Consider the following 230,686-nt stretch of genomic DNA (forward strand, 5'->3'; position numbering starts at 1 on the left):
TTGGGGGGCTGGCCCCTCATCTATAACGGCGGTTTAGGGGGCTTCCCGCGCCATTTATCCTCGCGATTAACGACCAAAGGTCCAAGCCCTGCTCAGGTGAGCGAGGTAACCCACAGCACCATAGCGTCGTCATCGCTGACCGAGATCAGGTTGTGCCCCATAGAGGCATCGTAATAGGCGCTATCGCCGCGGCGCATTTCGATCGGTTCATAGAACTCGGTATAAAGCGCAACAATCCCGGTCAGCACATAGAGGAACTCTTCCCCGTCGTGACGCACCCAGCCGTCGAATTCTTCCATCGAGCGGGCGCGGATGCGGGCGCGGTAGGGCAGCATTTGCTTTTGCGTCAGCGTCTCGGCCAGCAGCTCATGCTCGTACGTGGTGGTGGGATGCGCGGTGCCCTCGCCCATCCGCGTAACGCTCATCCGGCCATTGACGCGGTTGTTCTCTGGCGGGGTGAACAACTGTGGCACCGAAATTTCGAGCCCGAGAGCGAGCTTTTTCACCGCGTCATACGTCGGCGACATCTGACCGTTTTCGATTTTGGACAGGGTGGAGCGGGCCAGACCGGCGGATTTGGCCGCCTGTTCCAGAGTGAAACCGCGCGATTTGCGCAGATCACGCACCCGTTCACCAAGGTTGAGCGGATCGGGGCTGCTTCGTGTGCCGTTTTCGCGCGCGATGGTGACGATCGAAGTGTGGTTGGTCGGAGTATGGCTGGAGCCTGTCATGGGCTTGCTTCTAAGCGGCGTTTGGATGGCTTGCAATAGGGCGAGCTCGGGCGTAGCAAAGCGCCATGATTTCAGTATTCGATGAAGGGCCATGGCCGCCCTGCCCCGCTTCGTTCAATTTTGCCGCTCATGTATTGGGGCGCGCGTCGTCGTTGCCGGACAAGACCGCCTTGGCGGTGTTGGGACCGGTCGAGGCCGAACGGTGGTCGTTTGCCGAGCTGGAAGCCGCCGTGCGCGGCACCGGCACGGGATTGCTAAACGCCGGGTTGCGGCCCGGTGATCTGGTGCTGATGCGCTTGGGCAATACGGTGGAGTTTCCAATTGCCTATCTTGGGGCGATCGCGGCCGGCTTGGTGCCGGTGCCAACGTCAACGCAGCTGACCGCGCGGGAAGTGGCGGGGATGATCAAAACGCTTGAGCCTGCGGCGATCCTCAGGGCGGCGGAGGTGTCATGCCCCGACGTTGATATTCCGGTGATCGGTGAGGATGCTTTGGCCGGGATGCGCGCCTTGCCGCCTTGTGCTTGGGATATGGGCGACCCGGAGCGGCTGGCCTATGTGATCTTCACCTCGGGGACGAGCGGCAAGTCGCGTGCCGTAATGCATGCGCATCGCGCGATTTGGGCGCGTGGGATGATGCATGAGGGCTGGTATGGCCTGAAAGAAAGTGACCGCTTGTTGCATGCGGGGGCGTTCAACTGGACCTATACGCTGGGCACCGGCTTGATGGACCCGTGGAGCGTGGGCGCGACCGCGTTGATCCCGGAGCCGGGCACCGCGCCGGAGCAATTGCCGCTTTTGCTCAAGCGCCACGATGCGACGTTGTTTGCCGCCGCGCCGGGGGTGTATCGCAAGATGCTGAGCGGGCAAGAGGCGTTGGACCTGCCCAAGCTGCGCCACGGGTTGAGCGCCGGTGAGAAGCTGTCCGAGAGCATTCGCGCCGCATGGACCAAGGCCACCGGCAAGGAGCTGTGCGAGGCCTTTGGCATGTCGGAGTGTTCGACATTTATCTCGGCGTCACCGGGGCGTCCGGTGCGGGCGGGAATGCTGGGGCGGCCTCAGCAGGGTCGCCGGGTGGCGATTGTTGATGACGCGGGCACCCCTGTTCCCATGGGCGAGGATGGCACGATTGCGGTGTCGAACCGCGATCCGGGCTTGATGCTGGGCTATCTTGGGGCCGAGGCGGAAACGCGTGAGAAATTTCGCGGCGAGTGGTTTTTGACCGGCGATCATGGCGGCATGAGCGACGATTTTCAGATTGAGTATCACGCCCGTGTCGATGACATGATGAACGCTGGCGGCTTTCGCGTCTCGCCCTTGGAGGTTGAAGCCGCGATGACCGGCTTTCCGGGTTTGACCGAGATCGGCGTGACCGATGTTGAGGTCAAGGCAGACGCGAAGGTGATTGCGGCGTTTTACACCGCCGAGACCGCGTTGGATGAGCACGCGCTCAAGGCCTGGGCAGAGGAGCGTTTGGCGCGATACAAGCAGCCGCGTTTATTTGTGCATCTGCCCGCCCTGCCCCGCAATGCCAACGGAAAATTGCAGCGTCAGGCGCTCAAGCCGCTGTTGCCGGGATAAGGCGCGCAGGACTATCTGCTTTCCTTGGCCGCGCGCCTGCCGTATGACCCCCGAACCAATGAAAGGGGACCAGATGGTCAAGCTCGACATTATTTCCGACCCGATTTGCCCGTGGTGTTTTATCGGCAAGACGCTTTTGGACAGGGCGTTGGAAAAGCGCCCAGAGCATCCGTTTGTGATCGAATGGCACCCGTTTCAATTGAACCCCGAGATGCCCGCCGAGGGCATGGACCGGCGCGCTTATCTAGAAGCGAAGTTCGGCGGGGCGGAGGGCGCGATGCGCGCTTATAGCCCGATCATGGAAAAGGCCAAGGAAATCGGCCTTGATATCGAGTTTGACAAGATCGCGCGCACGCCCAACACGATGGATGCGCATCGTTTGATCCATTGGGCCGGGATCGAGGGGCGGCAGGCGTTTGTTGTCGCATCGCTCTTCAAGGCGTATTTTCAGGAAGGCCGCGACATTGGCGATAACGACACGTTGGGCGATATTGCCGATAGTGCCGATCTGGACGCGGCGGTGATCCTCAAACTGTTGCAATCAGATGCCGATCTTGAGGCCATTCGCGAACGCGACGCGCATTCGCGCGCGATGGGTGTGAACTCGGTTCCGACCTTTATCGTGGGCAGCCAGCACGCGGTTCCGGGGGCGCAGGCAAGCGAGCTTTGGCTGAAAGTGATCGACGAATTGGGCGAAGCGGAACAAGAGGCTTAGGGGCAAGACCTGTAAGCGGGCCGCGGTCGCGACGGCCGGTTTGAGGGACGTTACTGCCCTTCGCTGCGCCGTGCATGAAGGTCCGGTCCAGCAGGAAAGGGTTCCTTGAGGTGCCACCTCACGGAACCATTTGGCTGCTATTCGCCAGTCTCAAGATGAGGTGCTAGTTCCGAGATGGGGAAGTTGTAAGCTCGCTGATCTTCCTCTTCACTGCGGGCGCCAGCGCGAACATAGGCGTGGAATGCCCTGCGGATAGCTGCCTTGTCTGCCGCACCGAAGGTGATCCCCTCGATATTATCGATCTCATAGGCAACGTGAAAAGTTTCCCTATCCTGCTCGAAATCCGGAAAATCACTTGCATTCCGGCGGTAGAGTTGTCCTCTAGCGATTGGCCCGCGAGCAGGCCAGTCGTAATCGACCAGATACGCCGTTGCAGCATCAGTGGTCATGCTTTGCCAGTCCCAATATGCGCTAAATTTTTCGCCGTATTCGCGGCGCGCAGTCTCTTCAGCTCGGTCGAGAACGTCCAATTCATCAGGATCCGTTACGGTGTCATACGCCACCATCCTGACATTGAGGGCATCGAGCTCCGCCGGTGCCGTCTGCAGGACGTCGACCAGGCTACGGCCACCTTGCCTGGCATTGATTGCGGCATTCGCCTCTTGGCGCCGTGCCCAAGCCGTCGCAGCAGCTTCTAGATCCGCCTCATTGATTTCAGTGGCAGCATCCCAAAACGCTGTGAACATCTCCACGATCTCGGGGCGGGCACTACTGTATACAACATTTGCCTCTCGCCACGAGGCGGAGGCTCCCTCTATGCCGAGGCCATTCGCCGACATGTTGGAAGACCCCACGAACGACATGTCGCCGACTATCCCGATCTTTGCATGTAAGTCGTTCAACTGGCGAACGTCTGCACCGATCCTGCGTAGCGCACGAATTTCATTTGGGTTCGTGCCACCACTCATAAGATTGCAGACGATCCGCACCCCTTTGCCGTCTTGAAGGCCGAGGTTTCCTAAGGCGTCCCTACCCCAGAAAGCCACGGCAAGGTCAGCACGCTGTTTTCGAAGATATTCGGCGCGAAGCCCTTCAATAAGTTGGGTTCCATTGACAAAATTAGGCATGTGAAATCCTTTTCGAAATTTAGCAGACATTCGTAACATTCGCAGCATCTGTCAAATTGGGCTCAAAGCCTACATTCGACACATTCGCATCAAGGCTCGTTTTTCTAGTCTGTTCATCAGCGCATAGCTGCTGTTCGCAAAATTTCGGACGCGTGATCTGGCCCTTTTGAATAAGGGCTGATATGGCGGGTGCACCCCTGCGACATTTTTGCAAAGGGGTTATTATGAGGTCACCCATGAAGAACCAGTTGTCGCGGACAGAGTTTGTCGCGCTGATGGCAATGCTGTTTGCCACGATTGCCTTTTCGATTGATGCCATGCTGCCCGCCCTGCCCGAGATCGGCAAGGAGTTGAGCCCTGACAACCTGAACCGGGCGCAGCTTATCCTGACGTCTTTTGTGGTGGGCATGGGGATTGGCACCTTTGTGACCGGGCCGCTATCGGACACGTTCGGGCGCAAGCCGATCATCATTCTGGGCGCGGCGATGTATATTCTCGGGGCTTTGCTGGCGTGGAAGGCTCCGACGCTGGAGCTGGTGTTGGTGGCGCGGGTCATTCAGGGGCTTGGCGCGGCGGGGCCACGGATTGTTGGCATCGCGATTATCCGCGACCTTTACGAAGGGCGCGAGATGGCGCGGCTTATGTCGTTTGTCATGCTGGTGTTTTCGATCATTCCGGCGCTGGCACCGAGCCTTGGCGCGGTGATCATCAACTATACAGGCTGGCGCGGGATTTTCCCGGCGTTCATCCTGTTTTCGCTGCTTGGCGTGATCTGGCTTGGGCTGCGTCAGCCAGAGACATTGCCGGTGGCACAGCGCCGCCCCTTTAAGATTGCGCCCATGCTGGCGGCGATCCGCGAGATGTTTGCCAACCACATGGTGCTGATTTCGATTGCGGTGCAGACGTTCATCTTTGCCTCGCTGTTTGCGATGTTGTCGAGCGTTCAGCAAATTTTCGACGTCACCTTCGGGCGCGGAGAGAGCTTTCCTTTGTGGTTCATGGGGATTGCCCTTGTCGCGGCCACGGCCAGCATTGTGAACGCCGCCTTGGTGGTGCGGATCGGGATGCGCAAAATGGTGACCTATGCGCTTGCGGCGCAGGTTCTGATCAGCGGCAGTGTGATCATTCTTGAACTCATCGCGCCGAATGACACCCTGCGTTTTGCGGTGTTTGTGGTCTGGCAGACCAGCATGTTTTTCATGATGGGGCTGACGCTGGGCAATCTAAACGCGATGGCGATGGAGCCTTTGGGCCATATCGCGGGGATGGTGGCGTCAATGATGGCCGGGATTGCCACCGTTGCGGCGATGGTGTTTGCCGTGCCGATCGGTTTGGCGTTTGACGGGACGGTCTTGCCCTTGGCCTATGGGATTGTCACGATGGTGATCCTAGGGCTGGGGCTTATGGTCTGGCTGGCGCGGATCGAAAAGCGCGAATTGGTGTGATGGAAGCGGTGGGATGATGCCCACCCAATGACGCGGGAGAGACCTGAGATGCACTATGTTTACCTTGCGCTGGCCGTGGCTGCGGAAACCATTGGCACCTCGGCTTTGCAGGCGAGCCAGCAGTTTACGCGCCTTTGGCCATCGGTTTTGGTTATCGTCGCCTATGCGATCAGCTTTTACCTTTTGGCGATGACGTTAAAGGTGATGCCGGTGGGCGTAGTTTATGCGCTGTGGTCGGGTCTTGGGATCGTGTTTATCGCGATCATTGGCTATCTGGTGTTTGGCCAAAAGCTTGATCTGGCGGCGGTTATGGGGCTTGGGATGATCATTGGCGGGATCGTGGTGATCCAGCTGTTTTCAAGCTCGGTCACGCATTGAGCGGCCGCCGTTTGACGCCAGTTTCAAGACTCTAATTTCAAGACGCCCGTATCAAGACGCCAGTTGGTTCTTGCGCACATAGCGTAGGGTTTCCAGCACCACTGCTGACATCATCCCGATCATGAGAAGGCCATTGGCCGCCGTTATGCCCGACAGGATGCGCCACTCTGGCGACAAGATGATGTCGCCAAAGCCCAGTGTCGTGAAGCTGACCAGCGAGAAATAGAGCGCCGCTTCGAGCGTCACGAACACCTCTAGCCAATAAAAGGCAAAGGCCCAGAGCCAGACGCTGACCGTGATCATGCCAAGCGCCGCGATGACCGACACCAGCAAGACCAGCATCAATTTGGGCCGGTGCGGCGGGCGGATAAGCCAAGCATATTCGCGCGCCAGCGCCAATTCGAGACCAAGGAAAATCGCCGCGGACAACAGTGTCGAAAGGATCACCAGCCCGGAGCCAATTGCGATCTGGTTGAACAGGCTCCAGGTCATAGCGATGTCCTTTGTTGTGACGGGTCGATTAGCCCATCTCGTTCAGGCGCTTGATCAGCGAGGAGGTGTCCCAGCGAGCGCCGCCCAGTTTTTGCACGTCTTTGTAAAACTGATCGACCAGCGCTGTGACCGGCAGCGATGCGCCGTTTTCATCGGCTGTCGCGAGGCAGATCCCGAGGTCCTTGCGCATCCAGTCAACGGCGAACCCGTGGTCGAACTTGTCATCGAGCATGGTTTCGTGACGGTTGACCATCTGCCAGCTTCCGGCGGCGCCGCCTGCGATCACCTCGACCACGGCTTTGCCATCAAGGCCGGCTTTCTGGGCAAAGTGAAGCCCTTCGGAGAGACCCTGAACCAGACCGGCGATGCAGATCTGGTTGACCATTTTGGTCAGTTGGCCCGAGCCGCTCTCGCCCAAGCGTTTGATGGATTTGCCGTATGCGGCCATCACCGGCTCGGCGGTGTCATAGGCCGCAGCCTCGCCGCCGCACATGATCGACAGGGCCCCGTTTTCGGCCCCCGCCTGCCCGCCCGACACCGGCGCATCGACAAAGGAAATGCCCTTGGCCGCGGCATCGTCAAACAGCTCGCGCGTGACAGCCGCCGACACCGTGGTGTGATCGACAAAGATTGTCTTCGGCTCCATTCCGGCAAACGCGCCATCGGGCCCGGTGCAGACGCTGCGCAAATCGTCGTCATTGCCAACGCACGCCATGACGAACTCCGCGCCAAGGGCGGCTTCACGCGGGGTCGACTCAAATCGCCCGCCATGCTCTTTCGCCCAAGCTTCGGCCTTGGAAGTTGTACGATTATAGACGCAGACATCATGCCCTTTGGCGGCGAGATGCCCCGCCATTGGATAGCCCATCACGCCCAGACCCAGAAAAGCAACCTTGCTCATGTCTTTCCCCTTGCATTCGTTCGCTTTAAGGTTTGTCTGGCGCGGAGGCGAATGGCAAGAGCCAAGGGCGGAATTCGAAGGGAAGGACAGGTCGACAGATGGTGATGCTGTTCCGATGGATGATGCGGATTGTTGTGCTGGCGCTGGTGCTGGTGGGGCTGTTTCTGGGCGGGGTTTACTATCTCGCGTCGCGCTCGCTTCCTGATTACGACAAGAGCTTGCAGGTCGACGGAATCGGTGCGCCGGTCGAGATTGTACGCGACCACGCCAATGTGCCGCATATTTTTGGCGCAAGCGATGCGGACGTATTCTTCGGGTTGGGCTATGCCCATGCGCAGGACCGGCTTTGGCAGATGATGGTGATGCGGCGCACGGCGCAGGGGCGCTTGTCCGAGGTGTTCGGCCCTGCCACGGTCGAGATCGACACGCTGATGCGGCGGCTGGATATCTACAAGCTTGCCGAAGCATCGGTGCCGGTTCAGGACGCCGAGGCGTTGTCGGCGCTTGAGGCTTATGCAAAAGGCGTGAACGCGCGATTGGAAGAGATCAACCGCGACGCATTGGGCCGGGGCGCGCCGGAGATGTTTTTGTTCAACGCGCCGGTGGCCCCGTGGAGGCCGACGGATTCGATTGTGATCGGCAAACTCATGGCGACCCAGATGATGGGCCATTTGCAGCGCGAAGTGATGCGCGCGCGGGTGTCGGTTGCGCTGAAGGCGCCCGAGCGTTTGCGCGATATTCTGCCCGATGCACCGGGGGCGGGTCTTGCCGCTTTGCCAAGCTATGCCAGTTTGATGCCCGAGTTGACGCCGGAACGCGCGCTGGCCGCATCCAAGGGCCCTGCCCGGCCGCGCCATCCGTTGTCACCATTTCGAGCGCCGGGGTTTGGCTCGGCCTCGAACGCTGGGCGGCGGCGCCTGAACGCTCGGCCTCGGGCGGGACGTTGCTGGCGAGCGATCCGCATCTGGGCTATTCCGCGCCTGCGATCTGGTATCTGGCGCGGATCGAGTTGCAGAGCGGCGGGGTGATTGGCGGCACCATTCCGGGGCTGCCTGCGGTTCTGACCGGGCGCAGCAAGGCGTTGGGCTGGGGGCTGACAGCCTCTTACCTTGACGATCTCGATGTCTATGTCGAGGCCTTGAACCCTGATAACCCCGAGGAATACCGCACCCCCGATGGTTTCAAACGGTTCGAGACCCGCAAGAGCATTGTTGAAATCAAGGACCAACCGCCCGTCACCCTGACCCTGCGCTGGACCGATAATGGCCCTGTGCTGCCGGGGCGGTTTGAGAACCTGGCCAAGATCACCCCGGCTGGGCATGTGGCGTCGATAAACTGGACCGCGCTTTCCGCGCAGGACAGGTCGTATACGGCGGCGTTCAACCTGATGCAGGCCGATACGATCAATCGCGCGATTGCCGCAGCGGAGAGTTTTGTGGCGCCGTCGCAGAACCTGATCGTGGCGGACCGGATCAACGTTGCGATGAAGACGATCGGGGCTATGCCGCGCCGCGATGCGGGTCATCAGAGCGAAGGGCGCATGCCGACACGCGGCTGGGTCGCGGAAAACCGCTGGCAAGGCGTGACGCCCTATGCCGCGCTGCCAGAGTTTGTGGAACCGGCTGGCGGGATCGTCGGCAACACCAATAACAAGACAGTAAGTCGCCCCTTTCCGCTGCATGTGTCGCATGTCTGGGGCGACACCCAGAGGGTGCAACGCTGGAACGCGTTGATGCAGCGTCGCCGGGTGCATACGCGCGATAGTTTCATTGATGCTCAGCTTGATATCGTTAGCCATTCAGCGCGGGTTTTGCTGTCGCTTGTTGGCAAGGATTTGTGGTTCACCGGCGAGGCCGCGCCCGAAGGCTCGCCCGAACGGTTGCGCCAACGCGCGCTGGAATTGCTGGTGAACTGGAACGGCGAAATGTATGAGCATCTGCCCGAACCTCTGATCTATGCCGCGTGGATGCGCAGTTTGCAGGCGCGCTTGATCCGTGACGAGCTTGGGCCGTTGACCGAAGAGTTCACCCATATCGATCCGCTGTTCATCGAACGGGTGTTTCGCGACATCGACGGGGCGGCGGCATGGTGCGATGTGGAGCAGTCAAGCCAGGTGGAAACCTGCGCCGAGATCGCGCAAGTCGCGCTGGATGATGCGTTGATCTGGCTGGGAGAGCGCTATGGCACTGCGCTTGAAAGCTTACAATGGGGCGATGCACATCAGGCGGCGCATGATCATGCGGCGTTGGGAGAGGCACCGCTGTTGCGCTATTTCGTGAATATCCGGCAATCGACCAGCGGCGGCGATTTCACGCTTAACCGTGGACGCTCGATCGGAACCGGGCTTGATCCGTTTCGCAATGTACATGGCGCAGGCTATCGCGGGGTGTATGATTTCGCTGATCCCGACAGTTCGGTCTTTGTGATCTCGACCGGGCAATCGGGGCATTTCCTGAGCCGTCACTACGATGATATGGCGACGCTGTGGCGTCGGGGGGAATATGTGCCGATGTCGCTGGATGCCGGGCTGGCGCGGGCGGCGGCGGTGGGCGTGACGGTGTTGATGCCAGTGCGATGAGCCACGCGCGGTGGCGTTTTCTTTTGAAGAAAACGGTCAAAAATCCTTCGAGGATTTTTGGGTGGCCGGGTGAGGATTGTGCGACCTGCGCGTTTTCCTTGAAGGAAAACGAACCGAATTCTTCGCAAGAATTCGCTCTTTTACACCTTCGAGAAGCGGCGTTCTTGGGCTTCTGTCCAGCGCACGGTGAGCGTAAAGCCGTCTTCGGTCTGCTCCTCGCTTTCAACCACGCCTTCTTCGTGCAGCCAAGCGCGTTTGCGCCCATCTGCAAACGACAGGTTCAACTCGCTTTCAAAGCGCAGCCCCGTGAGGTTGGCCGCGATCTCTGTCAGGAAGGCTTCCATCCCTTGCCCCGTGATGGCCGAGAGCGGGATGATTGCCGCGTCGCGCGCGGCGGCGTTAAGGGTGGCTTCGCGTTGGTCCTCGCTCAGCAGGTCGATTTTGTTCCAGACCTCAAGCTGTGGGGTCTCGTTCCCAACACCGAGCGAGGTCATGATTGCGGCGACATCTTCGGATTGTTCTTCGCTTTCGGGGTGGGCGATGTCGCGCACATGCACGATTAGATCAGCGGCAAGCACCTCCTCCAGAGTGGCGCGAAAGGCGGCGACAAGTTCTGTCGGCAGGTCAGAGATAAAGCCCACCGTGTCCGACAGGATAACCTCGGGCCCGCCATCAGGCAGTTCAACCCGCCGCATCGTCGGGTCAAGCGTGGCAAACAGCATGTCCTTGGCCATCACCTTGGCCCCGGTCAGGCGGTTGAACAGCGTCGATTTTCCGGCATTGGTATAGCCCACCAGCGCGACAATCGGATAGGGCACCTTGGCGCGGGCTTTGCGATGCAACTCGCGGGTTTTCACCACCTTGGCAAGCTGGCGGCGCAAGCGCACCAACTGTTCATCAATCGCGCGGCGGTCGGCCTCGATCTGGGTTTCACCCGGTCCGCCGACAAAGCCAAGGCCGCCGCGTTGGCGCTCTAGGTGGGTCCAGGCGCGCACAAGGCGGGTTCGTTGATACGACAGCGCCGCCATTTCGACCTGAAGCACACCTTCGCGGGTGCGGGCGCGATCCGAGAAGATTTCGAGGATCAGCCCGGTGCGGTCGAGCAGTTTGACGCCCCAAGCTTTTTCAAGGTTGCGCTGTTGCACCGGAGAGACCGGGCCGTCGATCAGCACCAGTTCGACCTCTTCCGCCTTGAAGCGAGCCTTGAGTTCGTCAATCTTGCCGGTGCCGAACAGCAGGCCGGGATGCGCCTTGGGCAGGCGCACCACATCGGCGCCCATGACCTCAAGCCACTGGCAGAGCTTCGGCGAGGGCCACGGCCTCTTCCAGCGCGCGCACCGCATCGCGGTCACGGTCGGCGTTACGAATATCGGGGTGGAGCACCCATGTGCGGGTATCGCGGGCCTCGGTATCGAAGCCCTGCGCGTCTTTGTCTGCTCCGCTTTGGGATGTGCCCATCAGGCGGCGTCTTCACCGTCATACAGGTTGATCGGCTGCGACGGCATAATGGTGGAGATCGCGTGTTTATAGACCAATTGCGATTGGCCATCGCGGCGCAGCAGGACGCAGAAATTGTCAAACCACGTGATCACGCCCTGAAGCTTGACGCCATTGATCAGGAAGATTGTCACCGGGACCTTGGTCTTCCGCACATGATTTAGAAACGCGTCTTGCAGGTTTTGTTTGTCGGAAGCCATCAGATTTAGCCTTTATTTTTATACAATTGTTCTTGCGCAGCGCCGCGGATCGGCACCTGTCCCGTGGGGGCGAGTATGTCTTGCACCTGTGCGGGCGTCCAGAGCAAAAATTCGTATGTGTAACAGACGGCTTTGAGGCGCTTTGTGCGGAGGTTCAATCGCGCCAGAGCGCCGGGTTGGCCAGCGCGATGATTGCCAGCATTTCGAGCCGTCCAAGCACCATCGCGCCGCAGAGGATCAGCTTGGCCGAGGCGCTCAGCTCGACCAGCGTGACGGGGTTTTCGGCGGCTGTGGTGATCAATGGCCCGGTGGTGGACAAGGCCGCGACCGCCAGCACGATGGCGTTTTCAAAATCGGTGCCCGTGGCGGTGAACAACGCGGTGATCAGTGCCAGTGTCAGGGCGAAGAGCATGAAGAACACCCAGGCCACAAACGCCCCGTTGCGCCGGATGCGCCGCCCCTGCCCGCCCGCACGCCAGACCGAATTGGGATGCACAAGGCGGTCCATCTCGCGCAGGCCATTGAGGTAGAGCGCATAGACGCGTAAGAGCTTGACCCCGCCCGCCGTGGTCGCCACGCCGCCGCCGATCATCGACAGGCCCAGCAGGATCATACCCGGCGAGCCCAGCCCCGACCAATCTCGCGCATCGCTCCAACCGGCGCTTTCAAAGCCGGTGGTCGACAGGAAACTGGCCACGGTAAAGATGCTCCCCCAGAGGGCGCGTCCGGCCGCGACAAAATTCTCGACCTCATCCACATCAAAAGCCGCGAGCCAGTGGCGCAGGAACAGGATGAGCGGCACACCGGCGATAAACAACAGGCCAATGCGAAACTCTGGATCGCTCAGCAGGCTGGGACGCGCCGAGGTCAGCGTATCCGACGAAAACGTCAGGCGGGACAGCGCAAAGAACAGAAACAGGAAGATCAGCAGTTCGCCCACCATGCCGGACTGGGTGTTGGACACGCCGCCGACCGCGCTGATCCCGCTGGTGGCGAGCGTCGACATGGCGTGAACCAGCCCCGAAAGCGGGCTGTCCCCGGCGATGACGAGGCAGAACCACAGCACCGCTGTCAGCGAGACATAGATCGGCGTCAAAAGCCGGAGCGAGCGTTGCAAGCGGCGGTTGGCGTCGGCCTGTTCAAACCGGTCCACCGGCGTATCGCTTTGCGCCATTTCGGCAGAGGCGGTGACTTCGAAGCCACCAAGGTTGAGCGGCGCAAGGATTGCCGCCGCCGCCACCCACATCAAAAGCCCGCCAATCCAGCCGACCAGCGCACGATAGAGGTGCATGGTCGGCGACAGGCGCTCGGCCGGGAACAGGCTGGCGCCGGTGGTGGTGAAAGACGAGACCATCTCGACATAGGCGTTGAGAAAACTGGTGGTTTGCAGCCCGTCGTGAAATGGCACCGCCAGAAATAGCGGCAGAATGGTGAAGGCGGCAAACATCGCCGCCAGATCGGTCATGCCACCGCGCAGCTGTCGCGGGCGGCTCGACAGGGTGATCAAGACCAAGATCACCGCGAATAACCCAAGCGTGCCGGAATAAAAGAACGCCCGCGCCTCATCAAAGTTTTCGAGCGACAGCGCGTGGAGCGCCGGGATATACATCAACAGCGCCATAATCCCGGCCATGGCCAGAAACATCGGGATATGATTGACGCGGATCATCGGTGCTAGATCACTCGCAGCTTGGCGGCGCGCGCAGGGCTGATTGCGGGGCGCCGTTTAGAAGAAATCAATCGAGACCTGCAACAGGCGTTCCACCTCGGGCACATCGGCGGCCAGCGCGAACAGCGCGATCACGTCGCCTTCCTCGATGCGCAATGTGCCGGTGGGTTTGTGCAGTTTGTCGCCCTTGAGCACCGCCCCGACAAGCACGCCTTCTGGGAAGTCGATGTCGCGGATCAATTCGCCCGACACCGGCGAGGTCGAGAGCACCTCGGCTTCGATGATTTCGGCCTCGGCATCGCCAAGAGAATAGACGCCCTTGACACGGCCATGACGGATGTGGCGCAGGATCGAGCTTACCGTTGTGGCACGCGGGTTGATATAGGCGTCGATCCCCATCGGCGCCATCAGGGGCACATAGGTCGGATCATTGATCAGCGCGATGGCCATCGGGCAGCCCGCCTGTTTGGCGCGCACGGCGGCCAGAAGGTTGGTCTTGTCGTCATCGGTCACACAAAGCACCGCATCGGCGCGATCAATCGAGGCTTCGGCCAGCAGCGCGGCATCCAACCCGTCGCCATTCAGCACAATCGTGCGTTCCAGCGCATCGGCGGCAACCTCGGCAATGGCGCGGCTTTTCTCGATCATCTTGGCACGGATGCGGGTTTCGCTGGCTTCCAGCGCCTCGGCCACAGCGAGGCCGACATTGCCGCCGCCGATGATGACCACGCGTTCCTGAACCTTGTGGGTTTTACCGAACACTTCGAGCGTGCGCGGCACGTCTTCGGTGGCGACACAGATATAGCAATCGTCGCCGGGCAAAATCTGATCTCCCGCTTCGGGCGCAAACAGTTTGCCGCCACGGCGCAGGCCGACAACGATCACCTTGAGCGTCGAAAACAGGTCGGTCAGCTGGCGCAGCGGCGTGTTGAGAACCGGGCAATCCTCGTCAATCGTGATGCCCATAAGCTGTAGGCGTCCACCGAGAAAGGTTTCGGTGTCAAAGGCTGCGGGTGCCTTGAGGCGGCGCAGCGCGGCTTCGGCCACCTCGCGTTCGGGCGAGATCACCACGTCGATCGGCATGTGGTCCTGCCGGTAAAGATCGGAGTAGATCGCCGTGAGATAGCTTTGTGCGCGCAATCGCGCGATCTTGCGTTTGATGGAAAAGGCCGAATGCGCCACCTGACAGGTGACCATATTGACCTCGTCCGAGTGGGTGGCGGCGATGATCATATCGGCGTCGCGCGCCCCTGCCCGCTCAAGAATGTCGGGATAGGAGGCAAAGCCGGCCACGCCTTGCACGTCGAGCGTATCGGTGGCACGGCGCACCAGTTCGGCGTTGTTGTCCACCACCGTTACATCGTTCTTTTCACCGGAAAGATGCCGCGCGATCTGCCAACCGACTTGGCCTGCGCCGCAGATAATGACCTTCATGCTGTCGTTATCCCTTGTTGTCAGAGGTTTGAATGGCAGATGGGTGCGTTCGGGTCAATTGCTTTGTCAGTCGCGCGCTGACGCAGTATGATCGGTGAAAATGCGATGGCAAGGCGGAGAATGTGCAATGAAAACAATAGGCTTTCTGGCGCTGCTTCTGGCGGTAGGCTGTGCGCCGATGGGGGTGTATTACAAACCCGGGGCAGCGGTTGCGGCCTCTCAGCGTGCAGAAATCAATTGCAAAGTCGCCGCCGAACGGAAGGTGCCGGTGCGCAATGTCACGCGGGTGATCCCCGGTCCCATCACTCCGCCCCGCAAGATTTGCAACAGCGAGGGCCGCTGCCGGATCAAACCGGGGCGCGAGCTTCCGCCGCGTATCGTGACCGAAGACGCCAACGAAGGCTTGCGGCGCGACGTGGTGATGCAATGTATGGCCGACAAGGGCTATCGCTTTGTGCGTATACCGCAGTGTTCGCAAGGGATCTCGCAGAGCGTAACACCGCAGCAGACCACGGTTTACCCGCGCCTTGGAGAGACCTCTTGCGTGGTGCGTGGGAGCGGCGTTTGGCAGATTGTTACACCGGGGTGACTTGACGGGGGCGACCTGAGGCGACGGCCTGAGGGCGCGACCTGAGAACAGCCGGCCCCGCGGGCGCCCCGGATTTGATCCGGGGTTACGTGGCGGTGGTCAAGTCCGAAACGGGGTTAACCCTCCTCGGACTCTTCCGTGGCCGCTTCGTCCACTGTGGCGACACGCGCGCCGGATTTATTGGTGGTCACCACACCTAACGACTTGAGCTTGCGGTGCAGGGCCGAACGCTCCATCCCGACAAATTGCGCGGTGCGCGAAATATTGCCGCCAAACCGGTTGATCTGCGTCAGCAGGTATTCGCGCTCAAACGCTTCGCGCGCTTCGCGCAGCGGCAAGGTGGCCAGCACACCGGACAGAACCACGCGACCGTCCTCTTGGGCGGGTTCGTCCTCGGACGGCAGTTCGCGCGCTTCGATCTCGCCCGAGCTGTCGCCAAGGATCAAAAGCCGCTCGATCACATTGCGCAGCTGGCGCACGTTGCCGGGCCAGGTCATGGTCTGCATCAGCGTGATCGCCTCTTCGGACATCTGGCGCAGCGGCAGGCCTTGGGTCTGATTGAAATCGGCGATGAAATGTTCCGCCAGAAGCGGAATATCCTCGCGCCGCTCCTCCAGCGATGGCACCTCAATCGGCACCACATTGAGCCGGTGGTACAGTTCCTCGCGGAAGCGGTCGGCGGCGATTTCGGCTTGTAGGTCGCGCGAGGTCGAAGAGATCACCCGCAGATCGACGCGCACCTTGTCAGCGCCACCCACCCGCAGGAATTGCTGATCGACCAGCACCCGCAGGATCTTGGATTGCGTGCCGGGTGGCATATCGGCCACCTCGTCAAAATAGATCACCCCGCCGTTGGCTTCTTCAAGCAGGCCGGGTTCAATGCCGCGTTCGGCGCTTTCGCGGCCAAAAAGCACCTCTTCCATGCGGTCAGGTTCGATCGAGGCACAGCCGACCACAACAAAAGGCGCGGATTTGCGGTTGGACTGGGCATGAATATAGCGCGCGGCGATTTCCTTGCCCACGCCGGACGGCCCGGAAAGCATCACGCGGCCATTGCTTTTGGTGACCTTGTCAAGCTGTCCCACAAGCGTGCGATAGGCGGCGGAATTGCCGATCATCTCGGCGTTTGTGGTGTCTTTTCGCTTGAGCTGTGAATTCTCGCGGCGCAGGCGCGAGGTTTCCATGGCACGGCGGATCACCACAAGCAATTGGTCGATGTTGAAAGGCTTCTCGATGAAATCATACGCCCCCTGTTTGATCGCCGCGACCGCGATTTCGATATTGCCGTGGCCGGAAATAATGACCACCGGCACATCCGGGTTGTCGCGTTTGACCGCCTTGAGGATGTCGATCCCGTCCATCCGGCTGTCCTTGAGCCAGATATCAAGGATCAACAAAGCCGGTTGCTCGGCGTTGATCTCGCTCATCGCGTCATCGGAGTTGCCCGCAAGCCGCGTGGTATACCCTTCGTCTTCGAGAATATCCGAGATCAACTCGCGGATGTCGCGCTCATCATCGACGATCAGAATGTCACTCATGCAATTGCCCTCATACCGCTACCTGTTCACTTCTATACATTGTTGTCTTGCGCCGGAGAGACCGGCAACCGGATGACCGCCATGGCCCCGGCATGTGCGCCCGCCGCAAACGGCGGCGCGTCTTCGAGGATCAGGCTGCCGCCATGCTCTTCGATGATCTTTTTGACGATCGGCAGCCCAAGGCCGGTGCCCTTGTGACGGGTGGTGACATAGGGCTCGAACAGCTTGGCGCGATCTTCGGGAAGGCCGATGCCATTGTCGGCGATGGTGATGACCGCGACGCCGTCGTCTTGGCTGGTGGTGATGCGGATCTCGGGGCGATAACCACTGGCGTCATGGGTGTCGCGGTAGGTTTCCGTCGCCTCGCCTGCGTTTTTGATCAGGTTGGTCAGGGCCTGACTGATCATGGTGCTGTCAAACTCGCCCTCAAGCATGTCATCGCAAAGATCGGCGTTGATTGTCACGTCGGGCTGACCGGATTGCTGCAACACAACCGCGTCATTAACGAGGGTTGTGAGGCTCTCGTGGCGGCGGTCTGGCTCGGGCATGCGGGCGAATTTCGAGAATTCATCGACGATCCGGCGCAGATCGCCGGTCTGGCGGACGATCACATCCGTCAACTCGCCAAGCTTGCCCGCCTGTTCCTCGGCCAGCTCGCGCGAGAATTTGCGTTTGATGCGTTCGGCAGAGAGCTGGATCGGGGTCAGCGGGTTCTTGATCTCATGCGCGATCCGGCGGGCCACATCGCCCCATGCCGCCATCCGCTGAGCGCTCACCAGATCGGTGACATCATCAAACGCCAGCACATAGCCTTCGAGCGTTCCATCCTCGCCTTGACGTGTGGACATCCGCACCAGCAGGTTCTCAAGCCGTCCGGCGCGCGAGACCTTGATCTCTTCCTGCACCACGTTGCCGGAGCCATTGCGCAGCGTTTCAAAGAGCGGCCCGAATTCGGGCACCGCCACGCTCAGCGCGAGGTTGGAGTGATCGCCGTGCCAGTCAAGCAGCCGCTCGGCAGAGCGGTTGACGAAGGTGATACGCCCGTCGGAATCCACGCCCACAACGCCCGAGGTGACCGAGCTGAGCACGCTGTCAAACAGGCGGCGGCGGCGTTCGATCTGTTCGGTGTTGGAAAGAAGCGTGTCGCGCTGGCCCTTAAGCTGTCGGGTCATCTGGTTAAAATACCGCCCGAGCATGGCGATTTCGTCGTCGCCCTCTTCTTCGATCACCTGCACGTTGAGATCGCCTGCCCCGACCTGTTGCGCCGCGCCGGCAAGCCGTCCAACCGGGCGCGCCAGCCGTTCGGCAAACCATAGGCCCAGCCAGATCGCCGCAAGGATCAGGATCACCGCGAAGCCGATGTAAAGCAGCCCGAATTCAAACAGCACCCTGCCCCGCTCGGCTTCGAGCTGGTTATACAGGCGCACGGTGGCTTGGGTGTCATCAAGCAGGCTCAGGATTTTGCCATCGACCACCCGCGAGACATAGACAAGCCGGTTGGGAAACCGCGCCAGCGGAACAATCGCGCGGAATTCATTGTTGTCCCAATCCTGAATGACGGCGATGCCCTTTTCGCGGGCCTCGGCGATTTTGGCCGCGCTTGGGCGTTCGAATTCAAACAGATAGGAGCGTTCGCCGCGCGCCCGCAGGCCGCCGGTGCCGTCAATCACATAGGCTTCGCGCATGGCGGGTTGGAAACGACGCTGTCCAAGCGTCAGCACTTCGCGGATTTCCGGGTCTTGCATCAGCGGCGTGGCAGAGCGAGCAAGGTCGATCATCCGCGCAATCGACCGCGAGCTGTCATCCAGCGCGCTGCGGTGTTCCGCCTCATAGGCCTGTGCGGCGGCGAAGGACGAGCCGACAACCGAGCGGACCCGCTCGGAAAACCAGCCCTCAAGCCCGATATTCACCGTGAGAACCGCAAAAATCGCCACCGTGATCGTCGGGATCAGCGCCATGATGGCGAACACACCGGTCAGCCGCAGGTGAAGGCGCGATCCGGCAGATTGCGCCCGCCGGTCGGCGGCCATCCGCGCGATGCGCTGCAACACCAGCGCCGCGACGACCAGCACATAGACCAGATCGGCCAGCATGACAAAGCGCAGCCCGTTCGACGAGGCGCCCTGTTGCAAGGGACCAAGCACGAGATAGGTTGCCGCCACCAGAAACGGCGCCAGCATGACAAGGCCAAGCGTCGCGACGTTCTGTGCACGGCGTTGCCTGCGCAACCGCACCAGCCTGTCCCACGACAACCTTCGTGTGAGTTTTCGTGTCGGGGAAGCCACCCGTCACCCTCTCGATATAGTGCTGCACGATGCAGCGAACCGCCATATGTCGTGACCCTTTAACGCCATGCGGCGAATGGGTCACTGTTATGTTGCGGTTTTACATCAATTTGCGGCGGCGTGTCACGCGAATATCCAGATCGGTGATTTTCTTACGCAGGGTATTACGGTTAATGCCCAGAAGGTCGGCGCATTTGGCCTGATTTCCGGCCGTCGCATCCAGAGCGATTTCGATCAAAGGCATCTCAACCTCGCGCAGGATTCTGCGCATAAAGACCGGGCGGCGGCAGCATATTGCCGTGCAGGTCAAAATAGCGCCGCAGGTGACGCGCGACCGAGGCGCTCAGCTTGTCGCCGTCAGAAATGCCAAGGGCGGGTTCATTGCCGGGCTGATTGCCCAGCACGGTTTCAACCTCGGCGCGGGTGATTTCATCCGCGCGGGCAGTGAGACAGAGGCGGCGCACAGCGTTTTCAAGTTGGCGCACGTTGCCGGGCCAGCTGTATTTGCGCATCAGCTCCATCGCCTCTTCCGAGAAAAAGCGCTGTGGGGCGCCGGTTTGTTCGGCGCTGGCAAGGAAATGCGCGGCGAGCAGTGGAATGTCATCAACCCGCTCGCGCAGGGCCGGAACGGCAAGCGCGGCGCCATCAAGGCGGTAATAGAGGTCTTGGCGGAGCCTTCCGTCTTCCATGGCTTGGGATAGATCGCCCTGACTTGTCGCCATGAAGCGCGGGACATGGTCGCCGGGGGTGTCGATCATCCGCACGATGCGCGCTTGAAGATCGGAGTCTATGTCGCTGATTTCATCGAATAAAACCGTTCCGCCCTTGGCCCTCGCCAAGATCCGCGCCGGCCCTTCGAGATCACGCAGATCGCCCGCGGTGACAGTGACAAACGGCAAGGTGCGGCGGTCTGAGAAATCATGGATCGCCCGCGCGATGAGCGATTTTCCCGTGCCGCTTTCCCCCGAGATCAGAACCGCCATATCGGTGTTCATCACCCGCGCCACAAGGCGATAGAGCGCCTGCATCGCCGGGGTGCGCCCGACCAAGGGCAGCTCTTCTGGGCGGTCATCGCTTTCTTCGGGGCGTGCGCCGGGTGCGCGGCGGTTGTTTTCAAGAGCGCGCGCCGTGCGTTTCATCAGGTCAGGCAGGTCAAACGGCTTGGGCAGATAGTCATAAGCCTCGGCCTCGGCAGCTTGAATGGCGGTCATGATGGTGTTTTGCGCCGAGATCACGATCACCGGCAGACCGGGGCGGTCTTCGGCAATCTTGGGCAGCATTTCAAGGCCGTTCCCATCGGGCATCATGACATCGGAGATGACCACATCGCCCTTGCCCTCGCCCACCCAACGCATCAGCGTGGTCAGCGATGAGGTGGCATGCACCTTGCACCCTGCGCGGGTGAGCGCCTGGGTCAAAACTGTGCGGATCGTGCGATCATCATCAGCGACTAATACGGTGCCATCCATGGGTTACTCCTTTGGATTTTCAGCGTTTTTGGGGGCCAGCGGCAGGGAAATGCGAAACACGGTGCTTCCCGGCACCGATTTCACAGAAATCCAGCCGCCGTGGTCAGATATGATCTTGGCTGTCAGGGCGAGGCCCAGTCCGGTGCCGTTCTCGCGCCCCGATACGAAGGGGTCGAACACATCGCCGGCAATGTCGGGCGGCAGGCCGGGACCATCGTCGATGATCTCGATCTGAAGTGGCAGGCTTTGACCCGTGCCGTCCGACCGGCGCAGGCGGAACGAATGTTCATAATAGGTGTGCAGACGGATGGTGCCGCCCTGTTCGCCCGCCGCCTCCGAAGCGTTTTTGATCAGGTTTTGCATCACTTGCAAAAGCTGATCGGCATCGCCCCAGGCCAGCGGCAGCGAGGGGTCATAGTCTTCGTTGATCTTCATATGCGCGCCAAAGCCCAGCAAGGCCGAGCGGCGGGCGCGATCAAGCACGTCATGCACGTTGACGGGGCGAAAATCTGGCGTGGTCAGATTGCCGAACTGTTCAACCTGCTCAAGAAGTTTGACGATGCGGCGTGTCTCATTGACGATTAAGTCAGTCAACTCAAGGTCTTCTGGCGACAAGCTCATGCTGATAAGCTGGGCCGCGCCGGTGATCCCGGCGAGCGGGTTCTTGATCTCATGCGCCAACATTTCGGCCATGCCGATCGCGGATTTTGCAGCGGATTTCACCGATTGTGATTGCGTCATCCGCCCGGCAAGCTCGCGTGGGGAGATCAGGAACAACATCATTCCGGGCTGTCCCTGCACCGGGGCGATTTGCAGGTTGCAATGCAGCGGCGCGCGCGCACCCGTCCCAACATCAACGTCATTAACAAAGAGCGGTGTGGTGTTGGCGCGGGCGCGGGCAAAGGCCTCTTCCAGCGGGGCGTCGATGGTCAGGCGGTCAAACACCGGCTGCCCGTGCACCGATTTGGCCGACGACAGCAAGAAGCCTTCGGCGGCGGGGTTGATGTCGATGATCATGTCTTCGGCATCGACAAGGATGGCCGGGACGGGCAACGCGGCCCAGATGTCAGGCTCGTCGCTCATGCGGCCTCCATTCCATGAGTGCCAAAGGTGCGGCGGATCAGGCGCAGCACGTCGGCGGGGTCTTTTGAGGTGAGCAAAGGGCGCCGCAGCGTTGGGTCACTGCCTGCTTCGTCCATATACCACCCCAGATGTTTGCGCGCGACACGGTTGCCCAGCGTTGCGCCATAAAAGCTGAGCATTGCCTCGTAATGCTCTGAAATCATGTCGATAAGATCATTTTCTTTCGGAACAACGGGGGCTGCGCTGCCGTGGTTTTCATTGGCCACCTGTGCCAGCAGCCAAGGACGCCCCTGTGCGCCGCGCCCGATCATAACGCCATCAGCGCCAGAGGCGGCCATCGCCGCGCGGGCATCACCGGGAGAGCATATGTCGCCATTGGCCAACACCGGGATTGTCACCGCATCCTTGACGGCGCGGATCGCGGCCCAATCGGCGCGGCCCTTGTAAAACTGACAGCGGGTGCGGCCATGGATGACAAGGCGCTTGACCCCTGCCCCTTCGGCGCGGCGTGCGATGTCGGGTGCGTTGAGCGTGGTGTCATCCCAGCCCAAACGGCATTTCAATGTCACGGGCACTTCGACTGCGCCGACCACCGCCTCGATCAGGCGCAGCGCATGGTCGGGCGCGCGCATCAAGGCCGAGCCGGACATGCCGCCGGTGACCTTTTTGGCCGGGCAGCCCATGTTGATGTCGATCACCCGCGCGCCCATGTCCTGAACCAAACGGGCGGCGTCGGCCATCGCAGTGGCTTCGCGACCGGCAATTTGAACGGCAGTGTTTTCGACCCGCGCGCCAAGCTCGGCTTTTTCGCGCGTGCCGGGGCGTTCGGTCAGAAACTCTCCGCTGGCGATCATCTCGGACACGACAAGGCCCGCGCCAAAGCGGCTAACCAATTGGCGAAACGGCAAATCGGTGATCCCGGCCATCGGGGCCAGTGCAACGGGGGGGTCAGTGTGAGGTTATTCGGGGAATCGCCCAAAACGCTTAATCCTTGTGCATAAATTCGGAGCTAAGAGGTTACTTGGCAAACATCAATGAAACATAGGCCATTTTTTCGCACTGCGGCAGGCTGTTGCTTAAAAAATGTGCAATCGTATCCGGGAATTCCCGGATTGCCGATTTACGGCCAAGCCCCTATTGAAGGAAGCGATGAGCAAGACAGCAGCTATAATTGTTGCCGCAGGCCGCGGAACGCGTGCCGGTGGCGCAGTGCCGAAACAATGGCGCGATCTGGCGGGAAAGCCGGTGATCTGGCGCACGGTATCTGCGTTTGCGACGCATCCGCGCATCGACCGGATCGTCTTGGTGCTGCATGGCGATGACATTGCTGATGGGCGCTGGCAAGGGTTTGACGGACAGCAGGTTAAGATCGTGGCGGGCCGCGCGACGCGGGCTGGTTCGGTTCTGGCCGGGCTTGAGGCGGTTGAAGGGCTGGCCGAGCATGTTCTGATCCATGATGCGGCGCGCCCTTGCGTGTCGGGCACGATCATTGATGCGGTGCTGGATGCGCTGGCTGATGGTCCTGCTGCTGCCCCGGCGCTTGCCGTGGTTGATGCGCTATGGACCGGTGACGCAGGCCGGGTCAGCGGCGTGCAGCCACGCGACGGGCTTTACCGGGCGCAGACGCCGCAGGGGTTTCATACCGCTGCTATTCTGGCCGCCCATCGCGCCGCACCAGAGAGCAGCGCCGCCGATGATGTGGCGCTGGCGCGTGCGGCGGGGCTTGAGGTTGCAATCGTTCAAGGGCATGAGGATAACCTCAAGATCACCCATGCGGCGGATTTTGAACGCGCCGAACGGATCGTGAGAGGGCAAATGGATATACGGCTTGGCAACGGCTTTGATGTGCACCGCTTTGGGGCGGGCGATCAGGTCTGGCTTTGTGGTGTTTCGGTGCCGCATGAGCGCGGGCTTCAGGGGCATTCGGACGCCGATGTCGGGATGCATGCGGTGACGGATGCGATTTACGGCGCATTGGCGCAGGGCGACATTGGCCGCCATTTCCCGCCGAGCGACCCGCAATGGAAAGGCGCAGAGAGCCATATCTTTCTGGCCCATGCCGCCGGGTTGGCGGCCGAAATGGGGTTCAGCATCGGCAATGTCGATTGCACGCTGATCTGCGAGCGCCCGAAAATCGGCCCCCATGCCGAAGCGATGCAGGCCCGCATGGCCGACATTCTGCGCATCGCGCCTGAGCGCGTGTCGATCAAAGCCACCACCTCTGAGCGGTTGGGCTTTACCGGACGCGAAGAAGGCATCGCCGCATTGGCCACAGCAACATTGGTGAAAACATGAGCCGTCTGATCGCTACGTTCTTCTATGTCGGGTATATGCGCCCGTTTTCCGGCACATGGGGCAGCGCCGCCGCCCTGCCCGTTGCTTGGGCGCTTTATGTGCTGGGCGGGTGGCTTCTGGTGGCCGTGCTGGTGCCGGTAGTGTTTGCGCTTGGCTGGTGGGCCACCGCCGAAGAAACCCGCGGCAAGGAAGATCACGACCCCTCCGAAGTGGTGATTGACGAGGTCGCAGGCCAGTGGATCGCCCTGTTGCCCGTTCTGATCGGGGCGAGCCATTCTGGCGCCGATGTGCTTGCGCTTTGGCCCGGTTGGCTGGTGGCGTTCTTTGCCTTCCGCTTCTTTGACATCCTCAAGCCTGGCCCGATCGGCTGGGCCGACAGACAGCACGGACCGTTGGGTGTGATGCTTGACGACGTGTTCGCGGGGATCGCGGCGGCGCTCACCGTGGGCTTGGCGGCTTACATCAGCCACGGGGTTTTGGGGGCATGAGCGCCGAACGCCTGCTTGTTGCGGCCCGCGAGGCTGGCCTGCGCATCGCCACCGCAGAAAGCTGCACCGGCGGGATGGTTGCCGCGGCGCTGACCGATATTGCCGGATCATCGGATGTGTTCGAGCGCGGCTTTGTCACCTATTCCAACGCTGCCAAGGAAGAGATGCTTGGCGTGGCGCGCGACACGCTCGACCGGTTCGGCGCGGTCAGCGAAGAGGTCGCCCGCGAGATGGCCGATGGCGCGTTGCGCCAGTCGCACGCAAGCCTCGCCGTGTCTGTGACCGGGATTGCCGGGCCCGGTGGCTCGGACTTCAAACCCGAGGGGCGGGTCTGCTTTGGGCTGGCCCGCGAGGGGCGTGTCACCGAGACCGAAACACAAGAATTCGGCCCGCGTGGCCGTGACTGGGTGCGCGCAGCGGCAAGAGATCACGCACTATTCCTGCTTCTGACTGCCGCATCCTGATGTCGTCTAATATTGCGCCATCGGCGCGATATTTAGCCCAAAAATCTCGCAATGCAGGAATTGCGTGGTTTTTAACCTATCCACGCGCCTATCGCCTCTTTTTTCCGCGCCCGCTTTCAGCTTGAACCGCCCAAACTTTAACCGGGGATTGGGGAGGAAAGACAAATGGTGGGAGCAGATACCGCATGGATCATCGTCGCAACGGCGTTGGTTTTGTTCATGTCGCTGCCGGGGTTGGCGCTGTTTTATGGCGGGCTGGTGCGGGCGCGCAACGTGCTGAGCGTGTTCATGCATGTCTATGCGATTGCGTGTTTGATGAGCATTCTGTGGCTGGCCTTTGGCTATTCCATCGCGTTTGGCGATGGCGGCGCCTATTGGGGTGGACTGGGCAAGATGTTCCTTGGCGGGATCACGGCGGATACGCCCAAAGACAACCTGCCCGAAGTGCTGTTCTTTGCCTTCCAGATGACCTTTGCCATCATCACCCCCGCGCTGATCGTCGGAGCCTATGTCGAGCGGATCGGTTTTGGCTTTGTGCTGTTGTTTTCGGCGCTGTGGATGTTGCTTTGCTATGCGCCCGTGACCCATTGGATCTGGGGCGGCGGGTTCCTGTCGGATGGCGGAATTTTCGGTGAGGTCGGTGTCAAGGATTTCGCTGGTGGCATCGTGGTGCATGAAACCGCCGGGCTGGCCGCGTTGGTGATTGCATGGTTCCTTGGGCCGCGTCGCCACCGAACAACGCCGCCGCATTCGCCCGGCTTGGTGATGATCGGCGCGGGCATGCTCTGGGTCGGGTGGTTCGGCTTTAACGGCGGCTCACAGTTGGCAGCAGATGGCGGCGCAGCGATGGCGATCACCGTCACGCATATTTCCGCGGCTGCAGCCTCGCTCACTTGGGCGCTGTGGGAAAAGATCAAATATGGTACGGCCTCGCTTGTCGGACTTGTTACGGGTACGATTGCGGGGCTTGCCTCGATCACGCCCGCGTCGGGGTTTGTTGGCCCGGTAGAGGCGTTGATCATCGGTGCGGTGGCCGGGGTGATGTGTCAGGAGGCGGTGAACCTTATCCGCGACAAGATCGGCATCGACGACACGCTTGATGTCTTTGCCGTGCATGGTGTGGGCGGAATTTTCGGCACTGTCATGATTGCGGCCTTCGGGGCCGGATCTTGGGCCGCACAGCTCGGCGGGCTGGCGATTGTCGGGGTGTTCACGCTGGCGGTGACGGTTGTGTTGGTCAAGCTGGTGGCGCTGGTGACACCTTTGCGCGTCGATCAGGAAACCGAAGTCAACGGGCTTGATCTTACAGTGCACGGCGAGCGGGCTTATGACATCTCGTCCTGAGCAAGTTTAACCGCATCGCCGTTCGAGAAAACGGGCCCTGCGGGGCCTGTTTTTACGTTTGCAGGAATGCGGCGATGTCTCCCGGCGCGCCCTGCTCTCCGATCAGCGCCTGCGCGCGCTCAAAGCCATGCGACCCCAGCAGCGCACTCGCCTTGGCCGCAATTTTCGCCCGGCGCTGGTCCAGCGGCAGAACCGCATCAAGATCGTGAAACACTTCAAGCGTTTGACCGTCGCTAAGCGTCACCTCAAGGCGTACCTGCATCTCGCTCAGCCCGTCGTCGCCGCGCACCTGAACCTTGTCACGCAGGCGTCGCACCTCAGGATCGGCGCAAAGCGCATCGCTAAAGCTATCAAGCCGCGCGGTGTCATGCCCGAGAAAGGCCATCGCCAGCACGGTTGAATAGGAAAATTTCGCGCCTAACCCGCTGTCCGGCGCAGGCTGATTGCACACGCTCAGCCAGCGTGGATGGGTTGCCACAGAAATGCTGGTGATCTCTGTGGGGATGGGCGAAATCTCTGCAGCGGCCTCAAGCACGGCATGAAGGCCGTGACAGCAGGCATGGAATTTGTGGCTGATGCTGTCAAAAAGCCACTCCTCGCCCAACCCGTCCAGAGCAGACAGGTCGTTGATCCCATGATGCGTCGCGCCAAACCCCTGCGGCCCGTCCAACGCATTAAGGCGCGCGGCCATGCCCAGCCGTGCCAGGGTCGCGGCCTCAACCCCGTTCGCCGCCGCCATGCCCGCATTGAACGGCTTGCCCATCGTGCCGAACTGCGCCTTTAGCCCCGACGCCCGCGTCGCCACCAGCCCAAGCGCGTGCTGCATTTCGTCGCGGCCTAGCGCCATCAGACGCCCGGCCGCAACACAGGCCCCCACCGCCCCGGCGGTGGCGGTCTGATGAAACCCCACCTGGTAGTGATCGCGCCCCAGCCAAATACCAAAACGGATCGACGCTTCCATTCCGATCAAAGCCGCCTCCTGAAACGCGGCACCGCTTGCCCCGACATGCTCGGCCACCGCCAAAGCAGCAGGGATAACACCCACTGACGGATGACCAATATGGGCAAAATGCGTGTCGTCATAATCAAGCGCATGCGAAATCGTGCCATTGACCAAGGCCGCCATCCGCGCCGGAGCCCTCCCGCCCCCGATCAAAGCCGCTTGCGCCGCACCGCCCTCCTCCCGAGCCAGCGCGCGCACAACTTGGGCCACCGGCTCCGCTTGTCCGGCGACGCCTACGGCTAGCCAGTCAACCAATGACAATCCAGCCACCGCCCGCGTCTCCACATTCGCCCGACACTCTGTCAGGGCAAACGCCGCCAAACTTTCAGATACCTGCATTTTCCTCTCCCTTCTCCGCCCCGCAAACCTATCATGCCGATGGAGCTTGCAAACCGCCCGCCCCTTCATCTGACTGGAAATATCCCGGGGGTGTGGGGGCTGGCCCCCACTCTATCCTGCGTGTGGGGGCTGGCCCCCACTCTAACCTGCGTGTGGGGGCTGGCCCCCACTTAAACCTGTGTGTGTCGCACCGGAGGTGTGCAACAAACCTGGCTGGCCCCCACTTTAGCCCACGCGCGACGATGCCTTTGACCGGTTTAGCCGTAAAGCACCCGCGCGCGCTCTTCAAAAGCGCGCACGATCCGCTGCATCGCTTCATTGAAAAACAACCCGATCGCCTTTTGCAGAATGATGTTCTTGAACTCGAAATCTACATGAAAGCTGACTTCGCAGCCGCCCTCGACATCCCGGAATGCCCAGTCCGAGCGCATGTATTTGAACGGCCCGTCCAGATATTCTGTCTCGATCCGGTGCTCATCCGCAAACAGCCGCACCCGGCTGCCAAAGCGTTCGCGAAAGACTTTGAAGGAAATCACCAGATCGGCCAGCATCTCTTGACCGCCGCTCGCCATCGGTGTCACCGAGCGCACCCGCGCCGCTGCGCACCAAGGCAGGAACTCTGGATAGGACGCCACATCGCCAACCAGATCAAACATCTGGCGCGCGGTATAAGGTAAAATCCGGGTCTCCGAATGTGTCGGCATATCGCTCCACCAAAGCGTTTCAATTGTGAGCATCAGGCGCAAATCAACAGGATTGCGCCCAAATTATCGTCAGGATCCGTGCATTTCGACGTGCCCCCGCGCCGCGCCATTCACGAAATGCTTTAGCCGGGTGACACGGGAGCCTCATGTCGTATGGTGTGGCAAAAGTTTCAAGGGGAAAACATGCCACAGCGCCCTTATGTCATAGACACTATGATCTCGGCCAAGACCATCGCCGCACGAATCGAAGACCTTGCCCTCGCCATCCGCGAGGAGTTTTCAGACACCGACAAGCTGGTCGTTGTCGGGCTGCTGCGCGGCTCGTTCGTGTTTATCGCCGACCTTGTCCGCGAGCTGGACATGCCGGTCGAAGTCGATTTTCTTGAGGCCTCTTCTTATGGCAACGACATGGAATCGAGCCGCGAAGTGCGCATTCTCAAGGACATTCGCGGCCAGATCGAAGGCCGCGATGTGCTGGTGGTTGAAGACATCGTTGATACCGGCTTTACGCTCGATCACGTGATCCATCTGCTCAAAAGCCGCAAACCCAGCAAGCTGCGCACCATCGCGCTTCTGGACAAGCCGAGCCGGCGTGAAACCCAAGTCAAGGCCGACTGGATCGGCTTTGAAATTCCCGATGAATTCGTGGTCGGCTATGGTATTGATTTCGCGCAGAGAAACCGCAACCTGCCCTATATCGGCAAGGTGCGGTTCATCGACGAGGTTTGATTACCATTCGGCCCGAATGCGGGCGGCCTGTTCGCGTTCGGCCTCGCTCAGCGCGCCATTGACCGCCTCGCACACCGGTTTCACGCGATCCAGTTGTTCGGGTGAAATCGCGTCCAAGCCCCAGAGGCAATAGGCCCCGGCACGGGCGTTATTGCTCCAATAGCCGGGCCGGTTGATCAGGAAATCGGCAAGGTTCACCCCGGCATTGCCATCCCCAAGCGCCACCGCTTCGAGGTAAAGCGCATAGGCCGCAAGGTCGTTTTGTTCGCCGCCGATCCCGCTTTCATACATATAACCAAGGTTGCCCATGGCGACGCCATAGCCGGTTTTCGCGGCCTCCGTATAGATTTCACGCGCGCGGACCTCGTCCTTTTCGACGCCGTTGCCCATGCGGTAAAGCTCGGCCAGCGCATTGCCCGATTGCCCGTTGCCAAGCGCCAACCCGCGCTCATAAAGCCCGATCGCCGCCTTGAGATCGACCGCGCCGCCCTCACCTTGGGCATGCATCCGGCCCCGCTCCCAGAACGCATGCGGGTAATCCTTGGCGATCCCCGCTTCGAAAAGTGCGGCGGCGCGCGCGTAATCCTGCGCGATCCCGTCAGGGGCCTCGCGCAGCAGCGTCCCTAGGTTGAACTCGGCTTTCGCAAACCCTTGGGCGACGGATTTTTCATACCATTCCATGGCCTTAACCACGTCTTTGGTGACGCCATTGCCGTTTTCATAGGCAATCGCCACGATGTTTTGCGCATTCGCATTGCCGGCCTCGGCCGCAGGAATCAGGATTTTGAGCGCTTCCTCGTGGTGGCCATCGAGATAGGCCAGACGCGCCGCATCAACTTCATCGGCCTGCGCGGCGGGGCTCACGGCAACCGTGAGGCAAAGCCATAAAGCGACAAAGCCAAGTCTCGCAAAAATAGGGTTGGTCATCATAAAACTCCGGTTTTGAATGGCATCAGTTTAGCGGGTTTTTCGCCATCTCCAAGCCTTTGCGCCGCGCAATGCGAGTTGCCGGTGAAATCACAACCCCGTGAGGCTCTGTTCATCCCTGCACATAATGCTCTGCGCTGGCACCTGTTAGGCGTTAGGCTGGATGCGGTTATACTCGTCACACACACATACCCAACAAGGAGCGATTTTATGAAAAAGACCGTTGCTGCCCTTTCGGGCCTTATCCTTGCAGGCACAGTTGCCAGCACCGCAATCAGCGACAGCCACGCCGACCCCGCCATCATGAAAGCGGTCGAAGCGCGCCAAGCACAAATGACGCTTTATGCGTTCAACCTCGGCTTGCTGGGCGGGATGGCCAAGGGCGCGATCGACTATGACGCCGAAGCGGCCACGGGTGCTGCCAGCAACCTTGCTGCGCTGGCGATGAGCGATCAGTCACGGATGTGGCCGAAGGGGTCGGACACCGATGCGTTGGGCGATGCTACGGCGGCGCTCCCTTCGATCTGGGCCGAGGGCAGCGATGTCGGCGCCAAGGCCAAAGCGATGGCCGATGCCGCAGCCGCGATGAAAGAGGCCGCCGGTGGCGGGCTTCAATCGCTCCAAGGGGCCATGGCGGCGGTTGGCGGTGGCTGTGGCGGCTGTCACAAAGCCTATCGTCAGTCCAAAAACTAAACCGCGGACCTCGTAAGAGAGGCGTTTTACCCAACAGAAAGGGGTGGCATCTGTCACCCTTTTCAGGCGAGGAACGATGCGTAAACTGTTGAAAATAGTCGTGGTTCTGGCTCTCATTGGCCTTGCCGTGTTTTGGTTTGTCACCCGCCCTTCGCGCGTTGACCCTGATGCGCTCGCCGGGCTGAGCGGTGATGCGGCCAAGGGAGAGCAGGTGTTTTGGGCGGCGGGCTGTGCCGCATGCCATGCCGCGCCCAAAGCCGAAGGCGAGGCGCGTTTGGTTCTGGCTGGCGGGATGGCTTTTGCCTCTCCCTTCGGGACGTTTTTTGCCCCCAATATTTCGCCCGACCCCGAACATGGCATCGGCGGCTGGAGCCTTGAGGCGCTGGTCAACGCTATGAAGCATGGCACCGGGCCAAATGGCGCGCATTACTATCCCGCTTTCCCCTATACCTCGTATGCGCGGGCAGAGTTGGCCGATATTGCCGATCTGCATGCTTTCCTTGCGACGTTGCCTGCTTCGGACGCGGCCAATACCCCGCATGACGTGGGCTTTCCCTTTAACATCCGCCGCTCGCTTGGCGGTTGGAAATTCCTGTTTTCACGCCCTGAATGGGTGATGGATGTGAGCGGAGATGAGCTGGAACGCGGGCGCTACCTTGTCGAGGCATTGGGCCATTGCGGCGAGTGTCATACACCGCGCAACGCCTTAGGCGGGCTGGATTATTCCCGCTGGCTTCAAGGGGCTGCAACCCCCGACGGCAAGGGCAAGGTGCCTGCGCTGACGCCTGATGCGCTGACATGGTCGGCGGTTGATATTGCGGCCTATCTTGGCACCGGGTTCACCCCGGATTTCGACAGCGCGGGCGGGCATATGGCCGATGTCGTGCTGAACCTTGCCAACCTGCCAAAAAGCGACCTTGCGGCGATTGCGGCCTATCTCAAGGCGATGCCAGCGGCGGACGGCTGAGCAAATCATTTCGTGATTGTGGCGCCATTGGTTAGGATGGCGCCATGCGCAGCCGTGTTTTTCAATTTGTGTGTGATCACTGGCGCGGGCGCTTGGCGTTGCTGCCGAGCTTGCTGCTCACGCTTTTGGCGCTGCGTCTGTTGCTGGATGGCGCGACCACGGCGCGGCCCGTTACCTGGTCGCTCACCGCGACCATCGCGATTAGCCTTGTGTCGGGCGCGGTGCTTTTCTGGCAGCTGGTCGGCGGGGTGCGCGCCGTGGCGCGGTTCGGGCGCGATCTCTTTGCCACGGCTGCGGGTGGGCTGGTGGTGATTATCACCGCCATGCTGTTTGTGAACGCCGAGCTAACCCATTGGGCGGCGCGGGGCGAGATCCCTGTGGCGCTGCCCCTGCCCCCGAAACCCTATGAGGTGGTGAACGGCGTGACACGCATCGACGGGCCGATTGATTTTGTGGTGCTGACCCGGCTTGAGCTGGCCATTGCCGCGCATCCCGAATTGACGCTGCTGGAATTGCAAAGCGACGGCGGGCGTATTCCGGCGGCCCGCGCAATCGCGCAGCGGATCGAAGCGGCCAAGCTTGATACCCGCGCGGTCGGGCTTTGTGCGTCGGCCTGCACCTTGGTTTTCATGGCAGGTCAGAACCGCAGCCTTGGACAAGACGGCGCGCTTGGGTTTCACGCCTATGCTTTGTTGCGCAACGACAACCTGCAAAATGCCCGTCAGGAAGAGGCCCGCGACCGCGCCTATCTAAGTGCCAAGGGGATTACGGATCGGTTTATGGACCGTGCCTATGCCACGCCGCCCGATCAGCTTTGGACACCCACGCGCGACAACCTGCGCGCCGCCGGGTTTCTCACCGAGGCGGGTGGCCTATAGCCTGCTAGAACGGCTCCCGCAGCACGGCGCTTCGGACCGATGGATTAATGCAACCCCTGAAGCACGCCCGCGCTATCGGTCAGCGGTCGGCGCAGGGTCATCAGGCGGCGTGCCTCCTCTGCCTTGCCCTGCCGGATCAACGCATGCAGCAGCGTAAAGTCGAGGATGTCGCGCTGTGCCCGGCTTCCGCCGAGGCGCTCGTGGCTGGACAGCACCGGCAAAATCGCGGCCTCGGCCCCGGTCCAATCGCTGGCGGCGATGGCACGAAAGGCGTTGGCGCAGGGCGCAACGATATCGGCAGAGGGGCCTTTCGCGCCCTCGATCATCCGCAAAAGCGGTGCCTCGTCCCCAGCCATCGCATAGGCCAGCGCCGAGTGCACATCGGCAAAGCCAAGCCCCGGTTCGGGAAAGGTTTTAGCGGCAAAATCCGACACCGCCTGCCAACGCTCGGCGGACACGCTCAGCCCGGCCAATTCGGCGCGAAAATAGACGGCAGCAAGGTCGGTCAACACGTTCAAAGGCGGGCTTAGCGAGGTTTCGGGCATCAGATCGGCGTCGATCGTGCGCCACATCGTGGCCTCATCCCCCGTGGCCAGCGCCCAGAGCGCAATGTGCCACGCGTTGTGGCAATGCATGCCACCGGCGCGATCATAGCCGGTCATCCAGTCGCTAAGATAGCTGAGCCCGTCGCGGGTCTGCCCCTCTTCGTAAAACAGATGCGCACGGATATGGGCGCCATGGGCCGAACGCGGGCGCAGCGCCAGCGAGGTTTCAATCGCGCCATGGGCGCGGGCCAACTGCCCCACTTCGATCTGGGCAAAGGCGAGCTGCGACAGGAACCAACCATCCTCGCCATAGGCCGGGGCAAGCTGTTCCGCCAGTGCGAGGTTTTCGGCCTCGCGCCCCGCTTCGCCCGAGAAGCCGATCAGCGAGAACACCCCAAGCGAGGTGGCCGCCACCAATGCGTCACGCGGATAATCCACCAGATGTGCGCGCACTTGCGCATACCCTTGGGCAATCCGGCCATTGATCAGGGCGTCGAAAATCTCAAGATGGCTGCGCGCCTGCCCGGTCAAACCCTGCCCGGCCTGCATCGCCTTGGTCATCATCGCGCTGGCTTGGGCGCCGTGGCCATAGACCTGAAGGTTGCGCGCCTGAGCGGCAAGAGCGAGGGCAAAGCCGTCATCGGCGTCAATCGCACGTTGAAACGCATCCGCGACCCCCGGTTGCGCTTCGAGATAGCCGGTCATCCCTTCGATATAGGCGTCACGCGCGGTTTCGGACGTGGTGTGGAGGGGGTTTCCGTAGGCGTCGGTCAGCATTATGGCACCTTTTCTGACATAGATTCTCCCCAGCCTAGCAGCGTGTTGAGCGGGCCGCTATAGCCCGCGCCACAGTGGGCAATGGTCTGAGGCTATGGGTGCATGCGCCACGCCAAAGTTGCGCAATTTTTGGACAGGCACCACGCGAAACGCACCGCCATCTCCGGGTTCAAAAACTGCACAAGGCACTGCCCCACCAGAGGCGGACAGCATCAACCCGACCGCCCCAACGGCTTACGAGAAATGACGCCAGACCGAAATCTTAAGCCTGACCCAATTTCGCCAAACGGTTCTCGCGCAGACGCGCAAAATCATCGCCCGCATGATAGGACGAGCGTGTCAAAGGCGTGGCCGACACCATCAGGAAGCCTTTGCCATAGGCGGATTTTTCATAGGCCTTAAACTCATCCGGGTGGACGAATTTATCAACCGCATGGTGTTTCGGCGTCGGTTGAAGATATTGGCCGATGGTCAGAAAATCGACGTCCGCTGCGCGCATATCGTCCATCACCTGTTTGACCGATTGAGCATCCTCGCCAAGGCCCACCATGATGCCAGATTTGGTGAACATCGCGGGGTCCAGCTCTTTCACCCGCTGCAACAGGCGCAAGCTGTGGAAATAGCGCGCGCCGGGGCGCACCGTCGGGTAAAGGCCCGGAACGGTCTCAAGGTTGTGGTTGAACACATCGGGACGCGCCTCGACCACGGTTTCAAGCACGCTGTCGTCGCATTTCAGGAAATCTGGCGTCAGAATCTCGATGGTCGTGCCGGGAGATTGATGGCGCACGGCGCGGATCGTCTGGGCGAAATGCTCGGCGCCGCCGTCCTCTAGATCGTCGCGATCCACCGAGGTGATAACCACATGGTTCAGCCCCAGCGTTTTGACCGCATGCGCCACGCGCCCCGGCTCGAACGCGTCCAGAGCATCGGGCCGCCCGGTCGCGACATTGCAGAACGAACAGCCACGGGTGCAAATCTCGCCCATGATCATCATGGTGGCGTGACCCTGGCTCCAGCATTCACCGGCGTTGGGGCATCCCGCCTCTTCACAGACTGTCACCAGCTTGTTTTCGCGCATGATGCGGTGCGTGTCGGCATATCCCTTGCCAGAGGGGGCTTTTACCCTGATCCAGCTTGGCTTTTTCGGCTGGGCCTTGTCGGGGCGGTGGGCCTTTTCCGGGTGGCGTTCGCCGGGGATGTTGAGATCACGCATCGGGAAATCCTTAGAGACGTTTCCGCCCTTATATATGCCCCTAGGTCAGGATGTCATGTTCGAATGTGATAAACCAGCCATGCGCCGCAATCATGGACCTGAGGCTTGAGGGGTGACGCGCCCGAAACTGGGACGATTATGGCGGCTCAGCCTCAAAGGCTGGCCGCGTTTTCCGTGGCGGAAAACAAGCCGAAATCCGCGAGGGATTTCGGTGCCCGCGCGGCGGCAAGCACTTGGTTTCCGGCCTGTTGCAACAGTTTGGCCAAATCATCAAACCACGCAACCGACCCGGACAGGTCGCGCCGCACAAGCCCGATGGTGCGGCTGGGTTCAGGCGCCGGAAATTGCATCAGGGCAAGATCGGGCGTCGCCGCCAGCGTGCTGGTCAACGCCAGTTCCGGCAGGAACGTCAGCCCGAACCCTTCGGCCACCAGCCCCGCCAACGTGCCAAGCGAGGACGCGCCAAGATCGACCCGCGTGGAGGCGCGTTTCAAGCCGCAGACCTCCAGCGCCTGATCGGCGAGGCAATGCCCCTCGTCCAGCAGCAGCAATCGACCGGGGTCAAGCGTGGCCGGATGCACCGGCGTCGCCCGCGCGTTGAGCGAAGCAAGCTGGGCGCGCGATCCCGCCAGCAGGAAGCGATCCTCAAACAGCGGCGCTTCAATCAGCCCATCCACCCCCGACGGCAGCGCCATTACCGCCGCATCAAGCCGCCCATCGGCCAGATCCTCAAGCAACGTGCCGGTCTGTGCCTCACGCACTCTCAGATCAAGCGACAGGTCCGCAGCCCTGAGCAATGGCAGCGCCACCGGCAAAAGATAGGGGGCCACGGTGGGAATGACCCCAAGCCTCAGTTGCCCGCGCAGCCCGCCTTGCCAGCGCACGGTTTCCTGCATCATTTCGACTTCGTTCAGGATCACCTGTGCCGAACGCAACACCGCCTGTCCCGCCGGGGTCAGCGCAAGTCCCCTGCCCTGACGGTCAAACAATGTGCTGCCCAACCGCTCCTCCATCTCGCGAATCTGCGTGGACAGCGCGGGTTGCGTGACGTGGCATTGCTCGGCCGCGCGGCCAAAATGGCGGGTTTCGGTCAGGGCAACAAAGTATGAAAGCTGGCGCAGGGTAATATCCATAACCCCAAATTATCAGAATCCAAAGAATATGCAATTTCCAGTTATGCAAAACCCAGCTTAGAGTGATTCCAGAACTTATGGACTTACCCACTCAACAACATCGCAGGGAGGCAAACTTATGGATGGAAACTCTTGTCCGATTACGGGCGCACAAAAGGTCGACAACAAAGACTGGTGGCCCAATCAGATTGATCTGAGCATTTTGCATCAGCATTCGGCCAAATCAAACCCAATGGACCCGGATTTCGACTATGCCGAGGCGTTCAAATCGCTCGATCTTGACGCGCTCAAGAAAGACCTGTTCGCCCTGATGACCGACAGCCAGGATTGGTGGCCCGCAGATTACGGCCATTACGGCGGCTTGTTCATCCGGATGGCGTGGCACGCGGCAGGCACCTATCGCACGGCCGATGGGCGCGGCGGCGCTTCGACCGGCAACCAGCGGTTTGCCCCGCTCAACAGCTGGCCCGACAATGGCAATCTCGACAAGGCGCGCCGCCTGCTCTGGCCGCTGAAACAGAAATACGGCAACAAGATTTCATGGGCCGATCTCTATATCCTTGCGGGCAATTGCGCGATCGAAAGCATGGGCGGTCCGGTGTTCGGCTTTGCCGGTGGCCGCGAAGACATCTGGGCCCCCGAAGAAGACGTCTACTGGGGTCGCGAAGACGAATGGCTTGCCACATCGGATCACGCGCAAAGCCGCTATTCCGGCGACCGCGAGCTTGAAAACCCTCTCGCCGCTGTGCAGATGGGCCTGATCTACGTCAACCCCGAAGGGCCGGACGGCAACCCCGATCCTGTCGCGTCGGGCCGCGATATTCGCGACACGTTTGCGCGCATGGCGATGAATGACGAGGAAACCGTGGCGCTGACCGCCGGCGGGCATACCTTTGGCAAGGCGCATGGCGCGGGCGATGTGTCCCATGTTGGTGTCGAACCCGAGGCCGGGCCGCTTCAGGACATGGGCTTTGGCTGGCTTTCCACCCATAAATCGGGCAAAGGCGTCGACGCGATCACCAGCGGCATCGAAGGCCCGTGGACGGCAAACCCGATCCAGTGGGACAACGGGTATTTCGACCTTCTGTTCGGCTATGAGTGGGAGCTGACCAAAAGCCCCGCAGGCGCGCATATCTGGCACGCGGTTGACCTCAAGGACGAGGATCACGCGCCAGAAGTCGATGGCTCGGGCAAGAAAGTGCCGGTGATGATGACCACCGCCGACATGGCGATGAAGATGGACCCGATCTATGGCCCGATTGCCAAGCGGTTCCACGAGAACCCGGACCAGTTTGCCGATGCATGGGCGCGGGCTTGGTTCAAGCTGACCCATCGCGATATGGGGCCAAAGGCGCGTTACCTTGGCCCGGATGTGCCGCAGGAAGACCTGCTTTGGCAAGATCCGGTTCCGCCGGTTGATCACCCGCTGATCGACGCGGCCGATATCGAAGAACTGAAGTCGCGCATTCTGGCCTCGGGCTTGTCAGCGGCTGATCTGGTGACCACGGCCTGGGCCTCGGCGTCGACCTATCGCGACAGCGACAAGCGCGGCGGTGCCAATGGGGCGCGCGTGCGTCTTGCGCCGCAAAAGGATTGGGAGGCCAACGAACCTGCCCGCCTTGCATCGGTGCTCGACACGCTGGCCGGTATCCAGAACGCGTTCAACAGCGACGCGCCGGGTGGCAAGAAGGTCTCGCTTGCGGATCTCATCGTGCTGGGGGGCAACGCAGCGATCGAAGCCGCCGCCGACAAGGGCGGTCACGCGATCAAAGTGCCGTTCTCGCCGGGGCGCACCGATGCCACGGAGGCCCAGACCGACGTCGAAAGCTTTGAGCCGATGGAGCCGGTCGCCGACGGGTTCCGCAACTTTGAAAAGGGGCAATACACGCTGCGTGCAGAAGAGTTCCTGATCGACAAGGCCCAGCTTCTGACGCTTGGCGCGCCGGAAATGACGGCTCTGGTCGGCGGGATGCGTGTGCTTGGGGCAACCCATGGCGGCGCGGCGCATGGTGTGTTCACCGACCGTCCCGGCACGCTGAGCAACGATTTCTTTGTCAACATCACCGATATGGCCACCCAATGGGCCCCGTCGAATGACGAAGAAACCCTGTTTGAGGGCCGTGACCGCACGTCCGGCGCCGTCAAATGGACCGGCACGCGCGTTGACCTTGTGTTCGGGTCGAACTCGCAACTGCGCGCTCTGGCCGAGGCTTATGCCCAGTCGGACATGCAGGGTAAATTCGTGCGCGACTTTGTTGCTGCATGGACCAAAGTAATGGAGGCGGACCGCTTCGATCTGGCCTAAAGCCAGCGCGATCAACCGCTTGAAAACCCATAGATCGGGCGCGAGGGGGAAACCTTTCGCGCCCGTTTTCATGGTGCAGCCCCTTTGCAGGATGTCGCAGGGATTGCATTCACGTTGCACCGCTTTCGGAATCGCCTTAATTCGCTACGCAGACAAATGCTGCAACTGCAAAGAAGGTGTATTCCAATGATGCAAGGTTTCAAGGTTCCCAACGTGACGTTCAAAACCCGCGTGCGTGACGAGGCCGTAGGCGGCCCCAACCCGTTCCGCTGGCAGGACATGACTTCGGACGACTATTTCAAAGGCAAGCGCGTGATCCTGTTCTCGCTGCCCGGCGCCTTCACGCCGACCTGCTCGACCTATCAGCTTCCCGGCTTTGAAAAGAACGCCGAAGAATTCGCCGCCAAAGGCATTGATGCGATCTATTGCATGTCGGTCAACGACAGCTTTGTGATGAACAAATGGGCCCAAGATCAAGGGCTTACCACGGTTCAAGTCATCCCCGACGGCTCGGGCGAATTCACCCGCAAGATCGGCATGCTGGTGGGCAAGGACAACCTTGGCTTTGGCATGCGCTCGTGGCGCTATGCGGCGATCATCAACGACGGTGTTGTTGAGGCATGGTTCGAAGAGCCGGGCCGCGACGACAACCATGCCGAAGACCCTTACGGTGAAAGCGCGCCGGAAAACCTTCTGGCTTACCTGACCGAAAAAGCGGCCTAAACTGGCCCTTTCGCCTATTCAATAACGGCGATCTCGCGGCTCGCCCCCACACTGGGGCGGGCCGTTTTCGCATTTACCAAACGGTGCCAACAGAAGCGCCACGACTTGCCAAAGCCGCATCGACACGGCAGGCAGGTGAAAGACAATCCAAAGGATGATCCGATCATGGACTGGCAAGCTCATCGCCGCGACGCCCATTCGCTGGGGCGTACTCAGGAGTTCCTGAAACAGATCACCTATGGCGGCAACGACGGGATTGTCACCACCTTTGCCATTGTCGCCGGTTTTGTCGGCGCGGCCAGTGATGGCATCGCTCAGATTGGCGCATTGGCCGTGTTGGTCTTTGGCGTCGCCAATCTGCTGGCTGATGCCGTAAGCATGGGGCTGGGAGAGTATCTTTCGACCCGCTCGGCGCATGATCTTTATCACGCCCGGCGCAGCCGCGAGATGCACGAGATCGAGGTAAACCCCGAACAAGAGCGGCTTGAGCTGCGCACCATTCTGCATCAACGCGGGCTAAGCGATGCCGACGCCGAGGCCACAACCGAGATCCTGTCGCGCAATCCCGATATGATGGCCGACCTGATGATGACCTATGAATTCGGTATGATGGACCCGGCAGAAGACAACCCCGTCGTCAACGGCTTCGCCACGTTTCTGAGCTTTGTGGTCTTTGGCGCCGTGCCGCTTGTGCCTTACTTCCTGCTCGAGCCGACGGCGCAGACCTTCAACCTGTCGCTGGCGGCGTCTGGGGCTGCTCTCTTGGCGCTTGGGCTGTTGCGCTGGAACGCAACGGGTGAACATATCGCCCGCTGCGTGGGGGAAACCATGGCTGTCGGCTCGGTCTGTGGCGCGGTGGCCTATCTGGTGGGCTGGGTGATCGGCGGTTAGCCAATCATCGCCGCCCCCGCCCCCAACGTTTCATAGTGGCGTAGCAACCGCTGCAATGCGATGCGCAGCACGATTTTGCCTGAACGCGCGCTCCATCCCAGCTGTTTTTCGGTGGTTTCCAACCCCTCAAGGTAGCAACAACAGCTGAGCGCCACATCGCCAAGCCCCGGCCCAAGCTCTCGCAGCGCCGCTTTCAACCGGTCACGCGCGGCGGCTGAACCGGCATGATCGCTGCCGCTTGCGTCGCTCTTGTCTTCGACCTTGTCCTTGCCTTTGAGAAAGAACGCCTCCCAATTGCGCGGCAAACGTGCGCCCATCTGAGCCAGCTCGAAATCTTCGCGCAGACGCTCACCTGCGGCGACAAGAGTGTCACGCAGAAACAAATCGCCATCGCGATCGCGCCGCCGCGACAGCGCGGTCAGGGGCGACTCTCCGAATGCGGCTTTGAGCCGTCGGCGCGTACCCTGCCCGGCTGCGATGTCCTTGCCGCTGGCGTTTGCGCTCGCATTTGCCGAGTGCTGGGCGCCGAACGGGCTCTGGGCCTCGGCAAACCCCTGCGCGGCGTTTTCCGCCTCGGCGATTATGCGCGACAAGGCACTGCGCCCCGCAGCCGTGATGTGATAGCGGGCGATGCGTCCGGGGTCCGAACAGGTGATCCAATCCTTCAGCGCCAATGCCTGGGCCACGGTGCGTTCAACCACTGCCGTGCGCGTCGATTGTCCGCCCTCGCGGTCGCGCACGACCACCGCCTTGTCCATGTCCGCCGACACCGCCAACACCGCGCCCGGCTCGCACAATCGTCGCAGCACGCGGCGCGCTTCACGGTTCAGCGTTTCATCATCGGGGGTGGTCATGTCTGCTTCGGGTATGTGAATGCCCATGGTGTCTCCGTTTTTGTTTGTGGATTGCACGATTGCCGGGATCATTTTGCGCCCGAGTTGGCGCAACGCCTCGTCAATCAGAAAGTCATCGCGCAAATTTTCGAACCTTCGAACCTGTCGCAGCACAGTCGAGGGATGGCACGCCTCCTTACGTGCCAATGCCCGAATAGAGACACCCCGTTCGGTGTGTTCCAGATACCGACACGCCGCATCGGGAACCCAACCGGGCATGTTCATCTTGTTAACGAATTGCATTGCTGCATCTGCCATGTCGAAATTGTCTCCAGATGGGTTTTCCACAGGTTTTCCACAAAACCGCTCACAACTCTGGCGAGCAAAAGTTACCTTGAGGTTAATTTTTGCGATATCAGTAACAATCGTTTCCAAAAGCTAAACAATCCTAACCCGACCGCGCGGCGCTCGCGCGCTCGGCGCAACGCCTGGTTGAGTCGTGCAAGGGTGACCCTCACGACAAGCGAAACGAAAGGACTTGTGATGACTGATATTTTTTCGATGCTGAACGCCCTGCGCCGTCCGAGACTGCTTATTCAAGCCGCCCGCGCAGGCAGTGAGGACTATCGCCGCGACCCGCATCTCTATCGCTTGCTGGGGCATCGCATTTTGCCCAAAAGCGGCGAGGCCCTGTTGTTGCTGATGGAGTTTGAAGCGGAACAGAACCAGCTACGGCTCGATAAAAGCAGCGCCTATTCCCTGATCTCGCATGTGGATTTGTTGATCGCGATGATGGGCGAGGCCCAGCTTGTGCGCGCCTTTCAAAGCGCGCCGACATTGGTCGAAGCGTAAGACAAATCCGACCACGCACAGCGGTTCAAATGGCCGCTATGCGGGGCTGTCGTGCCGACCTTGGTGTTGGGCACAGCCGCTGCCAGCCGGGCAAACCCGCCCGGCTTAGATAAAGCTGTCTGGCACGGCCTCTTTCTTCGCTGCGACATAAGCGGTGAGCGCCTCGTCTATCGCCGGGTCAATCGCGGGCTGTTGATACTGCGCCAACATTTTCGCCACCCGTTCGGTGGCCAAGCTCTGCGTATCGCGCGCGCCCTCGTCTTCCCATGTTTCAAACGGTTTATAGTCAAGCACATCGCTCTTCCAGAAGGCCGTTTTGAAATTGGCTTGCGTATGTGCGCACCCAAGGTAGTGCCCGCCGGGGCCAACCTCGCGGATGGCATCCATGGCCTGTGCATTCTCGTCAAACCTCACGCCGCCGGCCATGCCATGCAACACCCCAAGCTGGTCCGCATCCATCACGAATTTCTCATAGGACGACACCAAGCCGCCTTCGAGCCAGCCACAGGAATGCAGCATGAAATTCACCCCGGCCAGCAGCCCCATATTCAGGCTGTTGGCGGTCTCGTAAGCAGCCTGTGCATCGGGCAGCTTCGAGCCACAGAACGACCCGGCCGAGCGATAAGGCAGCCCCATACGCCGCGCCAGTTGCCCCGCGCCATAGCTGACCAACGACGCTTCGGGCGTGCCGAATGTGGGCGCGCCTGATCCCATGTCGATCGAGCTTACAAAAGCGCCAAAGATCACCGGCGCGCCGGGTTTGACCAATTGCGAATAGGCGATCCCGGCCATGACCTCGGCCAGAACCTGTGTCAGGGTGCCCGCAACCGACACAGGCGCCATCGCGCCCCCCACGATAAAGGGCGAGATGATACAGCCCTGCCCGGCCTCGGCATAAACCTCAAGCGCGCCCATCATCACGTCATCAAACGTCATCGGCGAGTTGATGTTGATCAGCGAGGTCATCACCGCGTTCTCGGCGACAAATTCCTTGCCGAACAGGATCTGCGACATCTCAACCGAATCCCGCGCCCGCTCTGGATCGGTCACCGAGCCCATATAGGGCTTGTCCGACAGGGTCATATGCGCGAGCAACATATCAAGGTGCCGCTTGTTCACCGCCACATCGGTCGGCTCGCAAACCGTGCCGCCGGAGTGGTGCAACCACTTGGACATATAGCCAAGCTTCACGAAGTTGCGGAAATCTTCCATCGTGGCATAGCGCCGCCCCCCTGTGGCGTCGCGCACAAACGGCGGGCCATAGACCGGCGCCAGCACGAGGTTCTTGCCGCCGATCTCGACCGTGCGGGCCGGGTTGCGAGCGTGCTGGGTATAGCTTGACGGCGCGGTCTTGCACAGCTCACGCGCCAATCCGCGCGGGATATGCACCCGCTCGCCCTGCACATCCGCCCCGGCCGCTTTCCAGCGTTCCAGAGCGGCGGGGTTGTTCACAAAGTTCACCCCGATCTCTTCGAGCACCTGATCGGCATTCGCCTCGATGATCTCAAGTGCTTCCTCGTTGAGGACTTCGAGGTTGGGAATATTGCGCGTGATATAACGCGCGGTCTCGAATGATACGGAACTGCGCTCGGCGCGGCGGGCTGCGCCGCCACCTGTCCGGGAACGTCTGCGGCTGGTGGTTTCGCTCATTGTGATGTCCTGCGATTGAAAGCACGGAAAGGTGTTGAGCACGTTATTAAGAGCAATCCACCCGCCATCGCGGCAGGGAAGCGGCCTTTGAGGTGGAAATGCGACATGGGCACGTAATTTTAGCCGGGTTTTGCGGCCCTACCTCTGGTGGCCCTGCAAGTGTCTCCAATCTTCGCCCTTCTGTCTAAGATCAGAACACCGACCAGCCGGTCTTTTGCACCAGCCGTTCAATCGCCAACGTGCCCAGTTGCGAATTGCCCCGCCCGTTCAACCCCGGAGACCAGACCGCGATCGACGCCTTGCCCGGCACAATCGCCAGAATGCCACCGCCCACGCCGCTTTTGCCGGGAAGCCCCACGCGGTACGCAAATTCACCCGAGCCGTCATAATGCCCACAGGTCATCATCAGCGCATTGATCCGACGCACCCGCGCCTGTGATACCAACCGCGGCCCGGCGTCATGCCCGATCAAAAACCGCCCCGCCAGCGCCAGTTGGCAACATGTCATCTCAAGCGCGCATTGATGGAAATAGGTGCCACAGACCATATCTGGCCGCCCGCGCAACGTGCCATGGGCGGCCATAAAATGCGCCAGCGCCATGTTACGGTCGCCATGCGCCTTTTCCGAGGCGGCGACTTCCGGGTCAATATGAATGTCGTCATCCCCCGCGGCATCACGCACGAACCTGAGCAATTCCCCAAGCGATTCCCGCGGCATATGCCCTTCCAGATACGCATCCGTCGTCACCAGAGCCCCGGCATTGATGAACGGGTTGCGCGGTTTTCCGGCCTCATGCTCAAGCTGAAGGATCGAGTTGAAGGCATGGCCCGACGGCTCGCGCCCGACCCGCTGCCAAAGCTGGTCGCCGCATCGCCCAAGCGCAAGGCTCAGCCCGAAGACCTTGGAGACCGACTGGATCGAAAACCCGACGCATGCGTCGCCCGCATGCAGTAATTGCCCTTCGGCCAGCGCCACGGCGATGCCGAAATGGTTCGGGTCCACATCGGCAAGCTCGGGAATATAGGTCGCCACATTCCCGCGATCCGGCGCCGCGCGCATTTCCTCGGCAATCTCGTCTAACGTGGCCTTCAGGGTCATCTTGATGCGCGTCCTTTTAAGGTCGGGCGGCGTGGCCCTGTCCGCCCCTTCTATGGCTTTCGCGATGGTATGAAAACACTCCTGTCTTGGCTGCCGGCTTGACGCGCGCACATGTCCCATTGGTCGCTGCCTATCACCAATTCGCGCAATTGCTGCGCCGCTATTGTCATCTTTGCGCGTTCATTTTCACCCAACCCCGCCCGCTCCCTCTTGCGCCTTGCCCCTCTGCCGCCTAAAGCGTGAGACATGACAGATCAACGCCACGACCGCCTCCTCATCATCGACTTCGGCAGCCAGGTGACGCAGCTTATCGCCCGCCGCCTGCGCGAGTTGAACGTCTATTGCGAAATCCACCCCTATCAGAAGGTCACCGATGCCTCGCTGAAAGAGTTCGCCCCGAAGGCGATCATCTTTTCCGGCGGACCGGATTCGGTGATGCGCGAAGGCTCGCCCCGCCCGCCCAAAGCGGCCTATGACATGGGCGTTCCGATCCTCGGCATCTGCTATGGCCAGCAGGTGATGATGCACGATCTGGGCGGTCGCGTCGAAGCGGGCGAACATGCCACCGCCGAATTTGGCCGCGCCTATGTCGCGCCGACCGACACGCGCCCCGATTTCCTAAACGGTTGGTTCCTTGATGGCACGGGCCGCGAGCAGGTCTGGATGAGCCACGGTGACCACGTCGCCGAAATCGCCCCCGGCTTTGAGGTCTGCGGCACCTCGCCCGGCGCGCCCTTTGCCATCACCGCCGATCTCACCCGCAATTTCTTTGCGGTCCAGTTCCACCCCGAGGTGCATCACACCCCGAACGGCGCCACGCTTTACGAAAACTTCGTGCGTCTTGCCGGCTTTGCCGGCGACTGGACCATGGGCGCCTACCGCGAGGAAATGATCCAGAAAATTCGCGATCAGGTCGGCGACAAACAGGTGATCTGTGCGCTGTCCGGCGGCGTTGACAGCTCGGTCACGGGTATCCTGTTGCACGAGGCGATTGGGGATCAGCTCACCTGCGTTTTCGTCGATCACGGGCTGTTGCGCCTGAACGAGGCCGAAGAGGTCGTCGCGATGTTTCGTGACAACTACAACCTCAACCTCATTCACGCGGATGAGGCCGACCTCTTCCTTGGCGAGCTTGAAGGCGTCAGCGACCCGGAAACCAAACGCAAGATCATCGGCAAGCTGTTCATCGACGTGTTCCAGAAATACGCCGACACGATCGAGGGGGCCGAGTTTCTGGCCCAAGGCACGCTCTATCCCGATGTGATCGAATCGGTCAGCTTTTCCGGCGGTCCTTCGGTCACGATCAAAAGCCACCACAATGTTGGCGGCTTGCCAGAGAAGATGGGCCTGAAATTGGTCGAACCGCTGCGCGAACTCTTCAAGGACGAGGTCCGCGTGTTGGGTCATGAGCTGGGCCTCCCCGCCAGCTTCATCGGGCGTCACCCCTTCCCCGGTCCGGGTCTGGCGATCCGCTGTCCCGGTGAAATCACCCGCGACAAGCTTGAGATTCTGCGCAAGGCCGACGCCGTTTATATCGACCAAATCCGCAAACACGGGCTTTACGATGATATCTGGCAGGCCTTCGTTGCGATCCTGCCGGTGCGCACAGTTGGCGTGATGGGCGACGGGCGGACCTATGACTACGCCTGCGCCCTGCGCGCGGTTACCTCGGTGGATGGTATGACGGCGGATTACTATCCGTTCAGTCACGAGTTCCTCGGCGAAACCGCCACACGGATCATCAACGAGGTCAAAGGCATCAACCGCGTGACCTATGACATCACCTCGAAACCTCCGGGCACGATTGAGTGGGAGTGAGTTGAGCTTTCTAAAGCCCCGCTGGATTGGCGGGGCTTTCTTATTTTTCATGCGCGCGCATTGGGACGCGGCAAAGGGAGCTTAGCCGCGAGGCATTGGTTGTCGCTCAAAAGCTGCGCCGCCAAGGTCCGGTTTGAGCCAATAGTGACAGATGCTACATAGGGCAGCGCCAGACCGCGGGTGGGCATCACCCGTTTGGTGGGGGCCACTTTATTTCAAGTCTTCGGCGTGGGGGTGAAGAGGTGGACGACGCAGAAGAAGCGCCCGCCCATGGGGCGGTCGGGCGCTGCCCGGCGGCGCTGAGCGCCTTGGTTCCGGGCATTGGCAAATGCCGTAATCGGGCGATTTTGATACATCGGTATTAGCAGGACTCCGGAGAGATCAGCTGAATGCTTGCGCAATTTTGAGCAATCGGTTTCCATGATCCTGTGCGGAAATTTGACCACCAAAAACCACAGTCTGTTGAAACTATCTCTGAACCGGCCATTAGCGCAGCCGCAGTGAAATGCGGCTTCGTCCCGCTTTCCAGACTTCGGTTCAAACGCAGCGCGCCCCGCGACGCGCGGTTTAAACACATCCTGCTGTGCCCAGCCCCCTCACTATCCCCGGCGTTTCAACTCGCGGAAATCGTGGATGTCCGGCCGTCGGAGCGGATTTTCATCTGGCCCGAAAATCTTGTGCTTCACCACCTTTTGCGTTCCCGTCACCGGCAAGGCGTCTACAAACAACATCCAGCCCGGTGGTTTGTAATAGGCCATCTGCGCAAAGGCCGCGTCGAAAATGGCGCGGGCGGTGGCCGCGCTCGGCTCTACCCCTTCGGCCAGAACAATCGCCGCCAAAACCTCCTCTTCGCGGATGTCATCGGGGGCGGCGATACAGGCAACATTCACGACGCGCGCGTCCTGAAGTAGCACATTTTCAACTTCTGCGGCGGCAATATTCTCGCCCGAACGGCGGATAATGTTCTTTTTGCGATCAACAAAGGTCAACACGCCATCCGCGCTTTTCACCACCGTGTCACCGGTGTGAAACCAGCCCCCCTCCCAGGCCTCGGCGGTGGCGTCGTCCTTGTTGAGATAGCCGGAAAAGAACCCCTTGCGCGGTGTCGCCGCACTGTGGCGCAGCACCATTTCGCCCGCCACGCCCGCCGCCACTTCGCCGCCCGCATCGTCCCAGACCTGCGCTTCAAGCCCCGGTCGCTCGCGGCCAAATGCGCGGGTGTCGATGCGGCGCGGCTCTTCGTCCATCGCGAAAACGCGGCACATCTCGGTCATGCCCCAGACCTCGATCAGCGGAATGCCGAAACGCGCCTCAAACGCCACATGCAGCGCCGGTTCCACCCCGGCTCCCAGCCCCACGCGCAGGTGGCCCAAATCATCGGCGCCAGTCGATTTATCGGCCAGCAGCACGGAAATCACCACGCCGAGGTAATGGAAAATCGTCGCGCCGGTTTCGCCGGTATCGCGCCACCAGTTGCGCGCGCTAAAACGCTCCGGCTGGATCAGCGCCGCGCCGGTCAGCAGGACACCGAGAAAGCCCACCACCCCGGCGTTGATGTGAAACGCGGGCAAAGGGTTGAACACGCGGTCGGTCTCGGAAAGCGAAACCGGCGGTCCGATCCGCACATAGGACTCCCCCACCATCAACTCGTATTCATGGCTGAGGATACAGCCCTTGGGCCGCCCCGTCGTGCCCGAGGTATAGATCAGCCCGGTCTCGCTCTGCGGCGTGATCGCGCCCTCTTGCGCCGCACTCTTCGCAGGCGGCACCCCGGCGAGGATTTCTTCAAACGCGACAAAGGCCACCGGAGAGGCCACCGGGCTCTCTGCCTCGGCCATACCTGCACGCATCAACTGCGCGTAAGGGGCGCTGGCAATGGCCAGCGCGGCGCCGCTGTCTTGCAAGAGATAGGCCAGTTCGGAGGCGTGGTAATCCGGGTTGACCGGCACAAACGACACCCCGATCCGCGCCATCGCCAGCTTGAGAATATAATGCTCGGGGCAAGTCCCCAGAAGCACCGCCGCGCGATGCCCGATACCATAGCCCGCAGCGCGCAGGGCCTCGGCATATTGCGTTACCTGCGCGCCCACTTCGCCATAGCTCAGCACCCGCATTGCGGCGTCGCCCTGTCGCGGCGCGATCAGAAAGTCGCGCTCGGGCCAAAGCGTCAGGGCGCGGCGAAACACGTCGTCGATCCGCTGGCCTGCGATGTCCACGCGGCTGTCTTTTGTGCCGTCACTCATGTCTGCCTCCTCCGTTTGATCGCCATGGACAAGCCCGGCAAAAGCATAGACACATACGCCATGACGCGCAGACCCAAGCCCTTTTGTTTGAGAGATTACGTCCGATGAGCCCCGCGCTGCAAGCCGCGCTTTGGATGTCCGGCGCGATCCTGTCTTTTACCTCGATGGCGGTGGCCGGGCGCGAATTGTCCGGCGCGTTCGATACCTTTGAAATCATGCTCTATCGGAGCCTGATCGGCCTGTTGATCGTCTGTGTCATTGCCCGCGCCTTTGGCCGCAGCAACACGATTTATCCGCGCCGCCTGCGCCTTCATGGCATTCGCAATATGGCACATTTCATCGGTCAGAACCTCTGGTTCTATGCGTTGACGGTGATTCCGCTGGCACAGGTCTTTGCGCTTGAATTCACCGCACCCGTCTGGGTCGTGCTGCTGTCGCCCCTGATCCTCGGAGAGCGGCTGACCGCGACGCGCATGCTCGCCGCGCTGATCGGCTTTGCCGGCATCCTCATCGTCGCCCGCCCCACGCCCGAGACCATCGACACCGGCATCATCGCCGCCGCCATTGCCGCAGTTTGCTTTGCCTTTACCGGCATGTTCACCAAGAAACTGACCCGAACCGAGCCGGTGCTGTCGATCCTGTTCTGGCTGACCTTGTTCCAAGGCGCTTTTGGGCTGATCTGTGCCGGATATGACCTTGATATTGCGCTGCCTGATCTGACAAATCTGCCGTTGGTTGTCGTGGTCGGCGTTGGCGGGCTGATGGCGCATTTCTCTATCACCAAGGCGCTGTCTCTGGCCCCGGCGACAATTGTGATGCCGGTCGATTTCATTCGCCTGCCGGTGATCGCCGTGATCGGGATGCTGCTCTATAAAGAAGATCTCGACTGGTATGTTTTCCTTGGCGCTGCGGTGATTTTCGCGGGCAATTATATCAATATCTACTTCGAAACCCGCCCCCCCAAACAAACCGCATGAACCGGGTCGCGCCGCGCGCGCCAATGGCCTAGGGCACAGAGATGTCAGAGCAAAAATCCATATCCTCCGCCGCTTGGGTGCTGATCTTTTCGCTGGGAACGATCTGGGGCGCGATTTTCCTCGCCTCGCGCTTGGCGCTCAACGAAGTCGGGCCGTTGACCATCGTGGCGCACCGCTGTTTCTGGGCCGCTTTGGCTCTCTGGGGCGTGGTTTTGCTACAGCGCATCCCGTTGCCGCGATCGCCGCGCGTCTGGATCGGCTTCCTTGGCATGGGCATCCTGAACAATGTGATCCCCTTCGGGCTGCTCAACTGGTCCCAACAACATATCGAAAGCGGCCTCGCCTCGATCCTCAATGCGACAACGGCCGTGTTTGGCGTGCTGGTTGCGGCGCTCTTTCTGGCGGATGAGCGGCTTAACACGCGCAAGCTGATTGGTGTGCTCATCGGCTTTGGCGGGGTGGCGACGACCATCGGCATTGACTCGCTGCGCAGCCTCGACATCCGCTCGCTGGCACAGCTCGCGGCGCTGACGGCGACCTTGTCCTATGCGTTTGCCGGTGTCTGGGCGCGTCGCATGATGGGCGGCCTGCCCGCCGTTCTGGCCGCCGCCGGCATGCTCAGCGCCTCGGCACTTGTCTCGATCCCGGCGGCTTGGCTGATCGAGGCGCCGCTGACGCTGGCGCTCTCTCCCACCACGCTCATCGCGCTGGCCTATTCCGCCTTTGCGGCAACCGCGCTGGCCTATCTGCTCTATTACAAAGTGCTTGAGCTCGCCGGGTCAGGCAACCTTTTGCTGGTGACGCTGCTGATCCCGCCCTTCGCCATCGTCCTTGGCGCGCTGTTCCTGCAAGAGGCACTGCCGCCCAATGCGCTGGCCGGGTTTGGGCTTCTGGCGCTGGGCCTTGCGGTGATCGACGGGCGGCTGCTCAAACGTATTGGGGTTTGACCACACCCGCCCGCGCCTTTACCAAGCATCGCAAAGACCACGTTTGGAAATTTGATGCTTTATTCCACCGCACAAGACTGGCGTGACGCCGCCCACAAGCGCGTCTTGTTTTTTGGCATGTCGGGCCTTGGCAAAACCTATCTGTCAAACATGCTGCGCGACGATGGAAGCTGGTATCACTACTCGATCGACTACCGGATCGGCACCCGCTACATGGGCGAATACATCGCCGACAACGCCAAGCGTGAGGCGATGAAAAACCCTTTCCTGCGCGAGCTTTTGATGTCGGATTCGATCTATATCGGCTCGAATATCTCGTTTGATAACCTCACCCCTGTCTCGACCTATCTGGGCAAGCCCGGTGATCCGGCGCGTGGCGGGATGCGTTTTGCCGACTATACCGCGAGACAGGACCAATTCCGCCGCGCCGAGATAGCAGCCCTGCTCGACACCCCCTATTTCATCGACCGCGCCCAAGGGCTTTATGGCTATCCGCACTTTATCTGCGATACCGGCGGCTCGATCTGTGAATGGGTTGATGCGAATGATCCCAACGATCCGATCCTGACCGCCCTGTCCGATTGCGCGCTTCTGGTTTGGATCGAAGGCTCTGACGCGCATACCGAAGAGCTGATCCGCCGGTTTGACCGCGCGCCCAAGCCGATGGCCTATCAACCCGAATTCCTTGACCGGATGTGGCAGGCATATCTCAAGGAAAACAACTGCCTTGAAGGGGATGTCGATCCCGATGCCTTCATCCGCTTCACCTATGCCCATGCGCTCGCCCATCGCCAGCCGCGGTATCAGGCGATGGCGAAAAACTGGGGCATCACGGTCAGCGCCGAAGCGGTCGGCGCGGTGCGCGACGCCGCCGGCTTCGACGCGATGATCGCCGCCGCCCTTGAGAAAACCTGACCCCGGCGTTATCTCACTCTTTCAGCAAAACATCAGGACACCTGACTCATGCCCATCCGCTTGCCTTCCTCGCTTCCCGCCTTTGACGTGCTCAAGCACGAGGGCGTGCAGGTCATGGGCGAACGCGCAGCAGACCGTCAGGACATTCGCCCATTGCGCATCGGCCTGCTCAATCTGATGCCCAAGAAGATCCAGACCGAGAATCAATTCGCCCGCCTGATCGGCGCGACGCCGCTGCAAATCGAATTCTCGCTGATCCGCATGAGCGAGCATCAGACAAAAAACACCGCCGCCGAGCATATGGAAGAGTTCTACCGCTCCTTTGCCGAGGTCAAAGCCACCGGCGAGAAGTTCGACGGTCTCATCATCACCGGCGCCCCGATCGAGCATTTGCCCTTTGAGGAGGTCACCTATTGGGATGAAATCTGCGAGGTCTTCGAGTGGACGCAGACCCATGTGCATTCCACCTTCGGCGTCTGCTGGGGTGGCATGGCGATGATCAACTATTTCCACGGCGTGCCAAAACACATGCTCGCCTCCAAGGCGTTCGGCTGTTACCGCCATAGCACCTTGCAACCGGCCTCGCCCTATCTGCGTGGGTTTTCGGATGATTTCGTTATCCCGGTCAGCCGCTGGACCGAAGTGCGCCGCGACGAGACCGAAGCCGCAGGTCTGACCACGCTACTGGCCAGCGACGAACTCGGCCCCTGTCTGATTGAAGACGAGACGCACCGCGCGCTCTATATCTTCAACCACTTTGAATATGACAGTGACACGCTGAAACAGGAATACGACCGCGATGTTGCCGCCGGCTCCGCCATCGACGTGCCGGTGAATTACTACCCCGACAATGACCCATCGCGCGCGCCCTCCAACCGCTGGCGCTCTCAGGCGCATTTGCTCTATGGCAACTGGATTTCCGAGATTTACGAGACCACGCCCTATGACATCTCGAAAATCGGGATCGAGCGGACGGACCTGCGCGGGGCAAGCGGTTCAAACTCATGAAACCTGCGCTTGTGCTGACATTGCTCGCCCTGATCGGGGCGGCGGCGGTTGTCTGGGTCAAGGCCCGCATGAACGAGGTGCGCGCCATCGCCGCCTATCCGCCGCAAGGCGAACTGCTCAACATCGACGGCCATCAGGTTCATGCCGTCGTGCAGGGTGACGGACCGGCGCTTGTGCTGATCCACGGAAGCTCGGGCAATGCGCGTGACTACACCTTTGCCCTCGCTGGGCGTCTGGCGAAAACCTACCGTGTGATCTCGTTTGATCGCCCCGGTCTGGGCTATAGTGATCCGATCTCGCCAACCGGCGCCACGATCGCGCAGCAGGCCGACATTCTGGCCAAAGCCGCCGCCGCTCTTGGCGCGCCAAAGCCTGTGGTGCTGGGTCACTCCTATGGCGGGGCCGTCGCACTCGCATGGGCCGTGCATCACCCGGATGCGCTCGCGGGGCTTGTCCTTGTCGGCGCGCCGAGCCAGCCTTGGGACACGCCGCTTGAAGGCACCTATCAACAGCTCTCCAACCCGGTGATCGGCCCGCCGATGGCCGCGCTCGCCACCGCCTTTGTCGGCCCCGCCCGCGTCAACACCGCGCTGGAGGAGATTTTCGCGCCCCAAACCCCGCCCGTGGGCTATGGCGATTATGTCGGGGCCGAGCTGACCCTGCGCCGCGCCTCCTTGCGCCACAACGCCATGCAACGCGCCAATCTCTTGGATGAAATCACCGCGCTGCAACCCCGCTATGGCGAAATCTCCGTCCCGGTCGAGCTTGTCCACGGCACCGCCGACACCACTGTAGGGCTTAAAATCCACGCGATCCCGTTTCTTGGGCAGGTGCCACAGGCCAACCTCACCCCGCTCGACGGGATCGGCCATATGCCACAACACGCCGCCCCCGACGCGGTGATCGCCGCGATTGACCGCGCATCGGGCCGTCTCGCACGCCAATAAACGGGCCCCCAAACCGGCCACGCCAGCGGCGAAATCTGACGCCAGTCGCGCCCAATTATTGCCCCCTTTATCCAATAAACACGGAGAAAGAGCAGCGATAAACCGGGGCAAACCCTATGAATTTTGACAAAATCACCGAGATGCTGACGCATCCCTTCACATTGTTTTTCGACCCGTCGCAACGGATGTCGATCCTTTATATGGTCACCGCCCTGATCGTTGCGATTGTTGTGTTTTTCGCCCGCAAACGCTCACTTGCCGGGCTGGTGACATGGCTCCTGCCGAAAGAAATCCTGCTCCACCCCTCGGCCAAGGCCGACTATGTGATGTTCTTCGTCAACAAAACCGTGGTCTACGCGATCTATGCGTCGATCATCATCCAGTCGCAATTCTGGTTTGATATGCTCACCGCCTATATGGGCCCGGCACCGCGCGTCGACCCCTCGCTTGCCATCACCCTCCTGACCACGCTGGTCATCGCCATCAACATGGATGCAATGCTCTGGTTCGGGCACTGGCTGTTTCACAAAATCCCGTTCTTGTGGGAATTTCACAAGGTCCACCATTCCGCCGAAGTCATGACCCCGATCACCGCCTCGCGGATGCACCCCTTCGAAGAGGTCGTCACCTCGATCATGTCCGGCTTTGCCGTCGGCATCACCGCCGCCTTTATGGATCAGGCCTTCGGTCAAGGGGCCGTGATGCTCAATATCTTTGGCATCAACGTGGTTCTGGCGGTGTTCTTCCTCGCCGCGTTCAACCTGCGCCACTCCCATGTCTGGGTGCGCTATCCGGTCTGGCTGCAAAAAATCTTTGTCTGCCCGGCCCAGCACCAAATCCACCATTCCAAGGCCCGCAAGCATTGGGACAAGAACATGGGCTTCATCTTTGGCCTCTGGGATTGGGCCGCAGGCACGCTTTATGCGCCCAAAACCCATGAAAAGCTGGAATATGGTCTCGGCAATGGCGAAGACGGCACATGGAACAAAGCCAGCGTGCTTTACATCCGCCCCTTCGTGAACGCCTATGGCTTGTTCAAAAGCGGATGGCGGAATGCCTTTTTCGCCCCGGAAAATTCCGCTACTCCTATGGCAGAGCCAGTAGGAGAGGATTTGCAAGGTGAGCAAGAACAAGCCGTTTGACGGAGCGATCAGCGCGTTTTTCGAAAACGAAGCCCCCGAAGCCGTGCGCAACGCGATCAAGCGTGGCGACAAGGGCGATATCCTCGACGCGGCCTATCCCCATTCCGAGAAAATGCCGCGCAAGGCATATGACAAGGAAATGGAAGCGCTCCAGATCGAATTGGTCAAGCTGCTCAGCTGGGCCAAGGACAGCGGCGCACGCATCGCCATTGTCTTCGAGGGCCGCGATGCGGCCGGTAAAGGCGGCACAATCAAACGCTTCCGCGAGAACCTCAATCCGCGTGGCGCACGGGTCGTCGCCCTCTCCAAACCGACCGACAAAGAACAGACCCAATGGTATTTCCAGCGCTATACCGACCATCTGCCAGCCGGCGGTGAGATCACATTCTATGACCGCTCATGGTATAATCGCGGCGTGGTTGAGAAAGTGTTCGGCTTTTGCTCGGACGAACAACGCGCGCATTTCTTCACCCAAACCCCCGATTTTGAACGCATGCTGGTGGATGAGGGCATCTATCTCTTCAAACTCTGGCTCAATGTTGGCCGCGCCGAGCAACTGCGCCGCTTCCTCGCCCGTGAAAGCGACCCGCTAAAGCAATGGAAGCTCAGCTGGATCGACGTTGAAGGCCTCAAAAACTGGGACGCCTACTCAGCCGCGATCGAGGAAACTTTTGCCCGCACCCATACCGAGCACGCACCTTGGACAATCGTGCGCTCTGACGACAAACGCCGCGCCCGTCTGGCCGCGATCCGCACGGTGCTGCATGGCATCCCTTATGCCAACAAGGACGAAAAGGCGATCGGACCCATCGACGACAAAATCTGCGGCGGGCCCGACATCTGGAATGCGTAAACGCGGCTATCATCACGGCAACCTCCGTCAGGCGCTGGTCGAGGCGGCGCTCTCTCTGATCGAGGCCAAAGGCCCAACCGGCTTCACCCTCTCCGAGGCCGCCAAACAGGCCGGCGTCACCCCGGCGGCGGTCTATCGCCACTTTGAGGGCCGCGAAGACCTCATCGCCGAAGCCGCGCGGCAAGGGTATGAGATTTTTGCCGACGTCATGCAATTCGCCTATGACACCGGCCAGCCCTCGGCGCTGGCCGCGTTCGAGGCCACGGGCCGTGCCTATCTCGCTTTTGCGCGCAAATATCCCGGCCATTACATCGCGATGTTCGAAAGCGGCATCTCGGTCAACCGCACGCCCGAACTGGCTGCGGTCTCGTCCCGCGCGCGCGGCGTAATGGAGCGCGCCGCCAGCGACCTCTCGCAACATATCCCGGCCGACAAACGCCCGCCCGCGACGATGTTCTCCGCCCATATCTGGGCCATGTCCCACGGCGTGGTCGAACTCTTCGCCCGCAACAGCCCCGGCACGCAAAGCCCCTTTCCCCCGAAGACCTGCTTGAATCCGGCATCGGCGTCTATCTGCGCGGTCTCGGCCTGATCACGCCGGACGACTAAAATGCCCCCGCGCGCCTCGTAACCCTCGTCACAGCGGGTTTTCTCGCCAGCGCGGCGCAGGCCGATCTGCTGATCCCGATGGAGGAATGGCAGGCCGAGGTGAACCGCTTTGACGCGCTCTCTGATGCGGCTTGCGCCGGCGATGCGCCCGCTTGGGCCACGCTGCAACAGGCGGCACAAACCGACCCGGTCGCCAAGGTCGCGATGGCGTGGCTGATCACCACCCAAGGTTGCGCCCATTTCAGCGGAAATGAAGTCGAAGCCTTCGCGCTCAACAAGCGCGCCGCAAGCTATGGCTACCCGATCGCGCTCTCCAACACCGGCTTTCGCCTGCTCACCGGGCGCGGCACCCACAAGGACACGGCCAAAGGGCTGCGCTCCATCGAACGCGCCATTCGCGGTGGCCATGGCAAGGCGGCGGCAACGCTCGCCATTCACTACGCCCGCGGCATCCACCTGCCGCGCGACCTTCCCGCCGCCCGCTCCCACCTCGCCACAGCCGAGGCCATGCTGGTCAACCCCACCCTGCTCGACCGCGCCTGGGCCGCGATTGAAGCGGCTGAGGGCGATTAACGTCAGTTAACCACAATCGCCGCCGACCATATGGGGATCAGCTGTTGAAACGGCACCGGCTGCGTGAAATGCGCCAGCGGGTCATTGATATGCAACACCGGCTGCACCCCATACGGCGTCTTAACCCACTCCATTCCGGTCAAAACAACAACATGCCCGGAAAAAGGCGTGCTCTGCACTTGCAAGATAATCGGACGGCCTGAGCGCAATGTCTGGTAAAGCACCATCGGATTGGCTGGCGGATTATAACTGGCCACGCCCGCGCCTGTGGCTTGCAAAAGCTGCATGATCTCCTGAGTGTGACCGGTGCGAAAGCACGCATTTTGATACTGCGACGGCGGATTACAACAGATCGGCTTGCCATACCCGTTCGCTTTCGACACCATCGCGCATTGATGCGGTGGCCCCTGTATCGGCGTTTTCTGCTTCCAATGTGCAATCATCTCAACCACCGCCAACCAACACCAAACCGGCGTCTGTTGCTGGACATTGATGATCCCAAGGTTCACCGGCGGCGGCACCTGCTGAGCCTGCGCGCCCGGCGCACATAACATCATGGCCGCAAAGACCAGCGATCTAAATACCAACATTTCAACTCCAATCCAAAGCTTGAAATGCAGCCTATGGTAATAGCCCCCGGCCAAACCTCAACAAAAACCCCGCCCCTTCATCTGACTGAAAATATCCCGGGGTTTGGGGCAGCGCCCCAATCAACACCTGCCCCAAAAACCACCCCCAAAATAAATAGGCCCCAAAACAGATAGGCCGCAAAACAGATAGCCCCCAAAAGAAAAAGGGCCACCCGCATGGGCAGCCCCTTTCCAAAACCATATATCCCGGCGACTTAACGCTTGGAGAACTGGAAGCTCTTACGGGCTTTCGCCTTACCGTATTTCTTCCGTTCCACAACCCGGCTGTCGCGGGTCAGGAAGCCAGCAGCCTTCAGAGCGGCGCGCAGCGACGGATCATAAAGCTGAAGCGCTTTCGAGATACCGTGCTTGACCGCACCGGCCTGACCCGACAAACCGCCGCCCTTGACGGTGGCGTTCACGTCGAACTGGTCGGCAACACCGGCCACGTCAAACGGCTGACGCAGGATCATTTGCAACACAGGACGCGCGAAATATTTGTTCAATTCGCGGCCATTAACCACAACCTTGCCGGAACCGGGCTTGATCCAGACACGGGCGACCGCGTCCTTCCGCTTGCCGGTGGCATAGGAACGGCCCAGCTCATCGCGCTGTGCTTCATACTTGGGGGCCTCATCGGCCACCACTGCGGGGGCTGCGGCCCCTTCGGCCACTTGGCCCAGCTCTTCGAGCGAGTTCACTTGATCGGTCATCTCTCTCAGCTCCGCGTGTTTTTCTTGTTCATGGATTTCACGTCCAGCACTTCCGGCGCTTGCGCCTCATGCGGATGCTCGGCCCCGGCGTAAACGCGCAGGTTGGTCATTTGCTGACGGCTCAGGCGGTTGCCCGGCAGCATGCGTTTGACCGCCAGCGTCACCAGACGCTCGGGGTATTCCCCTTCAAGGATCTCGCTAGCGCTACGCTGTTTGATCCCGCCGGGGTGCCCGGTGTGCCAATAATGGATCTTGTCGGTGCGTTTCTTGCCCGAAAGCTGAACCTTGTCGGCGTTGATAATGATCACGTTGTCGCCCATATCCATGTGCGGCGTGAAGCTGGCTTTGTGCTTGCCGCGCAGGCGCGTGGCAACGATCGAGGCAAGACGGCCCAGAACAACGCCCTCGGCGTCGATCAGGATCCACTTCTTGTCGATTTCTGCTGGTGTGGCAGAGAAGGTCTTCATCGTAAAACCCTTCGGTGGTTGGTGTCTGGTTAATCGCAGTGTCCGACGACAAAGCCGACGGTGCGCGTGATGGGCGGGTTATAAAGCCCCACCACATCCAGTCAAGCGAATTACCCCCAAATTAACCAAGCAAAAACAATGCCTTGCGATTATGGTATTATTTTACCCCACAAAATCACCCTTAAACATCCGCATGTCTTGGTGGCACGGCCAACATCTCCGCCATTCGGCGCAATGCTGCAACATAGCGCGCCTCGTCCACATCCGCCGAAAGTCCGATCCGCACCGCATTGGGCGCGGCCTCATCCGCCAGCGCAAATTCATCAGCCGCCTTGATCTGCACCCCGGCCCGCTCACAGGCCTGCACAAAACTCGACCCGCGCCAGCCATCGGGCAATCGCAACCATAGAAACGGCAAATCATCGCGATATGAAATGTCCCACCCGCCCAGCACATTCACGGCCTTCTGCACGCGCTCCCTGATCTTGTGTCGCACCCGGTCGCGGATCTTGGCCGCAACCCCGCTGGTCAACAGCTCAGTGGTCACATCAATCATCGGCTGTGGCAGGCCGTAAAACGCAGATTCCGCCACCTGCCGCGCCTGCACCGCCTGCCCGACCGGCGCCACCATATAGCCGACCCGCATCCCCGAGGACACGGATTTGGTCAAAGCCGAGATATACCAGCTCAACTCCGGCAGCATTTCGCGATAGGCCGCGCGCCCTTCCCAATCGATGCAATGGCTGTCGTCCTCGATGATTTGCACCCGATGGCGGCGCGCAATCGCGGCCAGCTCCTGTCGGCGGCCAAGGCTGGTGCGAAGACACGTCGGATTATGCGCCTCGGCCGAGGTTAACAGAACCTGCGCCCCGTGTTCGCGCAACAGCGCCTCAAACACATCCGGGCGCAGCCCCTCCTCATCCATTTCAACCCCGATCACCCGCGCCCGCAACATCCGCGCAGCATGGCGCGCGCCCGGATAAGACAGCCCATCTGTCAAAACAATCGGCGTTGGCCCGCGCAAAACCGCCATCAACGCCAATATCGTCGCGTTTTGCGCCCCCAACGTCAGCACAACATCCTGCGCCGTGATCCGCCCCGCCCGCTCTGGCCCAATCCACTGCACAATCGCCTCGCGCGCCGCCCGATCCGTCAGCTCGGTTGGATAGGTCACACAGTCAAAACCGGGCCGCGTCGCCACCGCGCTCATCGCCGCCCCGATCTCCGCCGCCTGCCCCACATCCAACACCTGCGCCGAGCGGAAATTCACCATATCCGGCGTACCAATATTGATAAGCGGCACATCCGCGCGCATTGGGGCGCGCTGCCCACTCACAAAGGTCCCGCGCCCCACGGCGGTCTCCACCAAGCCTTCCTCAGCGGCCAGCTTATAGGCCCGCGCCACGGTGCCCGGCGTGATCCCCAATTGCCACGCCATCTCCCGCACTGGCGGCAGCCGGTGCCCGTTTGGCAATTCCCCCGACCGCACAGCGGCGCGCAGTGATTGTATCAATACAATATACTTCGCTCCCGTCGTGTTTTCAAAATCTGGCGGCCAAATTGTATCAGTCACAATGTTTCCCTAGTGAATTCCGCTGAGTCTTATTAGCTATAACAGGAGGCCACCATGAATTGTATCAAAAAAAGGGATACAAGCGATGCTTACATTGACACAATCAGATCCCGCCAGCCTAACACAACTTGGACAGGTCCGCTCTCTTCCGATTGCCTCACAATGGGCGCTGCGCTTGGCCTACCTGCTGTATATCTGGAGCGCCCGCAGCCGCACACGCGCCGCCCTGCGCAGGCTTGATTCCAGCCGCCTTGCCGATCTTGGCCTCTCGCCCGGCGCGGCACGCAGCGAAGCGGCCAAATGGTTCTGGACCCGCTAAACACGCCTGCGACCAACATGAAACAGGCGGGCTCACCCCTGCCTGCTCACACCTGCCTGCTCACACCTGCCTGTTCTCGCGCCACATAATAAGCGCCCCCGCCCCCACGATCAGGATCACACCGGGAAACAGCGTATCAACCGGCGCCTCATCAAACACCAGCCAGCCAACGACAAAGGCGCTCAGGATCGCAAAATAGCCAAACGGCGCCAGCAACGATGGCGCCGCCATGCGAAACGCCAGCATCATGAACAAAACGCCGGTGCCGCCAATGATTCCCATCATGAAAATCATCGCCGCATCCAGCCAACTGGAAATCGCGCTGAACTCGGTCATCACCGCTGCGAATAAAATCGCCCCCACCGCGGCCGCGCCCGAGGCGTATAGATAAAGCAGCCCGTTTGACGTCTGCGGCCCGAAAAACCGCACCGTCACCATCGACACCGCATAGCACAACGCCGCCGCCACAGGCAGCAAAGCGTCAGTTGTAAACGCCTCCGAGCCGGGCCGCAAAATCCACACCACCCCGACAAACCCCAAAATAAGCGCCCCGATCCGCCACGGTCCCACCCGCTCGCGTAGGATCACAACCGACAGGATCACCACGAACAACGCATTGGTCTGTCCCAGCGTCGCAACCGTGGCCAACTCAAGCTTTGCCAGCGAGGCATAGAAAAACAACTGCGCCAGCGCCACGGCCAAGCCCCGCGCCACCGCCAACGGCCATTTCTCAATCCTCAGGTTTGAGCCGCGCAAACGCAGCTCCCCGGTCCAGATCAACAAGCCGATCGACGGCACAATCCCCAAGACGTTGCGATACGCCGAAAGCTCAGGTGGCGCATATCGCGCCGATAAAAACCGCACGAGCACGCTCATCATGTCGAAACACAACAACGCCAACAGCAGCAATCCAACCGCCTTTAGCGCGACCAGCCGATCCGCCTGAAATTTCTCTTGCGCATTCATCCCCCCATCAAATCGCAATCCCGCCCCGGCACAATCCAGAACCGCGCCAAACCAAGGCAAAAGACGCAACGGAACGGCCCCTTCATCTGACTGGAAATATCCCGGGGGTGTGGGGGCTGGCCCCCACTTAGGTCAGCGTGTGTCGCACCAAAGGTGCGCCAGAATACTGTCTGGCCCCAACCTAAACCAGCGCGTGCCGCACCAAAGATGCACAACACAACGGCCTGCCCCTCACCCCACTACCGCGGCGGTATCGAATAGGTCATGGTCGAGCGCGCCACCGGCGCCTCCATCCCCTCCGAGAACAGCAACACATCCCCCACCGCCAATATCCGCCCCAGCTTGAGCAACCGGCACCGTGCAATCAAATCACGCCCTGCTTCGGGCTTGCGCATAAAATCCAAACTGCACGAGGTCGTCACCGCAAGCGCCTGCCGCCCGATCATCGCCAACACGATGGCGTAAACCGCGCAATCCGCCAGCGCAAACATGCTCGGCCCCGACACCGTCCCGCCGGGGCGCAGATGTTTTTCCCGCACGTTCAACCGAAGGTCGATCTCCATATCGTCCAATCGGTCCACCGTGAATTCCCCCGTCACCTGCGGAAACACCTCGTCAAGATAGCCCATCAGCTCTCCGGCATTCATTTGCAGCGGCATGTCTTCCCTCTCCCTTGTCCTGCCGCTAAGTTGCGGGGAAACCCGGAGGAGAACAAGATGGCATTGCTGGAACGTCACGACACCGAGACAAGCACAGGCACTATTGCCCGCCTGCACCTCAATGATCCGGCCCGCCTCAACGCGCTCAGCGACGAAATGCTCGCCGCCCTCCAGACCCAGTTCGAGGCGCTCAAGCAAGACACCACCACCCGCGCGGTGATTATCTCGGGCGAGGGCAAAGCCTTCTGCGCTGGCCATGACCTGAAACAGATGCAGGCCGGGCGGCAGGCCGAAGACGGCGGTGCTGCCTATTTCGCCGATCTCTTCACCCGTTGTGCGACGATGATGTCGACCATCCGCGCCCTGCCCCAGCCGGTCATCGCCATGCCCCACGGCATTGCCACGGCGGCGGGCTGTCAACTGGTCGCCTCCTGCGATCTGGCCGTCGCGGCGACGGGCACGCGCTTTGGCGTCAACGGCGTCAACATCGGCCTGTTCTGCTCGACCCCGATGGTTGCCCTGTCGCGCAATGTCGCCGCCAAACATGCCTTCGAAATGCTCACCACGGGCGAGTTCATCGACGCCACCCGCGCGCGCGAAATCGGCCTGATCAACCGCATCGCCCCGGCCGAAGACCTGCTCGACCAGACGATGGATCTGGCCGAAACAATCGCCGCCAAACTCTCCGCCGCGGTGCGCATCGGCAAGGAAGCCTTTTATAACCAACTCCCCATGCCGCTGGATCAGGCTTATGCATATACCGGCGAGGTGATGGTGCAGAACATGGCCCTGAGCGACACCGACGAAGGCATCACCGCCTTCCTCGAAAAACGCGAGCCCGACTGGAAATAACCCGCTGAACAGCCGCCAATGCCCTCTGCCCACGCCCCTCGGCGCGGGTTTTGGCGACATTGCTGCGGGCCATCCCCCTGTGATCCTCAGAAGTCACCCTCTGCTGCCCCCCATTTTGGTGACACCACGCACGGTTTTCGCAACAATCCCATCACTCAATGCGCATTGTTGCCCACTGCGCCCTTTTACGGCGATCGTTTCCAATACCGTGCCTCATTATTTCCACAATCGCCATTGTTTTGCCCCAATCCATCGCGCTACACCCGCATGAACCAACCCGAGGCGACGTAATGGTTTTTATCATGCGCAAGTGGGTCACCGTCGGCATTCTGTCTCTCCAGGCCAGCCTCTCTCTGGCCGCCGATCTTCCAAACCCGGTGACCCACTCGGACTTTCCTGACGTTCCCATGTCCACGATCCTGCTGGGTCGTGACCTGTTCTTTGATCCGATCCTGTCGGGCAATCGCAACATCGCCTGTTCCACCTGCCATCATGGCGCGTTTGGCTCGGCTGACGGGGTGGCTCTGGGCGTTGGCGAAGGCGGTGTCGGCTTGGGTCGCGCCCGCCACGGACAACCCGCTTATGGCGCGCCCGCCCATGTGCCGCGCAATGCGCCGGCGCTGTTCAATCTTGGCGCGGCAGAATTCACCACCCTGTTTCACGATGGCCGCGTTGCAAAGAACCCCAATGAGCGGATGGGCTTTGACATGCCCGCAGGGGCCGCTCTGGAACGCCCCGTGCCCAACGCTTTGGCGGCGCAAGCCCTGTTGCCCGTCACCAGCGCCGAAGAAATGGCCGGTGCGCCGGGCGAAAACCCGATTGCCGATCTTGCCGCCATGGGCAAGCTTCGCGGCCCCAACGGGCTGTGGCAAAAACTGACCGAACGGGTCGAAGACATTCCCGCCTACCGCCACCGCTTTGATGCGATCATCGGCCCGGACGAGCCGCTGCACATCACCCACATCGCCACCGCCATCGCCGGGTTCATCGCGTTTGAATTCCGTTCAACCAACAGCCCGTTTGACGCCTATCTCGGTGGTCGCGAGCGCGCCCTGACGCCACCGCAAAAGCGCGGGCTCGACCTGTTCTATGGCAAGGCCAACTGCGCCGCCTGCCATTCCGGCCCGTTCCAGACGGATCACAAGTTTCACGCCATCGCCATGCCCCAGATCGGACCGGGTAAAGATCATGGCAAGGACCATGGCAAAGATCACGGCATTCTCTTCGCCGATCACGGCCGCGCCGCGATCACCGGCGATCCCCGCGATCTCTATAAATTCCGCACGCCTTCGCTGCGCAATGTCGCGCTGACCGCACCCTATGGGCATTCCGGCGCCTATGCCACGCTCGACGCGGTGATCCGCCATCACCTCGCGCCAGAGCAAAGCCTCGCTGCCTATGATCCGACCCAAATCGCCCTGCCCGGCCTTGACGGCAACACCCCCCTGCCGCCGACCATGCCCGACCCGCGCGAAATCGCCCGCATCGCTGCGGCCAACACCCTCGCCCCCTCCACGCTCAGCGACGCCGAAATCGCCGACCTGATCAGCTTCCTCGATGCGCTCACCGACCCCGAAGCCGCGACCGGCCGCCTCGGGGCACCGCGCCTTGTGCCCTCGGGGCTTTCACTTGATCGCCTAAGCACGCATTAAGCTGCGCCAAACAACGCCAGCGCCCCCTTTCCAATCCGCCCCGCTTGCCCTACATCGCCCTCATGGAAACGCTACACATCATCGGCGGCGGTCTCGCCGGCTCCGAAGCCGCCTGGCAGGCCGCAAATCTCGGCATTCCCGTGGTCATTCACGAGATGCGCCCGCACGTCGAAACCTTCGCCCATAAAACCGGCAATCTGGCCGAAATGGTTTGCTCCAATTCGTTCCGCTCGGACGATAGCGAACAAAACGCCGTCGGCCTGCTGCATTGGGAAATGCGTCAAGCAGGCGGGCTGATTATGCAAATGGCCGACGAAAACCGCCTGCCCGCCGGCGGCGCGCTTGCGGTCGACCGCGACGCCTTTGCCGAAGCCGTCACCGCCCGTCTCACCGCGCATCCGCTGATCTCGGTCGACTACGGCGAAATCACCGCCCTGCCCGAAGACGGCCATTGGATCATCGCCACCGGCCCGCTCACCTCCTCGGCTCTGGGCGAAGCGATCCAAGCCGAATCCGGCACGGACCGGCTGGCCTTTTTTGACGCCATCGCGCCCATCGTCTATGCCGATAGCATCAACATGGACGTGGTCTGGCGGCAAAGCCGTTATGACAAGGGCGAGACCGAGGAAGAGCAGAAAGCCTATCTCAACTGCCCGATGACCAAAGAGCAGTATGAAGGCTTCATCGACGCGCTTCTCGCCGCCGACAAGACCGAGTTTCACGAGGGCGAAACCGCGAAGTATTTCGACGGCTGTCTGCCGATCGAGGTTATGGCCGAGCGTGGCCGCGAAACCCTGCGCCACGGGCCGATGAAACCTGTTGGCCTGACCAATGCGCACAAGCCGGAAGAGAAAGCCTATGCCGTGGTGCAGCTGCGCCGCGACAACGCGCTCGGCACGCTTTACAATATCGTCGGCTTTCAGACCAAGATGAAGTATGGCGCGCAAACGGATGTTTTTAAAACAATTCCGGGGCTCGAGAATGCCAGCTTTGCCCGTCTGGGCGGCATCCACCGCAACACCTTCATCAACTCGCCAACGCTGCTCGATGACCGGATGCGCCTGCGCTCGCGCCCGCACATCCGCTTTGCCGGACAGATCACCGGCGTCGAAGGCTACGTCGAATCTGCCGCTATGGGCCTTCTGGCCGGTCGCATGGCTGCGCGCGAAATCATGGGCGGCGATCTGCCTCCGCCCGCGCCCGAAACCGCAACCGGCGCGCTTATCACGCACATCACCGGCGGTGCCGATGCCAAAACCTTTCAGCCGATGAACGTGAATTTCGGCCTGTTCCCGCTGGTCGAAGGCCTCAAAGGTGGGCGGCGCGGACGCAAAGACCGCTACCAAGCCTACACCGACCGCGCCAAGGCGCTCTGGCAAACATGGCTGGACGCGCAAGCCGCACCCTGAAATACTAAAAGGCATGGCCGAGAAATTTCTCAAAGACACATATGGGCAGAGCGACCCCGAAGGCACCATGCGCCATTACGACAAATGGGCCGCCACCTATGATGCCGAAATCGCTGAAAACGGCTATGCCACGCCGGGCCGCTGTGCCGCTGCTCTCGCGCGTCACCTTGATGACCACGACGCGCCACTGCTCGATTTCGGCTGTGGCACCGGCCTCTCTGGCGTTGCGCTCGGCCTGCAAGGGTTCCAAGTGATCGACGGGCTCGACCCCTCTGCCGAAATGCTCGCCCATGCCAAGGATCGCGACGTCTATCGCCGGTTGACTCACATTCCCCCCGGCGCGGATGTGCCCGGCAAGCAAGGCGACTACGCCGCCATCACCGCGATTGGCGTCATCGGGGTTGGCGCCGCGCCACCCACGGTGATGCAACAGATCATGACCGCGCTGTCCCCCGGCGGCTTGTTCGTGTTTTCCCTCAACGATCACGCGCTTGCCGATCCCGATTGCTGCCTCGCGCGTGACGCTCTGATCACCTCGGGACAGGCCGAGGAACTGGAGCAAACTTATGGCGATCACCTGCCGGGAATCGACTTGAAGTCCACCGTGTATGTCTATGTAAAGCTGTGACTTTCACCACTCGCTTCGCCCCGTCTCCGACTGGCCCTTTGCATCTGGGTCATGCCTATTCCGCGCTTCTGGCGGCGGATATGGCGCACGCGATGGGTGGCGTTTTTCATCTGCGGATCGACGACATCGACCAATCGCGCGCCCGGCCTCAATGGGAACGCCAAATCTATGATGACCTTGCCTGGCTCGGTCTTGACTGGCCCACCCCTTGCCGTCGTCAATCCGACCACCTCAAGGACTACGCCGCCGCGCTGCACCGCCTTTGGGATATGGGCCTGCTCTATCCTTGCACCTGCACCCGCCGCGATATCGCCGCCGCCGCCAACGCCCCGCAAGAAGGCGCGCCGCTGATCGGCCCTGACGGCGTGGTCTATCCCGGCACCTGCCGGCCCGCGACCCCGCCCATGGGCGATATGCCCGACGCCGCCCTGCGCCTTGATCTGCGCCGCGCACTGTCGCGCATCGAAGCGGCACCGCTTTCCTTTGACGAGTCCGGCAGCGGGCCGAACGGCGAAACCGGGCTGATCCCGCTCGCCGCAGACGCGCTTGTGAAAACCGTGGGCGACGTGGTGCTGGCGCGCCGCGATATGGGCGGCTCTTATCACCTGTCGGTCGTGGTGGATGACGCCGCACAGGGCATCACCCATGTGGTGCGCGGTCAGGATCTCTATGACGCCACCGCCATCCATGTGGTGTTGCAACGCCTGCTCGGCCTGCCCAACCCGCGCTATCACCACCATGCGCTGATCCGCGACGAGACGGGCAAACGTCTGGCCAAACGCGACGATGCCCGCGCCATCGCGACCTATCGCAGCGCGGGCAAAACCCCGTCAGAGATCCGCAAACTTGTCGGGCTTTAGTTCAACGCCCGCCACGGTTTTGGCATCCAAACCCAGCGATTGCCGACAAAAATCAACCCGTCAAAGGCCATCCCAAGGGTTTTTCCCGGCTCAACAAACTTGAAGCGCACAATCGGGTAATCGCCAATGAAATAAGGCCGCACGTCGCCATACCCACCGGGAAAATCCGCAAGCGCCGCGCTGCCACTGCGCAATCCGCCGGTCGTGGCATACCACGTCAGTATCTCGCTCTGCCCCGGCTTTGGCCCGATGCTCACACCCGGCGTCAGGTGCTTGGCATAGGTTGCAATCATTTTGCTGGCCAGCGGCTCACCATAGACTGCGCGAATCTCATGCGGCTTGGCGATCAACGCCTGCGTCAGCGCCGCCCGATCCGCGCCGGGGTCCATGAATTGCGCCAAAAGCGCGCGCGCTGCGGCTTCGCTGTTGGCGCTCGCAACCGGGGCGACTTGCGGCTTTGGCTGCGGATCGCCCTGTGCCTGCTGTTGTGGCTGCGGCTGCGGGTCACCCTCTGACTGGCGCTGAGGTTGCGGCTGAGGTTGTGGATCACCCTGCGCCTGCTGTTGTGGTTGCGGCTGCGGGTCGCCTTCTGACTGGCGCTGAGGTTGCGGTTGGGGTTGGGGTTGCGGATCGCCCTGCGCCTGCTGGTGCGGCTGCGGTTCCGGCTCGCCCTGTGCTTGTGGCGCTGGCTGTGGTGTCACCTGCGGCGCGGGTGCCTTGCCGGCCTTCTCGCCTCCGACAAGGGTCAAAAGACTGGCACCGCCGCTTTTGACACAGGCTTTGGTCAGGTTCTCCAACACCACCTTATTGTTGTCCACCGTGACCGGGCGCACCGCGCCGCTCTGCGCCGCGAGATAGCCAAACACCCAAGCCGACACCATGAATTGATCCGTGGTTCCGCCGGTTTTCGACAGCACCTCGATACATGATTTGGCCGGGTCAAAGCCGTTTATCGTTTCGGCATTGGCGCTCACAGCGCCCAAAGACAAAACCAAGATAGACGCGCAACTCAATGACTTCATGACTATTTCCTGAATATTGGATCAAATACGCCCCGATCCTAGCACAGGAAATCCCGTCCGCGAAGTCAAAGCCGCGCAGCGCGCCACAAACATCACGCCAAGCGCGCCCTCACGCCTCGGGCGCCATGATCTCCACCTCTTCCCCATCGCGAATGGCGGTGTAAAAACAACTGCGCCGATTCGTGTGGCACGCCGGCCCGGTCTGGCGCACCAGAACCAACAGACAATCGCGGTCGCAATCCACCCGCATCTCGACCAATTCCTGCACATGGCCGCTGCTTTCGCCCTTGACCCAGAACGCCGCGCGCGAACGTGACCAATAGGTCACCTTGCCGCTCGCAAGCGTGCGCGCCACGCTCTCGGCATTCATCCAAGCCATCATCAGGATCTCGCCGGTTTCGGCCTCCTGTGCGATCGCCGGGATTAACCCTTTTTCGGTATAGGTTAGCGTGCTCGGATCAAAGCTTATCCCTGCGCCCATGTCTTTGGCCCCTTTGCATTGGCGGTGTCAGCGTCTATCTAATCCAAGACAAGCCAAGAGGGAATGGCCGCGCGCGGTCAGATCAAAAGCCATGAGCGAAACCGACCTGATCAAGCTGTATTCCGAACGCATCCTCGCGCTTGCGGCCGATATTCCCCGGCTCGACCGCCTTGATGCGCCCGACGCCTCGATCAAACGCCGCGCGCCGCTTTGCGGGTCGACCGTGACAGTCGACATCACCCTCCAGAACGGCAGGATCAGCGACTATGGCCAAGACGTCAAAGCCTGCGCTTTGGGTCAGGCCGCCGCCAGCGTTGTCGGCGCCAATATTATCGGCGCCACCCGTGCCGAAGTCGCCGCCGCCCGCGACGCCCTGCATCACATGCTCAAAGACGACGGGCCAACACCGCCCGCCCCCTTTGATGGCCTCGAAGTGCTGCGCCCGGCGCGTGATTACAAGAATCGCCACGCTTCGATCATGCTCACGCTCGACGCCACGCTCGACGCGATTGATCAGGCCAGCACCGCCGCCGTTTAACACTGTATTGCCTGCCGCGCCCTAGACAGCCGCCATAGGGCCACACCTCTCTCAACATTCGCTGACAAAAAAACCGCCGCTCCTGAGCAAGCTCAAGGCGGCGGTAAGGTGCGTGATTGCGGATCAGCCCCGAAAAATCCGTAGGGGCGATTGAGGCAGTCCCCAAATGGTCAAGACAGGCAGTGACTTGGGTCGCGCGCTGTTTGGGACAGAATGCGCGCGTCAGGGCTGGGCAATCACGTGGCAGAAATCAGTAAATTCGTCAGGCAAGCCCCGGCAGATGCAGACCGGCAAACAGAATAACCACAAGCGCCACAGCACCAATAGCATCCTGCCAAATGGTGTCCTGGCTACGGGAAAGAACGGCTTTGATCTGGGTCAGCATGTCGGAGGCTCCTATTCGGGGGCGTGTTCTTTGTGTTGCCCCTTTGTTCTCATTTTCGGAACGCTCTGTAAAGAACTTTATGAGAACATTTGCGAACTTTTCGGAACGAAATCCGCTAACCCACTGAAATCAAACGGATCGCCTCATCCTGACTCATTAACCATAAAAGGCCCCGCGCCGCCTTGCCGCGCTCGCCCTCCAATGTCGGGTCGTCATTCAGCAACTTGCGCGCATCGCTTTGCGCCACCGCCATCAACGCCGCCTGCCGCTCGATATCCGCCACCCTGAACCGTGGCAGGCCCGATTGCGCCGTGCCAATCGCATCGCCTGCGCCGCGCATCTCAAGGTCGACCTCGGCAATGCGAAACCCATCCTCGGTATCGCGCAGCGTCGCCAAGCGCCGCTCGCCGCCCTCGCTCAGAGGGGCGCGATACATCAGCAAACAGGTCGACGCCGCACTGCCGCGCCCCACCCGTCCGCGCAATTGGTGCAGCTGCGCCAGCCCGAATGTCTCGGCCCGCTCTATCACCATGATCGTCGCGTCGGGCACATCGACCCCCACTTCAATCACCGTCGTCGCAACCAGAACCTGCCTGCTCCCGTCCTGAAACGCCTTCATCGCCGCGTCTTTTTCCGCCGGCGGCATCTGGCCATGCACCAGCCCGACAACCTCATCCCCCAAGGCCGCACGCAAATGCTTGAACCGCTCCTCTGCTGCGGTCAAATCAACGCTTTCGCTTTCTTCCACCAGCGGGCAAACCCAATAGGCCTGCTTGCCCTCGCTCACAGCCCGGCGCAGCCGCTCAACCACCTCGTCCATGCGCCCGGCTGACACCATCGCCGTCTTGATCGGCTGCCGCCCCGGTGGCTTTTCATCCAGAATGGACACATCCATATCGCCATATTGCGCTAGGGCGAGCGAGCGCGGGATCGGCGTCGCTGTCATCACAAGAACATCCGCCCGCGCGCCCTTTTTGCCCAGCTCAAGCCGCTGCCGCACCCCGAACCGGTGCTGCTCATCAACAATCGCCAGCCGCAAGTCGCCGAATTCAACGTCCTTTTGAAACACCGCATGGGTGCCGACCAAAATCTGGATATCCCCCCGCGCCAGCGCCGCAAGCTTGGCCTTGCGCTCCGCTCCCTTGTCGCGCCCGGTCAGCAATTCCAAAACCACGCCCGCGCTCTCTGCCAAGGGCCGCAGCCCCTCCAGATGTTGACGCGCAAGGATCTCGGTCGGGGCCATCATCACCCCCTGCCCTCCGGCTTCAACCGCGATCAGCAACGCCATAAACGCCACCAGAGTCTTGCCCGCGCCGACATCGCCCTGAAGCAATCGGTTCATCCGTTCCGGCTCGCCCATGTCTGCCGCGATCTCATTGATCGCGCGGGTCTGGGCATCGGTCGGGCGATAGGGCAACGCCTGTAACACCTTGCTTTGCAACTTGCCGGTGCCATGGCTCTCGCGCCCCTTGGCCTTGCGCAGGTTCGCGCGCGCCAAAGCCAAGGTCAGCTGATGCGCCAGAAATTCGTCATAGGCCAACCGCTCCCGCGCCGGGGCGCTCTCCGTCAGATCCTCCATCTGCGTGGGCCCATGCGCCGCCTCCATCGCCGCACGCCATGTCGGCCAACCGGCATGGGCCAGCTGCAAAGGGTCGATCCACTCGGCCAAATCCGGCGCACGCGCAAGCGCCGAACGCGCCGCCTTGAACATGGTTTTCTGCGTCACCCCGTGGGTCAGCGGATAGACCGGCTCGAACTCCGGGATCTCTCCGGCCTCTTCCGGCGGCACCATATGGTCCGGGTGAACCATCTGCGCAACGCCATCAAACAGCTCGACTTTGCCCGACACCACCCGCCGGCTTCCGGTGGGCAGCATCCGGGTCAAATACTCGTCCCGCGCATGGAAAAACACCAGCTGAAAGCTGGTCTGCGCATCCTCTACCACGACGCGATACGCCCCGCCGCGCCGCGTCGCATGGCGGTGCTGACCGACCGTGACCTCAACCGTCACAACTCCGGGCACATCCGCGCCCTGAACCGTGTCGCGCCGCCGCCGATCGACCCCGGAATAGGGCAAGGTATAGAGAACATCGCGCGGCAGGACGACACCGATCTGCTCCAGATGCTCGGCCGTCTTTTTGCCCACACCTTCCAGCGTCTCAATGTCCGCAAACAGCGGGAAAAGGGGTTCGGGCCGCCCGCTCATAGCCCCTCGATCATGGCGATCCAGCCGTCTTCGTCGATCATTTCAACCCCAAGGTCTTCGGCCTTTTTCGCCTTGGACCCCGCCCCCGGCCCGGCAATCACCAGATCGGTTTTCGCGCTGACCGAGCCCGAAACCTTCGCCCCAAGGGCTTCGGCCCGCGCCTTGGCTTCGGCGCGCGACATTTTCTCTAGCGTGCCGGTAAACACCAATGTTTTGCCCGCCACCGGGCTGTCGGCGTTCTGCACGGTCTCGGCCGGCTCAATCTCCAATTGCGCCACCAGCCGGTCAATGCTGGCGCGCTCTGCCTCCTGCGCGAATGCGGTGACCAGCGATTGCGCCATCACCGCGCCGACCCCGTCAACATTCAACAAATCGTCCCACGCCGCGCCCTCCAGTGGTGCGGCCTCGGCCATCGCGGCTTCAAAACTGGGCCAGTCGCCGTAATGCTGTGCAATCAAGCGCGCCGCCGCCTCGCCGACATGGCGAATCCCAAGGGCAAACAGAAGCCGCGCAAAGCCGATTTTGCGCTTCTCTTCAATCGCTTGAAACAGGTTTTTTGCGCTGGTGTCGCCCCATCCCTCGCGGTTTTTCAACTTGGACAGGTTGGCGCTGTCGCGCTCTTTCAACGTGTAAATATCGGCGGGTTCACGGATCGCCAATTGATCGTCGTGATAAAACATCTCCACTTGTTTCGCGCCCAAACCGTCAATATCAAACGCTTTGCGCGACACGAAATGTTTTAACTTTTCAACGGCTTGCGCCGGGCAAATCATCCCTCCTGAGCATCGCCGCACCGCGTCGCCTTCCTCGCGAATGGCCTCTGATCCGCACTCCGGGCACACCACGGGAAAGACATAGGGCTCCGCCCCCTCCGCCCGCTTGCTCAAATCCACATCCGCCACCTTGGGGATCACATCGCCCGCGCGATAGACCTGCACCCAGTCGCCGATGCGAATGTCTTTTCCGTCGCGGATCACCTCGCCCTTGCTGTCGCGCCCGGCGATGTAATCCTCGTTATGAAGCGTCGCGTTGCTGACCACCACGCCGCCCACCGTCACCGGAGCAAGACGCGCCACCGGGCTAAGCGCGCCTGTGCGCCCAACCTGAATGTCGATCGCCTCCAGCCGGGTCCAGGCCAGTTCAGCCGGGAATTTATGCGCAATCGCCCATCGCGGCGTGGTCGAGCGGAACCCAAGCCGGTGTTGCAGCGCCAGATCGTTCACCTTGTAAACCACCCCGTCGATGTCATAGCCCAGCGTCGCGCGCTGTGCCTCGATATCGCGGTAATGGGCGACCATCTCGTCCGGCCCATTGCACAACCGGGTCAGCGGATTGGTTTGAAACCCCAAATCGCGCAACCGCTCAATCGCCCCGATCTGCGTCTCGGCCAGCGGCTCTGACAGCTCGCCCCAGGCATAGGCGAAAAACGCCAAAGGCCGCGACCGCGTGATGCTGGCGTCCAACTGGCGTAGCGATCCGGCAGCAGCGTTGCGCGGGTTGGCAAAGGTTTTATCGCCTTTCTCGGCATTGCGCGCGTTCAACGCCTCGAAGTCGGCGTGGCTCATGTAAACCTCGCCGCGCACCTCGATCACACCCGGCGCGCCGGAAATCTCTTGCGGAATATTGCCAATCTCTCGGGCGTTGGCGGTGACGTTCTCTCCCACGGCCCCATCGCCGCGCGTCGCCGCACTGATCAACTTGCCCTCTTCATAGCGCAAAGACAGGCTCAGCCCGTCGATCTTCGGCTCGGCGGTATAATCCAGCGCCCCTGTCGCCCCGAGGTATCGGCGCACGCTTTCGTCGAATTCGGTGATATCCTCATCCGCAAACGCATTGCCCAGGGAAAGCATACGCACCTTATGCGCGATCTTGCCAAACCCCTCGGCCGGGGCCGCGCCGACTTGCTCGCTCGGGCTATCGGCCCGTTTCAATGCCGGAAACCGCGCCTCAATCTCGGCATTGCGCCGCTTCAGAGCGTCATACTCCGCATCCGAAATGTCGGGCGCATCCTTGGCATGATAGGCCGCGTTCGCCGCGCCAAGCACCTCGGCCAGCCGCGCCAGCTCGGCCTTTGCTGCCGTCTCGTCCAGCGTTTCTATCGGTGTTTCAATGCTCACACCCATGCTCCCTCGCGCCGTCACATCACTCTGCCACAGATGTAGCATGGCCATGGCCAAGGTCCAGCCTTCGCAGGACACCTTCGCCTCTTATGACAGGTCATGACACTTCGGCCTTCACAACCCCTTCGGCCTGAGCAACGTCCCGTCCCGCTAAAGGCTTGCCGCTTGCGCCTCACTTCCCTCCAGCAAGGAGACGCCTAACTTTGCTGGCCCCGCCCTTGCATTGCAGGTCCGAACGCAGCCGACACTTCACGCCCCCCTCACCCCCAACGCCTTGCGCGAGCCCTCCACGCCTTCAAAAACACATCTCTTTTGCACGCGACCTCAAACCAAACCCAAGCCCCCCACCAAAGAAAACGCGCGACCCCATTTAAGGAATCGCGCGATGCAAGGCTCGTTGATGACGGCTGCGCAGGCGGGGACAAGCGCAAAGAGCCCTGCGAGGGAACGCGTTAGGCACCAACCGCCAATTGCTGCCCGTCCATTTCATTCGGCTCCGGGTCGTGCAGAACATAGCCGCGCCCCCAAACCGTTTCGATGTAATTCTCGCCGTCCGTGGCCACGGCCAGCTTCTTGCGCAGCTTGCAGATGAACACATCAATGATCTTAAGCTCAGGCTCATCCATGCCGCCATAGAGGTGGTTCAAGAACATCTCTTTCGTCAAAGTCGTGCCTTTGCGCAGGCTCAAAAGCTCGAGCATCTGATATTCCTTGCCGGTCAGATGCACGGGCTTGCCCCCCGCATCGACGGTCTTGGCATCAAGGTTCACATTGACCATGCCGGTTTTGATCACCGATTGCGAATGCCCTTTCGAGCGGCGGATGATCGCGTGAATGCGCGCCACCAACTCTTCGCGATGGAACGGTTTGGTCAGGTAATCATCCGCGCCAAATCCGAACCCTTTCAGCTTGTTCTCGGTATCATCCGCCCCGCTCAGGATCAAAATCGGCGTGTCAATCCGCGCCATCCTCAGCTGGCGCAGCACCTCATGGCCGTTCATATCCGGCAACCCAAGGTCGAGAAGGATCAAATCGTAGTCATAAAGCTTGGCAAGATCGATCCCCTCCTCCCCAAGATCCGTCGTATAGACGTTCAGATTCGCATGGGTCAGCATCATTTCAATACTTTTGGAGGTCGTGGGATCATCTTCAACCAACAGGACACGCATAATGGATTCTCCGCAATTGCACTTGTCGAGAGTAAGCGTGAACAAAAATGGTTAATCACAGGTTACCGACGATACATTTTGTAACATTTCACCCTATAGTTGTCTATATTTTTGTAAGAATGTGGCCTTCAACGCCTCTTCTCCATGGGCGCTAACCGCCGATAACTATTCAATAAATTCGTCATCGCTCAGCCCGTATCGCTGCATTGCCTCTTCCTGCGTCATCAACCCATAAAGCACGCCGCGCACCACCGCTGCCTTGCGGCTCGCCACCCAACGCTGCGTTCCCGCAGGCGGAAGATCGGCTCTGGTCATCACTTCACCGTTGGGCAACGTCACGGCTCTTGGCCCGTCGACCTTCTTCAGATACATGGCTGACACCTCGTCATTGTCGCGCATACCTTGATGCCGTGCGCAGTCTTAATGACCGGTGAAACCAGACCTTGAGAGTAATTAGGATTTTCCTATATTTTCAAAGGTTCTATCGGAGACGCACCATGCCGCTTGATCATAACGCCACGCTCAACTCGCTTGGCTTTGCCAAACCACCCTCGGAAACCCGCGTGGTTGTTGCCATGTCGGGCGGGGTGGATTCCTCTGTCGTGGCGGCGATGCTGGCCGAAGAAGGTTATGACGTGATCGGCGTCACGCTCCAGCTTTATGACCACGGCGCGGCCTTGGCCAAAAAGGGCGCGTGCTGTGCCGGGATCGACATTCACGATGCCCGCCGCGTCGCCGAAGAGATGGGCTTTCCCCACTACGTGCTCGACTATGAAAACATCTTCAAGGACGCGGTGATCGACGAATTCGCCGACAGCTACCTCGCTGGCGCGACGCCCGTGCCCTGCATTCGCTGTAACGAGCGGATGAAGTTCAAGGATCTGCTCGGCACCGCCCGCGACCTTGACGCCGATTGCATGGCGACCGGCCATTATATCCAACGCAAAATGGGCGCAGAGAAAGCCGAATTGCACTCGGCCGTCGATGCCGCGCGCGATCAAAGCTACTTCCTGTTCTCCACCACTCAGGAACAGCTCGACTACCTGCGCTTCCCGCTTGGCCACCTGCCGACCAAGGATGAAACCCGCGCTCTGGCCGCCAAATACGGCCTGCCCGTGGCGATGAAACCCGACAGTCAGGACATCTGCTTTGTGCCCAATGGCGACTATGCCAGCGTGATCGAAAAACTGCGCCCCGGCGCGGCGGAGCCGGGCGAGATTGTCGATATGGACGGCAATATTCTGGCCCAGCACAAGGGCGTGATCCACTACACCATCGGGCAACGTCGTGGCCTCGGGATCGGCGGGCTCTCTGATCCGCTGTACGTGGTCAAGCTTGACGTCGACACCCGCCGCGTGATCGTCGGCCCGAAAGAGGCGCTGGCCACGCGGGTTATCCCCGTGCGCGAGATCAACTGGCTTGGCGATGGCGGGTTTCAGGACGACACGGTGCGCGAGATTTCGGTCAAGGTCCGCTCCACACGCCCGCCCCGGCCCGCCCTCTTGCGGCCCGTCGGCCCGCGCGAGGCCGAGGTCGAGCTGCTCACCCCCGAGGAAGGCGTTTCACCGGGTCAGGCCTGTGTGTTCTATGAAACCGAAGGCAGCCGGGTCTTGGGTGGCGGCTGGATTTACCGCGACTGATCCCTTTTGGGCAGGTCGTGCCATAGCAAAACCGCCTATCGGCAATGGGCGGCCTTCGGCGCCATTCAGGCCGGCGCAGTTTGCTGCGCTCAGCGCGATCTGCCCAAATCGCCTACCCCAATGACGCTCACCCCAGCGTCGCCAGCACCGGGAACTGCTCCAGCAGCCAATAGCTAAAGGTCGAGAACCCGCCCGTCAGCATCAACAGCCCGATGGTCCAGAGCAACAGCCCCATCACCCGCTCGATCTGCTCCATATGGCGCTTCATCCAGCCCATAAGCCCGCCAAGCCGCGGCAGGAACGCCGCGACCAGCAGGAACGGAATGCCAAGACCCATCGCATAAACCGCAAGCAACATCGTGCCCCGGCTGACCGAAGCCTCAGATGCCGCAAGCGACAGGATCGCGCCCAATTGCGGGCCGATGCAAGGCGTCCAGCCAAAGGCAAACGCCAGCCCAAGGACATACGCGCCAAAGGCACTGCCGCCGCGATCCCCTGCATCCATACGCGCCTCGCGGTCCAGAAAACCGATCCGGTAAACCCCGACAAAATGCGCCCCGAATATCATCACCAACACACCGGCCACGGTGTTGAACCAATCTTGATATTCAAGGAAAACAGCCCCCACCGCCGACGCAGCAAAGCCGAGCAGCAAAAACACCGTGCTCAGCCCCAGCACAAAGAACAACGCCGGAAGCACCGCCCGATTGCGCCCATCGCTCAGGTCGCTAACCGACACGCCCGACATATAGGCAAGGTAAGGCGGCACAATCGGCAAAACACATGGGCTCAGGAACGAGACCAACCCCGCCATAAGCGCCACAAGCATCGCCGGCAATAATGCGGCGTCGATGATCTCTATTCCAAACATGTCAAAAGCATTAGGGGATTCGCGCGGCCGCGTCACGCGACCAAAAGTCACAAAGCCGTGGACAAGCCGTCAGCACGGGCTTATCTGCGCTGGCATGAGTGATGAAGGTTTCCTCGACGCCCGTGGGCTGCTCTGCCCCCTGCCCGTGCTCAAGGCGCGCAAACGGCTCTCTGCGCTGGCCTCTGGGGCGGAACTCAGGGTCTTGGCCGACGATCCCGCCGCAGTGATCGACATGCCGCATTTCTGCGCCGAACAGGGGCACGAACTGGTCGAGACGCGCGAGCAAGACGGCGCAACGCTCTATATCCTGCGCAAGGGCTGACAGCCGAGCACCTTTGCCCATAGGCAGTCCAACAATACCTGCCTGCGCGAACATTTCTGCGAGCTTTCCACTCACACCCCGAAACTGAAAACGCGCCGCAGGTTTCCCCACGGCGCGTTCCAAAAACCATCTGGCGTAAAGCCTAGCCCTTACCGAGCGACCACCAGCCGCGGCGCTTGGACTTCTTGGCAGCCTCTTTCGCAGCAGGCTCCGCAGTTGCAACAGGCGCAGGTTCTGCCGCTTCGGCCACCGCAGCCACCGGCTCAGGTGCCGCAGCTTCTGCAGGTGCCTCAACCGGAGCCTCGACCGGTGCTTCTGCCTGTGCAGGTGCCTCTACCGGAGCTTCTGCCGGTGCGTCGCTGGCCGCAGCAGCCTCAGCCGCCTTCGCCTTTGAAACACGCGGTTTGCGGGCGCGCGGCTTGGGCTTGGGTTTCTCTTCCCCCTCAGCAGCAGCCTCGGCCGGTGCATCGCCCTGAGCTTCACCCTCAGCCGCCTCAACCGGAGTCGCCTCAGCATCGGCCTTCTTACGGCGCGTGCGGGTGCGCTTTTTCGGCGCTTCCTCGGTGTTGGCATCTGGCTCTGCCGTTACCGCGTCATCCGATGTGGCCTCAGCGGGCGTCGCATCTGCATCAGCCTTCTTGCGGCGTGTGCGGGTGCGTTTTTTCGGCGCTTCCTCGGCGTCGGCGTCCGGCTCTGCCTTTACCGCGTCATCCGATGTGGCCTCGGCGGCTTGCGCCTCGCCCTCATCCGCTGTCACCTCGTCCGATTTACGACGACGGCTGCGGGTGCGCTTCTTGGGCTTCTCTTCGCCCTCAGCGCTGGCTTCGGCTTGTGCCTCAGCTTGCACTTCGGCTTCGCCTTCGGCCTTCGCCTCTACCGGCTCGCCGTTCTGCTCACCCGACTGCTCACCATCAGCCTGATCACCGTTCGCGTCCTGCCCCTCGGCGCCATTCTGGCCGAGGACTTCCGCCGCCGCCGACGCCGACGCCGCTTGCGCGGTTTCTGCTCGTCGTCCCCTTCGGGGGTGGGTGCGGCCACGGCCTCAACCTCGGCCTCTTCGCTATCGGCATCGCTGTCGATCTCGGCCATCAACGAGGATTCCGCCGACACCACCGGTGCCGTTACCTCTGGCACAACCCGTGTCGCGGTCTTGAATTTCTCCAACGCGAAATCGGGCGAAATCAGCATCGGATCGCCTTCGATCCGCACGCTCAAACCGTAACGCTGTTCGATCTGGGCGATATGCTCGCGCTTTTGGTTCATCAGGAAGTTGGCAATCCCCACCGGGCATTTCACCAATACTTCACGGCTGCGACGGCGCGTGCCTTCTTCTTCGATCTGACGCAGGATCGACAGCGCAAGGTTGTCGTCCGAGCGGATCAAACCTGTGCCGTGACAATGCGGACATGGCTGCGTTGTCGCCTCGATCATACCGGGACGCAGACGTTGACGGCTCATCTCCATCAGGCCGAAACCGCTGATCCGGCCCACCTGAATGCGGGCGCGGTCGGTCTTGAGCTTGTCCTTGATGCGCTTTTCGACGGCGGCGTTGTTCTTGCGCTCGTCCATGTCGATAAAGTCGATCACGATCAGCCCGGCAAGGTCACGCAAACGCAACTGGCGTGCGACCTCTTCGGCGGCTTCAAGGTTGGTCTTGGTCGCGGTTTCCTCGATCGAGCCTTCCTTGGTGGCCCGGCCAGAGTTCACGTCAATCGCCACCAGCGCCTCGGTCACGCCGATCACGATGTAACCGCCGCTCTTAAGCTGCACGGTCGGGTTAAACATGCTCGACAAATAGCTTTCCACCTGGAAGCGCGCAAACAGCGGCATCGCTTCGGTATAAAGCTTCACGTTCTTGGCGTGGGACGGCATGATCATCTTCATGAAGTCCTTGGCGATGCGATAACCGCGCTCGCCCTCAACCAACACCTCGTCGATCTCGCGGCTGTAAAGATCGCGGATCGAGCGTTTGATAAGGTCGCCCTCTTCGTAGATCTTCGCCGGCGCGATGGATTCCAGCGTCAGCTTGCGGATCTGCTCCCACAGGCGGAACAGGTATTCATAGTCGCGCTTGATCTCGGTCTTGGTGCGCTTGGCCCCGGCGGTGCGCACGATCAAACCGGCGCCTTGCGGCACCTCGATCTCACCGGCGATGGCTTTCAACTTCTTGCGGTCGGCGGCGTTGGTGATCTTGCGGGAAATCCCGCCACCACGTGCGGTGTTGGGCATCAAGACGCAATAGCGACCCGCCAGCGACAGGTAAGTGGTCAGAGCAGCGCCCTTGTTGCCGCGCTCTTCCTTGACGACCTGCACCAAAAGGATCTGACGAACCTTGATGACTTCCTGAATTTTGTAACGGCGCGGGCGCGGCTTGCGCGGCGGGCGAATATCTTCGACGGCGTCATCATCGGCCACCGATTCAATGCTCTCGTCCTTTTCGGTCGCATCAAGCGCGTCATCGTCGTCGTCGTCGTGGTCGTCGTCGTGATCTTGATCGTCGTCAGCGCCCTCAACAGCCGCTTCAACAACATCCTTGCTGTCGTCGGCACTGTCGTCAGCGCTATCGTCTGCTGCCTGCGGAGCGTCTGTTTGCGGCGCGTCTGTCGCGCCCTCGCCCTCGTTGCTGGCCGCGTCATTGCCCTCATCCGCGCCCTCGTCACCAAGGTCGATGGTCTCCATCCCCGAGATTTCACCCTCGTTGACGTCGCGGGTTTCCACCGCATCATCCGACGTGGCCTCTGCGGCTTTGGCACGACCACCACGGCGGCGGCGTGACCGGCTCGGTTTCTTCTCGTCTTCCTCGTCGCGCGCCTTCATTGCCTCGGCATAGGCACGCTCTTCCTCCATCAACGCCTCGCGGTCGGCGACGGGGATCTGATAATAATCGGGGTGGATTTCCGAGAACGCAAGGAACCCGTGGCGATTGCCACCGTAATCGACAAACGCCGCCTGAAGCGACGGTTCGACCCGTGTTACCTTTGCAAGATAGATGTTGCCAGCAAGCTGGCGTTTGTTTTCGGACTCAAAATCGAATTCCTCAACCTTGTTTCCGTCGACCACCACAACGCGGGTTTCTTCCGCGTGGGTGGCATCGATAAGCATTTTCTTGGCCATGTTTTCCATTCGCACGCCAAACGCACCGCAAGCCCCACGAATCCGGCATGACCGGGTGGAGCTGCAAGACGTTCAAGGTGACTATTTCTGGCGATTGAAAACGCGCTGCACCGCCGGGCAGCTATGGCCCTCGCTCGTGCTCTCAATGTTGTCGCGCGCTTCATCGCGTTTCTTCTCCGGCACCGGGGATTTGCCCCGCGGCACCCGTTCATTTGCCCGGAGCACCCTTGTCGGGGGTGGCGGGCGTACTGGTGGTCCTGTCGCCGGCACCCAATCGGTCTGTCGCAGTTAGGGGCCGGTCGTTTCCGTAACCCAAAGCCATGACAGCGAAACTCAAAGCGGCCGGGGCGATACGCTCCTTGGGCCGTCTTATTACATAAGGGCAGTGATAGGATGATTACAATGAGAAATCGTTCACAGCCCCGCGCTAAAACGTAGCGACATTGTGCAGGCCTGTCGCCAATGCGCGTCACTTATCGGTTACAAACCCGTTGCCAGCTTGTCACCTGCCCGTCACCGTCACGTTAGAAACCCCGCCCACATTCCGCGCAATCTGACAACGCGAATGGAGTCGCTTTCATGAAACTCACCACCCTGCCCACCTTGTCCCTGCTGGCCGTGGCCGCCGCCGCACCCGCCTTTGCGGATCAGATCGAACTGGGCCCGCGCCCTGCGTTCCTGATCTCGCAAATGGCCGATAGCGCGCTGAAAACCAAACTGGCGTCCTGCTCGAACATGGAACCCAAGCGGACCGACTTTTCGATCGGCCACCGTGGCGCGGCGATGATGTTCCCCGAACATACTGCCGAATCCTACCGCGCTGCGGCTCAAATGGGCGCCGGGATCGTGGAATGTGACGTGACCTTTACCTCCGATCTGGAACTGGTCTGCCGCCACGCGCAAAACGATTTGCACACCACCACCAACATCCTCGCCACCGATCTGGCTGACAAATGCACCACCGGCTTCTCGCCGGCCTCCGGCGATCAGAAAGCGGGCGCCGAATGCCGCGCCTCTGACATCACCTTGGCGGAATTCAAATCGCTCAAAGGCAAGATGGACGCAGGCAACAGCGCCGCCACCGATGTCGCAGGCTACATGGACGCCACCGCTGGCTGGCGCACCGATCTCTACGCCTCCGCCGGCACGCTGATGACCCATGCGGAATCGATCAAACTGATGAAAGAGCTGGGCGTGAAATTCACCCCTGAGCTGAAATCCCCTTCGGTTGAAATGCCCTTCAACGGCTTCACCCAAGAGGCCTACGCCCAGAAAATGATCGACGACTACAAAGCCGCCGGCGTCCCCGCCTCCGATGTCTGGGCCCAAAGCTTCAACCTCGATGATGTCCTCTATTGGATCAAAAACGAGCCGGAGTTCGGCAAACAGGCCGTCTACCTGATGGATGAATACGACATCGAAGGCTACTCCCCGATGGACGAGGCCACATGGCCTAACAAAATGTCCGAGTTGAAAGAGATGGGCGTCAACTATATCGCGCCGCCGCTCTGGATGCTGGTCACCACCGAAAACGGCAAAATGGTCCCCTCGACGCTGGCCAAAAAGGCCCGTGAAGCCGACCTCAAGATCGTCACATGGACGCTCGAACGCTCCGGCCCGCTCGCCTCGGGCGGCGGCTGGTATTTCAGCTCGGTCAAGGACGTGACCGACAATGATGGCGACTATTTTGAGATCATGGACGTGCTGGCGCAGGACGTTGGCATTGTCGGCATGTTCTCGGACTGGCCCGCAACCGCGACCTACTACGCCAACTGCATGGCCAAAGGCGTTAACTAAGCACACCGCCCCTGTGGTTCAGGCGGCCCGCTCTGGCGGGCCGCTTTTCTGTTCGCCGCTGGCTTTTCGCGGTTCACGACATGCTCCGCGCCGCAGCAAGTTTACCACCCGTAAAGCGCTACATAATCAACGATTTACGTGACCTAGTTCAGGTAATCTGACCGCTGCAAGCCATACTTCGCCATCTTCTCGTTCAGCGTGCGGCGTGGCAGGCACAGCTCGTCCATCACATTGGAAATCGACCCCTTGTGCCGCCGCATCGTGTTGTCGATCAACATCCGCTCGAACGCTTCGACATACTCCTTGAGCGGCTTGCCCTCGGTCGTCATCACCGGCTGCATTTCCTCGTGATCGCTCATCAAAAGCGAGGTGATCGAACCCGACCCGCGCCGCGATTGCAACACCGCGCGTTCGGCCACATTGATCAACTGGCGCACATTACCGGGCCACGGTGCCTGAAGCAGCTGCGCCGCCTCCTGCGCGCTGACCTTGGGCGCGTCACAGCCGTATTCATCGGCAAACTGATCCGCCAACCGCGTGAACAGCGACAGGATATCCTCGCCGCGCTGGCGCAACGGCGGCACGGTCATGCGCAACGCCGCCAGCCGGTAAAACAAATCGGGGCGCAGCGCGTCTTCACAGGTCTTACCCTGCTCCTGAAGGTTGGAAATCGCGATGATCCGCGTCTCAGGCGGGGTGCCTTCCTCGTTGATAAAGCTCAACAAACGCGCCTGAACCGCATCGGGAAGCGTCTCGATGTCTTCCAACACAAGCGTGCCGCCACGCGCTTCCTCAACCGCCGGAAGCTGCGTGTCCTCGGCCTGCATCGGCCCAAAAAGCCGCTTGGTCAGCGCCTCTTCCTCAAGCGCCGAACACGACAGCAAAACGAACTTCTTGCCCGCCCGTGCGCCCACCGCATGCAGCGCATGCGCGACCAAAGTCTTGCCGGTGCCGGTCTCGCCGTCGATCAACACATGCCCGTCGGCCTGCCCCAGATCGAGGATATCTTCCTTCAAGCGCACCATCGCCGGGCTCTGCCCGATCAGCTTTTTCATCAATTGCCCGCCGTCGCTCAACTCGCGCCGCAAGGCGCGGTTGTCCAGCACCAGACGGCGCGCATTGGTCGCCTTCTTGGCCAGCTCGGTCATCCGGTCGGGGTTAAAAGGCTTTTCAAGGAAATCGAACGCGCCCACGCGCATCGCTTCCACCGCCATCGGCACATCGCCATGGCCGGTGATCATAATCACCGGCAGCGCGCTGTCTGTGCCCATCAGCTTTTTCAGAAACTGCATCCCGTCCATGCCCGGCATCTTGATGTCGGAAATCACGATCCCCGGATACTCCGGCCCCAATGCCTTTAACGCATCCTCGGCGCTGGGATAGGTCTCGGTGTCATACCCGCTCAACGCCAGCCACTGGCTGATCGACTGGCGCATATCCTGTTCATCGTCGATGATGGCAATCTTCATTGCTTTGGCCATGATCTTCTTTCCTCCGGTGCCCGCTTGCGCTTCGCCCTATTCGGCCGCGCGCGTTTCTTCTTCCAAGATAGGAAGCTGCATTTCGAATACAGCCCCCCCAACCGCCGCGTTGCGTGCGGTCAATCTTCCGCCAAGGTCGTTCACGATCCCCGAGGAAATCGCAAGCCCCAGCCCGACGCCCTCGCCCGGCTGTTTGGTGGTGTAAAATGGCTCGAACAACGTATCGAGATCCTCGATCCCATAGCCGTTGTCGCGCACGCTCAAGGTCGCCGTCTCTCCGGCGGCGAGCAGTATTTCGATCTGCGGGTCATCCACACCCTGCGTTGCATCCAATGCGTTGCGCAAAAGGTTGATAATCACCTGTTCAATCCGCAAGCGGTCGCCCAGCACCATGACTTGTGTATCGGGCACCGTGCGGGTGATCTCGACCTTGCGAAGCTTCAATTGCGGCTCCATCATGCTCAGCGCGGAAACCAGCGCATCGCTCATGTTTACAGGGGCCAGAACCTCACCGCCTTTGCGCGCATAGGACTTAAGCTGGCGGGTGATCGCGCCCATCCGCTCGATCAGATCATCAATCCGCGCAAAGCTCGTCAGCGCCTCGTCCGGGCGCGCGCGCCGCATCAACAGCCGCGCCCCGGCAAGGTATGTTTTCATCGCCGCCAATGGCTGGTTCAACTCGTGGCTCACCGCCGCCGACATCTCTCCCAACGCGGCCAGTTTCGAGCTCTGCGCCAGCGTCTGTTCCGCCACTTCAAGCTGGCCTTGCATCTTCTTACGCTCGGCAATTTCCCGCTGGAGCCGCGCATTCAATGCGCGAAGGTCCGCCGACTCCCGCTGGAAAAAAACCATACGCGACGTGGTCTTACGGCTCAGAAAATAAAATGCCAGCGCCAACAGAATGGCGAATCCCATGATTTCAAGCGCAAGGAAGCCGTTCACCTTCTCACGCACCCCGGCATAGGGCGTGAAACTGGCAATCTTCCAGCCCCGGAACGCCACCCGCCCCTCCATGCGCATCACCGCTTCGCCCTGCACATAGGCATCCGCCGGCAAAACCGACCAATTCGCCGTGGTGCGGATCGCCCGCTCAATGGCGCTTTCGACCGGCTCGCGCTGCAACGCGACTTCTTCGGTTAACCCCCGCCAGCGCGGCTCGGTCGCAAGGATGATCTGCCCGGTGCTGTCGGTCACCAGAACCGCATCCGAAATCCCCGCCCAGGCGCGCTCGAATTTCAGCAGGTTCACCTCGACCACGATCACGCCCAGCGTTTCGGCCTGATAATCCACCCGCCGCGTATAGGTAAAAGCATAGCCCCCCGACTCGCGCTCGCTCACCGTGAAAATCGTGTTGTTCGAACGTAGCGCATCGAGGAAATAGGACTGCGGCTTGTGGTTCTCGCCAATGCGCGCGCGATCTGTTGCCGCCACGGTGCGCCCGTCACGATCCAGCAACATCAGAGAGGCCGCGCCAATCTCTTCCACAAACGACAGCAACCGCTGGGTTGATTGGCTGAAATCGCCCGAATTCAACGCCCCGATCAACGCCGGATCACGGCCCAAAAGCTGTGGCACAATCGAATTGCGGCGCAATTCGCTGAGCAGGTTGCCGGAATATAGCGCAAGGCGAAGCTCGGCGCGGTTGCGCGTGCTGGCCGTGAACCTGTCCGTCAAAAGCCGGTTCGTGGTTAAAACCGTCACCACCGCCACCACCACCAGCGCGACCAACGCCAGCCGCGTGCGCCAGCCCAGCGTTTTGGGACGCGTGCGCGCGCTGCTGGCCGCGATCACCGCGCCTGCGGGTTTGGGGTCTCTGCTGGGTGGGTCGGGTTGCGCCATGGCGCCAATCTACGCCGCCCTGCGCCCACGCTCAAGCGGCGCGCACAGCCCCGCATCCCCCTTGAGCGGAATTTCTGCTCAATCCACAGGCCCTTGGGCCGTTTCCCGCCGACCTCTGCCATGCGCTTTTCCAAGGACGCGCCCTGAAATTTCGCATAAGCTTGGCAAAACCGTCCGCCACCGCACTCATACAGAAGGCCCCCGCCATGACCATCACACGGCAAGACGAACTCGACGGACTGAAAGACATCGGTCGCATCCTGGCCAACACGCTTCAGACCATGGCCCGCGCGATGGAACCCGGCATGACCACAGCCGAGCTTGATCAGATCGGCGCGGATCACCTCGAGCGGCACGGCGCCACCTCTGCTCCCAACAGCACCTACGGCTTTCCCGGTGCCACCTGCATCAGCGTGAACGAAGAAATCGCCCACGGTATCCCCGGCACGCGCGTCATCGCGCCCGGTGACTTGGTGAACATCGACGTTTCTGCCTCCAAGAACGGGTTTTTTGCCGACACCGGCGCGTCTTTCCGGGTGCAACCGGTCGCCGCCTCGCTCGACCGCCTGTGCCGCGATGGCAACCGCGCCATGCGCATCGGCATCGCTCAGGTCGGCGCGGGCCGCCCTCTTGCGGGCATCGGCAACGCCATTGGCCGCTTTGCCAAGTCGCGCGGCTATACGCTGATCCGCAATCTGGCCAGCCACGGTGTCGGGCGCGCCCTGCATGAAGAGCCCGGCGAAATCGCCACGTGGCCCAATCGCGACAGGCGTCGCATCGCCAAAGGGCTGGTGCTGACGGTGGAACCCTTCCTGTCGCGCGGCGCGCTTCTGGCGCGTGATGGCAGCGATGGCTGGACCCTTCTGGCCCAACCCGCCGCGCCGGTGGTGCAATATGAACATACGGTTGTCGCCACCGACAAAGGTGCCGTGATCGTCACCCTGCCCGGCTAACAGCTAACGGAGCGCCGCCTTCAGGCTCAGGCCAACGCCATCGCATCCATCAGACCGGCAAACATCGCCGCGCCATCGGTGCCGCCGTGGGCGGCTTCGGCCATCCGCTCGGGATGGGGCATCATCCCCAAAACCCGCCGATTGCGGCTGACCACCCCGGCAATATCCGCAACCGATCCGTTTGGATTGTTGAGATAGCTGAACGCGATCCGCCCCTCGTCCTGCAACTGGCGCAGTTTCTCGTCGTCGACAAAATAATTGCCGTCGTGATGCGCGATCGGCACGGTGATCTCCTGCCCGGCCTCATAGCCATTCAGATAAGGCGTGTCACAGGCCTCAACCCTCAGCCCCACGGGCTTGCAGATGTATTTCAAGTTGGCATTGCGGCGCAGCGCACCGGGCAACAGCCCCGTCTCGGTCAGCACCTGAAACCCGTTACAGATCCCAAGCGCATAACCGCCCTTTTCAACATGCCCGACAACCGACCGGCAGATCGGCGAATTCGCGGCAATCGCACCACAGCGCAGGTAATCCCCGAACGAAAAGCCACCCGGAATACCGACCACATCCACACCCTCGGGCAGGCTGGTATCCTTGTGCCACACCATGCTCACCTTCGCCCCCGCGCGCTCGAACGCCACGGCAAGGTCACGGTCACAATTCGATCCCGGAAAAACGATAACAGCTGCGTGCATGGGGCTGGCTCCTTTTCTGCACGACCGGCAAGACATCCCACATCCCCGGCCATGTGCCCCTGATAGGGCCACACCCCCCAGCAATCAAGCCCGCAATCAAGCCCCGCAAACCGCTCCACAGACGCCAAATTGCGCGCCACCCCCGGCAACCACGGCGCAAAAACAAAAAAGACCCCAGCAGCCTGCGCCGCTGGGGTCCGTCTCTTAATGCTTTTCGCTTACTTGAAAGGCTTGATCTCGCCGCTCTTCAGCCGGTCAGAATAGCTGATCAACTCTTTGCGAACGATCTTCATCAGGAAATACAGCCCGATGATGTTCACAACCGCCATCGCAAAGATCGCAGCATCCGAGAAGTCGATAACCGGACCAAGCGAGGCCGCCGCACCGATCACCACAAAGACGCAGAAGATCAGCTTGAACACCAACTCCTTGGCCGCGCCTTCACCAAACAGATAGGTCCACGCCTTGAGGCCATAGTAGCTCCAAGAGATCATCGTCGAGAAGGCAAACAACACAACCGCAATCGCAAGGACATAGGGGAACCAAGAGATCCCCGACCCAAACGCCGCCGAGGTCAGCGCAACACCGGTGTTGCCATCAACCGTGGCAATCGCCGTGCCCGCATCGTTCAGCAGATAGTTGCCGGTCGCTTCGTCGATGATCAACTGCTGCGAAATCACGATGACAAGAGCGGTCATCGTACAGATCACAACCGTATCAATCAGCGGCTCAAGCAGCGACACAAAGCCTTCGGTGATCGGCTCCTTGGTGCGCACAGCCGAGTGCGCAATCGCAGCCGAGCCAACACCCGCTTCGTTCGAAAACGCCGCCCGTTTGAACCCTTGGATCAGCGCACCAACCATACCACCGGCCACGCCAAGCCCGGTAAAGGCCCCGGCGAAAATCTGGCCAAAGGCCCAGCCGATCATATCGTAGTTCACGATCAGAATGATCAAAGCCGCACCGACATAGAGGATCCCCATCAAAGGCACGATCTTCTCGGTCACATTGGCAATCGACTTGATCCCGCCAACGATCACCGCAAACACAACCGCGGCGAATACAACGCCTGTGATCCAGCCGGGATAATCTCCGACAATGCCCGAAATCTGCGCATGCGCCTGATTGGCTTGGAACATATTGCCCCCGCCAAGCGCGCCGAGAATACAAAAGATCGAGAACAGCACAGCAAGGAATTTACCACCGGGCAAGCCCCGCTCCTTGAACCCTTTCGACATGTAATACATCGGACCACCCGACACGGTGCCATCCGGGTATTCATTGCGGTATTTCACGCCCAGCGTACATTCCGTGAACTTCGATGCCATGCCCAAAAGCCCGGCAAAGATCATCCAGAAGGTCGCCCCCGGTCCGCCAATCCCGACGGCCACGGCCACACCGGCAATATTGCCAAGCCCAACAGTCCCCGAAAGCGCGGTCGCAAGCGCCTGAAAGTGGCTGACCTCGCCGGCATCATTGGGATCAGAATAGTCGCCTTTGACCAAGCGGATCGCGTGTTTGAAAAACCGGAACTGAACGGCGGCGAAATAGATGGTAAACACCGACGCCGCAACAACCAGCCACAGCACGATCCAAGGGAAACTCGTCCCCGGAAGCGGCGCAAAGATAAAGCTGACAAACGGTCCGGTGACTGTGGCAAAAGCCTCATTCACCTTCGCGTCGATCCCCTGCGCCTGCTCTTGCGCATAAGCGGCGGGTGCCACAAGGGCTGCGGCCAGCGCCGCGATTGAAAATTTAAGCGATTTCATGACTTTCCCCTATCCAACAACCGTGACCGGCACGTCTGCGTGCATCACAAGGTTCTGTGTGGAACTGCCGAAAAGACGCTTGGTAAACCCGTCATTCGACACCCGGCCAACGATGATCTGGCTGGCGCCCTGATCTACGGTGATCCGGTTTAGCGTTTCCGCCACATCGCCGTGCTTGACGATGCCGGTGGCTTTGAACCCAGCCCCCTCAAGCGACTTCAAGGCCGGCGCAATTACGCGGCTTGTTGCGATTTCAACCTCTTCCTCACGGCGCTTGTGGCGCTGTTCGTTTTCTTCTGCTGTTTGAAAGGCGAAGGGGGACCAGTTGATGACATAGGCGACAATAAGCTCACAGCCTTCGATCCGGGATGCAAGATCCCGGGCAAAAGCAAGCGTGCGTTCACTTGTCTCTGTGCCGTCTAGTCCAACCGTTATTTTCACTGTCATTGGTTGGCTCCGTGTTGCGTTTCCTAATAGGCGAATACATCGCTGTATCCCTTTCACGCCGCCGGACTTTTGTTATAAATTTAGGCGACGATAAAGATCAGCCTAAGTAATAATCACTAGCAATAGGCAATGTTTTGTGAATAAAACGTGGAAAATTCTCTAAGTTCGGGCAAATTTCTAGGGAAAATCACCAGTGGCGAGAGATTTAGACAAAATTGACCTGCGCATCATGCAGGAACTCGAAAAGGACGGGCGACTCCCCATTGTTGAACTCGCCCAAAGGGTGAACCTGACAAATACGCCCTGCTCCGAACGCGTCAAACGGCTCGAACGCGAGGGCTATATTCAGGGCTATCGCGCCTTGCTGAACAAGGACCACCTCGGGCTCGGACAGCGCACCATCGTGCAGGTCTCGCTCGCCGCGTCCTCCACCCAAAACGTGCTGGCCAGCTTCAACGAAGCGGTCGTGCGTGTGGAGGAGGTTGAAACCTGCCTGATGATCGCCGGAGCCTTTGACTATCTGCTGGTGCTGCGCACCCGCGACATGACCCATTTCCGCAATGTGCTGGATGACAAGGTCAACAAGCTGCCCGGCATCCTGCAAACCAATTCCTTCGCGGTCATGGAAACGGTCAAGGACGTCTAGACAGCCCGCCGCTACCCGGCGAAATCAGTAATCACCGCCACCCCCGGCGGCGCGGGCCCATCAAAGGCGGCCAATTCGGCGCTGGCCTGCGACAGGCTGATCCGGCGCGTGACCAGAGGCGACAAATCCACCTGCCCGCCCTCAATCAGGCTCAACAGGCTGGGATAGCGCCACGCCGGCATGCCGCGCGTTCCGAAAAACGCCAATTGCCCGCTGTAAACCGCATCCATCGGCAGCTGCATACGCACATGCTCTCCGGCGGGCATGCCCACCATCACCATCCGGCCCAGTTTTTTAAGCGACGTCATCGCCGCTACCACTGTTGCCTCGATCCCCAACGCCTCAAGCGCCAGATCGGCGCCGCCGCCGGTGACCTCACGCACCGCCGCGGCGGCGTCGCAGGTCGCGGCATTCACCACAGCATCCGCGCCCAACTCTCTGGCAAAGCGCAGCTTTTCGTCAACCACATCCACAACCACAACCCGCGCCCCAAGCGCGCGCCCCAGCATCAACGCCGAAATCCCGACGCCGCCGCCGCCAAACACGGCCAGCCACTCCCCCGCCCGCAACGCCGCCCGCCCGGTCAGCGCATGCCAAGCGGTCGTCACGCGGCACCCCAATCCCGCCGCAAGCGCGGGCGCAATCCCATCGGGCAGCGCGGTCAGGTTGTGATCGGCAAACGGCACGGCAATCTCTTCGGCAAAGGCGCCGGGAATGGTGAACCCCGGCACCGCCTGATCGGCACAGATCGTCTGGTTCCCCGCCGCGCAATCCGAACACTGTCCACAGCCGAGGATAAACGGCGCAATCACCCGGTCTCCGACCTGCCACCGCGTCACCCCCGCGCCCACGGAAATCACCTCGCCGCAGAACTCATGCCCCGGCACATGCGGCAGGCTCACATCCGGGTCCGCCCCAACCCATGCGTGCCAATCGCTACGGCACACACCACAGGCCAAGACCTTCAGAACAACCGCGCCCTCCCCGGCCACGGGCGATGGCACCTCGACAATCTCCAGAGGCGCGCGCCAGTCCGTTATCCGTGCTGCTCTCATCTCTGGCCTCTCCCCCGCAAAAACCGACCGCGCATCCCCCTGCGCGGCTATATCTTTACCGCGCCATAGCGCGAAACCCCGCCCCGCTGCCACCGCCGCACCCGCCGGTGCAGCCACAACGCAGGCAGCAGCAAGACCGCCGTTATCCCCCCGATCACCCAGGCCACAGCCCAGTTATGCGCCCCCGGCAGGGACACATTCGTCTTATAGCTCGGTTTATAGTAAATCTCGTGCACAGACCCGATCTCGTAATTCCAATCGGGATGCGACATGCCGGTGCTCGCTTCGATCATCTCTCCGGGGGCGAACTCATAGCGAAACACCGGGCTGTAATTCAGCACCCCACGGTCAAACACGGTCTCCCCCTCAAAGGTATAGACCCGCACAACCTCGCCCTGCCCGACAACCGTGCCCTGCAGACGCCAACCCGCCTCGCCCACCATCGCCACGGTGCCCAAAGCGAACACCCCCGGCAACAGCCAGACAAGCAACCAAACCCGCCACGAAACAATCCGCTCCCCAGCCGCCGTTTCCTCAAACAGAAATGGACGACTAAAGAGAAACATCAGATCTCGATCCGGTAGCTTTCGATTACCGTATTGGCCAACAGCTTCTCGCACATGTCCTTAACGGTCGCCTCGCTGGTGCCCTCGGCCAGATCCAGCTCGATCACCTTGCCCTGACGCACGCCATCAACGCCGTCAAACCCAAGTGCGCCCAACGCATGTTTGACCGCCGCACCCTGCGGGTCCAGCACCCCATCCTTCAACATTACATAAACCTTGGCTTTCATCGCCCGTCCCCCGGTTCATTTCCTGGCGCGCCATGCGCCCTTCATCTTGCCAAAAATACTCATTCTCCCCGACCTGCGCCGGACGCCACGCCTCAATTGATCAACGTCGGCTTCATCGGCGTCGCGCCCTTGGGCATCACACCCAACCGCTTGGCCACTTCGCTATAGGCATCGGTCAACGAGCCCAGATCGCGGCGGAACACATCCTTGTCCAGCTTCTGACCCGTCTCGATATCCCACAACCGGCAGCTGTCGGGCGAAATCTCATCCGCCACGATCAACCGCTGAAAATCGCCGTCATACACCCGGCCAACCTCGATCTTGAAATCAATCAGCTTGATCCCGACCGAATACATCACACCCGACATGAAATCATTGACCCGCAGCGCAAGGCTCACGATGTCGTCCATATCCTGCTGGCTGGCCCAGCCAAAGGCGGCGATATATTCTTCCGTGACCAAAGGATCGCCCAGATCGTCATCCTTATAGGAATACTCGATGATGGGACGCGGCAGCGCGGTGCCCTCTTCGATTCCCAACCGCTTTGACAGGCTCCCGGCGGCAAAATTGCGCACGATCACTTCCAAAGGCACAATCTCGCAGGCGCGGATCAACTGCTCGCGCATGTTGATGCGGCGGATAAAATGATTGGGCACGCCGATATTGGTCAGCCCTTTCATGAAAAACTCTGAAAGCATGTTGTTCAGGACACCCTTGCCCTCAATCACATCTTTCTTCTCGGCATTGAACGCAGTGGCGTCATCCTTGAAATACTGCACCAGAGTGCCGGGCTCCGGCCCTTCAAACAGGGTTTTCGCCTTGCCTTCATAAATCTTCTTGCGCCGTGCCATGCGGGCTCCTCGCGTTGCGGCGGGCCGTTCGGGTAACGTCTGGACTATCCAAGACTCTCCGCCATGGCGCGTCTCATATTGCATGGGGCTGTTTTTGCAAAGGGTCCATTGTCGCATTCTAATGTCATTTGCGACGATCCGCCCCTTGCCCTTGGGCCGATCAATAGGCATATCTACCCCAAGCAAACCAGCCGTTGGAGAACCCCCGGATGAGCACATTCGACGAACGCGAAAACGCCTTTGAAAACAAATACGCCCATGATGAAGAGATGAAGTTCAAGGCCGCCAACCGCGCCAATAAACTTCTCGGCCTCTGGGCGGCTGAACTTTTGGGCAAAACCGGAAGCGATGCCGATGCCTATGCCATCGAAGTCGTAAAGTCCGATTTCGAAGAAGCCGGCCACGAGGACGTGGTGCGCAAAGTCGCCGGCGATCTCGGCGAAATCGCTGACGCCGACACGATCCGCGCCAAACTGGCCGAGCTGACACCGCTCGCCAAACAGCAGGTCATGACCGAAACGTCCTAAGCGGCCAAACAACCGCTTTAAAACCGCGTCACCCGCTTGCCGGGTCGGCGCGGTTTTTTGTTGGGCCCCTGCTGTTGCGCGCAACCGCCCTCGCCCCCGCGATCTCCCCCGCGCTGGGTAACCGCAACGGTTAACCTCCCCGAAAGGTTTATCACCCTATGCTGCGCCGATTGGGTGGGTGCCTTGGGGATGCGCTGGGAATGACGACAGAATTTGAACGCTTTACGGCGCTGGCACCTGCGCGTGCCGCGCCGATACACTTGCGCCTTTGGCCGCTGCTGCGCCAATGCGTGCCGCTGATGCTTGGGCTGGCCTGTCTCTGGCTACTGGCCGGGAATCTGGATGACTTTGATGTCACGGCGCTGCAATCGGCGTTTCGTGGCATCTCACCGGCGGGCTGGGCGCTTGCCGCTCTTGCTACGGGGGTCAGCTTCTGGGCCGTCGGGCGTTATGATGTGGTGGTGCACCGCCACCTACGTAGCGGCGTTGACGATCGCGATGCCGCGCTTGCTGGGGTGGCGTCCATCGCGCTTGCCCAGACTGTCGGGCTTGGCGTCATCACCGGCGCGCTCGCCCGTTGGCGCGCCCTGCCGCGCAGCTCCCTGAAACAATGCTCACAGATTTCTGCGCTCGTTGCGGTGTCCTTTCTGCTCGGCTGGTCTGTTGTCACGGCCCTCGCAGCCTTGGTGCTGCCACTGGTAACACCCATGACCGCGCCCCTGCCCGATCTGGCCCTACCGTGGATCTACCTGCCCCTCCTGCTTGCACCGCTTCTTGCGGCATTGGCGCTCTGGCGGCCCGTTCTGACACTGCCGGGCGGCGCACAGCTCGCCCTGCCCAGCCTTGCGGCCATGGGCCATATCCTCTGGCTCACCTTCATCGACACGCTCGCCGCCTGCATCGCGCTCTATGTTCTGCTCCCGGCCGAGGCTTCGGTGGCGCTCAGCACGCTTTACCCCGTCTTTCTGCTCGCCCTCGGCGTGGCGCTGGTCTCTGGCACCCCCGGCGGGGTCGGCCCGTTCGAGCTGATGTTGCTCACGCTCCTGCCGCAAACCCCCGAACCTGCGCTGCTCGCGGCGGTGCTGGCGTTCCGGCTGGTCTATTACGCCTTGCCCGCAGCACTGGCGACACTCTATCTCCTCGCAACACCCGCGCCCCGAGCCCGCACCCGACGCGGCCACCCCGGCCCCATGTCCGCCCTGACCCGCCGCCGCCCCGGCCCGCGCCTCTTGGCCCATGCCACGCGCTCGGAACTCGGCGTTGCGCGACAAAACGGTGGCCGGCTGTTCGCGTCTGACAAGGCCTCGGGCGTCACGGTTGAAACCGGGCAAACCCTCACCCTGCTGTTTGACCCGGCGCGTGGCACGATGACAGATCTGCTGCCCCTGCTCGGCAGGGCTGCCAAATCCATCAACCGCGTGCCCGTGATCTATAAATGCTCGGCCCAAAGCGCCCTTGCGGCGCGCCAGTCGGGCTTTGCCCTCTGGCATGTGGCTGACGAGGCGGTGATCGACCCGACCCGTTTTGACCTCTCCGCCCGCCCCTTGCGCCAACTCCGCCGCAAATTGCGCCAGGCCGAGCGCGCCGGCGTCACCACCACCCGCGCCGCCCATCTTCCCCGCGCCGAAATGGCACGGATCGACGCAGAGTGGCGCGCCCGTCAAGGGGCGGCGCGTGGCCTGACCATGGGGCGGTTCGATCACGACTACCTGTCGCACCACCTTGTTTTCCTCGCTTGGAAAGGCGATCAGCTTCAAGGCTTTGCCACCTTGCACAGCTCGGCTCATGAACTCTGCCTCGATGTGATGCGCTCGGCCGATGCGGCCCCCCACGGCACCATGCACGCGCTGGTCGCCTGCGCCATCGCCCATGCCGCCCGGCACAACCGCCGCCGCCTATCGCTGGCCTCGGTCCCGGCGCTTTCACCGGGCTGTGGCCCGCTTGAACAGCGCCTGCGAAGCGCGGTGTTTCGCGCCGCCAATGGCCCCGGCCTGCTGCAGTTCAAATCCAGCTTTGCTCCGCGCTACGAGCCGCTTTATATGGCCGCGCCCTCGCGTCTGTCGCTGCTGCTTGGCGCCGCAGACCTTGCGCTTGCGGTGCGCCGCCCCCTGCGGCTCATGACCATGATGAACAATATAGGATTGCACCACAGCCCCAAGTGTGACACGTGAAGCGCGAACTCTCCGGCCAAGGACACCCGCACCATGAACGACACATTCGCCCGCTTTCTTGCCTCCCGCGACTGGCTCATGGCCGACGGTGCCACCGGCACGAACCTCTTCAACATGGGGCTGGAAGCCGGCGACGCGCCCGAACTCTGGAACGTCGATCACCAAGACCGCATCACCACGCTCTACAAAAACGCGGTCGATGCCGGCTCTGACATCTTCCTCACCAATTCCTTCGGTGGCAACGCCTCGCGCCTCAAACTCCACAACGCCGAAAGCCGCGTGCGCGAACTCAACCGCGCCGCCGCCGAAATCGGCCGCAACGTCGCCGACAAAGCCGGGCGCACCGTCATTGTTGCCGGCTCCGTTGGCCCCACCGGCGACATCATGGCCCCCATGGGCAGCCTCACCCACGAAAGCGCGGTCGAGATGTTCCATGAACAGGCCGAAGGCCTGAAAGAAGGCGGCGCAGACGTGCTCTGGCTCGAAACCATTTCCGCCCCCGAAGAATACGCCGCCGCCGCCGAAGCCTTTGCGCTGGCCGATATGCCGTGGTGCGGCACGATGAGCTTTGACACAGCCGGGCGCACCATGATGGGCGTCACCTCGTCAGATATGGCCACGATGGTCGAAAAACTGCCCAACGCCCCGCTCGCCTTTGGCGCCAACTGCGGGGTCGGTGCCTCGGACCTGCTGCGCACCGTGCTCGGCTTTGTCGCCCAAGGCTCCGAGCGCCCGATCATCGCCAAGGGCAACGCCGGCATCCCGAAATACCACGACGGCCACATCCACTATGATGGCACGCCCGAGCTGATGGCCGACTACGCCGTGCTCGCCCGCGATTGCGGCGCAAAAATCATTGGCGGCTGCTGTGGCACCATGCCAGATCACCTGCGCCACATGCGCGAGGCGCTTGAAACACGCCCCACCGGCCCGCGCCCAACCCTCGATCAAATCACCGAAGCGCTGGGCGGCTTTTCCTCTGCCGTTGACGGCACAGGGGACGAGGCCGACGCGCCCAAGCGCCGCTCGCGCCGGCGTCGCGGCTGATTGCGCTAGATCGCTGTGAAAGCCCGCCGCTTCCTGCGCGTCTTCCTGTTTGTGCTGGCCGCGCTGTTCGCCGCCGCATGGGTGATGGGCTATCTCTATGTGTCCGGCATGGCCTGCGCCTACCGCCCGCCGACAAACAACAGCTGTAACACCCCCATGCCTTGGGAGCTACAGGGCCACGACTTTGAATATATGGTGCTGACCCCGCTTGCGATCCTGCTGGCGCTGCTCTTTGCCGGTTGGCTCGTCGGGCGCAAACCCCGCAGCTGAACGCCGCTCAACCCCGCTGAGCACCCCTCAAAACAACGCCAGCTGGTCCCCGGCCTGCGCTGGCGGCGCAAACAGATCGCTGCGCAACTCCGGCTGGCGCTGATCCAGCCCAAGCCGCGCTGCCGCCGCTTTGAACCGCGCCGCGATCATCTCGGCGTGAACCCCCTCGCCGCGCATCCGCCGCCCCCAACGGGCATCGTACTCCTTGCCGCCATGCATCTCGCGCAAGCGTGCCATCACCCCCGCCGCCCGGCCGGGATAATGCTCGCCCAGCCACTCCTGCCAAATCGGCGAAACCTCCCGCGGCAAGCGCAACATGATCCAGCTTGCGGCCTGCGCACCCGCGTCCCGGGCCGCGCTCAAAATCCCCTCAACCTCGTGATCGCTTAGCCCCGGCACCACCGGCGACACCATCACCCGCACCGGCACCCCCGCCTCGGCCAAGGCGCGGATCGTCGCCAACCTCCGCGCCGGGCGTGGCACCCTCGGCTCCATCCGCCGCGACAAGCCGTCATCCAATGTCGTCACCGAAATCCCCACCCGCACCAGCCCCTCGCGCGCCATCGGGGCCAGAATATCCAGATCCCGCTCGATCAACGCCCCCTTGGTGACAATCGCCACCGGATGGCGAAACGCACGCAACACCTCCAGACAGGCCCGCATCAAGCCGCGATCCCGCTCGACCGGCTGATAAGGGTCGGTATTCGTGCCAATCGCCAAGGTCGCCACCGCATAGGACCGCGCCCGCAATTCCCGCGCCAAAACCTCCGGCGCATTCACCTTGGCCACCAGCCGCGTTTCAAAATCCAACCCCGGCGACAGCCCGAGATAGGCGTGGCTGGGCCGCGCGAAACAATAGACGCAGCCATGCTCACAGCCGCGATAGGGGTTGATCGAACGGTCAAACGGCAAATCGGGCGAGCGGTTGTAGCTGATCAGGCTGCGCGCCTGCTCCTCGGCGACTTGGGTGGCAAACCCGGCCCGCTCCTCGGGAATATCCCAACCATCCCACACCTCTTCGCGGCTGTGCGTCTCAAACCGCCCGCTGGCATTGCTCACCGCGCCACGCCCTTTGCGCCGCTCGCGGGCCACCGCCGCTGTGGCGCGCTCTGTTTCGTTCTCTGTTTCGCTCTCCTGCATTGGCGCAAAATAGAACATAACACGAACACACGCAACGCGCCGCATATGAGACATGAAGATTTTTCACGCCCAACCCTCTGGATTTACCGCGATAAGTCGGCAAAAGTGCAGCCCATGTCGCAATCTGGCCAATCAAAACCGCGACAGTCTGGCATTCGTAAAATCAGGACCAGCCAATTCGGGAGCGGCCCGCCGCCCCATTGAAACGCAAGGAAACGCCCATGTCCGAGGAAGAAGAAGACATCATCCTGAGCGAACTCGACGACGAAGAGCTTGTCGCGCAAATGTTCGATGACCTCTATGACGGCCTCAAGGAAGAGATCGAAGAAGGCGTGAACATCCTTCTCGAACGCGAATGGACCCCCTACAAGGTGCTGACCGAGGCGCTTGTCGGCGGCATGAAAATCGTCGGTGACGATTTCCGCGACGGCATCCTCTTTGTGCCCGAAGTGCTGCTTGCCGCCAACGCGATGAAGGGCGGCATGGCCATCCTCAAACCGCTCTTGGCCGAAACCGGCGCGCCGCGGGTTGGCAAAATGGTGATCGGCACCGTCAAAGGCGACATTCACGACATCGGCAAAAACCTCGTCTCGATGATGATGGAAGGCGCCGGTTTCGAAGTGGTCGACCTCGGCATCAACAACGCCGTCGAAAGCTATCTCGAAGCGCTCGACAAGGAAGAGGCCGACATCCTCGGCATGTCCGCCCTGCTGACCACCACCATGCCCTATATGAAGGTGGTGATCGACACGCTGGTCGAACAAGGCAAACGCGACGATTTCATCGTTCTGGTCGGCGGCGCGCCGCTGAACGAAGAGTTCGGCAAAGCCATCGGCGCCGACGCCTATTGCCGCGACGCCGCCGTCGCGGTTGAAACCGCCAAAACGCTGGTCGGTCGCAAACACAATCAAGGCGCTAGCGCCTGAACGGATGGCGGGGGGCAACCCCCGCCCGAACCCCATGATCCCTGACGATCAAACCCTCACAGAAACCGGGCTTGCCTCTCACGGCAAAGATGCCCGTCTTTTGCTCATCGCCTGTGGCGCCCTCGCCCGCGAGATCCTCGCGCTGATCGAAATCAACGGCTGGACGCATATGGATTTGCGCTGCCTCCCGGCCAATCTGCACCTCTACCCGGAAAAAATCACCGACGCGGTCGCCGAAACCGTCGCCAAACACCGCGACGCCTATGAGCGTATCTTCATCGTCTACGCCGATTGCGGCACCGGCGGGATGCTTCAGAAAAAATGCGACGACCTCGGCGTCGAAATGATCCCCGGCCCGCATTGCTATTCCTTCTTTGAGGGCAATGACGCCTTCGCCGCCCGCGGAGACGAGGACATGCGCTCGTTTTACCTCACCGACTTCCTCGTGCGGCAATTCGATGCCTTCATCATCAAACCAATGGGCCTCGACCGCCATCCCGAACTGCGTGACATGATCTTCGGCAATTACGAAACGCTGGTCTATCAAGCCCAGACCGACGACCCCGCCCTCGTCGAAAAAGCCCGCGCCGCCGCCACCCGCCTTGGCCTCGCTTTCGAACACCGCCCCACCGGCTACGGCGATCTGGCGACCATCCTCAAAGATCAGGCAACCCGCCCAACCCCTTCATCTGACTGAAAATATCCCGGGGGCGCGGGGGCTGGCCCCCGCTTGAATCAGTGCGCGGGGGCTGGCCCCCGCTTAAACCAGCGCGTGGGGGCTGGCCCCCACTTTAACCAGCGCGTGGCGGCTGAGCCCCACCAAAACCAGCGTGCCGGAGCCTTCGCCCCAAACCACACACTCACGCCGCCGCCGCAACCTCGCGAATGCGCTCGATCATCGCCCGCACCCCGTTTGAACGCTGCGCCGACAAATGCTCATCCAGCCCCAGCCGCGCCAACTCGGCCTGCGCATCAACCGCGCCCACGGCGCCCACTGGCAGGTCGTTATAAAGGCAGCGAAGCACCGCAATCAGCCCGCGCACGATCATCGCGTCGCTGTCGCCCTCGAACGAAAACACCCCGCCCTCGATCTTGGGATGCAACCACACCTGACTGGCACAGCCATCCACCTTGGTCGCCGCAACCTTGAGAGCATCAGGCAGCGGCTCCATCGCCCGGCCCATCTCGATCACATGACCATAGCGCTCTTCCCACTCCTCAAGGAATTCAAAATCCTCGACGACATCCTCAAACGCTTGGCTTGCCATGGTGCTTTCCTTCGCATTTCAATCGGCCCTTGGGATAGTCAGCCCTGCGCCCAAGGTCCAGAGCGTCTTTTCAAAGCAAGCGATATGCGCTAACCCAATGAAAAGATCAAACCGGGGCAGATACCATGCGGAAACCTCTTTTGGCGCTACTTCTGGCGACCATGACGCTTACAGCCTGCGGCACGGTCCGCGATTCGGCGTTCAACCCGTTCAACTGGTTCGGGCGCAGCCGCGGCGAAGCCCTCCCGCAGGAAGGCTCGACAAACCCGCTGATCCCCAACAAACGTGGGGGTGTATTTGCCCGTCGCGGCCCCGAGGTCTACGCCGGCACCCCCGTCGCTGTTATCAAAGAGCTGGTCGTCGAACGCGCCGCCGGTGGTGCCATCGTGCGGGTCAAGGGCGTGGCAAACCGGCAAGGTCCGTTCGAAGTGCGCATGGTCAAGGATGACGACGCCAAGGACGGCACGCTCAGCTATACGCTGAAAGCGCTGCAAACCCCGACCCGCATCGTCGGGCCGGAAACCGGTCGTGAACTTGTCGCGGCACAATTCGTTCCTGATGCTGACCTCGCCGGTATCCGCACGATCCGCGTCAAAGGCGCGCAAAACGCCCGCTCCACGTCACGCGGCCGCTTCTGATCCGCCACAGCTGGCATTGCCCGTAAGGTGGGGTTAAACCCCACCTTACCTGCGATCACAGTTCAACAACCGTCACATGCCGCCCCTTGGCCGCCAGCGCAATCTTGCCCTCGCACAGCCTCAGCGCGTCCTCGCCAAACACCTCGCGCCGCCAGCCTTTGAGCGCGGCAACATCCCTCAGCCCCGCCGCAATCGCATCCAGATCCGCCGACGGCGCGATCAGCTTGGGTGCAACGCCCTCGCTCTCGGTCTTGGCCTTCAGCAACACGCGCAGCAAATCTGCCAGCGCGGGGTTCACCTGCAACTTGTCGCGGCTCTTGTCGATCTTGGGCAAATCTTCCGCAGGACATTCCAGCCCGGCTTTCACCGCCGCAAGAATCCCCTCGGCAATCTCGCCCTTGCGGGCCTCGCGCAGCAACAACCGCGACCGGCCCAGATCATTCATGTTCCCCGGCTTGGTCGAGGCCAGCTCAACCAGCGCGTCATCCTTGAACACCCGGTTGCGCGGCACATTGCGCCCCTGCGCATAGCCTTCGCGAAACCGCGCCAATTCGCGCACAATCCCAAGGAACCTCGCCGAGTTGGTGCGCGTTTTCACCCGCTTCCACGCCTCTGACGGCTTCACTTCATAGGTGTCGGGGTTGGTCAGTATCTCCAACTCCTCGCGCACCCATTTCTCGCGGCTGCGCTTGGCCAGTTCCGCGCTAAGGTATTCGTAAATCACCCGCAAATGCGTGACATCCGCCAGCGCATAGGTCTTTTGCGCATCCGTCAGCGGGCGGCGTGACCAATCCGTAAACCGCGAGGTTTTATCAAGCGTTTCCTTGGCGATCCGGCGCACCAAGGTCTCATATCCGACCTGCTCGCCAAAGCCACAGACCATCGCCGCCACCTGCGTGTCGAACAACGGATCAGGCAGCACCCCGGCATCGACCTGAAAAATCTCCAGATCCTGACGCGCCGCGTGAAACACTTTCACCACGCCCTTATCGCGAAACAGCTCGTACAGCGGCTCAAGCGAGAGCGCATCAGACAGCGTATCAACCAGAACCGCGTTTTCATCCCCCTCGCCCGGATAGGCCATCTGCAACAGGCAAAGCTTGGAATAATACGTTCGCTCACGCAGGAACTCGGTATCCAAAGTGACATAGGGATGTTTGGCCGCTTCCTGACAGAATTCAGCAAGCTCGTTCGTGGTCGTCAATGTGCGCATTTGGGGCTTTTCTTATCATTTTCTCAGAGCGTTCAGCTCTTATCATTTTCTCAGAGCGTTCAGCGGTCTTACGCTGAAATGCCCCCAAAGAAAAGGATACCCTCTGAACGGCTCTCACCTCAAGCCGTTTAAACCGCAGCAACAAGCGGCGCTGAACGGCCACAGCCCCGAAGGCCCAGACTGGTCGCAGCCAGCCTCTGCCACCGCATAACATCACATATTGTGAAGCGTCATTCGCCAAACATTCATTTTAATTATGCTGGGCGCATTCCTATCTAAAAGATCGAACAGCACAGAAAAGGAGCGTTCATCATGTCTGCGATTGACCTCAACCTCACCACCGCCACGGCCCTCGGTGTGGCCCGCGAACGCTCAGGCGCGGGTGCTTTGCTCACGGGTTTGGCTCTTGTTGTCGTCCTCGGCGGCGTCGCCCTGCTCGCCCCTGCGCCCGATCCGGCAGCCAATGCAGTTCTCACCGATTGGCACGGCAACTCCGCCAGCCTCACCGCCCCGCAAGGCGCGCGCTGATTGCCTAGCCAAGCTCTATCCGGCCCTGCTCTCCGCCCGCAAACCGGCGCAGCACCGCCGGGTAGAGCACATGTTCCTGCGCCAAGACCCGCGCAGCCAGCGTCTCTGGCGTGTCATCCGTCGCCACAGGCACCCGCGCCTGCCCAAGGATCGGCCCGTCATCCAACTCTGCGGTGACTTCATGCACCGTGCAGCCCGCCTCCCGCTCACCGGCCTCCAAGGCACGCGCATGGGTGTGCAAGCCGCGATACTTCGGCAAAAGCGACGGGTGAATATTCAACATCCGCCCGGTGTAGTGGTCAATGAAAAGCGGCGTCAAAATCCGCATGAACCCGGCCAGACAAACAATGTCCGCACCCCGCGCATCAATCCGCGAAATCAGTTCTGTTTCAAATGCTTCCCTGTCGCCCTTAAAGTCCCTGTGATCGACAAAACCGGTCGCCACCCCAAGCCCGCGCGCCCGCGCCAACCCGCCCGCATCGGCGCTGTTGGCCATCACAAGACAGGGCCGCGCCGGATGATCCCCGACCATGCTCTCCACCAGCGACACCATGTTCGAGCCGCCCCCGGAAATCAGGATCGCAACCCGTTTGGTCACATCAACGCCCCGGAATACCGCACGCCCTCACCGGCCACGACCCGGCCCAGATCATAGACCGCCTCGCCCTCACCCGTCAGCAACGCCTTAACGGCCTCCGCCTCAGCAGGATCAACCACCAACACCATGCCAACGCCACAGTTGAACGTCTTGAGCATTTCGGATTCGGCCATCCCCCCGGTTTCGGCCAACCAGCCAAACACCGGCGGCAAGGCCCATGCATTCAGATCAACCTCACAGCCCAATCCCTCGGGCAACACCCGTGGCAGGTTCTCACTCAGCCCGCCGCCGGTGATATGCGCAAGGCCATGAACGCCGCCCGCGCGCACCGCCTTCAAGGCCTGCTTCACATAAAGCCGCGTCGGCGCCAGCAATGCAGCGCCCAACGTGCCCTCTCCCCAAGGGCAAGCCGCGTCCCAGCCCAAACCGCTCACCTCAACCAGCTTGCGCACCAGCGAATAACCGTTCGAATGCACCCCATTGCTGCCGAGACCGATCAAAACATCGCCCTCCGCCACACCGCTGGGCAGATCCGCACCGCGCTCCATCGCGCCCACGGCAAAGCCCGCCAGATCAAAATCTCCGTCCGGGTACATCCCCGGCATCTCGGCGGTCTCGCCCCCGATCAACGCACAACCCGACAGGGCACAGCCCTCGGCAATGCCTTCGACAATCACCGCCGCCACATCCAGCTCCAAACGCCCGGTGGCGAAATAATCCAGAAAAAACAACGGCTCAGCGCCCTGACAAACAAGGTCGTTCACGCACATCGCCACAAGGTCAATGCCCACGCCGCCAACTTCGCCGGTATCAATCGCAATCCGCAACTTGGTGCCAACTCCATCGGTCGCGCCAACAAGGATCGGATCCTCATAGCCCGCCGCCTTGAGATCAAACAAAGCGCCAAACCCGCCCAGCCCGCTCATCACCCCGGGCCGCGCCGTGCGCTTGGCCGCCGGCTTGATCCGCTCAACCAGCGCATTGCCCGCATCAATATCCACCCCCGCCTCGGCATAGGTGATCCCGTTCTTCTTGTCGCTCATGGCAGCCCCCGAAACTTGCTGCGGTTGCGATAGACCAACCCCACCACAAAGTCCACGCCCCAGCCCTTCATCTGACTGGAAATATCCCGGGGGTGTGGGGGCTGGCCCCCAATCTAACCTGTGTGTGGGGGCCAGCCCCCAATTCTACCTGCGCTTGGGCGCGGCCCCCACTCCAACCTGTGCTTGGGGGCTGGCCCCCAACTTAACCTGCGCTTCACGCCCCCCCCAATCCAACCCACATCAGAAGACCAGCCCCCAAACAATCAAAAGCAACACGCACACCCCCGCTTGACGCCACGCCCTCACCTGCTAACAAAAGCGCCGGAGGGGCCTGTAGCTCAATTGGTTAGAGCAGAGCGCTCATAACGCTTTGGTTGCGGGTTCAAGTCCTGCCGGGCCTACCACGCTCCTCCCTCGCCGCGCCCCATGCCCACAGCCTGACGGCCGACATAGGCCGGCACACGTAAAGACCGGCACGCGAAGGATCACACATGCAAATCGCCCGCCTCGTTCTGATCACTCTGGCGCTTTGCCTGTTCGGCGCGGTTGGCGGCTTCCTCGCATCGCTCACGCCGCTGCCCCTGCCTTGGCTACTGGGAAGCTTGATCTTCTGCGCCGCGCTCTCGATCATCGCACCGCAAAGCGTCCCGGCGGATTACACCTTCCCGCAACGCTTCCGCGTACTCTTCATTGCGACCATCGGCCTTGTGATCGGCGCTCAGGTCACGCCCGATCTGTTCTCCGAACCCGCCAGCCTGATCTATTCGATGACGGCTGTGATCGTCTTCGTGCCTCTGGCCTTCGCCGTAAACTACTGGATTTTCAAACGCTTCGGCGGCTTTGACCACGCCACCGCCTATTACTCCGCCGCGCCCGGCGGGCTGATCGAAAGCATCACCATGGGCGAAGACGCCGGCGCCGATATGCGCCGCCTCGTAACCCAGCAATTCTTGCAGATCATCGGCGTGATCGGCCTCGTCCCGCTTGGCCTGTCGCTCTACGAAGGCCGCCCCGTCGGCAGCGCCGCAGGCATGGGCGCCGCCGCCGCGGGCGATCCCACCAACTGGGCGCTCGCCGCCTGTGCGCTGGCGCTCGGCATCACGCTGGGCAAGCTGCTGCGCCTTCCGGCGTGGCAACTTACCGGCGCGCTGCTGGTCTCGGCGTTTCTGGCGATCTGGGGGCAACCGCTCTCCATCCCCGGTTGGCTGGTCAGCCTCGCACAGGTGGTTGTCGGCACCTCGCTGGGGATGCGCTTTGCCGGGCTAAGCCGGGCCATGCTGCTGCGCGGGCTCTGGCTGTCGCTGCTCTCGGTCTCGGCCATGCTGCTGATCGGTGCGGCGCTCTCGCTCATCCTGCTGTCGCTCACCGATCAAGGCTTCGAGGTGCTGCTCATCACCTTCGCCCCCGGCGGCGTCAACGAAATGGCGCTTGTGGCGCTCTCGCTCAATGCCAATCCGGCGTTTGTCACGCTGCACCATATCTTTCGCATCACCGTCACCGTCCTTGCCCTCGGCCTGATGAAACGCTGGCTGCTGCGCGACGAAACGAAGCTTTGACAAGCCCGACCTGACGGCGCTACTGAACACCTGTTCAATTCAACGCTGGAGGAGCGCCCCAATGAAAATGTCCGATACCGCCGCCGTCATCACCGGAGGGGCCTCGGGCCTCGGCGAAGCCACCGCCCGTCAATTCATCTCTGCCGGCGCACAGGTCACCCTGCTCGACCGCGACGCCGAGCGCGGCAAAGCCCTCGCCGCCGAAATCGGCGCCACCTTCGCCGAAACCGATGTCACGGACGAGGCCAGCGTCGCCGCCGCCATGCAAACCGCGAAATCCGCCATGGGCCGCATCACCTGCGCGGTGAACTGCGCCGGGATCGGCACCGCCGAGAAAACCCTGCACAAGGGCGGCGCCCATGCGCTCGACCATTACCAGCGGATCATCAACATCAATCTGGTCGGAAGCTTCAACGTCGCCCGCCTTGCCGCTGTCGAAATCGCCCAGAACACGCCCGATGATGACGGTTCGCGCGGGGTGATCATCTCCACCGCGTCGGTCGCCGCTTTTGACGGTCAAAAAGGTCAGGTCGGCTATGCCTCCTCCAAGGGCGGCATCGTTGGCATGACCCTGCCGATGGCGCGCGATCTGGCGCGTGACGGGATTCGCGTGATGACCATCGCGCCGGGCATCTTTGCCACGCCGATGCTCATGGGCCTGCCGCAAGAGGTTCAGGACAGCCTCGCCGCCGATGTCACCTGCCCCCAGCGTTTGGGCGATCCTAATGAATATGGCCGTCTGGCACAGTTCATCGTCGAATGCGGTTATCTCAACGGCTCGGTGATCCGCCTCGACGGCGCGTTGCGGATGCAATAAATTTACGCCCTTGGTCAGCGTCAGCCCCTCCCATGGGCTGACGTTGGCCCGGCGGCCTGCGGCCTTGAGTCTGGGCTTGAGTCTGGGCTTGGGTCCGGGCTTGAGAGTGCCGCCCAAGCGCCCCGCTCCGCCAGCGGTCCAATCCTTAACGCAAATTAACGTTAACACATCCCCCGGCAGCCGGGAGTCAGCCGAATGTCAGCCGGGAGTCACCCCCCCGTTTTCAGCGGAAATTAACCACTGGCCTCTGCTTTTTCAGCAAGCGTTAACCATTCCTCTTCGGCCGCCGCGAGCGCCTCTTGCCGCTCGACCAGCGCCTCACTGGCTTTCTTGAACTTCACCGGCTCCTTGGTGAACAGCTCCGGCTGCCCAAGAAATTCCTCCAGCTTCGCGATCTCCGCCTCCAGCCGTTCCAACACCCCCGGAAGCTCTTCCAGCCGGTGTTTATCGGTAAAGGACAACCCGGATTTCGCCGCTGTCTTTGACTTTACTTTTTCCTGAGAAGCGTTTGACTTTGCTTGACTTTCCTCAGATTTCCCAGCATCAGTTTCGGCCCGCTGCGCGCGGTAATCGCTCCAGCCCCCGGCATAGGTCACGGCCCGCCCATCGCCCTCCATAGCAATGGTGATCGACGCCACACGGTCCAGAAAATCACGGTCGTGGCTGACCAACAAAACAGTCCCGTCATAGCCGTCCAGCAACTCTTGCAACAGGTCCAGCGTCTCGACATCAAGGTCATTTGTCGGCTCGTCCAGCACCAGCAAATTGCTCTCACGCGCCATCAGCCGCGCCAGCAAAAGCCGGGCCTTTTCGCCCCCCGAAAGCGACCGAACAGGCGCCCGTGCCTGCCGCTCGTCAAACAGAAATTCTTTAAGGTAACCAACAACATGGCGCGGCTCACCGCGCACCATAACCTGATCCGAGCGCCCCGAAACACGCATCCCGACATCCGCCGTCAGACTGTCCCAAAGCGTCGCATCCGGGTCCAACTGCGCCCGCGCCTGATCAAAGATCGCAGGCACCAGATTCGTGCCGTGTTTAACGCTGCCCTCATCTGGCGCAGTCTCGCCCATCAACAGCTTCAACAGAGTCGTTTTGCCAACCCCGTTCGGCCCGACAAAGGCCACCCGGTCACCCCGCATCACTGTAAGATCGAAATTATCAAGGATAAGCTTATCGCCGTAACGCTTTGAAATTCCACGCGCTTCGATGACCTTGCGCCCGGACTTCGGCCCCGCGTCCAGCGCCATGCCGGCTGTGCCCTGTCGCCTGATCTGGCTGGCCCGGTCCTTGCGCAGGTCATGCAATGCCCGCACCCGCCCCATGTTGCGCTTGCGCCGGGCCGAAATCCCTTCCACGGCCCACCGCGCCTCTTCCTTGATCTTGCGATCCAGCTTGTGCCGCGCGGTGTCTTCCTCGTCCCAGATCTTGTCGCGCCAGACCTCGAAATCGGCGAGATCCCCTTTCCTGCCGCCTGACTTTTCCCCTGTCAATCCAAAGGGTTGCCCGCGTCAGCGCCGTAAGAAACGCACGGTCGTGACTGATCAAAACATAGCCCGCACGCGTCGCTTTAAGCTCGTCTTCCAGCCATTGAACCGCTTCGATATCCAAGTGGTTGGTCGGCTCGTCAAGCAGCATCAACTCCGGCGCTTCTGCCATCAGTTTGGCCAGCGCCGCCCGCCGCCGCTCCCCGCCCGAAGCGGTCTCAACCGCGCGGCCCGGATCAAACTTAAGGCCCTCTCCCGCGCGCTCCACCCGGTAAAGCTCCCCCGGCTCAAGCCCGCTCGCCGCATAGTCTCCCAGCGTCGCAAACCCCTCCATCGTCGGGCCCTGCTCCATATAGCCAACACTCACCCCAGGTCCGGCAACACGTATGCCTTTATCTGGTTCAACAATGTCGGCCATCACTTTGAGAAGAGTGGATTTTCCTGATCCGTTGCGGCCAACCAAAGCGACCCTGTCGCCGGGTTGAACGATCAACGAAAGGTCGTCAAAAACGGGCTCTCCACCAAAGGTGAGAGAAATGCCGGTGAGTTGTAACAAAGGTGTGCGCGCCATGGTTTGTCAGCTATCCGCCGCAGCCCCAAGCGTCAAGCCGCCACAGCCCTGAGCAGCCGTTTACGCGCCGGCGGAATCGCCGCGATCTCCAGCCCGGTGAACACATGCAGCGTGCCCATCTGCCGGTCGACCACCGCATGGTCACTCACCCAGCCCCCCATCAACAGATAGGTGCGCAACAAAGGCGGCATCCGCAACATCGCCAGCTTCACATCCGGCTTGCGCCTGAGCCTGTTGGCAAAGCGAAACACCTGCGGCGCCTTGACCCGCGGCAGCCAGCGTTTCGGCGCCAGATGCCGCTCTTTCAGCATGGCAAAGGCGTCCAGATATTCGCCCTCGTCCGTGCCCGCAAAGGACGAACAGCCAAACATCATTTTGATATTGTTTTCATCGACATAGCGCGTCATTGCGCCCCACGCCATGCGCAAGATATCGGCGTCATTCAGACCGGGAAGAACGCAAAACCGACCGATTTCCAGCATCGGACCGTCGAAACTCTCAAGGCCCGACAAATCGTAATATTGCGCCGAATAGCTTTCGTTGATCTGCCCGGCCTCAAGCGGAAGAACCCGGCAGCAAGCCAGCAACCGCCGCGTCGCCCGCTCTTCGACCAAAAGATGCAGACAGGTCGCATCGAACCCATCGTGGTCCTGACCGTCGCGTCCGAAAAATGCCGCGTGCCGCAACGCCTGCGCCGCGGCGACGTCCTCCGCCTCCCGGCTCAGCCGCGCCACATAGCGCCCTTTTCTCAGACCAAGATCCATCCGGCCCCCCTTGCATATCTCAACGCTAGGCACTCCCGCCATAACACGCAAGTTATGACAAAGCGGTTACAGCCAAAGACGGAAAAAGGATCAGTTATTAAGCAAAGCCGCAGGGTTGAAATTTCCAATGTTGCCAAGGAGTTGACGCAAGAACCCTTTGCCGTCGACGCTCGAGCTGGTCACCCGGCGCGAGATCGGCACCACTTGGCCACGCTCAAGCCCGAACCGCTCGATGTTGCGCACAACGCCACCCTGATCAAAGCTGATCGCGACCACTTGGCGCTCAACCACTTCGGGTTTCTTCATGCCCAAGTGCCGCACCCGGCTGCGCACATAGTAATAATCGCCACCTTCAAGCAATCCACCCGCAGACGGCGCCCCCACCACCTCATCAACTGTCGCACGCGTGTCGACGCCGACGGTGATCTCGGCCAGGTCATCCTCACTTGGAACATAGCCGTGATTGCGATAGACCGAAGCACACGCCGCAATCGAAGCCACGGCGAGGATCGCCAATGCAAGCCTAAGCCCGGAAATCTTATCTCCGACAATATTGCCCATTTTGCTGCCCTCTTGTCATGGCGATTGGCGCCTTTTATCCCGCTTACAACAGCTTCGCCCCCTTCTTCAAGAAATGAAAGCCAATGACTGACCAATCCGCATCTCATTGTTTGCGCGTCTCGGCGCTCTCCCAGACCGCGCAGAATCCTTTCGACATCGCGCCAAACGCCGCCCGGCTTGGCGAAATCGCGACGACGCTTGACTTGCTCGCGCTGAAAAAAGTCCAGTTTTCCGGCTATATTGAGGCCGACGGTAAACGCGACTGGCGGCTCGAGGCGAAGCTTGGCGCGACCGTCGTGCAGCCCTGCGTCGTCACACTCGCCCCTGTCACCACTCGGATCGAAACCCCAGTCACACGGCGATTCTTGGCCCGTCTCCCTGAGGAGGACGTCGAGGATGAAGAGATCGAGATGCCTGATGACGAGTCGATCGAAAAGCTTCAATCCTTCATCGACCTGGAAGCGGTGTTGAGCGAGGCGCTTTCTCTGGCGCTGCCACTCTATCCGCGTGCGAGTGATGCCGCTCTGGAAACCGACCGCTTTACCGAACCTGGCAAGGCGCCAATGAGCGACGATGACGCGCGCCCCTTTGCCGGATTGAAAGCTTTGCGCGACAAACTGGAATAAGATGAGTAAGGTTTTCACCGAAAGCCGCGAAAAACCGCTTGCGTGCCGGACAAATATAGCTATTTTCCCGGCTTCTTGAGGATTTAGGGTTGAACAGGCGGTCTCATTCCGAATATGAGCCTGCAACACCCATGAACGGGGCGGTCACCGCCTCAGACGAAACAGGGCACTGCCCGGAATTTAGATTGAGGTTGTGACATGGCCGTCCAGCAGAACAAAGTATCGAAATCGCGCCGCAACAACCGCCGTGCACATGACGCGCTGGTTGCGGCAAACCCGAATGAATGCTCCAACTGCGGCGAACTTCGCCGCCCGCATCACGTCTGCCCTTCCTGTGGCCATTATGACGATCGCGAGATCGTTGCCATGGTAGACGAGATCGACCTGGACGAAGACGCGGCTTAAGTCCGCGCCCTGGGGGCCGCCCGCCGAATGACACTTGCTGAGACCAGCGCAGTCAACGAAACGGGCGACAGCTCCGGACCAATTCTTATATCTGTCGACGCTATGGGCGGCGACAAGGGACCGGCGACTGTTGTCGCCGGTATTTCTCGTTCGGCCAAGGACAACCCGCGTTTGCGCTTTGTCCTGCATGGCCCCAAAGCCACACTTGAACCGTTGGTTGCGCGCAAGAAGCACCTGATCGACCGATGTGAGATTCGTGACGCCAGCGATATTGTCAGCATGGATGACAAACCATCCGAAGTGCTGCGCAATTCCAAGAAAACCTCGATGTGGTCTGCCCTTGAATCGGTGCGTTCCGGCGAAGCGCGGGCCTGCGTTTCTTGCGGCAATACCGGCGCGTTGATGATGCTGTCGGTGGTGCGCCTTCGCAAATTGCCGGGTGTCTATCGCCCCGCCATTGCGGTGCTCTGGCCATCGCGTAACCCGCAAGGGTTCAACATGATGCTCGACGCGGGCGCTGATGTAAAAGCGGATGAGCGCGACCTGCTGCAATATGCGCTGATGGGGGCCTCCTACGCCCGCAACGGGCTTGGCCTGAAAAATCCGCGCGTCGGGCTTTTGAACGTCGGGACCGAAGAATTCAAAGGCCGCCCCGAGATGCAGGCCGCCAACTCTCTCATAGCCGAGAACGCCGAAACCGGCGCGTTCGACTATGTTGGTTTTGTCGAAGGCTCCGACCTGCCCGGCAATAAATGTGACGTGATCGTCACGGATGGCTTCACCGGCAATGTCGCGCTTAAAACCGGCGAAGGCATTGCCTCGCTGATCGGCGATCTCCTGCGTGATGCGTTCCGTTATTCACCGCTATCGCGCCTTGCTTCGGTTTTGGCCTATACCTCTCTTCAGCGCCTGAAAAAGCGAATCGATCCGCGGCGCGTGAACGGAGGGGTCTTTCTTGGCTTGAACGGGACCGTGGTCAAATCTCACGGGTCGGCTGACGAAACCGGCGTTGCAGCGGCCGTTGAGCTGGCCTCGCAACTCGCTGAAAGCAACTTCTCGGCGAAACTGGCGGCGCGGATTGCAGCAGCAACAATGCTCGCGGGCTCCGACAGCGAAGACGAAAAAGGACACAACGATAAATGACGATCAGAGCAGTCGTGCAAGGCGTTGGCCATTACCTTCCCGAACGGGTCGTGCCCAACAGCGAGTTCGAGAAAACGCTCGATACGTCTGATGAATGGATCAGAAGCAGATCAGGCATCGAGCGGCGCCACTTTGCCGCCGAAGGTGAAACCACGTCTGACATGGGCACTGCCGCTGCTCGCGCCGCATTGGCTGATGCTGGGCTCGAACCTGACGATGTCGACGCCATTATTGTTGCCACCTCTACCCCTGACCTCACGTTCCCTTCTGTAGCGACTATGGTGCAGGAAAGGCTTGGGATGACGCGCGGCTATGGGTTTGACGTTCAGGCCGTCTGCGCCGGGTTTGTGTTTGCCCTCACCAACGCCAACGCGCTTATTGTATCGGGTCAAGCCAAGACCGTGCTGGTGATTGGTGCCGAGACGTTTTCGCGCATCATGGATTGGACCGACCGTTCAACTTGCGTGCTGTTTGGCGACGGCGCGGGCGCGTTGGTTCTTCAGGCCGAAGACGGCACGGGCGAGACCAAAGATCGCGGTGTTCTCTCCTCGGACCTCAACTCTGACGGTCGCTTTCGCGACATGCTATATGTCGATGGCGGCGTCTCTTCGACCGGTCATTCGGGCAAACTACGCATGCAAGGCAACCCGCTTTTCCGCAAAGCAGTGGACAAGCTTACCTCGACCGCCCATGCCGCGCTCTCCAAGGTCGGGCTCGACGACAACGCCGTCGACTGGATTGTGCCTCATCAGGCCAATATCCGCATCATTCAAGGCACCGCACGCAAAATGGGTGTGCCGATGGAACGTGTGGTCGTCACGGTCCAGGACCACGGAAACACGTCAGCCGCGTCGATTCCCCTCGCCATGTCCGTGGGCGTTCAGCGCGGCCAGATCAGGCGCGGCGACCTGCTTGTCGCCGAGGCAATCGGCGGAGGATTGGCCTGGGGCGCTGTGGTTTTGCGTTGGTAGCGCGAATTCGCGCTGAAAACTGCCTTAATACCCCACTTGCAAGTCATTGATATTGACTCGGAAATTCCGATGCTTCTAAGGTTGCTGAAAACACGGGGGAAGATGAAGAATGACCGATAAGACATTGACACGCATGGACCTGAGCGAGGCCGTGTTTCGCGAAGTCGGCCTGTCACGCAATGATTCCGCGCAATTGGTAGAGAGCGTTCTCCAATACATGTCCGACGCCCTAGTTGAGGGCGAGCAAGTAAAAATCTCATCCTTCGGCACTTTTTCGGTCCGTGAAAAAGCGGCCCGCGTAGGGCGCAACCCGAAAACCGGCGAAGAGGTTCCGATCAACCCGCGCCGCGTTCTAACGTTCCGCCCCTCGCACCTGATGAAAGAGCGCGTGGCAGACGGCAACAAACGCTAAGGGGGCAATACCGGGCAGATGGCTAAATCCGCAGACGCCTTCCGTACGATCTCTGAAGTTGCCGATTGGCTCGGCTCCCCGGCCCATGTTCTACGATTTTGGGAAAGCAAATTCACCCAAGTCAAACCAGTCAAGCGCGCAGGCGGACGGCGTTATTACCGCCCGGCGGATATGCTGCTTCTGGGCGGGATCAAAAAACTTCTACATGACGATGGGATGACCATCAAAGGCGTGCAGAAAGTTTTGCGCGAACAAGGCGTTAAACACGTTTCAGGTCTGTCCCATCCGATTGATGAGGATTTTGACGAAGCCCCGTTCGAGGCGGACGCAATACCAGAGCCCACTTTGCAGGAAACCGCTGGAGACAGCGCACAAGTCTTGCAATTTCAGCGTGAAGAAAGCGCCCCCGACACTCCGGCACAGCTGGAAACAGAGCCGGAACCTCAGGCAGAACCTGACCCAGAGAACACGATATCAGCAAACGAATCCGCTCCCGTCGATGGCGCACCCGCAGCTGATACTCGCGTGTTCGAAGACTTTACTGCCGACGAAGATGCCATGCCGCTCGTTGCGGATTCCAAAGCGGAACCTGAGCCTGAAGATGAACCTGAAGCAGAAGCAGAAGCAGAAGAACCCGCTACGAAGCAACAAGCAATCGGTGCGGATGAGACATCCAACCCGGAACCAACGCCTGCACCAGTGCCAGAGCCTGAATTCCGCTCCACGCCCTCCGAGCAGCAATCAGACACCGAACCAACAATTACACCCGATGCAGCCACCCTGCCCGCGTTTCTTCACCGTTCCACACCTGCTCCCGACGAAACAACCGATACAGTAACCGATTCTGAGCCGTCTTCGCCCGAACCAATCATTGAAGCCGACGCCGCCGCTTCAGAACCCGAACCAACGCCCGCCGAACCGCAAAAACCGCGACCTGCAATTATCGAACTGCCCGACGACCCCGCAGACGATACGATTGAGGCGGCCCCCGGCCTTCTTGCCACGCTTGCCAAACGCAAAGGGCAAACACTGCCGGTTGACGTGCTTGCCCGCGTCAGCGCCGAACGTGACAAGCTCGCAGCTTTCGTTGCGAGACAGACCGGCAAATAGCCACAACCCCGGAACCTCATATTATCCGCCCGTAAGGCTAATTTCCCCCTTGCCCCCGGGCTCAGATTCGCTATCAAGGCGAAATTGTCGGGCTATAGCGCAGGCTGGTAGCGCGTCCGTCTGGGGGACGGGAGGTCGCAGGTTCGAATCCTGCTAGCCCGACCATAAATCCTCCCCCGCGACGCGCAGTTTCACATTTCCCTTATTGCTCCAAACCGTTATCACCAACTGAATGCAATTCTTTATGGGACGCATCTCATGACCGGTGTTCTGGCCAGCCAACAGATTGAAGCGATGATCGAAACAGGCGCTTTGTCTGCGTCTCCGAAGATCCTTCCCGAACAGGTTCAACCCGCCAGTCTTGATCTGCGCCTTGGCACCCGCGCCTGGCGCGTACGCGCGTCTTTTCTCGCTGGACAGAACCGAACCGTGGCCGACCGGCTTGAAGAGTTCGAGATGCACCAGATTGATCTCTCCAATGGCGCCGTTCTGGAAAAGGGCTGTGTTTACGTCGTGCCTCTGATGGAGGCCCTCGCCTTGCCTGAGGGCACCCATGCCGTTGCCAATGCTAAAAGCTCCACAGGCCGGCTTGATTTGTTGACCCGCACGATCACCGATGGCGGAGAGGAGTTCGATCGTATCGCGCCCGGCTACTCTGGTCCGCTTTACGCCGAAATTTGCCCGCGTAGTTTTTCCGTGCTTGTCCGCCCAGGTATGCGCCTCAATCAAATACGTTTCCGCGAGGGACAGGCTGTGCTGAGCGACGCCGACCTCGCAACGCTTCACGCCAAGAGTGCCCTCGTTGATACGCCGCCGCTGTTCGATGATGGCCTAGGATTTTCAGTTGATCTCAAGCCAGCGTCTGGCACGCTCGTTGGGTACCGCGCCAAGCCACATACCGGCGTCATCGACCTTGATCGTATCGGCTATTACAACCCGTCTGAGTACTGGGAAGAGCTGCACACAGACACTGGGCAGATCATTCTTGATCCCGGCGCGTTCTATATCCTTGTCAGTCGCGAAGCCGTCCACATTCCACCTGCTTACGCTGCAGAAATGGCCCCATTTTTGGCCATGGTCGGAGAATTCAGGGTACACTACGCCGGCTTCTTTGACCCCGGTTTTGGCCATGATGCCGCCGGAGGCACTGGGTCACGCGGTGTGCTTGAAGTCCGCTGTCACGAAAGCCCCTTCGTGCTCGAAGACGGGCAAGTCGTTGGGCGGCTTGTTTATGAGCGCATGGCAGAAGTCCCCGCACAGCTTTATGGCTCGGGGATCGCCTCTAATTACCAAGGACAAGGGCTCAAACTGTCAAAGCACTTCCGCACAACGTGACGCGATGCAGTTCAACGCCCGATGCGGCGCGCCATACGCATGGTTTTTTTGACACTCTTGACCTGTTGCTTGCCCGCCCGCGCTTGCTGACGCTCTTGTTGGGTCATCTCGTCATGTGATCTTCCGCGACCGGCAATTTTGCTGATCCCGGCATTCATGCCTTTGTTCACGACTTTACGCATGAACATCCTCATAAACATATTGATGATCTGATTGGCGTTCATTGCACCACTCCTTCAAATTCTGCCTCAGACTGCAAGCTAAGCAGCAATTATGCTCAGAATGAGGCGCCTCCGTTCAATCCTCAAACAACTCGCTCTGCCCTTCGGTCGCTTCTTCCTCATCTTCACCCTCGGTAAGTTGTGGAGACATTGACGGCAGTGGCCGACTTTCAAGCAAGCCAGCAGACCGCAATTCTTTCAATCCCGGCAGGTCGCGTGCGTTCTCTAGCCCAAAATTGTCTAGAAAGGCTTGTGTCACCACAAAGGTTACCGGCCGCCCCGGTGTCATCTTGCGCCGCCCGAACCGGATCCACTCCATCTCAAGAAGCTGATCCACCGTACCCCGACTGACGCTAACACCGCGAATTTCTTCGATTTCAGCCCGTGTTACGGGCTGATGGTAGGCGATAATCGCCAGTGTTTCGATCGCCGCTCGCGACAGTTTGCGGGTCTCAATCGTTTCCTTCTGCATCAAGAAGCCAAGGTCCGGCGCTGTCCTGATTGCCCAAGCATCGCCCACCTTCACAACCCTGACGCCGCGCCCCTCATAGCGTTTTCTAAGATGCACCAAAGCCTCTGCCGCGTCGGCGCCGTGGGGCATACGGTCATTCAATTCCTTTACCGTCACCGGCTCTGCGCTCGCAAACAACACGGCTTCTACCATGCGTTCCTGTTCGGCAATAGGTGGCGATTCAAAAGGCTTTCTTCCTTTTCTTCAATGCCTTCTGTCATATTCCTAATCCTTCTTCCGAAGCTGGATCGGGGCAAATGTTTCGGACTGGCGAATTTCCACCTTGCCCTCTTTTGCCAACTCCAGAGAGGCGGCAAATGTTGCGGCAGTGGCCGATCGGCGCTTCACCGGATCATTCTCCCAGCCCTCGGGAAGATAGCTGTTGATATCCGTCCACGCCCCCGCGAACCCAATCAAGCCGCGCATCCGTTCCAAAGCCTGCTCCATGGTAAACACCGCATCGCGATCCATAACAAACGGACGAAATTCGTCTCGCGTGCGAATGCGCGCATAGCCCTGCATAAGATCGAGCAAATTCGCGGTGTAGATAATCTTGCGCGTGCGCGTTACGTTCTCTGGAATACCGCGCGCGAAGAAATCTCGCCCCAACCGATCCCGCGCCATCAGTCGCGCCGCCACATCCCGCATTGCCTGAAGACGCTCAAGCTGAAAGGCCAGATGCGCCGCCAGTTCTTCCCCTGTCGGGCCTTCCTCGCTCGGGTCTGGTGGTAACAACAGGCGAGATTTCAGAAACGCCAACCACGCAGCCATGACAAGGTAGTCCGCCGCCAATTCCAGTCGCAAGGCTTTGGCGCGCTCTACAAATGCTAGGTATTGCCGGGCCAATTCCAGAACCGAAATCGTGCGAAGATCGACCTTCTGAGTGCGCGAAAGCGTTAACAGCACGTCGAGTGGACCTTCAAACCCATCCACATCTACGATCAATGCCTCGGCGGCCATTCGTTCGGCCACCGACATTGAATCTTCTTGAAACTCTGTTTCCTCAGCCATCCACGGCGCCTTTCAAAAGCGCCTCAAGTTCGGCCTCCAACGCCGAAATGTCAATGTCATCAGGGGCTTTGCGTGCCGCAATCGCCCGTTCCGCACGCGCTTGCGCCCATTCGCTCATTTGTCCAGCGGCCTCGGCGACCACTTGACGCTCGCCAAGCGTGCCGTTGCAATGCAAGACCACATCACACCCCGCTGCAATGGCTTGAGACGCAAGATCACCCAGATCGCCTTGAAGCGCTTTCATTGAGATATCGTCGGTCACAATCAGACCGTCAAACCCCAATGTATCGCGAATTTGTGCCATCATGACCGCAGAAAGCGTGGCAGGAGCTGCGTCTAACGCCTCATAAACCACGTGCGCAGTCATCCCCATCGGAAAGTCATTCAGCGCGTAAAACGGAAAGAAATCAACATCTTCAAGCTCTTTCCTTGGGCTTTTGACCCTTGGCAATTCATAGTGGCTGTCGCTTACGGCACGACCATGACCGGGGATGTGCTTCACCACCGGAAGCACCCCGCCATCAAGATGCCCCTGTGCCACCGCGCGGCCAATTCCAGCGACGGTTTTCGGGTCTTCACCATAACAACGGTTGCGCAGAAACCGGTGTGTTTCGCTTCGGGCAACATCCACCAACGGCGCGCAATTGCTGTCGATCCCGCAGGCACGCAACTCATGCGCGATAATGCGATAGCGAAGATACATCGCGCGTTCGGCTTGCTGTCCAGCCGCGGCAACATGATCGAGTGGTGACAGCCATTCACGCCAATGGGGCGCGCGCAAACGCTGCACCCTGCCCCCTTCTTGGTCGATCGTGATCGGCGCATCCCGCCCCACGGCATCGCGCATCTCGCCGGTCAAACGGCGAAGTTGTTCAGGGCTTCCGACGTTTCGGGCAAACAAGATAAAGCCAAATGGGTCCGCCTCGCGAAAGAACGCCCGCTCTGCACCGGTTAGAGTCAGCCCCTCGGCATCGAGTATCGTCGCACCCCAGCGTGTCACGTGATCCGCCTCACTTTGTTGTCAAGGGGATGCAATCGGCCTTTTCCGCGACCAACGCCGAACAAAACCGTCGTGCATCGCTCATATCGGCAAAACCCATTGCGCGAAGGCGGTAAAACACCCGACCACCGCTTTTGGCGCGTTGAACAACACGTTGTTTACCTTCAAGATAATCACCGAACTTGGCGGTCAGCTTGTCCCATTCGCCGCGTGCTGTCTCTGCACTGTCAAATGCACCTAATTGAGCCAGCTTTGTTCCAGCCGCAATGCTTGCCGGATCGACTTCGACCGCCGACCCCGCCGCCGCGACAGGAGCAGCAGCAGATGCCTTGACCACAGTCGCCTTTAACGCACGTGGGCGAAGAACCGGGCGAAGCGAGCGTTTTAGCCCACCTTTGACCACCACTTTCTTTGGCTGGTCTTTGGCTAGAGCCGTTTTTTCCGCCTGAACCGCAGGTGCGATAACCGCCGCCTTTTGAACTTTTTCGGGGCTTGGCTCTGGTGCTGCGGCCACTTCACCCAATGGGGCAGACCCAGTTGAGAGCTTATCCGCCAAAGCCTGTATTGATGCCATCTGCGGCGTGTGCGCCGTTGTCGGCGCGACCTGTTCGGCCTGCTTTGGGCGCTCTTTCAGCGCTTGCGCCACCACCTTGACCTTGCCGCTGGGCAAATCGTCCGCCGTAAGATCAACGGGTGCGGGTGCCAAAACCAAACGATCGGCGGGCTTTTCCGCGGCGCCCTCTGCCGCAACTTTGTTTACCGAAAGCCCTTGGTTCAATGCCGGGCTGCCGCCAGGGTTTTCAGGGGCCACGCGCATCGGCTCTCCGCTCGCCGCGCGCACCACCGGCACGCCTGACACATCGCGCGCAAGCGTCTTGTAGCTCCACACGCCAATACCAACAATCAACGCCAAAGACACAGCCGCACCGGCCCAATTTGTCACTGTTCCAAGGGTTTTTACTGCACTCGCACGCCCGTTCCCCGCGTCTTGCGCGTGGGTCGGGCCACCAAATGGGACATCCGCCATGTTCGCCTCGCTTCTCCCAAGGCGATACATTGCCGCCGGGGATTGTTACTGCCTGCTCCCCGACGTTGACGGCTTTGTTTACCGCATTTCTTCTGCCGGGATTACGCCCAGAATACCAAGACCTGCGGAAATAACAACGGCCACAGAGCGCGCGAGGGCGATTTTTGCCTGACTGGTCGCTGCATCCCCTTCCTGAAGGAAGCGTAGCGAGGGTTCTTCATTGCCGCGATTCCACAGCGAATGAAACTCGCTGGCCAGTTCGTAGAGGTAAAACGCCACGCGATGTGGCTCGTTCGATCGCCCGGCCGTTTCCACCAAACGCGGCCATTCAGCGATTTTCCGCGCGACGTTTAGCTCGGCCTCATGATCAAGCAGAGCAAGATCCGCCGCCGAAATCGTTGCAACATCTGTCGCGATCCCGGCCTCTTCGGCTTTCCGAAGCACCGAACATACCCGTGCGTGGGCGTATTGGACGTAGAAGACGGGATTGTCCTTGGATTGCTCCATCACCTTGTCAAAATCGAAATCCAGAGCCGCATCGTTTTTGCGCGTCAGCATGTGGAACCGCGTGACATCCGCGCCGACACGATCAACAAGGTCGCGTAGCATGATAAACGTGCCATCCCGTTTCGACATCTTGAACGGCTCGCCATCTTTCCAGAGCTTCACCAGCTGGGTCAGCTTGATATCAAGCGGCACCTTGCCATCGGACAAGGCCGAAACCGCGGCCTTCATCCGTTTAACATAGCCGCCATGGTCTGCGCCAAATACATCAATAAGAGCGTCGAAGCCTCTGGAAACCTTGTCATAATGATAAGCGATGTCCGGCGCGAAATAGGTCCACGACCCATCCGATTTCATCACCGGGCGATCCACGTCATCACCATGCTCCGTCGATTTGAACAGCGTTTGCTCGCGCGGTTCCCAATCTTCGGGCTTTTTGCCCTTGGGTGGCTCGAGCACGCCCTCATAGATCAGCCCCTTATCTTCAAGGGCTTTCAACGCCGCCTCGATCCGGCCCGTGCCGTAAAGTGACTTTTCCGAATAGAACACGTCCATCTTGACGCCCAATTCCGCCAAATCGCCGCGGATCAGTTCCATCATCGCATCGGTGGAAAACTCCCGCACCTCGGCCAGCCAATCGGACTCGTCCTTGCCGACATAAGCATCGCCCACCTTGGCTTTAAGAGTTTCCCCCGCCTCGATCAGGTAATCACCGGGGTAAGTGCCATCCTCGAACGCCACCTCCTGCCCATGCGCTTCGAGATAGCGCAGGTAAACCGACCGAGCGAGCACATCAACCTGCGCACCGCCATCGTTGATATAATACTCGCGCGTCACGTCATAACCGACGAAATCCAAGAGGCTAGCCAGCGCATCGCCGAACACGGCACCGCGCGTGTGCCCCACGTGCAAAGGCCCGGTTGGGTTCGCTGAGACATACTCGACGTTTACGCGCTTCCCCTCTCCCAGAGTTGAGCGCCCGAAGTCGGACCCGGCCTCAAGCGCCGCACGCACCACATCCTGCCACATCCCAGTCGCCAACCGCAGGTTCAAAAACCCCGGTCCCGCAACATCTGCGCTGACGATCCGCGCATCAGCAGAGAGACGCGCAGCCAAATCTTCAGCAATGTCACGCGGTTTCTTGCCGGCAGGTTTGGCCAGAACCATCGCCGCATTTGTCGCCATGTCGCCATGCGCTGCATCACGCGGCGGCTCTACAGCCACATTAGCCATGTCGAGACCTTCGGGCAAAACCCCCTCGCCCTGCATCAAGGTCAATGTGTCAATCACCAAGGCGCGAATATCGGAAAAAAGGTTCATAGCGTGCATCCCTAAGAGCGTTGCGCAGGCTTTACCACATTGGCGTGTGCCCGCAACCCGGCACCCTGAAATCCATCCAAAGCGGCTTTACCTCTGGCCTTTTGGCCAAGCTCATTGTAGGCGCTGGCCAAACCTTCAGGAAAGAACGAACATGGACCTGCGAAATATCGCGATCATCGCCCACGTCGACCACGGCAAAACCACCCTCGTGGACGAGCTTTTGAAACAATCCGGCGCGTTCCGCGACAATCAGGCCGTGGCCGAACGGGCCATGGACTCCAATGACCTCGAACGCGAGCGCGGCATCACCATCTTTGCCAAGCCGACCTCGGTCGAATACAAAGGCACGCGGATCAATATCGTCGACACTCCCGGCCACGCCGATTTCGGTGGCGAGGTTGAGCGGATTCTCTCGATGGTTGATGGTGTTGTCCTTCTGGTCGATGCCGCCGAAGGGCCGATGCCGCAAACCAAATTTGTGACCTCCAAGGCGCTGGCGCTTGGCCTTCGCCCAATCGTGGTGCTGAACAAGGTCGACAAACCCGACGCCGAGCCTGATCGCGCGCTGGATGAGTGTTTTGATTTGTTCGCCAGCCTCGATGCCGATGACGATCAACTTGATTTCCCGCATATGTATGCTTCTGGCCGCTCAGGCTGGGCAGACGCCGAGCTGGACGGGCCGCGCAAAGATTTGCACGCGCTCTTCAATCTTATCGTGAACCATGTGCCTGCTCCGCGTCAGTTGGCGCATCAGGACGAAGACTTTTCCATGTTGGCCACCACTCTGGGCTCTGACCCCTTCGTCGGTCGCCTGCTTACCGGGCGCGTTGAAACCGGTCGCCTCAAAGTTGGCGCAACAGTTCAAGCTCTCAGCCGTATCGGCCAAAAAATCGAACAATTCCGTGTAACACGTATCCAAGCCTTCCGTGGCCTTGGCGAACAAGACATCGAAGAAGCCATCGCTGGTGATATCGTTTCGCTTGCGGGCATGTCCAAGGCGACAGTTGCCGACACCATTTGCGCCTTGGCCGTAGACACCGCGCTTGATGCACAACCGATTGATCCGCCGACGATCTCGGTCACCTTCGGAATCAACGACTCCCCGCTTGCCGGGCGCGACGGCAAAAAGGTCCAATCGCGCGTGATCCGCGATCGACTGATGAAAGAAGCCGAATCCAACGTCGCGATCAAGATCACCGACACCCCCGGTGGCGAAGCCTTCGAAGTTGCGGGTCGTGGTGAACTGCAAATGGGCGTTCTGATCGAAAACATGCGCCGCGAGGGGTTCGAGCTCAGTATCTCTCGTCCGCAAGTACTCATGCGCGAAGAGGACGGCAAACGTCTTGAGCCGGTCGAAGAAGTCACCATCGACGTGGATGACGAATACTCCGGCGCTGTGATTGAAAAGCTGACCGGCGCTCGCAAGGGTGAATTGACGGAAATGAAGCCTGCCGGTGCGGGCAAAACCCGGATCATCGCGCATGTGCCCTCCCGTGGTCTGATCGGGTATCATGGCGAATTCCTGACCGACACGCGCGGCACTGGCGTTCTGAACCGTGTCTTCCACGGTTGGACACCGCACAAAGGCTCCATTCCCGGTCGTCGGGCTGGTGTGCTGATTTCGATGGAGAACGGCGAGGCCGTCGCTTACGCGCTCTGGAACCTTGAAGATCGCGGCAAAATGTTCATCTCTCCCCAAGAGAAAATCTACACCGGGATGATCATTGGCGAACACAGCCGCGAAAACGATCTCGAAGTGAACCCGCTCAAGGGGAAGAAGCTCACCAACGTGCGTGCTTCGGGCACCGATGAGGCCGTGCGCCTGACCACGCCGATCACGCTCTCTTTGGAAGAAGCAATCGCTTACATTAACGATGACGAACTGGTTGAGGTCACGCCAAACGCGATCCGTTTGCGCAAGCGGCACCTTGATCCGCACGAACGCAAACGTGCTGCAAAAACCTATTGATATGAGGGCCGGGTTAATCCCCGGCCTTTCTTTTATCTAAGGTAGGGGTCACCCCGCCTCGCGCATCAATCGCTGGTTTCAACCACCATCAATTCACGTTCGCTTGCGCCTTTCGCGTGGGCAAGCGCTGCTTGGTATTCGTCCGAGTGATAGCAGTTCACCGCAGCGTCCACGCTCGGAAACTTCGCCACGACATTGCGCGGACGCTCCTTGCCTTCCAACTGCACGAATTTACCACCACGAGCGATAAATTCTCCACCGTGCTTGGCTATCGCCGGTCCCGCCAATTCCGCGTATTTGCCATAAGCTTCGGCATCCGTCACCGTGACATGTGCGATCCAAAGTGCGCCCATCTTATCCTCCAATTGCGGCTTTTGCCGCCTTGATTGCTGCATCCGCGTTGGCCGCGTCCTTGCCGCCACCCTGCGCCATATCAGGGCGACCGCCACCGCCTTTTCCACCCAACTCTCCAACGGCAGCACGCACAAGATCAACAGCTGACAGGCTATCTGTCAAATCTGCTGTGACCCCGGCGGCGACTGCGGCTTTACCACCCGCATCCGCGATCAACAAAACCGCTCCGCTTTCCAGCCGTTGTTTATGCTCATCAATCAGCGCTGGAAGATCTTTACCCGACACACCGGAAAGGACCTGTGCGAAGAATTTCACGCCGTTAACCTCTTCAGCTTCGGTTCCGCCGCCTTGTCCGGCACCGCCTGACATCGCCAACTCGCGTCGCAACTGTGCCACTTCGTTCTGCAACGCCTTGCGCTCATCCAACAGCGATTTCAATCGTTCAGGCAGCTCTCCTGCCTGCGCTTTCAACGCGCCTGCCAAATCGGCAACCAGCCCGGCTTGCGCTTCCAGATGCTCAAACGCGGCCGCCCCGGTGAGCGCCTCGATACGTCGAACGCCGGCGCTCGACGCACTGTCACTCAGGATGACGCAAACGCCAATGTCCCCGGTCTGCTTCACATGTGTCCCGCCACAAAGCTCGATGGAATACGTCTCCCCGTCCATGCCTTTGCCGGTCGCCGCCGTGCCCATCGACACGACACGAACCTCATCACCGTACTTCTCTCCGAACAATGCCTGCGCACCAATCCCGCGCGCATCATCTGGCGTCATGATCCGTGTGCTGACCGCGCTATTCTGGCGGATGAAGCCATTCACTTCTTCACCCACTTTGCGCAGCTCGTCATTGCTTAACCCCTTGGCGTGGCTGAAATCAAAGCGAAGCCGGTCCTCTGCATTTAGCGACCCTCGCTGGGCCACATGCTCACCTAGATGCACCCGCAACGCCTCGTGCAACAAATGTGTTGCCGAATGGTTGGCTCGTACCTTGCTGCGTCGCGCATGATCTACTTCCAAAGACACAGTATCGCCCACTGACAATCCGCCTTGTTGCGGCACCAATTTATGGGCGATGATCTTGCCGTCAGCAAACTTTTGAACGTCCGATACAGAACAGACATCATCCATGTCGTCCAAGCGCCGGACAAAACCATGGTCGGCCACCTGGCCACCACTTTCGGCGTAAAACGGCGTCTGGTTCAATACGGCCCAGCCCTCTTCTCCCACGGCCAAAGCCTCAACAGACACGCCATCTTTGATTAACGCCAGAACCTGTCCCTCGGCGACTTCTGTGTCATAGCCAAGGAAATCGCTCGCGCCATGCGCATCGGCAACATCGAACCAGTGGGTGGCATCAGCCGCTTCGCCCGACCCTGACCATGCGGCACGCGCTTTGGCCTTTTGCTCGGCCATTGCGGTGTCGAACCCTTCGGTATCAACCTCACGATCCTTTTCGCGCAGCGCATCCTGCGTCAGATCCAGCGGAAAGCCATATGTATCATACAGCTTGAACGCCGCCTCACCGGGCAACGCGGCCCCTTCCGGCAAGCCTGCCAATTCATCATCAAGAAGCTTCAAGCCGCGATCAAGCGTGGTCTTAAACCGGGTCTCTTCCAGTTCCAGCGTCTCCTCAATCAACGCCTGCGCGCGACCAAGCTCGGGATAGGCAGCGCCCATTTGCGACACGAGTGACTTGACCAATTTATGCATTACCGGGTCTTTTGCGCCCAAAAGATGCGCGTGCCGCATCGCCCGTCGCATAATCCGGCGCAGCACATAACCACGCCCGTCGTTGCTAGGCATCACCCCGTCCGCGATCAAGAAACTGGTCGAGCGCAAATGATCCGCGATCACCCGATGGTGGGTCTTACCCGGCCCATCCGGATCGGTGCTTGTCACATCTGCCGAAGCTTCAATCAGCGCGCGGATCAAGTCCGTGGCATAGTTGTCGTTGGTGCCCTGCAACAACGCTGCGACCCGCTCAATCCCCATGCCGGTGTCAATCGACTGCATGTCGAGCGCCTTCATCGAGCCGTCCTCAAACTGCTCGTTCTGCATGAAAACAAGGTTCCAGATTTCCACAAAACGATCGCCATCTTCTTCGGGGCTACCCGGTGGGCCACCCCAAATGTGATCGCCATGATCAAAGAAAATTTCGGTGCAAGGTCCGCATGGACCAGTCGGCCCCATCATCCAGAAATTGTCGTTGGTCGGAATTCGAATGATGCGCTCATCCGGTAGCTCCGCGACTTTTTTCCAAATTTCCGCCGCCTCGTCATCGGTGTGATAGACTGTCACCAACAACTTCTCGGCCGGGATATCCAATTCCTTGGTTATCAGCTCCCAAGCAAAGGGAATGGCGTCAGACTTGAAATAGTCACCAAAGCTGAAATTTCCCAGCATCTCAAAAAACGTATGGTGACGCGCGGTATAACCAACATTGTCGAGATCATTGTGCTTGCCGCCTGCCCTCACGCATTTTTGCGCCGAGGTCGCGCGGTTGTAATCACGCGTCTCAACGCCGGTGAACAGGTTCTTGAACTGCACCATGCCCGAGTTGACAAACATCAACGTCGGGTCGTTGCGCGGCACAAGCGGGGAACTCGGAACAATCTCGTGACCGTTCTTGGCAAAATAGTTCAGGAAGGTTGACCGGATGTCGTTCAGGCTGGGCATGGAGCAGGCCTCTTTTGAGCAGGAAATTGCACGTCAGAAGCGGTTTATCCCCAAGCCTCGCGCCTGTCCATGCACAGGCCACGAAATCAATCGATTTTGCGCAACACGTCCCCGTTTTGGATGGTGCCGTCTTTCTCCACACTGCACAATAGGCCGCGCAAGCGGAGCTTCGGGTGGCCCGGCGCTGTCACCCATTCCTTGGCCGCAGCACCATATCGCACTTTCCATTTCACACATGCCTCGTTGAAAACGTCCGACACCCGCAAAACCGCGCTCCCCGCGCTGAGCAATTGCCCGACAGGCAAGTTTTCTTCGCTCAAATCCATATCCACTATGAATGTATCACCCGGATGCGGCGTATTTTCACGATCACGCCATATCAGATCGAGCACACGCTTTTGCAAAACACAGACCTGAATACCCGGATGCGGCCGCCCATCTTCCAGCTTTAACCAAGGCTCATGCAGCCACCGTTCTCCAGGGATGCCTTCAGCTTGTGTAACCTCGATTTGGTCGACAAACTCACGCGCGTTTCGTCGGGGCCGAAGGCATAACATCTCAATGGCCGCCCCGGATTTCGGAGCGGCCAATATTTCGGGGATCGCCCGGTCAAGGTCTTCGCGACTGACGTGGCTCATTGTCCACCGCCGTTTGCCTTGGGTGCATCAGCCGTCAAGCAACGCATCATCTTCTCCAGAGGCTCCAACCGGCCCATCAAGCATGTCAAACTCGAGCCCATGCGCAGCACGTATCTTGTCTTCGATCTCAAGCGCAATTGACGGGTTTTCCTTCATAAAGGTACGGGCATTTTCACGGCCCTGCCCGATCCGTTCATCCCCATAGGAAAACCATGCGCCAGATTTCTGCACAATTCCTGCAGCAACCCCAAGATCGAGGAGTTCGCCGGTTTTCGAAATCCCCTCACCATAGAGAATATCGAACTCCACTTGGCGGAAAGGAGGCGCAACCTTGTTTTTCACCACTTTCACGCGGGTCTGGTTGCCGATCACCTCATCACGGTCTTTGAGCGCGCCAATCCGGCGAATATCAAGCCGCACCGAAGAGTAAAACTTCAGCGCATTGCCGCCCGTCGTGGTTTCGGGCGAGCCGAACATAACACCGATTTTCATACGGATCTGGTTGATGAAAATCACCATACAATTCGAACGGCTGATCGAACCGGTCAGCTTGCGCATCGCCTGGCTCATCAATCTTGCATGCACGCCGACCGAGCTGTCGCCCATGTCACCTTCAAGCTCGCTCTTTGGCGTCAAAGCAGCGACCGAATCGACCACCACCATGTTGACCGCGCCCGACCGCACAAGTGTGTCGACAATCTCAAGCGCTTGCTCGCCTGTGTCGGGCTGGGAAATCAAAAGCTCGTCAAGGTTCACACCCAACTTCTTGGCATATTGCGGGTCAAGCGCGTGTTCGGCATCAACAAAGGCGCACACACCACCCTTTTTCTGCTCTTCGGCAACCACGTGCAGTGTCAGCGTTGTTTTGCCCGAACTCTCAGGCCCGTAAATCTCAATGATACGCCCTTTGGGCAACCCGCCGATACCAAGCGCGATATCAAGCCCAAGAGAGCCGGTCGGCGTGGATTCAATCTGCTGCACGGCGTTTTCCGCGCCCAGCTTCATGATGGATCCCTTGCCGAATTGCCGCTCAATCTGCGCGAGGGCCGAGATCCAGCGCCTTTTGCTTGTCCGAATTGCTTTTGCTCATTTTGAGAACTTCCGCCGTTGCCATCTTTGTTGCCTTTCTTATTCCACAGCCGCTTCTTGGCAGCAATGCGGAGTTACTTGTTCACCTCTTGTTCTCTATGAGATCAAAAGAGGAACATTTCAACTAAAATTTTTCGTAGCTCCACTTTTTTGCAGAATGGTTAAGGAGTAGTTTACAAAGGATCGATGCGATGCACTTTTTCTGAAAGGCATGAATTTGCTAATATTTTCCAAAGCCCGTTTGGTGGTTTTGTCGGTACCTAAGACCGGCACCACAGCGATCGAAGCCGCGCTTGCCCCCCATGCCGCCATGGCAGTCCTCGATCCTCCCGAGCTGAAGCATGCGCCAGTCTATCGCTACAATCGTTTTTTTCGCCCCATGGTCGAAAAGTTCATCGGCGCCGACGTAGATGTGATGGCTGTCGTTCGCGAACCAAAAAGCTGGCTCGGGTCATGGTACCGATATCGTCAGCGCCCCTTTTTGGACGGCAAGCGCCAATCCACATCCGGGCTCAGTTTTGAGCAATTCGTCGAAGGGTATCTTGGTGAACCTCGCAAAGGGTTTGCCGATGTCGGAAGTCAGGCGAAATTCGTTGAACCGCGCCCCAACGGCACCGAAGTCACCCGCTTATTTCGCTACGAACAACTCGATGATGCCGTGGCCTTCCTTGAAGAACGGTTGGAGTTGAGTATTGAATTGCCGCGCACGAACATCTCCCCCCAAGCCGATTTGTCGCTTTCAAGCGCGCTTGATAAGAAATTGCGCATCGCCTGCGCCGAAGATTTCGCGTTGTGGGACCGAGCGGGATAACTTACTCCGCGTGTCACTACCGATTAATGCAGTTGCTGCCGGATTGTCTCTGTCAGCTCGGTGAGCGAGAAGGGCTTAGGCAGGAAAACTGAATTCGGAATTTCTGTTTTACCCTCGCCAAATGCGTCCTCGGCATAGCCAGAAACAAACACCACGCGCACTTCCGGGCGCACTTCAAGCGCCTTTCGCACCCAACTCGGCCCATCCATGCCCGGCATCACCACGTCAGTTACAAAGATGTCCACGACAAGGTCGGTCTCCTCCAGTGCTTCAAGAGCCTCCTCGGCGGACCCGGCCTCCAGCACAGTATAGCCCTTCAATCTTAGAGCGCGCGACGCAAAAGCACGCACCGGAGCTTCATCCTCGACCAAAAGAATAACCTCGTCACGCTTTGGAGTGGCGGCCACGCCCTCACCAACATCCGACGAATCGTTAGGCGCATCCCGAGACTGTTTCACGCCAAGTTCGAGCGCCTCTTCGCCCCCAATTCCCAAGGGCTCGCGAGGCGCATCCACTTCACTTGCGCAGTCATTCTCACCTAGAATATGAACATCGCCCGGCTTTGCTGTTTCACTTTGGTCATCCGGAGCGAAGGCCGGGAACAACAATGTAAAGGTCGACCCTTTCCCCGGTGTCGAGTCGGCAAATATAAACCCACCGCTTTGCTTGACGATCCCATAAGCGGTCGACAGACCAAGCCCTGTCCCCTCACCCGTGCGCTTGGTCGTATAGAACGGCTCAAAAATCTTCTGCAACTTATCGGCAGGAATGCCGGTGCCTTGATCACAAATTTCAACAGAAACATAATCTCCCGCAGCAAGGGTCGCACGATCGCGTTTGACTGTTCCGTCATAGGTCACGTTCCGAGTCCTCAGGCTTATATCCCCACCCGATGGCATTGCGTCACGCGCGTTGACGACAAGGTTCATCACCACCTGTTCAAGTTGCCGCTTGTCAGCCCGCAACGCGTGCAGCCCCTGCTCGTGATCCAAGGTCAACCGCACGGTTTCTCCAACCAGCCGATTTAACAAATGCGTCAAATCGCTCAGGGTATCGCGCAAATCCAGCACCTCTAGGCGCAGGGTTTGTTTGCGGGAAAACGCCAGCAATTGGCTTACCAACGCGGCAGCACGGTTTGCGTTCTGATTGATCTGCACCAGATCGTTATACCCGGGGTCGCCAGCGTCATGGCGAAGCAACAGAAGATCGCAATGCCCTGAAATTGCGGTCAGCAGATTGTTAAAGTCATGCGCCACCCCACCCGCCAACTGACCTATCGCTTGCATTTTCTGGCTCTGCACAAACTGCGCCTCAAGCGTTTTCAGTTCGGTCGCATCATTTAGCACAGCAATGAGTGCTGTGCCGTTCGCATCCATCGCACGCTTGAGCATAACCTGAACGAAAACCTCGCGGTCCTCTCGCGATACGCGCAAAAATTCCGAACTATGAGTTTCGCGCCCCGCAGCCACTTCGGTCAGCCAGTCAGTAAGCGATCGACCCAGTCCTTCCATCAAGGTAGCAAGATGCAACCCCGTGCAATCGCCGCGCCCCAGAAGGTCACGCGCGAGCCTGTTGGAAAGCAAAACCTCCCCCGTCGTCGCCACCTTGAGCATTGGCACCGGCAGCGCCTCTACATCTTTCCAACCCGGCGTTGAAAGGTCTGCTTCGCCCCCCTGTGGGTTAATCACCTCGGCCGCCTCTGTCGCGGGGGCAAGGATCAATTCCCTGCGCGTGGCTGCCAGGCTGCGTTCGGCGAGGAAGCATTTACGCGGTCCATCGACGGTTCGCACCAGATTGATATCGCCAGTGCGCGGCGCTCCATCCTCGAACAGCCGATCAATGTTCTTGACCCGCTCGCCCACAAGATCGCGCGCGGCGTCATTCATGAAAAGAACTGTTCCGTTGCGCCCAACCGAAACAACCGGAAGAAAACTGCTGTCATTGGCACTCGCCACGGCCATCCGCTCGCCGATCGCTTCGATCCGCCAAAGGTACTGCCCCCGCGAAAGCCGGTGAGTTGACAGACGCACATTGCCACGCCGCGTCACGATGTCTTCACGTGCAGCGCCCGTTTTATCGGCCCGCTTTCGTAGCCTCTGAACCACGGCAAGCGGATTGGCAAACACATCTCCCAGCAACCCGCTCAGGGTCAAAGCATCACCGCGAAACTTGGTTTTGCCCGCCTCATTCACATACCAAAGCTCACCGTCTTCATCGGTGACAAAACACGGCGCTGCATCATGAGCCACGAATTCTGAAATGGTCGCTTGGGCGCGTTTGTTGTTTTGACCAAACACCCAAATGATCACATATATCGCCACCACCAGCGCGATCAGCGTTCCGCCAACCATGCCGAGCACCTGCGCCAACGGCCCGTTTCCACTCCAAAAAGCGGCGCCTGCAAAAAGTGCCGCCATTACCGCGATCAGTGTTGCGCGCGGCTGAAATTGCAATGCCTTGCGTGTCACCTGTCCAGGCGTGAGAGCCGTATACGCCACGAATGAGAACCCCGTTGTCGTTTCTTTTGCCGAGATTGCATCCTAAAGTCTTAAGCTCGCGTTAACCGCGTTGAATTACTTTTTGGAGTTGCTCTTAGGGGAAGCTACTGCCGCTGCAAGTGGGCGGTAAAAAACCCATCCGCCCCCGTATCTAGCGCCCAATGCATGCGATACACTTCTGCCCAGTCTGCATGGCGCGACAAGAACGCGTCAATCCGCCGTTCATTTTCCTGCGCCAAAAGCGAACAGGTCGCATAAGCCAGCGTCCCGCCTTGGGCAACCAGCAGAGCCGCCTCATCAAGGATCTTGTCCTGAACGGCATTCAATTCTTCCAAACGCTCGGGCGTAAACCGCCACTTTGCGTCGGGGTCACGCCGCCATGTTCCACTACCTGAGCAAGGCACATCACACAGCACCAAGTCGAACGGGGCCAACCCCGCCAACGCATCGCTATCAACACATTCAACAACCACCCCTGCCCGCTCTGCACGCGGAGGCAAGTCTCGCATCCGCTTCGGATTGGCGTCATGGGCAAAAAATTGCGCCTCGCCGCGCCCAGCAAGCGCCAGTGTTTTGCCGCCCCCCCCCGCGCAGTAATCCAGCACCCGTGCGCCGTTCGGCACCTCAAGCGCCTCCATTGCGGCCTGACTGGCGGCGTCCTGTAACTCAACCAAACCGTCAAGATATGCCTCGGAACGTGCGACTTTCCGCGCGCCTTCCGTCACGAGCAGAGCGGCGTCGGCCAAATTGAACGGCTCCGAAGTAATTCCCTCAGCCCCAAGGGCATTTATCGCCTGCGTCACATCACCTTTGCGCAGGTTAACCCGCAGGAAAACATCAGCCCGCTGCTTCAGCGGTTCGAGCGCGGATTGAACATCTGCTCCAAACCGCGCCTCAAACGAGCCTAGCATCCAGTCAGGCACCTCTGGCCCGTCATACGACGGACCAACAGTGCTCTCTTCAGGCGTCAAAGGCGCCGGTGAATGGCCCACTCCGTTAAACAGCGCCGCCAGATCACCCCTCTGCAATCGGATCAGCCCGATCATCAAAGCACGGCCACTCTCGCCACCGCCCAAAGCCGCACAGCCTCGCTTCTGGCGCAATACATCATAAACGTGGTCGCGCACTGCGGCCCGGTCTTTCGACCCGGCATAACGCGCCCCACGCGCCCAAGCCGTTAACGCTTTTTCAGCAGGCATAAGTTCACCTACGCGATCAAGACACTCAATCGCAGCCTGAACCCGTGCGCCGGGGGTCACTTAGCCACCCATCCGGTAGTTCGGGCTTTCGCGGGTGATTTGCACATCATGCACATGGCTTTCCTTGAGGCCCGCGCCAGTGATCTTGACGAACTCACAGTTGTTGCGCATCTCCTGCACTGTGGCGCAACCGGTATAGCCCATTGCGGCCCGCAGGCCACCGACCAGTTGGTGGATCACCGCATTGGCGCTGCCTTTGTAAGGCACTTGCCCCTCGATCCCCTCAGGAACCAACTTATCGCTGGCGGCGTCCTTTTGGAAATAGCGGTCGGCCGAGCCACGCGCCATCGCACCAAGGCTGCCCATACCGCGATAGGATTTGAACGTCCGCCCTTGGTAGAGGATCACCTCGCCCGGGCTTTCATCGGTACCGGCGATCATGCTGCCAACCATGGCACAGGACGCGCCCGCGGCTATTGCCTTGGCAAAATCGCCCGAGAATTTGATGCCGCCATCGGCGATGACTGGCACGTCACCCGCGCTTTTGGCACATTCCATGATCGCCGTTAGCTGCGGTACACCCACACCGGCCACCATCCGCGTCGTACAAATGCTGCCTGGCCCGATGCCCACCTTGATCGCGTCGGCACCTGCGTCAACCAAAGCCCGCACGGCCTCCCCGGTGGCCACATTCCCGGCGATGACCTGAACTTCATTCGACAAGGTCTTGGCGCGTTTTACGGCCTCGATAACCCCCTCGGAATGGCCATGCGCGGTATCAACCACGATAATATCCACCCCGGCATCGACCAACGCCTCGGACCGCTCATACCCAGAATCACCAACCGAAGAGGCCGCGGCAACGCGCAAACGTCCCAGCTGGTCCTTGCAAGCGGTTGGGTTCAACACCGCTTGCTCAGTGTCTTTCAACGTCAGCAGCCCGGTCAGCTTGCCCTTGCCATCATGCACCAGAAGCTTTTCGATCCGGCGCGACCGCATCAGGCTCTTGGCCTGATCCAGATCAGCAGGTTCGGCGAGCATGGCAAGGTCGTTTGACGTCATTACGGCACTCACCGGCATGTCGTCACTGGTGGCAAAACGCATGTCGCGGTTTGTAAGTATCCCGACAATCCGGCCCGCCTCGTCCACCACCGGAAAACCGGTGAAATTATAGCGCTCGACCAAGGCCTTGGCGTCGGCAATGGTCTGATCCTTGCGCAGGGTCACCGGGTTATAAACAATGCCGCTTACAAACCGTTTTACCCGGCGCACTTCGCGCGATTGCTCTTCGACGCTCAGGTTTTTGTGGATCACTCCCATGCCGCCGGCTTGCGCCATGGCAATCGCCATACGTGCTTCGGTCACCGTGTCCATGGCGCTCGACAATAGCGGGATATTTAAGTCGATCGCGCGTGTCACATGCGTGCGCGTGTCAGCGGTGCTGGGAAGCACATTGGACGCGGCAGGAACGAGCAAAACATCATCGAAGGTCAGGGCCTCACGAATCTCCATCGGGCATCTCCATGATCCGGGGTCGTTTGGCGGTTCCCTATCTCATGGATGGATGCCGGGGAAAGCCTAATTCGCGGCTTGATAGAACCAACAAACCGAGTCACGCTCCAGTCAATCGCAATGAAAGGCAGGCCATGACAGCCAATAGCTATGATTCCGGTCGCCTCAACCTGCCATTCGTCGGCATCGCCACGTTCGGCAAACGCCCCTATGTCGAAGACTGGAACAGGATTGAGGCCGACGTTGCCATCCTTGGTGCCCCGTATGACTTTGGCACGCAATGGCGCTCCGGTGCGCGCTTTGGCCCACGCGCAATACGCGAGGCGTCCACTTTGTTCAGCTTCGGTCACGCCGGCGCGTATGACCATGAAGATGACGCCACCTACCTGCCCGGCTCGGTCCGTATTGTCGATATGGGCGACGCCGACATTGTTCACACCGATACGCTCAAATCTCACGCCAATATTGAAACAGGTGTACGCGCCGCCCTCGCGGCCGGGGCCTTGCCTGTGACCATTGGTGGCGACCATTCCATCAACATCCCCTGCATCAATGCGTTTGACGATCAGGGCGACATCCACATCCTGCAAATCGACGCGCATCTCGACTTCGTGGATGAGCGGCATGGCGTGCGCTTCGGTCATGGCAATCCAATGCGCCGCGCCGCCGAAAAACCCTATGTTACGGGCTTGACCCAAGTCGGCATTCGCAACGTCAGCTCGACCGCCAAAGACGGTTATGCCGATGCCCGCGACATGGGGTCTGATATCCTTTCCGTCCGCCAAACCCGCAAGCTCGGAGCAGAAGGCCTGCTCGCGCGTATTCCGAAAGGGGCGCGGCTTTATATCACGATCGACATAGATGCGTTTTGCCCCTCTATCGCGCCCGGCACCGGGACGCCTTCGCATGGCGGGTTCCTCTATTACGAAGTGCTGGAGCTTCTCCAAGGCGCCGCCCAAAATCATGAGATTGTTGGCCTCGATCTTGTCGAAGTCGCGCCCGATTATGATCCAACCGGCAGCACCTCGATCCTCGCTGCGCAACTTCTGCTCAATACGCTGGGCTTTATCTTCCATGCACGTAGCTTAGGCTAGATCAATGGTCTCGCCCGCACCTCTCCCCACAAAGGCGTTGCTGCAGACCTACGCGGTTCGCCCTGAGTGTTATACCGATTGTTTCGTAACCGAGGTCGCAAATACCGTGACCTTCGCCGACTACGTCACAGCCTTCTACAACACTCCTCTATTCAAGCTCGAACGCCTGATCCTGCGCATAACTGTCAAACGCCCATCAACCGACGCTGACGTCATCGCGCTGGCCCAAGGCGAAACCGACAGTTTCGCCGCATGGACCGTTGAGGCGCGCGCAGACGCTCAAATATTGCTTTGCGATCTTAGCGGCGCAACCCGGTCTTGGCTGATGCTCGCGCACGACGACACGACAACCCGACTGTTCTTCGGCTCTGCCGTTGTCCCTCGTGATGGCGCGAAAGGTATGGGGCTTTCGTTTCGCCTTCTTCTTGGCGCGCACAAACTCTACTCCCGCGCCCTGCTGGCCTCTGCCAGCCGACGCCTTCATAGAATTCGCTAACGGATTTTGTCACAAAATCCGGCCCGTTTTCCGTCGCGGAAAACCGCGTGGGGCCAACCGCGGCACTCCCAAAATCCGTGAGGGATTTTGGACCGAATTTCGTGACGAAATTCGCCCTGCTGAGGGTAAATGACGCATCGGGAAAAGATAATGCCGCTCTGCATCTTTCGCCTGCTGTGAAACACCCTATTGTCGGGCCAACGCAGCACAAGGCCGGCACAGGACATGAGCAAAGATCCCCTCGTCATATTCACCCCTTCAGGCAAACGCGGCCATTTCCCGCAAGGCACTCCTGTTCTCACCGCTGCACGACAGCTCGGTGTCGACCTTGATTCCGTTTGCGGCGGGCGCGGCATCTGCTCGAAATGCCAGATCACACCGTCCTACGGCGAATTCCCTAAACACGGGTTAACCGTCGCCGAAGATGCACTCTCTGAGTGGAACGCCGTCGAACAGCGCTATGACGACAAACGCGGGCTCAAATCGGGCCGCCGCCTCGGGTGTCAGGCCAAGATCATGCGCGACATTGTAATTGACGTTCCCCCTGACTCGCAGGTCCACAAGCAGGTGGTGCGCAAACGCGCCGAAGTGCGCGACATCACCATGAACCCTTCAGTCAAACTGTTCTATGTCGAGGTCCAAGAACCCGATATGCACGAGCCCTCAGGTGATCTGGAACGCTTGGTATCGGCCATAGAAGCCGACTGGAATATCAAAGCCCTAGGCGCCGATCTTCACATTCTGCATTCGTTACAATCCACGCTTCGCAAAGGCGCGTGGAAAGTCACCGCCGCAGTCCATCTAGGCGACGGAGAAAACCCAGCCAAGATCATGCACCTCTGGCCTGGATACTACGACGGGGCCATTTACGGCCTCGCCGTTGATCTCGGCTCCACCACCATCGCTGCGCACCTATGCGATCTGCAAACAGGCGAAGTTGTCGGCTCTTCCGGCATCATGAACCCGCAAATCCGCTTTGGCGAAGACCTAATGAGCCGCGTGTCTTATTCGATGATGAACGACGGTGGTGCCCGCGAAATGACAGCCGCCGTACGCGACGGCATGAATGCGCTTTTCGACCAGATTTCCGAAGAAACCGGTGTCGACAAAACCCTCATTATGGATGCAGTGTTCGTTTGCAATCCGGTGATGCACCACCTCTTTCTAGGCATTGATCCATACGAGCTGGGACAGGCTCCTTTCGCGCTGGCCACCTCCAATGCGCTGCACCTAAGTGCGAGCGATCTTGATCTCGAATTGCACCCTGCCGCACGCACCTACATCTTGCCTTGCATTGCGGGACATGTCGGCGCCGATGCCGCTGCTGTGGCTCTTTCCGAAGCGCCGGACAAATCTGAAGACCTCGTTCTTGTTGTCGATGTCGGCACCAATGCCGAAATCTTGTTGGGCAACCGCGACAAAGTGCTCGCCTGCTCCTCTCCCACAGGCCCCGCCTTCGAAGGTGCGCAGATCAGCTCCGGTCAACGCGCCGCCCCCGGCGCCATCGAACGGGTCGAAATTGACCCTGTGACCAAAGAACCCCGGTTCCGGGTGATCGGCTCGGATATCTGGTCAGACGAGCCCGGCTTTGACGCCGCCATCGCCACAACCGGTATCACCGGCGTCTGTGGCTCCGGTATTATCGAGATGGTTGCCGAAATGCGTATGGCCGGCATCGTCGATGCACCCGGCCTGATCGGCTCACCCGACCAAACAGGAACCCTGCGCTGCGTTCTTGACGGGCGGACCTATTCTTATCTCGTCTGGGATGGCACCGCCGACGGCGGCCCGCGCATCACCGTGACAAACCGCGACATTCGCGAAATCCAAATGGCCAAGGCGGCGCTTTATTCCGGCGCACGCTTGTTAATGGATAAATTCGGCGTCGACACTGTGGACCGTATCGTGCTCGCCGGGGCGTTCGGGGCACATATCTCTCCGAAACACGCCATGGTCCTTGGCATGATCCCCGATTGCACCTTGGACAAAGTCACCTCCGCCGGGAATGCCGCCGGAACCGGCGCGCGCATTGCCCTGCTCAACACGCTGGCCCGCGGCGAGATTGAAGAAACCGTGCACCGCATCCACAAGATCGAAACCGCAGTCGAACCGCGTTTTCAGGAACATTTTGTCAACGCCTCGGCAATTCCGAATGCGGTTGAACCCTTCCCAATTCTGCAAAGCATCGTCACCCTGCCAACGGCAACGTTCAATACCGGCGGCGATGGCGGCGAAGGGGGATCTGGACGGCGCAGACGGCGGCGCGGGTAAACGTCACAGCGCCAACGCCACCGCATAATTATGGCCTGCATAAACATGGCCCTGCGATCCGTTTGTATCCTTCCAAATCTCACCTATGCCACGAACGCATTGATTTCCCGCGATCATTGCTTAACCTGACGGATGGAACCCACCGCTCAAACCGCTCAGGTCAAGTCGCTCAGGCAATGTCACTTCGGCCAAATTCAACCAGTTGCTCCCCGTTGAAAAGGATCACCCCATGCTCATCCACCGCGCCGGATCGCGCCCGTCTCAATCACCTAATCCCGACTATTTCACCGGCACCGTACGCATGGACCCGATCCATTCGGCCGATGCCCCGGCCCGCGTCAATACCGTCACCGTCACGTTTGAACCCGGCGCGCGCACGGCTTGGCACACACACCCCTATGGGCAAACGCTGATCGTGATCTCTGGCAAAGGCCGCGCCGCGACTCGTGGTGGTAAGGTTCAGGAGTTCTTTCCCGGCGATGTGCTCTGGTTTTCGCCGGGCGAAGAACACTGGCACGGTGCCTCTCCTGACACCGCGATGACCCACATCGCAGTACAGGAAAAACACGACGACAGCGCCGCCGACTGGCTCGAAAAAGTGACCGAGGCCGACTACCTTGCCACCTCTTGACCAGCCCCCCCGCCTTGCCATCATCGGATTTGGCCCGCGCGGGCTCGGCGCGCTCGAGGCGCTGATGCGGCATTGGGGCAATGCACCACTGCAGATCGACATCTTTGATCCGGCCTCTGATCCCGGTGCCGGACCGAACTTCGCATTGGATGAACCTGCGCTTTGCCTCCTCAATATCCCGCTGCGCGCGATTGACCTGCCATCACCACCGGGTACGGCCTTCCCTGATGCGCAGAGCCGCCTCGCCGAACGACATGACGATGCCAATGCATTCCCGCCTCGGGCCGACCTCGGTGTGTACCTCTCCGACCGATTAAACCACTTGCTTCGCCACCTGCCCGCAACAATCACGATCACCTTCCACGGCACCAAAGCACAGGCACTTGCCCCATGCTCAAGCGCCCATATGCAATGGAACGTCACAGCCGACAATCAAACCCACGGCCCATACACCGAGGTCCTCCTCACCCAAGGTCAGCCCGCCACAGCCCCCGACGAACAGCGCCTCTCATGGCAGGATCACGCCGCAAGCAGTGGCGCGATCTTTACCGCTGCCTATCCGGCCAAAGCTCTCCTTACTGCAGCGCAAGGCTGGCATGGCAAATCCGTCGCTATCCGTGGTCTCGCCCTTTCTGCCTTTGACATGATCCGCCTGCTCTCAAGCGGGCTCGGCGGCAGCTTTGCCAACGGCACCTACCATCCTTCGAGCCGCGAACCCGCCCGTATCCTGCCGTTTTCACTCGATGGCCGCCCACCTGCGCCGAAACCCGCAACCGGTGCGCTTGATGCGTCGTTCGATCCACCGCGCCACACAACAACCCGCTTTCGCGCGGCATGTCAGACCGGCGTTATGAACACGCCGAGCGCTGCGCTCGACACGTTAACTGCCCCGCTCGCTGACGCCGCAAAAGCCGTGCTCGCCCGACTTGGCGAACCCACCGGCCTCACCGCAATCGAAGACTGGCTCATGACTGAACGTGAGAGCCCCGGCGCACAGGAAGCCGCGACACCGCGCGATTTCCTTGAGCTATCCATCGCCATGGCCGAAGGCACGCGCCCGCCCTCGATTGGCTACGCCGTGGGCCAAATCTGGCGCAAATGGCAGGGCATTTTGCGCACGGCGTATCTCTCTCGCTCTCTCGCGGGGGATACTGCTGGCGCTCTTACCGGTTTTGATGACGCGCTCAAACGGTATTCCTATGGCCCGCCAATCCGTGCCGCCCACGAATTGCAAGGCCTTATTCGTCACGGGCTCGTCGATCTGCGCGCTGTAAAAGACCCCGACATCACGCTCACGACTGACGGCTGGTCGTTGGAAGAGGGCAACGATACCCTGCGCGCCGACATTATAATTGACGCGGTTCTGCCCGGACCCGACCTACAACAGATCACCGATCCCTTAATCTGCGGCCTCCGTAGTTCCGGTCATCTCACGCCGCTTGCCTCCGGCCTCGCCGCCGCAACGCATCCCAATGGACAGGCGCTGGGCCGTGATGGCAGCACTCAAACCGGTCTTTGTGTCCTTGGTCGTATGACGCAGGGAAGCACAATTGCCGTCGACTCGATCCATGATTGCTTTGGCCCCGCAACCCGTCTTTGGGCTGCGGATGCTGCACAACGCCTCTGCGCCCGCATGCGCAAAAGTTGATTTTTCCCGCGCCCGGTGCTTTGCTGGCGGCATTATCAAACAGCATTTGACCAAGGCATCCGCCATGTCGCGCAAGATCATCGTCTGCATCGACGGCACCGGAAACGAGATTGGCGACCGCGAAAGCAACGTGCTCAAGCTCTATAAGGCGCTGGACAAGAACGACCCCGACCAAATTGCCCGCTATGTCATGGGGGTCGGCACATATGACGGGCCGCAATTCCTCGGGCGGACACGACAGGTGGTCACGGGCTTACTGGGACAGGCGTTCGGCTTCGGGCTCGAGGACGATGTGCTCTCGGCCTATCGTTATCTCTGCCACACCTACCAAAGCCGCGAGGCCAAACAAGCAGCCGACCCCGGCCTTTCCAATGACGCGGCCGAAGGCGATCACATCTACCTGATGGGGTTTTCCCGCGGAGCCTATGCTGCGCGTGTTCTCGCAGGGTTCATCCATAATTTCGGGCTTGTTGCGCCGGATCGCTTGCACCTGATTACGCCGGTATTCCGCGCCTATCGCCGGGTGAGCGATTTCAAACCGAACGCAAAGGATGACAAGGTTTTTCAATCTTTGCGTGAATACGAACGCGTGCTTGACCCCTCGCCCGCCCCGATCCGCGCCCTGCTGTTGTTTGACACAGTCAGTTCGATGATCCGCTTCCGCCGCCCCCTCTCCAACCTGCGCCGCTATGCCAGTCTGGCTGAGTTTGGCACGCACCCTTCGGTCAACGCCAATGTCTCGGTGCGCATCGTGCTGCATGCGCTTGCCATTCACGAGCGCCGCTCGCTCTTTCGTGCGCAGCATTGGGTGCCCGAGTGCGATGAAACCGGAACGCCGCTCTACTTTGGCAACAATTTCCGCAACCCAAAGGCGCAACGCACCCAATTCGTGACGCAACGCTGGTTCCCCGGCTTTCACTCCGACATAGGCGGCTCACCGCCGGAGGATGAAAGCGGCATCGGCAAGATAAGCCTCCTCTGGATGCTCGACGCGCTAAGTGCGGCTGAAAAAAAGGCCGACGCCGAAGATAACGACGCGCGAAAACGCGCCCGGCGCGCGCCTCTTCCGGGCACCGGGTCGAAAGGCAAGCGCCTTTATGGTCTGCGCCTGAAACGCGCCAACCGTAAATGGTATCTGGAGGGTGATACCGACAAGCGCACGCCGTCGGACCGCGCCTATGCCAAACCCGACCCAAATGCACCGATCCATGATAGCCATCGCAACGGCGCATTAGCGCTCCTCTGGAACGTGATGGAGTTCTTTCCGAAATCCCTGCGGCGACGCGAAAGCGGGCCAGTGGCTCCCTACCGGCGTGGCTTTCTGTGGTATCTTCCCTTGTATGAGCCACGCCACATCCCAGACGATCACGAGATCGATCCAAGCGCCTCGGCCCATCCACGCAAATCGGCAGACGCTTAATGATGACTGGTAAACTCAAAATTGCCCAACACGATCCGCCCTGCTAAGCTTGGGCCAACACGTCGGGCAAACCGGCCGCATAAGGGCACGAGCAGCCATGTCAGAGCATTTTGATCCGCAGCCCTTGCTGCGCTTGCGTCCGCAAACCCTGCGCACGACATTTCTCGCGCTGGGCCTGCTCATCGTTGTGACTGCCATCCAGATCGGTGCGCCTCAACTGCTGGGGCAGACGCCGGGCACTATCGACTACCTGATCTTCCACCATGTTGGCGAACTCGCAAACGCGGGCCGCCTTCCCCTCGCCTACGACGCGGCTGCTTTCGAAGCCTACCAAGCGGCTCGCCCACAAGGCGGCCCGTTCATGCCGTGGACATATCCACCGCAATTCAACCTCATAACGCAGGGGTTGGCGATTTTCCCTGCTGGCATCGGTTACGCGCTATTTATTGCGCTTGGAATGGCGGCCCTTGTTTGCACGCTCTACCGCCTCTCTTCACAGCACGCCGCTGCGGCTATCCTGCTCACACTGCCGGCTTGGCTGATGAATATCCGCGCCGGTCAAAACGGATTTTTGACGGCGCTGCTTTTTGCGCTCACTTTTCTGCTGATCCTGCGCGCTCGGCCCGCTGCTGGCGGGGGTGCGCTTGGGCTATTGGCCTATAAACCTCACCTCGGGCTCGGCGTCGGGTTGGTTGCACTGTTTCGAGGCGGATGGAAACTGGTGCTGAGCGCGGCGCTCACCCTGCTCTTTACACTTGCGCTCGCCACTTGGGTCTATGGCGTCGAAATCTGGCCCGCTTTCTTGCAAAGTGTGCGCGACAGCGGTGCGTTCCTGCGCGCAGGAGCCTACCCGATGGAGCGTATGACGTCGGTGTTCGCGTTGCTCACATCCTTTGGCATTGGCCCCGCTATTGCCCTCCCTGCACAAGCGTTGATGGCCCTAACGTGCCTGTCACTGGTCGGCTACGCCCTCCTTCGCAGTTGGCCAATGCCTTACGTGTTGGCGCTTTCGGTCATCGCCGGTTTGGGTGTCAGCCCCTATGGCTATGATTATGACCTTATTGCCTTGGCCCCCGCGCTCGCCCTCGCCAGTCCAGCGCTTGCACGCCATGCAAGAACGCGGGAACGCCACACGCTCATCGCCGCGTTGCTGCTTGCCACAGGCTGGGGACTTCTGACTGTGATCCTGAACCGACCGCTCGCGATGTTGCCTTTTTCACCACCCGCGCTTGGCGCAATCGGCTATCTCGCAACCCTCACACTCAGCTTTCGCATTCTGTCGCGCGCGCACACTCACAACCCTGCTTGACCCGCTCGTCCCACCGCGCTATCCCGACCTTCGCGGCGGGTATGATGTAATGGTAGCCTGTCAGCTTCCCAAGCTGAACGCGCGGGTTCGATTCCCGCTACCCGCTCCAATATCACACGCGAATTCGTATAACGATCGCCCCTTACGGGGTTGCGCCGCCTTACGGCGTCGCGAGGGGGCCTCGCTTCGCTCGGCAGTATTGGAATAGCGGTTGCACGCTTACAGCGTTGGGTAAGATTGCTGTAGATATTTCAATTGGGTATTTCCGCAATGAAAGAGCACTAACCTCTTTTTTGGGGATCAGATACTCTTCCACCAGGCAACCAATTCGGCCCACTTTGTTAAGCAAGGCTCGCCCAGAACGCGTTGGGCCGAGCGAAGCGAGGCCCGCGGCGACGCCGCAGGCGGCGCAACCCATTTTGGGCTGGATCAACACTTCCAACGCCTCAGCACCGGCTTATCTGGCGATCACAATATCCGCCCTCAAACCGCCCAACGTCTCGCTCTGTGAGAGGCGCAACATCCCGCCATGCGCCCGCGCCACATCTAATGCGATTGATAGGCCCAGGCCGACTCCAGATCCCTTGTTTTGATTGCGTGCCGCATCAAGGCGTGTGAACGGTTGCATCGCCTCTTCGCGCCGCTCTGCCGGAATACCCGGCCCGTCGTCCTCGACCCGGAGGCGTAGGCTTTTTCGGTCATAACCACCGACACCTCGGCTTTGGTGCCATAGCGTACCGCGTTGGAAATCAGATTTTCCACCGCACGCCGGATCGCCACCGGGCGCAGGTTGATGATACCCAACGCATCGCTGGTGCCGACAAGCGTGACGTCTTGCCCCGACCGCTGACAATCTTCGACCACGCCACGCACAAGAGCGACCGGGTCAACCGGCTCGGCCTCGCCTTCCGACGCATCGCGCACGAAGGACAGAAACTCGTCCAGCAGTCGCCGCATCTCCTCCACGTCACGCTCCAGCGGTTCGCGATCCTCTTCTTCCAGCAACGACAACCCCAGCTTGAGCCGCGTCAGCGGCGTGCGCAAATCATGGCTCACCCCCGACAACATCAAAGTGCGCTGCTCAATCTGGCGCTCAATCCGCGCGCGCATATCGACAAATGCGCTCCCTGCCGCACGCACTTCGATTGCTCCGGTGGGCCGATAAGGCACATGTCGTCCGCGCCCAAACGCTTCGGCAGCCCGCGCCAACCGCTTGATCGGGCGGAGTTGGTTGCGCAAATAAATGAACGCAATCACCGTCAATAAAATGCCAAAGAACAACATATTGGCAAAGAGCTGATGCGGATTGCGCGCCGATACGCGCAGCCGGTCAAACTCAAGCCGCAACACCGTGTCGCCCGCCGCAACAAAAACCCGTGCCACCCGATCATCGGGCAAATCAATCGACCGTAAACCCGGCACCCTTGCACCCAATTCATCAAAAATAATCAGCGCGGAAAAATCATACCACCGCCTGAGGTTGCGGTCCGGCACCTCTGAGGCTTCAACCGTCATAACCTCGATCGCAAGCCCCTGCGCCGCAGTTGCTTCTGTCGCATCACCGCCAAACGTATCGACAACAAAGTTGACCTCGCGCGCCACCACGGCACTCATTTGCCGCGTTACCCCTTCGAAATGGCGCTGCACGAAGACCACCGACACCACGAGTTGCAGCAAGACCACCGGCAAAACAAGGATAAGCGCCGCCCGGGCATAGAGCGATCGCGGCATATACCGTTTGAGCCAAGCGAAAAACATGCCTATTCCTACCTCTCAACACCTGTCGAAGAAAGAGCGCATTGCCCATGGCCGATTCCCTACAAGCCCCCGACGATTTCAACCCGCCCACCGGCGTCGCGATCGAACTTGAGCCCGGCCTGCGCCGCGTGATCTGTTCTAACGCGTCTCCCATGACGTATCGCGGCACCAATACCTACATTCTTGGCACGCGCGGCCTCGCCGTGATCGATCCCGGACCAGAAAACGAAAGCCACCTCGCCGCCATTTTGAATGCGGTCGAACAGGGGCAAAAAATCACCCATATCTTTGTTACCCATTCCCATGTTGATCATTCCCCCCTGTCCCACGCGCTCGCCCATGAAACCGGCGCGCCGGTGTTGGCTCTGGGCGATTGGCAAGCAGGACGCTCCGCTGTCATGCAAACCCTTGCAGAACAAGGGCTCGCGGGCGGTGGCGAAGGTGTTGACGCCGCGTTCCACCCCGACGTGACCATCGCTGACGGTGAGGTTGTCGAAGGTGATGGCTGGTCCCTGCGCGCAATCCACACACCCGGCCACTATGGCAACCACCTCAGCTTTGCTTGGGGCGATGCGTTGTTTTGCGGTGATCACGTTATGGGCTGGGCCAGCTCGCTGGTCTCTCCGCCCGATGGCGACCTAACCGATTTCATGGCCTCCTGTGCGCGGCTGCAATCCGAAACGTGGCGCGTTTTCCATCCCGGCCACGGTGCGCCCATCACCAGCCCTGCCGCACGGCTCGACTGGCTGATCACCCACCGTCTGGGCCGTGAAGCCGAAATTCTCGCCGCGCTCGCGATTGGCCCCGCAACCGCTTATGATATTGCCACACGTATCTATACCGACGTGCCCTCGGCCCTCATCGGCGCCGCCACCCGGAACGTGTTCGCCCACCTTGTTGATCTCACAGGAAAAAACAGAGTTTCTCCGCTTCCTCACCTCTCGGCCGACGCCGAATTTAGGCTGACCTGAACGACGATAGCACCTGCGTTTGTCCCTGACCTGAAGCGCGCTTAAAAATAGTTGTGAATTCCTCTGGACGGGGCCGAACCTGATTGCTATATCGCCCGAAGTGTTCCGGCGTAGCTCAGCGGTAGAGCAGTTGACTGTTAATCAATTGGTCGTAGGTTCGATCCCTACCGCCGGAGCCAAAGAATTCAGGGGCTTAGCGAATATTCGCTAGGCCCTTTTTCTTGGAAACTTGTCTTGAGGCCCCAGATGGGGCGCAGCAAGTTGCCTATCTTGCAGATAGTTCTTCTGGTATAGATCGGTAGCTTTTAAAACTCGGTGCTACGATAGTCTCACTGATCGCAACCGGCCCCAAGTAGTACTTGATCGACCTGTCGAAATGCTGCTGTGACAGCAGATGAAAGAAATTTTCGACGCAAGTGCGAACCCATTGGCGAACCTTCTTAGCGCGTGTTGCAGGGTAAGACCGAGGAAAAGCCAAGATTCAGGTTTCTATCGGCGACCTCGGGCTTTACCTCCCCGCGTACGTTAACTGTTCACCATCAGTACCCGCGAATACTTCGCCCGCTTTGAACCAGCGGCGGGTTCGGACATGCGACTTGATGTATATTCTGCGGAACGGTTCATCGCTGCGTTTGTATGGCACGCCGTCGTTTGTGGCCATGATGTTGAGCAAATCCGAAACCACCTGTGCAGTCACCTTGCCAAGCCGAACGGGAACTGCGTTGCCGATTTGCTTGTATTTCTCAGAAGTCTTGCCGCAGAAAAGCCATTCGTCAGGGAATTCTTGGATGCGTGCATATTCTTTCACGGAAAGGGTCCGAACGTAGTCAGGGTGGCACAGCGAGGTGCTCGAGTGGTTGGGCATTGTGATAAGGGTCGGGCAAGGAAAGTCCCAACTCAAACGCCGCCACCAGCCTGACCGTCCGCCTTTGGCAAACCAAGCCCGCCCCATCGACTCTTGCTGCACTTCGACTGGAAGAGATCGCCAGTTTCCTCCCTCAGGAACGAGGGAAAGAAAACTCTTTTTCCTTGGGCTGAAGTCCATCAGTTCGAGATCGTTTTCTCGGAGGTCGCCTATTGCATCCCGCAGGGTTGCCCACGGGATGAGGTCGCCACCATCGTGACTGAAAAGGTCGCGTTGCTCGTCACGAGTACTAACGCCGTGGGTCGGTTGTGGAAACTCGACCTCGACCCCAAACGAGTTGCCGACAAAGACGACGCGTTCTCGGATTTGAGGCGCGCCATAGTTGGCGGAGTTGACCTCAAAGGCGTCCACGCGATACTGGCCGTCTGTCTGTTCCCTCAGATCATCGACAAACTTTGCAATTACTGATCCGGGTATTTCTTCGTCGGTGAGTTCCGGGCCGCCTTTTTCGGGTCGCTCAGCAATAGGGCGGTGTTTGAGGGCGGCGGACATCAACCCTCGCACATTTTCCATCACAAACGCCTTGGGACGGAGCGCAACCACAAATTCGAGATACCGCCAAAGAAGGGTTCCCCTTCGATCCTGAACCGATTGCCGTCGTCCTGCTGTGCTGAATGACTGACAAGGTGGACCGCCCACAAGGAGGTCAAGTTCACCGGGTTTGATGCCGACTTCATCCATCAACTCTTGCGGAGAGAGTTCGAACAGATCGCGGCAGAACACCTTCGGGTTTCCTTCGAAGTGGCCTTGCTCCGCGTTCGTCCGAATGGTTTTGCAAGCGGCCTCGTCAACTTCGACACAAGCGAGGATTTCGAAGTCGCCTTGAAGTTCGAATCCAAGGTCCATCCCAAGTGCGCCTGAGAACAGAGAAACAACCGACTTTTTTCTGGACTCTGGCAAGGGGTTGTGTCTCCTAGAGGGCATCATACTAGGACTATGGGTATACGGTTTTGGCGCGCGCAACACAACGATACAATTTTTCGACATACGCTGTTCCGGTGACGCTTTCGTTGACCGAAGTGCAGAATTTCCTGAACGAAACAACGTCACCGCAACACGCGGACAAGTTCCAGCAGGTGGCGCAGCTAAGTACTGCGCTCGAGACCAGGATGCGCCAAATCAATCCTCGGACACCTGCCATCGACGGCAAGTCGACGAACCCGTTTGTGCTCGCCGCCTACGCAGAACTGTTCGACGTCCAGCAGCTCAAGCAAGTTGACGACATTGTTGCCGCTGCAAAGGTCTTCTCGAGTATCGAGACAGCGGCGGGACGTGTGGTCGAAGACGTGATTCCTCCCTTCTATGGGTGGCAGCAGGTAGTTTCACCCGGTCACACCGTCTTGTCCGAGATCGACAGTGCACGGGTGATGGGTGACACCATTGAATTGGTTGCCCTGAAAAGCGGCCCAATGTGCATCAATGATTCCATGGTTTCTCAGATCGCGAACGCGGTTTCGAACAACTGGGTCGATTGGAGCAACCATTGGGGAGTGGACAAAGTCCGATACATCGTCGGAATGAACTACTCGACGGCCAAGAACAGCAACAAGAAGGACTGGCACATCGTCCGCCTTGCTGAAGAGCGTGTTGCTGGGCAGGGGATGAACGTTTCCAGAAGCTGCACGACCCCTGACGGGAGGCGTCCCATCGCAAGTTCGTTTTTCCAAGCTGAGCACGGTGGCAAGGAGTTGCGCGTCGAGACTTTACAGGGGCGAGACCTTTGGGCGCACATCGGCGATTCTGATGACGCGTTTCTGCAAGTTTGTTGGGCCATGGCGAAGTGTCTTGATGCGGTGGCCGTGCCTTCCGGCGGGAACTACTCGACTGGCGAGATGCGCGAGATCGTTGACTTCGCTGCCCGTTTGAATGTCGCCGACGTCAGTGATGCTGAGAAGCAGTGGCTGGTGCTATTTGCTCGGCACTTCGTGGACGAACTGGAAGCCGACAATGCCGCTGGTGGGCCCTGAGAGAAGCCAGCGCCCACTATTGCCCGCAGAACTTAGTTGGCCTGGTAACCGCAGAGAGTGGCCGCGTTCCAACTATTGTTCAAGCTTGCAATCGATTGCAGGAGTTTCTAGCGCCTGTATCGCGCGTCGGAAGCGCACGTATCTGATGGATGGTCCCGCAACGGCCTGTATTCGTCTAATTGCAGCCCGTAGAATGCGATAACACCGTTAAGATAGGCAAGGGCAGCCGAAGGAGCGAGATGGGGTTGTGGCGGCCTCAAAAGCCAATACGTCATAGATTCACGTTCCCATCAGGCGGCGCACCGCTGAATCGTAAGCGTCGGTGGGCACGTACAACGACCTTCCTCCAATGGTCCGCAGTATTCCTGCTTGCTTCAACTGCCGTGCAACTGCTAGCAAAAGTTCGTTGCCTTCGGGTGCGATGCGCCCGAACGTATGCAGGCTTGAAATGACCATTTCGGTCTTGGCTGCATTATTCAATGTCCGGGCAACCTTGGAAATTAGACCGACCGCAGATTCTTCCCTTGTCCCAGGCGGCACTTGGTATCGCAGTTCGGCTAGCACCCAGTTCATCTCGTCCACCGCACGGGCGATTAACTGGTCAGTCTTAAGCAAAATCCCTTCTGTATCCCGACTGGTACGCCCTGCGCATATCCCGCTGATCGCTTCCCCAGAGAAATCAACTTCGAACCGCACGCGTCGTGTAGTTTTTGCATATACCCTGAGTCGAATTGATGTTGTTAGATTGATCGTGACGCATTTGCTTTGGTTCGTCGTTTCTTCTTCGACATTGGCAACCGTTTCTTCGGTAATGCGAACATGGCTCGACAACCGGTGAAGCGGTTGAGTCAGGCTCTGCACAAGTCCTATCGGGTCATTGGCGGAAAACTCCCAGTAAACCTCCATCGCTTGCAAAGACCGGTAAGGTGTTTCGCGCACAAGGACATCGCGTGCCTGCATCTGATCGCGTAGAATGCCGACCGCCACGCTCTCGAACTCGTCGAGGTACATCCGGACCAATTCTGCTGTTTCGTGCCGCATCGCGAACCCAAAAGGATGCACACTGCCAATTAGCAGGTTATCCGCCGGAAGTAGTGGAAGTTCGTTCGCAAACCAAGACCGTCGCGGATGTATGGCGAGGACCAGAGGTGCAGCTAGTGTTGGGTTGCGCGGCCTAGAAGACTTCTGAAAGCGTTGCGCTTGAACGAAACGTGTCAAATTCAACCATGCTTTGAAGCTGACCCTCAACCGCTCGCCTGCCCGCCTCGGCAAACCACCTCCACCGGGCCGAAAACCCGCCCGCTTTATCCCACCGGCCAAAACTGGTCGCGGTTTGAACTGTCCCGGCCCTGACCCTCCGTATGAAAACCGCACGTCGACCTTCGAACGAAGGTTTGCAAGATTCCCACTATTGAAGAGCGAAATTTCTCCACCATGCGCAGTCGATATAATATGGGAACTCAGATGGTTGAGGCAGAAACAAATATCATCTTCATCGCCCGCTAGCGCAAAATCACCAATCTCAAGCTCAAACCGGTCTATCATAGCTGTGGCCGCTGACACGGCTTCGACCGAGCTAAACTCTGGAAGGAACTCATCTACTACAGACATATTCTATTTCACTCCCCCACTATAGACTGGCTATACATAAAGGGCTTGGTATCTGTTATATGCTCGATACACCGTCGTCGGATGCCAAACTGCGCCCTTTTCGGTCTTCATCCCTAGCTCGTTCAATTGCGCAGCAATCTCCCGAAAGGACATTCCGTCCGATTTTTTCATTTGCATGATTTTTGGACCGATGCGTTTCGCGCGCTCATCTGCTTCCCGTGAACGTACTTGTCCAAGAACGCTGCCATTTTTGCCGAGCTGTACCCCTCGAGCCTTCGCTGCCTTAAGTGCTGCCTTGGTCCGCTCACTGATCCGACGGCCTTCTTCTTCTGCCATTGCCGCATATACGTGCAGCATGAAACGATCAGCGTTGGGCATGTCGATGGCGACGAACTTCACATCGCTCTCAAGAAGTCCCGAAATGACGTGTACATTTCGAGCAAGTCGGTCAAGTTTAGCGATGAGCAAGGTTGCCCCGTGTTCACGACAGGATTGCAGTGCCTCTTTGAGTTGTGGCCGGTCTGATTTCCTTCCACTTTCGATTTCTGTAAATTCACCGAGAAGGTTTCCGGGATTTAAAGACCGAAAATTCCGTACGGAATTCCGCTGAGCTTCTAAACCTAATCCACTCACTCCTTGGCGGTTTGTAGAAACGCGGTAGTACGCGAAAAACTCAGGTTGCATCTGTTATGTCCTCCTGTACAGATAAACGTTGGTTTGCTTGTGAACAGATCTGGGCACCAAGTCGAAAAATTTTAGGTTCGACATAACATTTCGTGAGATGCATCAACATTTTTCGTCTCTGCGCTTGAATTTCGACGTTTTTTAATAAAAATCAAACCCTTACCCTGTCACGGAACACTGTTCAGCTTACACTCCCCCAGTGTAGAGGCGCGTTTTAAAAAATATACAAAAGGTTCAATTGGTTACGGGACAAAATGGTAGGTTCCGTTATGCACAGAATGTCCGTTTATCCGCTTGCGCAGTGTAGAGGCATTTTTCCAAATCGTTTACTGTAAACATGTTATGTCGGCATCAATGATAGCCCGTGATGTGCGTTTGAAAATTTCTGCGGTAAATTTTCTTTCATAGGGTGTGACGGGGGGGGTATCGGAATTTTTCCGCGAAAGAAATCTACGCTTTCTCTTCCAGCACATTTCTTAGTCCCCATCCCTCTTCAAGCCAACGGTCTAGCTCTGCAATCTTGTACCGGACCGAACCGCTTTTATCGTAGACCATTGGTCCGGTGTGTTCCGACTTCATGTTCCTAAGACGTTGCTCGGACCGACCTACCCGGCGGGCGGCGTACACGATATCGCACCAAACACCGTCGTCCGATACCCATCCTCCTTCCAGTTTCTTCTCCAGCTCTGCCACACGTCGTCTTAGGCGAAGCAATTCAGCCATCTGCTTTACTCCGGCTCCACGGTACTTGGGCTTTAGCCGACGCTTTTTCGGCTTGGTTGGTTGAATCATTTGCTCCTCCGTATCTTCCGCCTGCGGGACTTGTGCTTCGAAGGTTCGCTCCCCGCGAGGGCTGAATTTTGATTGCGTTCAATCTTCGCGATAGCTTCGTTCAGATCAGTTCGTACAGCAACATCGAACGGATGAGCATATCTCGTGGTCATAGCGGGCGTCGTATGACGCAGGACCACCTGCGCAGAGTACAGGTTGCCGGAAGCCGCGATATACGTTGCGACCGTGTGGCGGATGTCGTGAAGCCGCGCGTTGCTCAGTTGAGCAACCTCGCAGATCGTTTCCAAGGCCGGACAAGGGACGTTAGGTGCTTGTTCGGATCGGTTCCGGAAAACACCCACGGCCCAATGCTTTTTGCTGCAATCGATTGCAAGTGTTCCACAGCTGAGTTGGCAAGAGGAAGCCTTGCTTCGCCCGTCTTCGTCATGCGCAATACGGCGGTCCGACCCGACAAGTCGATGTCTTTCCAGCGTAGACGAAGAACCTCGCCGGGCCTACAGCCCGTATAGAAAAGCAGCTGTATAGCATCGAATCCGTTCTCGCTCTTCTGCATCTTGGGACGCAATTGTTCGATGGCAGAAAAGATTCTAGTTTGCTCGTCATCGGTGAAGTAGCGAATGCGCCGCTGCTCCTTGTTCATTTTGATGCGAGCCGCCGGATTGCTGCGTTTGGGCAGTAAATCCCAGTCTTCGGCCTTGTTCAACATGGCTTTGAAAACGGCAAGCATTCGATTTGCGTTCACTGGAGTCGCGGCCATAGATCGATGCAAAGCCTCTATGTCGCTTCGGGTCAGGTCGGCCAATGGCACCGCGCCGAGGCTTGGCGCGACCTTCTTGCGTAGAACCGCCTCATACCGCTTGAAGGTGGCAGGTGACAGCTTTGGCTTGGCATCATCTTTCAGGTAGATTTCAACAAGTTCCGCTACTTTGATTGTCTTCTTGTCGGCCCGCCCCTGTGCTGGGTCTCCGCCAGAGAAAATCTGTGACCAGTGTCTAACTGCTGTCTCCCGTGCAACGGCTACCGACATTTCTGGAAACGATCCAAGGGTCAGTTTTCGTTGTCGGTTTGACTCTGTGCGGTATCTGAGCACAAAGACTTTTCGGCCACTTGCTGTTACCTTCAACGATAGACCGCGTGTAGCCGAATCGTGTATCCATTGGTCCGTTCCATTGGGTTCGATACGTTGCAAGTCCCTGACGTTGAACGAGTAACGCGGCTTCACGGCACTGGGCTTCTTGATTTTCTTAGGACGCATATAGGGCACAGAAGTCTGGTAGGTTTCGTTATCCCACAACAGTAACCTCCACCCTCAAATCAAGAAAGAGTGTAATAAAACAGTAAGTTAGGACGTTTTGATAGATGGCGGTATAATCTGGTAGCTGCGCTAGAAAGGCCTGTTAATCAATTGGTCGTAGGTTCGATCCCTACCGCCGGAGCCAAAAAATTCAAGGGCTTAGCTTTGATTAGCTAGGCCCTTTCATTTTTCCAAAGGACGCTGGCACGCAAATAGGGCCAGCGTAGCGGTGAATTTCGGTAGCTTTTGGGAGTTCGACTTACCTATGGGCTGCTACATTCTCTTCACAACCAATTGAGAACGCTGATAAATATTCAGATGATGCATCTGGCACGAACAATTGCGCCATTGACCTGCCCCCCGAGACTCCCTCATTCATAACGAGAGTCTACGGGTCTAGTTCCACTTTCACATGTTCCTGAACAAAGTAGCGCGGGCAATGCAACTTGCCCGCGCTCATTCACACGATCAGCTCATGATTTTTTTTGTGCTGACGCGCGGCCTTGCCCCGCAAGCAGATAAACCCGCAAAACTGCTATTTCACAGCGCCATAGCCTCCGCCACCCGGCGTGACCATCATCACCTCGTCGTCCGGCTTCATCTCGCGCTTGCGGGTGTCGACCACCGGCTCGCCGTTGATCATGAATTGACCCGCTTTGCCATCTTTCCCGCCGTTCAAGCCCTCCGGCCCTGCCGTCAAACGCGAGGGGATCGTGTTAAGCAGCCAAGTCCGATCCGTGCGCATGCGATAACCGATCCGCTGGCCGTCTCCGCCCGGCTGTTCACCTGCGCCCCCGGTGCCATGCTCCAACTCCTTACAGGTAAAGGCAATCGGATAAGACGCCTCCAGAACCTCAACCGGAACCGCAGACACGCCGGTCGGGTAACACACCGCCGAAATGCCGGGCTTCTTGGCGCGTGCGCCCATGCCGCCGGAATAGTTGAACATAGACGAGGTAAACGGGCGTCCCTCGGCATCGCGCCCTTGAATCTGGATCGTCCAGACCGCGCCCGACCCTTCGGCAACCACCGCATCCGGCACAACCTGCGCCAGAGCTTTCAGGATCGGGAATGGCACATACATGCCCACAACGTGGCGCGCATTCACCGGCGACGGATACTTCGCGTTAACCACACATTCCTCTGGCAATTTCAACTTGATAGGCGCAAGCGAGCCTGCGTTGTTCGGCAGATCCGGGTTTAGCGTCGAGCGCACGGCGAAGGTTGCATAGGCATGGGTATAGGCCGGAACCACATTGATCCCCATGGCGCTCGGACCGGATGAGCCGTTGAAATCGATCTCGATCTCGCCTTTTTCGGCGTCAATTGTCACGGCAGTATTCAGCTCGATCACCTCGCCCCCCGGCACGTCAAATTTCGACGTCCCGTGATAGGTCCCACCGGGCAGCTTGCGGATGGCGTCGCGGGTGGCCTCTTCCGAGCGCGAGATGATCTCTTCGGACAGCGCCGAAATGTCATCCAGCCCATAGCGATCACACAGAGCATTCAACCGTTCCGACGCGATCATCCCCGAGGACACCTGCGCGCCCAGATCGCCCATCAAGGCATCCGGCGTGCGCACATTGCGCTTGATTATGGTAAACAGCGTCTCGTTCGGCTTGCCCTCTTCATAGAGCTTCATGGTCGGGATCCACAGCCCCTCCTCATGGATGTCGCGCGCGCCCGAGCCGATACCATAACCGCCAATATCGGAATGGTGGATGGTCGACCCGGCATAGCCGATGATCCGCTCGTCGCGGAAAATCGGCGACAGCACGGTGATGTCAAAGAAATGCCCCGCCGACATCCACGGATCATTGGTGATCAACACGTCTCCGGGTTTCAACGTCGCCGGATCATAATCCTTTAACAGGTTCTTTGCCGCTGCGGCGAGCGAGTTGATATGCCCCGGTGTGCCGGTCACGGCCTGCGCCACCATCCGGGCATCCTCGTCAAACAATCCATTGGCCAGATCGCCCGCCTCGCGCACAATCGGGCTAAAGGCGATGCGCTGCAACGCGCGGGCCTGTTCGCTGACTATGCCAATCAGGTTGCTCCACAGGATCTGAAGTTCTACGCCGTCCATCATTTCTCTCCCGATTTTTCCGCGACGAGGCTACCGCTCTCGTGCAATGTCACGTCCCAACCTTCGAGCACAAAGATCGTGGTTTCGCGTTCTTCAATAATCACCGGCCCTGCGATCTTGTCGCTCGCCGTGATGTCGGCGCGCTGCCAAACGGCCACGTCGCGCGTGCCATCACGAAGATGCACAGGGCGACTTTCTTGGAGGCGGGTGTCAGCACCCTGCCCCTGCTTGCGGGCCGACCGGTCGGGCAAGACGCCCGACGCGGTGACCAGCCAGCTGACGATCTCAATCTGCATCCCGTCAAGCTTGAGCCCGTATTGCCGTTCGTATTCAGCCTCGAACAGCGCCTTGATCGCGCCGGTATCGCGGGCCGTGCGCGGATCACCGTCCAGCGTGATACGCACTTCGGATTGCTGCCCGAGATAGCGCATTTCAACGGCAAAGGCGAAACTGAAGTCCTCCTCGCGGATGCCCGCCTCACCCAAGGCCGCGGCACCCTCATCCGTCATCGACGTCAGAACCGTGCTTACCGCATCCCAATCCATCGTCGCCAACGTGGTCACATGACTGCGCACAAGGTCGATCTGCGCAGGCGTCACCAGCGTGCCAAAGGCCGACAGGACCGAGGCCAGCGGCGGGTAGATCACCTTGCTGCTTTCGGTCAGCTCGGCCACCATACAGGCATGCACCGGCCCCGCTCCACCGAACGCCAGAACCGGCATCCCGCGATAATCAATGCCACGCTCCGTCGCATGGGTCCGGGTTGCGGCGGCCATCTGCTCGCACACCACCTCGAACACGCCCCATGCGGTCTGGCTCACCGGCAGGTTCAGCTTGTCGCCCAAGCTTTTCAGCGCGGCTTCTGACGCCGGTTTATCCAGCTTCATGTCACCACCAAGAAAGCGGTCCGCATCCAACACGCCAAGCACAAGATCGGCATCGGTCACACAGGCATCCGTGCCGCCGCGCCCATAGCAGGACGGCCCCGGCATCGAGCCGGCGCTCTCTGGGCCGACCTTCATCAAGCCTAGATCATCAACCGATGCGATCGAGCCTCCGCCCGCGCCAATCTCGATCATATCAATCGACGGCACTGTGATCGGCATCCCCGACCCCGGTTTGAACCGATACCGCCGGTCGACCTCAAACGTGCCGGTGACAAGCGGCTCATGCCCCTGAACGATGCACGCCTTGGCCGTGGTGCCCCCCATATCGAATGAAATCAGATCGGGAATGCCGAAAATCCGGCTAAAGTAACACGCCACCAACGCGCCCGCGGCGGGGCCGCTTTCGATCATCCGCACCGGCATTGTGCTGGCCCGCTCTGCGCCAATCACACCGCCATTGGACAGCATAATAAGCGGCTGCTGCGTGAACCCGCGCGCTTTCAGCTCATCAATCAGCGCCACAAGATAAGGCCGCGTGATCGGCACGGTATAGGCGTTGATCGCCACGGTCGAGGCGCGCAAATACTCGCGCATCTGCGGCGCAATGATCGACGATAGCGAAACGTAAATGTCCGGCGCTTCCTCGGCAAAAATCGCGCGCACCGCCTCTTCGTTGGCGCCATTGCGATAGCTGTTAAGGAAACACACCGCGACCGACACAATCCCCTTTTCGCGGCACTGGGCAATCACGTCGCGCACCGCCTCCGGGTCGACCTCCTGCCCGACACTGCCGTCGGCATATACGCGTTCTTTCAAAGTAAACGTCCGCTCCGACGGGATCAGCGGCTCGGCAAACTCGATCTGCGGATCATACATGTCATAGCGGTGCTCCTCACGAATATAGAGCACATCGCGGAACCCTTCGGTCAGCAACAACGCCACAGGCGGTCCTTTGCGCTCAATGAGCGCATTGGTCACCACAGTGGTCGCATGCACCACCACGTCATCCACATCCGTGGGCTTGATCCCGGCCTGCGCGGTGACAAGCTCAACCCCGCGAAAAAAGCCTTCCAAAAGATTGTCATGCGTTGTCAGCGTTTTGTCGACAAAACTCTGCCCGTCAGATGACAGTAAAACCGCATCTGTAAAGGTGCCACCAATGTCGATGGCAAGTGAATGTCGTGTCATACCGGATACTCCATAAGTCCAAGATTTCCTGAGATTTTGCGCGCCGCCTCAAGCGCCGCATCGATATAAGCTTGCGAGGGTTCCGCGGTGATCTCTTTGACCGACCCGGCCACCGTGATCGTGGCCGCAAAACGCCCCGTGCTATCAAAAATCGGCGCTGACACAGCGTTCAGCCCCGGCAGTGTTTCTTCCGGCGCAGCCGCCCAGCCGGTCTTGCGGGTCTCTTCGATCACCTGCGCAAGCCAGGCCGCATCGCGTGCGCCCATCTTTTCTTCACCGGCGGCAATCGCCGCGCTGACCCCCTCGCGATAGGTCTCATCCCCCCAAGCCAGCGCCACCTTGCCCTGCGCCGAGGCATGAAACTCCATCAGCGTTCCGGGGCGGGTGATGATCTGCACCGGCGTTTCGGCACGAACGATGTCAATCACCCGCATGCCGCCCTCTTCTGGGATCGACAACGTCATCGTCTGGTTCAGGCGGTCGCGCAGCTGCACCATCACTGGCCGCGCCACAGAGGTCAGCTGCGTGCTGTCCGCCACCGCCTGCCCCAGATGGAACAGCTTCAGCGTCAGGCGATAGCGCTCTGTCGCCGGATCCTGCTGCACATAGCCGATCTGCATCAGCGTCTGGAGATAACGGTACACCCGTGCCCTCGGCATCCCCAAGGTTGCGGCCACATCCGTCACCCGACAGGCCTCATCATGGCGCGCCAGCTCTTCCAAAATGGCAAAGGCCGCGACTGTCGATTGGTTGGTCGTGTTAGAATTGGTGTCTTTCGCCATCTATTTACCCTCCAACAAACTCGGCAGCGTCAGCGTCAGCTGCGGAACAAACGCCACCAACAACAGCACCAACAAGCAAATCCCGATCATCGGCAAAATCGCCAGCGCCACCCGCTCCAACGGCTCTCGACTGATCGCCGCTACAATAAACAGACACAGGCCCACCGGCGGCGTGATCATCCCGATCATCAGGTTCAACACCACCATCACCCCGAACTGCACCGCATCGATATCCAACAGCGGGAATATCTCGTTCAGGATCGGCATCGCCAGCACCAGAGCCGCCAACGGCTCGAGGAACAGGCCCAGCACCAACAGCACGATGTTAAGCAAAAGGATCAATACCCAAGGCTGCTCGCTGATCCCGCGCATGCCCTCGGCTATGGCGCGCGGAATATGCTCAATGCCCAATATGAACGAGGTCATCGAGGCGATCGCCACGATCAACATCACCCCGGCGGTCATCGTCGCCGTGTCCAGAAACGCGCGCCCAATCGCCTTGACGCTTAGCGATCGGTAAAGGAACACACCGATCACCAGCGCATAAAGCGCCGCAATCGCCGCCGCCTCGGTCGGCGTGAACACGCCCGACCGGATGCCGCCGACAATAATCACCGGCAACATCAGCGCAGGCACCGCCCGAATGGTCAGCCCCAACCGCTCTTCCTTGGCCACCGGCTCCGGCAATGGGTGGCCCTCCACCCGCGCCCGCCACAGCGTATAAACGATCAGCAATCCGCACAGCGTGAACGCCGGTACGATCCCGGCCAAGAACAAGCCACTGATCGAGGTCGAGGTCAGCACCCCATAAAGGATCAACGCCAAAGATGGCGGCACCAACGGCCCCAAAATCGACCCCGCCGCAACAAGCGCTGCTGCGTATTCCGCGCGATACCCGTCACGGCGCATCGCCGGGATCATCACCGACCCGATGGCCGAAGCCTCCGCCGTTGCAGCACCGCTCACGCCGGAAAACATCATCGACGACAGCACATTGACGACCGCCAGCCCGCCTTTGACCCGCCCAACAATCATCTGCGCAAAGCGCACGATCTCGCGCGTCAAACTGGCCGAATTCATCAGGTTCCCGGCAAGGATAAAGAACGGGATGGTCAACAACACAAAATTGTCGATCCCCGCGATCATCTTTTGCGGAAATCCGATCATCAAATGCCATTGATCGTTGACCAGCAGATAAACAACCGAGGCCAGCCCGAGCGAAAACGCCACCGGCACCCCGATAACCAACCCGACAACAAACGCGATAAGGTATACAGTCATTCCGCCACTCCCGTTTGCGTCCGGCGCAACACGTCCTGCAGGGTCGCTCCGCTGGCCAATGCGCGCGCAAACAGAACCACGTCCGCCGCCAACCGCAGAGCCAACAGCGCCATGCCAACAGGCAACGCCACATAGACCCAGTAAATCCCCGGTGCCTGCGGTGCATTCGCCCCGAACAGGTCCTCCAGTATGAACCGCATCGCCGGTATCTGAGAGCCGCCCGCCAAACCGGCAAACGTCATCCCGTACCAAACCAGCAAGGCGCAAAACCCTAGCGACAGCAGCGAACAGATGATCGCCAGCACCAGCGCCGGACCCCGCCCAAGCGCGCCCGACACGAATGTCAACGCCGCGACCTCGCCCCGCTCATAGCTCATCGCCATGCCAAGAAACGCCAGCCAGATCAGCATGTAGCGGCACATCTCTTCGGCCCAAAGCAACGAAGAGTTGAACCCGTAGCGAAACACAATCTGCGCCGTCATCAAGATCAACAAGGCCGCGATCAGCGTCACAAGCATCCCGCTTAATATCGCTCGTATGGGTCTCTGGATCGTCATCTCTTTTCCGCTTCGCTCCACTGCTTGCGTTCGGGTTCTATCCGACCTCTGCGGGCCTGCCCTGTGCGACACCACCGGTCAGCACTCCACCGGTCAGCACTCCACTGGGCAGCACGCCACCGGGCAGCGGCCTCGCATGGGCGCCACATCGCAATCGGATAAAACCATTGTTAATCGTGGGTCGGCCTGTTCCCGTGATGTCGGGACCGGGCCGGTTTCACTCAGTCGAAATCACCGTCCTGATATTCGGTCAGGTGTAGGTAATCGGCCCGCGCCGGGGCGAAGATATCAAGGTTAACCGCAACCTCTCCGCCCAACGCTTCACCGCAATGCACAACATCGGGGGGGATGCGCACGACTTCGCCCGCGCCCACCTCGACAATTTCGTCGCCAATCTCGAACCGCACCCGGCCCTCAAGGATATAGGCCAACTGCTCGAAGGGATGCGAATGGGGTTTCTTTTCCATCCCCGGCTCAAGCCAGTTCATCACCATGATCGCCCCATCCCCGCGGAACGCGGTGCGCGAGACTCCTTCGCGCACCTGTTCCTTGGGCAACTCGGTCCAGCGATAGACATTCGTTGCCATCGGTTCAGCTCCCGCTTTTCAAAGCAGCAGTGATCTTGCCGATCAACGGATCTTTCGCGACCCAGCTGTCCACCACAGACGCGGTTTTCGCCTTCATCGCTTCAAGGTCCGACAGGTTGGTGATGGTCACACCATTTTCCTTGAGGAACGCAATCGTGCCCGCGTCCTGCTCGGCAATCACCTTATACGCCTCAGCCGTGGTTTCCTTACCGGCCGCTTCAATCGCCGCCTTCTGCTCATCGCTAAGCTTGTTCCACGTCGCGCCGGAAATCATGATCGCACCGGGCCAGAAATAATGCCCGGTCAAGGTCACGTTCTTGGCCGCATCATAAAGGCTTTCGGCGCGGATCGACGAGACGTTGATCTCAACCGCGTCAATCGTCCCGGTTTCCAATGCCGAATAAATCTCGCCATACGCCATCCCGATCGGGTTCACGCCCATCGCTTCCCATACGGCCTTGTGCAGCGGGATCGGCACGATCCGCGTTTTAAGCCCGGCAAAATCCTCAAGACTTGCCACCGCATCGCCCTTGGCAAGGAAATGCCGCTGACCGGCCTCGATAAACCCGACGCCTTTGATCGACTTCGCGTCCAGCGTTCCCAGCAACTCATCCCCAAGCTCCGAGGTCAAAACCCCTGAAAGCTGCTCATAGCTTCCTGCCGTGAACGGCAGTTGCAGCGCATCAAACCCGCTCAGGTTCAACACCAGCGGCAACGTCGCCGTCGACACCAAAGCCCCTTCGATCAACCCGATCTGCAAGCCTTCCAGCAGTTGCTTGTCATCGCCAAGCTGGCGGTCGCCGAACACTTCAATCTTGACCGAACCGTCGGTTTTCTCGGCCACCTTGGCCGCAAAAATCTCAAGCCCTGAGTGGAATACGTGCTTGGACGAGGCCGCATGCCCCATCTTGATGGTTACATCCTGCGCCAGCGCCCCGATGGGCAGCGCACAGGCCAATGCCGTTGCTATTAGAAAATTCTTCATAAAGGGCCTCCTCTCCCGTTGTGGTGTTGTTTCATTGTGCGAAACAGACTATACGAGAGTGAAACACACTGCGAGTCGTGTCAACATAGGCTCTGCGAAAAATCGTCTAACTCGCCGCCAATTCACTCGCCATCGCGCGAAGAAATAATGCGGAAAGCGTTTCCAAAGCCGTCAGGAAACACACTCAAAATATTGATTTAATTGATGTATTTTACAGGCATGCCGAGGGGGACACCGCCCCCACAGCAAACCTGTTCAGAGGCGAAAACTTTATGCCCGCAACGCGCCCGTCTGGAACAATTGCACCCGTATTCCGCCATGCGAAATCGGCGCACTCGCCTCAAAGGGAAGCTCCATCGACTTGGCCAAGCCCGCATCCGAGGTGATAATCGCCACCCGCCAGCCCGCAAACCGCGTGCGCAAAACCTGCCCGAAACTCCCATACAGCGCGAACAGCATCTTTCGGTTGCCGATCCGCCCGCCATAGGGTGGATTGGCAATCACCAACCCCTCTGGTCCCTCTGGCGGCGTCAAATCGCTCACTGGCTGACAGGCAAAGCTGACCCAGTCGCCAACCCCTGCCCGCTCGGCGTTTTGCGTGGCATTGCGCACCGCCCCCTGATCCCGGTCATAGCCATAAAACCGCGCCCCCGGCGCCGTGCCACCCGCCCTGCGCAGCGCTGCAAACGCATCGCTATCAAACCCTGCGAATTGCTCAAACGCAAAGCCCCGCTCTCGCCCCGGCTGCATACCCGCCGCCATTTCCGCCGCTTCGATTGGAAAGGTGCCAGACCCGCACATCGGGTCCACCACAGGTTCGTGTCCTTGATACCCGGCCATCTGCAAGAACGCCGCTGCCATGTTTTCGCGCATCGGCGCCTTGCCGACCGCCGGCTTAAACCCGCGTTTGTGCAGCGCCTCCCCACTGGTATCAACGCTCAGCGTCACAAGATTGTCGTCAATCCGCACCTTCAGAACAAGCGCCGCTTCCTTGTCGATGACCGCGCCAAATTCTTCGACCAAAGCCCGCTCGATGCGCTGCTGCGCCGCCCCCGCGTGGTAAATTTTCGAGCGTTTGCTGCTCACCTCGACCCGCAGCGGCACATCAGGGCGCAACACCGCGCCCCAATCAAATTTGCGCGCCCGCTTATCAAGCTGCGCCAGATGAAACGCCCGAAAGGCCCCCAACCGCAGCAAAATCCGCGCGGCCCCCCGCATTTCAAGGCTTGCACGCCACAGCTCTTCCCAGCCGCCTGCAATCTCAACGCCGCCGCGCACGGCGCGCGCATCGTCAAACCCCTTCTGACGCGCTTCCTGCGCCAAAACCTCTTCCAGCCCCGGCGCGGCCACCATGAATATCTCAAATGTCTCGCTCATGGCCCGCTGATAGCGTTAAACCGCGCCCCTCGCCACGCCTAAAACGCCAAACACCGCCACGCGCCCCTCGCGTCGCCCTGCCCGACAGCTGGTCGTGACAGCGGCCAAATCGCGCCCAACGCCATTGACACAAAACAGGAACATGCATAGAACAAATGCAGATACAGGCCATATAAGGGGCGATAAAATGCTGACACGCAAACAGCTGGACCTATTGGAATTCATCCACAAACGCGTCCAACGCGACGGGGTTCCCCCCTCATTTGACGAAATGAAAGAAGCGCTCGACCTGCGCTCCAAATCGGGCATTCACCGATTGATCACCGCCTTGGAAGAGCGTGGGTTTATCCGCCGCCTTGCGCATCGGGCCCGTGCAATCGAAATCGTGAAACTCCCCGAAAGCCTTGGTGGCGAACGCTCCGGATTTACCCCCCGTGTGATCAAAGGCGACCGTCCCACCGCGCCACAACCCGCCAACGCCCTGCCGGTTGATGCGGTGGCCGCGCTGGATCTGCCGGTGATGGGCCGTATCGCGGCCGGTGTCCCGATCGAAGCAATCAGCGAAGCCTCCCACAACGTCACCGTGCCGCAATCCATGCTTTCGGGTAGTGGAGAGCATTACGCCCTCGAAGTGCGCGGCGATTCCATGATCGAGGCCGGTATCAATGATGGCGATGTGGTGGTGATCCGCGAAACCTCAACCGCCGATAATGGCGACATCGTCGTGGCTCTGGTCGAAGATCACGAAGCCACGCTGAAACGCTTCTTCCGCAAAGGCAACGCCATTGCCCTCGAAGCGGCAAACCCGGCCTATGAGACCCGCGTTTTCCCCGATGACAAGGTCAAGGTGCAAGGCAAGCTCGTGGGGCTGATCCGCACCTATTGATCCGCGCGATCCACGTCTATTTCTGCCGCCTGTTCCAAAGCCGCTCGCCAGTCATCTGGCGGGCGGTTTTCATCTGCCCCTCCGCGCCATCCCCGCGCGGAGGATAAAGCGCAACCGCCCCCACCTTTCGCAGGCGATCGGGATCAAACACGCGGCACGGCAACCCCTTTGGCGCCGGCGCATTGGTCACAACAACATCGCCCGCCGCACAGGTCAGCCCGCGCGCCGCCACCTTGCCGGTGACGTGGCGAATTTTCCACCTGTCGCTCGCATCGGCCCAACGCGCCGCCGCCTGTTCCTGACTGGCCGGATCACCATCATTCTCCAGCCAGTTCATCGCGACAAACCCCGCGCCCTTGGGCTTGCTCAACGCCCGCCCCTCCGGCCCCATAATCCCGACCAAGGCACCGCCATCCGCGATCAACACCGCAGGGCGTTCGACCATCAGCCAAAGCACAAACCCCACCGCCACCGGCCCAATCCCCAACCACCGCGCCCGCCCTTGCCACAATATCAACAGGGCAAACCCCACCGCGAGGATCGGCAGCACCGGCCAATCCGGGCTTGTCACCGTGCCGCGCGCGCCGTCGATCCCCGCCACAAACTCTGCCACCGCCAGAATCCAGCGCACCCCAAGCCCCATCACCCAAAGCGCCGCCGCCTCAAGCCCGAACGGCATCAGGCACGCCGCCAAAACCCCTGCCGGCATGACCAGAACACCCATAATCGGCACCGCCGCTAGGTTCGCGATTAACCCATAGTGGGCAAATTGATTGAAATGCGCCGCCGCCACCGGTGCGGTGGCCAAACCCGCCACAAGCGAGGAGATAACCGTCGCCACGATGGGCCGTGCCCAAACCGGCCCTTGGCCGATCTCCGCATCGCGCAATCCCCGGAACGTCACCACCAACGCCGTCGTTGCTGCAAATGACATCTGAAACCCCGGCCCCATCAGCGCCTCAGGCCACAACAGCAAAACAATCACCGCCGCCAAAGCCACAGACCGCAGCGAGATCACACGCCGATCCGCCACCACCGCCATCAGCCCGACTGCCACCATGACAAACGCCCGCTTGGTGGCGATATTCCCCCCCGACAGCCCCAGATACCCCGCCGCCACCGCAAGGGCGAGGATCGCCGCCACCTTCTTGACCGGAACACGCAAAGCAACCGGCGGAACAAGGTTCATACCCAGCCGAAACACCGCAAACACCAATCCGGTCAGCAACCCCATGTGCAGCCCGGAAATCGCAAGCAAATGCGCAAGGTTCGTGACCCGCAAAGACCGCAATGTCTCCTGCCCTATGCCGCTGCGATCCCCTGACATGATCGCCGCGGCAAAGGCCCCGGGCTCACCCGGCAATTCGCGCTGAACTCGCGCCGACAGGCCAAGCCGCGCTTTCAGCAGGCTCGCCCCGCGTTGAGGCGGCTCAAGAACGAGCAACGGCGTGCGCGAATATCCCACCGCCCCCAGCATCAAAAACCAGCTATGGCGTTGAAAATCAAAGCCCCCGGCTCCACCGGCCCTCCCGGCGGCGACAGATGCGCCGTCACGATCACCCGCGCCCCGGCCTCCGGCACCGCGCCCCCTGCACCATGGAGCGAAACCCGCACCCGCTCGGGCCGCTTGCGCGGCTCGACCCGCGCCAGCACCACCTCATCCAGCAATAGCCGCACTGCACCGCTGCCAGAGCGGTCAATCCCAATCACCCGCCCTTCAACCGGCCCGTAATACCGCCACCCCAACACCGGGCGCTCAACCGTATGCGCGCGAAACGCCGCCACGCCAAACCCCACCCCGATCAGCACCACGCCCCAGATCAGCGGCGTCCAACTGCGCCGCACCAAGAGCGCGACACCGCCCAAAACAGCTATTGCGCCGCCAAGATAAGGGAACACCGCCAATTCCGGTTCGAAACTCAAGCCAAAATAAGCCCCGATCCCAACGGCCAAACACACTGGCGCCCAAGGAAACAAATGCCCCTGCTGCGCCCAAAGCGACATTTCCATTCGTGCCAAAGCGCGCATCCCTTGTCCTTCCCCCTCCGGGTGGATAGACAGGCGCCAAACCTATCCCGTGCATGGTTACCGAAAGATTAACGTCACCAAAGGATTGACGCTGATGACCCAGCCGATTGTCACTCGCTTTGCGCCTTCGCCCACCGGATATCTGCATATCGGTGGCGCTCGAACTGCGCTTTTTAACTGGCTCTATGCCCGTGGCCGTGGCGGGAAATTCTTGCTGCGGATCGAAGACACCGACCGCGCCCGCTCCACCCCCGAAGCGACCGAAGCGATCCTCAAGGGGATGGCGTGGCTCGGTCTCGATCATGATGGCGACGTGGTAAGCCAATTCGAATGCGCCGCCCGCCATGTCGAGGTCGCCAACCAGATGCTCGCCAGCGGCCACGCCTACAAATGCTTCGCAACACAGGACGAAATTCAGGCCTTCCGCGATGCGGCCCGCGCCGAAAAGCGCTCGACCCTGTTTCAAAGCCCGTGGCGCGATGCCGATCCCGCCACCCATCCCGACGCGCCCTTCGCCATCCGCCTGAAGGCGCCGCGCGACGGGCAAACCGTTATCGCCGATCAGGTTCAGGGCGACGTGACGATCCGCAACGACCAACTCGACGACATGATCCTGCTGCGCTCTGACGGCACGCCGGTCTATATGCTTGCTGTGGTGGTTGATGACCACGACATGGGTGTCACCCATGTTATCCGCGGCGACGACCACCTCAACAATGCCGCCCGCCAGCAGCTGGTCTATCAGGCGATGGGCTGGGATGTGCCGGTCTGGGCGCATATCCCGCTTATCCACGGGCCGGATGGCAAGAAACTCTCCAAGCGCCACGGCGCACTTGGCGTCGAAGAATATCAGGCGATGGGCTATCCGGCGGCGGGTATGCGCAACTACCTCGCCCGCTTGGGCTGGAGTCATGGCGACGACGAATTCTTCACCGACACACAAGCGCAAGAGTGGTTCGACCTGCCCGGAATCGGCAAATCCCCGGCGCGCTTCGACTTCAAAAAGCTGGAAAACATCTGTGGTCAGCACATCGCCGCAAGCGATGATGCTGCACTGCTGCAAGAGCTTCACGCGTTTTGGGCCGCTACCGGACAACCCGCGCCCGATGACACAAAAATTTCATTGTTAGGCGCGGCCATGCCGGTGCTCAAAGAACGGGCCAAGACCTTCCCCGAACTCCTTGAAAAGGCTCACTTTGCCTTGGCCGAACGCCCGATCGAAGTCGAAGAGAAAGCCGCGAAGAACCTGGACACTGCATCCCGTGGTATACTCAGTCAATTGACGCCGCACCTGCAAAATGCTAGCTGGACGCGCGGTGATCTGGAAACACTTTTGAACCAGTTCGCCGAAGAGCAACAAACCAAGTTTGGCAAGCTCGCCGGGCCTCTGCGCGCCGCTCTGGCTGGACGCGCGGCAACGCCCAGTGTGTTTGACATGATGTTGGTACTTGGGCGTGACGAAACCATTGCCCGGCTCACCGACGTGACATAGTGGATTTCTTTCGAAGTTTACCTTCTGGAAAGCCACACGACCTAGAACTGCCACGCGCACCCGCGCACTCAGACGCACGAAATGAGGAAGGATAACTCCATGACAGACAGCACCAAAACCGCCACCCTAACGATTGACGGAAAATCTTACGAGCTGCCTGTCCTGTCGCCAACGGCCGGGCCGGACGTGCTCGATATCCGCAAGCTTTACGCACAGGCCGGCGTGTTCACCTATGATCCGGGCTACACCTCGACCGCGTCCTGCGACAGCACCATCACCTTCATTGATGGCGACAAGGGCGAGCTTTTGCACCGCGGGTATCCGATCGACCAACTCGCCGGTAAATCGCATTATCTCGAAGTTTGCTACCTGCTGCTCTACGGCAATCTTCCCTCCGCGACCGAGCTTGAAGATTTCGAAGACCGCGTGACCCATCACACAATGGTTCACGAGCAGATGCACAATTTCTTCCGTGGCTTCCGCCGCGATGCGCACCCGATGGCCACAATGGTTGGCGTCATGGGCGCCATGTCCGCTTTCTATGCCGACAGCGCCGATGTAAGCGACCCGTGGCAGCGCGAAGTCGCCTCGATCCGCCTGATTGCCAAAATCCCGACGATTGCGGCCATGGCCTATAAATACTCGGTCGGTCAGCCCTTCGTTTATCCGCGCAATGATCTCGATTACGCGTCGAACTTCCTGCATATGTGCTTCTCGGTCCCGGCCGAAGAATATGTGGTCGATCCGATCCTCGCCCGCGCGATGGACCGTATCTTTACCCTGCACGCCGATCACGAGCAGAACGCCTCGACCTCGACGGTCCGCTTGGCATCCTCCTCCGGCGCCAACCCATTCGCCTGTATCGCGGCTGGTATCGCTTGTCTCTGGGGCCCGGCCCACGGCGGCGCGAACCAAGCCTGCCTTGAAATGCTCAAGGAAATTGGCACCCCCGATCGCATCCCCGAATTCATCGCCCGCGCCAAGGACAAGAACGATCCGTTCCGCCTGATGGGCTTTGGCCACCGCGTTTACAAAAACTTTGACCCGCGCGCCAAAGTGATGAAGCAATCCGCAGACGAGGTGCTCGACCTGCTCGGCGTTGAAAACAACCCGATCCTGCAAGTCGCCAAAGAACTCGAAGCCGCCGCCCTCGCCGATCCGTATTTCTCCGAGAAGAAGCTCTTCCCGAACGTCGATTTCTATTCGGGCATTATCCTCGAAGCGATGGGCTTCCCGACGTCGATGTTCACCCCGATCTTCGCTCTATCGCGCACCGTCGGCTGGATCTCGCAGTGGAAAGAACAGTTCTCCGATCCGGCGCATAAAATCGGCCGCCCGCGTCAGCTTTACCTCGGCGAAACCGAGCGCGCCTATACGGACGTCGAAAACCGCTAACCGTCAGGCGAAGCCAAAAAACATTAAGCCCCGGTCAGCGCGACCGGGGCTTTTTCTTTTGGTAAACTCATCAATCTGGCCACGCACAGCCCGCGCTTACCGCCCTTCGAAATGCACCTTGCGCTTTTCAAGAAAGGCGACAACCCCCTCGACAAAATCGCGGCTCTTCCCGGCTTTGCCCTGCAATTTGGCCTCCACGCCAAGCTGCTCGTCAAACCCGTTGCTCCAACTGTCGCGGATCGCCTTCTTGGTAAGCTCAAACGCCCGCGTTGGCCCATTGGCAAGGAAACTCGCCCGCGCCTTCCACTGCGTTTCGAATTCAGCATCCGGCACCGCTTCCCAGATCATACCCCAGTCATCGGCCTGCCGGGCGCTGATCTTTTCGGCAAACAGAGCAGCCCCCATTGCCTTGGCCCCACCCATATTGCGCGGCAGCCAATAGGTGCCCCCGGCATCGGGGATCAAGCCAATCCGCGTAAAGGCCTGCATGAAATAGGCGCTCTCGCTGGCAATCACCACATCCGCCGCCAAAGCGAGGTTCGCCCCCGCCCCCGCCGCCGGACCATTCACCGCAGCAATCACCGGCATCGGAAGCTCGCTGATCGCTTTCAGCAATGGGTTGTACTCGTCCCGCAACCCCCGTTCCAGATCGAGCCCGCCAATATTGGCATCCCCCAAATCCTGCCCTGAGCAGAACGCGCCCCCCGCCCCGGTGATCACAACCACCCGCGCGCCATCCTTCTCCGCATGATGCAGCGCATCGGGAATTTCCGCCCGCATCTGCTCGGTCAGCGCGTTCATCTTGTCGGGTCGGTTCAGCGTGATGACACAGATGTTGTCCTCAAGCGTGCTGGTGATGGTCTTATAATCCACGGCGGGCCTCCTCGAAATCTGGTTCCGAGCACTCAAGCCCATTCCCCCGCCAGATAAAAGCGAATTTTGGCCTCAGCCCTTCATGATCTCGTCCAGCCGCTTGGCCTCATCCGCGCTCAGCTGTGCCTCACCCGGAGCTGTGCTCGCCGAACGTCGCCGCAAGTAGAACAGCCCGCCAATCACGGCAAGGATCAACATGATCGGCCCGGCAAGATACAGCACCATGTTGCTGCCCCCCGCTAGCGGTTTGAGCAGGATATACTCGTTATATTTATCAACCAGATGCGCCACGACCTCTTGGTCGGTCTTTCCGGCGGTCAACTGCGCCCGCACTTCCAGCCGCAAATCACGCGCCAGCGTCGCGTTGCTGTCGTCAATGTTTTCATTGCGACAAACGAGACAGCGCAAGCCCTTGGAAATCTCCCGCGCCCGCGCCTCAAGTGCGGGATCGTCAAGGATCTCATCGGGTTGCACCGCAAAAACCGGCGTCGCCAGCAACAGCAAAACAAGGACAAAACGCTTCATTCCGCCGGCACCCCGCCAACCCGCGCCTTGCGCGCGCCCGCCGCCACCCGGTAGCGCCGGTCAGAAAGCGACAGCGCCCCGCCAATCGCCATCAGGATCGCACCGCCCCAGATCCAGTTCGCCAGCGGCTTGTAATAGGTCCGCATTGCCCAGCCCCCGCCGTCCTGCGGATCGCCGATCACCACATAAATGTCGCGCAGAAATCCGTTGTCGATAGCGGCTTCGGTGGTCGGCGTGCCTTGAACCGGATAAAACCGTTTCTCCGGCGTCAGCGTCGCAATCTCGGCCCCGCCTTGCGACAGCCGCACAATCCCCATCGTCGACACGTAATTCGGCCCCGGCAGGCGCTCTACCCCCTCAAGGGTCAGCGTATACCCCGCCAGATCAAAGCTCTCGCCCTTTTGCACCACGCGGATGTCCTCGGCCTCCCACGCCAACAGCCCGGCAATCCCGGCCATCGCCACGCCCAGCCCGCCATGGGCAACCGCCTTGCCCCAATCGGCACGCGGCAGACGCATCAAGCGGCCCAAACGCCCGGCCGACCTGCGCCCCGTGCGCGACAGGATATCCGTCACCGCCCCGGCCACCAGCCACGTCCCCAGCATCAAGCCAATTGGCCCAAGCGCCGTGCGCTCTTCCTGCATCGCCCAGATCAGCGCGCCAACGGCAAGAACCACAAGCGCCGCAGGCACCAGCGAGCGGAGCACCCGCCCCACCTTTGCCCGCTTCCATGACAACATCGACCCAACCGGAAGCAACACCCCAAGCGCCACCATAAACGGCGTGAACGCCTGATTGAAAAACGGCGCCCCGACCGACAGCTTGCGATCAAAAAACATCTCTGAAACCAGAGGCCAGATGGTGCCGACAAACACCACAAACGCCGCCACGCCCAACAAGATGTTGTTCGCCACCAGCGCCGATTCCCGGCTCACCATGCCAAAGACGCCCTTGGCCTCCATCGCACCGGCCCGCGCCGCAAAAAGCGTCAACGCCCCGCCGACGAAAACCACAAGGATCAGCAACAGGAACACGCCCCGCTCCGGGTCCGTGGCAAAGGCATGCACCGATGTGATGATCCCCGACCGGGTGATAAACGCGCCCACAAGGCTGAACCCGAAGGCAATGATCGCCAGCAAAACGCTCCAGCTTTTAAGGCTCTCGCGCTTTTCAACCACGATCGCCGAATGCAACAGCGCCGCCGCGATCAACCACGGCATAAAGCTCGCATTTTCCACCGGATCCCAAAACCAAAACCCGCCCCAGCCAAGCTCGTAATAGGCCCACCAAGAGCCCAGAGCGATCCCGATGGTCAGGAAAATCCACGCCGCCAACGTCCAAGGCCGCACCCAACGCCCCCAGGCCGCATCGACACGCCCCTCGATCAACGCCGCAACCGCAAAGGAAAACGCCATCGAAAGGCCAACATAGCCGAGGTAAAGAAACGGCGGATGAAACGCGAGGCCCGGATCCTGCAACAACGGGTTCAGATCGGCGCCATCAAACGGCGGCACGTCAAGCCGCAAAAACGGGTTCGAGGTGAACAGGATAAAGGCGAAAAACGCCGCCCCGATCATCCCCTGAACCGCGAGAATCCGCGCCTTCAACGTCGGAGGAAGATTGCCCCCGAACCACTGTGCCATCGCGCCAAACAGCGTGACAGTCAGCACCCAAAGCAACATCGAGCCTTCGTGATTCCCCCAAACCCCGGTGATCTTATAGAGCATCGGCTTGGCCGAATGGCTGTTGTTGGCCACAAGCTCAAGCGTGAAATCCGAGGTGACAAACCCGTACATCAACGCGCAAAACGCCGTCAGCGTCATCAGGAACTGCATGTTCGCACCGGGTTCGGCAAACGCCATCCAGCCGGGCCATCGCTTATGCGCCCCGACAAGCGGAATCACCGATTGCATCAATGCGATCACAAAGGCCAGGATCAGCGCGAAATGTCCAAGTTCTGCTATCATGCCCCCGTTATATGCCGCGTCGCGGTGTGGGCCAACGACAATCGGCGGCTTTGAGCGATCACATTGTCGCGGGGGGCGGCCTCGTCATCTCGCGCCGTCATAGCGCGTTGTTCTATCGTGCCGGACTAACGCCCCTGATCCGCGCTACGCTGCCACGCTTCCAGCGCCGGGTTCACCTCCGGTCGAAGCGCGTCTCCCCCCTGCACGACATCATGCCCGGTCTGCCCGATACCGGGGCTGCGCGCGCCCCGCTCCAACGCATCCAGTGCTTCAAGGTTGCCCACCACCTTCGGCACTTTGGCCAAGGTGCGGGTGATCTGCTCGTGAAAAGCCTGCCCCTTGGCTTGATGGCGCGCGCCGAAATAAAAACTGACAATCGCCCCCAACAACCACCAGAGCGGTTCCGGCACCAAGGCGATCCCCTGCATCCGCGCTGCAAACCACACCGGGTCCACCATCGCCGCAACGAACAACCCCAACGTCCCAAGCGCCAAGGCCGGGCGCGGCAGGCGGTTGATCCCATCCATCACCCGATCAAACCGCCCACGCTGCGGTGTTTGGAACTCGGCTCCGAATTGACCCAACGCCGCGTTTTGCATCGCGCTCGCACGACGCCCTGCGGCTTCGGCATTTTCCTGAAACACTTCAACTGTTTCACGTATCACATTGCGCCCATTGCCAAAAATAAGGCTCAACAATCCATCAATCACCCCCATCTCGCCACCCTTTCCCGAAACGCCTTGCTGCTCAGATGATAGGCCGGTGAAATAAAATCTTCGGCGCGCCTGATCCACCCGCCCTTGCCGCCCGCCCGCGTGCGGGCATATTTGCGGCTTTTCGGACGCCGATCAGCCAGTCGAAAATAATAATTGCGCCGCGCGATCCCATAGGCATCGGCAAACCGCACCGCCCCCGCGCCGCCGCCCTATGCGCCGCCTGCGCCGTCTGCGGCCCGATCACACCATCGACGGCCACGTCAAAGCCCATATCGCACAACAGGCGCTGCAAAATCCGCACCGCATTGCCGCCCGCGTTGACATACATATCAAACACCGACGGCTGCACCGCGTCCGGCAGCGTATCAATCCGCGGCGCGTGGAAATAATGCCGAATGAAAATCTCGACCGCCTGCGCCCGACTCAAAAGCCGCACATCGCGCACATCCACATCCCCGTCACGATCAAGATCCAGCCCCAAGCGCCGCATCGTGTGGATGGTCACCCCGAAATTCGTCGCGCCCCCCGGATCATCCGGGTCATTCACAAACCCACCTTCGCGGGCAACGATCTCTTCGGCAATAGCGGCTACGGTTTTCACGCTCAAACCTCCCTCAATCAGGAGGCAAACCCTGCCTAAAACCGGTTAACGAATGGCTTAACTACCGTCCGGTTCCTTGTAGACACCCTGTTCCTTAAGCGCGTCGACAACTTCCTTGGGCATATAGCTTTCGTCATGTTTGGCAAGAATTTCAGAGGCTTGGAACACACCGTTGATGTATTTCCCGGTGCCGATCATACCTTGGTTCTCGGCAAACAGGTCCGGCAACACGCCCTTATAGGCAACCTTCACGACCTTGCCACCATCGGTCACATTGAATGTCACCGTCTCGCCCTGACCGCGCACAAGGCTGCCCTCTTCGACAAGGCCGCCAAGGCGAAACACCTCCGCCTCGGTTGGCGGTTCGGCCATCACCTGACTGGGCGAGCGAAAGAAATTGATCCCGTCGCGCATCGCATAGCCGATAAGCGCGGTTGAAATCACCAAAGCCACAGCCGCCAGCACAATCACCTGCACCCGGCGCTTTTTTTTCAAACCCATCATCGCTTGGCCCCTCTCAAGAGAAACTTGGCTGGTTTACGGAAAACACGGCGCAAGCATCAGCCCGCGCGTCTCCTCTTCACCTAACATCAGGTTCGCATTCTGCAAGGCCTGACCGCTGCTACCTTTTGTCAGGTTATCAAGCGCCGCAATCACGATTGTGCGCCCCGAAATCCGGTCCGCGGCCACCCCGATATGACAGAAATTCGATCCCCGCACATGATGCGTGCTTGGCGTCTCGCCCATCGGCAACACCTCAATAAACGGCTCATCTCCATAGGCCGCAACAAAGGTCTCATGGATCGCACCAGCCTCGCCCGAGACATAGCCCGTGGCCAAAATCCCGCGGTTCACCGGGATCAAATGCGGCGTGAACTGGATCTTCACCTCGCGCCCGGCAATCTTGCTGAACTCCTGATCAAACTCGCCCAGATGCCGGTGCGTGCTGCCCACAGCATAGGCGTTGTAGCCCTCGGACAATTCCGCATGCAGCAGGTTTTCCTTCAAACTCCGCCCGGCGCCGCTCACCCCGCATTTGAGGTCAAGGATGATATCGTCCAGCCCGATCACACCCGCCGCAATCAACGGCCGCAGCGCAAACTGCCCGGTTGCCGCGTTGCACCCCGTGCCCGCCACCAGACGCGCGTCGCGAATCTCCTCGCGGTAAAACTCGGTCAGCCCATAGACCGCCTCGCCCTGCATCTCGACGGCGCTATGCGGGTTGCCATACCATTGTTCATAGGCGTCAGGATCACGCAGCCGGAAATCCGCGCTCAGATCGACAATCTTCAAATCCTTCGGCAGCCCCGAAATCACCTCTTGCGAGGTCTTATGCGGCAACGCACAAAAACACAGGTCAATCGCCGAGAAATCAATCTCGTCAAAGCTCACCATATCGGGCAGGTTCAGATGTCGCAGATGCGGGAAAACCTGAGCAAGGCTCTGCCCGGCCTTAGAAAACGCACCCAATGCGGCAATTTCCATGCCGCCATGGGTTGCAATCAGCCGGATCAATTCGGCGCCAGTATATCCGCTGGCTCCCAGAATGGCGATTTTATGGGTCATTTGCCCTGCTTTCCTGCATCCAAAATACTGCGCCTTGCTATTGCCTTTGCCGCCCACGGTCAACGTGCCCGTTGCACGCCCGGCTTTGCCCACTATGCTGCCCGTTACATCACCATCCGGGCATAGCACGTGGAAACCATCAAAACCTTGTTCAGCATCAAAGACGGCACCGTTGGCGGCGGCTTGATCCTGTTGCTTATTGGTGGGCTTCTTGCCGGGCTGGGCCGGATGCTCCTCTGGGCGAACCAAGACCGTCGCGAGCGGCGCAAACGGCTGGAACTGGAACAACACGAACAGGCCCGCGCCGCGCGCGAGCGCGAACAACACCTGCGCGAGGTGATCGTCGATGTGATCTTGCATGCCGAATTTGACCGCGAAAGCGTGGCCCGCATTACCAACGCGACAAGCATCGCCGCCATGAAAGAGGTGATCGCCGCAACCGAGAAATACCGCCCCTTTGTCGCCTATGAGGAACGCGATCTCACCTTTGACGACTATCGCGGTATCCGCCGTCAACTCGACACCCCGCTGATGGTTGCCTGTGACCGCTTCTTTGACCTCTCGCAGCTGTTTCAAGCCTACTACAAAAAGCTCGCCAGCGACGATTTCGTCGCCCTCAGCATCCCGCGCAAACACAGCGCGCTTGATACGCTGGTCGATATCGGCGCGCGGGTCGAACGCGCCTATGAGACCGTGTCGCAAAAAATGCAGACCTCCCCGATCAGCGCCGAGATCTACGGCGAAGTCACCGCGATCCTGCCAGATCCCAAAGGCATCCCCAAAAACAACAAAACCGCCCAGATTTCCCCGGACGGTGCTTCAAACTCTCAATAGTCCCCCAAACGCACCAAAATTGGCGCATCAGGCGTGGTCGTCATACGATCGGCGGCAGTGGTCCAGACATGTGATCTCTCCTCTTCCTACACACCCTATATAGGCATTCCGTTACCAAATTTCAAACCCCGCGGGCCTTACGCCGCCTCGAATTCGATCTTCTGACGCAGGAACTGCGTGGCGCGGTTGCTCACCTGCTTGGCATCGCCCGTGGTTATAAATTTCGACACCTCCCCGGTGCCGCGCATCTTGGGGTGCCGATCAAGGTAATCCGCAAGGCTTTCCGCCACAAGGTTCGCTTGGCTATAGACGCTCACCTGCGGGCCCAACGCCGCCTGAAATTCCTTTTCCATCAACGGATAATGGGTGCAGCCCAAAATCGCGGCCTGAGGCTCAGGCATCTTGCGGCGCAACGCGTCGACATGGCTGCGCACCAACGCCTCGGCAAGGATCATGTCCCCCTCTTCGATGGCATCCACCACCCCGCCACAGGCCTGCGCCTCAACGTCCACGCCAATCGCACGAAACGCCAGCTCGCGCTGAAACGCGCGGCTCGCCACCGTTGCGGGCGTCGCAAACAGCGCGACATGCTTCACCGCAACCTCGCGCGGCGGCGAGTTATCGCCCCACTCACGCTCGGTCAACGCCTCGATCAGCGGCACAAACACGCCCAGCACGCGCTTGTCCGCAGGGATCCAGCTTTCCTGCATCCGGCGCAACGCCGCCGCGCTGGCCGTGTTGCACGCCAGAATGACCAGATCACAGCCCTCGGCCCAAAGCCGCTCAACCGCGCCACAGGTCAGCTTGTAAATATCATCGGCATCCCGCACCCCATAAGGCGCATGGGCGTTATCGCCATAGTAAACGAATGCCTCATCCGGAAGCCGCTTGCGCGCCGCATCCAAAACGGTCAGACCACCAAGCCCGCTGTCGAAAATACCTACTGCCATTTGCCCTATCCGCGCCCTACGCGCGATGCTTGTCCTCAAACTCAAAGCCGGTCTGGCTCAGATCCAGCGGCCTTGGAGAAAGCTCATAGGTCGATTTGCGCAGAAAATCCATCATTGCTTTCGTGTCCCTTGCGCGGGCCTGCAACTCTGCCTGCGCAATGGGCGCCCCGATCACAACATCCACATCGCTGTCCACGCGTTTGGCGAATTCCTTCATCAACAGCCCCATGCGCAGCGTATAATGCAAATGGCTGGCGATCTGAAACAAACGGCTGGTTGATCCGTCAAAGAAAACAGGCACCACTGTCGCGCCGGATTTTGCCACCATCTTGGCCGTGAACCCGCGCCAACCAGGGTCAAGCGCGCGCGAAAACGGCGTCTGCGCCGTGCTGACCGTGCCGCCGGGGAAAATCCCGATCGCACCGCCGTCCTTGAGGTATCGCAACGCCTCCTTGCGGGTCGCCAAATTCTCCCTCACCGCCTCTTTCGTCTCATCAAAGGAAACCGGCAGGATCACGCGGTTCAAATCCTCGGCCTTGCGAAACACGCTATGGGCCAGAATGCGAAAATCCGGGCGCGTCCGGCTCAGGATATGACCCAACATCAACCCGTCCAGAATGCCATAGGGATGATTGGCAATCAGGATAAGCGGCCCCTCGCGCGGAATGTTTCCAAGGCTCCCCGCCGCGATATTGAGCTTCAACCCATAGCGGTCGACCATCACCTGCCAAAAATCGCGCCCCTCGGCGATCTCGGTCTCATAGCCCTTGGCGCGGCGGATCAACTTGATCCGCCCGGTGGCATTTTCCATCAGACGGATCATCGCGCGCCCGCTGCGGGTTTCGGCGGAATGCGCGTAAGAGAGGTCTCGGGCGATATGGCGATTGTGGATCATCAACATCTCGGAAAGCAGGGAATCAGAACACACCCGCGGAATGCCGCGGATGTGTCTCTCTTGCCCCGATTTGATGACAATCAGGTAAAACCTGCATGACAGATTGGCGTTACTCCGCCGCCACCGCCATATCAGGCGCCCCGCCGCCTTTCAGCGCAGCCAGCAATTCCTCGCGCCGTTGCGCTGCTTTTTCGGCGTTGGCGGCCTTCACCGGACCAAACCCGCGAATGCTCAGCGGCAATTCCGCCAACTCGCGGATCAACGCCATATTGCTGGCATTGGCCTTGGGCAACCACTCGGCCATATCGGCCTCGAATTGCGCAATCAACGCGCGCTCCATCCGGCGCTCCTCGGTGCGACCGAACGGGTCGAACACCGTGCCACGCAGGCGCTTGCCCTTGGCGAGCAGGTTCAACATCCGCCCCATGCCGGGGCCAAACTGGCGCTTCTTGGGGCGCCCGTCATGGCCCATCTTGCTCAACACCGGCGGCGCCATGTGATAGGACATTTTGAAATCGCCCGCGAACTGCGCCTGCGCCTTTTCACGCGTCAGCTTGTGAAGCCGGGCAACCTCGTATTCGTCCTTATAGGCCAGCACCTTGTGATAGCCCTTGGCGACGGCCTCTTTCAAAGCCTCATCAGCGATCCCATCAACCAACTTGCGATACCGCTTGGCCAACCGCGCGCTCTGATACGCTTTCAGATGATCGGCGCGGAACGCGATCCGCTCCTCCAGCGTCTTCGGCTTGTCCGCCTCTTGCGGTGCCAACAGCTTCGCCGCCTCTTCGGGGTGCGCCACGGCCCACCGCCCGATCTCAAAGGCGCGCAAGTTGCGCTCAACTGCGGTGCCGTTAAGCGTGATCGCCTCGACCAGCGCCTCGTGACTGATCGGCAATACGCCCATCTGCCAAGCACCGCCAAACACCATCATGTTGGAAAAGATGCTATCGCCCAGCGTCACCCGCGCCAGTTCCGACGCATCAAACATGGCCAGCTTGTCACGCAACCGCGCCTCAAGCTGCAATTGCAGCCGGTCCACCGGAATGCGGAACTCGGTCGAGCGGGTGAACTCTCCGGTGATGATCTCATGGCTGTTGATCACCGCGCCCGTGCGCCCCGCACTGGTCAGCCCAAGGGTCTTGGCCCCCGCGCTCACCACAAGATCCCCACCGATCAAGGCATGCGCCTCACCGGTGGCAACCCGCACGGCGCTGATGTCGTCGGGCTTATTGGCCAGCCGCACATGGATATGCACTGCGCCGCCCTTTTGCGCCAACCCGGCCATCTCCATCATGCCCGCGCCCAGCCCGTCGATCTGCGCCGCCTGCGCCAGAACCGCACCGATGGTCACAACACCAGTGCCGCCGACGCCGGTGATCACCACGTTATGGGTGCCGTCGATCTCGGGCAGCACGGGCATCGGCAGGTTCGGCAGGTCCAGCTTGGTGGTCGGCTCCTTGCGGATCTCCGCGCCCTCCAGCGTCACGAAACTGGGGCAAAACCCCTTGAGACAGCTGAAATCCTTGTTGCAACTCGACTGGTCAATCGCCCGCTTGCGGCCCAGCTCGGTCTCCACCGGAACGATCGAGACACAGTTCGATTGCACCCCGCAATCGCCACAGCCCTCGCAAACGTCGGTGTTGATAAACACCCGCTTATCGATATCCGGGAACGTGCCCCGCTTGCGGCGGCGGCGCTTCTCGGCGGCACAGGTCTGGATGTAAAGAATGGCCGATACACCCTTGATCTTACTGTATTTCTCCTGAACCTCCATGAACTCAGCACGTTCATGAATTTCCAACCCCTTGGGGAAGGTGCTCAGATCGACATCTTCTTTTTCGTCGTACACCAACGCAACATGCTCGATCCCAAAGGCCAGCAATTCGCGCGCAATCTGCTGCGCGCTCAAATCGCCCTCATGGGTCTGCCCGCCGGTCATCGCAACCGCGTCGTTGTAAAGCACCTTATAGGTGATGTTCACACCTTCGCTCGCCATCGCCGCGCGAATGGCTTGCAAGCCCGAGTGGTTGTATGTCCCATCACCTAGGTTCTGGAATACATGATCACGCGATGAAAACGGCGCCTCACCGATCCAATTCGCACCCTCACCGCCCATATGCGTAAAGCCGAGCGTTTCGCGGTCCATCCATTGCACCATGAAATGACAGCCGATCCCAGCATAGGCGCGGCTACCATCGGGCAGCTTGGTGGACGAGTTATGCGGACAGCCGGAACAGAAATAAGCCTGCCGCGTGGTGATTTCCTCGGCATTGTCGGCGCGTTTGGCGTCGTCCAACTCAAGCAGACCCGCCTTGATCCCTTCGGTGCCACGCCCTTCCTCGATCAGGATATTGCCCAGCTTCTCGGCAATCATCACCGGGTCCAGCGCCCAACGGGTCGGGAACAACTCTTCGCTGTGCAAGCCGCCCGCGCCGCCCTTGTACCAGCCATAAACCCGGCGACCACGGCGATCATCGAAAATCGCTTCCTTGATCTGCACTTCCAAAAGCTTGCGCTTCTCTTCAACCACAATGATCAGGTCCAGCCCCTCGGCCCATTCATTGAAGCTGGTCATGTCCAGCGGCCAGACCTGCCCGACCTTATATGTGGTGATGCCCAGCCGCTCGGCCTCGGCCTCGTCGATCCCCAACAGGCTCAACGCATGTTCAAGGTCGAGCCAGTTCTTGCCATGGCTCACCAGCCCGATCTTGGCCCCCGGCTTGCCCGACATCCGCTTGTCGATCTTGTTGGCACGCGCAAACGCCTCGGCGGCGTGGCGCTTGTAATCAATCAACCGCGCTTCCTGCAAAATCCGGTCGTCCACCAGACGGATGTTCAACCCGCCCTCAGGCATGTCAAACTCCGGCGTGACAAGCTCGACCCGATCAGGAGAGCCATCCACAACCGCTGTCGCCTCAATCGTATCCTTCATCACCTTCAGACCGACCCAGACCCCGGCAAACCGGCTCAACGCATAGCCATAGATGCCGTAATCAAGGATTTCCTGAACCCCCGCCGGGCTCACAATCGGCATATAGCAATCGACAAGCGCCCATTCGCTCTGATGCAACACGGTCGAGGATTCGCCGGTGTGGTCATCCCCCATCGCCATCAAAACACCGCCATGTGCCGAGGTGCCCGCCATATTGGCATGGCGCATCACGTCGCCGGTGCGGTCCACGCCCGGCCCCTTGCCATACCACAGGCCAAAGACACCATCGAACTTGCCCTCACCGCGCAATTCCGCTTGCTGGCTGCCCCAAATTGCGGTCGCTGCTAGGTCTTCGTTGATCCCCGGCTCGAACTTCACATCACTCTCGGTAAGCCGCTTGGTCTCGCGCCCCATGGTCAAATCAACCGCCCCCAAGGGCGAGCCGCGATACCCCGTCACATAGCCGGCGGTGTTCAACCCGGCCTGCATGTCACGGTGCTTCTGGGTCAGCATCAACCGCACCAGCGCTTGGGCCCCATTCATCAAAACCGGCGATTTCTCCAAATCATAGCGGTCTTGCAAACTTACCTGATGTTTCGTCATGTCGCGCGTCTCCCCTCGCTCGATTGCCTCCCGCAATCATAACTCAATAATAGGTCATAAATTTTGACCTATCAAACGAAATATTCCCCGTTACGTCACGATTGCGACAGGTTATGGGGTGTTTCGTAAAGCATTTCGTGTAAAGAACGCGCGCGCAAAGAAAGTTACGGTATGGATTGGGATAAACTTAGAATCTTTCACGCAGTGGCCGATGCTGGCAGCCTGACACACGCGGGCGATACCCTGCACCTCAGCCAATCTGCGGTGTCGCGACAGGTGCGTGCGTTGGAAGACGCGCTCAACACCACCCTGTTTCACCGCCACGCACGCGGGCTGATTCTCACCGAACAGGGCGAGCTGCTGTTTGATGCGACCCGCGCCATGTTCCGCCGCCTCGAAACCGCCACCGCCCGTATCCGCGATAGCGAAGAAGAAGTGTTCGGCGAATTGCGCGTGACCACAACCACCGGCTTCGGCACGCTCTGGCTCGCGCCGCGCCTGCCCACCCTTTATGAAAAATATCCCGACCTCAAAATCGACCTCATGCTCGAAGAGCGCGTGCTCGACCTCCCCATGCGCGAGGCCGATGTTGCCATCCGCATGAAAGAGCCAAGCCAAGCCGACCTCATCCGCAAGAAACTCATGGCCGTGCGGATGCAGCTCTATGCCACGCCCGAATATCTTGCCCGCAACGGCACGCCCAACGTCCTCGAAGACCTCGCCACGCACCGGGTCATTTGCATGAACGTCAGCTCGACACAGGTCGGCGCCGGCGCCACTCTGGTTCAGAACCTGCTCAGCCACGACATCCGCTCGACCCTCACCGTGAACAACTACTTCGGCGTGCTCCAAGCGGTGCTCAACAATCTCGGAATCGGCGTCCTGCCCGACTACGTCACCCAGGATTTCCCGAATCTGGTGCAGGTGCTGCCCGAAGCTGATTCTGGTGAAATCCCGGTGTTTCTTGCCTATCCAGAGGAATTGCGCCCCTCAAAACGCATCGCCGCCTTCCGCGACTTTGTTCAGGACGAGATCATCGCATATCGTAAACAGGTTAAAAATCAGTCGGTTGACTGACGAAACCCCTTGCTATGCACGTGGTGCATAGCGGCAATGCTCCGCCTGCGACGTCTTGATCCTTGATCGTTCGTAAACTGCCACCTATTTCAACTCGTGACGGTGATCAGCGCCTAGCGTTGCATCACTTTCATACCTCCCTGTTGGACTTCGGCCGAGCTTCGTGCTCGGCCTTTTTTTTGGCCCAGCCATTTTCGCGGTCATCCCCCCAAGCCTTGCACCCCACGCAAGGCTCTCTTTCCGCGCGTCCCCGTCCCGCGGCCACCGCCAGACCAGCAGAGGTTAAATCACCGGCAACGCGCCACGCGCCCAATCCGACAAAATCTCGGGCGCGCCTTCGCGGATTACGATGTTCTCCTCATGCACCATGATTTGCCCCGGGCGTTGTTCTGGCGCGACCTCCACCCCCGGTTCCAGCGTAATCACCATGCCCGGTTCCAACACCGTCTCGTCCTGCGCCGTCAATGACAGCCCTTCGGTCAATTGCATCCCCAGCCCGTGGCCCAACCGCCCCGCGCCGTCGCCGCCACCGGTGATCGCGGCCATCGCCTGCCAGACATCACAGGCCCGCGCACCGGGCCGCGCCGCCTCCAACCCGGCTTGCGCCGCCTCCAGCAATTGCGCCCAGCAATGCTCCGCCCGCGCATCCGCGCCGCCCACCACATAGTTCCGGTCATAGTCGCAAAAATACCCGTCCCAGACCGCCCCCGTGTCCAGCATCACAACATCTCCGCGCTCAAGCGGCACATCACCCGCCGGCGAAATCACATCGCCATAGCCAAGCGGCCCCGCCCCACCGGCCAGATACGGCACCCAATCGGCCTCTTCCTCCAACAGCAACGCCTGAAACCCGCGAAAAACCTGCGACAGCAGCGCGCCCTCGCCCGCCACCTCGCCAACCCGGCAAAACGCCCGCCCCGCGATTGCACAGGCTTCGCGTATCTTGGCGATCTCCGCGTCGCTTTTCACCGCCCGCAACCGCGCCACGATCCCGCCGTCACTGACAAATCCGATCCCGCCACCGCACAGCCGCTCATAGTCGGCCAAGGGCATCCGCAGATGGGTCTCATACCCCATCGGCACGCCCACAGGCCGCCCCTTGGCCACCTCGCGCAATGCCTCCGCAACAAGGCTCACCCCGTCATCATCCGGGCGCGGCGCGGGCCATGTGCGGATATCGCTGATCCAACTGCCGCGCATCAACGCCGCACCGATCGACGGGATCACCGCAATCGGCTTCCCCTCGCTGGGCAGGATTAAAAACCACGACCGGCTCGGACTTTCCCAAAACCGCGTCAGAAAACCGGTGAAATAGCGTATCTCCGGTTCCGTGGTCAGCAGCAGCGCGCCCAGCCCCGCCCGCGCCATCGCCGCTTGTGCGCGCGCGGTGCGCTCCTCAAATTCGCCACGCTCAAACCCGCGCGGGGTCACGCCGGTCCCTCGCTCAGGATGCACAACACCCGCGCATCCGGCCCCAGATCGCTCATCGCCAGCAGCGCAGCCAACCCCGCCCCGCCCGACGGCGAAGTTTCCAGCCCGGCCTCCGCCAGAACCGGCATCGCTTCCTCGGCCTCGGCCTCGCTGATCAACACAAACCCGTCCGCATCCCGCGCCAAGCCGTTCAGCGCGATCAACGACGGCTCCTTGCAATCAAGCCGCCCCATGTTTGACACCGGCCCCGAACTCACCACCGCACGCCCCGCCTCGATACTGTCGGCCAGCGCCGCTGCCGCTTCGGGTTCCACCACGACAATCCGCGGCCCCTCCCCCCAAGCGGCGCGGAAATAGGCCGCACAGGCCCCGGCCAAGCCGCCAACCCCGGCTTGCAGGAATATATGCGTCGGCGCTGCCCCCATCTCCTCAACGGTTTCTGCCGCCAAAACGACATAGCCCTCCATCACGCGGTAAGGGCGCTCGACATAGCCCGCCCATGAACTGTCAGACAGCAGAACCCAGCCCTTGGCCGCCGCCGCCTCGGCCGCTGCCGCCATGCTTTCTTCATAGGTCGCACCGGCCCGCACCACCTCTGCGCCCATCCCGCGCAACCGCTCGGCAAAACTCTCCGGCACGCTCTCGCTCAGATAAATCACCGCGACCGCGCCACAGGCCACCGCGCCCGCCGTCACCGAAAGCCCGTGATTGCCCGCGCTGGCACAGACATAGGTCTGCCCCTGCGCCCGCCCCTCTTCGTGATCGCGCGCAATCACATAGGCCGCCCCAAGCGCTTTGAAACTGCCCAGCCCAAGCCGCCCGCGCTCGTCCTTGACAAAAACCTCGCCCGCCCCGGCAAAATCACTGAACCTCAGCAACGGCGTCTCAACAAGATCCATCTGACGGCGCATCACCGCGCGCGCCGCTGCCACATCCACGCTCGGCACCGGAATACCTTCGAAGCCGCCCCAACCCATGCCTGCCCCCCGAAACGGGTTGTCGATCATCCGAACCATGCGCCTGTCTCCCTCTGACGTTCCCATACCCAAGGCGATCCCGGCCTAGAGGTCAAGCGCCGCCCGCCTGCGCTTGAGAAACGCAATATCGCCACGGTTCACGCTCAGGTTCAACGCCTTGTCATAGGCCGCCTTGGCCGCGCCAAGCTGCCCGGCCCGGCTCAGCAACTCTGCCGCCGCCGCGTGAAACGGTTGATACTGCTGCAACGCCGCCTCCAACGGCTCCAGCGCCGCCAAGCCCGCCTCGGCCCCCGATACCTCGGCCAAGGCCACAGCCCGGTTCAGCGCCACAACCGGGCTCGGCTCCAACCCGTAAAGCCGGTCGTATAACATCAGGATTTGACGCCAATCCGCGCCCTGCTGCCCGTTGCCCTGCTGCCCGTCGCCCTGCATATGCAGCGCCGAAATCGCGGCCTGTATCTGAAACACGCCGGGGCGCCGCCGCGCCACCGCCCGGTCCAAGATCGCCTCGCCCATTCGCCACTGGTCGCGGTCCCACAACGCCCGGTCCTGCGTTTGCGGTCCACGCGCCACCCCGTCCGGCCCAATCCGCGCGCCCCGCCGTGCATGCGCCAAAAGCATCAGCGCCCAAAGCCCCTCGATCTCCGCCTCTTCAGGGCGCAATTGGTCCAGCATCGCCGCCAGAAAGATCGCCTCCTCACACAAAGCCGCCCTGACCGGCGCGTCGCCCTCGCTGGCCGAATAGCCCTCGTTGAAAATCAAATAGATCACCCGCAAAACCGAGCTTAGCCGCTCCGCCCACGCCTCGGCCTCCGGCACGCGATAGGGTATCCCCGCCGCCGCGATCTTGGCCTTGGCCCGGCTGATCCGCTGGCCCATTGCCGCCTCATTGTCCAAAAACGCCCGCGCAATCTCGCGGGTGCTCAGCCCCCAAGACAGCGCAGCGTCAAAGCCACCCGGCTCTTTTCATCCAACGCCGGGTGGCAACAGGTGAAAATCAGGCGCAACCGCTCGTCCGGTATCTCTTCGGCGTCGGGCGCATCGGGCGCATGGCCAGCGTCCTGCCCTGCCATCAACACCGCCATTTCGTCGGTCTTACGGCTCAACACCTTGCTGCGCCTGATCCGGTCAATCGCACGCCGCCGCGCCACCTGCAAAAGCCATCCACGCGGGTTGTCCGGCACGCCGCCGCGGTCCCATTGACCTAAAGCGGCCTCCATTGCGTCCTGCAAAACGTCTTCCGCCAGCTGAAAATCCCTCAGCTGGCGGATCAAAGCGGCCAACAAGCGGCCATGATCGCTGCGCATCACCTGCAACAGCGCCGCAGCCGCGCTTGAATTGCTGGCCTGCCCGCTCATGTCACTCAGTCAGGCCGCTCACTCCGGAAGCTCCATCACCGGGCGCACCTCGATCGTGCCCGTTTCCGCCACCGGGATCATCGCCGCATAATGCAGCGCCTCGTCCAGATCTTTGCAGTCGAACATGTAATACCCGCCCAGCTGCTCCTTGGTTTCGGCAAAGGGGCCGTCCATCGTCTCGGTCTTGCCGCCGCGCACCCGCACACAGGTTGCCATCGTGGGCGGCATCAACGCCTCTCTCCCCGGCCATCACACCGGCCTCTACATAGACCTCGTTCACCGCATTCCACGGCGCCATCATCGCCTCAAACTCAGGCGTTCCCGGCATCGGCTCCGGCCCGCTCGCCGGTGCATCATAAATCAAAGCAAGATATTTCATCGTCATTCTCCAATGTTAAAGTCAGTCTGTCGTTTCTGGTTTCATCACGCAAGCACCCGCCAAAGGAGCAACCCGATCAGCAACAGCACAGCTAGGATATTGCCCATATTCCCGACAATCCGCGCGGGATGGGCCGCGTTATCCGCACGCAAGCCGACCGGATGGATCACCCGCCCCGCCAATGCCATCGCCCCAACGGCGTAAAGCCACGCCGCCGCCACGCCCTCTGCCTCGGCCAGAGCCAGCAGGATAAGCGTCATCGGCACCCATTCCATGAAATTGCCGTGCCGCCTGACCTTCTCGTGCAGCGCAACATCACCGCCATCGCCAATTGAAATCCCCTGCACCGCCCGCGTCTTGGTGACGTTGATCCACAACACCAGCATGACAATGGCGAACAGCGCCGCAAACAGGGACGTGACTGGAAAGCTCATGTTTCATCTCCTTGGTTGGTTTCGATACCCCAAGGACGAACCGCCCAAGCCGTTTTCGACATATGACCGCAAAATATTTGAGACTGCCCCGTTTTGCCGCGCTCCCCCTCTTCCATGCAAGGCCCCCTTGGCTTAAGAGGTTGCCCAACTGCTGCACCTTGGGGAACCGCATCACATGACCGAACCCGCAATCACCACCGACCTGATCGAGGCCCACGGCCTCAGCCCCGACGAATACAACCGTATTCTCGAAATTATCGGGCGCGAGCCGACGTTCACCGAACTCGGCATCTTCTCGGCCATGTGGAACGAGCACTGCTCCTATAAGTCGTCCAAGAAGTGGCTGCGCACGCTGCCCACGGAAGGCCCCCAAGTCATCTGCGGCCCCGGTGAGAATGCCGGCGTGGTCGACATTGGCGATGGTCAGGCGGTGATCTTCAAGATGGAAAGCCACAACCACCCCTCCTACATCGAACCCTACCAAGGTGCTGCGACCGGCGTTGGCGGCATCCTGCGCGACGTATTCACCATGGGCGCGCGCCCGATCGCGGCAATGAACTCGCTCTCCTTTGGCGAGGTCGATCACCCCAAAACCCGCCAGCTGGTGCATGGCGTGGTCGAAGGGGTCGGCGGCTATGGCAACTGCTTTGGCGTGCCCACCCTCGGCGGCGAAGTCCGCTTCGATCCGGCTTACAATGGCAACTGCCTCGTCAATGCCTTTGCCGCCGGTCTCGCCGATACCGACAGCATCTTTTACTCCGCCGCCTCCGGTGTCGGCATGCCCGTGGTCTACCTCGGCGCCAAGACGGGCCGCGATGGCGTTGGCGGCGCCACCATGGCGTCGGCTGAATTTGATGAAACCATCGAAGAAAAACGCCCCACGGTTCAGGTCGGTGACCCCTTCACCGAAAAGCGCCTGATGGAGGCGACGCTGGAGCTGATGCAAACCGGCGCTGTCATCTCGATTCAGGACATGGGCGCTGCGGGCCTCACCTGCTCTGCCGTCGAAATGGGCGACAAGGGCGGCCTTGGCGTCAAGCTGCAACTCGACGACGTGCCGCAACGCGAAGACAACATGACTGCCTACGAAATGATGCTCTCAGAGAGCCAGGAACGTATGCTCATGGTTCTGCGCCCCGAGAAAGAGGCCGAAGCCCGCGCCGTCTTCGAAAAATGGGACCTCGACTTTGCCATCGTCGGTGAAACCATCGCCGAAGACCGCTTCCTCATCCTGCATGGGAACGAGATCAAGGCCGACCTTCCCTTGGCCACGCTCTCCGGCTCCGCGCCGGAATATGACCGCCCTTGGGTCGAAACCCCTGCCGCCGAACCGCTCGATGCTGACTCGGTGCCGGGCGTCGATCCGATTGACGGGCTCAAGGCGCTGATCTCCTCGCCCAACTACGCCGCCAAGCAATGGGTGTACGAGCAATACGACACGATGGTCATGGCCGATAGCGTCCGCCTGCCCGGTCTCGGCTCTGGCGTCGTGCGCGTGCATGGCACCGAGAAGCTGCTGGCCTTCACCTCCGATGTTTCGCCCCGCTATGTGCGCGCCAACCCGGTGATGGGCGGCAAACAGGCCGTGGCCGAAGCCTATCGCAACCTCACCGCCGTCGGCGCCACGCCGCTTGCCTCCACCGACAACCTCAATTTCGGCAACCCCGAAAAGCCCGAGATCATGGGCCAGTTTGTTGGCGCGATCAAAGGCATCGGCGAAGCGGTCGCCGCGCTCGATATGCCAATCGTGTCGGGCAACGTCTCGCTCTATAACGAAACCGACGGCGCGGCGATCCTGCCCACCCCGACCATCGCCGCCGTTGGCCTCATCGCCTCCGAAGACTTGGCAATCCTCGGCGAAGCCCGCGAAGGCCATGTCGCGGTCCTGATCGGTGACACCACGGGCCACCTTGGGCAATCCGCCCTGCTGGCCGAGGTGTTCAACCGCGTCGAAGGCGATGCCCCACCGGTCGACCTCGCGGCCGAAAAACTGGCCGGTGATTTCATCCGCGCCAATCACGAGCTGATCAAGGCCTGCACCGACCTCTCCGATGGTGGCCTCGCTCTTGCGGCCTTCGAAATGGCCGAAAGCGCGGGCGTGGGCGTTGTGCTTGATGACACCGACACCGGCACCCTGTTTGGCGAGGATCAGGCCCGCTACCTTGTTGCCTGCAACTTCGATCAGGCCGAAGCGCTCTTTCTCGCCGCCGGTCAGGCTGGCGTGCCGATCCGAACGGTCGGCAAATTCACCGGCGACACGGTGCGCATCGGCGCCTCCAACGCGCCATTGGAAGAGCTGTCGGCCCTCTACCGCTCCGGCTTCGAAGACGCGGTCGGGTAAGCAAGCAGCGTGAGCGCGCACCCACCCGACCTGACCCCCGATTGCGACGCCTGCGCCGCGCTGTGTTGCGTGGCGCTGGCGTTTGACAAAGGCGACGCCTTTGCCATCGACAAACCCGCCGGAGCCCCCTGCCCGCACCTGTCGCACCACAGCTGCACAATCCACGCAGCGCTCCCCGACAAGGGCTTCCCCGGCTGCGTCGCCTATGGCTGTAGCGGCGCAGGCCAACGCACCATCGCGCTGTTTGATGGCCAAAGCTGGCAGGACACCCCGGCGCTTCTTGCGCCGCAAATGGACACTTTCCGCCACTTGCGCCGCCTGCATGATTTGATCGAACTGCTCACACTCGCCGCCGGGCTGCCGCTCACACAAGAGGCCAAAATCAAACGCCTGTCGCTCATCGCGGCACTTTGCCCTCAGGACATGACGCCAACCGTTGCCGCAACTCTCGCAACCGGCCCGCTCCCCGGCGATGTGCGCGCTTTCCTCAAATCCCTCGCCGCGCTCACCCCCAAAACACCTGCGACTTAACGGCATTTCCTGCCTCAGTCTTCGGGTTGGCCTTGCACCGCACCGCATCCCACCCTAGGTTCACCGGCACACGTCTAAAACCCCAAGGAACACGCGCATGGCCGTTCACGCTCAGGAACTCGAAGACCTTCTCCGCGAAGCCTTCCCAAACGCCGAAATCGCCGTCGAAGGCGCCGATGGACGACACATGTCCGCCATGGTGGTGGATGAAAGCTTTCGCGGCCTCAACCGCGTGCAACAGCAACGCGCCGTTTACGGCGCGCTCAAAGGCAAGATGGACGGGTCCGACGGCGAATTGCACGCGCTCGCCCTGACCACCCGCGCACCCGACTGATAGACAAAATTACGCAACTCCAGCGAACAGGACACGAAAAAATGAGTGACGCAAGAACCCGGATCGACGAGGCCATCAAAGCCAACGACGTGGTGCTTTTCATGAAAGGCACCAAAGACATGCCGCAATGCGGCTTTTCCTCGCGCGTGGCCGGGGTGCTCAACTACATGGGCGTTGATTTCTCCGACGTAAACGTGCTCAGCGATGACGCGCTGCGCCAAGGGATCAAGGATTTCTCCGACTGGCCCACCATCCCACAGCTCTATGTCAAAGGCGAATTTGTCGGCGGTTGCGACATCATCACCGAAATGACGCTCTCGGGCGAACTCGACACATTGTTTGAAAGCAACGGCGTCACCTATGACAAAGACGCCGCCGAAAAGATCCGCGAAGCTAACGCCTGATCTGTGCCCGATCTGTGAATGACCCGCCCCGGGCTTGGCCCGGGGCCACTCGCTCTTGATCGGCGGCGCGCGCGCGGGTCAGAGCTTACGTCGGGATCACCCCCGCCGTTTCGTCACCGCTTCGAGACGCGCAACCATATCCCGTCCTTGCCACGTACCGTCAAATGCGCCACCGGCATCGCCGCGCGCCCTTCGACCAATTCAAACCGGTACGCCTTGACCAGCATCGACAGGATCAGCGGCCCCTCGACCATGGCAAACCCGGCCCCCGGACACACGCGCTGGCCGGCTGAAAACGGCATGTAAGCCTCGCGCAGACATTGCTTGCCGTTCTCCGTCTTGAACCGCTCGGGGTCAAATTCATCCGGCCGCTCCCACAAGCGTTCATGCCGGTGCAAATGCCACGGGCTCAAAACGATCTGACTGCCCTTTGGCACCTCCCGGTCACGAAACCGCTCCGGGCACGCCGCTTCGCGCACCATCATCGGCACCGGCGGGTAAAGCCGTAACGCCTCGCGAAACACATCCTTGCTCTGACGCAGCTTCGACACCGCCGAAAACTCTGGCTCCTGCGCCGCCAGCGCGCCCTCCGCCTCGGCTGCCAGCCGCTCCTGCCACTCCAGGTTCATCGCCAACAAATACAGCGCCCACGCCAAAGCCGACGCGCTCGTCTCATGCCCGGCAAGAAAGAAGATCGCCACCTGATCGACCATCTCCTCGGTGTCAAACCGCGCGCCCGTTTCCGGGTCTGGCGTGGTCATGATCTTGCTCGCCAAATCATCTGGCGCCGTGCCCGCCGCAATCGCGGCCATGCGCTCCGACGTCAGCTTGGTAATCAGCGCCCTGATCTCTGTGGCCGTGCGCTTGGTCTCGCGGCGATGAAACCGTGGGAACCACTTGGGCAGCGGTAGCAACGCCCCAAGGTTCAACACCGGCTGCGCCCGCTGATGCTCGCGAAACTTGGCGAAAACCTCACTCGCGACGTCATGCTCGATCGGGATCGAAAACAGCGTGCGGAAAATCACATCCGCCGCCGCGTGGCTCGCCTGTTCTTCGATCTCCACCGCCGCCCCATCGGCCTGCGCCTCCAACCGCGCCACCGCCGACACCCCGGCCTGCCACATCGCCGGAAACACCTCCCTCAGACGCCCGCCCTCGAACGCCGGATCAATGATCCGCCGCTGCCGCTTCCACGTCTCGCCATTGGTCACAAAAACCGAATTGCCCAACAGCGGCGCAAGCCCTTCGCGTATCCGGTTCGACTTCGGAAAATCATCCGGTCGCTCCTTCAAAACCAAATCAACCAGCGCCGGCTCGTTACACATATACGAGCGGAAAAACGGCGTGCGAAACTCGGCCATCCACGCCCGATAAAGCCGCCCCGGCTGCGCCGACAACAGATCCTGCCGAAACAGTTTCATATAGCGCCAGAGCGAGGTTTTCCCCTCTCTCGCCGGGGGTTTAGGCGGCAGCACTGTCATCACCCTCCACCGAGGTATATTTCGACACCGGAGTTTCGATCCGGCTCGCCGAAGGCTTGCGCCCGTCATATCGCGCCCCCAATGGCACCGGCCCCGCCGTGATGCGGAAATAGTCGTAATCACCGGGCCGATCAAACGCACAGAGATACTGGAAATGCAGGCGGAAAAACCGCCACCGCAACTCCTTCCAACGCGCCGCGCTCAAGGTCTGCGTAAACGCCGCCGAAATCACCAAAGGCCAGCGTTTGCCCTCCGGCGCGACCCCCGACACAGCCACCGGATCGCACAAAGCAAAGGCACAGCCATCCCCCGGCGCGGTCACGTCGATCCAGCTCAACTCATCGCGTTCCGACAGGAACCGCAAATCCCCACGCAGCCGCCCGGCTTTGGGCAGGAATGACACCATCGGCACCACCTGCCCCAACGACAGAAACGACAAGATCGGCCCGCCCTCCGGCACCCGCCCGTCGCGGATCAGATCGGCCAGAATCGACACCGCCAAATGCGCCCCCGACGAATGCCCAACCACCAGCACCTCGTCGCTCTGCGACAAAAGCGCCTCGGCTATCCGGTCACCAAACTCGGCCATGCGCGCTTCCAATTCCGGCGGGTTCGCGCCCTTGGACTGCGCCGAATAAGCGTAATCATGCATCAGGTAATAGGCGAAAAACTTGCCGTCCCTCTTCCTGAACCAGCGCAACACCAAATACGCCCCCAAAGGCAGCGTCAAAAACCACGCCAAGGCGCCCAACAACGCGCCATCCTCTGGCCCGGTGAACCGGTTCACGCCCCATTCCACCACGCTGCCCACGGCAAAGCCGATAACCGCCCCAACCACCAGCGCCAACAGCAGCTGCACCAGCAAAAACACCACCGGATAAAGCGCTGCAATCACCGGCCCCTTGCGCAGCTTCATCAACCGCCACAAGGCCCCCGATGCGATGTAAGTCCATGCCGTGCGCAGCAGCTGCGCATAGGTCGCCGCAATCCCCAACCCCATGCTGTCGCGCACGATATCGGACCACACCAGCACCTCGAAATCGGCCTGCGCCTCGGCACCCTCGATTTGACCAGTCACATGCCAGCCGTAATTTCCGCCCGAGGGTTTTGCCGCAAGTTCAAGGCTATAGCCGCTGATCTTCGCTTGCTCCGCGCCTTCCTTGCGATACAGCTCGCGATAGCGGCGCGGGTGAATCGGATCATAACCGGGGATATAAAACACCCGGCGGTTCTTGATCGCTTTGTGACCCATCTGGCCCATACTCATTCCTTCACCACTTGCCGCAACGCTAGTGCACGCTCCGGGCAAGAGTATGGCGTAACGCTGTCACAACCGGTCCAAAACCGCCCGCGCGGCGCGCAGCCCCGGCGCCTCGCCGCCCCGCCCCAACCGCTCCATCGTCAGGGCCAGCACCGCCGCTTGCGCCTCTGGCGCGTCAAGCACCTCTGATATGGCATCGGCCATCGGTCCGGCGCGGCAATTGTCCAACACATATTCGGGGATCACGCGGCTCTCGGTCACAAGGTTCACCAATGTCACCGTGTCGATCAAGGCCAGTCGCGGCAAAATCTGGCGGCTGATCCAGCCAAAGTCATAGCCGATCACCATCGGCGTCCCGCTCGCCGCCAACTCAAGCGACACGGTCCCCGACGCCGCCAAAGCTACATCCGCCGCCCTGAACGCCGCCCGTTTCGTGGCCGCAAACTCCGCCGCCTCCACCCCGCGCGGATCAAGCAATATCGGCGCCACGGACCAGCCCGCCGTGAGATCCTCCAACAGCCCCGCCACCGGCTCCGCCGCCGGGATCACCACACGCAACCCCGGCCGCGCTGTGATCACCTGACGCATCGTCTCGCCAAACCGCTCGGCCAGGCGCTCCACCTCGCCCCGGCGCGACCCCGGCAACATCAGCATCATCTCACCGTCGATGCCATGTGCCGCGCGAAAGCCCGCAACCTCGGCCTCGGTTGCCACCGGCTCATTCACCACCGGATGCCCGACAAAATCGCACGCCATCCCGGCGGCTTCCATATAGGGCGGCTCAAACGGCAATAACGCCAGCACATGGTCGATATACCGCGCCATCTTCGCCGCCCGCCCCGGCCGCCACGCCCAAACCGACGGCGCCACATAGTGGACCGTGCGAATATCCGATGCCGCCTTGATCCCCTTGGCCACGCGCAGCCCGAAATCTGGCGCATCAATCGTGATCACCACATCCGGTTGCCAATCTAGAGCGGCCTGCACCACCTGTTTTTTGCGCCCGATCAAATGCCACAGCTTGGGCAGCACCTCGGCCAGCCCCATCACGCTCAGCTCTTCCATCGGGAACAGGCTCTCAAGCCCCTCGGCGGCCATCATCGGCCCGCCAACACCGGCAAACTCAACCCCCGGTGCAAGTTGGCAAAGCCCGTCCATCAATGCCCCGCCCAGCCGGTCCCCCGACAGTTCGCCAGCAACAAGAAAGACCTTCACACGCGCCCCCAAAGCACCATGTTCATGGTATCAATGATCTCAAGAACCACCTTCGGGTCGATCACGATCACCCCCCCGGCCTCAAGCGCGATACCGTCCAACCCCGCCTCTGCGGCATTCAAAACAGTCACCGGCCCGATCACCGGCAAATCTGCCCGCCGGTCCTGTTCGGGCTTGGGCGCCTTGAACAGGATACCACCCGCGCCGGGTGCTTTGTGGTTTTCATCGGCCATCACCCTCAGCCAATCGCGCCCCGCCTCGGTCAGCTCCCCGGCATCATCCAGCGCCCATTCCTCAACCGGCGCATCGGGACGCGCCATATGGGTCATCGCCAGCGTGCCCAGCATGGCATCGGTGCCCGCCTCATCCTCGCGGGCCAAAACATGGCCCTTGCGGATCACACAGGCCTGCCCCAGATCGGCCTTGCCCATCTCGGCAACTATATCCTTGCCAACGCGGGCGTCGGCGTCATGGGCGCTGCGCGGCGCGCGCGCGCTCAACACACCGGCCTCGACCACCACTTTCGGGATCAACTCATGTGCTGCGCGTATCTTGAAACCGGTCTGCTCGAACACTTGCATGACAATGCGCAACGCCCCGTCATCGCCCTTGCTCAGCGCCTCCATGAACAGCGGCACCAACGGCTTGGTTTCCTCGTCCAATTTGGCCGGATCAATTGTCGGTCGCTCGATTGCCCCGCACAGGCACACATCGGTCACGCCCCGCCCGCCAAGCTCAAGCAACAGCGTGCCGAAAGTCTCCAACCGGAAGGTCATATCCACCTGAACCGAATCCGGCACATGCCCCTCTAGGGCGCAGACCAAAGGCCGCTCGCTCAACGCCCCGATCACCTTGGCAGGAAGCTTGCCCCTCCCCACAATCAAAGCCAGCATCGCTCTACCCCGGCGTCAAAAAGGACCGGTCCGAAGAGCCGGTCACAAAGGCAACGATCTCGCGCACATATTCGCTGTCGGTCTCTTCGCCCAACCGCCGCGCGCGCTCTTGAAACGCGCCTTCCCCCTGCGCCAGCATCTGAAACGCGGCACGCAGCGCAGTGATATCCGAGCGATCAACCCCCCGGCGCTTGAGCCCGACAAGGTTCAACCCGTCCAGCTGCCCACGCGGCCCCTGCACCAACCCATGCGGGATCACATCATTGGTCACCATGCTCAGCGCGCCAATGATGGCGCCCTTGCCGATGCGCACGAACTGGTGAATGCCACACAGGCCGCCAACCAGAACGTCGTCCTCAATGATGCAATGCCCGGCGATGGCAGAGTTGTTGACGATGATCACCCGGTCCCCGACCTGTGCATCATGCGCCACATGGCATCCGGCCATGAACAGCCCGTCATCGCCGACGCGGGTGATACCGCCGCCGCCCTCGGTGCCGGCGTTCATCGTGACATGCTCACGAATGCGGTTGCGCTTGCCAACGGTAAGCTTGGTCTTTTCGCCTTTGAACTTCAAATCCTGCGGGATCTCACCAATCACCGAGAACGAGAAAACAACCGTTTCGTCGCCAATCTCGGTGTCACCGGTGACAACCACATGCGATTTCAACTCGACACCACGGCCAAGCGTGACCTCTGACCCGACCAGACAGAACGGCCCGATGACACAGCCCTCTCCAATGACGGCCCCGTCCTCAATAATCGCTGAGGGGTGAATCTGCGCCATGCGCCTTACTCCTGCGGCAAGTCCATCATTGCGGTGAATTCGACCTCACAGGCCATTTCCTCGCCGACAACGGCGCGTCCGGCGAATTTCCACACCTTCGCCCCCGGCTTGCCCCGGATCGTCTCAAGATGCATTTCCAAAACGTCGCCCGGCGTGACCATGCGGCGGAATTTGCATTTGTCGATCGACATGAAATAAACCAGCATCTCGCGGTCTTCCATGCCAAGAGCGGTGCCCACCATCACGGCAGCGGTCTGTGCCATGGCTTCCACAATGGTGACCCCCGGCATGATCGGTTTGCCCGGAAAATGGCCTTGAAAATGCGGCTCGTTCATCGTGACATTCTTGATCCCGCGCGCGGTTTGATACCCGTCAATATCCTCGACCCGGTCCACCAACAGAAACGGGTAACGGTGCGGGATGATCCGCTGGATCAATCCGATATCGGCGCTTTTGAGATCACTCATGCTCGGTCCTTCTCAGAAAATGTGTAATCTGCCTAACAACTTGCCCCATGGGGGGCAAGCGTGGCGTTACTCTTGCGGTGCCGGTGTCGGTGCTACCGGCGCGACTTGGGTGGGCGCGACTTGGGTGGGAGCAGGGTCCGTGGGCGCAGGCTCTGGCGCCGTCTGGTCCAACGCACGCCCGTCTCCGATTGCCACGTCGATCCGCCGCGCGGCTTCCTCTGTGACATCCACAACCCCGGTGCTCAACAAAACCGCCCGCGTGTCCAACAAAACCGATGCCTGCGCCTCAACCATAAGCTCTTCCAGAACCGGTCGCGCCACGCTCAAAAACCGCCGCTCCGCCGTGTCGCGCGATTGCGCCAACGCCACGGCCTTGGCCTCCTGCTCGTTTCGCACTTGCCGCACCTTGGCATCGAACGCATCCGCCTTTTGGCGAAAGGCGTCCGGCGCCATGCCGGGACGCGCATCGGTCAAAGCCTTTTCTTCCTTGGCCAATTCGCCTTCGATCCGGCGGTTTTCCTCGGCCAAGGCCTCGCCTTCGGCTTCGATACTGGCGATCACCCGCTTGCCAAAGGCCGAATTCTGGAACAGCCGATTGGGATCAATCACCAGTATCGCGCTCTCCGGCAGGCCCAGCCCCTGCGCCATTACCGGCGCGGCAACGCCGCCCCCCATCATCAGGGACGCGGCAATCACCAGACAAAGCTGCCTCACCCGGCGCGCAACATCAAAGGACCCTCGTGTCCCCATCCCACCCTCAAAACTCGGTGCGAATGGTGAACTCGAAATTCTGCTCGATGTCATAGGTTTCTTTCTTCAGCGCCCGCGAGAAGTTAAGCCGCAGCGGCCCGATTGGCGTGGTCCAGAAGATCGACACACCGGCCACATGGCGCAGCGACATATCACGCCCCACCACATTGGCATTGACTGTGTCCAAGCCCCAGACCGAGCCGACATCATAGAACACACCACCGGTGATCCCGTATTCCTCGGGCAGCCCCAGCGGGAATTCCGCCTCGAACTTCGCGGTGACAAACATGTTCCCGCCAAGCGCGTCATTCACGCCTTCGCCCGCCACGATCTCACGCGGACCAATGCCGTCGGCGTCAAACCCGCGAATGATGTCGTCGCCATATAGGAAACGGTCGGTCACCCGGCTCGACCCGCCAAAGGTTTTCAGGATCCCGCCGACAAGCGTTGCACGAAGCGTCACTTCCTCGTTCAGGATCTTGGTTTGGCTCACCAGACGCGCTGTGGTTTTCAGCGATTCAACATCGCCACCCAGACCCGCAAAATCCTGGCTGAATTCAAACAGCACACCGGCATTCGGGTTCAACCCCGTCAGACGCGAGTCAAACGTATAGGTATAGCCCAGCGAGCTGCGCAAAAGATCGCCCTGCGCCGCTTCTCCGGCGATGATATCGCCCAGACATGAATCGGTCGATCCGTCGGCCATACAATCGCGCACACCATCCGCCGGCGTCGTATCCGTCAGATAATCATGGCTGATCCCCGACTGGTTCAGACCATACCGCACCCCAAACCGCGACCGCTCCCCGATCGGGAAATCAAGACCGAAGCTCAACCGCGCGATCTGCGTGTCATAAAGCGTGTCCGAGCTGTCAGTCTCCTGATAGCCAACGTCGAAATGGAACTCGACATCACGGCCAAGGAACGCAGGCTCGACAAACCGCATGCCATACACCTTGGTGTCCGTCGCCCCCGACGCGGAAAAGTTCAGCGTCTGACCACGTCCAAGGAAGTTGTTCTCCTGAAAGCTGACCACAAGACCAAAGCCGTTGTCGGTCGAATACGAGCCGCCAAAGGTCAGCGAGCCTGTGGTCGTTTCCTCAACGTCTACGTCAATGATCACCTTGTCGGCGCTCGACCCTTCACGCGCATTCACATCCGCCTTGCCGAAATAGCCAAGCGCGCGCACACGCTCCGCACTTTCACGGATCTCGCGCGGGTTAAAGGGATCGCCCTCAACCACCTTGAACTGGCGCCGCACAACCCGGTCCAGCGTGGTGGCATTGCCCTCCACGTCGATCCGCTCGACAAAAATCCGCGGACCTTTGCTCAGCACAAACTCGATATCCAGCGTCAGATCGCGGTCATTGCGGGTGATGCGCGGCTCAACCCGCAGGAAATCAATCCCCTTGCGAATGGCCAAACGCTCCATACGTGCGATCGAATTCTCAACCAAACTTGGTGAATACACGATACCGGGGCGCACCTTCAGGATCGCCTGAAACTCTTCGGCAATCGCCGCTGGCATCTCCGATGTCGTGGTGATCTCGCCAAAGCGGAACTGCTGCCCCTCTTCGACGTTGAACGTCACGAAGTACCCGTTGCGCTCGCGCGCCAATTCCGAGTTGATCGAAACCGTGCGGAAATCGACATACCCACGGCTCAGATAAAAGTCGCGCAGCACCTGTTGGTCAAACTGCAGCCGATCCTCAAGGAACGTGTCCTTCTTGATCAAAGCCCGCAACAAACCCGCCTGTTTGGTCTCAAGAACCCGGCGCAAACGACGGTCGGAATAGACTTGGTTGCCAACAAAACCGATCCGCTGAACCTCAACATTCCCGCCTTCGAAAATTTCGAACACAAGGTCAACGCGGTTGTCGGAACGGCGGATAATCTTGGGGCTTACCGCCGCGCCAAGACGGCCATTCTGGTTATAGGCTTCGGCAATGATTTCGGCGTCACGCTCGGCCTTTGTCGGGCTAAAGACAAGGCGCGAACGGCTCTTGATAAACCCGGCAAGGCCCTCGTCCTTGAGCCGCTTGTTCCCTTCAAAGCTGATCCGGTTGATCGTCGGGAATTCCTTGACCTTGATCGCCAGAGTGCCGCCACGCGGCTCAATCTCGACGCTCTCAAACAGGCCCGAGCCAAGAATGCGCTGATACGCGTCATTCAACTCGCCCGCAGACACCGTCTGTCCGCGCCCGATTCCCGCATACGACAGGATCGTGCCCGACTCGATCCGCTTGTTGCCCTCAATGTTGACGCTGTTAAAGCGATAGCTTTGCGCCTCTGCCGCATCTGGCAGAAGGCTCAACACCATTGAAAAGACAAGGAAAACCGCTGCGCACAGCGTTGTGAATTTTGTTTTCCGCTCGAAAAAGCCCACCGTGAGGCCCCAGTTTTTATTGGTCATTCTGCTACCCGCTCAGAAACCCCTTTAGGTTTGACTAAAGGTAATACACCAGGTTGTCAAAAACACAAAACGGACACCCCATATATAGTTGCCCGTCATAAGTCTGGTTGTGTGTTTGTCGGTGGGTCTGGGGGTGAATCTGACTGAGAATCGGCTCAAGCGCCCGCTTGACTGTCCGTGTTGATTGTCCGTGTTGATTGTCCGTGTTGATTGGGCGTGTCGACTGGACCCGCGCCAATTCCGGCGCAAAAAGCCTCAGATCAAAGCGAGCCGATCCACGCGCCTGCCAAAAGAGCGACGGCAATGGTGCAAATGTAAAGAATGCGGTCCCAGTTCAGGTTCCACAACAGGCTCAAGCCTCTGTATCCACGTTGGATCGTGTCCATTCTGCACCTCGGTTCAATCGTCTGAGGGCAACATGCAAACCAATTGTGACGAAAACAGGGGTCGAATTGTGGCAAGACTGTGGCAATTGCCCCTCCCCGGCAGCTGACACACCACACCTAGCGCCAAGGGAACAGGGCCAAAGTAACCGGGCCGCGCGCACGCAGCCCTGCAGAGTCTATCGCAGTCGTTCGTTCTGCCGCCCGTCCTTAGGGACAGAACAGGTCATTGGACAGCGCAAACAGCATGACCGACAACACCAGAGTAAGCCCGATGGTCATCAGAATGCGCAAGGCCTTGTCCGAAGGTGGCCGCCCGGCCACCGCCTCATAACCATAAAAGACCAGATGCCCACCATCCAGAACCGGAATCGGGAACAGGTTAAGCAGGCCCACGGCGGTGCTGAGAACAGCAATGAACCAGATAAAGTTCTCGGTGCCCTGGCTCGCCATCTGGCCGCTGACCTGTGCAATGCCGATTGGGCCCGACATGTTACAGCTCGAAATCGCGCCGGTAATCATGTGCCACAGCCCGCTGATCGAGCCTTCGATGATCCGCCCGGTCTGAACCACGCCCGCGCTCACCGCGGTGCCGACGCCGACATGCTCTGTCACCGGCTCAAACAGCAATCCGCCCGCAATCCCAATGCGCCATTCGGTCTTAAACCCGCCATCGCGCTGCGGCTCGTCCGTGCGCCGTGGCACAAGGGTAAAGTCCAACTCCTCTGCGCCCGCCGGGCCGGGGCGCCAGACCTTGAGCAACAAGGGCTTGCCCTCGCCGCCCTCAACCCGCTCCTTCAGCTGGTCAAACGCGAAAATCGGGTCGCCGTCCACATGGGTAATCACATCCCCAACCGCCAGCCCGATGCTATAGGCCGCCGATTGCGGTGCAAGCTGCGTGACCAGCGGCGGATAGGGGTAAGGCCCCTGCACCACCGCCTCGGTGCCATCGCGGCGCACCTTGTAATCCACAACCCGCGTGATCGGGATCAGGTCGCCAAAACTGCGAAACGCCGCCTCATCGTCAAAGCCGGGCACCTCGACGCCGCCCATAGCGAGCACCTCATCACCGCGTTTCAACTGCTGCACATCGCCGGGCAACGCCCGCAAATCACCCACCGTCAGCGGGTCGCGCGCCTCACCTTGGCTCAGGATCACACCGGCGAAAATCAGGATCGACAAGGCAAAGTTAAACACCGGCCCCGCCGCAACCGTCGCCGTCTTGGCCCAAAGCGGCGCGCCCGCCATCGTGTGCCTGCGCTCTTCGGGGCTCAGCTCGGCCACCGCCTCGCTATCGGTCCCGGCCGAGGCCGCATCGGCATCCCCCAGAAACTTCACATAGCCACCAAACGGAAGGGCCGCGATCTGCCAAAGCGTGCCGCGCTTGTCGGTGCGCGAATATAAAACCGGCCCAAAGCCAAGGCTGAACACCTCTGCCTTGATCCCCGACCAACGCCCGACAATATAGTGCCCGTATTCATGCACCGCCACGATGACCGACAAGGCCACAACAAATGCGACAAGGGTCAAGGCCACGCTGCCAAATTGCGGAATAAGTGCTGTAATGTCCAAAATCTCTGCCCGTTCCTCTGCCCGCCTTACCCCTCAGAGCGGGGCGGCGATGATGTCTTTTGCACGTCTGCGTGCCATTTGGTCTGCCTGCGCCACGTTATCAAGGGTCATTTCGGCGTCAATAAGGCCATTGTCGCGTTCAAGCGCCTCAAATGTCGCCTCAACGACTCGCGCCATATCGGTAAACCGGATCGCCCCGGCGATAAACCCGTCCAGCGCCTCTTCCTTGGCCGCGTTGAACACCGCCCCCGCCAAGCCGCCCCGCGCCATCACCACCCGCGCCAATCGCAACGCCGGATAGCGCGCCTCATCCGGCGCGGCGAAATTCAACTGTCCAACCTGCGCCAGATCAAGCCGCCCAACAGGAAGCGCCGCCCGCTCGGGCCAGTTCAGCGCATAACCGATCGCATGGCGCATATCGCTCACCCCAAGATGCGCCATCAACGCGCCGTCGCGAAACCCGACCAGCGCATGAACCAAGGATTCGGGATGCACCAACACTTCGATCTGCTCCGGCGCGATCCCGAAATATTCCCGCGTTTCAATGACTTCCAACGCCTTGTTAAACATCGACGCGCTGTCAATCGTGATCCGCTGCCCCATGTCCCAATTGGGATGGCTGCTCGCCTCCGCCACGCTCGCCCCGGCCAGTTTTTCCAGCGGCCAGTCGCGGAACGCGCCGCCGCTCGCGGTGATAATCACCCGCTCAACGGCGCTCATCTCCTCGCCGACCAACGCCTGAAACACCGCCGAATGCTCGCTGTCCACCGGCAACACGGTCGCGCCATGGGCCTTGGCCGTGTCCAGCAACAACGCCCCGGCTGTGACCAGCGATTCCTTGTTGGCCAGCGCCAGCGTGCTGCCCTGCTGCAAGGCCCGCAATCCCGGCTTTAGCCCGGCCGCGCCCACAATCGCGCTCATCACCCAATCGGCAGGCCGCGCTGCGGCCTCTACCAAAGCCGCCTCGCCCGCCGCCGCCTCAACCCCGGACCCGGCCAATGCGTCGCGCAACTCGCCCAAAAGCGCCTCATGCGCGGTCACAGCAAGATCGGCGCCAAGCCGGCGCGCATCCGCCGCCAGCTGCTCAATATTGCGCCCGCCACTCAACGCCACAACATCATAAGCCTCAGGCGCGCGCGCAATCAGATCAATCGTTGATTGCCCGATAGACCCCGTCGCGCCGAATATGGACACACGCCGCATCGCTAGGCCGCGATCAACATGATCAACGCCGCCACCGCAGCCGCGCCCACCATCCCGTCCATCCGGTCAAGCACACCGCCATGACCGGGGATCAGGTTCGAGCTATCCTTGATGCCCGCCTTGCGCTTCATCGCGCTCTCAATGATGTCACCCATCTGCGCCGCAAAGCACAACACCACCGCAAGCGGCACCGCCCATTGCACGCCAACACCAAATCCCGGCAGCACAAGCGCACCAAACACCCCGGCGCCAACCCATCCCGCGATGGTGCCTGACCATGTTTTCTTCGGGCTCACCGCTGGCCAGAACTTCGGCCCGCCAATCATCCGCCCCGCGAAATACCCCGCCACGTCCGAAATCACCACAATCGCCAGCAACGCCAAAACCGCGTTCACGCCGTTTTCACTGCGCGCAACCACCAAAAATCCGCCCGCGCCCAGCAATACAGCCCCGTAAAGCACCCCTTGCAACGCCCGCTCTTGCACCACCTGCACCAGCATCACAAAGCTCACGATCACCCCGCCGACCAATACCGTGGTCAGCAAGCCTGCGGATTTTTCCTCGGCCCACACGCGAGAGGCCAGATCAAGGCCCTCCGCCTCGCTGACCCCCAATCCCAAACCAAAAGCGGGCAAAATGCCAATCACCGGCAAAATGCCGACCAACAACCGCCGCTTGGGCGTGATACCCGGCTCGCACAGCCGCGCCAATTCCCAGAACCCGGCGCAAAGAATGGCCAAAACAAACAGGGTCCACACCATCTGCCCGCCCCACAAGGCGGCAATGGCGATCACCGCCAACACCACCCCCGACACGATCCGCATCCCAAGGTCGCCCCAGCGGGCCTTGACGCCCTCGCTCATGCCTTCACCCCACCAAACCGCCGGTCCCGCGACCCGTAATTCCCCAATAGTTTGGCAAAAACATCGGCCGAAAAATCCGGCCAAAGCGTGTCGATAAACTCGTATTCGGCATAGGCCGATTGCCACAAAAGGAAGTTGGAAATCCGCGCCTCTCCGCTAGTGCGGATCACAAGGTCAGGATCGGGTAAAACCCTTGTATCCAAATACCTTGTGAGGGTTTCTTCATTCACTTTTTCGGGGTCAATCTTCCCGGCGGCCACATCCTGCGCCAAGCGTTTCGTGGCGCGCGCAACCTCGTCGCGCCCGCCATAGTTCAGCGCGATGGTAAGATGCACCCGGTCATTGCCCGCCGTCAGCTCTTCCAACTCATCCATCAGCGCGATCAGCTTTTTATCAAGCCTGAGCCGGTCGCCGATGAAACGCACCCGCACCCCCTCTTCCTTGAGGGCGCGCGCCTCTTTGGTGATATAGCGGCGAAACAGGGTCATCAGCCCGGCAACCTCGACCTGCGTGCGCTTCCAATTCTCGGTCGAAAAGGCAAAAATCGTCAGGTATTTGACACCCAGATCGGGGCAGGCTTCGACAATCTCGCGCACCCGCTTGGCCCCGGCGTGATGGCCAAACAGACGCGGCCGCCCGCGCTGTGTCGCCCAGCGGCCATTGCCGTCCATGATGATCGCAACATGGCCCGGACCATTGCCCGCTCCCTCACCTTGCGGCGAACCGACTGACTGACTGCTGGTGTCTGACACGGCCATCGTCCTCCCCTTCAGGCCGCTTAAACCTGCATGATTTCTTCTTGTTTAGCCTCCAGAGCGTCATCAACCGACTTGATGAAACGGTCGGTCATGTCCTGCACTTCGGTTTCCCAGAACTTCTGGTCGTCCTCGCCCAGATGGGTGTCGGCCTTGGCTTTCTTGATCTGGTCCATGCCGTCGCGGCGCACGTTGCGCACGGCGACGCGGGCGTGTTCGGCATATTGCGCGGCCACGCGGGTCAAATCGCGGCGGCGCTCTTCGTTCAACTCGGGGATCGGCAGCATCACGATGGTGCCATTGGTCTGTGGGTTGATGCCCAAGCCACTGTTCATAATGGCTTTTTCCACCGCATTCACCAGCGATTTGTCCCAGACGTTGATCGTGACCATGCGCGGTTCGGGCACGTTCACCGTGCCCACTTGGTTCAGCGGCGTCGTCGCGCCATAGGCGTCAACCGTGATCGGGTCCAACATCGACGCACTGGCCCGCCCGGTTCTGAGCGAGGCAAACTCGGTGCGCATCGCGCCAAGCGCGCCGTTCATCCGGCGTTCAAGATCATCGGTATCGAGCATGAATTCTTCGTCGGCCATGTGCCGTTACTCCTCTGTTCCTCACGGCGGTTTCCCGCATGACGGGCACCGCGTCTTGTCTCTGCTATAAACGCAATGCGCAGGCTTTAGAAGCCCCGTGCGCGGCCGCGCACGCAACAAGGCCCCCTTCCGGGCACAACGTCAGCCTTGGACATAATGACACAACGGCGGGCGCAAATTGCCCTTGGCGGTCCAAGACATGCCCTCGCGCCACCCCGCCGCCATAGCGATCAGATCAAATTCAAACCACAGCCACGCGTTGATTGGCGGGTCGATCTTTTTCTCACTGGTCAAATCCGCGCCTTGCATTTCGGCGGTAAACTGCATCGCCGTCGGCGTACCGCGGGCGTCGCTGCACGGGGTCTGCGCCATCTGCCAACGCACGTATTTGGCAAAGTTTTCATCCGTGATGAAACTCTGGCTGCGCGCAATATCCTTGGCCTTCGCCACCTTGCCACAGTCCCCCATCAACACCTGTAACCCCGGCGGCGTTTGCAGCGGGCTGTCGCCATAAAACGTCAGATCACCGCTCAGGATATGCGCGGCGTAAAACCTCAGGAAGCTGTCATTGCCTGCCGGTGACGGATCGCGCTCTTTGAAAATGACCGACGCATCCTGCAGGTAACAGCCCTCGTAGCCATCGGCTGCGAATTGATCAAACGCCGTGGTGCTCACCTTGATCTCCGGCGCGTCCAGCGCGGTCTTGGTGGTGATCTCGGGCAGGCGAATGCTGCAAATCTCTTCACCCAGCACGACATAGCGGCCCTGCTGCACCGCCGTGCCGGCCTTCAGCGCGGCGTCGATCACACTGTCGATCTGCACTGCACTGAACCCCGCAGCAATGGCCTGCGCACGGCCCCGATTTTATTGATCGCGGCGGCGTCTGATCCCGCCTGCCCCGCGCCCGCCTCAATGGTACAGCCACGCGGCCCCAGAAAATCGCTCAAGCCGCCTTCGGCCCGCGCCGCACCGGCCAGCAGAGCAATACCAAGCCCGCAGCCGAGTCCAATGCCACGCGCGACCCGCTTCACCCGCCAACCGTCGTATAGGTGCCCTCACCGGCCAGAATGCCGCGAAATCCGCCCGGTTCATCAAGGCTAAAGACGATAATCGGCAACGTATTGTCACGCGCCAATGCAATCGCGCTGGCATCCATCACCTTCAGGTGCTTGGCCAGCACATCGTCATAGCTGATCCGGTCAAACCGCACCGCATCCGGGTTCGTGACCGGATCCTTGTCGTAAACCCCATCCACCTTGGTGCCCTTGAAAATCGCCTCACAGGCCATTTCGCTGGCCCGCAGCGTCGCCGCCGTATCGGTGGTGAAATACGGGTTGCCGGTGCCGGCGGCAAAAATGCAAACCCGCTTTTTCTCCAGATGGCGAACGGCGCGGCGGCGGATATAAGGCTCACAGACCTGATCCATCGGAATGGCCGAAATCACCCGCGTGAACACGCCGATCTCTTCCAACGCCGATTGCATCGCCAGCGCGTTCATCACGGTGGCCAACATCCCCATGTAATCCGCTGTGGTGCGCTCCATCCCCTGCGCGCTGCCTTGCAAGCCGCGGAAAATATTGCCGCCACCGATCACCATACAGATCTCGACGCCCAGATCGTGGACAGACTTCACCTCTTGCGCGATTCGCGCCACGGTCGGCGGATGCAGGCCAAACCCCTGATCCCCCATCAACGCCTCGCCTGAGATTTTAAGCATCACGCGTCGAAACGCGGCGCTGGTTCATTTCTCGACGCGGGCGCGGCATCCTGGCTCATGTGGGCACTCCATCTGGATAGCTGATGTGGAATTTGCCGCAAGATGTCGCAAATGCCCGCCAGTTTCAATGCACGAAATCCGTCGCGGATTTCGGCCTGTTTTCCGTCACGGAAAACCCCACCGCCCCCTCGCCACCCCCGGCAATTAAACGCAATGCGCGGTTTTCCCCATTTTCCACGGGCCAAAACGGCGCTATTGCCTCTGTCATGGCTGCGCTTACTGACATTATCGAAACCATCGACCCCGATGCGCCCGTGCTCATCGCCGGCCCCACAGCCAGCGGCAAATCCGCGCTCGCCCTCGCCATTGCCGAGGCCCAAGGCGGCACCATCGTCAATGCCGACGCGCTTCAGGTCTTTGCCAATTGGACCGTCCTCACCGCCCGCCCTGCGGCAGAGGACCTCGCCCGCGCGCCGCATGCGCTCTACGGGCATGTGCCGGGAGGTCAGAGCTATTCCGTCGGCCACTGGCTGCGCGATCTCGACCCGTTTCTTGCCCATCGCCCGATCATCACCGGCGGCACCGGCCTCTATTTCTCCGCCCTCACCGAAGGGCTGGCCGAGATCCCCGCAACCCCGCCCGCAATCCGCGCCCGCGCCGACACCCTGTCGCGTGACACCATGCTCGCCGCCCTCGACGCGGCCACTCTGGCCCGGATCGACACGCAAAACCCCGTGCGCGTGCAACGCGCTTGGGAGGTGCAGGAAACCACCGGTCGCGGCCTCGCCGACTGGCAGGACAGCACCCCGCCGCCCCGCCTGCCGCTATCGCACTGCACCGCGCTTGTGATCGACGCGCCCAAAGACTGGCTCACCCCGCGGATCGAACAACGCTTTGATCTGATGCTCGCAGGCGGCGCCCTTGAAGAAGCCCGCGACAACCTGCCCGATTGGGACCCCAAGCGCCCCTCGGCGCGCGCCATCGGTGCGCCCGAACTCATCGGCTACCTCAACGGCGAGATGACGCTGGAACAGGCCCGCAGCGCCGCCATCATCGCCACGCGGCAATACGCCAAACGACAGCGCACATGGTTTTCCAAGCGCATGAAAGACTGGCATCGCCTCTCAATGGCTTGACCTTTTGCAATCAGGGCAACAAGATTTCCCCAATGATCAAGGCCATTACTAGCACTTTCACAACACGCATCGCGTTTCACCCATGTCCCCCACGAACACCACGAGCACCACGCCCCCCGCGCCCATAGCCGCCAGTGCCATAACCGGCGACACCACCCCCGACCTGCGCCCGCTCGCCCGCTACATGGGCAAAGACGGCTGGCGGCTTGCCCTGCAACACAGCCGCACAGATCACCTCCTGATCCGCTTCATCCGCGCGGGTGGCCACACCATCCTCAACGGCACCCGCCACGCGCTCAGCGCAAATGCCGCGCTGTTTGTCCCGGCGGGCACGCTGTTTTCGCTCTCCCCCGGACCTCAGAGCATGGGGCAAGTGCTGCGCATTCCGCCCGGTGCGGACATCCTTGTGCCGACAACGCCGCACCTGCTGCGCTTGCCGCAAGTTCAGGAGCAAGCCGCCCTCACCCGCCTGATCGACGCCATGTCAGCCGAGGAAGAGACCAACGCCGCCTTCCACGGGGCTGCTGCCCGCGCCCATGCCACGCTGCTTGCCATCTGGTTGCGCCGCACGCTTCTTGAGCATGCGCCAAGCGCCGCACCCCGCCCCGACCAACGCCTCGCCGCCGCGTTTGCCCCGCTCGTCGCGGCGCGTTATCTCGCCAATCCGACCGTGGCACAGCTTGCCCAAGAGCTTGGGATCACCGCCACCCACCTGTCACGCGCCTGCAAATCCGCATCCGGCCTCAGCGCCGCGCAAATGCTGGCCGAATGCTCGCTGCATGCCGCCCGCACGCTCCTGTCTGACAGCGATCACCCGATCAATCACATCGCCAGCCACTTGGGATTCGGTAGCCCGGCCTATTTTTCCCGCTTTATTCAACGCCATACAGGCCATTCCCCGCGTGATTTGCGCCGCACAGCCCATGCCCGCCGCCCTTAATCGCGCCGAAATGTCACAACCCATCCGCATCGGTTCAGCCATGCCAGCAAAGGCAGATGACGCTTTTAGACAAGTGAAATGTCGCTTTTTTACCACCAAATGACGAATCCTGCCGTTGACGCCGGGGGGTAAACCGTGCGGAAATGAAGGCGGGATAGAGGGGAGCTGGCCGAATAGCATAAAAACCGCAAACGTGGCCTACCCCCAAACAACACAAGCAAAAAACCTACGTTTCTCAGGGAGATAGCGAATGAAGAAATCCACAATCAACGGAAAACCGCCCCACAAGGCCGCGCTGATGTACGCCGAGGAATTCAAGGAAGGCAAACTCAGCCGCCGCGAATTCCTTGCCCGCGCCTCGACCTTTGGCGTCACCGCCGCTGCGGCTTATGCGATGGGCGGCCTCACCATGCCCGCCGAAGCAGCCAGCCACGCGATGCCCAAAAAGGGCGGCACCCTGCGTGTTCAAATGAACGTGCGCGAGCTTAAAGACACCCGCACCTATGACTGGTCGGAAATCGGCAACGAAACCCGCGGCAACCTCGAATACCTCGTTGAATATAACAACGACGGGACATTCCGTGGCATGCTGCTGGAAAGCTGGGAAATCAACGACGACGCCACGGTCTATACCCTCAACGTCCGCAAGGGCGTGAAATGGGACAACGGCGACGATTTCACCGCCGAAGACGTGGCCCGCAATATCTCGCGCTGGTGCGAAAAATCGGTCGAAGGCAACTCGATGGCCGGTCGCGTCGCCACGCTGATCGACGAAGAAAAAGGCATGGCCGGCGACGGCGTGATCGAAGTGGTCGATAGCCACACGGTCAAACTCAACCTGCCCAAGCCCGACATCTCGCTGATCGCCGGTTTCTCGGATTACCCCTCTGCCGTGGTGCACAGCAGCTATGACGCGGCCCAGACCCAAACCGCCGTCGGCACCGGCCCCTATGCCCTTACCGAGCTTGAAGTCGGCGTCAAAGCCGTGCTCACGCTCAAGGAAGGCCACACATGGTGGGGCACCGAAGTCTATGGCGGCCCATACCTTGACCGCATCGAATATATCGACTTCGGCACCGATCCGTCGTCGTGGCTCGCCGCGATCGAGGCGGACGAAGTCGATATGCTGCATGAATCCGTCGGTGAATTCATCGACGTGTTCGACGGGCTCGGCCTGCAGAAATCCGAAGTTGTGACCATGGCGACCATCGTCGTGCGCCCCAACCAGCTGGCCGAAGTCGATGGCAAGAAACCCTACGCCGACAAGCGCGTGCGTCAGGCGATCAACATGGCCGTCGACAACAACGTGCTGCTCGAACTCGGCTATGGCGGGCGCGGCGTTACGGCGACCAACACCCACCTCGGCCCGGTTCACCCCGAGTATGTCGAAGTGGCAGCGCCCAAGCATGACCCCGTCGCCGCCAAGGCGCTGATGGAAGAAGCCGGCATGCTCGACTTTGAGCATGAGCTGATGTCGATCGACGATGACTGGCGCCGCAACACCAACGATGCCGTCGCCGCACAAATGCGCGACGCTGGCTTCAAGGTGAAACGCACCGTGCTTCCGGGCAATACCTTCTGGAACGACTGGACGGGCTATGCCTTTAGCTCGACCAACTGGAACCACCGCCCGCTTGGCGTTCAAATCTGGGCGCTGGCCTATAAATCGGGCGAAGCGTGGAACGAATTTGGCTGGGCCAACCCGGAATTCGACGCCCTCCTCGCCGATGCCCTCTCGATCGCGGACGCTGAAAAGCGCAAAGAGATCGCCGGGAAATGTGCCGCCCTCATCCAAGAAGAAGGCGTCACCATCCAACCTTACTGGCGCTCGCTCTATCGTCACTTCAAAGAAGGTCTGGTGGGCACCGACATGCACATCGCCTTTGAGCACCACCACTACAAATGGGGCCTCGCCGGCTAACCGGCCACGCCCAATAAGGGGGCGCGCATCCTTGCCGCGCCCCCGACACGCACCGCCCCCTAAAACTCATAATATCAACGGCGGCGCGTTCCACGGTCGGTATCTGACCGACCCAAAGCCTGACCCGACCAACAGGGGCTGCCATGGGACTGTTTATCTTACGACGACTGGGCGTGATGGTGATCACGGCTATCTGTCTAACCTTCGTGGTCTTCTTTCTGACCAACCTCTATCCGAACCTCGAAAAGCTGGCCAAAACGCAAGGCAACATGCGTATGTCCGACGAACAGGTCGAGCGCTGGCTCGGCAATCGCGGCTATACCGACAACCTGTTTTCGCAATACGGCCAATGGCTTGGCGTGGTTCCGGGCTATGTGATCGAAGGCGTCGATGGCGAAGTGCGCGGCAAATGCTACGCGATTGGGAAAGACCCCGCAGATGCCCCACGCTTTTGTGGCGTGCTCCAAGGGGACTGGGGCTGGTCCACCCGCTTTCGCGAAGAGGTCTCGACCATTATCGGCAAACGGCTCGGGCTGACGGCCAAACTGATGCTCTTTACCATGATGCTCATGGTGCCGGCGGCGTTGATCGTCGGCGTGCTGGCGGGGATGCGGGAAGGCTCGCGCACTGACCGCTCGCTCTCGACCTTGTCCATCGCCACAACGGCCACGCCCGAATATGTCTCCGGCGTGATCTTCATCGCGCTGCTGGCCTCATCGAAATACGGGCTCTCACCGCTGTTCGCCGAATGGGGGCTGATTGAGGGGCGCACCATCTTCCGTGGCACCGCCACCCAAGCGATGGAAAACGCCAACTTCAACAACTTCTTCCTGCCGGTGCTGACCATCGCGCTCTATGGCATGGGCTATATCGCCCGCATGACCCGCGCCTCGATGGCCGAAGTCATGACGGCACAGTTCATCCGCACCGCCCGCCTCAAAGGGGTGAGCTTTCGCAACATCGTGATGAAACACGCGCTCAGAAACGCGCTCATCGCGCCCTTCACCGTCATCATGCTGCAAATTCCGTGGCTGTTGAACGGGGTCGTCATCGTTGAAACGCTCTTCAACTACAAAGGCTTCGGCTGGACCTTGGTTCAGGCGGCAAGCAACAATGACATCGAACTCCTGCTTGGGGTCTCGGTGGTTTCGGTCGTGGTCGTTCTGGTCACACAGCTGATTTCTGATATCGGCTATGTGTTCCTCAACCCGCGCATCCGGATCGGATAAGGGAGGGGCTGAACATGGAACAACTCACCTGGTTTGGCGCTTACGGCGGCACCTTCGCACCGCTTCTCTTTGTCGCCATCACCTTTGCCATCACCGCGGGGCTCTGCGCCGCGCTGCTTGGCTTCACCAACGCCTCGGCCCGCACCAGCTTTTCGCTGTTCAACGGCATCGCGGTGCTGCTGCTTGTCTTTGTCGGCTTCATGTATGTCTATAACGGCATCTCCGGCTCCGAAGACCAAACCATGCCGCTTTCAACGCTCGGCTGGATACTCGTTATTATCGCCGGTCTCGGCGTATTCACGGCGATGCTCTCGGCGTTTATGAACACCTTTTTTGACGATCCCGCCGCCGTCATGGGGCTGATCTTCAAATGGGCAATTCAGGCGGTCGCCGTCCTGATCGTGCTCTGGCTTGTTGTCACCCTGCTCTGGCAAGGGGCCGGCCACAAAGACTGGCTTGCCACGCTCGACAAAGCCGCCATGCCCCCGGCAGATGAAATTGCGCGGCATAAATATCTCTCGGCCTTTGAAACCCGCGGGATCCTCGCCAATATCTTTGTGCGCTTCATGCCGGTCTGGCTGTCGCTCGTCGTGCTTTACACGCTGTCGATACAATTCAAACGCAAGCTCGGCCTCTATGGCAAACTCTTTGACAGCATCATCGGGATGATCGGCTTTGGCCTTGTGATGTTCTGGGTCTTTACCGCTTTCTATGTCGGGCTGTTTGACATGATCTCCACCCATGGCGGGCTGGAACAGGTCTCGGGGATGAAAAACAAACTGCCCGGCACCCCGCTCAGCGGCGCCGAAGCGGGCGACTATCCCTACTACCTGCTTGGCGGAGACAACCTCGCGCGCGACGTGTTCTCGCGCATGGTCGAAGGCAGCTGGATCGTGATCCGCATCGCGCCCATGGCGACGCTCTTTGCCTTTATGGTCGGGATCACCCTCGGCCTGCCTGCGGGCTATTACGGCGGTCGCCTCGACACGGGCCTCAGCTTCCTTGCCAACCTGATCCTCGCCTTCCCGGTGATCCTGCTGTTCTATCTGCTGGTGACGCCGGAAATCGTGCAAACCGGGCTGCCCAACTATATGGCGGCGGTGCTGTTCATCTTCCCGCTGGTCTTTGTGCTGGTGCTGATCAACTCGCGCTTTCACATGCAACCGGCCAAACGCATGAAGTGGTTGCTGATCTTCCTGTTGCCGATGGTCGTCGCCTATCTGCTGCTGATCTCGCAACAAGGCACCGTGCTCGCAATCCTCCCCGAGTCGCTTGATCCGTTTGATATTCCCGGCGGCATCCTCGTGGTGTTTGTCTCGGTGGTCTTCGTCAACTCGCCCACCGTGTTTCGGATTGTGCGGGGCCTCGCCCTCGACATCCAAACGCGCGACTATGTGGCGGCGGCGCAAACCCGTGGCGAAGGGCCGTGGTATATCATGCTCTGGGAAATCCTGCCCAATGCCCGTGGACCGCTGATCGTCGATTTCTGTCTGCGCATCGGCTACACCACGATCCTGCTCGGCACCTTGGGCTTCTTCGGCCTTGGCCTGCCACCGGAAAGCCCGGATTGGGGCAGCACGATCAACGAGGGGCGCAAGCTCCTGTCGATCTTCCCGCACCCCGCCCTGCCACCGGCCTTCGCATTGCTGACCATGGTTCTGGGTCTCAACCTTCTGGCCGATGGCCTGCGCGAAGAATCGCTGAAGGATTGATGAACATATGATGACCTCAGCGCGCTTTACCTTCACGAACGCCAACCCCGGCAAACCCGCTGTCACACGGCAGCCGGGAGTCAGCCGGATGTCAGCCGGATGTCACCCCCCGATTCGGGCGTGAAAGGAGACCATTAATGTCCAAGATCGACAGCCAAGACGGCCCCATCCTCGAAATCGACAAGCTCTCGATTTCCTTCTTCACCCGCTTGCGCGAAATCCCCGCCGTAATGGACTTCTCGGTCAAGGTTTCCCCGGCGAAGCCGTTGGTTTGGTTGGAGAATCCGGTTGCGGAAAATCCACTGTCGCGCTCGGCGTGATGAAAGACTTGGGCAAGAACGGCCGCATCGTCGGCGGCTCGATCAAGTTCAAAGGCCGCAACATGGACCAGATGAGCGCAGACGAGCTGCGCGACATCCGTGGCAACGAAATTGCCATGATTTATCAAGAGCCTATGGCCTCCCTGAACCCCGCCATGCGGATCGGAAAACAGCTCATGGAAGTGCCGATGATCCACGAAGGCGTCAGCGAACACGAGGCCTATCAACGCGCTCTCGAAGTCGTCACCGACGTCAAACTCCCCGATCCCGAACGCATGTTGCGCTCCTTCCCGCACCAGCTTTCTGGCGGTCAACAACAGCGCATCGTGATCGCTATGGCCTTGATGTCAAAGCCTTCCTTGCTGATCCTCGATGAACCCACCACGGCGCTCGACGTTACGGTCGAGGCCGCGGTTGTCGAGCTGGTCAAGGATCTGGGCAAGAAATACGGCACCTCGATGCTGTTCATCTCCCACAACCTCGGTCTGGTGCTGGAAACCTGCGACCGGATCTGTGTCATGTATTCCGGCGAAGCGGTCGAACGCGGCGACATCGAAACCGTGTTCAACAACATGCAACACCCTTATACCCAAGCGCTTTTCCGCTCCATCCCCCTGCCCGGCGCCGACAAAAACGCGCGCCCGCTGGTGGCGATTCCGGGCAACTTCCCCCTGCCCCACGAGCGCCCCAAGGGCTGTAATTTCGGCCCGCGCTGCGACTATTTCGAACCGGGTCGCTGCGATCAGGACTTCATCCCGATGTTTGACGTAGACGGCGGCGGCGCCCATGAAAGCCGCTGTCTCAAATTCCGCGAGATCGACTGGAACGCCCCGCTAACCCTCGCTGAAACCAAGGAAAAATCCGAACCGGGCAAGGTCGTCCTCAAAATGGACAACCTCAAGAAATACTATGAGGTCGCCGCCAACGCCCTATTTGGCGGCGGTGAAAAGCGCGTGGTCAAAGCCAATGAAACCCTCAGCTTCGAAGCCCGCGAAAGCGAAACCCTTGCCATTGTTGGGGAATCCGGCTGCGGCAAATCCACTTTCGCCAAGGTGCTGATGGGCCTCGAAACCGCCACCGACGGCGAGATTCAGCTCGACGGCAACAACATCGAAGCCATCGCCATCGACGACCGCGACACCCAGACCGTGGCCGACATCCAGATGGTGTTCCAGAACCCCTTCGACACGCTCAACCCTTCGATGACGGTCGGGCGCCAAATCATTCGTGCGCTTGAGATTTTCAAGGTCGGCAGCGATGACGCAGACCGCCGTGAGCGGATGCTGAAACTGCTCGATCTGGTCAAACTGCCCCGCGCCTTTGCCGAACGGATGCCGCGCCAGCTTTCGGGCGGTCAAAAGCAACGCGTCGGCATCGCCCGCGCCTTTGCCGGCGGCGCCCGCATCGTTGTGGCGGATGAACCCGTCAGCGCGCTCGACGTCTCGGTTCAGGCCGCGGTGACCGATCTGTTGATGGAAATTCAACGCGAAGAGAAGACTACCCTCCTGTTCATCTCGCATGATCTCTCGATCGTGCGCTACCTCTCTGACCGGGTGATGGTGATGTATCTCGGCCATGTGGTGGAACTGGGCAGCACAGACGACGTCTTCGCCCCGCCCTACCACCCCTATACCGAGGCGCTGCTCTCCGCCGTTCCAATCGCTGACACGAAGGTGAAGAAAAAACATATTGTTTTAGAGGGCGACATCCCCTCGGCCATGGATCCGCCCCCCGGTTGCCCCTTTCAGACGCGCTGCAACTGGAAATCCCAGGTCCCCGGCAACCTCTGCGACACCGAGGTCCCCCCGGTGCGGCAGCTTTCCGCGACCCATCAGGTCAAATGCCACCTCTCTGACGAGGCATTGTCCGCCATGGAGCCGGTCATCAAACTGGCCGATACCGCCGCAGAATAAGGGAAAAACAGGGGTACAACGGCCCAGCATATTTTTCTTGTTGATGGTTACAAACGCAACAATTACGCATGTAACCAACCACAAAACAAGGAACCTGCCGCCATGAAAATCGACCAAATCCACCACGTCGCCTATCGCTGCAAAGACGCCAAGCAAACGGTTGAATGGTATAACAAGATGCTGAACATGGACTTCGTGCTCGCCATCGCCGAAGACCACGTGCCCTCAACCCATGAACCCGACCCTTACATGCATGTCTTCATGGACGCCGGAAACGGCAACGTGTTGGCGTTCTTCGAACTGCCAACCAAGCCGGAAATGGGCCGTGACCCAAACACGCCGATCTGGGTTCAACACATCGCTTTCAAGGTCAAAGACCGCGCCGAACTCATTGAATTCAAAGAGCATCTCGAAGCAAACGGGGTTGAGGTTCTGGGCGTTACTGACCACTCGATCTTCCACTCGATCTATTTCTTTGACCCCAACGGTCACCGGGTCGAACTGGCCTGCCCCGATCCCAAAGAAGACGCCCTCCTGCAACGCCTCGACAGCGTGAAATGGGAGATGTTGGAAGAGTGGTCCAAAACCAAGCGCGCGCCTAAGCACGCTGACTGGCTGCATGCCAAAGAGCTCTCTGACGTCTAAAACACCCGCCGTCCCGGCGCCCAAGCCGGACCTCGCCCCCAGAGGACGGATCGTCATCAAAGCAACAGGCCCCGGATCAAACCCGGGGCACGTCCGCTCGCCAGGGTCAGCTTCCCCAGATGATCTTTACGTAATTGCGTGTTTCTTTATAGGGCGGCACGCCGCCGTATTTCTCAACCGCATGCGGCCCCGCATTATAGGCCGCCAGCGCAAGCCGCCATGACTTGAACTTGCGATACTGCGTCTTGAGATAGCGCGCCCCGCCATCAAGGTTTTGATACGGGTCATGTGGGTTCACGCCCAGCGAGCGCGCCGTTGCGGGCATAAGCTGCGCCAAGCCAATCGCCCCTTTGTGCGATTTCGCTGTTGCCTTCCAACCCGACTCTTGCTGAACCAACCTAAGGAACAAATTCTCTGGCACCCCGTGACGCGCCGCCGCGGCTTTGGCCATCGTCAAATACGGCCCGCTATACCGCCCGCGGTAAGTCTTTGAACTTGTTCCCCATTTCGTTGGTGTATTCACCGCCGCCGGCTTAAGCCGGATCGACGCGTTATACTGGCTCCGGGCCCGTGTATCGAGCAGCTTGGTCTGTGTTCTAAACGCTTTGCTGCGGGCCTTGTTGCCAAAAACATCCGCCTCCGCTCCAAGCGGAGCAAGAATGGCCAAAATGGCCGCAAAACCAATAACTCTGCTCATACGTTTCATTGCCCCCAAGAACGCGATGCCGGACTTATACAGATTCTGGCGACAATTTCCAGACCGTCGAGGAACGGCAAAGCGAAACGGCGCCTTCCCGCCTTACCGAGCAAACCTGCTGGGCAAGCTCCAAACCAACGGCCAAAGCAATTATTGTCAAACTTTAGGCTTTCCTTCACACTTTTGGGATGATGTAACCGGGACGATCAATTCCTGGGATTCTTGAAGAAGGGGAACGCAATGGCCGGCTCGGTAAACAAGGTAATTTTGATTGGCAATCTGGGCCGCGACCCCGAAGTGCGCAATTTCCAGAACGGGGGCAAAGTCTGCAACTTGCGCATCGCCACCTCTGAGAACTGGAAAGACAAAAACACAGGCGAGCGTCGCGAGCGCACGGAATGGCACTCGGTCGCCATTTTCAACGAGGGGCTTGTGCGCATTGCCGAGCAATACCTGCGCAAAGGCTCCAAGGTTTACCTCGAAGGCCAGCTTCAGACCCGCAAATGGCAGGACCAATCCGGGGCCGACCGTTATTCGACCGAAGTCGTTCTGCAAGGCTTCAACGGCACACTGACCATGCTTGACGGCCGCGGCGAAGGCGGCGGCGGTGGTGGTGGCGGCGGCTATGGTGGCGGCTCTTCGGGTGGCGACTATGGTGGCGGCTACGACAGCGGTCCCTCTAGCGGCAATCAGGGCGGTGGCGGCGGCGGCGCTCCGGCCAAAGACTATGACGACGAAATCCCGTTCTAAGCCACGCCAGACCGAAAATACAAAGGCCGCCTCGCTTGGGCGGCCTTTTTCATTGCAGCGCCCAGATCAGCACGCTGATTGCCGCCACTGGCGCGGACAGTGCGGATGCCACAAGAAACGGAACCCACAGCGTCGGGCGCGGTGCGGGCAAATACTGGCCAAAAACCTTTTCTTTGCGGACGTGTTTCATTTGTCTGATTAACCATGATTTAGGTTATCCTTGCGTTAATAGCAGCATGACCAGTGATGATGCACCGCCCCCAGTCCCCACCCTGCCCCCACCACGCCTGCCCCCACCAAGCCTGTCACAATCGCGGCTCTATGCAGATGTGTTACAGAGCATGGGCCGTGATGTGCGCACGCTTACACTCGGCTCAATTGGCCTCGCCCGTTTGATCCTGCGCTCTGCTGGCCCGTTTGGCAAAATCGGCCTGATCCCCGGCGGCGTTCAATGGGCGGACACAAGCTCGCAAGCTGCCCGCGCAGATGCCCTGCGCGCTCTCCCTGCGCTTACCCGCAACCACGGCGTGCGCGTTTTACTGTGCAACAGCGTCTCGGCGATGGATGAAAATATATTTGAAAAAAATTTTCATCTCCCCGTTTTAAGCGCCGGTTTCCATGCCGAGCTCGATTTGACCCAATCAAGCGAGATTCGCCGAAAAAACCTGCATGGAAAATGGCGTAATCGGCTGAAGAAATCTGAAAATTCAGACATCACAATCACCCACTCACGCTTTTCACCGCATGCTCACAACTGGCTTCTCACCGCTGAACAAACCCAACGCCGCGCCCGATCCTATCGCGCGCTACCGCTCAATTTTTTGCTCATCGCCGCACAAATTGCACCTGATAGCGTTCGGGTTTTTGTCGCAAGCATTCATGGCAAACCATTGGCAGGAATTATTTTTCTCATTCACGACAAGGCCGCCACGTACCACATCGCCACAACCACAGATCAAGGACGCGCGCACTCAGTCCACGCGCTCCTTCTTTGGCAGGCCACCGATTGGCTGGCTAAGGGTGGCGTCACCCGCCTAGATCTGGGCCCCGTCGAAACAGAACACCCCCCCGGCCACGCGCGCTTCAAGCTCGGAACCGGCGCGCGCCCCGTGCAACGTGGCGCAACCGTTCTTTACGCCCGCTCAATCGCACCGCTCGGATGGCTGAATGCCACCTTCAACCGCAAAGCCGCTCATGCTGCTGCAATGCAAAGCGATCTGTCATGCCACTGATGTAATCCGCCACGATGCGTGCCAACGCCTGATCATCCTGAGCGCGCTCAACATCTGCACGCCAAAGGTCTGGCAACAACTCAGGTTTCTCAAGATAGAGCGGAAACAGATCCTGAACGACGCCGGTCACCATTTCCCGCATTTTGACAACGCTTGGGGCGCGATACATCCGCTCGAACAAAAATGCGCGGATCGTTTTCAGATCACCCCAGAGCGCTGGCGAAAACTGAACCATCATCCGGCCAGCCAAACGAATGTCGACCACCGATTTCGGCGCATGAGCTTCCAAGTTCAACCTGCTGATTTCAATAACATCTTCAACAAGAACCCCGAAGAAACGCCGCAAGGCTTCATGGCGCCTCCGGTTGGCATCAAGCCCGGGATAAGCCGCGTCCACGCGATCAAAGCAAGCGTCCAGAATGGGCAGTTTGGAGATTTCCTCAACCTCGAACAACCCGGCCCTCAAGCCATCATGCAGGTCATGATTGTTATAGGCGATGTCATCCGACAGTGCCGCAACCTGTGCCTCCGCACCGGCATGGGTCGGCAACTCAAGATCATGACGCAGATTGTATTCGGCCAACGCATAGGGCACCTCGCCAGTGACCGGCCCGTTGTGTTTTGCAATCCCTTCAAGGGTTTCCCACGTGAGGTTCAGCCCGTCCCATTCAGCATAGTGCCGCTCCAAAGCGGTCACGATCCGGACCGCTTGGGCGTTGTGATCAAACCCTCCGTAGGGCCCCATCAGCGCGTTCAACGCGTCCTCGCCCGTATGCCCAAAGGGCGTGTGCCCCAGATCATGAGCAAGCGCGACCGCTTCAGTCAATTCGACATCAAGCGAAAGCGCCCGCGCTATGGTGCGTGCCACCTGTGCCACTTCGATTGAATGGGTCAGCCGGGTGCGAAAATAATCACCCTCATGTTCGATAAACACCTGAGTTTTATGCTTTAATCGGCGGAACGCCGATGCATGGATGATCCTGTCCCGATCCCGTTGGAAGCAAGACCGAAAGGCGCTCTCTGCTTCCGGGTATAACCTGCCCCGGCTTTCGCGCGGGTTTGTTGCATAAATCGCTGGGCTGTTCATTCGTTTGGCCTGCCTGTGCTTGCCCGCTCTGTCGCTCACACCTATATTGCATTAGCGACGACAGGAAAACCGCCCCGGAGAGGTGAAATGCAACTACCCCCAAAAGTAACCGACCGTGCCTTTGAACGCCTTTGCGAAATCGGTGCCAGCAAGGAAGGTCAAGCTCTTCGAGTTGCCGTCGAAGGCGGCGGTTGCTCAGGTTTTCAATACGAGATTACGCTTGATGCCCCCAAGACCGATGATCTTGTCCTCGAAGGCAACGGCGAAAAGGTGATCGTTGACGAGGTTTCATTGCCATTTCTATCCGGGGCAACAATCGACTTTACCGAAGAATTGATTGGCGCAAGGTTTGTCATCGACAACCCGAATGCCACAAGCTCTTGCGGATGCGGCACGTCTTTTTCAATGTAAATCAGGCCCTTACTGGCGCATCACCGCGCCGGACCTGATCGTCATAAACAAGAAACAGCCCCGAGAAGACCACGATCGTTACACCTACATAGGTATTTAGCGTCGGCCACTCACCAAATACTGATGCGCCGATAACAACCATCCAGACGAACTGCAGTTTCATCAAAGATGTCACCGCATGCGCCGCAAGGCTTCGCAGCGCGACCACCAAAAGCGAGCGTGCGACAAACAACAGCACGCCATAACCGACCGCCCACGCAGCATCCCCCAAACTCATCGGTTTCCAAACATATGGCAGCACAACAGCCATCACGACGAGCAAAGCGAGGTTAGGATAGAAAACCTGCGCAATTCCCTGCGCGTCAAATCGGCCTATAAACCGCGCCAGCACGATTGAAACTGTCCCGAGAAACGCCGCGGCAAAGGCAGCCAAATGACCAACGCCAATGTCGTCAAAGCCCTGCGGAAAAAGGCAAACGACCCCTAGAAAGCCGGCCGCTAACGCTCCCCACGACGCGGGCGATACGGTATCTCCCAACACCGGCCCGGCGAGCAATGCCGCAAACAAGGGCATCATTCCGATGAACAAAAACACCTGCGCAAAAGGCAAATAGCGAAAGGCGAGAAAGAAGCACAGGGTGGCCAACACGGTGAACAATGACCGAAGCGCCATCGCGCGCGGGCAGTTTGTGTGCAGCGTCTGACGGGTTTTGCCCAAACGCGCGCCACCTAAGCAAAGCGCCACAACGACGATGCCTGCGATCACATACATTTGCGGCGCCGCATACCGCCCCGAAAGGTCTTTGGTTATGGCATCGGCCAGAGAAATAAGGCCGGTATAAAGTAGGATGAGCCCGGCCTCGCCTTTCCAAACCGCAGTCACAGGACCACTCCTTGAAGTCCAACTCGCGCAAACCCGGCAAAAAATGTTTCGAAGCAATCACTGGATTTTTCCGCCAAAGTCAGGATTTCGGATGCGTCTTCTGACAGCCCTCCATTGACCATCAAACGCATCTTGCTCCAATCATCCAAGCGCTGCTCACCCATCCTGAACAAGCACTCTGACATTTCCCTGAGGGCCCTGTTGCCGTTTTTGGGCGAAAGAATGCCATTCGGCCGGGCTGAAGATCACTCTCAAAAATGCGGCCTGTGGCGTTGGCCAAGAACCAGTTACAGACCAAATACTCGTGGTAGTCATCCTGCGGTGTAGCATGTTCGCCAATGATGCACTCGAAATTGCGCAGATGGTGCGCAAGCCAGTTTTGCCACACCTTTGGCGGTTCGATTCCAGCATATTGCATAGCCACGCAGACTTCGGCGAGCAGATCGGCATTCTGTTCGAGAAATGCGAGAGTGCCCGCAAAATCTAGGCTTTGCCGGGCGTTATCCCCAAGGTTCGGACACTTGCGACCATATTCGCTCAAATAGAATATCGTGTGAGTAAGCTCATATGCCGCCTTTTTGTTTGGCATTGCAAAGGTGGCGGAACGGTTTACGAATTTCCGCAAACGGTCCTTTAATCCCGCATCCCCGGACAAAGGGTCGCCCCCCTTCGCAGCATGAGCCGTCGCGCTTCGCCACGCTGCAGGTCCGACATCTCAGCCTCGACCACACCTTGCTTTTGCAGCCAGTTCACCAACGCCTCGCCCTTGGTTCCCGGCATGCCCAGATCTTCGAGATCCAGACAGATTGACAACAAAAAGCGATAGTACTGCGGAAAAAAACCAAGCCTCTTCTCGACTTGCGCATAGAACCCCGCATGTGCGTCAAGCGCGCTATGGTCTAGCGTCGTACCCGTGCACTCCAAAATGTTCAGCAGTTCTGCGTTTTCCTTGAGCCAGAAAACATCATCCCCAATCCGACGCTGTTCAGCAAAAGTCGTTAAAAGCGAGGCCAGACGATCGGCCTCGCGTTGTTTTGGAGACGGGACATTCAGGTGCACTACATTCGACATTTGGATATTCCTTTTTACAGATGAAGGTCTGATTTGCCCCGCCTCAGCGGAGTTGCGGATTAAGCGCCCGAGCTGAACATATGAGTGCCATCGCCCGCGCTTGCGTCGCTTTCAGCTTTTGGAGACGCGCCCGAAGAGAACGCTTCGACAGCATCTCCAGTTACACCCGATGACGTCATCACCGGCGCTGCACCAGAACTGAACATCTCAACCGCATCGCCCGCGTCAACACGGCTATCGAGGCAAGGGGCAGCACCAGAGGAAAAGGCTTCAACTGCCTCCCCTGCACCAAGCATAGAAGTGATTGTCGGCGCAGCGCCCGAGCTGAACATTTCCACGCCGTCTCCGGCGACTGCGGTTTGTGCGGTGACCGGACCGGCACCCGAAGAATAAAGCTCCGTGAAACTGCCCTCAAACGCTGCGCTGCTCATTTCAGGCGCGGCACCTGAGCTGAACATCTCCATCCCATCGCCAAGCAGCATGGCCGTGTGCACGCTCGGCGCGGCACCGGAAGAAAACATCGAAACACCATCACCCGAATGCAGATTGGCTTCTCTTGTTACGCCGCCCGTACCGTCGGTTGCGGTGGGTGTGGTTGTCAGTTTCCGTAGTGCAGTCATTTGTAGTCTCCCTAGTGGTGTGTTGCCACTTCAGTCTGCACGTCAGGGGTGTTTTGAAAATTAAAAATAATCAACCCTAGCTTGCTAACCACTGGAGAATCGCACTGTGCATCCAGCAAGGAATTGTTTTTACGAACTATATTTTTCGTAATAATTTTGCTGAATCAGCGATTATTATTCACTAACTGGAAACAATCAGGCCGAATTTTGCAACTGTTGAAATATTTCAGAGCCGAATCGACCCCTCAAATTCTACGCAGTCAGAACGATCAATTGGCCCTGTCCGAGCACAAACGGTCCGTGTTAAAACTCCTGAAACGGAGAGCCCCATGAAGATCGCCACTTTCAATATCAACGGCATAAAAGCCCGGATCGAAACCCTGACCCGCTGGCTTGAGGATGCCCAACCTGATGTGGCGCTGTTGCAGGAAATCAAATCGGTCGACGAAGCGTTTCCGCGGCCCCATTTCGAAGATCTGGGCTATCACGTTGAAACTCACGGTCAAAAGTCGTTCAACGGCGTCGCGATCTTGTCCAAGCTACCCCTCGAGGACGTCACACGCGGCCTGCCGGGTGATGAGGATGACGAACAAGCCCGTTGGATTGAAGCAACTGTTATCGGTGAAACGGCCATCCGAATCTGTGGTCTTTACCTGCCGAACGGAAACCCGTTGCCCGGACCAAAATACGACTACAAACTTGCTTGGATGGAGCGCCTTCAACGCCACGCTCAAACCTTGTTGCGCGGCGAAATGCCTGTGGTGATGGCCGGCGACTATAATATTATCCCGCAAGATGAAGACGCCGCGCGCCCCGAAGCATGGCAAGAAGATGCTCTTGCCCGTCCCGAAAGCCGAGCGGCGTTTCGACGCTTGTTGAATCTGGGCTTCACCGAAGCGTTTCGAGCCAAGACCACTGCTCCCGGCCATTATTCATTTTGGGATTATCAAGCCGGCGCATGGAACCGAAATGACGGCATTCGCATAGATCACTTCTTGCTCAGCCCGCAATGTGCCGATCTTCTGGCTACATGCGAGATTGATAAAGACGCACGCGGTATGGACAAACCCTCTGATCACGTACCGGTCTGGGTTAAGTTGTCGGCTTAAGGCTTGGAAAAATATCGGTATTGCGACATCTCATCACGGGGCCCAATGCACATTGCAATCCTCCAAGATGGCAGCGACGGGCGCTTCTTCTGGTGAAAGCATGACCGCTTTTTCCAAGGCATTGCGCTTCGCCGTTCCGGTGATAACCAAATGCTTGCTCATGGCATCGTTGAGAACGCGCGCTGACATGCTTACCCGCGCTTCGGGCGCCCCGTCTGCCCGTATGGGCACAAGAATCGGAGCATCGTTGCTCAGCGCATTTTCCAGCCCCTCTCCGCGCGGAAAGAGTGACGCTGTGTGCATATCGGCCCCCATACCTAACAACAACACCTGGATCGGCAAGCAAGTTATCAAACTGCTCTCGACCTCTGGCAGAACCTCCTCAAGTTCGTTTGCTTTGGCAAAAAGAGGATGAAAGCGCGCCGATTGCGCCCGGTTGGTCAATAACCGTTCCTTGACCATGCGCGCATTGGAGCGGACATGCACTTCTGGCAACCAGCGCTCATCGCTCAGGATGATATCAACGCGGGTCCAATCGAGGTCTGCGGCGCAAAGATTGTCGAAAACCATTCCCGGCGTGGTGCCGCCCGGCACGACAAAGGTAACCCGCTCTTCGTGAAAAAGGATGTTTTCCAATTCCCCGGCAAGCGATTGAGCCAGATCGAGCGCCATCATGTCAGAATCAGGATATTCTATCAGGTTCATTTGCGTATCTCCCGCCAACGGCGTCCGTCCCGATGCATCAGGGCAAGGGCTTCGGTTGGTCCATCGCTGCCCGACTCATAAGGCAACGGCACATCTTCACGCTCTTCCCATTCCGCGATGATTGGATCCGTCCAAGCCCATGCGGCTTCGACCTCATCGCCACGCATGAAAAGGGTCTGGTTGCCGCGGATCACATCGGTAATCAGCCGCTCATAAGCATCGGGCGCAAATTCAACATCCTCTCCCAAAGCTTCTGCAAATGACATATCCAGCGGCACATCCAATAGGCGCATCCCCCCCGGCCCCGGCTCCTTGATGGTCACACCAAGCTCGATCCCTTCGTTGGGCTGCAAAACGATGGTGAGCGTGTTGCGATGGCGCCCTGCCTCGGCCCCGAAAATTGAATGCGGCGCGTCTTTGAAAACAATCGCAATCTCGCTCGTACGCGCTTTGAGTCGCTTGCCAGTGCGCAGATAAAACGGTGTGCCGGCCCAACGCCAATTGCTGATATGTGCTTTGAGCGCGATGAAGCTTTCTGTGGTCGAATTCGGGTCGTTCGCATGTTCCAGATAGCCGGGCTTGCCATCTTCGGGCAAATACTGGCCCCGAACGATATCTTCGGCAACGACGGCATCCAGCGCGCGGATGACTTTCAACTTTTCGTCGCGGACCGAATCCGGGGCGAACTTTGCCGGAGGTTCCATCGCAATGAGGCAGAGAAGCTGCATCATATGGTTTTGCACCATATCACGCATGGCCCCCGCTCGGTCATAGTATTCCTCGCGGCCAGCAACGCCCACGGTTTCCGCCACCGTGAATTGAATGTGATCGACGTATTGGCTGTTCCACAATGGCTCGAAAAGCATATTGCCGAACCGAATTGCCATCAGGTTTTGAACCGTTTCCTTGCCGAGGTAATGATCAATCCGATAGATTTGTCCTTCGTCGAAATACCGCGCAAGCGTTTGGTTCAGCTCCTGCGCTGACGGCAAATCATGGCCAAAAGGTTTTTCAACCACGATACGTGTCGCGCCACTTGCCATCCCATTTTGCTTGAGCCGCTCGGCCAAATCGCCAAACAAAGAAGGCCCTACTGAGAAGTAGAAAGCTCTGATCCTGTCGGGATCGGGGCTAAGTGTGTTGGCCAAAGTATCCCAGCCTGCATCGCCGCGCGCGTCGAGCGTGACGTAGAAGATATTTTCCAAGAACTCTTCGCTTGTTCCCGGTTCGCACTTCGTATCGTTCACAAACTCGGCAACCGCCTCAGCGACAAACTTGCGGTAGTCCTGCGTGTCCATATCAGTGCGTGCCGCGCCGATAATGCGCACCCCACCCGACATTTGCCCCGCACAGAACCGCCGAAACAGCGCGGGTAGGATTTTACGCCGGGCCAAATCGCCCGTGCCACCGAAAATGACAAGGTCGAACGGATCAACCGGGATGACACGTGAAGCCATTCATTGCCTCGTCTGTTTGCGGGGCTAAGAGCCCATTCTCTTAGCTAGCATTCTAACACGCCCGGTCACGTTCACAATGGTGTCAGGGGGACAGAGTTCGCTTTCCGAAAAGCTGCTTCACGTTTAGCAAGGTACAGGAAATTTATAGGCGAACTCCGATGAAAGATCAGGCAGCGACTGTCAATCAAGACAAATTTGTCGACCCGCAGCGCACGGCGGATGGTAGCGCGCGCGCGACGGTATCATTGACCCACCCGGAAACACTTTGGTTCAACACCGGAACACTCTGCAATATCACCTGCGCCAATTGCTATATCGAAAGCTCACCCAGCAATGACGCCCTTGTCTATATCAAGGCAAGCGAGGTTGTGACCTATCTTGACCAGATTGGTGAACGTCAATGGCCGGTGCATGAGATCGGCTTTACCGGCGGCGAGCCGTTTATGAACCCGGACATCATCGCAATGCTACGCGAATCCCTCACGCGGGGGTTTGAAGTGCTTGTGCTGACCAACGCCATGCGACCGATGATGCGCAAGTCCATGCGCAGTGGATTGATTGCGTTACAGCGCGAGTTCCCCGGAAAGATGACTTTCCGGATTTCTTTAGATCACTACAGCCAAGCTCTCCATGATGCGGAACGTGGCAACGGCAGTTTTGAGATCACGCTTACCGGAATGAAATGGCTGCGCGATGAGGGCATGAAGATGGCCGTGGCCGGGCGAACAACCTGGGGCGATAGCGACGAACAGTCACGCGCAGGCTACGCAGCCCTCTATAAGGCCAATGGTTTTGATATCGACGCCACCAACCCCGGTGAAACAGTGTTGTTTCCCGAAATGGACGAGATGGTCGAGGTTCCCGAAATCACGACGGAATGTTGGGGGATTCTCAATAAATCACCCGATGATGTGATGTGTGCCTCTTCGCGCATGGTGGTCAAACGACGCGGCGCCGAGCGGCCAGCGGTGTTGGCTTGCACTCTGCTTGCCTATGACGCGCAATTTGAGTTGGGTGAAACCTTGGAAGACGCCGAGCGGCCTGTTGCGCTCAACCACCCGCATTGCTCAAAGTTTTGCGTGCTGGGCGGTGCATCCTGTTCTGCGTAGACATCGGCATTCGCGGGCTTTTGGGCCTGCGCCGGATTACGAAGGATAGCTGATTTCACCGCCGCCGACGGCCGCGCGGACGCCTGTTGTGTTTGGGCAGGACGTTGGCAACCCGCGAGCCACACGCACGGCAAGATAGGCAAAGGCCTGTGCTTCCAGCATATCCCCGTCAAGTCCGACGTCTTCTATCGGGACAACCGGGCAATCCAGACCTGCGGCGAGCATTTGCATCATAACCGGGTTCTTTCGCCCGCCGCCGGTGACCAAGACCCGCGCGGGCGGGGTCGGGCAATGCTCCATCGCGCGCATGACAGCAGCGGCAGACATGCCGGTCAGCGTCGCGGCTGCATCGGCGTCAGAAAGTTCGCCGACCAAGCCGATCATGTCGGAAAACGCATCCCGATCGAGCGACTTTGGCGGGATGCGGAAGAAATAGGGATCGTCTAGGAACAGCTCAAGCGCGCCTTCTTCCACCGCGCCCTTTTGGGCCAATTGACCATCGCGATCACAGTCTTTCCCCGTGCGAGCCTGCACGAGATCATTGATCGGCGCGTTCGCAGGGCCGGTATCAAAGGCCAATAGTGCGCCCTCGTCTTCGGGCTTGGCCATTGCTGGATTGATCCAAGTCAGGTTACCGACGCCCCCCATATTCAAGAACGCCAAAGGGCGTTCGGCCTTGATCCATTTGGCGCAGGCGAAGTGAAAGAACGGCGCCAAAGGTGCCCCCTCTCCGCCCAGTTTGACGTCCGCGCTTCGAAAGTCCCAAACGACGGGTTTCTTCAGAGCGGCCGCAATTAGCGCGCCATCGCCCGCCTGATGGGTGCCGCGCTGTTGTGGATCATGGGCCAGTGTTTGGCCGTGAAAGCCAATCAGTTCCGCGTCGGGAAAGGGGGCGAGCGCCTCGATATGCGCGTCCTCGACAATCTTGGCCGCTGGGGCAACGGCAGGCGCCCCGGGCCAGCTTCCAAGTGCAGCACGCAACGTCGTGCGTTCGGTGTCTGAATACGGTCGGTAACCGCTTTCGCCAAAGTGAAAAATCTCAACACCATCGGTGACGATCTCGGCGACATCAACGCCGTCGAGTGATGTGCCGCTCATCGCGCCCAGTGCCCTGACCTTGCCCGGTTTCAACATGGCCTTTTCCTTGTGCCTTTCGCCGCCTATACAGGCGCGCAAACAATACGGGACAAGCCATATGACCTACCACCCCAAATCGGATTTCTTGGCAACGATGATATCGCGCGGCTTTCTCGCCGATTGCACCGACTATCAAGGCCTCGACGATGCTTTGGTCAATGGTGTGGTGCCAACCTATATCGGCTACGACGCGACAGCAAAATCGTTGCACGTTGGTCATTTGCTCAACATCATGATGCTCCGCTGGCTGCAAAAGACCGGCCACAAACCGATCACCCTGATGGGCGGTGGCACCACTAAAGTGGGTGATCCCTCCTTTCGCGCCGACGAGCGCCCCCTGCTGACACCCGCACAGATCGACGACAATATCTCCGGCATGAAACAGGTCTTCGCCAAGTATCTGACTTATGGTGACGGCCCCACAGATGCGCTGATGCTCAACAACGCCGAGTGGCTCGATAACCTTAACTACTTGGAATTCCTTCGCGATATCGGTCGCCACTTCTCGGTCAACCGGATGCTTTCCTTCGAGTCGGTCAAATCCCGCCTCGACCGCGAACAATCGCTTTCCTTCCTGGAATTCAACTACATGATCCTTCAGGCCTATGATTTTCTGGAGCTCAACCGCCGCTATGGCTGCACCCTACAGATGGGCGGCTCTGATCAGTGGGGCAACATTGTCAATGGCATCGACCTGACCCGCCGCGTGCTGGATCATGAGATCTACGGCCTCACTTCGCCGCTGCTGACAACTTCGGATGGCAAGAAAATGGGCAAAAGCCAGGGCGGCGCGATGTGGCTCAACGCTGATATGCTCTCGCCCTATGAGTTCTGGCAGTTCTGGCGCAACACCACCGATGCCGATGTCGGGCGGTTCCTCAAGCTCTATACCGAGCTGCCGCTGGATGAGTGCGACCGGCTGGGAGCGCTTGCTGGGTCTGAGATCAATGACGCCAAAATCATCCTTGCGGATGAGGTGACCGCATTGTTGCACGGACGAGAGGCTGCCGACGCCGCACAGGCGACGGCGCGAGAGGTCTTTGAAAAAGGCGGGGTTGGCGATGATCTTCCGACGCTTGCGCTTGGCAGTGATGAAATCGGCGACGGCATTTCAATCATTCAGCTGATCGTGCGCT

At 60.1% G+C, this 230,686-nt stretch carries 204 protein-coding genes, 4 tRNA genes and 12 pseudogenes (1 of these 220 running past the window's edge); 94 read left to right on the forward strand and 126 right to left on the reverse strand.

Annotated elements, in window-relative coordinates; translation table 11 throughout:
* Positions 1-92: 92 nt before the first annotated feature.
* Positions 93-731, reverse strand: coding sequence for an XRE family transcriptional regulator (locus tag N4R57_09585; GenBank protein UYV39227.1), 639 nt, complete (start codon positions 729-731; stop codon positions 93-95).
* Between the two features lie 65 nt (positions 732-796).
* Between N4R57_09585 and N4R57_09590 the strand changes: the two genes are divergently transcribed.
* Both N4R57_09590 and N4R57_09595 read left to right on the forward strand, forming a co-directional pair.
* Positions 797-2,311, forward strand: a complete 1,515-nt coding sequence (locus N4R57_09590) for an acyl--CoA ligase (protein UYV39228.1) — start codon at positions 797-799, stop codon at positions 2,309-2,311.
* 73 nt (positions 2,312-2,384) lie between these two features.
* Complete coding sequence (locus N4R57_09595) at positions 2,385-3,026, forward strand: DsbA family oxidoreductase (GenBank protein ID UYV39229.1); 642 nt, start codon at positions 2,385-2,387, stop codon at positions 3,024-3,026.
* Positions 3,027-3,163: 137 nt separating this feature from the next.
* Here N4R57_09595 and N4R57_09600 read toward each other — a convergent pair whose 3' ends face one another.
* On the reverse strand, positions 3,164-4,153 hold the full coding sequence (locus N4R57_09600) for a phospholipase D family protein (GenBank protein UYV39230.1): 990 nt from the start codon (positions 4,151-4,153) through the stop codon (positions 3,164-3,166).
* 224 nt (positions 4,154-4,377) lie between these two features.
* Here N4R57_09600 and N4R57_09605 point away from each other — a divergent pair, with 224 nt between their 5' ends.
* Positions 4,378-5,598, forward strand: coding sequence for a multidrug effflux MFS transporter (locus tag N4R57_09605; GenBank protein ID UYV39231.1), 1,221 nt, complete (start codon positions 4,378-4,380; stop codon positions 5,596-5,598).
* 48 nt (positions 5,599-5,646) lie between these two features.
* A complete protein-coding gene (locus N4R57_09610; GenBank protein UYV39232.1) occupies positions 5,647-5,976 on the forward strand; it encodes an SMR family transporter in 330 nt (109 codons plus the stop codon).
* A 51-nt stretch (positions 5,977-6,027) separates the two neighbouring features.
* Here the strand turns inward: N4R57_09610 and N4R57_09615 are convergent, their stop codons facing one another.
* Positions 6,028-6,468 (reverse strand): potassium channel family protein, encoded by a 441-nt coding sequence (locus N4R57_09615; GenBank protein ID UYV39233.1) that lies wholly within the window; start codon positions 6,466-6,468, stop codon positions 6,028-6,030.
* Positions 6,469-6,496: 28 nt separating this feature from the next.
* Entirely contained in the window at positions 6,497-7,369 is an 873-nt protein-coding gene (locus N4R57_09620) for an NAD(P)-dependent oxidoreductase (GenBank protein ID UYV39234.1), read from the reverse strand.
* Between the two features lie 98 nt (positions 7,370-7,467).
* Here N4R57_09620 and N4R57_09625 point away from each other — a divergent pair.
* Positions 7,468-9,947 (forward strand): annotated as a pseudogene (locus N4R57_09625) (penicillin acylase family protein).
* Between the two features lie 140 nt (positions 9,948-10,087).
* Here the strand turns inward: N4R57_09625 and hflX are convergent.
* From hflX to trkA, 4 genes and pseudogenes are all read right to left on the reverse strand, one after another.
* A pseudogene (gene hflX, locus N4R57_09630) lies at positions 10,088-11,405 on the reverse strand (GTPase HflX).
* A complete protein-coding gene (hfq, locus tag N4R57_09635) occupies positions 11,405-11,644 on the reverse strand; it encodes an RNA chaperone Hfq (protein UYV39235.1) in 240 nt (79 codons plus the stop codon). Before hfq ends, hflX begins: the two are co-directional and overlap by 1 nt.
* Before the next feature lie 154 nt (positions 11,645-11,798).
* Positions 11,799-13,313, reverse strand: a complete 1,515-nt coding sequence (locus N4R57_09640) for a TrkH family potassium uptake protein (GenBank protein UYV39236.1) — start codon at positions 13,311-13,313, stop codon at positions 11,799-11,801.
* 57 nt (positions 13,314-13,370) lie between these two features.
* Complete coding sequence (gene trkA, locus N4R57_09645; protein ID UYV39237.1) at positions 13,371-14,747, reverse strand: Trk system potassium transporter TrkA; 1,377 nt, start codon at positions 14,745-14,747, stop codon at positions 13,371-13,373.
* Between the two features lie 127 nt (positions 14,748-14,874).
* On the opposite strand from trkA, the gene N4R57_09650 reads away from it, so the two are divergent.
* The gene (locus N4R57_09650; GenBank protein UYV39238.1) at positions 14,875-15,336 is read left to right on the forward strand and encodes a hypothetical protein; all 462 of its coding nucleotides are present in this window, start codon (positions 14,875-14,877) and stop codon (positions 15,334-15,336) included.
* A gap of 116 nt (positions 15,337-15,452) precedes the next feature.
* On the opposite strand, the gene N4R57_09655 is transcribed toward N4R57_09650, so the two are convergent.
* From N4R57_09655 to dusB, 5 genes and pseudogenes are all read right to left on the reverse strand, one after another.
* Positions 15,453-16,874 carry a sigma-54 dependent transcriptional regulator gene (locus tag N4R57_09655; protein ID UYV39239.1) on the reverse strand — a complete coding sequence of 474 codons (1,422 nt, stop codon included), beginning with the start codon at positions 16,872-16,874 and terminating at the stop codon, positions 15,453-15,455.
* 32 nt (positions 16,875-16,906) lie between these two features.
* The gene (locus N4R57_09660) at positions 16,907-19,054 is read right to left on the reverse strand and encodes a PAS domain-containing sensor histidine kinase (protein ID UYV39547.1); all 2,148 of its coding nucleotides are present in this window, start codon (positions 19,052-19,054) and stop codon (positions 16,907-16,909) included.
* 205 nt (positions 19,055-19,259) lie between these two features.
* A pseudogene (locus N4R57_09665) lies at positions 19,260-20,628 on the reverse strand (sigma-54 dependent transcriptional regulator).
* Between the two features lie 3 nt (positions 20,629-20,631).
* Positions 20,632-21,711, reverse strand: coding sequence for an ATP-binding protein (locus N4R57_09670; GenBank protein ID UYV39240.1), 1,080 nt, complete (start codon positions 21,709-21,711; stop codon positions 20,632-20,634).
* Entirely contained in the window at positions 21,708-22,637 is a 930-nt protein-coding gene (dusB, locus tag N4R57_09675) for a tRNA dihydrouridine synthase DusB (GenBank protein ID UYV39241.1), read from the reverse strand. The genes N4R57_09670 and dusB overlap by 4 nt, the downstream gene beginning before the upstream one ends.
* A 223-nt stretch (positions 22,638-22,860) precedes the next feature.
* On the opposite strand from dusB, the gene N4R57_09680 reads away from it, so the two are divergent.
* From N4R57_09680 to N4R57_09695, 4 genes are all read left to right on the forward strand, one after another.
* Positions 22,861-24,006 carry a bifunctional 2-C-methyl-D-erythritol 4-phosphate cytidylyltransferase/2-C-methyl-D-erythritol 2,4-cyclodiphosphate synthase gene (locus N4R57_09680; GenBank protein ID UYV39242.1) on the forward strand — a complete coding sequence of 382 codons (1,146 nt, stop codon included), beginning with the start codon at positions 22,861-22,863 and terminating at the stop codon, positions 24,004-24,006.
* On the forward strand, positions 24,003-24,494 hold the full coding sequence (locus N4R57_09685) for a phosphatidylglycerophosphatase A (GenBank protein ID UYV39243.1): 492 nt from the start codon (positions 24,003-24,005) through the stop codon (positions 24,492-24,494). The genes N4R57_09680 and N4R57_09685 overlap by 4 nt, the downstream gene beginning before the upstream one ends.
* Entirely contained in the window at positions 24,491-24,958 is a 468-nt protein-coding gene (locus N4R57_09690; protein UYV39244.1) for a CinA family protein, read from the forward strand. Before N4R57_09685 ends, N4R57_09690 begins: the two co-directional genes overlap by 4 nt.
* A 165-nt stretch (positions 24,959-25,123) precedes the next feature.
* Positions 25,124-26,302, forward strand: a complete 1,179-nt coding sequence (locus tag N4R57_09695; GenBank protein ID UYV39245.1) for an ammonium transporter — start codon at positions 25,124-25,126, stop codon at positions 26,300-26,302.
* A gap of 52 nt (positions 26,303-26,354) precedes the next feature.
* Here N4R57_09695 and N4R57_09700 read toward each other — a convergent pair whose 3' ends face one another.
* Both N4R57_09700 and N4R57_09705 read right to left on the reverse strand, forming a co-directional pair.
* Entirely contained in the window at positions 26,355-27,644 is a 1,290-nt protein-coding gene (locus N4R57_09700; protein ID UYV39246.1) for an MmgE/PrpD family protein, read from the reverse strand.
* A gap of 257 nt (positions 27,645-27,901) precedes the next feature.
* The gene (locus N4R57_09705) at positions 27,902-28,348 is read right to left on the reverse strand and encodes a type II toxin-antitoxin system RatA family toxin (GenBank protein UYV39548.1); all 447 of its coding nucleotides are present in this window, start codon (positions 28,346-28,348) and stop codon (positions 27,902-27,904) included.
* A 183-nt stretch (positions 28,349-28,531) separates the two neighbouring features.
* Here N4R57_09705 and hpt point away from each other — a divergent pair, with 183 nt between their 5' ends.
* Entirely contained in the window at positions 28,532-29,077 is a 546-nt protein-coding gene (gene hpt, locus N4R57_09710; protein UYV39247.1) for a hypoxanthine phosphoribosyltransferase, read from the forward strand.
* Here the strand turns inward: hpt and N4R57_09715 are convergent, their stop codons facing one another.
* Positions 29,078-30,004, reverse strand: coding sequence for a sel1 repeat family protein (locus tag N4R57_09715; protein UYV39248.1), 927 nt, complete (start codon positions 30,002-30,004; stop codon positions 29,078-29,080).
* Between the two features lie 210 nt (positions 30,005-30,214).
* On the opposite strand from N4R57_09715, the gene N4R57_09720 reads away from it, so the two are divergent.
* The 3 genes from N4R57_09720 to N4R57_09730 all read left to right on the forward strand — a co-directional run bounded on the left by N4R57_09720 (position 30,215) and on the right by N4R57_09730 (position 32,542).
* On the forward strand, positions 30,215-30,697 hold the full coding sequence (locus N4R57_09720; GenBank protein UYV39249.1) for a cytochrome c: 483 nt from the start codon (positions 30,215-30,217) through the stop codon (positions 30,695-30,697).
* A gap of 76 nt (positions 30,698-30,773) precedes the next feature.
* Positions 30,774-31,664: a cytochrome c gene (locus tag N4R57_09725; GenBank protein ID UYV39250.1), complete on the forward strand. Its 891-nt coding sequence runs from the start codon at positions 30,774-30,776 to the stop codon at positions 31,662-31,664.
* 44 nt (positions 31,665-31,708) lie between these two features.
* The gene (locus N4R57_09730; protein ID UYV39251.1) at positions 31,709-32,542 is read left to right on the forward strand and encodes a hypothetical protein; all 834 of its coding nucleotides are present in this window, start codon (positions 31,709-31,711) and stop codon (positions 32,540-32,542) included.
* A gap of 44 nt (positions 32,543-32,586) precedes the next feature.
* Here N4R57_09730 and N4R57_09735 read toward each other — a convergent pair whose 3' ends face one another.
* The 3 genes from N4R57_09735 to N4R57_09745 form a co-directional block, all read right to left on the reverse strand.
* Positions 32,587-33,864, reverse strand: a complete 1,278-nt coding sequence (locus N4R57_09735) for a tetratricopeptide repeat protein (protein UYV39252.1) — start codon at positions 33,862-33,864, stop codon at positions 32,587-32,589.
* 262 nt (positions 33,865-34,126) lie between these two features.
* The gene (gene lipA, locus N4R57_09740; protein UYV39253.1) at positions 34,127-35,077 is read right to left on the reverse strand and encodes a lipoyl synthase; all 951 of its coding nucleotides are present in this window, start codon (positions 35,075-35,077) and stop codon (positions 34,127-34,129) included.
* 152 nt (positions 35,078-35,229) lie between these two features.
* Positions 35,230-36,210 (reverse strand): LysR substrate-binding domain-containing protein, encoded by a 981-nt coding sequence (locus tag N4R57_09745; GenBank protein UYV39254.1) that lies wholly within the window; start codon positions 36,208-36,210, stop codon positions 35,230-35,232.
* Between the two features lie 118 nt (positions 36,211-36,328).
* On the opposite strand from N4R57_09745, the gene katG reads away from it, so the two are divergent.
* The 3 genes from katG to N4R57_09760 all read left to right on the forward strand — a co-directional run bounded on the left by katG (position 36,329) and on the right by N4R57_09760 (position 40,129).
* Positions 36,329-38,515 (forward strand): catalase/peroxidase HPI, encoded by a 2,187-nt coding sequence (gene katG / locus N4R57_09750; GenBank protein UYV39255.1) that lies wholly within the window; start codon positions 36,329-36,331, stop codon positions 38,513-38,515.
* A 186-nt stretch (positions 38,516-38,701) separates the two neighbouring features.
* Positions 38,702-39,238 (forward strand): peroxiredoxin, encoded by a 537-nt coding sequence (locus tag N4R57_09755; GenBank protein ID UYV39256.1) that lies wholly within the window; start codon positions 38,702-38,704, stop codon positions 39,236-39,238.
* A gap of 165 nt (positions 39,239-39,403) precedes the next feature.
* A complete protein-coding gene (locus tag N4R57_09760) occupies positions 39,404-40,129 on the forward strand; it encodes a VIT1/CCC1 transporter family protein (GenBank protein ID UYV39257.1) in 726 nt (241 codons plus the stop codon).
* Here the strand turns inward: N4R57_09760 and N4R57_09765 are convergent.
* Positions 40,126-41,280, reverse strand: a complete 1,155-nt coding sequence (locus N4R57_09765) for a DUF6456 domain-containing protein (protein ID UYV39258.1) — start codon at positions 41,278-41,280, stop codon at positions 40,126-40,128. The two genes, N4R57_09760 and N4R57_09765, sit on opposite strands and share 4 nt — an antisense overlap.
* A gap of 225 nt (positions 41,281-41,505) precedes the next feature.
* On the opposite strand from N4R57_09765, the gene N4R57_09770 reads away from it, so the two are divergent.
* Positions 41,506-41,814 (forward strand): DUF6477 family protein, encoded by a 309-nt coding sequence (locus N4R57_09770; GenBank protein UYV39259.1) that lies wholly within the window; start codon positions 41,506-41,508, stop codon positions 41,812-41,814.
* Between the two features lie 105 nt (positions 41,815-41,919).
* Here the strand turns inward: N4R57_09770 and N4R57_09775 are convergent, their stop codons facing one another.
* Both N4R57_09775 and N4R57_09780 read right to left on the reverse strand, forming a co-directional pair.
* Positions 41,920-43,464 carry a trimethylamine methyltransferase family protein gene (locus N4R57_09775; GenBank protein UYV39260.1) on the reverse strand — a complete coding sequence of 515 codons (1,545 nt, stop codon included), beginning with the start codon at positions 43,462-43,464 and terminating at the stop codon, positions 41,920-41,922.
* 190 nt (positions 43,465-43,654) lie between these two features.
* The gene (locus tag N4R57_09780; GenBank protein UYV39261.1) at positions 43,655-44,563 is read right to left on the reverse strand and encodes a glutaminase; all 909 of its coding nucleotides are present in this window, start codon (positions 44,561-44,563) and stop codon (positions 43,655-43,657) included.
* 246 nt (positions 44,564-44,809) lie between these two features.
* Between N4R57_09780 and guaA the strand changes: the two genes are divergently transcribed.
* Positions 44,810-46,381 (forward strand): glutamine-hydrolyzing GMP synthase, encoded by a 1,572-nt coding sequence (guaA, locus tag N4R57_09785; GenBank protein ID UYV39262.1) that lies wholly within the window; start codon positions 44,810-44,812, stop codon positions 46,379-46,381.
* 599 nt (positions 46,382-46,980) lie between these two features.
* On the opposite strand, the gene N4R57_09790 is transcribed toward guaA, so the two are convergent.
* Positions 46,981-48,624, reverse strand: a complete 1,644-nt coding sequence (locus N4R57_09790; protein UYV39263.1) for an AMP-binding protein — start codon at positions 48,622-48,624, stop codon at positions 46,981-46,983.
* A gap of 104 nt (positions 48,625-48,728) precedes the next feature.
* Between N4R57_09790 and N4R57_09795 the strand changes: the two genes are divergently transcribed.
* From N4R57_09795 to N4R57_09835, 9 genes and pseudogenes are all read left to right on the forward strand, one after another.
* On the forward strand, positions 48,729-49,601 hold the full coding sequence (locus tag N4R57_09795) for a DMT family transporter (GenBank protein UYV39264.1): 873 nt from the start codon (positions 48,729-48,731) through the stop codon (positions 49,599-49,601).
* Between the two features lie 41 nt (positions 49,602-49,642).
* Complete coding sequence (locus N4R57_09800) at positions 49,643-50,548, forward strand: DMT family transporter (protein ID UYV39265.1); 906 nt, start codon at positions 49,643-49,645, stop codon at positions 50,546-50,548.
* A gap of 54 nt (positions 50,549-50,602) precedes the next feature.
* Positions 50,603-51,463, forward strand: a complete 861-nt coding sequence (locus N4R57_09805; protein UYV39266.1) for an ATPase — start codon at positions 50,603-50,605, stop codon at positions 51,461-51,463.
* Positions 51,464-51,511: 48 nt separating this feature from the next.
* On the forward strand, positions 51,512-52,471 hold the full coding sequence (gene metA, locus N4R57_09810) for a homoserine O-succinyltransferase (protein UYV39267.1): 960 nt from the start codon (positions 51,512-51,514) through the stop codon (positions 52,469-52,471).
* Positions 52,468-53,418, forward strand: a complete 951-nt coding sequence (locus tag N4R57_09815) for an alpha/beta hydrolase (GenBank protein UYV39268.1) — start codon at positions 52,468-52,470, stop codon at positions 53,416-53,418. Before metA ends, N4R57_09815 begins: the two co-directional genes overlap by 4 nt.
* Before the next feature lie 116 nt (positions 53,419-53,534).
* Positions 53,535-54,560, forward strand: coding sequence for a sterol desaturase family protein (locus N4R57_09820; GenBank protein ID UYV39269.1), 1,026 nt, complete (start codon positions 53,535-53,537; stop codon positions 54,558-54,560).
* On the forward strand, positions 54,529-55,413 hold the full coding sequence (gene ppk2 / locus N4R57_09825) for a polyphosphate kinase 2 (GenBank protein UYV39549.1): 885 nt from the start codon (positions 54,529-54,531) through the stop codon (positions 55,411-55,413). Before N4R57_09820 ends, ppk2 begins: the two co-directional genes overlap by 32 nt.
* Positions 55,406-56,022: pseudogene (locus tag N4R57_09830) on the forward strand (TetR/AcrR family transcriptional regulator). Before ppk2 ends, N4R57_09830 begins: the two are co-directional and overlap by 8 nt.
* A 78-nt stretch (positions 56,023-56,100) precedes the next feature.
* The gene (locus tag N4R57_09835) at positions 56,101-56,595 is read left to right on the forward strand and encodes a hypothetical protein (protein UYV39270.1); all 495 of its coding nucleotides are present in this window, start codon (positions 56,101-56,103) and stop codon (positions 56,593-56,595) included.
* 2 nt (positions 56,596-56,597) lie between these two features.
* On the opposite strand, the gene N4R57_09840 is transcribed toward N4R57_09835, so the two are convergent.
* From N4R57_09840 to N4R57_09855, 4 genes are all read right to left on the reverse strand, one after another.
* Positions 56,598-57,185, reverse strand: a complete 588-nt coding sequence (locus N4R57_09840; protein UYV39271.1) for a hypothetical protein — start codon at positions 57,183-57,185, stop codon at positions 56,598-56,600.
* Between the two features lie 254 nt (positions 57,186-57,439).
* Positions 57,440-57,937, reverse strand: a complete 498-nt coding sequence (gene rpsI / locus N4R57_09845) for a 30S ribosomal protein S9 (GenBank protein ID UYV39272.1) — start codon at positions 57,935-57,937, stop codon at positions 57,440-57,442.
* A 5-nt stretch (positions 57,938-57,942) separates the two neighbouring features.
* Entirely contained in the window at positions 57,943-58,404 is a 462-nt protein-coding gene (gene rplM / locus N4R57_09850) for a 50S ribosomal protein L13 (protein UYV39273.1), read from the reverse strand.
* Between the two features lie 181 nt (positions 58,405-58,585).
* Positions 58,586-59,977 carry a PLP-dependent aminotransferase family protein gene (locus N4R57_09855; protein ID UYV39274.1) on the reverse strand — a complete coding sequence of 464 codons (1,392 nt, stop codon included), beginning with the start codon at positions 59,975-59,977 and terminating at the stop codon, positions 58,586-58,588.
* 85 nt (positions 59,978-60,062) lie between these two features.
* On the opposite strand from N4R57_09855, the gene N4R57_09860 reads away from it, so the two are divergent.
* Positions 60,063-60,296: a DUF1127 domain-containing protein gene (locus N4R57_09860; protein UYV39275.1), complete on the forward strand. Its 234-nt coding sequence runs from the start codon at positions 60,063-60,065 to the stop codon at positions 60,294-60,296.
* Between the two features lie 60 nt (positions 60,297-60,356).
* Here the strand turns inward: N4R57_09860 and N4R57_09865 are convergent, their stop codons facing one another.
* The gene (locus N4R57_09865) at positions 60,357-61,331 is read right to left on the reverse strand and encodes a DMT family transporter (GenBank protein ID UYV39276.1); all 975 of its coding nucleotides are present in this window, start codon (positions 61,329-61,331) and stop codon (positions 60,357-60,359) included.
* Between the two features lie 170 nt (positions 61,332-61,501).
* Entirely contained in the window at positions 61,502-61,921 is a 420-nt protein-coding gene (locus N4R57_09870; GenBank protein ID UYV39277.1) for a PaaI family thioesterase, read from the reverse strand.
* A 57-nt stretch (positions 61,922-61,978) separates the two neighbouring features.
* On the opposite strand from N4R57_09870, the gene N4R57_09875 reads away from it, so the two are divergent.
* From N4R57_09875 to gluQRS, 5 genes are all read left to right on the forward strand, one after another.
* The gene (locus N4R57_09875) at positions 61,979-62,773 is read left to right on the forward strand and encodes an enoyl-CoA hydratase (GenBank protein ID UYV39278.1); all 795 of its coding nucleotides are present in this window, start codon (positions 61,979-61,981) and stop codon (positions 62,771-62,773) included.
* Positions 62,774-63,063: 290 nt separating this feature from the next.
* Complete coding sequence (locus N4R57_09880) at positions 63,064-64,425, forward strand: c-type cytochrome (GenBank protein UYV39279.1); 1,362 nt, start codon at positions 63,064-63,066, stop codon at positions 64,423-64,425.
* A gap of 62 nt (positions 64,426-64,487) precedes the next feature.
* On the forward strand, positions 64,488-65,834 hold the full coding sequence (gene trmFO, locus N4R57_09885; GenBank protein ID UYV39280.1) for a methylenetetrahydrofolate--tRNA-(uracil(54)-C(5))-methyltransferase (FADH(2)-oxidizing) TrmFO: 1,347 nt from the start codon (positions 64,488-64,490) through the stop codon (positions 65,832-65,834).
* A gap of 13 nt (positions 65,835-65,847) precedes the next feature.
* A complete protein-coding gene (locus N4R57_09890; GenBank protein UYV39281.1) occupies positions 65,848-66,462 on the forward strand; it encodes a class I SAM-dependent methyltransferase in 615 nt (204 codons plus the stop codon).
* The gene (gene gluQRS / locus N4R57_09895; protein UYV39282.1) at positions 66,459-67,322 is read left to right on the forward strand and encodes a tRNA glutamyl-Q(34) synthetase GluQRS; all 864 of its coding nucleotides are present in this window, start codon (positions 66,459-66,461) and stop codon (positions 67,320-67,322) included. Before N4R57_09890 ends, gluQRS begins: the two co-directional genes overlap by 4 nt.
* On the opposite strand, the gene N4R57_09900 is transcribed toward gluQRS, so the two are convergent.
* The gene (locus N4R57_09900) at positions 67,319-68,344 is read right to left on the reverse strand and encodes a hypothetical protein (GenBank protein UYV39283.1); all 1,026 of its coding nucleotides are present in this window, start codon (positions 68,342-68,344) and stop codon (positions 67,319-67,321) included. The two genes, gluQRS and N4R57_09900, sit on opposite strands and share 4 nt — an antisense overlap.
* A 109-nt stretch (positions 68,345-68,453) precedes the next feature.
* Positions 68,454-68,813: a phosphoribosyl-AMP cyclohydrolase gene (gene hisI, locus N4R57_09905; GenBank protein ID UYV39550.1), complete on the reverse strand. Its 360-nt coding sequence runs from the start codon at positions 68,811-68,813 to the stop codon at positions 68,454-68,456.
* Positions 68,814-68,916: 103 nt separating this feature from the next.
* Here hisI and N4R57_09910 point away from each other — a divergent pair, with 103 nt between their 5' ends.
* Positions 68,917-69,363 carry an iron-sulfur cluster assembly scaffold protein gene (locus N4R57_09910; protein ID UYV39284.1) on the forward strand — a complete coding sequence of 149 codons (447 nt, stop codon included), beginning with the start codon at positions 68,917-68,919 and terminating at the stop codon, positions 69,361-69,363.
* A gap of 262 nt (positions 69,364-69,625) precedes the next feature.
* Here the strand turns inward: N4R57_09910 and N4R57_09915 are convergent, their stop codons facing one another.
* The 5 genes and pseudogenes from N4R57_09915 to N4R57_09935 all read right to left on the reverse strand — a co-directional run bounded on the left by N4R57_09915 (position 69,626) and on the right by N4R57_09935 (position 75,615).
* A complete protein-coding gene (locus N4R57_09915) occupies positions 69,626-69,748 on the reverse strand; it encodes a hypothetical protein (GenBank protein UYV39285.1) in 123 nt (40 codons plus the stop codon).
* A 115-nt stretch (positions 69,749-69,863) separates the two neighbouring features.
* Positions 69,864-71,954: an ATP-dependent DNA helicase RecG gene (gene recG / locus N4R57_09920; protein ID UYV39286.1), complete on the reverse strand. Its 2,091-nt coding sequence runs from the start codon at positions 71,952-71,954 to the stop codon at positions 69,864-69,866.
* Positions 71,951-74,077: an NAD-dependent DNA ligase LigA gene (gene ligA / locus N4R57_09925; protein ID UYV39551.1), complete on the reverse strand. Its 2,127-nt coding sequence runs from the start codon at positions 74,075-74,077 to the stop codon at positions 71,951-71,953. The genes recG and ligA overlap by 4 nt, the downstream gene beginning before the upstream one ends.
* A 449-nt stretch (positions 74,078-74,526) precedes the next feature.
* Positions 74,527-75,243 carry a response regulator transcription factor gene (locus tag N4R57_09930; protein UYV39287.1) on the reverse strand — a complete coding sequence of 239 codons (717 nt, stop codon included), beginning with the start codon at positions 75,241-75,243 and terminating at the stop codon, positions 74,527-74,529.
* Positions 75,244-75,336: 93 nt separating this feature from the next.
* Positions 75,337-75,615: pseudogene (locus tag N4R57_09935) on the reverse strand (DUF1153 domain-containing protein).
* Between the two features lie 125 nt (positions 75,616-75,740).
* Here N4R57_09935 and mnmA point away from each other — a divergent pair.
* On the forward strand, positions 75,741-76,883 hold the full coding sequence (gene mnmA / locus N4R57_09940) for a tRNA 2-thiouridine(34) synthase MnmA (GenBank protein ID UYV39288.1): 1,143 nt from the start codon (positions 75,741-75,743) through the stop codon (positions 76,881-76,883).
* Between the two features lie 127 nt (positions 76,884-77,010).
* On the opposite strand, the gene N4R57_09945 is transcribed toward mnmA, so the two are convergent.
* On the reverse strand, positions 77,011-77,754 hold the full coding sequence (locus N4R57_09945; GenBank protein ID UYV39289.1) for a cytochrome c biogenesis protein CcdA: 744 nt from the start codon (positions 77,752-77,754) through the stop codon (positions 77,011-77,013).
* A gap of 94 nt (positions 77,755-77,848) precedes the next feature.
* On the opposite strand from N4R57_09945, the gene N4R57_09950 reads away from it, so the two are divergent.
* Positions 77,849-78,076 (forward strand): sulfurtransferase TusA family protein, encoded by a 228-nt coding sequence (locus N4R57_09950; GenBank protein UYV39290.1) that lies wholly within the window; start codon positions 77,849-77,851, stop codon positions 78,074-78,076.
* Positions 78,077-78,218: 142 nt separating this feature from the next.
* On the opposite strand, the gene N4R57_09955 is transcribed toward N4R57_09950, so the two are convergent.
* Together N4R57_09955 and N4R57_09960 are read right to left on the reverse strand one after the other, a co-directional pair.
* Positions 78,219-78,923 (reverse strand): hypothetical protein, encoded by a 705-nt coding sequence (locus tag N4R57_09955; GenBank protein ID UYV39291.1) that lies wholly within the window; start codon positions 78,921-78,923, stop codon positions 78,219-78,221.
* A 26-nt stretch (positions 78,924-78,949) separates the two neighbouring features.
* Complete coding sequence (locus N4R57_09960) at positions 78,950-81,190, reverse strand: ribonuclease E/G (protein ID UYV39292.1); 2,241 nt, start codon at positions 81,188-81,190, stop codon at positions 78,950-78,952.
* Positions 81,191-81,769: 579 nt separating this feature from the next.
* On the opposite strand from N4R57_09960, the gene N4R57_09965 reads away from it, so the two are divergent.
* Positions 81,770-82,987 (forward strand): glycerophosphodiester phosphodiesterase family protein, encoded by a 1,218-nt coding sequence (locus N4R57_09965; protein ID UYV39293.1) that lies wholly within the window; start codon positions 81,770-81,772, stop codon positions 82,985-82,987.
* A gap of 143 nt (positions 82,988-83,130) precedes the next feature.
* Here the strand turns inward: N4R57_09965 and N4R57_09970 are convergent, their stop codons facing one another.
* The gene (locus N4R57_09970; GenBank protein UYV39294.1) at positions 83,131-84,468 is read right to left on the reverse strand and encodes a sigma-54 dependent transcriptional regulator; all 1,338 of its coding nucleotides are present in this window, start codon (positions 84,466-84,468) and stop codon (positions 83,131-83,133) included.
* A gap of 36 nt (positions 84,469-84,504) precedes the next feature.
* Positions 84,505-86,307: an ATP-binding protein gene (locus N4R57_09975; GenBank protein ID UYV39295.1), complete on the reverse strand. Its 1,803-nt coding sequence runs from the start codon at positions 86,305-86,307 to the stop codon at positions 84,505-84,507.
* Positions 86,308-86,513: 206 nt separating this feature from the next.
* Here N4R57_09975 and map point away from each other — a divergent pair, with 206 nt between their 5' ends.
* Positions 86,514-87,260, forward strand: a complete 747-nt coding sequence (gene map, locus N4R57_09980) for a type I methionyl aminopeptidase (GenBank protein ID UYV39296.1) — start codon at positions 86,514-86,516, stop codon at positions 87,258-87,260.
* 26 nt (positions 87,261-87,286) lie between these two features.
* Here the strand turns inward: map and purQ are convergent, their stop codons facing one another.
* The 3 genes from purQ to N4R57_09995 form a co-directional block, all read right to left on the reverse strand.
* Positions 87,287-87,955, reverse strand: a complete 669-nt coding sequence (purQ, locus tag N4R57_09985) for a phosphoribosylformylglycinamidine synthase subunit PurQ (protein UYV39297.1) — start codon at positions 87,953-87,955, stop codon at positions 87,287-87,289.
* Between the two features lie 218 nt (positions 87,956-88,173).
* Positions 88,174-89,724, reverse strand: coding sequence for an alanine:cation symporter family protein (locus tag N4R57_09990; protein UYV39298.1), 1,551 nt, complete (start codon positions 89,722-89,724; stop codon positions 88,174-88,176).
* Positions 89,725-89,733: 9 nt separating this feature from the next.
* Positions 89,734-90,171, reverse strand: a complete 438-nt coding sequence (locus N4R57_09995; protein UYV39299.1) for a universal stress protein — start codon at positions 90,169-90,171, stop codon at positions 89,734-89,736.
* 193 nt (positions 90,172-90,364) lie between these two features.
* Here N4R57_09995 and N4R57_10000 point away from each other — a divergent pair, with 193 nt between their 5' ends.
* The gene (locus N4R57_10000) at positions 90,365-90,817 is read left to right on the forward strand and encodes a winged helix-turn-helix transcriptional regulator (protein UYV39300.1); all 453 of its coding nucleotides are present in this window, start codon (positions 90,365-90,367) and stop codon (positions 90,815-90,817) included.
* 11 nt (positions 90,818-90,828) lie between these two features.
* On the opposite strand, the gene N4R57_10005 is transcribed toward N4R57_10000, so the two are convergent.
* The 4 genes from N4R57_10005 to N4R57_10020 all read right to left on the reverse strand — a co-directional run bounded on the left by N4R57_10005 (position 90,829) and on the right by N4R57_10020 (position 93,516).
* A complete protein-coding gene (locus tag N4R57_10005; GenBank protein ID UYV39301.1) occupies positions 90,829-91,872 on the reverse strand; it encodes a zinc-dependent alcohol dehydrogenase family protein in 1,044 nt (347 codons plus the stop codon).
* A gap of 47 nt (positions 91,873-91,919) precedes the next feature.
* Positions 91,920-92,438, reverse strand: coding sequence for a hypothetical protein (locus N4R57_10010; GenBank protein ID UYV39302.1), 519 nt, complete (start codon positions 92,436-92,438; stop codon positions 91,920-91,922).
* A complete protein-coding gene (gene purS / locus N4R57_10015) occupies positions 92,438-92,665 on the reverse strand; it encodes a phosphoribosylformylglycinamidine synthase subunit PurS (GenBank protein UYV39303.1) in 228 nt (75 codons plus the stop codon). The genes N4R57_10010 and purS overlap by 1 nt, the downstream gene beginning before the upstream one ends.
* Positions 92,666-92,757: 92 nt before the next feature.
* The gene (locus tag N4R57_10020; protein UYV39304.1) at positions 92,758-93,516 is read right to left on the reverse strand and encodes a phosphoribosylaminoimidazolesuccinocarboxamide synthase; all 759 of its coding nucleotides are present in this window, start codon (positions 93,514-93,516) and stop codon (positions 92,758-92,760) included.
* 209 nt (positions 93,517-93,725) lie between these two features.
* Between N4R57_10020 and N4R57_10025 the strand changes: the two genes are divergently transcribed.
* From N4R57_10025 to N4R57_10040, 4 genes are all read left to right on the forward strand, one after another.
* The gene (locus tag N4R57_10025; GenBank protein UYV39305.1) at positions 93,726-94,043 is read left to right on the forward strand and encodes a DUF1476 domain-containing protein; all 318 of its coding nucleotides are present in this window, start codon (positions 93,726-93,728) and stop codon (positions 94,041-94,043) included.
* A 200-nt stretch (positions 94,044-94,243) separates the two neighbouring features.
* Positions 94,244-96,214: a phosphatidylglycerol lysyltransferase domain-containing protein gene (locus N4R57_10030; GenBank protein UYV39306.1), complete on the forward strand. Its 1,971-nt coding sequence runs from the start codon at positions 94,244-94,246 to the stop codon at positions 96,212-96,214.
* A gap of 33 nt (positions 96,215-96,247) precedes the next feature.
* Complete coding sequence (gene bmt / locus N4R57_10035) at positions 96,248-97,261, forward strand: betaine--homocysteine S-methyltransferase (protein UYV39307.1); 1,014 nt, start codon at positions 96,248-96,250, stop codon at positions 97,259-97,261.
* Between the two features lie 15 nt (positions 97,262-97,276).
* Positions 97,277-97,531, forward strand: coding sequence for a methionine synthase (locus N4R57_10040; protein UYV39308.1), 255 nt, complete (start codon positions 97,277-97,279; stop codon positions 97,529-97,531).
* Positions 97,532-97,558: 27 nt separating this feature from the next.
* Here N4R57_10040 and N4R57_10045 read toward each other — a convergent pair whose 3' ends face one another.
* Positions 97,559-98,671, reverse strand: a complete 1,113-nt coding sequence (locus N4R57_10045) for a PA0069 family radical SAM protein (GenBank protein UYV39552.1) — start codon at positions 98,669-98,671, stop codon at positions 97,559-97,561.
* Between the two features lie 221 nt (positions 98,672-98,892).
* On the opposite strand from N4R57_10045, the gene N4R57_10050 reads away from it, so the two are divergent.
* A complete protein-coding gene (locus N4R57_10050) occupies positions 98,893-99,597 on the forward strand; it encodes a B12-binding domain-containing protein (protein ID UYV39309.1) in 705 nt (234 codons plus the stop codon).
* Between the two features lie 34 nt (positions 99,598-99,631).
* Positions 99,632-100,294 (forward strand): DUF1638 domain-containing protein, encoded by a 663-nt coding sequence (locus tag N4R57_10055; GenBank protein UYV39310.1) that lies wholly within the window; start codon positions 99,632-99,634, stop codon positions 100,292-100,294.
* A 163-nt stretch (positions 100,295-100,457) separates the two neighbouring features.
* Here the strand turns inward: N4R57_10055 and N4R57_10060 are convergent, their stop codons facing one another.
* Positions 100,458-100,865 carry a SufE family protein gene (locus N4R57_10060; GenBank protein UYV39311.1) on the reverse strand — a complete coding sequence of 136 codons (408 nt, stop codon included), beginning with the start codon at positions 100,863-100,865 and terminating at the stop codon, positions 100,458-100,460.
* A gap of 125 nt (positions 100,866-100,990) precedes the next feature.
* Here N4R57_10060 and N4R57_10065 point away from each other — a divergent pair, with 125 nt between their 5' ends.
* On the forward strand, positions 100,991-101,503 hold the full coding sequence (locus N4R57_10065; protein UYV39312.1) for a hypothetical protein: 513 nt from the start codon (positions 100,991-100,993) through the stop codon (positions 101,501-101,503).
* Positions 101,504-101,558: 55 nt separating this feature from the next.
* On the opposite strand, the gene rnd is transcribed toward N4R57_10065, so the two are convergent.
* The gene (rnd, locus tag N4R57_10070) at positions 101,559-102,716 is read right to left on the reverse strand and encodes a ribonuclease D (protein ID UYV39313.1); all 1,158 of its coding nucleotides are present in this window, start codon (positions 102,714-102,716) and stop codon (positions 101,559-101,561) included.
* A gap of 312 nt (positions 102,717-103,028) precedes the next feature.
* Here rnd and N4R57_10075 point away from each other — a divergent pair, with 312 nt between their 5' ends.
* Entirely contained in the window at positions 103,029-103,244 is a 216-nt protein-coding gene (locus N4R57_10075) for a hypothetical protein (GenBank protein UYV39314.1), read from the forward strand.
* 4 nt (positions 103,245-103,248) lie between these two features.
* Here N4R57_10075 and purN read toward each other — a convergent pair whose 3' ends face one another.
* On the reverse strand, positions 103,249-103,842 hold the full coding sequence (gene purN, locus N4R57_10080) for a phosphoribosylglycinamide formyltransferase (protein UYV39315.1): 594 nt from the start codon (positions 103,840-103,842) through the stop codon (positions 103,249-103,251).
* On the reverse strand, positions 103,839-104,885 hold the full coding sequence (purM, locus tag N4R57_10085; GenBank protein ID UYV39316.1) for a phosphoribosylformylglycinamidine cyclo-ligase: 1,047 nt from the start codon (positions 104,883-104,885) through the stop codon (positions 103,839-103,841). The genes purN and purM overlap by 4 nt, the downstream gene beginning before the upstream one ends.
* Before the next feature lie 327 nt (positions 104,886-105,212).
* Between purM and N4R57_10090 the strand changes: the two genes are divergently transcribed.
* The 3 genes from N4R57_10090 (at position 105,213) to N4R57_10100 (ending at position 107,258) form a co-directional block, all read left to right on the forward strand.
* A tRNA-Ile gene (locus N4R57_10090) sits at positions 105,213-105,289 on the forward strand.
* A gap of 87 nt (positions 105,290-105,376) precedes the next feature.
* Positions 105,377-106,441: an AbrB family transcriptional regulator gene (locus N4R57_10095; GenBank protein UYV39317.1), complete on the forward strand. Its 1,065-nt coding sequence runs from the start codon at positions 105,377-105,379 to the stop codon at positions 106,439-106,441.
* A 61-nt stretch (positions 106,442-106,502) separates the two neighbouring features.
* The gene (locus N4R57_10100; protein UYV39318.1) at positions 106,503-107,258 is read left to right on the forward strand and encodes an SDR family NAD(P)-dependent oxidoreductase; all 756 of its coding nucleotides are present in this window, start codon (positions 106,503-106,505) and stop codon (positions 107,256-107,258) included.
* Positions 107,259-107,491: 233 nt separating this feature from the next.
* Here N4R57_10100 and N4R57_10105 read toward each other — a convergent pair.
* The 3 genes and pseudogenes from N4R57_10105 to bamE form a co-directional block, all read right to left on the reverse strand.
* Positions 107,492-109,316, reverse strand: a pseudogene (locus N4R57_10105) (ATP-binding cassette domain-containing protein).
* 32 nt (positions 109,317-109,348) lie between these two features.
* Positions 109,349-110,080: a GNAT family N-acetyltransferase gene (locus N4R57_10110; GenBank protein UYV39319.1), complete on the reverse strand. Its 732-nt coding sequence runs from the start codon at positions 110,078-110,080 to the stop codon at positions 109,349-109,351.
* A gap of 90 nt (positions 110,081-110,170) precedes the next feature.
* Complete coding sequence (gene bamE / locus N4R57_10115; protein UYV39320.1) at positions 110,171-110,641, reverse strand: outer membrane protein assembly factor BamE; 471 nt, start codon at positions 110,639-110,641, stop codon at positions 110,171-110,173.
* An 83-nt stretch (positions 110,642-110,724) separates the two neighbouring features.
* Between bamE and N4R57_10120 the strand changes: the two genes are divergently transcribed.
* The 8 genes from N4R57_10120 to N4R57_10155 all read left to right on the forward strand — a co-directional run bounded on the left by N4R57_10120 (position 110,725) and on the right by N4R57_10155 (position 116,643).
* Complete coding sequence (locus N4R57_10120; protein ID UYV39321.1) at positions 110,725-111,267, forward strand: DUF177 domain-containing protein; 543 nt, start codon at positions 110,725-110,727, stop codon at positions 111,265-111,267.
* A 198-nt stretch (positions 111,268-111,465) separates the two neighbouring features.
* On the forward strand, positions 111,466-111,672 hold the full coding sequence (gene rpmF / locus N4R57_10125) for a 50S ribosomal protein L32 (protein ID UYV39322.1): 207 nt from the start codon (positions 111,466-111,468) through the stop codon (positions 111,670-111,672).
* A 27-nt stretch (positions 111,673-111,699) separates the two neighbouring features.
* Positions 111,700-112,815: a phosphate acyltransferase PlsX gene (gene plsX, locus N4R57_10130; protein UYV39323.1), complete on the forward strand. Its 1,116-nt coding sequence runs from the start codon at positions 111,700-111,702 to the stop codon at positions 112,813-112,815.
* Entirely contained in the window at positions 112,812-113,786 is a 975-nt protein-coding gene (locus tag N4R57_10135) for a ketoacyl-ACP synthase III (GenBank protein ID UYV39324.1), read from the forward strand. The genes plsX and N4R57_10135 overlap by 4 nt, the downstream gene beginning before the upstream one ends.
* 109 nt (positions 113,787-113,895) lie before the next feature.
* Complete coding sequence (gene ihfA / locus N4R57_10140) at positions 113,896-114,198, forward strand: integration host factor subunit alpha (protein UYV39325.1); 303 nt, start codon at positions 113,896-113,898, stop codon at positions 114,196-114,198.
* 18 nt (positions 114,199-114,216) lie between these two features.
* Positions 114,217-115,308 carry a MerR family transcriptional regulator gene (locus N4R57_10145; protein ID UYV39326.1) on the forward strand — a complete coding sequence of 364 codons (1,092 nt, stop codon included), beginning with the start codon at positions 114,217-114,219 and terminating at the stop codon, positions 115,306-115,308.
* An 88-nt stretch (positions 115,309-115,396) separates the two neighbouring features.
* A tRNA-Pro gene (locus N4R57_10150) sits at positions 115,397-115,473 on the forward strand.
* Between the two features lie 93 nt (positions 115,474-115,566).
* On the forward strand, positions 115,567-116,643 hold the full coding sequence (locus tag N4R57_10155; GenBank protein ID UYV39327.1) for a 2'-deoxycytidine 5'-triphosphate deaminase: 1,077 nt from the start codon (positions 115,567-115,569) through the stop codon (positions 116,641-116,643).
* Between the two features lie 11 nt (positions 116,644-116,654).
* Here the strand turns inward: N4R57_10155 and N4R57_10160 are convergent, their stop codons facing one another.
* The 6 genes and pseudogenes from N4R57_10160 to argS all read right to left on the reverse strand — a co-directional run bounded on the left by N4R57_10160 (position 116,655) and on the right by argS (position 122,237).
* Positions 116,655-116,867 carry a hypothetical protein gene (locus tag N4R57_10160; protein ID UYV39328.1) on the reverse strand — a complete coding sequence of 71 codons (213 nt, stop codon included), beginning with the start codon at positions 116,865-116,867 and terminating at the stop codon, positions 116,655-116,657.
* 73 nt (positions 116,868-116,940) lie between these two features.
* A pseudogene (gene scpB, locus N4R57_10165) lies at positions 116,941-117,596 on the reverse strand (SMC-Scp complex subunit ScpB).
* A gap of 4 nt (positions 117,597-117,600) precedes the next feature.
* Positions 117,601-118,386: a segregation/condensation protein A gene (locus N4R57_10170; GenBank protein ID UYV39329.1), complete on the reverse strand. Its 786-nt coding sequence runs from the start codon at positions 118,384-118,386 to the stop codon at positions 117,601-117,603.
* Positions 118,379-119,386, reverse strand: coding sequence for a beta-N-acetylhexosaminidase (nagZ, locus tag N4R57_10175; GenBank protein UYV39330.1), 1,008 nt, complete (start codon positions 119,384-119,386; stop codon positions 118,379-118,381). Before nagZ ends, N4R57_10170 begins: the two co-directional genes overlap by 8 nt.
* Before the next feature lie 10 nt (positions 119,387-119,396).
* Entirely contained in the window at positions 119,397-120,413 is a 1,017-nt protein-coding gene (locus N4R57_10180) for an SPOR domain-containing protein (protein ID UYV39331.1), read from the reverse strand.
* 78 nt (positions 120,414-120,491) lie between these two features.
* Positions 120,492-122,237 (reverse strand): arginine--tRNA ligase, encoded by a 1,746-nt coding sequence (gene argS, locus N4R57_10185; protein ID UYV39332.1) that lies wholly within the window; start codon positions 122,235-122,237, stop codon positions 120,492-120,494.
* A gap of 151 nt (positions 122,238-122,388) precedes the next feature.
* Here argS and typA point away from each other — a divergent pair, with 151 nt between their 5' ends.
* Entirely contained in the window at positions 122,389-124,206 is a 1,818-nt protein-coding gene (typA, locus tag N4R57_10190; protein UYV39333.1) for a translational GTPase TypA, read from the forward strand.
* Positions 124,207-124,271: 65 nt separating this feature from the next.
* Here the strand turns inward: typA and N4R57_10195 are convergent, their stop codons facing one another.
* From N4R57_10195 to recA, 4 genes and pseudogenes are all read right to left on the reverse strand, one after another.
* Entirely contained in the window at positions 124,272-124,559 is a 288-nt protein-coding gene (locus N4R57_10195) for a DUF1330 domain-containing protein (GenBank protein ID UYV39334.1), read from the reverse strand.
* A 1-nt stretch (position 124,560) separates the two neighbouring features.
* Positions 124,561-127,236 carry an alanine--tRNA ligase gene (gene alaS, locus N4R57_10200; GenBank protein ID UYV39335.1) on the reverse strand — a complete coding sequence of 892 codons (2,676 nt, stop codon included), beginning with the start codon at positions 127,234-127,236 and terminating at the stop codon, positions 124,561-124,563.
* A gap of 86 nt (positions 127,237-127,322) precedes the next feature.
* Entirely contained in the window at positions 127,323-127,874 is a 552-nt protein-coding gene (locus tag N4R57_10205; GenBank protein ID UYV39336.1) for a hypothetical protein, read from the reverse strand.
* Between the two features lie 27 nt (positions 127,875-127,901).
* Positions 127,902-128,964, reverse strand: a pseudogene (gene recA, locus N4R57_10210) (recombinase RecA).
* A 216-nt stretch (positions 128,965-129,180) separates the two neighbouring features.
* Between recA and N4R57_10215 the strand changes: the two are divergent.
* Entirely contained in the window at positions 129,181-129,774 is a 594-nt protein-coding gene (locus tag N4R57_10215; GenBank protein UYV39553.1) for a gamma-glutamyl kinase, read from the forward strand.
* Between the two features lie 23 nt (positions 129,775-129,797).
* On the opposite strand, the gene N4R57_10220 is transcribed toward N4R57_10215, so the two are convergent.
* The 3 genes from N4R57_10220 to guaB all read right to left on the reverse strand — a co-directional run bounded on the left by N4R57_10220 (position 129,798) and on the right by guaB (position 134,983).
* Positions 129,798-132,191 carry an ATP-binding protein gene (locus tag N4R57_10220; GenBank protein UYV39337.1) on the reverse strand — a complete coding sequence of 798 codons (2,394 nt, stop codon included), beginning with the start codon at positions 132,189-132,191 and terminating at the stop codon, positions 129,798-129,800.
* Between the two features lie 185 nt (positions 132,192-132,376).
* On the reverse strand, positions 132,377-133,471 hold the full coding sequence (locus N4R57_10225) for an RsmB/NOP family class I SAM-dependent RNA methyltransferase (protein ID UYV39338.1): 1,095 nt from the start codon (positions 133,469-133,471) through the stop codon (positions 132,377-132,379).
* 60 nt (positions 133,472-133,531) lie between these two features.
* Complete coding sequence (gene guaB, locus N4R57_10230) at positions 133,532-134,983, reverse strand: IMP dehydrogenase (protein ID UYV39339.1); 1,452 nt, start codon at positions 134,981-134,983, stop codon at positions 133,532-133,534.
* A gap of 134 nt (positions 134,984-135,117) precedes the next feature.
* Between guaB and N4R57_10235 the strand changes: the two genes are divergently transcribed.
* The 8 genes from N4R57_10235 (at position 135,118) to N4R57_10270 (ending at position 143,961) form a co-directional block, all read left to right on the forward strand.
* Entirely contained in the window at positions 135,118-136,077 is a 960-nt protein-coding gene (locus N4R57_10235; protein ID UYV39340.1) for an agmatinase, read from the forward strand.
* 37 nt (positions 136,078-136,114) lie between these two features.
* Complete coding sequence (locus tag N4R57_10240) at positions 136,115-136,573, forward strand: hypothetical protein (protein ID UYV39341.1); 459 nt, start codon at positions 136,115-136,117, stop codon at positions 136,571-136,573.
* Between the two features lie 225 nt (positions 136,574-136,798).
* Positions 136,799-138,844, forward strand: coding sequence for an ASKHA domain-containing protein (locus N4R57_10245; GenBank protein ID UYV39342.1), 2,046 nt, complete (start codon positions 136,799-136,801; stop codon positions 138,842-138,844).
* A 229-nt stretch (positions 138,845-139,073) separates the two neighbouring features.
* Complete coding sequence (locus N4R57_10250; protein ID UYV39343.1) at positions 139,074-139,475, forward strand: cupin domain-containing protein; 402 nt, start codon at positions 139,074-139,076, stop codon at positions 139,473-139,475.
* Positions 139,462-141,123 (forward strand): FAD/NAD(P)-binding protein, encoded by a 1,662-nt coding sequence (locus N4R57_10255; GenBank protein ID UYV39344.1) that lies wholly within the window; start codon positions 139,462-139,464, stop codon positions 141,121-141,123. Before N4R57_10250 ends, N4R57_10255 begins: the two co-directional genes overlap by 14 nt.
* Before the next feature lie 64 nt (positions 141,124-141,187).
* A complete protein-coding gene (locus N4R57_10260; protein UYV39345.1) occupies positions 141,188-142,543 on the forward strand; it encodes a DUF2235 domain-containing protein in 1,356 nt (451 codons plus the stop codon).
* A gap of 97 nt (positions 142,544-142,640) precedes the next feature.
* The gene (locus N4R57_10265) at positions 142,641-143,852 is read left to right on the forward strand and encodes a DUF2029 domain-containing protein (GenBank protein ID UYV39346.1); all 1,212 of its coding nucleotides are present in this window, start codon (positions 142,641-142,643) and stop codon (positions 143,850-143,852) included.
* A 35-nt stretch (positions 143,853-143,887) separates the two neighbouring features.
* A tRNA-Gly gene (locus N4R57_10270) sits at positions 143,888-143,961 on the forward strand.
* A 348-nt stretch (positions 143,962-144,309) separates the two neighbouring features.
* On the opposite strand, the pseudogene N4R57_10275 reads toward N4R57_10270, so the two are convergent.
* Positions 144,310-145,610 (reverse strand): annotated as a pseudogene (locus tag N4R57_10275) (ATP-binding protein).
* A gap of 47 nt (positions 145,611-145,657) precedes the next feature.
* Between N4R57_10275 and N4R57_10280 the strand changes: the two are divergent.
* Both N4R57_10280 and N4R57_10285 read left to right on the forward strand, forming a co-directional pair.
* A complete protein-coding gene (locus N4R57_10280; GenBank protein UYV39347.1) occupies positions 145,658-146,581 on the forward strand; it encodes an MBL fold metallo-hydrolase in 924 nt (307 codons plus the stop codon).
* Between the two features lie 104 nt (positions 146,582-146,685).
* A tRNA-Asn gene (locus tag N4R57_10285) sits at positions 146,686-146,760 on the forward strand.
* A 329-nt stretch (positions 146,761-147,089) separates the two neighbouring features.
* On the opposite strand, the gene N4R57_10290 is transcribed toward N4R57_10285, so the two are convergent.
* A complete protein-coding gene (locus tag N4R57_10290) occupies positions 147,090-148,430 on the reverse strand; it encodes a DNA cytosine methyltransferase (GenBank protein ID UYV39554.1) in 1,341 nt (446 codons plus the stop codon).
* A 26-nt stretch (positions 148,431-148,456) separates the two neighbouring features.
* Between N4R57_10290 and N4R57_10295 the strand changes: the two genes are divergently transcribed.
* The gene (locus N4R57_10295) at positions 148,457-149,473 is read left to right on the forward strand and encodes a hypothetical protein (protein ID UYV39657.1); all 1,017 of its coding nucleotides are present in this window, start codon (positions 148,457-148,459) and stop codon (positions 149,471-149,473) included.
* A gap of 279 nt (positions 149,474-149,752) precedes the next feature.
* Here the strand turns inward: N4R57_10295 and N4R57_10300 are convergent, their stop codons facing one another.
* The 12 genes from N4R57_10300 to N4R57_10355 all read right to left on the reverse strand — a co-directional run bounded on the left by N4R57_10300 (position 149,753) and on the right by N4R57_10355 (position 163,584).
* Positions 149,753-151,084: a hypothetical protein gene (locus N4R57_10300; GenBank protein ID UYV39348.1), complete on the reverse strand. Its 1,332-nt coding sequence runs from the start codon at positions 151,082-151,084 to the stop codon at positions 149,753-149,755.
* Between the two features lie 30 nt (positions 151,085-151,114).
* Entirely contained in the window at positions 151,115-151,768 is a 654-nt protein-coding gene (locus N4R57_10305; GenBank protein UYV39349.1) for a recombinase family protein, read from the reverse strand.
* A gap of 450 nt (positions 151,769-152,218) precedes the next feature.
* Entirely contained in the window at positions 152,219-152,560 is a 342-nt protein-coding gene (locus tag N4R57_10310) for a hypothetical protein (protein ID UYV39350.1), read from the reverse strand.
* Between the two features lie 256 nt (positions 152,561-152,816).
* On the reverse strand, positions 152,817-153,854 hold the full coding sequence (locus tag N4R57_10315; protein ID UYV39351.1) for a site-specific integrase: 1,038 nt from the start codon (positions 153,852-153,854) through the stop codon (positions 152,817-152,819).
* Positions 153,855-154,389: 535 nt separating this feature from the next.
* Complete coding sequence (locus N4R57_10320; GenBank protein ID UYV39352.1) at positions 154,390-155,940, reverse strand: hydantoinase B/oxoprolinase family protein; 1,551 nt, start codon at positions 155,938-155,940, stop codon at positions 154,390-154,392.
* Positions 155,940-158,015 carry a hydantoinase/oxoprolinase family protein gene (locus tag N4R57_10325; GenBank protein UYV39353.1) on the reverse strand — a complete coding sequence of 692 codons (2,076 nt, stop codon included), beginning with the start codon at positions 158,013-158,015 and terminating at the stop codon, positions 155,940-155,942. Before N4R57_10325 ends, N4R57_10320 begins: the two co-directional genes overlap by 1 nt.
* Positions 158,012-158,797 (reverse strand): IclR family transcriptional regulator, encoded by a 786-nt coding sequence (locus N4R57_10330; protein ID UYV39354.1) that lies wholly within the window; start codon positions 158,795-158,797, stop codon positions 158,012-158,014. Before N4R57_10330 ends, N4R57_10325 begins: the two co-directional genes overlap by 4 nt.
* The gene (locus N4R57_10335) at positions 158,798-160,078 is read right to left on the reverse strand and encodes a TRAP transporter large permease (GenBank protein UYV39355.1); all 1,281 of its coding nucleotides are present in this window, start codon (positions 160,076-160,078) and stop codon (positions 158,798-158,800) included.
* Positions 160,075-160,635, reverse strand: coding sequence for a TRAP transporter small permease subunit (locus tag N4R57_10340; protein UYV39356.1), 561 nt, complete (start codon positions 160,633-160,635; stop codon positions 160,075-160,077). The genes N4R57_10335 and N4R57_10340 overlap by 4 nt, the downstream gene beginning before the upstream one ends.
* A 221-nt stretch (positions 160,636-160,856) precedes the next feature.
* Entirely contained in the window at positions 160,857-161,222 is a 366-nt protein-coding gene (locus N4R57_10345) for a cupin domain-containing protein (GenBank protein UYV39357.1), read from the reverse strand.
* A 4-nt stretch (positions 161,223-161,226) separates the two neighbouring features.
* The gene (locus N4R57_10350; protein ID UYV39358.1) at positions 161,227-162,207 is read right to left on the reverse strand and encodes a TRAP transporter substrate-binding protein; all 981 of its coding nucleotides are present in this window, start codon (positions 162,205-162,207) and stop codon (positions 161,227-161,229) included.
* Between the two features lie 270 nt (positions 162,208-162,477).
* Entirely contained in the window at positions 162,478-163,584 is a 1,107-nt protein-coding gene (locus N4R57_10355; GenBank protein UYV39359.1) for a class I SAM-dependent RNA methyltransferase, read from the reverse strand.
* Positions 163,585-163,771: 187 nt separating this feature from the next.
* Between N4R57_10355 and lexA the strand changes: the two genes are divergently transcribed.
* Positions 163,772-164,470 carry a transcriptional repressor LexA gene (lexA, locus tag N4R57_10360; protein ID UYV39360.1) on the forward strand — a complete coding sequence of 233 codons (699 nt, stop codon included), beginning with the start codon at positions 163,772-163,774 and terminating at the stop codon, positions 164,468-164,470.
* Between the two features lie 16 nt (positions 164,471-164,486).
* Here lexA and N4R57_10365 read toward each other — a convergent pair.
* Positions 164,487-166,498, reverse strand: a pseudogene (locus tag N4R57_10365) (ComEC family competence protein).
* A gap of 94 nt (positions 166,499-166,592) precedes the next feature.
* Between N4R57_10365 and gltX the strand changes: the two are divergent.
* Together gltX and N4R57_10375 are read left to right on the forward strand one after the other, a co-directional pair.
* Entirely contained in the window at positions 166,593-167,990 is a 1,398-nt protein-coding gene (gltX, locus tag N4R57_10370; GenBank protein UYV39361.1) for a glutamate--tRNA ligase, read from the forward strand.
* Between the two features lie 99 nt (positions 167,991-168,089).
* The gene (locus N4R57_10375) at positions 168,090-169,385 is read left to right on the forward strand and encodes a citrate synthase (GenBank protein UYV39362.1); all 1,296 of its coding nucleotides are present in this window, start codon (positions 168,090-168,092) and stop codon (positions 169,383-169,385) included.
* A gap of 96 nt (positions 169,386-169,481) precedes the next feature.
* On the opposite strand, the gene N4R57_10380 is transcribed toward N4R57_10375, so the two are convergent.
* From N4R57_10380 to argC, 7 genes and pseudogenes are all read right to left on the reverse strand, one after another.
* Positions 169,482-170,258 carry an enoyl-CoA hydratase-related protein gene (locus tag N4R57_10380; GenBank protein ID UYV39363.1) on the reverse strand — a complete coding sequence of 259 codons (777 nt, stop codon included), beginning with the start codon at positions 170,256-170,258 and terminating at the stop codon, positions 169,482-169,484.
* Positions 170,259-170,330: 72 nt separating this feature from the next.
* On the reverse strand, positions 170,331-170,783 hold the full coding sequence (locus N4R57_10385; protein ID UYV39364.1) for a cytochrome c-type biogenesis protein CcmH: 453 nt from the start codon (positions 170,781-170,783) through the stop codon (positions 170,331-170,333).
* Positions 170,780-172,750: a heme lyase CcmF/NrfE family subunit gene (locus N4R57_10390; GenBank protein UYV39365.1), complete on the reverse strand. Its 1,971-nt coding sequence runs from the start codon at positions 172,748-172,750 to the stop codon at positions 170,780-170,782. The genes N4R57_10385 and N4R57_10390 overlap by 4 nt, the downstream gene beginning before the upstream one ends.
* 125 nt (positions 172,751-172,875) lie before the next feature.
* On the reverse strand, positions 172,876-173,466 hold the full coding sequence (locus tag N4R57_10395; GenBank protein ID UYV39366.1) for a holin family protein: 591 nt from the start codon (positions 173,464-173,466) through the stop codon (positions 172,876-172,878).
* Positions 173,457-174,067, reverse strand: a pseudogene (locus tag N4R57_10400) (holin-associated N-acetylmuramidase). The gene N4R57_10395 and the pseudogene N4R57_10400 overlap by 10 nt, the downstream one beginning before the upstream one ends.
* 57 nt (positions 174,068-174,124) lie before the next feature.
* The gene (gene ccmE / locus N4R57_10405; protein UYV39367.1) at positions 174,125-174,571 is read right to left on the reverse strand and encodes a cytochrome c maturation protein CcmE; all 447 of its coding nucleotides are present in this window, start codon (positions 174,569-174,571) and stop codon (positions 174,125-174,127) included.
* A gap of 33 nt (positions 174,572-174,604) precedes the next feature.
* The gene (argC, locus tag N4R57_10410) at positions 174,605-175,633 is read right to left on the reverse strand and encodes an N-acetyl-gamma-glutamyl-phosphate reductase (GenBank protein UYV39368.1); all 1,029 of its coding nucleotides are present in this window, start codon (positions 175,631-175,633) and stop codon (positions 174,605-174,607) included.
* A gap of 129 nt (positions 175,634-175,762) precedes the next feature.
* Between argC and N4R57_10415 the strand changes: the two genes are divergently transcribed.
* Positions 175,763-176,467: a hypothetical protein gene (locus N4R57_10415; GenBank protein UYV39369.1), complete on the forward strand. Its 705-nt coding sequence runs from the start codon at positions 175,763-175,765 to the stop codon at positions 176,465-176,467.
* A gap of 137 nt (positions 176,468-176,604) precedes the next feature.
* On the opposite strand, the gene murI is transcribed toward N4R57_10415, so the two are convergent.
* The 3 genes from murI to N4R57_10430 all read right to left on the reverse strand — a co-directional run bounded on the left by murI (position 176,605) and on the right by N4R57_10430 (position 181,847).
* Positions 176,605-177,417: a glutamate racemase gene (murI, locus tag N4R57_10420; protein UYV39370.1), complete on the reverse strand. Its 813-nt coding sequence runs from the start codon at positions 177,415-177,417 to the stop codon at positions 176,605-176,607.
* 16 nt (positions 177,418-177,433) lie between these two features.
* Positions 177,434-178,312, reverse strand: coding sequence for a lysophospholipid acyltransferase family protein (locus N4R57_10425; protein ID UYV39371.1), 879 nt, complete (start codon positions 178,310-178,312; stop codon positions 177,434-177,436).
* A 109-nt stretch (positions 178,313-178,421) separates the two neighbouring features.
* Positions 178,422-181,847 (reverse strand): indolepyruvate ferredoxin oxidoreductase family protein, encoded by a 3,426-nt coding sequence (locus tag N4R57_10430; GenBank protein UYV39372.1) that lies wholly within the window; start codon positions 181,845-181,847, stop codon positions 178,422-178,424.
* Positions 181,848-182,018: 171 nt separating this feature from the next.
* Here N4R57_10430 and N4R57_10435 point away from each other — a divergent pair, with 171 nt between their 5' ends.
* Entirely contained in the window at positions 182,019-182,924 is a 906-nt protein-coding gene (locus N4R57_10435) for a LysR family transcriptional regulator (GenBank protein ID UYV39373.1), read from the forward strand.
* 282 nt (positions 182,925-183,206) lie between these two features.
* Here N4R57_10435 and N4R57_10440 read toward each other — a convergent pair whose 3' ends face one another.
* The 6 genes from N4R57_10440 to N4R57_10465 all read right to left on the reverse strand — a co-directional run bounded on the left by N4R57_10440 (position 183,207) and on the right by N4R57_10465 (position 187,503).
* Positions 183,207-184,355, reverse strand: a complete 1,149-nt coding sequence (locus N4R57_10440; GenBank protein ID UYV39374.1) for a Xaa-Pro peptidase family protein — start codon at positions 184,353-184,355, stop codon at positions 183,207-183,209.
* Positions 184,352-185,362, reverse strand: coding sequence for a pyridoxal-phosphate dependent enzyme (locus N4R57_10445; protein ID UYV39555.1), 1,011 nt, complete (start codon positions 185,360-185,362; stop codon positions 184,352-184,354). Before N4R57_10445 ends, N4R57_10440 begins: the two co-directional genes overlap by 4 nt.
* Positions 185,363-185,416: 54 nt before the next feature.
* Positions 185,417-186,211 (reverse strand): hypothetical protein, encoded by a 795-nt coding sequence (locus tag N4R57_10450; protein UYV39375.1) that lies wholly within the window; start codon positions 186,209-186,211, stop codon positions 185,417-185,419.
* Positions 186,212-186,255: 44 nt separating this feature from the next.
* Positions 186,256-186,690, reverse strand: coding sequence for a hypothetical protein (locus N4R57_10455; protein ID UYV39376.1), 435 nt, complete (start codon positions 186,688-186,690; stop codon positions 186,256-186,258).
* An 18-nt stretch (positions 186,691-186,708) separates the two neighbouring features.
* Entirely contained in the window at positions 186,709-186,918 is a 210-nt protein-coding gene (locus N4R57_10460) for a YciI family protein (GenBank protein UYV39377.1), read from the reverse strand.
* A 195-nt stretch (positions 186,919-187,113) separates the two neighbouring features.
* Positions 187,114-187,503, reverse strand: a complete 390-nt coding sequence (locus N4R57_10465; GenBank protein UYV39378.1) for an MAPEG family protein — start codon at positions 187,501-187,503, stop codon at positions 187,114-187,116.
* Between the two features lie 175 nt (positions 187,504-187,678).
* Between N4R57_10465 and purL the strand changes: the two genes are divergently transcribed.
* The 4 genes from purL to grxD all read left to right on the forward strand — a co-directional run bounded on the left by purL (position 187,679) and on the right by grxD (position 191,113).
* Complete coding sequence (gene purL, locus N4R57_10470) at positions 187,679-189,844, forward strand: phosphoribosylformylglycinamidine synthase subunit PurL (protein UYV39379.1); 2,166 nt, start codon at positions 187,679-187,681, stop codon at positions 189,842-189,844.
* Positions 189,845-189,853: 9 nt separating this feature from the next.
* Positions 189,854-190,375 (forward strand): hypothetical protein, encoded by a 522-nt coding sequence (locus N4R57_10475; GenBank protein ID UYV39380.1) that lies wholly within the window; start codon positions 189,854-189,856, stop codon positions 190,373-190,375.
* 97 nt (positions 190,376-190,472) lie between these two features.
* Positions 190,473-190,709, forward strand: coding sequence for a BolA/IbaG family iron-sulfur metabolism protein (locus N4R57_10480; GenBank protein UYV39381.1), 237 nt, complete (start codon positions 190,473-190,475; stop codon positions 190,707-190,709).
* A 41-nt stretch (positions 190,710-190,750) separates the two neighbouring features.
* Positions 190,751-191,113 carry a Grx4 family monothiol glutaredoxin gene (gene grxD / locus N4R57_10485; protein UYV39382.1) on the forward strand — a complete coding sequence of 121 codons (363 nt, stop codon included), beginning with the start codon at positions 190,751-190,753 and terminating at the stop codon, positions 191,111-191,113.
* Between the two features lie 113 nt (positions 191,114-191,226).
* On the opposite strand, the gene N4R57_10490 is transcribed toward grxD, so the two are convergent.
* From N4R57_10490 to pyrH, 17 genes are all read right to left on the reverse strand, one after another.
* Positions 191,227-192,594 (reverse strand): cytochrome P450, encoded by a 1,368-nt coding sequence (locus tag N4R57_10490; protein UYV39383.1) that lies wholly within the window; start codon positions 192,592-192,594, stop codon positions 191,227-191,229.
* A complete protein-coding gene (locus tag N4R57_10495) occupies positions 192,575-193,855 on the reverse strand; it encodes a hypothetical protein (GenBank protein UYV39384.1) in 1,281 nt (426 codons plus the stop codon). Before N4R57_10495 ends, N4R57_10490 begins: the two co-directional genes overlap by 20 nt.
* A 66-nt stretch (positions 193,856-193,921) precedes the next feature.
* Entirely contained in the window at positions 193,922-195,070 is a 1,149-nt protein-coding gene (lpxB, locus tag N4R57_10500) for a lipid-A-disaccharide synthase (GenBank protein UYV39385.1), read from the reverse strand.
* Positions 195,067-195,963, reverse strand: a complete 897-nt coding sequence (gene lpxI / locus N4R57_10505; GenBank protein UYV39386.1) for a UDP-2,3-diacylglucosamine diphosphatase LpxI — start codon at positions 195,961-195,963, stop codon at positions 195,067-195,069. Before lpxI ends, lpxB begins: the two co-directional genes overlap by 4 nt.
* 4 nt (positions 195,964-195,967) lie before the next feature.
* On the reverse strand, positions 195,968-196,750 hold the full coding sequence (gene lpxA / locus N4R57_10510) for an acyl-ACP--UDP-N-acetylglucosamine O-acyltransferase (GenBank protein ID UYV39387.1): 783 nt from the start codon (positions 196,748-196,750) through the stop codon (positions 195,968-195,970).
* Positions 196,751-196,755: 5 nt separating this feature from the next.
* Positions 196,756-197,217, reverse strand: coding sequence for a 3-hydroxyacyl-ACP dehydratase FabZ (fabZ, locus tag N4R57_10515; protein UYV39388.1), 462 nt, complete (start codon positions 197,215-197,217; stop codon positions 196,756-196,758).
* Between the two features lie 66 nt (positions 197,218-197,283).
* Entirely contained in the window at positions 197,284-197,913 is a 630-nt protein-coding gene (locus N4R57_10520; protein UYV39389.1) for an OmpH family outer membrane protein, read from the reverse strand.
* 61 nt (positions 197,914-197,974) lie between these two features.
* A complete protein-coding gene (bamA, locus tag N4R57_10525) occupies positions 197,975-200,287 on the reverse strand; it encodes an outer membrane protein assembly factor BamA (protein ID UYV39556.1) in 2,313 nt (770 codons plus the stop codon).
* 353 nt (positions 200,288-200,640) lie between these two features.
* Positions 200,641-200,766: a hypothetical protein gene (locus N4R57_10530; protein UYV39390.1), complete on the reverse strand. Its 126-nt coding sequence runs from the start codon at positions 200,764-200,766 to the stop codon at positions 200,641-200,643.
* A 207-nt stretch (positions 200,767-200,973) separates the two neighbouring features.
* The gene (rseP, locus tag N4R57_10535; GenBank protein ID UYV39391.1) at positions 200,974-202,335 is read right to left on the reverse strand and encodes an RIP metalloprotease RseP; all 1,362 of its coding nucleotides are present in this window, start codon (positions 202,333-202,335) and stop codon (positions 200,974-200,976) included.
* 33 nt (positions 202,336-202,368) lie between these two features.
* A complete protein-coding gene (gene dxr, locus N4R57_10540) occupies positions 202,369-203,538 on the reverse strand; it encodes a 1-deoxy-D-xylulose-5-phosphate reductoisomerase (GenBank protein ID UYV39392.1) in 1,170 nt (389 codons plus the stop codon).
* 2 nt (positions 203,539-203,540) lie between these two features.
* Entirely contained in the window at positions 203,541-204,401 is an 861-nt protein-coding gene (locus N4R57_10545; GenBank protein UYV39393.1) for a phosphatidate cytidylyltransferase, read from the reverse strand.
* Positions 204,398-205,159: an isoprenyl transferase gene (locus N4R57_10550; GenBank protein UYV39394.1), complete on the reverse strand. Its 762-nt coding sequence runs from the start codon at positions 205,157-205,159 to the stop codon at positions 204,398-204,400. The genes N4R57_10545 and N4R57_10550 overlap by 4 nt, the downstream gene beginning before the upstream one ends.
* Positions 205,160-205,179: 20 nt before the next feature.
* Positions 205,180-205,749, reverse strand: coding sequence for a ribosome recycling factor (gene frr / locus N4R57_10555; GenBank protein UYV39395.1), 570 nt, complete (start codon positions 205,747-205,749; stop codon positions 205,180-205,182).
* Positions 205,750-205,890: 141 nt separating this feature from the next.
* A complete protein-coding gene (locus N4R57_10560; GenBank protein ID UYV39396.1) occupies positions 205,891-206,571 on the reverse strand; it encodes a hypothetical protein in 681 nt (226 codons plus the stop codon).
* Complete coding sequence (locus N4R57_10565; GenBank protein UYV39397.1) at positions 206,553-206,780, reverse strand: hypothetical protein; 228 nt, start codon at positions 206,778-206,780, stop codon at positions 206,553-206,555. Before N4R57_10565 ends, N4R57_10560 begins: the two co-directional genes overlap by 19 nt.
* Complete coding sequence (gene pyrH / locus N4R57_10570; protein ID UYV39398.1) at positions 206,777-207,466, reverse strand: UMP kinase; 690 nt, start codon at positions 207,464-207,466, stop codon at positions 206,777-206,779. The genes N4R57_10565 and pyrH overlap by 4 nt, the downstream gene beginning before the upstream one ends.
* Before the next feature lie 266 nt (positions 207,467-207,732).
* Between pyrH and miaA the strand changes: the two genes are divergently transcribed.
* The 7 genes and pseudogenes from miaA (at position 207,733) to N4R57_10605 (ending at position 217,282) form a co-directional block, all read left to right on the forward strand.
* The gene (gene miaA / locus N4R57_10575; protein UYV39399.1) at positions 207,733-208,602 is read left to right on the forward strand and encodes a tRNA (adenosine(37)-N6)-dimethylallyltransferase MiaA; all 870 of its coding nucleotides are present in this window, start codon (positions 207,733-207,735) and stop codon (positions 208,600-208,602) included.
* An 82-nt stretch (positions 208,603-208,684) separates the two neighbouring features.
* Positions 208,685-209,542, forward strand: a complete 858-nt coding sequence (locus N4R57_10580) for a helix-turn-helix transcriptional regulator (protein UYV39400.1) — start codon at positions 208,685-208,687, stop codon at positions 209,540-209,542.
* 250 nt (positions 209,543-209,792) lie between these two features.
* A complete protein-coding gene (locus tag N4R57_10585; protein UYV39401.1) occupies positions 209,793-211,463 on the forward strand; it encodes an ABC transporter substrate-binding protein in 1,671 nt (556 codons plus the stop codon).
* 143 nt (positions 211,464-211,606) lie between these two features.
* Positions 211,607-212,692, forward strand: coding sequence for an ABC transporter permease (locus N4R57_10590; GenBank protein ID UYV39402.1), 1,086 nt, complete (start codon positions 211,607-211,609; stop codon positions 212,690-212,692).
* Between the two features lie 566 nt (positions 212,693-213,258).
* Positions 213,259-214,404 (forward strand): ABC transporter permease, encoded by a 1,146-nt coding sequence (locus N4R57_10595; GenBank protein UYV39557.1) that lies wholly within the window; start codon positions 213,259-213,261, stop codon positions 214,402-214,404.
* 137 nt (positions 214,405-214,541) lie between these two features.
* Positions 214,542-216,637: pseudogene (locus N4R57_10600) on the forward strand (ABC transporter ATP-binding protein).
* A 102-nt stretch (positions 216,638-216,739) separates the two neighbouring features.
* Positions 216,740-217,282, forward strand: coding sequence for a VOC family protein (locus N4R57_10605; GenBank protein ID UYV39403.1), 543 nt, complete (start codon positions 216,740-216,742; stop codon positions 217,280-217,282).
* 106 nt (positions 217,283-217,388) lie between these two features.
* On the opposite strand, the gene N4R57_10610 is transcribed toward N4R57_10605, so the two are convergent.
* Entirely contained in the window at positions 217,389-217,979 is a 591-nt protein-coding gene (locus N4R57_10610; protein ID UYV39404.1) for a lytic transglycosylase domain-containing protein, read from the reverse strand.
* Positions 217,980-218,219: 240 nt separating this feature from the next.
* Here N4R57_10610 and N4R57_10615 point away from each other — a divergent pair, with 240 nt between their 5' ends.
* Both N4R57_10615 and N4R57_10620 read left to right on the forward strand, forming a co-directional pair.
* Positions 218,220-218,729, forward strand: coding sequence for a single-stranded DNA-binding protein (locus N4R57_10615; protein UYV39405.1), 510 nt, complete (start codon positions 218,220-218,222; stop codon positions 218,727-218,729).
* Positions 218,730-218,764: 35 nt separating this feature from the next.
* On the forward strand, positions 218,765-219,961 hold the full coding sequence (locus tag N4R57_10620) for a GNAT family N-acetyltransferase (protein ID UYV39406.1): 1,197 nt from the start codon (positions 218,765-218,767) through the stop codon (positions 219,959-219,961).
* Here N4R57_10620 and N4R57_10625 read toward each other — a convergent pair.
* Positions 219,906-221,048, reverse strand: a complete 1,143-nt coding sequence (locus N4R57_10625) for a deoxyguanosinetriphosphate triphosphohydrolase (protein ID UYV39407.1) — start codon at positions 221,046-221,048, stop codon at positions 219,906-219,908. The two genes, N4R57_10620 and N4R57_10625, sit on opposite strands and share 56 nt — an antisense overlap.
* 87 nt (positions 221,049-221,135) lie before the next feature.
* Here N4R57_10625 and N4R57_10630 point away from each other — a divergent pair, with 87 nt between their 5' ends.
* Positions 221,136-221,459: an iron-sulfur cluster assembly accessory protein gene (locus N4R57_10630; protein UYV39558.1), complete on the forward strand. Its 324-nt coding sequence runs from the start codon at positions 221,136-221,138 to the stop codon at positions 221,457-221,459.
* A 1-nt stretch (position 221,460) separates the two neighbouring features.
* Here the strand turns inward: N4R57_10630 and N4R57_10635 are convergent, their stop codons facing one another.
* The 4 genes from N4R57_10635 to N4R57_10650 form a co-directional block, all read right to left on the reverse strand.
* Complete coding sequence (locus N4R57_10635; GenBank protein UYV39408.1) at positions 221,461-222,342, reverse strand: DMT family transporter; 882 nt, start codon at positions 222,340-222,342, stop codon at positions 221,461-221,463.
* Positions 222,343-222,463: 121 nt separating this feature from the next.
* Positions 222,464-222,997, reverse strand: coding sequence for a hypothetical protein (locus tag N4R57_10640; protein ID UYV39409.1), 534 nt, complete (start codon positions 222,995-222,997; stop codon positions 222,464-222,466).
* Positions 222,976-223,413: a hypothetical protein gene (locus N4R57_10645; GenBank protein ID UYV39410.1), complete on the reverse strand. Its 438-nt coding sequence runs from the start codon at positions 223,411-223,413 to the stop codon at positions 222,976-222,978. Before N4R57_10645 ends, N4R57_10640 begins: the two co-directional genes overlap by 22 nt.
* A gap of 59 nt (positions 223,414-223,472) precedes the next feature.
* Entirely contained in the window at positions 223,473-224,033 is a 561-nt protein-coding gene (locus N4R57_10650) for a hypothetical protein (protein UYV39411.1), read from the reverse strand.
* Between the two features lie 329 nt (positions 224,034-224,362).
* Between N4R57_10650 and xth the strand changes: the two genes are divergently transcribed.
* Complete coding sequence (gene xth / locus N4R57_10655; protein UYV39412.1) at positions 224,363-225,142, forward strand: exodeoxyribonuclease III; 780 nt, start codon at positions 224,363-224,365, stop codon at positions 225,140-225,142.
* Positions 225,143-225,175: 33 nt separating this feature from the next.
* Here the strand turns inward: xth and pgl are convergent, their stop codons facing one another.
* On the reverse strand, positions 225,176-225,847 hold the full coding sequence (gene pgl / locus N4R57_10660) for a 6-phosphogluconolactonase (protein UYV39413.1): 672 nt from the start codon (positions 225,845-225,847) through the stop codon (positions 225,176-225,178).
* Positions 225,844-227,304: a glucose-6-phosphate dehydrogenase gene (gene zwf, locus N4R57_10665; protein ID UYV39414.1), complete on the reverse strand. Its 1,461-nt coding sequence runs from the start codon at positions 227,302-227,304 to the stop codon at positions 225,844-225,846. Before zwf ends, pgl begins: the two co-directional genes overlap by 4 nt.
* 158 nt (positions 227,305-227,462) lie before the next feature.
* Between zwf and N4R57_10670 the strand changes: the two genes are divergently transcribed.
* Positions 227,463-228,413: a radical SAM protein gene (locus N4R57_10670; protein ID UYV39415.1), complete on the forward strand. Its 951-nt coding sequence runs from the start codon at positions 227,463-227,465 to the stop codon at positions 228,411-228,413.
* A gap of 36 nt (positions 228,414-228,449) precedes the next feature.
* Here N4R57_10670 and N4R57_10675 read toward each other — a convergent pair whose 3' ends face one another.
* Complete coding sequence (locus N4R57_10675; protein ID UYV39416.1) at positions 228,450-229,547, reverse strand: anhydro-N-acetylmuramic acid kinase; 1,098 nt, start codon at positions 229,545-229,547, stop codon at positions 228,450-228,452.
* A gap of 61 nt (positions 229,548-229,608) precedes the next feature.
* Here N4R57_10675 and tyrS point away from each other — a divergent pair, with 61 nt between their 5' ends.
* On the forward strand, positions 229,609-230,686 hold the 5' portion of the coding sequence (gene tyrS, locus N4R57_10680; protein UYV39417.1) for a tyrosine--tRNA ligase. The gene runs 176 nt beyond the window's last position; 1,078 of the gene's 1,254 nt are visible here — the first part of the coding sequence; it begins with the start codon at positions 229,609-229,611; its stop codon lies beyond the right edge, outside the window.

Source organism: Rhodobacteraceae bacterium D3-12, from assembly GCA_025916135.1.
Lineage (GTDB): Bacteria > Pseudomonadota > Alphaproteobacteria > Rhodobacterales > Rhodobacteraceae > JAKGBX01.

Coding starts and splice junctions, on each gene's coding strand:
- N4R57_09585 (UYV39227.1), bottom strand. CDS start 731: ATGACAGGCTCCAGCCATACTCCGACCAACCACACTTCGATCGTCACC.
- N4R57_09590 (UYV39228.1), top strand. CDS start 797: ATGATTTCAGTATTCGATGAAGGGCCATGGCCGCCCTGCCCCGCTTCG.
- N4R57_09595 (UYV39229.1), top strand. CDS start 2,385: ATGGTCAAGCTCGACATTATTTCCGACCCGATTTGCCCGTGGTGTTTT.
- N4R57_09600 (UYV39230.1), bottom strand. CDS start 4,153: ATGCCTAATTTTGTCAATGGAACCCAACTTATTGAAGGGCTTCGCGCC.
- N4R57_09605 (UYV39231.1), top strand. CDS start 4,378: ATGAGGTCACCCATGAAGAACCAGTTGTCGCGGACAGAGTTTGTCGCG.
- N4R57_09610 (UYV39232.1), top strand. CDS start 5,647: ATGCACTATGTTTACCTTGCGCTGGCCGTGGCTGCGGAAACCATTGGC.
- N4R57_09615 (UYV39233.1), bottom strand. CDS start 6,468: ATGACCTGGAGCCTGTTCAACCAGATCGCAATTGGCTCCGGGCTGGTG.
- N4R57_09620 (UYV39234.1), bottom strand. CDS start 7,369: ATGAGCAAGGTTGCTTTTCTGGGTCTGGGCGTGATGGGCTATCCAATG.
- hfq (UYV39235.1), bottom strand. CDS start 11,644: ATGGCTTCCGACAAACAAAACCTGCAAGACGCGTTTCTAAATCATGTG.
- N4R57_09640 (UYV39236.1), bottom strand. CDS start 13,313: ATGATCCGCGTCAATCATATCCCGATGTTTCTGGCCATGGCCGGGATT.
- trkA (UYV39237.1), bottom strand. CDS start 14,747: ATGAAGGTCATTATCTGCGGCGCAGGCCAAGTCGGTTGGCAGATCGCG.
- N4R57_09650 (UYV39238.1), top strand. CDS start 14,875: ATGAAAACAATAGGCTTTCTGGCGCTGCTTCTGGCGGTAGGCTGTGCG.
- N4R57_09655 (UYV39239.1), bottom strand. CDS start 16,874: ATGAGTGACATTCTGATCGTCGATGATGAGCGCGACATCCGCGAGTTG.
- N4R57_09660 (UYV39547.1), bottom strand. CDS start 19,054: ATGCTGGCGCCGTTTCTGGTGGCGGCAACCTATCTCGTGCTTGGTCCC.
- N4R57_09670 (UYV39240.1), bottom strand. CDS start 21,711: ATGAGCGACGAGCCTGACATCTGGGCCGCGTTGCCCGTCCCGGCCATC.
- dusB (UYV39241.1), bottom strand. CDS start 22,637: ATGGCCGGGATCACCGATTTGCCGTTTCGCCAATTGGTTAGCCGCTTT.
- N4R57_09680 (UYV39242.1), top strand. CDS start 22,861: ATGAGCAAGACAGCAGCTATAATTGTTGCCGCAGGCCGCGGAACGCGT.
- N4R57_09685 (UYV39243.1), top strand. CDS start 24,003: ATGAGCCGTCTGATCGCTACGTTCTTCTATGTCGGGTATATGCGCCCG.
- N4R57_09690 (UYV39244.1), top strand. CDS start 24,491: ATGAGCGCCGAACGCCTGCTTGTTGCGGCCCGCGAGGCTGGCCTGCGC.
- N4R57_09695 (UYV39245.1), top strand. CDS start 25,124: ATGGTGGGAGCAGATACCGCATGGATCATCGTCGCAACGGCGTTGGTT.
- N4R57_09700 (UYV39246.1), bottom strand. CDS start 27,644: ATGCAGGTATCTGAAAGTTTGGCGGCGTTTGCCCTGACAGAGTGTCGG.
- N4R57_09705 (UYV39548.1), bottom strand. CDS start 28,348: ATGCCGACACATTCGGAGACCCGGATTTTACCTTATACCGCGCGCCAG.
- hpt (UYV39247.1), top strand. CDS start 28,532: ATGCCACAGCGCCCTTATGTCATAGACACTATGATCTCGGCCAAGACC.
- N4R57_09715 (UYV39248.1), bottom strand. CDS start 30,004: ATGACCAACCCTATTTTTGCGAGACTTGGCTTTGTCGCTTTATGGCTT.
- N4R57_09720 (UYV39249.1), top strand. CDS start 30,215: ATGAAAAAGACCGTTGCTGCCCTTTCGGGCCTTATCCTTGCAGGCACA.
- N4R57_09725 (UYV39250.1), top strand. CDS start 30,774: ATGCGTAAACTGTTGAAAATAGTCGTGGTTCTGGCTCTCATTGGCCTT.
- N4R57_09730 (UYV39251.1), top strand. CDS start 31,709: ATGCGCAGCCGTGTTTTTCAATTTGTGTGTGATCACTGGCGCGGGCGC.
- N4R57_09735 (UYV39252.1), bottom strand. CDS start 33,864: ATGCTGACCGACGCCTACGGAAACCCCCTCCACACCACGTCCGAAACC.
- lipA (UYV39253.1), bottom strand. CDS start 35,077: ATGCGTGATCTCAACATCCCCGGCGAACGCCACCCGGAAAAGGCCCAC.
- N4R57_09745 (UYV39254.1), bottom strand. CDS start 36,210: ATGGATATTACCCTGCGCCAGCTTTCATACTTTGTTGCCCTGACCGAA.
- katG (UYV39255.1), top strand. CDS start 36,329: ATGGATGGAAACTCTTGTCCGATTACGGGCGCACAAAAGGTCGACAAC.
- N4R57_09755 (UYV39256.1), top strand. CDS start 38,702: ATGATGCAAGGTTTCAAGGTTCCCAACGTGACGTTCAAAACCCGCGTG.
- N4R57_09760 (UYV39257.1), top strand. CDS start 39,404: ATGGACTGGCAAGCTCATCGCCGCGACGCCCATTCGCTGGGGCGTACT.
- N4R57_09765 (UYV39258.1), bottom strand. CDS start 41,280: ATGGCAGATGCAGCAATGCAATTCGTTAACAAGATGAACATGCCCGGT.
- N4R57_09770 (UYV39259.1), top strand. CDS start 41,506: ATGACTGATATTTTTTCGATGCTGAACGCCCTGCGCCGTCCGAGACTG.
- N4R57_09775 (UYV39260.1), bottom strand. CDS start 43,464: ATGAGCGAAACCACCAGCCGCAGACGTTCCCGGACAGGTGGCGGCGCA.
- N4R57_09780 (UYV39261.1), bottom strand. CDS start 44,563: ATGACCCTGAAGGCCACGTTAGACGAGATTGCCGAGGAAATGCGCGCG.
- guaA (UYV39262.1), top strand. CDS start 44,810: ATGACAGATCAACGCCACGACCGCCTCCTCATCATCGACTTCGGCAGC.
- N4R57_09790 (UYV39263.1), bottom strand. CDS start 48,624: ATGAGTGACGGCACAAAAGACAGCCGCGTGGACATCGCAGGCCAGCGG.
- N4R57_09795 (UYV39264.1), top strand. CDS start 48,729: ATGAGCCCCGCGCTGCAAGCCGCGCTTTGGATGTCCGGCGCGATCCTG.
- N4R57_09800 (UYV39265.1), top strand. CDS start 49,643: ATGTCAGAGCAAAAATCCATATCCTCCGCCGCTTGGGTGCTGATCTTT.
- N4R57_09805 (UYV39266.1), top strand. CDS start 50,603: ATGCTTTATTCCACCGCACAAGACTGGCGTGACGCCGCCCACAAGCGC.
- metA (UYV39267.1), top strand. CDS start 51,512: ATGCCCATCCGCTTGCCTTCCTCGCTTCCCGCCTTTGACGTGCTCAAG.
- N4R57_09815 (UYV39268.1), top strand. CDS start 52,468: ATGAAACCTGCGCTTGTGCTGACATTGCTCGCCCTGATCGGGGCGGCG.
- N4R57_09820 (UYV39269.1), top strand. CDS start 53,535: ATGAATTTTGACAAAATCACCGAGATGCTGACGCATCCCTTCACATTG.
- N4R57_09835 (UYV39270.1), top strand. CDS start 56,101: ATGGAGGAATGGCAGGCCGAGGTGAACCGCTTTGACGCGCTCTCTGAT.
- N4R57_09840 (UYV39271.1), bottom strand. CDS start 57,185: ATGTTGGTATTTAGATCGCTGGTCTTTGCGGCCATGATGTTATGTGCG.
- rpsI (UYV39272.1), bottom strand. CDS start 57,937: ATGACCGATCAAGTGAACTCGCTCGAAGAGCTGGGCCAAGTGGCCGAA.
- rplM (UYV39273.1), bottom strand. CDS start 58,404: ATGAAGACCTTCTCTGCCACACCAGCAGAAATCGACAAGAAGTGGATC.
- N4R57_09860 (UYV39275.1), top strand. CDS start 60,063: ATGCTTACATTGACACAATCAGATCCCGCCAGCCTAACACAACTTGGA.
- N4R57_09870 (UYV39277.1), bottom strand. CDS start 61,921: ATGCCGCTGCAAATGAATGCCGGAGAGCTGATGGGCTATCTTGACGAG.
- N4R57_09875 (UYV39278.1), top strand. CDS start 61,979: ATGGCATTGCTGGAACGTCACGACACCGAGACAAGCACAGGCACTATT.
- N4R57_09880 (UYV39279.1), top strand. CDS start 63,064: ATGGTTTTTATCATGCGCAAGTGGGTCACCGTCGGCATTCTGTCTCTC.
- trmFO (UYV39280.1), top strand. CDS start 64,488: ATGGAAACGCTACACATCATCGGCGGCGGTCTCGCCGGCTCCGAAGCC.
- N4R57_09890 (UYV39281.1), top strand. CDS start 65,848: ATGGCCGAGAAATTTCTCAAAGACACATATGGGCAGAGCGACCCCGAA.
- N4R57_09900 (UYV39283.1), bottom strand. CDS start 68,344: ATGAAGTCATTGAGTTGCGCGTCTATCTTGGTTTTGTCTTTGGGCGCT.
- N4R57_09910 (UYV39284.1), top strand. CDS start 68,917: ATGAGCGAAACCGACCTGATCAAGCTGTATTCCGAACGCATCCTCGCG.
- N4R57_09915 (UYV39285.1), bottom strand. CDS start 69,748: ATGCTGACCCAGATCAAAGCCGTTCTTTCCCGTAGCCAGGACACCATT.
- recG (UYV39286.1), bottom strand. CDS start 71,954: ATGAGCGGGCGGCCCGAACCCCTTTTCCCGCTGTTTGCGGACATTGAG.
- ligA (UYV39551.1), bottom strand. CDS start 74,077: ATGGGTGTGAGCATTGAAACACCGATAGAAACGCTGGACGAGACGGCA.
- N4R57_09930 (UYV39287.1), bottom strand. CDS start 75,243: ATGCGTGTCCTGTTGGTTGAAGATGATCCCACGACCTCCAAAAGTATT.
- mnmA (UYV39288.1), top strand. CDS start 75,741: ATGCCGCTTGATCATAACGCCACGCTCAACTCGCTTGGCTTTGCCAAA.
- N4R57_09945 (UYV39289.1), bottom strand. CDS start 77,754: ATGTTTGGAATAGAGATCATCGACGCCGCATTATTGCCGGCGATGCTT.
- N4R57_09950 (UYV39290.1), top strand. CDS start 77,849: ATGAGTGATGAAGGTTTCCTCGACGCCCGTGGGCTGCTCTGCCCCCTG.
- N4R57_09960 (UYV39292.1), bottom strand. CDS start 81,190: ATGGCCAAGAAAATGCTTATCGATGCCACCCACGCGGAAGAAACCCGC.
- N4R57_09965 (UYV39293.1), top strand. CDS start 81,770: ATGAAACTCACCACCCTGCCCACCTTGTCCCTGCTGGCCGTGGCCGCC.
- N4R57_09970 (UYV39294.1), bottom strand. CDS start 84,468: ATGGCCAAAGCAATGAAGATTGCCATCATCGACGATGAACAGGATATG.
- N4R57_09975 (UYV39295.1), bottom strand. CDS start 86,307: ATGGCGCAACCCGACCCACCCAGCAGAGACCCCAAACCCGCAGGCGCG.
- map (UYV39296.1), top strand. CDS start 86,514: ATGACCATCACACGGCAAGACGAACTCGACGGACTGAAAGACATCGGT.
- purQ (UYV39297.1), bottom strand. CDS start 87,955: ATGCACGCAGCTGTTATCGTTTTTCCGGGATCGAATTGTGACCGTGAC.
- N4R57_09990 (UYV39298.1), bottom strand. CDS start 89,724: ATGAAATCGCTTAAATTTTCAATCGCGGCGCTGGCCGCAGCCCTTGTG.
- N4R57_09995 (UYV39299.1), bottom strand. CDS start 90,171: ATGACAGTGAAAATAACGGTTGGACTAGACGGCACAGAGACAAGTGAA.
- N4R57_10005 (UYV39301.1), bottom strand. CDS start 91,872: ATGAGAGCAGCACGGATAACGGACTGGCGCGCGCCTCTGGAGATTGTC.
- N4R57_10010 (UYV39302.1), bottom strand. CDS start 92,438: ATGTTTCTCTTTAGTCGTCCATTTCTGTTTGAGGAAACGGCGGCTGGG.
- purS (UYV39303.1), bottom strand. CDS start 92,665: ATGAAAGCCAAGGTTTATGTAATGTTGAAGGATGGGGTGCTGGACCCG.
- N4R57_10020 (UYV39304.1), bottom strand. CDS start 93,516: ATGGCACGGCGCAAGAAGATTTATGAAGGCAAGGCGAAAACCCTGTTT.
- N4R57_10025 (UYV39305.1), top strand. CDS start 93,726: ATGAGCACATTCGACGAACGCGAAAACGCCTTTGAAAACAAATACGCC.
- N4R57_10030 (UYV39306.1), top strand. CDS start 94,244: ATGACGACAGAATTTGAACGCTTTACGGCGCTGGCACCTGCGCGTGCC.
- bmt (UYV39307.1), top strand. CDS start 96,248: ATGAACGACACATTCGCCCGCTTTCTTGCCTCCCGCGACTGGCTCATG.
- N4R57_10045 (UYV39552.1), bottom strand. CDS start 98,671: ATGCAGGAGAGCGAAACAGAGAACGAAACAGAGCGCGCCACAGCGGCG.
- N4R57_10050 (UYV39309.1), top strand. CDS start 98,893: ATGTCCGAGGAAGAAGAAGACATCATCCTGAGCGAACTCGACGACGAA.
- N4R57_10055 (UYV39310.1), top strand. CDS start 99,632: ATGATCCCTGACGATCAAACCCTCACAGAAACCGGGCTTGCCTCTCAC.
- N4R57_10060 (UYV39311.1), bottom strand. CDS start 100,865: ATGGCAAGCCAAGCGTTTGAGGATGTCGTCGAGGATTTTGAATTCCTT.
- N4R57_10065 (UYV39312.1), top strand. CDS start 100,991: ATGCGGAAACCTCTTTTGGCGCTACTTCTGGCGACCATGACGCTTACA.
- rnd (UYV39313.1), bottom strand. CDS start 102,716: ATGCGCACATTGACGACCACGAACGAGCTTGCTGAATTCTGTCAGGAA.
- N4R57_10075 (UYV39314.1), top strand. CDS start 103,029: ATGTCTGCGATTGACCTCAACCTCACCACCGCCACGGCCCTCGGTGTG.
- purM (UYV39316.1), bottom strand. CDS start 104,885: ATGAGCGACAAGAAGAACGGGATCACCTATGCCGAGGCGGGGGTGGAT.
- N4R57_10095 (UYV39317.1), top strand. CDS start 105,377: ATGCAAATCGCCCGCCTCGTTCTGATCACTCTGGCGCTTTGCCTGTTC.
- N4R57_10100 (UYV39318.1), top strand. CDS start 106,503: ATGAAAATGTCCGATACCGCCGCCGTCATCACCGGAGGGGCCTCGGGC.
- N4R57_10110 (UYV39319.1), bottom strand. CDS start 110,080: ATGGATCTTGGTCTGAGAAAAGGGCGCTATGTGGCGCGGCTGAGCCGG.
- bamE (UYV39320.1), bottom strand. CDS start 110,641: ATGGGCAATATTGTCGGAGATAAGATTTCCGGGCTTAGGCTTGCATTG.
- N4R57_10120 (UYV39321.1), top strand. CDS start 110,725: ATGACTGACCAATCCGCATCTCATTGTTTGCGCGTCTCGGCGCTCTCC.
- rpmF (UYV39322.1), top strand. CDS start 111,466: ATGGCCGTCCAGCAGAACAAAGTATCGAAATCGCGCCGCAACAACCGC.
- plsX (UYV39323.1), top strand. CDS start 111,700: ATGACACTTGCTGAGACCAGCGCAGTCAACGAAACGGGCGACAGCTCC.
- N4R57_10135 (UYV39324.1), top strand. CDS start 112,812: ATGACGATCAGAGCAGTCGTGCAAGGCGTTGGCCATTACCTTCCCGAA.
- ihfA (UYV39325.1), top strand. CDS start 113,896: ATGACCGATAAGACATTGACACGCATGGACCTGAGCGAGGCCGTGTTT.
- N4R57_10145 (UYV39326.1), top strand. CDS start 114,217: ATGGCTAAATCCGCAGACGCCTTCCGTACGATCTCTGAAGTTGCCGAT.
- N4R57_10155 (UYV39327.1), top strand. CDS start 115,567: ATGACCGGTGTTCTGGCCAGCCAACAGATTGAAGCGATGATCGAAACA.
- N4R57_10160 (UYV39328.1), bottom strand. CDS start 116,867: ATGAACGCCAATCAGATCATCAATATGTTTATGAGGATGTTCATGCGT.
- N4R57_10170 (UYV39329.1), bottom strand. CDS start 118,386: ATGGCTGAGGAAACAGAGTTTCAAGAAGATTCAATGTCGGTGGCCGAA.
- N4R57_10180 (UYV39331.1), bottom strand. CDS start 120,413: ATGGCGGATGTCCCATTTGGTGGCCCGACCCACGCGCAAGACGCGGGG.
- argS (UYV39332.1), bottom strand. CDS start 122,237: ATGAACCTTTTTTCCGATATTCGCGCCTTGGTGATTGACACATTGACC.
- typA (UYV39333.1), top strand. CDS start 122,389: ATGGACCTGCGAAATATCGCGATCATCGCCCACGTCGACCACGGCAAA.
- N4R57_10195 (UYV39334.1), bottom strand. CDS start 124,559: ATGGGCGCACTTTGGATCGCACATGTCACGGTGACGGATGCCGAAGCT.
- alaS (UYV39335.1), bottom strand. CDS start 127,236: ATGCCCAGCCTGAACGACATCCGGTCAACCTTCCTGAACTATTTTGCC.
- N4R57_10205 (UYV39336.1), bottom strand. CDS start 127,874: ATGAGCCACGTCAGTCGCGAAGACCTTGACCGGGCGATCCCCGAAATA.
- N4R57_10220 (UYV39337.1), bottom strand. CDS start 132,191: ATGGCGGCACTTTTTGCAGGCGCCGCTTTTTGGAGTGGAAACGGGCCG.
- N4R57_10225 (UYV39338.1), bottom strand. CDS start 133,471: ATGCCTGCTGAAAAAGCGTTAACGGCTTGGGCGCGTGGGGCGCGTTAT.
- guaB (UYV39339.1), bottom strand. CDS start 134,983: ATGGAGATTCGTGAGGCCCTGACCTTCGATGATGTTTTGCTCGTTCCT.
- N4R57_10235 (UYV39340.1), top strand. CDS start 135,118: ATGACAGCCAATAGCTATGATTCCGGTCGCCTCAACCTGCCATTCGTC.
- N4R57_10245 (UYV39342.1), top strand. CDS start 136,799: ATGAGCAAAGATCCCCTCGTCATATTCACCCCTTCAGGCAAACGCGGC.
- N4R57_10250 (UYV39343.1), top strand. CDS start 139,074: ATGCTCATCCACCGCGCCGGATCGCGCCCGTCTCAATCACCTAATCCC.
- N4R57_10260 (UYV39345.1), top strand. CDS start 141,188: ATGTCGCGCAAGATCATCGTCTGCATCGACGGCACCGGAAACGAGATT.
- N4R57_10265 (UYV39346.1), top strand. CDS start 142,641: ATGTCAGAGCATTTTGATCCGCAGCCCTTGCTGCGCTTGCGTCCGCAA.
- N4R57_10280 (UYV39347.1), top strand. CDS start 145,658: ATGGCCGATTCCCTACAAGCCCCCGACGATTTCAACCCGCCCACCGGC.
- N4R57_10290 (UYV39554.1), bottom strand. CDS start 148,430: ATGCCCTCTAGGAGACACAACCCCTTGCCAGAGTCCAGAAAAAAGTCG.
- N4R57_10300 (UYV39348.1), bottom strand. CDS start 151,084: ATGTCTGTAGTAGATGAGTTCCTTCCAGAGTTTAGCTCGGTCGAAGCC.
- N4R57_10305 (UYV39349.1), bottom strand. CDS start 151,768: ATGCAACCTGAGTTTTTCGCGTACTACCGCGTTTCTACAAACCGCCAA.
- N4R57_10310 (UYV39350.1), bottom strand. CDS start 152,560: ATGATTCAACCAACCAAGCCGAAAAAGCGTCGGCTAAAGCCCAAGTAC.
- N4R57_10320 (UYV39352.1), bottom strand. CDS start 155,940: ATGGACGGCGTAGAACTTCAGATCCTGTGGAGCAACCTGATTGGCATA.
- N4R57_10325 (UYV39353.1), bottom strand. CDS start 158,015: ATGACACGACATTCACTTGCCATCGACATTGGTGGCACCTTTACAGAT.
- N4R57_10330 (UYV39354.1), bottom strand. CDS start 158,797: ATGGCGAAAGACACCAATTCTAACACGACCAACCAATCGACAGTCGCG.
- N4R57_10335 (UYV39355.1), bottom strand. CDS start 160,078: ATGACTGTATACCTTATCGCGTTTGTTGTCGGGTTGGTTATCGGGGTG.
- N4R57_10340 (UYV39356.1), bottom strand. CDS start 160,635: ATGACGATCCAGAGACCCATACGAGCGATATTAAGCGGGATGCTTGTG.
- N4R57_10345 (UYV39357.1), bottom strand. CDS start 161,222: ATGGCAACGAATGTCTATCGCTGGACCGAGTTGCCCAAGGAACAGGTG.
- N4R57_10350 (UYV39358.1), bottom strand. CDS start 162,207: ATGAAGAATTTTCTAATAGCAACGGCATTGGCCTGTGCGCTGCCCATC.
- N4R57_10355 (UYV39359.1), bottom strand. CDS start 163,584: ATGAGCGAGACATTTGAGATATTCATGGTGGCCGCGCCGGGGCTGGAA.
- lexA (UYV39360.1), top strand. CDS start 163,772: ATGCTGACACGCAAACAGCTGGACCTATTGGAATTCATCCACAAACGC.
- gltX (UYV39361.1), top strand. CDS start 166,593: ATGACCCAGCCGATTGTCACTCGCTTTGCGCCTTCGCCCACCGGATAT.
- N4R57_10375 (UYV39362.1), top strand. CDS start 168,090: ATGACAGACAGCACCAAAACCGCCACCCTAACGATTGACGGAAAATCT.
- N4R57_10385 (UYV39364.1), bottom strand. CDS start 170,783: ATGAAGCGTTTTGTCCTTGTTTTGCTGTTGCTGGCGACGCCGGTTTTT.
- N4R57_10390 (UYV39365.1), bottom strand. CDS start 172,750: ATGATAGCAGAACTTGGACATTTCGCGCTGATCCTGGCCTTTGTGATC.
- N4R57_10395 (UYV39366.1), bottom strand. CDS start 173,466: ATGGGGGTGATTGATGGATTGTTGAGCCTTATTTTTGGCAATGGGCGC.
- ccmE (UYV39367.1), bottom strand. CDS start 174,571: ATGATGGGTTTGAAAAAAAAGCGCCGGGTGCAGGTGATTGTGCTGGCG.
- argC (UYV39368.1), bottom strand. CDS start 175,633: ATGACCCATAAAATCGCCATTCTGGGAGCCAGCGGATATACTGGCGCC.
- murI (UYV39370.1), bottom strand. CDS start 177,417: ATGGCAGTAGGTATTTTCGACAGCGGGCTTGGTGGTCTGACCGTTTTG.
- N4R57_10425 (UYV39371.1), bottom strand. CDS start 178,312: ATGATCCACAATCGCCATATCGCCCGAGACCTCTCTTACGCGCATTCC.
- N4R57_10430 (UYV39372.1), bottom strand. CDS start 181,847: ATGACGAAACATCAGGTAAGTTTGCAAGACCGCTATGATTTGGAGAAA.
- N4R57_10435 (UYV39373.1), top strand. CDS start 182,019: ATGGATTGGGATAAACTTAGAATCTTTCACGCAGTGGCCGATGCTGGC.
- N4R57_10445 (UYV39555.1), bottom strand. CDS start 185,362: ATGATCGACAACCCGTTTCGGGGGGCAGGCATGGGTTGGGGCGGCTTC.
- N4R57_10450 (UYV39375.1), bottom strand. CDS start 186,211: ATGGGCCAGCGGATCAGCCGGGCCAAGGCCAAGATCGCGGCGGCGGGG.
- N4R57_10455 (UYV39376.1), bottom strand. CDS start 186,690: ATGAGCGGGCAGGCCAGCAATTCAAGCGCGGCTGCGGCGCTGTTGCAG.
- N4R57_10460 (UYV39377.1), bottom strand. CDS start 186,918: ATGCCGCCCACGATGGCAACCTGTGTGCGGGTGCGCGGCGGCAAGACC.
- N4R57_10465 (UYV39378.1), bottom strand. CDS start 187,503: ATGAGCTTTCCAGTCACGTCCCTGTTTGCGGCGCTGTTCGCCATTGTC.
- purL (UYV39379.1), top strand. CDS start 187,679: ATGACCGAACCCGCAATCACCACCGACCTGATCGAGGCCCACGGCCTC.
- N4R57_10480 (UYV39381.1), top strand. CDS start 190,473: ATGGCCGTTCACGCTCAGGAACTCGAAGACCTTCTCCGCGAAGCCTTC.
- grxD (UYV39382.1), top strand. CDS start 190,751: ATGAGTGACGCAAGAACCCGGATCGACGAGGCCATCAAAGCCAACGAC.
- N4R57_10490 (UYV39383.1), bottom strand. CDS start 192,594: ATGACAGTGCTGCCGCCTAAACCCCCGGCGAGAGAGGGGAAAACCTCG.
- N4R57_10495 (UYV39384.1), bottom strand. CDS start 193,855: ATGGGCCAGATGGGTCACAAAGCGATCAAGAACCGCCGGGTGTTTTAT.
- lpxI (UYV39386.1), bottom strand. CDS start 195,963: ATGCTGGCTTTGATTGTGGGGAGGGGCAAGCTTCCTGCCAAGGTGATC.
- lpxA (UYV39387.1), bottom strand. CDS start 196,750: ATGGCGCAGATTCACCCCTCAGCGATTATTGAGGACGGGGCCGTCATT.
- fabZ (UYV39388.1), bottom strand. CDS start 197,217: ATGAGTGATCTCAAAAGCGCCGATATCGGATTGATCCAGCGGATCATC.
- bamA (UYV39556.1), bottom strand. CDS start 200,287: ATGGTGTTGAGCCTTCTGCCAGATGCGGCAGAGGCGCAAAGCTATCGC.
- N4R57_10530 (UYV39390.1), bottom strand. CDS start 200,766: ATGGACACGATCCAACGTGGATACAGAGGCTTGAGCCTGTTGTGGAAC.
- dxr (UYV39392.1), bottom strand. CDS start 203,538: ATGCGGCGTGTGTCCATATTCGGCGCGACGGGGTCTATCGGGCAATCA.
- N4R57_10545 (UYV39393.1), bottom strand. CDS start 204,401: ATGAGCGAGGGCGTCAAGGCCCGCTGGGGCGACCTTGGGATGCGGATC.
- N4R57_10550 (UYV39394.1), bottom strand. CDS start 205,159: ATGGCCGTGTCAGACACCAGCAGTCAGTCAGTCGGTTCGCCGCAAGGT.
- frr (UYV39395.1), bottom strand. CDS start 205,749: ATGGCCGACGAAGAATTCATGCTCGATACCGATGATCTTGAACGCCGG.
- pyrH (UYV39398.1), bottom strand. CDS start 207,466: ATGCTTAAAATCTCAGGCGAGGCGTTGATGGGGGATCAGGGGTTTGGC.
- miaA (UYV39399.1), top strand. CDS start 207,733: ATGGCTGCGCTTACTGACATTATCGAAACCATCGACCCCGATGCGCCC.
- N4R57_10580 (UYV39400.1), top strand. CDS start 208,685: ATGTCCCCCACGAACACCACGAGCACCACGCCCCCCGCGCCCATAGCC.
- N4R57_10585 (UYV39401.1), top strand. CDS start 209,793: ATGAAGAAATCCACAATCAACGGAAAACCGCCCCACAAGGCCGCGCTG.
- N4R57_10590 (UYV39402.1), top strand. CDS start 211,607: ATGGGACTGTTTATCTTACGACGACTGGGCGTGATGGTGATCACGGCT.
- N4R57_10595 (UYV39557.1), top strand. CDS start 213,259: ATGCCGGTCTGGCTGTCGCTCGTCGTGCTTTACACGCTGTCGATACAA.
- N4R57_10605 (UYV39403.1), top strand. CDS start 216,740: ATGAAAATCGACCAAATCCACCACGTCGCCTATCGCTGCAAAGACGCC.
- N4R57_10610 (UYV39404.1), bottom strand. CDS start 217,979: ATGAGCAGAGTTATTGGTTTTGCGGCCATTTTGGCCATTCTTGCTCCG.
- N4R57_10615 (UYV39405.1), top strand. CDS start 218,220: ATGGCCGGCTCGGTAAACAAGGTAATTTTGATTGGCAATCTGGGCCGC.
- N4R57_10625 (UYV39407.1), bottom strand. CDS start 221,048: ATGAACAGCCCAGCGATTTATGCAACAAACCCGCGCGAAAGCCGGGGC.
- N4R57_10630 (UYV39558.1), top strand. CDS start 221,136: ATGCAACTACCCCCAAAAGTAACCGACCGTGCCTTTGAACGCCTTTGC.
- N4R57_10645 (UYV39410.1), bottom strand. CDS start 223,413: ATGTCGAATGTAGTGCACCTGAATGTCCCGTCTCCAAAACAACGCGAG.
- N4R57_10650 (UYV39411.1), bottom strand. CDS start 224,033: ATGACTGCACTACGGAAACTGACAACCACACCCACCGCAACCGACGGT.
- xth (UYV39412.1), top strand. CDS start 224,363: ATGAAGATCGCCACTTTCAATATCAACGGCATAAAAGCCCGGATCGAA.
- pgl (UYV39413.1), bottom strand. CDS start 225,847: ATGAACCTGATAGAATATCCTGATTCTGACATGATGGCGCTCGATCTG.
- zwf (UYV39414.1), bottom strand. CDS start 227,304: ATGGCTTCACGTGTCATCCCGGTTGATCCGTTCGACCTTGTCATTTTC.
- N4R57_10670 (UYV39415.1), top strand. CDS start 227,463: ATGAAAGATCAGGCAGCGACTGTCAATCAAGACAAATTTGTCGACCCG.
- N4R57_10675 (UYV39416.1), bottom strand. CDS start 229,547: ATGTTGAAACCGGGCAAGGTCAGGGCACTGGGCGCGATGAGCGGCACA.